Source organism: Bacillus sp. GS3m_15504 (assembly GCF_055825275.1).
In genome coordinates, this window is the sequence record NZ_JBVVNL010000003.1 from 57,672 (window position 1) to 288,357 (window position 230,686).

235 protein-coding genes, 1 tRNA gene, 1 other RNA gene, 4 pseudogenes, 3 riboswitches and 3 other annotated features (2 of these 247 only partly in view) are annotated in these 230,686 nt (G+C 36.6%); of the genes and pseudogenes, 71 read left to right on the top strand and 170 right to left on the bottom strand.

Annotation, left to right across the window (positions count from 1 at the left end):
- Positions 1 to 2,549, bottom strand: the 5' portion of a protein-coding gene (locus AC0L0O_RS22285) for an FtsX-like permease family protein (protein WP_131371567.1). The gene continues 25 nt to the left of window position 1, outside the view; the window shows 2,549 of its 2,574 coding nt (coding positions 1-2,549); the start codon lies at positions 2,547 to 2,549; its stop codon lies beyond the left edge, outside the window.
- The gene (locus AC0L0O_RS22290) at positions 2,533 to 3,321 is read right to left on the bottom strand and encodes an ABC transporter ATP-binding protein (protein WP_001021173.1); all 789 of its coding nucleotides are present in this window, start codon (positions 3,319 to 3,321) and stop codon (positions 2,533 to 2,535) included. Before AC0L0O_RS22290 ends, AC0L0O_RS22285 begins: the two co-directional genes overlap by 17 nt.
- Before the next feature lie 201 nt (positions 3,322 to 3,522).
- Between AC0L0O_RS22290 and AC0L0O_RS22295 the strand changes: the two genes are divergently transcribed.
- Positions 3,523 to 4,104, top strand: a complete 582-nt coding sequence (locus tag AC0L0O_RS22295; protein ID WP_000683417.1) for an NAD(P)H-dependent oxidoreductase — start codon at positions 3,523 to 3,525, stop codon at positions 4,102 to 4,104.
- Positions 4,105 to 4,330: 226 nt separating this feature from the next.
- Here AC0L0O_RS22295 and AC0L0O_RS22300 read toward each other — a convergent pair whose 3' ends face one another.
- The 3 genes from AC0L0O_RS22300 to AC0L0O_RS22310 form a co-directional block, all read right to left on the bottom strand.
- The gene (locus tag AC0L0O_RS22300) at positions 4,331 to 5,095 is read right to left on the bottom strand and encodes a TIGR01457 family HAD-type hydrolase (protein WP_000276467.1); all 765 of its coding nucleotides are present in this window, start codon (positions 5,093 to 5,095) and stop codon (positions 4,331 to 4,333) included.
- Positions 5,096 to 5,204: 109 nt separating this feature from the next.
- The gene (locus AC0L0O_RS22305; RefSeq protein WP_000503330.1) at positions 5,205 to 5,837 is read right to left on the bottom strand and encodes a helix-turn-helix transcriptional regulator; all 633 of its coding nucleotides are present in this window, start codon (positions 5,835 to 5,837) and stop codon (positions 5,205 to 5,207) included.
- 71 nt (positions 5,838 to 5,908) lie between these two features.
- Positions 5,909 to 6,349, bottom strand: a complete 441-nt coding sequence (locus AC0L0O_RS22310) for a DUF86 domain-containing protein (protein WP_000274007.1) — start codon at positions 6,347 to 6,349, stop codon at positions 5,909 to 5,911.
- A 147-nt stretch (positions 6,350 to 6,496) separates the two neighbouring features.
- Here AC0L0O_RS22310 and glpX point away from each other — a divergent pair, with 147 nt between their 5' ends.
- From glpX to AC0L0O_RS22325, 3 genes are all read left to right on the top strand, one after another.
- Entirely contained in the window at positions 6,497 to 7,468 is a 972-nt protein-coding gene (gene glpX / locus AC0L0O_RS22315; protein WP_000439090.1) for a class II fructose-bisphosphatase, read from the top strand.
- A gap of 17 nt (positions 7,469 to 7,485) precedes the next feature.
- Positions 7,486 to 7,752 carry a DUF3055 domain-containing protein gene (locus AC0L0O_RS22320; protein ID WP_000392606.1) on the top strand — a complete coding sequence of 89 codons (267 nt, stop codon included), beginning with the start codon at positions 7,486 to 7,488 and terminating at the stop codon, positions 7,750 to 7,752.
- A gap of 372 nt (positions 7,753 to 8,124) precedes the next feature.
- Positions 8,125 to 8,622, top strand: a complete 498-nt coding sequence (locus AC0L0O_RS22325) for a hypothetical protein (RefSeq protein WP_001174599.1) — start codon at positions 8,125 to 8,127, stop codon at positions 8,620 to 8,622.
- 45 nt (positions 8,623 to 8,667) lie between these two features.
- On the opposite strand, the gene AC0L0O_RS22330 is transcribed toward AC0L0O_RS22325, so the two are convergent.
- On the bottom strand, positions 8,668 to 8,970 hold the full coding sequence (locus AC0L0O_RS22330) for a YutD family protein (protein WP_000435941.1): 303 nt from the start codon (positions 8,968 to 8,970) through the stop codon (positions 8,668 to 8,670).
- 118 nt (positions 8,971 to 9,088) lie between these two features.
- On the opposite strand from AC0L0O_RS22330, the gene AC0L0O_RS22335 reads away from it, so the two are divergent.
- The gene (locus AC0L0O_RS22335) at positions 9,089 to 9,664 is read left to right on the top strand and encodes a YhcN/YlaJ family sporulation lipoprotein (protein ID WP_000744049.1); all 576 of its coding nucleotides are present in this window, start codon (positions 9,089 to 9,091) and stop codon (positions 9,662 to 9,664) included.
- A 37-nt stretch (positions 9,665 to 9,701) separates the two neighbouring features.
- Here the strand turns inward: AC0L0O_RS22335 and AC0L0O_RS22340 are convergent, their stop codons facing one another.
- On the bottom strand, positions 9,702 to 10,433 hold the full coding sequence (locus AC0L0O_RS22340; protein WP_473786135.1) for a MerR family transcriptional regulator: 732 nt from the start codon (positions 10,431 to 10,433) through the stop codon (positions 9,702 to 9,704).
- Positions 10,434 to 10,518: 85 nt separating this feature from the next.
- On the opposite strand from AC0L0O_RS22340, the gene AC0L0O_RS22345 reads away from it, so the two are divergent.
- On the top strand, positions 10,519 to 11,334 hold the full coding sequence (locus tag AC0L0O_RS22345) for a YhfC family intramembrane metalloprotease (protein WP_002003767.1): 816 nt from the start codon (positions 10,519 to 10,521) through the stop codon (positions 11,332 to 11,334).
- Positions 11,335 to 11,356: 22 nt separating this feature from the next.
- Here the strand turns inward: AC0L0O_RS22345 and AC0L0O_RS22350 are convergent, their stop codons facing one another.
- Positions 11,357 to 11,830 carry a hypothetical protein gene (locus tag AC0L0O_RS22350; RefSeq protein WP_000264796.1) on the bottom strand — a complete coding sequence of 158 codons (474 nt, stop codon included), beginning with the start codon at positions 11,828 to 11,830 and terminating at the stop codon, positions 11,357 to 11,359.
- 103 nt (positions 11,831 to 11,933) lie between these two features.
- On the opposite strand from AC0L0O_RS22350, the gene AC0L0O_RS22355 reads away from it, so the two are divergent.
- Together AC0L0O_RS22355 and AC0L0O_RS22360 are read left to right on the top strand one after the other, a co-directional pair.
- Positions 11,934 to 12,488 (top strand): histidine phosphatase family protein, encoded by a 555-nt coding sequence (locus tag AC0L0O_RS22355; protein WP_000721026.1) that lies wholly within the window; start codon positions 11,934 to 11,936, stop codon positions 12,486 to 12,488.
- A 74-nt stretch (positions 12,489 to 12,562) separates the two neighbouring features.
- Complete coding sequence (locus AC0L0O_RS22360; protein WP_000272733.1) at positions 12,563 to 13,042, top strand: YbaK/EbsC family protein; 480 nt, start codon at positions 12,563 to 12,565, stop codon at positions 13,040 to 13,042.
- 20 nt (positions 13,043 to 13,062) lie between these two features.
- On the opposite strand, the gene lipA is transcribed toward AC0L0O_RS22360, so the two are convergent.
- A complete protein-coding gene (gene lipA, locus AC0L0O_RS22365) occupies positions 13,063 to 13,959 on the bottom strand; it encodes a lipoyl synthase (RefSeq protein ID WP_000166375.1) in 897 nt (298 codons plus the stop codon).
- 189 nt (positions 13,960 to 14,148) lie between these two features.
- On the opposite strand from lipA, the gene AC0L0O_RS22370 reads away from it, so the two are divergent.
- On the top strand, positions 14,149 to 15,132 hold the full coding sequence (locus AC0L0O_RS22370; RefSeq protein ID WP_428889855.1) for a M23 family metallopeptidase: 984 nt from the start codon (positions 14,149 to 14,151) through the stop codon (positions 15,130 to 15,132).
- Between the two features lie 36 nt (positions 15,133 to 15,168).
- Here the strand turns inward: AC0L0O_RS22370 and yunB are convergent, their stop codons facing one another.
- The 3 genes from yunB to AC0L0O_RS22385 form a co-directional block, all read right to left on the bottom strand.
- A complete protein-coding gene (gene yunB, locus AC0L0O_RS22375) occupies positions 15,169 to 15,900 on the bottom strand; it encodes a sporulation protein YunB (protein ID WP_000021812.1) in 732 nt (243 codons plus the stop codon).
- A 54-nt stretch (positions 15,901 to 15,954) separates the two neighbouring features.
- Positions 15,955 to 16,257, bottom strand: a complete 303-nt coding sequence (locus AC0L0O_RS22380) for a YunC family protein (protein ID WP_000248463.1) — start codon at positions 16,255 to 16,257, stop codon at positions 15,955 to 15,957.
- 65 nt (positions 16,258 to 16,322) lie between these two features.
- Complete coding sequence (locus AC0L0O_RS22385; protein WP_473786156.1) at positions 16,323 to 17,738, bottom strand: bifunctional metallophosphatase/5'-nucleotidase; 1,416 nt, start codon at positions 17,736 to 17,738, stop codon at positions 16,323 to 16,325.
- Positions 17,739 to 17,943: 205 nt separating this feature from the next.
- Between AC0L0O_RS22385 and AC0L0O_RS22390 the strand changes: the two genes are divergently transcribed.
- The 3 genes from AC0L0O_RS22390 (at position 17,944) to AC0L0O_RS22400 (ending at position 19,495) form a co-directional block, all read left to right on the top strand.
- Positions 17,944 to 18,174, top strand: coding sequence for a hypothetical protein (locus AC0L0O_RS22390; protein ID WP_000492052.1), 231 nt, complete (start codon positions 17,944 to 17,946; stop codon positions 18,172 to 18,174).
- Between the two features lie 263 nt (positions 18,175 to 18,437).
- Positions 18,438 to 18,767 carry a PadR family transcriptional regulator gene (locus AC0L0O_RS22395; protein WP_000356632.1) on the top strand — a complete coding sequence of 110 codons (330 nt, stop codon included), beginning with the start codon at positions 18,438 to 18,440 and terminating at the stop codon, positions 18,765 to 18,767.
- On the top strand, positions 18,767 to 19,495 hold the full coding sequence (locus AC0L0O_RS22400; RefSeq protein ID WP_000151284.1) for a VanZ family protein: 729 nt from the start codon (positions 18,767 to 18,769) through the stop codon (positions 19,493 to 19,495). The genes AC0L0O_RS22395 and AC0L0O_RS22400 overlap by 1 nt, the downstream gene beginning before the upstream one ends.
- A gap of 280 nt (positions 19,496 to 19,775) precedes the next feature.
- Here the strand turns inward: AC0L0O_RS22400 and sufB are convergent, their stop codons facing one another.
- The 22 genes and pseudogenes from sufB to AC0L0O_RS22510 all read right to left on the bottom strand — a co-directional run bounded on the left by sufB (position 19,776) and on the right by AC0L0O_RS22510 (position 34,571).
- Complete coding sequence (gene sufB, locus AC0L0O_RS22405; RefSeq protein WP_001118827.1) at positions 19,776 to 21,173, bottom strand: Fe-S cluster assembly protein SufB; 1,398 nt, start codon at positions 21,171 to 21,173, stop codon at positions 19,776 to 19,778.
- A 48-nt stretch (positions 21,174 to 21,221) separates the two neighbouring features.
- Positions 21,222 to 21,653, bottom strand: coding sequence for a Fe-S cluster assembly sulfur transfer protein SufU (sufU, locus tag AC0L0O_RS22410; RefSeq protein ID WP_000009523.1), 432 nt, complete (start codon positions 21,651 to 21,653; stop codon positions 21,222 to 21,224).
- Positions 21,643 to 22,863, bottom strand: coding sequence for a cysteine desulfurase SufS (gene sufS, locus AC0L0O_RS22415; RefSeq protein WP_001020769.1), 1,221 nt, complete (start codon positions 22,861 to 22,863; stop codon positions 21,643 to 21,645). Before sufS ends, sufU begins: the two co-directional genes overlap by 11 nt.
- Complete coding sequence (gene sufD, locus AC0L0O_RS22420) at positions 22,863 to 24,155, bottom strand: Fe-S cluster assembly protein SufD (RefSeq protein WP_000152181.1); 1,293 nt, start codon at positions 24,153 to 24,155, stop codon at positions 22,863 to 22,865. The genes sufS and sufD overlap by 1 nt, the downstream gene beginning before the upstream one ends.
- 15 nt (positions 24,156 to 24,170) lie before the next feature.
- Positions 24,171 to 24,956, bottom strand: coding sequence for a Fe-S cluster assembly ATPase SufC (gene sufC, locus AC0L0O_RS22425; RefSeq protein WP_000929160.1), 786 nt, complete (start codon positions 24,954 to 24,956; stop codon positions 24,171 to 24,173).
- A gap of 239 nt (positions 24,957 to 25,195) precedes the next feature.
- Positions 25,196 to 26,002, bottom strand: a complete 807-nt coding sequence (gene metQ, locus AC0L0O_RS22430; protein ID WP_098639136.1) for a methionine ABC transporter substrate-binding lipoprotein MetQ — start codon at positions 26,000 to 26,002, stop codon at positions 25,196 to 25,198.
- A 73-nt stretch (positions 26,003 to 26,075) separates the two neighbouring features.
- Positions 26,076 to 26,888 (bottom strand): methionine ABC transporter substrate-binding lipoprotein MetQ, encoded by an 813-nt coding sequence (gene metQ / locus AC0L0O_RS22435; protein WP_000735107.1) that lies wholly within the window; start codon positions 26,886 to 26,888, stop codon positions 26,076 to 26,078.
- A 23-nt stretch (positions 26,889 to 26,911) separates the two neighbouring features.
- Positions 26,912 to 27,577 carry a methionine ABC transporter permease gene (locus AC0L0O_RS22440; protein WP_000359553.1) on the bottom strand — a complete coding sequence of 222 codons (666 nt, stop codon included), beginning with the start codon at positions 27,575 to 27,577 and terminating at the stop codon, positions 26,912 to 26,914.
- Positions 27,570 to 28,595, bottom strand: a complete 1,026-nt coding sequence (locus AC0L0O_RS22445) for a methionine ABC transporter ATP-binding protein (RefSeq protein WP_000601752.1) — start codon at positions 28,593 to 28,595, stop codon at positions 27,570 to 27,572. Before AC0L0O_RS22445 ends, AC0L0O_RS22440 begins: the two co-directional genes overlap by 8 nt.
- A 298-nt stretch (positions 28,596 to 28,893) precedes the next feature.
- Positions 28,894 to 29,001, bottom strand: a riboswitch (SAM riboswitch).
- Positions 29,002 to 29,126: 125 nt separating this feature from the next.
- Positions 29,127 to 29,471: a hypothetical protein gene (locus AC0L0O_RS22450; protein WP_000781219.1), complete on the bottom strand. Its 345-nt coding sequence runs from the start codon at positions 29,469 to 29,471 to the stop codon at positions 29,127 to 29,129.
- Positions 29,472 to 29,625: 154 nt separating this feature from the next.
- Positions 29,626 to 29,934: a thioredoxin family protein gene (locus AC0L0O_RS22455; protein WP_001982629.1), complete on the bottom strand. Its 309-nt coding sequence runs from the start codon at positions 29,932 to 29,934 to the stop codon at positions 29,626 to 29,628.
- 3 nt (positions 29,935 to 29,937) lie between these two features.
- Entirely contained in the window at positions 29,938 to 30,282 is a 345-nt protein-coding gene (locus tag AC0L0O_RS22460; RefSeq protein WP_000640869.1) for a toprim domain-containing protein, read from the bottom strand.
- 493 nt (positions 30,283 to 30,775) lie between these two features.
- Entirely contained in the window at positions 30,776 to 31,159 is a 384-nt protein-coding gene (gcvH, locus tag AC0L0O_RS22465) for a glycine cleavage system protein GcvH (protein WP_000026899.1), read from the bottom strand.
- A gap of 41 nt (positions 31,160 to 31,200) precedes the next feature.
- Complete coding sequence (locus AC0L0O_RS22470; protein ID WP_000218967.1) at positions 31,201 to 31,566, bottom strand: arsenate reductase family protein; 366 nt, start codon at positions 31,564 to 31,566, stop codon at positions 31,201 to 31,203.
- A 530-nt stretch (positions 31,567 to 32,096) separates the two neighbouring features.
- Positions 32,097 to 32,336 (bottom strand): DUF3937 family protein, encoded by a 240-nt coding sequence (locus tag AC0L0O_RS22475; RefSeq protein ID WP_000494859.1) that lies wholly within the window; start codon positions 32,334 to 32,336, stop codon positions 32,097 to 32,099.
- Positions 32,337 to 32,465: 129 nt separating this feature from the next.
- Positions 32,466 to 32,644, bottom strand: a pseudogene (locus AC0L0O_RS22480) (quinol oxidase); the annotation flags it as partial.
- Positions 32,629 to 32,809 (bottom strand): annotated as a pseudogene (locus AC0L0O_RS22485) (hypothetical protein). The pseudogenes AC0L0O_RS22480 and AC0L0O_RS22485, both read right to left, overlap by 16 nt.
- Before the next feature lie 28 nt (positions 32,810 to 32,837).
- Positions 32,838 to 33,227, bottom strand: a complete 390-nt coding sequence (locus tag AC0L0O_RS22490) for a hypothetical protein (protein ID WP_000920740.1) — start codon at positions 33,225 to 33,227, stop codon at positions 32,838 to 32,840.
- Between the two features lie 80 nt (positions 33,228 to 33,307).
- Positions 33,308 to 33,536, bottom strand: a pseudogene (locus tag AC0L0O_RS22495) (DUF4176 domain-containing protein).
- A gap of 14 nt (positions 33,537 to 33,550) precedes the next feature.
- Positions 33,551 to 33,742, bottom strand: coding sequence for a hypothetical protein (locus tag AC0L0O_RS22500; RefSeq protein ID WP_000171578.1), 192 nt, complete (start codon positions 33,740 to 33,742; stop codon positions 33,551 to 33,553).
- A 15-nt stretch (positions 33,743 to 33,757) separates the two neighbouring features.
- Positions 33,758 to 33,988: a hypothetical protein gene (locus tag AC0L0O_RS22505; protein ID WP_098639137.1), complete on the bottom strand. Its 231-nt coding sequence runs from the start codon at positions 33,986 to 33,988 to the stop codon at positions 33,758 to 33,760.
- Between the two features lie 55 nt (positions 33,989 to 34,043).
- Complete coding sequence (locus tag AC0L0O_RS22510; RefSeq protein WP_000826893.1) at positions 34,044 to 34,571, bottom strand: hypothetical protein; 528 nt, start codon at positions 34,569 to 34,571, stop codon at positions 34,044 to 34,046.
- Positions 34,572 to 34,714: 143 nt separating this feature from the next.
- Here AC0L0O_RS22510 and AC0L0O_RS22515 point away from each other — a divergent pair, with 143 nt between their 5' ends.
- Positions 34,715 to 35,362 (top strand): phosphatase PAP2 family protein, encoded by a 648-nt coding sequence (locus tag AC0L0O_RS22515; RefSeq protein ID WP_098639138.1) that lies wholly within the window; start codon positions 34,715 to 34,717, stop codon positions 35,360 to 35,362.
- A 55-nt stretch (positions 35,363 to 35,417) separates the two neighbouring features.
- Here AC0L0O_RS22515 and AC0L0O_RS22520 read toward each other — a convergent pair whose 3' ends face one another.
- The 5 genes from AC0L0O_RS22520 to AC0L0O_RS22540 all read right to left on the bottom strand — a co-directional run bounded on the left by AC0L0O_RS22520 (position 35,418) and on the right by AC0L0O_RS22540 (position 38,957).
- Positions 35,418 to 36,431: a PTS sugar transporter subunit IIC gene (locus AC0L0O_RS22520; RefSeq protein ID WP_000666170.1), complete on the bottom strand. Its 1,014-nt coding sequence runs from the start codon at positions 36,429 to 36,431 to the stop codon at positions 35,418 to 35,420.
- A 22-nt stretch (positions 36,432 to 36,453) separates the two neighbouring features.
- Positions 36,454 to 37,404 (bottom strand): L-lactate dehydrogenase, encoded by a 951-nt coding sequence (locus AC0L0O_RS22525; RefSeq protein WP_473786136.1) that lies wholly within the window; start codon positions 37,402 to 37,404, stop codon positions 36,454 to 36,456.
- Between the two features lie 245 nt (positions 37,405 to 37,649).
- Positions 37,650 to 37,898 carry a spore coat protein gene (locus AC0L0O_RS22530; protein ID WP_001002987.1) on the bottom strand — a complete coding sequence of 83 codons (249 nt, stop codon included), beginning with the start codon at positions 37,896 to 37,898 and terminating at the stop codon, positions 37,650 to 37,652.
- A 13-nt stretch (positions 37,899 to 37,911) separates the two neighbouring features.
- Complete coding sequence (locus AC0L0O_RS22535) at positions 37,912 to 38,097, bottom strand: hypothetical protein (protein ID WP_001180555.1); 186 nt, start codon at positions 38,095 to 38,097, stop codon at positions 37,912 to 37,914.
- Between the two features lie 146 nt (positions 38,098 to 38,243).
- Positions 38,244 to 38,957 carry a CPBP family intramembrane glutamic endopeptidase gene (locus tag AC0L0O_RS22540; protein ID WP_428889850.1) on the bottom strand — a complete coding sequence of 238 codons (714 nt, stop codon included), beginning with the start codon at positions 38,955 to 38,957 and terminating at the stop codon, positions 38,244 to 38,246.
- A gap of 241 nt (positions 38,958 to 39,198) precedes the next feature.
- Here AC0L0O_RS22540 and AC0L0O_RS22545 point away from each other — a divergent pair, with 241 nt between their 5' ends.
- The gene (locus AC0L0O_RS22545) at positions 39,199 to 39,327 is read left to right on the top strand and encodes a hypothetical protein (protein ID WP_000848037.1); all 129 of its coding nucleotides are present in this window, start codon (positions 39,199 to 39,201) and stop codon (positions 39,325 to 39,327) included.
- A 49-nt stretch (positions 39,328 to 39,376) separates the two neighbouring features.
- Here the strand turns inward: AC0L0O_RS22545 and AC0L0O_RS22550 are convergent, their stop codons facing one another.
- The 7 genes from AC0L0O_RS22550 to AC0L0O_RS22580 all read right to left on the bottom strand — a co-directional run bounded on the left by AC0L0O_RS22550 (position 39,377) and on the right by AC0L0O_RS22580 (position 47,160).
- A complete protein-coding gene (locus AC0L0O_RS22550; RefSeq protein ID WP_000029285.1) occupies positions 39,377 to 39,664 on the bottom strand; it encodes a DUF2178 domain-containing protein in 288 nt (95 codons plus the stop codon).
- Positions 39,661 to 39,888 (bottom strand): helix-turn-helix transcriptional regulator, encoded by a 228-nt coding sequence (locus AC0L0O_RS22555; RefSeq protein ID WP_000813828.1) that lies wholly within the window; start codon positions 39,886 to 39,888, stop codon positions 39,661 to 39,663. The genes AC0L0O_RS22550 and AC0L0O_RS22555 overlap by 4 nt, the downstream gene beginning before the upstream one ends.
- 181 nt (positions 39,889 to 40,069) lie before the next feature.
- On the bottom strand, positions 40,070 to 40,618 hold the full coding sequence (locus AC0L0O_RS22560) for a TetR/AcrR family transcriptional regulator (RefSeq protein ID WP_428889847.1): 549 nt from the start codon (positions 40,616 to 40,618) through the stop codon (positions 40,070 to 40,072).
- A gap of 3 nt (positions 40,619 to 40,621) precedes the next feature.
- On the bottom strand, positions 40,622 to 41,344 hold the full coding sequence (locus AC0L0O_RS22565) for an MBL fold metallo-hydrolase (protein WP_131371312.1): 723 nt from the start codon (positions 41,342 to 41,344) through the stop codon (positions 40,622 to 40,624).
- Positions 41,345 to 41,482: 138 nt separating this feature from the next.
- Positions 41,483 to 43,267, bottom strand: coding sequence for an acyl-CoA dehydrogenase family protein (locus AC0L0O_RS22570; protein ID WP_000416278.1), 1,785 nt, complete (start codon positions 43,265 to 43,267; stop codon positions 41,483 to 41,485).
- 317 nt (positions 43,268 to 43,584) lie between these two features.
- The gene (locus tag AC0L0O_RS22575; protein WP_001206335.1) at positions 43,585 to 44,757 is read right to left on the bottom strand and encodes an acetyl-CoA C-acetyltransferase; all 1,173 of its coding nucleotides are present in this window, start codon (positions 44,755 to 44,757) and stop codon (positions 43,585 to 43,587) included.
- Between the two features lie 21 nt (positions 44,758 to 44,778).
- A complete protein-coding gene (locus tag AC0L0O_RS22580; RefSeq protein ID WP_000486388.1) occupies positions 44,779 to 47,160 on the bottom strand; it encodes a 3-hydroxyacyl-CoA dehydrogenase/enoyl-CoA hydratase family protein in 2,382 nt (793 codons plus the stop codon).
- Between the two features lie 235 nt (positions 47,161 to 47,395).
- Between AC0L0O_RS22580 and AC0L0O_RS22585 the strand changes: the two genes are divergently transcribed.
- Both AC0L0O_RS22585 and AC0L0O_RS22590 read left to right on the top strand, forming a co-directional pair.
- Positions 47,396 to 47,542, top strand: a complete 147-nt coding sequence (locus tag AC0L0O_RS22585; RefSeq protein WP_001096347.1) for a YuzL family protein — start codon at positions 47,396 to 47,398, stop codon at positions 47,540 to 47,542.
- Positions 47,543 to 47,629: 87 nt separating this feature from the next.
- Complete coding sequence (locus tag AC0L0O_RS22590; RefSeq protein ID WP_000831474.1) at positions 47,630 to 48,469, top strand: D-alanyl-D-alanine carboxypeptidase family protein; 840 nt, start codon at positions 47,630 to 47,632, stop codon at positions 48,467 to 48,469.
- Between the two features lie 22 nt (positions 48,470 to 48,491).
- Here the strand turns inward: AC0L0O_RS22590 and AC0L0O_RS22595 are convergent, their stop codons facing one another.
- The 4 genes from AC0L0O_RS22595 to AC0L0O_RS22610 all read right to left on the bottom strand — a co-directional run bounded on the left by AC0L0O_RS22595 (position 48,492) and on the right by AC0L0O_RS22610 (position 52,394).
- Positions 48,492 to 49,409: a proline dehydrogenase family protein gene (locus tag AC0L0O_RS22595; RefSeq protein ID WP_000436772.1), complete on the bottom strand. Its 918-nt coding sequence runs from the start codon at positions 49,407 to 49,409 to the stop codon at positions 48,492 to 48,494.
- 310 nt (positions 49,410 to 49,719) lie between these two features.
- The gene (locus AC0L0O_RS22600; RefSeq protein ID WP_098639139.1) at positions 49,720 to 49,965 is read right to left on the bottom strand and encodes a YusU family protein; all 246 of its coding nucleotides are present in this window, start codon (positions 49,963 to 49,965) and stop codon (positions 49,720 to 49,722) included.
- A gap of 48 nt (positions 49,966 to 50,013) precedes the next feature.
- Complete coding sequence (locus tag AC0L0O_RS22605; RefSeq protein WP_001018862.1) at positions 50,014 to 50,316, bottom strand: MTH1187 family thiamine-binding protein; 303 nt, start codon at positions 50,314 to 50,316, stop codon at positions 50,014 to 50,016.
- A gap of 77 nt (positions 50,317 to 50,393) precedes the next feature.
- A complete protein-coding gene (locus tag AC0L0O_RS22610) occupies positions 50,394 to 52,394 on the bottom strand; it encodes a methyl-accepting chemotaxis protein (protein WP_098639140.1) in 2,001 nt (666 codons plus the stop codon).
- A 188-nt stretch (positions 52,395 to 52,582) separates the two neighbouring features.
- Between AC0L0O_RS22610 and AC0L0O_RS22615 the strand changes: the two genes are divergently transcribed.
- Positions 52,583 to 53,341 (top strand): TrmB family transcriptional regulator, encoded by a 759-nt coding sequence (locus AC0L0O_RS22615; protein WP_000939488.1) that lies wholly within the window; start codon positions 52,583 to 52,585, stop codon positions 53,339 to 53,341.
- Between the two features lie 30 nt (positions 53,342 to 53,371).
- Here AC0L0O_RS22615 and AC0L0O_RS22620 read toward each other — a convergent pair whose 3' ends face one another.
- The 7 genes from AC0L0O_RS22620 to AC0L0O_RS22650 form a co-directional block, all read right to left on the bottom strand.
- On the bottom strand, positions 53,372 to 55,528 hold the full coding sequence (locus AC0L0O_RS22620) for a SpaA isopeptide-forming pilin-related protein (RefSeq protein ID WP_428889842.1): 2,157 nt from the start codon (positions 55,526 to 55,528) through the stop codon (positions 53,372 to 53,374).
- 269 nt (positions 55,529 to 55,797) lie between these two features.
- On the bottom strand, positions 55,798 to 55,968 hold the full coding sequence (locus tag AC0L0O_RS22625) for a hypothetical protein (protein WP_000971478.1): 171 nt from the start codon (positions 55,966 to 55,968) through the stop codon (positions 55,798 to 55,800).
- Positions 55,969 to 56,047: 79 nt separating this feature from the next.
- Positions 56,048 to 57,232: an MFS transporter gene (locus tag AC0L0O_RS22630; RefSeq protein ID WP_131371370.1), complete on the bottom strand. Its 1,185-nt coding sequence runs from the start codon at positions 57,230 to 57,232 to the stop codon at positions 56,048 to 56,050.
- A 107-nt stretch (positions 57,233 to 57,339) separates the two neighbouring features.
- Positions 57,340 to 58,656: an APC family permease gene (locus AC0L0O_RS22635; RefSeq protein ID WP_131371374.1), complete on the bottom strand. Its 1,317-nt coding sequence runs from the start codon at positions 58,654 to 58,656 to the stop codon at positions 57,340 to 57,342.
- A gap of 65 nt (positions 58,657 to 58,721) precedes the next feature.
- Positions 58,722 to 58,959 (bottom strand) — a binding site (T-box leader).
- Between the two features lie 292 nt (positions 58,960 to 59,251).
- Entirely contained in the window at positions 59,252 to 60,067 is an 816-nt protein-coding gene (locus AC0L0O_RS22640; protein WP_473786137.1) for a hypothetical protein, read from the bottom strand.
- Between the two features lie 129 nt (positions 60,068 to 60,196).
- Positions 60,197 to 60,979, bottom strand: coding sequence for a membrane protein insertase YidC (gene yidC / locus AC0L0O_RS22645; protein ID WP_000920544.1), 783 nt, complete (start codon positions 60,977 to 60,979; stop codon positions 60,197 to 60,199).
- Positions 60,980 to 61,007: 28 nt separating this feature from the next.
- On the bottom strand, positions 61,008 to 61,292 hold the full coding sequence (locus AC0L0O_RS22650) for a hypothetical protein (RefSeq protein WP_000394930.1): 285 nt from the start codon (positions 61,290 to 61,292) through the stop codon (positions 61,008 to 61,010).
- A gap of 277 nt (positions 61,293 to 61,569) precedes the next feature.
- Between AC0L0O_RS22650 and AC0L0O_RS22655 the strand changes: the two genes are divergently transcribed.
- Positions 61,570 to 62,463, top strand: coding sequence for a YitT family protein (locus tag AC0L0O_RS22655; RefSeq protein ID WP_000530036.1), 894 nt, complete (start codon positions 61,570 to 61,572; stop codon positions 62,461 to 62,463).
- Between the two features lie 332 nt (positions 62,464 to 62,795).
- A complete protein-coding gene (locus tag AC0L0O_RS22660) occupies positions 62,796 to 63,182 on the top strand; it encodes a DUF3938 domain-containing protein (RefSeq protein ID WP_001077766.1) in 387 nt (128 codons plus the stop codon).
- 656 nt (positions 63,183 to 63,838) lie between these two features.
- Here the strand turns inward: AC0L0O_RS22660 and AC0L0O_RS22665 are convergent.
- The 4 genes from AC0L0O_RS22665 to AC0L0O_RS22680 form a co-directional block, all read right to left on the bottom strand.
- Positions 63,839 to 63,979 (bottom strand): DUF3985 family protein, encoded by a 141-nt coding sequence (locus AC0L0O_RS22665; protein ID WP_000404786.1) that lies wholly within the window; start codon positions 63,977 to 63,979, stop codon positions 63,839 to 63,841.
- Positions 63,980 to 64,075: 96 nt separating this feature from the next.
- Entirely contained in the window at positions 64,076 to 65,128 is a 1,053-nt protein-coding gene (locus AC0L0O_RS22670) for a zinc metalloprotease (RefSeq protein WP_011053269.1), read from the bottom strand.
- 42 nt (positions 65,129 to 65,170) lie between these two features.
- Positions 65,171 to 65,881 (bottom strand): DUF3169 family protein, encoded by a 711-nt coding sequence (locus AC0L0O_RS22675; RefSeq protein WP_000240931.1) that lies wholly within the window; start codon positions 65,879 to 65,881, stop codon positions 65,171 to 65,173.
- Positions 65,868 to 66,089 carry a helix-turn-helix transcriptional regulator gene (locus tag AC0L0O_RS22680; RefSeq protein WP_000776156.1) on the bottom strand — a complete coding sequence of 74 codons (222 nt, stop codon included), beginning with the start codon at positions 66,087 to 66,089 and terminating at the stop codon, positions 65,868 to 65,870. Before AC0L0O_RS22680 ends, AC0L0O_RS22675 begins: the two co-directional genes overlap by 14 nt.
- Positions 66,090 to 66,253: 164 nt before the next feature.
- Here AC0L0O_RS22680 and AC0L0O_RS22685 point away from each other — a divergent pair, with 164 nt between their 5' ends.
- Positions 66,254 to 67,045, top strand: a complete 792-nt coding sequence (locus AC0L0O_RS22685) for a hypothetical protein (protein WP_473786138.1) — start codon at positions 66,254 to 66,256, stop codon at positions 67,043 to 67,045.
- A 56-nt stretch (positions 67,046 to 67,101) separates the two neighbouring features.
- Here the strand turns inward: AC0L0O_RS22685 and AC0L0O_RS22690 are convergent, their stop codons facing one another.
- Positions 67,102 to 67,716 carry a DedA family protein gene (locus AC0L0O_RS22690; protein ID WP_473786139.1) on the bottom strand — a complete coding sequence of 205 codons (615 nt, stop codon included), beginning with the start codon at positions 67,714 to 67,716 and terminating at the stop codon, positions 67,102 to 67,104.
- 404 nt (positions 67,717 to 68,120) lie between these two features.
- On the opposite strand from AC0L0O_RS22690, the gene AC0L0O_RS22695 reads away from it, so the two are divergent.
- The 5 genes from AC0L0O_RS22695 (at position 68,121) to AC0L0O_RS22715 (ending at position 72,548) form a co-directional block, all read left to right on the top strand.
- Positions 68,121 to 68,564 (top strand): DUF3978 domain-containing protein, encoded by a 444-nt coding sequence (locus AC0L0O_RS22695; RefSeq protein ID WP_000388751.1) that lies wholly within the window; start codon positions 68,121 to 68,123, stop codon positions 68,562 to 68,564.
- Between the two features lie 30 nt (positions 68,565 to 68,594).
- Positions 68,595 to 69,056, top strand: coding sequence for a L,D-transpeptidase (locus AC0L0O_RS22700; protein ID WP_000734936.1), 462 nt, complete (start codon positions 68,595 to 68,597; stop codon positions 69,054 to 69,056).
- A gap of 364 nt (positions 69,057 to 69,420) precedes the next feature.
- Complete coding sequence (locus AC0L0O_RS22705; protein WP_000148833.1) at positions 69,421 to 70,086, top strand: response regulator transcription factor; 666 nt, start codon at positions 69,421 to 69,423, stop codon at positions 70,084 to 70,086.
- Positions 70,064 to 71,506, top strand: a complete 1,443-nt coding sequence (locus tag AC0L0O_RS22710; RefSeq protein WP_000201935.1) for a sensor histidine kinase — start codon at positions 70,064 to 70,066, stop codon at positions 71,504 to 71,506. Before AC0L0O_RS22705 ends, AC0L0O_RS22710 begins: the two co-directional genes overlap by 23 nt.
- Before the next feature lie 139 nt (positions 71,507 to 71,645).
- Positions 71,646 to 72,548 (top strand): EamA family transporter, encoded by a 903-nt coding sequence (locus AC0L0O_RS22715; RefSeq protein WP_000410512.1) that lies wholly within the window; start codon positions 71,646 to 71,648, stop codon positions 72,546 to 72,548.
- A 41-nt stretch (positions 72,549 to 72,589) separates the two neighbouring features.
- Here the strand turns inward: AC0L0O_RS22715 and metG are convergent, their stop codons facing one another.
- Positions 72,590 to 74,224 carry a methionine--tRNA ligase gene (gene metG / locus AC0L0O_RS22720; RefSeq protein ID WP_000021577.1) on the bottom strand — a complete coding sequence of 545 codons (1,635 nt, stop codon included), beginning with the start codon at positions 74,222 to 74,224 and terminating at the stop codon, positions 72,590 to 72,592.
- Positions 74,225 to 74,274: 50 nt separating this feature from the next.
- Positions 74,275 to 74,545, bottom strand: a binding site (T-box leader).
- 114 nt (positions 74,546 to 74,659) lie between these two features.
- Between metG and AC0L0O_RS22725 the strand changes: the two genes are divergently transcribed.
- From AC0L0O_RS22725 to AC0L0O_RS22740, 4 genes are all read left to right on the top strand, one after another.
- Positions 74,660 to 75,478: a class I SAM-dependent methyltransferase gene (locus tag AC0L0O_RS22725; protein WP_001072243.1), complete on the top strand. Its 819-nt coding sequence runs from the start codon at positions 74,660 to 74,662 to the stop codon at positions 75,476 to 75,478.
- 413 nt (positions 75,479 to 75,891) lie between these two features.
- Complete coding sequence (locus AC0L0O_RS22730) at positions 75,892 to 77,586, top strand: methyl-accepting chemotaxis protein (protein ID WP_473786140.1); 1,695 nt, start codon at positions 75,892 to 75,894, stop codon at positions 77,584 to 77,586.
- Positions 77,587 to 77,811: 225 nt separating this feature from the next.
- The gene (locus AC0L0O_RS22735) at positions 77,812 to 79,503 is read left to right on the top strand and encodes a methyl-accepting chemotaxis protein (protein ID WP_001009435.1); all 1,692 of its coding nucleotides are present in this window, start codon (positions 77,812 to 77,814) and stop codon (positions 79,501 to 79,503) included.
- A 117-nt stretch (positions 79,504 to 79,620) separates the two neighbouring features.
- A complete protein-coding gene (locus AC0L0O_RS22740) occupies positions 79,621 to 79,938 on the top strand; it encodes a metal-sulfur cluster assembly factor (RefSeq protein ID WP_000076427.1) in 318 nt (105 codons plus the stop codon).
- A 42-nt stretch (positions 79,939 to 79,980) separates the two neighbouring features.
- On the opposite strand, the gene nprB is transcribed toward AC0L0O_RS22740, so the two are convergent.
- The 6 genes from nprB to AC0L0O_RS22770 all read right to left on the bottom strand — a co-directional run bounded on the left by nprB (position 79,981) and on the right by AC0L0O_RS22770 (position 85,357).
- Positions 79,981 to 81,630: a neutral protease NprB gene (nprB, locus tag AC0L0O_RS22745; RefSeq protein WP_473786141.1), complete on the bottom strand. Its 1,650-nt coding sequence runs from the start codon at positions 81,628 to 81,630 to the stop codon at positions 79,981 to 79,983.
- 157 nt (positions 81,631 to 81,787) lie between these two features.
- Positions 81,788 to 82,486: a pirin family protein gene (locus tag AC0L0O_RS22750; RefSeq protein ID WP_000488958.1), complete on the bottom strand. Its 699-nt coding sequence runs from the start codon at positions 82,484 to 82,486 to the stop codon at positions 81,788 to 81,790.
- Positions 82,487 to 82,537: 51 nt separating this feature from the next.
- Complete coding sequence (locus AC0L0O_RS22755) at positions 82,538 to 82,948, bottom strand: MarR family winged helix-turn-helix transcriptional regulator (RefSeq protein ID WP_473786142.1); 411 nt, start codon at positions 82,946 to 82,948, stop codon at positions 82,538 to 82,540.
- Positions 82,949 to 83,060: 112 nt separating this feature from the next.
- Positions 83,061 to 83,495: a DUF3920 family protein gene (locus AC0L0O_RS22760; protein WP_000422819.1), complete on the bottom strand. Its 435-nt coding sequence runs from the start codon at positions 83,493 to 83,495 to the stop codon at positions 83,061 to 83,063.
- 164 nt (positions 83,496 to 83,659) lie between these two features.
- Positions 83,660 to 84,859, bottom strand: coding sequence for a cation:proton antiporter (locus tag AC0L0O_RS22765; protein ID WP_000380209.1), 1,200 nt, complete (start codon positions 84,857 to 84,859; stop codon positions 83,660 to 83,662).
- Positions 84,860 to 85,357, bottom strand: a complete 498-nt coding sequence (locus AC0L0O_RS22770) for a cation:proton antiporter regulatory subunit (RefSeq protein ID WP_473786143.1) — start codon at positions 85,355 to 85,357, stop codon at positions 84,860 to 84,862.
- A gap of 409 nt (positions 85,358 to 85,766) precedes the next feature.
- Here AC0L0O_RS22770 and AC0L0O_RS22775 point away from each other — a divergent pair, with 409 nt between their 5' ends.
- From AC0L0O_RS22775 to AC0L0O_RS22785, 3 genes are all read left to right on the top strand, one after another.
- Positions 85,767 to 87,200: an alanine/glycine:cation symporter family protein gene (locus AC0L0O_RS22775; RefSeq protein ID WP_000227572.1), complete on the top strand. Its 1,434-nt coding sequence runs from the start codon at positions 85,767 to 85,769 to the stop codon at positions 87,198 to 87,200.
- Between the two features lie 212 nt (positions 87,201 to 87,412).
- A complete protein-coding gene (locus AC0L0O_RS22780) occupies positions 87,413 to 87,853 on the top strand; it encodes a Dps family protein (protein ID WP_001041890.1) in 441 nt (146 codons plus the stop codon).
- 453 nt (positions 87,854 to 88,306) lie between these two features.
- A complete protein-coding gene (locus AC0L0O_RS22785; RefSeq protein ID WP_000656318.1) occupies positions 88,307 to 88,504 on the top strand; it encodes a hypothetical protein in 198 nt (65 codons plus the stop codon).
- A gap of 15 nt (positions 88,505 to 88,519) precedes the next feature.
- On the opposite strand, the gene AC0L0O_RS22790 is transcribed toward AC0L0O_RS22785, so the two are convergent.
- Together AC0L0O_RS22790 and AC0L0O_RS22795 are read right to left on the bottom strand one after the other, a co-directional pair.
- The gene (locus tag AC0L0O_RS22790) at positions 88,520 to 88,804 is read right to left on the bottom strand and encodes a hypothetical protein (RefSeq protein ID WP_000390891.1); all 285 of its coding nucleotides are present in this window, start codon (positions 88,802 to 88,804) and stop codon (positions 88,520 to 88,522) included.
- A 118-nt stretch (positions 88,805 to 88,922) separates the two neighbouring features.
- On the bottom strand, positions 88,923 to 89,501 hold the full coding sequence (locus tag AC0L0O_RS22795; RefSeq protein WP_001225721.1) for an LOG family protein: 579 nt from the start codon (positions 89,499 to 89,501) through the stop codon (positions 88,923 to 88,925).
- Positions 89,502 to 89,574: 73 nt separating this feature from the next.
- Between AC0L0O_RS22795 and AC0L0O_RS22800 the strand changes: the two genes are divergently transcribed.
- Together AC0L0O_RS22800 and AC0L0O_RS22805 are read left to right on the top strand one after the other, a co-directional pair.
- The gene (locus AC0L0O_RS22800; RefSeq protein ID WP_000355748.1) at positions 89,575 to 89,898 is read left to right on the top strand and encodes a MazG nucleotide pyrophosphohydrolase domain-containing protein; all 324 of its coding nucleotides are present in this window, start codon (positions 89,575 to 89,577) and stop codon (positions 89,896 to 89,898) included.
- A gap of 53 nt (positions 89,899 to 89,951) precedes the next feature.
- Positions 89,952 to 90,458 (top strand): ferritin, encoded by a 507-nt coding sequence (locus AC0L0O_RS22805; protein WP_000949392.1) that lies wholly within the window; start codon positions 89,952 to 89,954, stop codon positions 90,456 to 90,458.
- Positions 90,459 to 90,483: 25 nt separating this feature from the next.
- Here AC0L0O_RS22805 and AC0L0O_RS22810 read toward each other — a convergent pair.
- The 4 genes and pseudogenes from AC0L0O_RS22810 to AC0L0O_RS22825 all read right to left on the bottom strand — a co-directional run bounded on the left by AC0L0O_RS22810 (position 90,484) and on the right by AC0L0O_RS22825 (position 95,262).
- Positions 90,484 to 90,718 (bottom strand): annotated as a pseudogene (locus AC0L0O_RS22810) (hypothetical protein).
- A gap of 92 nt (positions 90,719 to 90,810) precedes the next feature.
- Entirely contained in the window at positions 90,811 to 91,992 is a 1,182-nt protein-coding gene (locus AC0L0O_RS22815) for a NupC/NupG family nucleoside CNT transporter (protein ID WP_000706846.1), read from the bottom strand.
- Positions 91,993 to 92,344: 352 nt separating this feature from the next.
- A complete protein-coding gene (locus AC0L0O_RS22820; RefSeq protein WP_000673854.1) occupies positions 92,345 to 93,526 on the bottom strand; it encodes a NupC/NupG family nucleoside CNT transporter in 1,182 nt (393 codons plus the stop codon).
- A gap of 296 nt (positions 93,527 to 93,822) precedes the next feature.
- Positions 93,823 to 95,262, bottom strand: a complete 1,440-nt coding sequence (locus tag AC0L0O_RS22825; RefSeq protein WP_000346384.1) for an alanine/glycine:cation symporter family protein — start codon at positions 95,260 to 95,262, stop codon at positions 93,823 to 93,825.
- 294 nt (positions 95,263 to 95,556) lie between these two features.
- On the opposite strand from AC0L0O_RS22825, the gene AC0L0O_RS22830 reads away from it, so the two are divergent.
- Positions 95,557 to 96,195: an NAD(P)-dependent oxidoreductase gene (locus AC0L0O_RS22830; protein WP_000689887.1), complete on the top strand. Its 639-nt coding sequence runs from the start codon at positions 95,557 to 95,559 to the stop codon at positions 96,193 to 96,195.
- Between the two features lie 41 nt (positions 96,196 to 96,236).
- Here the strand turns inward: AC0L0O_RS22830 and AC0L0O_RS22835 are convergent, their stop codons facing one another.
- From AC0L0O_RS22835 to AC0L0O_RS22855, 5 genes are all read right to left on the bottom strand, one after another.
- The gene (locus tag AC0L0O_RS22835) at positions 96,237 to 100,070 is read right to left on the bottom strand and encodes a putative mucin/carbohydrate-binding domain-containing protein (RefSeq protein ID WP_001982868.1); all 3,834 of its coding nucleotides are present in this window, start codon (positions 100,068 to 100,070) and stop codon (positions 96,237 to 96,239) included.
- Between the two features lie 501 nt (positions 100,071 to 100,571).
- Positions 100,572 to 103,817 (bottom strand): M60 family metallopeptidase, encoded by a 3,246-nt coding sequence (locus AC0L0O_RS22840; RefSeq protein WP_473786144.1) that lies wholly within the window; start codon positions 103,815 to 103,817, stop codon positions 100,572 to 100,574.
- A 571-nt stretch (positions 103,818 to 104,388) separates the two neighbouring features.
- Positions 104,389 to 105,309 carry a thioester domain-containing protein gene (locus tag AC0L0O_RS22845; RefSeq protein ID WP_001022520.1) on the bottom strand — a complete coding sequence of 307 codons (921 nt, stop codon included), beginning with the start codon at positions 105,307 to 105,309 and terminating at the stop codon, positions 104,389 to 104,391.
- A 108-nt stretch (positions 105,310 to 105,417) separates the two neighbouring features.
- Complete coding sequence (locus AC0L0O_RS22850; protein ID WP_000793531.1) at positions 105,418 to 106,257, bottom strand: aldo/keto reductase; 840 nt, start codon at positions 106,255 to 106,257, stop codon at positions 105,418 to 105,420.
- 16 nt (positions 106,258 to 106,273) lie between these two features.
- The gene (locus AC0L0O_RS22855; protein WP_002037401.1) at positions 106,274 to 107,437 is read right to left on the bottom strand and encodes an MFS transporter; all 1,164 of its coding nucleotides are present in this window, start codon (positions 107,435 to 107,437) and stop codon (positions 106,274 to 106,276) included.
- Between the two features lie 373 nt (positions 107,438 to 107,810).
- Here AC0L0O_RS22855 and AC0L0O_RS22860 point away from each other — a divergent pair, with 373 nt between their 5' ends.
- From AC0L0O_RS22860 to AC0L0O_RS22870, 3 genes are all read left to right on the top strand, one after another.
- Entirely contained in the window at positions 107,811 to 108,155 is a 345-nt protein-coding gene (locus AC0L0O_RS22860) for a winged helix-turn-helix transcriptional regulator (protein WP_000760480.1), read from the top strand.
- 435 nt (positions 108,156 to 108,590) lie between these two features.
- A complete protein-coding gene (locus tag AC0L0O_RS22865; RefSeq protein WP_001115309.1) occupies positions 108,591 to 109,031 on the top strand; it encodes a DUF1641 domain-containing protein in 441 nt (146 codons plus the stop codon).
- Positions 109,032 to 109,075: 44 nt separating this feature from the next.
- A complete protein-coding gene (locus tag AC0L0O_RS22870; RefSeq protein ID WP_000043204.1) occupies positions 109,076 to 110,254 on the top strand; it encodes an NAD(P)/FAD-dependent oxidoreductase in 1,179 nt (392 codons plus the stop codon).
- A gap of 308 nt (positions 110,255 to 110,562) precedes the next feature.
- Here AC0L0O_RS22870 and tyrS read toward each other — a convergent pair whose 3' ends face one another.
- A complete protein-coding gene (tyrS, locus tag AC0L0O_RS22875) occupies positions 110,563 to 111,822 on the bottom strand; it encodes a tyrosine--tRNA ligase (RefSeq protein WP_001021109.1) in 1,260 nt (419 codons plus the stop codon).
- 52 nt (positions 111,823 to 111,874) lie between these two features.
- Positions 111,875 to 112,090, bottom strand: a binding site (T-box leader).
- 96 nt (positions 112,091 to 112,186) lie between these two features.
- A complete protein-coding gene (gene murB, locus AC0L0O_RS22880) occupies positions 112,187 to 113,104 on the bottom strand; it encodes a UDP-N-acetylmuramate dehydrogenase (protein ID WP_001057089.1) in 918 nt (305 codons plus the stop codon).
- A 347-nt stretch (positions 113,105 to 113,451) separates the two neighbouring features.
- Here murB and AC0L0O_RS22885 point away from each other — a divergent pair, with 347 nt between their 5' ends.
- Positions 113,452 to 113,529, top strand: coding sequence for a DUF3967 domain-containing protein (locus AC0L0O_RS22885; protein ID WP_113712207.1), 78 nt, complete (start codon positions 113,452 to 113,454; stop codon positions 113,527 to 113,529).
- A gap of 134 nt (positions 113,530 to 113,663) precedes the next feature.
- On the opposite strand, the gene AC0L0O_RS22890 is transcribed toward AC0L0O_RS22885, so the two are convergent.
- The 5 genes from AC0L0O_RS22890 to AC0L0O_RS22910 all read right to left on the bottom strand — a co-directional run bounded on the left by AC0L0O_RS22890 (position 113,664) and on the right by AC0L0O_RS22910 (position 118,274).
- Complete coding sequence (locus AC0L0O_RS22890) at positions 113,664 to 113,945, bottom strand: DUF3986 family protein (protein WP_000336245.1); 282 nt, start codon at positions 113,943 to 113,945, stop codon at positions 113,664 to 113,666.
- Between the two features lie 20 nt (positions 113,946 to 113,965).
- Complete coding sequence (locus tag AC0L0O_RS22895) at positions 113,966 to 114,562, bottom strand: hypothetical protein (protein WP_001219915.1); 597 nt, start codon at positions 114,560 to 114,562, stop codon at positions 113,966 to 113,968.
- Positions 114,563 to 115,123: 561 nt separating this feature from the next.
- The gene (locus AC0L0O_RS22900; RefSeq protein WP_000573649.1) at positions 115,124 to 115,519 is read right to left on the bottom strand and encodes an SET domain-containing protein; all 396 of its coding nucleotides are present in this window, start codon (positions 115,517 to 115,519) and stop codon (positions 115,124 to 115,126) included.
- A gap of 166 nt (positions 115,520 to 115,685) precedes the next feature.
- Complete coding sequence (locus tag AC0L0O_RS22905) at positions 115,686 to 117,188, bottom strand: DUF4077 domain-containing protein (protein WP_000455047.1); 1,503 nt, start codon at positions 117,186 to 117,188, stop codon at positions 115,686 to 115,688.
- A 27-nt stretch (positions 117,189 to 117,215) separates the two neighbouring features.
- Positions 117,216 to 118,274 (bottom strand): endonuclease/exonuclease/phosphatase family protein, encoded by a 1,059-nt coding sequence (locus AC0L0O_RS22910; protein ID WP_000734859.1) that lies wholly within the window; start codon positions 118,272 to 118,274, stop codon positions 117,216 to 117,218.
- A gap of 206 nt (positions 118,275 to 118,480) precedes the next feature.
- Positions 118,481 to 118,540, top strand: a riboswitch (Fluoride riboswitch).
- Between the two features lie 54 nt (positions 118,541 to 118,594).
- Here AC0L0O_RS22910 and crcB (AC0L0O_RS22915) point away from each other — a divergent pair.
- Positions 118,595 to 118,999, top strand: a complete 405-nt coding sequence (gene crcB / locus AC0L0O_RS22915; RefSeq protein WP_000639325.1) for a fluoride efflux transporter CrcB — start codon at positions 118,595 to 118,597, stop codon at positions 118,997 to 118,999.
- A complete protein-coding gene (gene crcB / locus AC0L0O_RS22920) occupies positions 118,996 to 119,352 on the top strand; it encodes a fluoride efflux transporter CrcB (protein WP_000969612.1) in 357 nt (118 codons plus the stop codon). The genes crcB (AC0L0O_RS22915) and crcB (AC0L0O_RS22920) overlap by 4 nt, the downstream gene beginning before the upstream one ends.
- A gap of 27 nt (positions 119,353 to 119,379) precedes the next feature.
- Here crcB (AC0L0O_RS22920) and AC0L0O_RS22925 read toward each other — a convergent pair whose 3' ends face one another.
- The 5 genes from AC0L0O_RS22925 to AC0L0O_RS22945 all read right to left on the bottom strand — a co-directional run bounded on the left by AC0L0O_RS22925 (position 119,380) and on the right by AC0L0O_RS22945 (position 122,144).
- Entirely contained in the window at positions 119,380 to 119,619 is a 240-nt protein-coding gene (locus tag AC0L0O_RS22925; protein WP_000980968.1) for a DUF3947 family protein, read from the bottom strand.
- A 78-nt stretch (positions 119,620 to 119,697) separates the two neighbouring features.
- A complete protein-coding gene (locus AC0L0O_RS22930) occupies positions 119,698 to 119,949 on the bottom strand; it encodes a DUF3955 domain-containing protein (protein ID WP_131371133.1) in 252 nt (83 codons plus the stop codon).
- 119 nt (positions 119,950 to 120,068) lie between these two features.
- Complete coding sequence (speG, locus tag AC0L0O_RS22935) at positions 120,069 to 120,584, bottom strand: spermidine N1-acetyltransferase (protein WP_000076824.1); 516 nt, start codon at positions 120,582 to 120,584, stop codon at positions 120,069 to 120,071.
- A 143-nt stretch (positions 120,585 to 120,727) separates the two neighbouring features.
- Positions 120,728 to 121,132 (bottom strand): phosphate-starvation-inducible protein PsiE, encoded by a 405-nt coding sequence (gene psiE / locus AC0L0O_RS22940; RefSeq protein WP_000834704.1) that lies wholly within the window; start codon positions 121,130 to 121,132, stop codon positions 120,728 to 120,730.
- 49 nt (positions 121,133 to 121,181) lie between these two features.
- Entirely contained in the window at positions 121,182 to 122,144 is a 963-nt protein-coding gene (locus AC0L0O_RS22945) for a nuclease-related domain-containing protein (RefSeq protein WP_131371136.1), read from the bottom strand.
- A 436-nt stretch (positions 122,145 to 122,580) separates the two neighbouring features.
- On the opposite strand from AC0L0O_RS22945, the gene AC0L0O_RS22950 reads away from it, so the two are divergent.
- On the top strand, positions 122,581 to 123,546 hold the full coding sequence (locus tag AC0L0O_RS22950; RefSeq protein WP_001036607.1) for a DUF4822 domain-containing protein: 966 nt from the start codon (positions 122,581 to 122,583) through the stop codon (positions 123,544 to 123,546).
- 223 nt (positions 123,547 to 123,769) lie between these two features.
- Here the strand turns inward: AC0L0O_RS22950 and AC0L0O_RS22955 are convergent, their stop codons facing one another.
- The 5 genes from AC0L0O_RS22955 to AC0L0O_RS22975 all read right to left on the bottom strand — a co-directional run bounded on the left by AC0L0O_RS22955 (position 123,770) and on the right by AC0L0O_RS22975 (position 128,721).
- Complete coding sequence (locus AC0L0O_RS22955; RefSeq protein ID WP_000590068.1) at positions 123,770 to 124,522, bottom strand: siderophore ABC transporter ATP-binding protein; 753 nt, start codon at positions 124,520 to 124,522, stop codon at positions 123,770 to 123,772.
- Complete coding sequence (locus tag AC0L0O_RS22960) at positions 124,519 to 125,583, bottom strand: iron chelate uptake ABC transporter family permease subunit (protein ID WP_000631249.1); 1,065 nt, start codon at positions 125,581 to 125,583, stop codon at positions 124,519 to 124,521. Before AC0L0O_RS22960 ends, AC0L0O_RS22955 begins: the two co-directional genes overlap by 4 nt.
- Positions 125,580 to 126,596, bottom strand: a complete 1,017-nt coding sequence (locus AC0L0O_RS22965; RefSeq protein ID WP_000041820.1) for an ABC transporter permease — start codon at positions 126,594 to 126,596, stop codon at positions 125,580 to 125,582. The genes AC0L0O_RS22960 and AC0L0O_RS22965 overlap by 4 nt, the downstream gene beginning before the upstream one ends.
- Before the next feature lie 19 nt (positions 126,597 to 126,615).
- Positions 126,616 to 127,629, bottom strand: coding sequence for a siderophore ABC transporter substrate-binding protein (locus AC0L0O_RS22970; RefSeq protein WP_000753444.1), 1,014 nt, complete (start codon positions 127,627 to 127,629; stop codon positions 126,616 to 126,618).
- Between the two features lie 414 nt (positions 127,630 to 128,043).
- Entirely contained in the window at positions 128,044 to 128,721 is a 678-nt protein-coding gene (locus AC0L0O_RS22975) for a response regulator transcription factor (RefSeq protein WP_001982759.1), read from the bottom strand.
- 415 nt (positions 128,722 to 129,136) lie between these two features.
- Between AC0L0O_RS22975 and AC0L0O_RS22980 the strand changes: the two genes are divergently transcribed.
- Positions 129,137 to 129,904: a GNAT family N-acetyltransferase gene (locus AC0L0O_RS22980; RefSeq protein WP_131371143.1), complete on the top strand. Its 768-nt coding sequence runs from the start codon at positions 129,137 to 129,139 to the stop codon at positions 129,902 to 129,904.
- A 318-nt stretch (positions 129,905 to 130,222) separates the two neighbouring features.
- On the opposite strand, the gene ssrA is transcribed toward AC0L0O_RS22980, so the two are convergent.
- From ssrA to AC0L0O_RS23015, 7 genes are all read right to left on the bottom strand, one after another.
- Positions 130,223 to 130,577, bottom strand: a transfer-messenger RNA (tmRNA) gene (gene ssrA, locus AC0L0O_RS22985).
- A 126-nt stretch (positions 130,578 to 130,703) separates the two neighbouring features.
- Entirely contained in the window at positions 130,704 to 131,171 is a 468-nt protein-coding gene (gene smpB, locus AC0L0O_RS22990) for an SsrA-binding protein (RefSeq protein ID WP_001123905.1), read from the bottom strand.
- A gap of 247 nt (positions 131,172 to 131,418) precedes the next feature.
- Entirely contained in the window at positions 131,419 to 133,839 is a 2,421-nt protein-coding gene (gene rnr / locus AC0L0O_RS22995) for a ribonuclease R (protein ID WP_000391100.1), read from the bottom strand.
- Between the two features lie 142 nt (positions 133,840 to 133,981).
- Positions 133,982 to 134,722, bottom strand: a complete 741-nt coding sequence (estA, locus tag AC0L0O_RS23000; protein ID WP_000761976.1) for a carboxylesterase — start codon at positions 134,720 to 134,722, stop codon at positions 133,982 to 133,984.
- Positions 134,723 to 134,883: 161 nt separating this feature from the next.
- Positions 134,884 to 135,117 carry a preprotein translocase subunit SecG gene (gene secG / locus AC0L0O_RS23005; RefSeq protein ID WP_000557262.1) on the bottom strand — a complete coding sequence of 78 codons (234 nt, stop codon included), beginning with the start codon at positions 135,115 to 135,117 and terminating at the stop codon, positions 134,884 to 134,886.
- A gap of 94 nt (positions 135,118 to 135,211) precedes the next feature.
- Positions 135,212 to 135,904 (bottom strand): LrgB family protein, encoded by a 693-nt coding sequence (locus AC0L0O_RS23010; RefSeq protein ID WP_000078306.1) that lies wholly within the window; start codon positions 135,902 to 135,904, stop codon positions 135,212 to 135,214.
- The gene (locus AC0L0O_RS23015) at positions 135,901 to 136,269 is read right to left on the bottom strand and encodes a CidA/LrgA family holin-like protein (protein ID WP_000673222.1); all 369 of its coding nucleotides are present in this window, start codon (positions 136,267 to 136,269) and stop codon (positions 135,901 to 135,903) included. The genes AC0L0O_RS23010 and AC0L0O_RS23015 overlap by 4 nt, the downstream gene beginning before the upstream one ends.
- A gap of 275 nt (positions 136,270 to 136,544) precedes the next feature.
- Between AC0L0O_RS23015 and AC0L0O_RS23020 the strand changes: the two genes are divergently transcribed.
- Positions 136,545 to 137,495 (top strand): nucleoside hydrolase, encoded by a 951-nt coding sequence (locus AC0L0O_RS23020; RefSeq protein ID WP_131371150.1) that lies wholly within the window; start codon positions 136,545 to 136,547, stop codon positions 137,493 to 137,495.
- A gap of 50 nt (positions 137,496 to 137,545) precedes the next feature.
- On the opposite strand, the gene eno is transcribed toward AC0L0O_RS23020, so the two are convergent.
- The 9 genes from eno to AC0L0O_RS23065 form a co-directional block, all read right to left on the bottom strand.
- Complete coding sequence (gene eno / locus AC0L0O_RS23025) at positions 137,546 to 138,841, bottom strand: phosphopyruvate hydratase (protein ID WP_000103950.1); 1,296 nt, start codon at positions 138,839 to 138,841, stop codon at positions 137,546 to 137,548.
- Positions 138,842 to 138,871: 30 nt separating this feature from the next.
- The gene (gene gpmI, locus AC0L0O_RS23030; RefSeq protein WP_001231152.1) at positions 138,872 to 140,401 is read right to left on the bottom strand and encodes a 2,3-bisphosphoglycerate-independent phosphoglycerate mutase; all 1,530 of its coding nucleotides are present in this window, start codon (positions 140,399 to 140,401) and stop codon (positions 138,872 to 138,874) included.
- The gene (gene tpiA, locus AC0L0O_RS23035) at positions 140,398 to 141,153 is read right to left on the bottom strand and encodes a triose-phosphate isomerase (protein WP_001231038.1); all 756 of its coding nucleotides are present in this window, start codon (positions 141,151 to 141,153) and stop codon (positions 140,398 to 140,400) included. Before tpiA ends, gpmI begins: the two co-directional genes overlap by 4 nt.
- Before the next feature lie 32 nt (positions 141,154 to 141,185).
- Positions 141,186 to 142,370, bottom strand: a complete 1,185-nt coding sequence (locus AC0L0O_RS23040) for a phosphoglycerate kinase (RefSeq protein ID WP_001036338.1) — start codon at positions 142,368 to 142,370, stop codon at positions 141,186 to 141,188.
- 139 nt (positions 142,371 to 142,509) lie between these two features.
- Complete coding sequence (gene gap / locus AC0L0O_RS23045; protein ID WP_000161236.1) at positions 142,510 to 143,514, bottom strand: type I glyceraldehyde-3-phosphate dehydrogenase; 1,005 nt, start codon at positions 143,512 to 143,514, stop codon at positions 142,510 to 142,512.
- Positions 143,515 to 143,540: 26 nt separating this feature from the next.
- Positions 143,541 to 144,569, bottom strand: a complete 1,029-nt coding sequence (cggR, locus tag AC0L0O_RS23050; RefSeq protein WP_001258187.1) for a gapA transcriptional regulator CggR — start codon at positions 144,567 to 144,569, stop codon at positions 143,541 to 143,543.
- Positions 144,570 to 144,705: 136 nt separating this feature from the next.
- Entirely contained in the window at positions 144,706 to 144,951 is a 246-nt protein-coding gene (locus AC0L0O_RS23055; RefSeq protein WP_000869728.1) for a glutaredoxin family protein, read from the bottom strand.
- A 9-nt stretch (positions 144,952 to 144,960) separates the two neighbouring features.
- The gene (gene rpoN / locus AC0L0O_RS23060; RefSeq protein ID WP_000647969.1) at positions 144,961 to 146,268 is read right to left on the bottom strand and encodes an RNA polymerase factor sigma-54; all 1,308 of its coding nucleotides are present in this window, start codon (positions 146,266 to 146,268) and stop codon (positions 144,961 to 144,963) included.
- A 258-nt stretch (positions 146,269 to 146,526) separates the two neighbouring features.
- Positions 146,527 to 146,602 (bottom strand) — tRNA-Arg (locus AC0L0O_RS23065).
- 205 nt (positions 146,603 to 146,807) lie between these two features.
- Here AC0L0O_RS23065 and AC0L0O_RS23070 point away from each other — a divergent pair.
- The 8 genes from AC0L0O_RS23070 to clpP all read left to right on the top strand — a co-directional run bounded on the left by AC0L0O_RS23070 (position 146,808) and on the right by clpP (position 151,395).
- Positions 146,808 to 147,014, top strand: a complete 207-nt coding sequence (locus AC0L0O_RS23070; protein ID WP_000216166.1) for a DUF1657 domain-containing protein — start codon at positions 146,808 to 146,810, stop codon at positions 147,012 to 147,014.
- Positions 147,015 to 147,107: 93 nt separating this feature from the next.
- The gene (locus AC0L0O_RS23075; RefSeq protein ID WP_001228539.1) at positions 147,108 to 147,593 is read left to right on the top strand and encodes a YhcN/YlaJ family sporulation lipoprotein; all 486 of its coding nucleotides are present in this window, start codon (positions 147,108 to 147,110) and stop codon (positions 147,591 to 147,593) included.
- Positions 147,594 to 147,623: 30 nt separating this feature from the next.
- Entirely contained in the window at positions 147,624 to 148,100 is a 477-nt protein-coding gene (gene spoVAC / locus AC0L0O_RS23080; protein WP_000095399.1) for a stage V sporulation protein AC, read from the top strand.
- Entirely contained in the window at positions 148,101 to 149,117 is a 1,017-nt protein-coding gene (spoVAD, locus tag AC0L0O_RS23085; RefSeq protein WP_000938967.1) for a stage V sporulation protein AD, read from the top strand. It abuts the gene before it with no gap.
- Entirely contained in the window at positions 149,114 to 149,464 is a 351-nt protein-coding gene (spoVAE, locus tag AC0L0O_RS23090; protein ID WP_000575919.1) for a stage V sporulation protein AE, read from the top strand. Before spoVAD ends, spoVAE begins: the two co-directional genes overlap by 4 nt.
- Positions 149,465 to 149,475: 11 nt before the next feature.
- Positions 149,476 to 149,682: a DUF1657 domain-containing protein gene (locus AC0L0O_RS23095; protein ID WP_000215915.1), complete on the top strand. Its 207-nt coding sequence runs from the start codon at positions 149,476 to 149,478 to the stop codon at positions 149,680 to 149,682.
- A gap of 20 nt (positions 149,683 to 149,702) precedes the next feature.
- Positions 149,703 to 150,572 (top strand): DUF421 domain-containing protein, encoded by an 870-nt coding sequence (locus AC0L0O_RS23100; RefSeq protein WP_000018934.1) that lies wholly within the window; start codon positions 149,703 to 149,705, stop codon positions 150,570 to 150,572.
- Positions 150,573 to 150,813: 241 nt separating this feature from the next.
- Entirely contained in the window at positions 150,814 to 151,395 is a 582-nt protein-coding gene (gene clpP / locus AC0L0O_RS23105; RefSeq protein WP_001049162.1) for an ATP-dependent Clp endopeptidase proteolytic subunit ClpP, read from the top strand.
- A 324-nt stretch (positions 151,396 to 151,719) separates the two neighbouring features.
- On the opposite strand, the gene AC0L0O_RS23110 is transcribed toward clpP, so the two are convergent.
- The 25 genes from AC0L0O_RS23110 to AC0L0O_RS23230 all read right to left on the bottom strand — a co-directional run bounded on the left by AC0L0O_RS23110 (position 151,720) and on the right by AC0L0O_RS23230 (position 173,211).
- Positions 151,720 to 151,968 (bottom strand): HPr family phosphocarrier protein, encoded by a 249-nt coding sequence (locus AC0L0O_RS23110; RefSeq protein ID WP_000250307.1) that lies wholly within the window; start codon positions 151,966 to 151,968, stop codon positions 151,720 to 151,722.
- A 23-nt stretch (positions 151,969 to 151,991) separates the two neighbouring features.
- Positions 151,992 to 152,942, bottom strand: coding sequence for a DNA-binding protein WhiA (gene whiA / locus AC0L0O_RS23115; protein WP_000006561.1), 951 nt, complete (start codon positions 152,940 to 152,942; stop codon positions 151,992 to 151,994).
- A gap of 89 nt (positions 152,943 to 153,031) precedes the next feature.
- Complete coding sequence (locus AC0L0O_RS23120; RefSeq protein WP_000712177.1) at positions 153,032 to 153,985, bottom strand: gluconeogenesis factor YvcK family protein; 954 nt, start codon at positions 153,983 to 153,985, stop codon at positions 153,032 to 153,034.
- 3 nt (positions 153,986 to 153,988) lie between these two features.
- Complete coding sequence (gene rapZ, locus AC0L0O_RS23125; RefSeq protein ID WP_000138464.1) at positions 153,989 to 154,870, bottom strand: RNase adapter RapZ; 882 nt, start codon at positions 154,868 to 154,870, stop codon at positions 153,989 to 153,991.
- A 20-nt stretch (positions 154,871 to 154,890) separates the two neighbouring features.
- Positions 154,891 to 155,349, bottom strand: a complete 459-nt coding sequence (locus tag AC0L0O_RS23130) for an NUDIX hydrolase (protein WP_001190080.1) — start codon at positions 155,347 to 155,349, stop codon at positions 154,891 to 154,893.
- A gap of 228 nt (positions 155,350 to 155,577) precedes the next feature.
- Entirely contained in the window at positions 155,578 to 156,384 is an 807-nt protein-coding gene (locus AC0L0O_RS23135; protein ID WP_000455202.1) for a DUF368 domain-containing protein, read from the bottom strand.
- A gap of 162 nt (positions 156,385 to 156,546) precedes the next feature.
- Positions 156,547 to 157,503 carry a thioredoxin-disulfide reductase gene (gene trxB / locus AC0L0O_RS23140; RefSeq protein WP_001288072.1) on the bottom strand — a complete coding sequence of 319 codons (957 nt, stop codon included), beginning with the start codon at positions 157,501 to 157,503 and terminating at the stop codon, positions 156,547 to 156,549.
- Positions 157,504 to 157,587: 84 nt separating this feature from the next.
- Positions 157,588 to 159,099: a tetratricopeptide repeat protein gene (locus tag AC0L0O_RS23145; protein WP_000517726.1), complete on the bottom strand. Its 1,512-nt coding sequence runs from the start codon at positions 159,097 to 159,099 to the stop codon at positions 157,588 to 157,590.
- A gap of 139 nt (positions 159,100 to 159,238) precedes the next feature.
- Positions 159,239 to 159,751, bottom strand: a complete 513-nt coding sequence (locus tag AC0L0O_RS23150; protein ID WP_001255064.1) for an acyltransferase — start codon at positions 159,749 to 159,751, stop codon at positions 159,239 to 159,241.
- 23 nt (positions 159,752 to 159,774) lie between these two features.
- Complete coding sequence (gene ppaX / locus AC0L0O_RS23155; protein WP_000700956.1) at positions 159,775 to 160,425, bottom strand: pyrophosphatase PpaX; 651 nt, start codon at positions 160,423 to 160,425, stop codon at positions 159,775 to 159,777.
- Between the two features lie 67 nt (positions 160,426 to 160,492).
- Complete coding sequence (gene lgt / locus AC0L0O_RS23160) at positions 160,493 to 161,305, bottom strand: prolipoprotein diacylglyceryl transferase (protein WP_000924244.1); 813 nt, start codon at positions 161,303 to 161,305, stop codon at positions 160,493 to 160,495.
- A gap of 24 nt (positions 161,306 to 161,329) precedes the next feature.
- Positions 161,330 to 162,259 carry an HPr(Ser) kinase/phosphatase gene (gene hprK, locus AC0L0O_RS23165; protein WP_001127244.1) on the bottom strand — a complete coding sequence of 310 codons (930 nt, stop codon included), beginning with the start codon at positions 162,257 to 162,259 and terminating at the stop codon, positions 161,330 to 161,332.
- 156 nt (positions 162,260 to 162,415) lie between these two features.
- Positions 162,416 to 162,796, bottom strand: a complete 381-nt coding sequence (locus AC0L0O_RS23170; protein WP_001267308.1) for a phage holin family protein — start codon at positions 162,794 to 162,796, stop codon at positions 162,416 to 162,418.
- A 114-nt stretch (positions 162,797 to 162,910) separates the two neighbouring features.
- On the bottom strand, positions 162,911 to 163,360 hold the full coding sequence (locus tag AC0L0O_RS23175; protein WP_134188517.1) for a DUF4275 family protein: 450 nt from the start codon (positions 163,358 to 163,360) through the stop codon (positions 162,911 to 162,913).
- A 59-nt stretch (positions 163,361 to 163,419) separates the two neighbouring features.
- Complete coding sequence (gene uvrA, locus AC0L0O_RS23180) at positions 163,420 to 166,296, bottom strand: excinuclease ABC subunit UvrA (protein ID WP_000045565.1); 2,877 nt, start codon at positions 166,294 to 166,296, stop codon at positions 163,420 to 163,422.
- Positions 166,297 to 166,301: 5 nt separating this feature from the next.
- Positions 166,302 to 168,278 carry an excinuclease ABC subunit B gene (gene uvrB, locus AC0L0O_RS23185; protein WP_134188518.1) on the bottom strand — a complete coding sequence of 659 codons (1,977 nt, stop codon included), beginning with the start codon at positions 168,276 to 168,278 and terminating at the stop codon, positions 166,302 to 166,304.
- 150 nt (positions 168,279 to 168,428) lie between these two features.
- A complete protein-coding gene (locus AC0L0O_RS23190) occupies positions 168,429 to 168,860 on the bottom strand; it encodes a DUF4362 domain-containing protein (RefSeq protein ID WP_134188519.1) in 432 nt (143 codons plus the stop codon).
- A gap of 45 nt (positions 168,861 to 168,905) precedes the next feature.
- Entirely contained in the window at positions 168,906 to 169,526 is a 621-nt protein-coding gene (locus tag AC0L0O_RS23195) for a hypothetical protein (protein WP_001982729.1), read from the bottom strand.
- Positions 169,523 to 170,284: a MerR family transcriptional regulator gene (locus AC0L0O_RS23200; protein ID WP_134188520.1), complete on the bottom strand. Its 762-nt coding sequence runs from the start codon at positions 170,282 to 170,284 to the stop codon at positions 169,523 to 169,525. The genes AC0L0O_RS23195 and AC0L0O_RS23200 overlap by 4 nt, the downstream gene beginning before the upstream one ends.
- A 99-nt stretch (positions 170,285 to 170,383) precedes the next feature.
- Entirely contained in the window at positions 170,384 to 170,611 is a 228-nt protein-coding gene (locus tag AC0L0O_RS23205) for a hypothetical protein (protein WP_000524149.1), read from the bottom strand.
- Positions 170,612 to 170,627: 16 nt separating this feature from the next.
- Positions 170,628 to 171,020, bottom strand: coding sequence for an ATPase (locus AC0L0O_RS23210; protein ID WP_473786145.1), 393 nt, complete (start codon positions 171,018 to 171,020; stop codon positions 170,628 to 170,630).
- Positions 171,017 to 171,238, bottom strand: coding sequence for a hypothetical protein (locus AC0L0O_RS23215; protein ID WP_001150196.1), 222 nt, complete (start codon positions 171,236 to 171,238; stop codon positions 171,017 to 171,019). Before AC0L0O_RS23215 ends, AC0L0O_RS23210 begins: the two co-directional genes overlap by 4 nt.
- A gap of 18 nt (positions 171,239 to 171,256) precedes the next feature.
- A complete protein-coding gene (locus AC0L0O_RS23220) occupies positions 171,257 to 171,646 on the bottom strand; it encodes a hypothetical protein (protein ID WP_001000174.1) in 390 nt (129 codons plus the stop codon).
- An 11-nt stretch (positions 171,647 to 171,657) separates the two neighbouring features.
- Positions 171,658 to 171,855 (bottom strand): helix-turn-helix transcriptional regulator, encoded by a 198-nt coding sequence (locus tag AC0L0O_RS23225; RefSeq protein WP_000538359.1) that lies wholly within the window; start codon positions 171,853 to 171,855, stop codon positions 171,658 to 171,660.
- Positions 171,856 to 172,188: 333 nt separating this feature from the next.
- On the bottom strand, positions 172,189 to 173,211 hold the full coding sequence (locus tag AC0L0O_RS23230) for a YeiH family protein (RefSeq protein ID WP_000438460.1): 1,023 nt from the start codon (positions 173,209 to 173,211) through the stop codon (positions 172,189 to 172,191).
- A gap of 150 nt (positions 173,212 to 173,361) precedes the next feature.
- Between AC0L0O_RS23230 and AC0L0O_RS23235 the strand changes: the two genes are divergently transcribed.
- The 4 genes from AC0L0O_RS23235 (at position 173,362) to abc-f (ending at position 177,125) form a co-directional block, all read left to right on the top strand.
- On the top strand, positions 173,362 to 174,255 hold the full coding sequence (locus AC0L0O_RS23235) for a LysR family transcriptional regulator (RefSeq protein WP_001099975.1): 894 nt from the start codon (positions 173,362 to 173,364) through the stop codon (positions 174,253 to 174,255).
- A gap of 51 nt (positions 174,256 to 174,306) precedes the next feature.
- Positions 174,307 to 174,675, top strand: coding sequence for a MerR family transcriptional regulator (locus tag AC0L0O_RS23240; RefSeq protein WP_001219191.1), 369 nt, complete (start codon positions 174,307 to 174,309; stop codon positions 174,673 to 174,675).
- A gap of 4 nt (positions 174,676 to 174,679) precedes the next feature.
- The gene (locus AC0L0O_RS23245) at positions 174,680 to 175,225 is read left to right on the top strand and encodes a flavodoxin family protein (RefSeq protein ID WP_000497621.1); all 546 of its coding nucleotides are present in this window, start codon (positions 174,680 to 174,682) and stop codon (positions 175,223 to 175,225) included.
- Between the two features lie 265 nt (positions 175,226 to 175,490).
- Complete coding sequence (gene abc-f, locus AC0L0O_RS23250; RefSeq protein ID WP_473786146.1) at positions 175,491 to 177,125, top strand: ribosomal protection-like ABC-F family protein; 1,635 nt, start codon at positions 175,491 to 175,493, stop codon at positions 177,123 to 177,125.
- A 105-nt stretch (positions 177,126 to 177,230) separates the two neighbouring features.
- Here the strand turns inward: abc-f and AC0L0O_RS23255 are convergent, their stop codons facing one another.
- The 16 genes from AC0L0O_RS23255 to AC0L0O_RS23330 all read right to left on the bottom strand — a co-directional run bounded on the left by AC0L0O_RS23255 (position 177,231) and on the right by AC0L0O_RS23330 (position 195,403).
- Positions 177,231 to 177,542 carry a YbjQ family protein gene (locus AC0L0O_RS23255; protein ID WP_000637521.1) on the bottom strand — a complete coding sequence of 104 codons (312 nt, stop codon included), beginning with the start codon at positions 177,540 to 177,542 and terminating at the stop codon, positions 177,231 to 177,233.
- A gap of 65 nt (positions 177,543 to 177,607) precedes the next feature.
- Positions 177,608 to 179,323, bottom strand: a complete 1,716-nt coding sequence (locus AC0L0O_RS23260) for an ABC transporter ATP-binding protein (RefSeq protein WP_000944618.1) — start codon at positions 179,321 to 179,323, stop codon at positions 177,608 to 177,610.
- A 313-nt stretch (positions 179,324 to 179,636) separates the two neighbouring features.
- Positions 179,637 to 180,839, bottom strand: coding sequence for a PDZ domain-containing protein (locus AC0L0O_RS23265; protein WP_000261266.1), 1,203 nt, complete (start codon positions 180,837 to 180,839; stop codon positions 179,637 to 179,639).
- Between the two features lie 91 nt (positions 180,840 to 180,930).
- Positions 180,931 to 182,367: a S41 family peptidase gene (locus AC0L0O_RS23270; RefSeq protein ID WP_441293669.1), complete on the bottom strand. Its 1,437-nt coding sequence runs from the start codon at positions 182,365 to 182,367 to the stop codon at positions 180,931 to 180,933.
- 118 nt (positions 182,368 to 182,485) lie between these two features.
- Positions 182,486 to 183,379, bottom strand: coding sequence for a permease-like cell division protein FtsX (gene ftsX / locus AC0L0O_RS23275; protein WP_000645021.1), 894 nt, complete (start codon positions 183,377 to 183,379; stop codon positions 182,486 to 182,488).
- Positions 183,369 to 184,055 carry a cell division ATP-binding protein FtsE gene (ftsE, locus tag AC0L0O_RS23280; protein ID WP_000594327.1) on the bottom strand — a complete coding sequence of 229 codons (687 nt, stop codon included), beginning with the start codon at positions 184,053 to 184,055 and terminating at the stop codon, positions 183,369 to 183,371. Before ftsE ends, ftsX begins: the two co-directional genes overlap by 11 nt.
- 286 nt (positions 184,056 to 184,341) lie before the next feature.
- Complete coding sequence (gene cccB, locus AC0L0O_RS23285) at positions 184,342 to 184,665, bottom strand: cytochrome c551 (protein WP_000727964.1); 324 nt, start codon at positions 184,663 to 184,665, stop codon at positions 184,342 to 184,344.
- 436 nt (positions 184,666 to 185,101) lie between these two features.
- Positions 185,102 to 186,200 (bottom strand): peptide chain release factor 2 gene (prfB, locus tag AC0L0O_RS23290; protein WP_096001716.1). Its coding sequence is split into 2 segments (ribosomal slippage): positions 185,102 to 186,127 and positions 186,129 to 186,200, totalling 1,098 coding nucleotides; the frame shifts between segments, so codons are not numbered across the junction.
- Between the two features lie 144 nt (positions 186,201 to 186,344).
- Positions 186,345 to 188,852: a preprotein translocase subunit SecA gene (gene secA / locus AC0L0O_RS23295; RefSeq protein ID WP_131371160.1), complete on the bottom strand. Its 2,508-nt coding sequence runs from the start codon at positions 188,850 to 188,852 to the stop codon at positions 186,345 to 186,347.
- A 276-nt stretch (positions 188,853 to 189,128) separates the two neighbouring features.
- Positions 189,129 to 189,671: a ribosome hibernation-promoting factor, HPF/YfiA family gene (gene hpf / locus AC0L0O_RS23300; RefSeq protein WP_000671189.1), complete on the bottom strand. Its 543-nt coding sequence runs from the start codon at positions 189,669 to 189,671 to the stop codon at positions 189,129 to 189,131.
- A 324-nt stretch (positions 189,672 to 189,995) separates the two neighbouring features.
- On the bottom strand, positions 189,996 to 190,193 hold the full coding sequence (gene cspC / locus AC0L0O_RS23305; protein ID WP_001990088.1) for a cold shock protein CspC: 198 nt from the start codon (positions 190,191 to 190,193) through the stop codon (positions 189,996 to 189,998).
- Positions 190,194 to 190,319: 126 nt separating this feature from the next.
- On the bottom strand, positions 190,320 to 191,024 hold the full coding sequence (comFC, locus tag AC0L0O_RS23310) for a comF operon protein ComFC (protein WP_473786147.1): 705 nt from the start codon (positions 191,022 to 191,024) through the stop codon (positions 190,320 to 190,322).
- Positions 191,024 to 192,373: an ATP-dependent helicase ComFA gene (gene comFA, locus AC0L0O_RS23315; protein WP_000879417.1), complete on the bottom strand. Its 1,350-nt coding sequence runs from the start codon at positions 192,371 to 192,373 to the stop codon at positions 191,024 to 191,026. The genes comFC and comFA overlap by 1 nt, the downstream gene beginning before the upstream one ends.
- A gap of 127 nt (positions 192,374 to 192,500) precedes the next feature.
- Positions 192,501 to 193,820 (bottom strand): C40 family peptidase, encoded by a 1,320-nt coding sequence (locus tag AC0L0O_RS23320; RefSeq protein ID WP_131371163.1) that lies wholly within the window; start codon positions 193,818 to 193,820, stop codon positions 192,501 to 192,503.
- Positions 193,821 to 194,072: 252 nt separating this feature from the next.
- Positions 194,073 to 194,387 (bottom strand): winged helix-turn-helix transcriptional regulator, encoded by a 315-nt coding sequence (locus tag AC0L0O_RS23325; RefSeq protein WP_000400857.1) that lies wholly within the window; start codon positions 194,385 to 194,387, stop codon positions 194,073 to 194,075.
- 173 nt (positions 194,388 to 194,560) lie between these two features.
- Positions 194,561 to 195,403 carry a DegV family protein gene (locus AC0L0O_RS23330; RefSeq protein ID WP_000844766.1) on the bottom strand — a complete coding sequence of 281 codons (843 nt, stop codon included), beginning with the start codon at positions 195,401 to 195,403 and terminating at the stop codon, positions 194,561 to 194,563.
- A 239-nt stretch (positions 195,404 to 195,642) separates the two neighbouring features.
- On the opposite strand from AC0L0O_RS23330, the gene AC0L0O_RS23335 reads away from it, so the two are divergent.
- Positions 195,643 to 196,278 carry a YigZ family protein gene (locus AC0L0O_RS23335; RefSeq protein WP_000926685.1) on the top strand — a complete coding sequence of 212 codons (636 nt, stop codon included), beginning with the start codon at positions 195,643 to 195,645 and terminating at the stop codon, positions 196,276 to 196,278.
- Between the two features lie 74 nt (positions 196,279 to 196,352).
- Positions 196,353 to 197,480, top strand: a complete 1,128-nt coding sequence (locus AC0L0O_RS23340) for an LCP family protein (protein ID WP_000392763.1) — start codon at positions 196,353 to 196,355, stop codon at positions 197,478 to 197,480.
- Between the two features lie 34 nt (positions 197,481 to 197,514).
- Here the strand turns inward: AC0L0O_RS23340 and wecB are convergent, their stop codons facing one another.
- Positions 197,515 to 198,630, bottom strand: coding sequence for a non-hydrolyzing UDP-N-acetylglucosamine 2-epimerase (gene wecB, locus AC0L0O_RS23345; RefSeq protein ID WP_000140128.1), 1,116 nt, complete (start codon positions 198,628 to 198,630; stop codon positions 197,515 to 197,517).
- A 74-nt stretch (positions 198,631 to 198,704) separates the two neighbouring features.
- Entirely contained in the window at positions 198,705 to 200,075 is a 1,371-nt protein-coding gene (locus AC0L0O_RS23350; protein WP_428889185.1) for a UDP-glucose dehydrogenase family protein, read from the bottom strand.
- Between the two features lie 489 nt (positions 200,076 to 200,564).
- On the opposite strand from AC0L0O_RS23350, the gene AC0L0O_RS23355 reads away from it, so the two are divergent.
- The 3 genes from AC0L0O_RS23355 (at position 200,565) to AC0L0O_RS23365 (ending at position 205,356) form a co-directional block, all read left to right on the top strand.
- Entirely contained in the window at positions 200,565 to 201,638 is a 1,074-nt protein-coding gene (locus tag AC0L0O_RS23355) for a glycosyltransferase family 4 protein (RefSeq protein WP_000378311.1), read from the top strand.
- A 200-nt stretch (positions 201,639 to 201,838) separates the two neighbouring features.
- Positions 201,839 to 202,576 carry a polysaccharide deacetylase family protein gene (locus AC0L0O_RS23360; RefSeq protein WP_000597161.1) on the top strand — a complete coding sequence of 246 codons (738 nt, stop codon included), beginning with the start codon at positions 201,839 to 201,841 and terminating at the stop codon, positions 202,574 to 202,576.
- 104 nt (positions 202,577 to 202,680) lie between these two features.
- A complete protein-coding gene (locus AC0L0O_RS23365; RefSeq protein ID WP_000820931.1) occupies positions 202,681 to 205,356 on the top strand; it encodes a sigma-54-dependent transcriptional regulator in 2,676 nt (891 codons plus the stop codon).
- 217 nt (positions 205,357 to 205,573) lie between these two features.
- On the opposite strand, the gene exsM is transcribed toward AC0L0O_RS23365, so the two are convergent.
- Entirely contained in the window at positions 205,574 to 205,987 is a 414-nt protein-coding gene (gene exsM / locus AC0L0O_RS23370) for an exosporium regulatory protein ExsM (protein ID WP_000207031.1), read from the bottom strand.
- Positions 205,988 to 206,176: 189 nt separating this feature from the next.
- On the opposite strand from exsM, the gene AC0L0O_RS23375 reads away from it, so the two are divergent.
- A complete protein-coding gene (locus tag AC0L0O_RS23375) occupies positions 206,177 to 207,358 on the top strand; it encodes a chromate transporter (RefSeq protein ID WP_098639124.1) in 1,182 nt (393 codons plus the stop codon).
- A gap of 38 nt (positions 207,359 to 207,396) precedes the next feature.
- Here AC0L0O_RS23375 and chbG read toward each other — a convergent pair whose 3' ends face one another.
- The 5 genes from chbG to AC0L0O_RS23400 form a co-directional block, all read right to left on the bottom strand.
- A complete protein-coding gene (chbG, locus tag AC0L0O_RS23380) occupies positions 207,397 to 208,101 on the bottom strand; it encodes a chitin disaccharide deacetylase (RefSeq protein ID WP_098639389.1) in 705 nt (234 codons plus the stop codon).
- Positions 208,102 to 208,150: 49 nt separating this feature from the next.
- Positions 208,151 to 209,476, bottom strand: coding sequence for a 6-phospho-beta-glucosidase (gene celF, locus AC0L0O_RS23385; protein WP_000145771.1), 1,326 nt, complete (start codon positions 209,474 to 209,476; stop codon positions 208,151 to 208,153).
- A 3-nt stretch (positions 209,477 to 209,479) separates the two neighbouring features.
- Positions 209,480 to 209,803 carry a PTS lactose/cellobiose transporter subunit IIA gene (locus AC0L0O_RS23390; RefSeq protein ID WP_000989049.1) on the bottom strand — a complete coding sequence of 108 codons (324 nt, stop codon included), beginning with the start codon at positions 209,801 to 209,803 and terminating at the stop codon, positions 209,480 to 209,482.
- Positions 209,804 to 209,984: 181 nt separating this feature from the next.
- Positions 209,985 to 211,289: a PTS cellobiose transporter subunit IIC gene (celB, locus tag AC0L0O_RS23395; RefSeq protein WP_001168856.1), complete on the bottom strand. Its 1,305-nt coding sequence runs from the start codon at positions 211,287 to 211,289 to the stop codon at positions 209,985 to 209,987.
- 16 nt (positions 211,290 to 211,305) lie between these two features.
- Positions 211,306 to 211,608 carry a PTS sugar transporter subunit IIB gene (locus AC0L0O_RS23400; RefSeq protein ID WP_001023567.1) on the bottom strand — a complete coding sequence of 101 codons (303 nt, stop codon included), beginning with the start codon at positions 211,606 to 211,608 and terminating at the stop codon, positions 211,306 to 211,308.
- Between the two features lie 389 nt (positions 211,609 to 211,997).
- On the opposite strand from AC0L0O_RS23400, the gene AC0L0O_RS23405 reads away from it, so the two are divergent.
- Positions 211,998 to 213,080 carry a polyamine aminopropyltransferase gene (locus AC0L0O_RS23405; RefSeq protein WP_087932562.1) on the top strand — a complete coding sequence of 361 codons (1,083 nt, stop codon included), beginning with the start codon at positions 211,998 to 212,000 and terminating at the stop codon, positions 213,078 to 213,080.
- A 27-nt stretch (positions 213,081 to 213,107) separates the two neighbouring features.
- The gene (gene speD / locus AC0L0O_RS23410) at positions 213,108 to 213,479 is read left to right on the top strand and encodes an adenosylmethionine decarboxylase (protein WP_078437679.1); all 372 of its coding nucleotides are present in this window, start codon (positions 213,108 to 213,110) and stop codon (positions 213,477 to 213,479) included.
- A 110-nt stretch (positions 213,480 to 213,589) separates the two neighbouring features.
- Here the strand turns inward: speD and AC0L0O_RS23415 are convergent, their stop codons facing one another.
- The 3 genes from AC0L0O_RS23415 to AC0L0O_RS23425 are packed head-to-tail and all read right to left on the bottom strand — an operon-like array spanning position 213,590 to position 215,535.
- The gene (locus AC0L0O_RS23415) at positions 213,590 to 213,907 is read right to left on the bottom strand and encodes a PTS sugar transporter subunit IIA (RefSeq protein ID WP_000379638.1); all 318 of its coding nucleotides are present in this window, start codon (positions 213,905 to 213,907) and stop codon (positions 213,590 to 213,592) included.
- A gap of 9 nt (positions 213,908 to 213,916) precedes the next feature.
- Complete coding sequence (gene celB, locus AC0L0O_RS23420; RefSeq protein WP_000614054.1) at positions 213,917 to 215,218, bottom strand: PTS cellobiose transporter subunit IIC; 1,302 nt, start codon at positions 215,216 to 215,218, stop codon at positions 213,917 to 213,919.
- A 14-nt stretch (positions 215,219 to 215,232) separates the two neighbouring features.
- Positions 215,233 to 215,535 (bottom strand): PTS sugar transporter subunit IIB, encoded by a 303-nt coding sequence (locus AC0L0O_RS23425; RefSeq protein ID WP_001023541.1) that lies wholly within the window; start codon positions 215,533 to 215,535, stop codon positions 215,233 to 215,235.
- 223 nt (positions 215,536 to 215,758) lie between these two features.
- Between AC0L0O_RS23425 and AC0L0O_RS23430 the strand changes: the two genes are divergently transcribed.
- From AC0L0O_RS23430 to AC0L0O_RS23440, 3 genes are all read left to right on the top strand, one after another.
- Positions 215,759 to 216,976: a dicarboxylate/amino acid:cation symporter gene (locus AC0L0O_RS23430; RefSeq protein WP_000649370.1), complete on the top strand. Its 1,218-nt coding sequence runs from the start codon at positions 215,759 to 215,761 to the stop codon at positions 216,974 to 216,976.
- 148 nt (positions 216,977 to 217,124) lie between these two features.
- Positions 217,125 to 218,282, top strand: coding sequence for an acyltransferase (locus AC0L0O_RS23435; protein WP_473786148.1), 1,158 nt, complete (start codon positions 217,125 to 217,127; stop codon positions 218,280 to 218,282).
- Between the two features lie 42 nt (positions 218,283 to 218,324).
- Positions 218,325 to 218,705 carry a VOC family protein gene (locus AC0L0O_RS23440; RefSeq protein ID WP_000609857.1) on the top strand — a complete coding sequence of 127 codons (381 nt, stop codon included), beginning with the start codon at positions 218,325 to 218,327 and terminating at the stop codon, positions 218,703 to 218,705.
- Between the two features lie 40 nt (positions 218,706 to 218,745).
- Here AC0L0O_RS23440 and AC0L0O_RS23445 read toward each other — a convergent pair whose 3' ends face one another.
- Entirely contained in the window at positions 218,746 to 220,746 is a 2,001-nt protein-coding gene (locus AC0L0O_RS23445) for a YhgE/Pip family protein (RefSeq protein WP_473786149.1), read from the bottom strand.
- A 135-nt stretch (positions 220,747 to 220,881) separates the two neighbouring features.
- Between AC0L0O_RS23445 and AC0L0O_RS23450 the strand changes: the two genes are divergently transcribed.
- Positions 220,882 to 221,766, top strand: coding sequence for a LysR family transcriptional regulator (locus AC0L0O_RS23450; RefSeq protein WP_473786150.1), 885 nt, complete (start codon positions 220,882 to 220,884; stop codon positions 221,764 to 221,766).
- A 47-nt stretch (positions 221,767 to 221,813) separates the two neighbouring features.
- Here AC0L0O_RS23450 and AC0L0O_RS23455 read toward each other — a convergent pair whose 3' ends face one another.
- Together AC0L0O_RS23455 and AC0L0O_RS23460 are read right to left on the bottom strand one after the other, a co-directional pair.
- The gene (locus AC0L0O_RS23455) at positions 221,814 to 222,899 is read right to left on the bottom strand and encodes a hypothetical protein (RefSeq protein WP_001231569.1); all 1,086 of its coding nucleotides are present in this window, start codon (positions 222,897 to 222,899) and stop codon (positions 221,814 to 221,816) included.
- 91 nt (positions 222,900 to 222,990) lie between these two features.
- Positions 222,991 to 223,140 carry a hypothetical protein gene (locus tag AC0L0O_RS23460; protein ID WP_000283184.1) on the bottom strand — a complete coding sequence of 50 codons (150 nt, stop codon included), beginning with the start codon at positions 223,138 to 223,140 and terminating at the stop codon, positions 222,991 to 222,993.
- Positions 223,141 to 223,393: 253 nt separating this feature from the next.
- Between AC0L0O_RS23460 and cydA the strand changes: the two genes are divergently transcribed.
- The 3 genes from cydA to AC0L0O_RS23475 all read left to right on the top strand — a co-directional run bounded on the left by cydA (position 223,394) and on the right by AC0L0O_RS23475 (position 227,515).
- Positions 223,394 to 224,749, top strand: coding sequence for a cytochrome ubiquinol oxidase subunit I (cydA, locus tag AC0L0O_RS23465; RefSeq protein ID WP_000381955.1), 1,356 nt, complete (start codon positions 223,394 to 223,396; stop codon positions 224,747 to 224,749).
- A complete protein-coding gene (locus tag AC0L0O_RS23470; protein WP_000544174.1) occupies positions 224,742 to 225,767 on the top strand; it encodes a cytochrome d ubiquinol oxidase subunit II in 1,026 nt (341 codons plus the stop codon). Before cydA ends, AC0L0O_RS23470 begins: the two co-directional genes overlap by 8 nt.
- 389 nt (positions 225,768 to 226,156) lie before the next feature.
- Positions 226,157 to 227,515, top strand: coding sequence for an arsenic transporter (locus AC0L0O_RS23475; protein WP_000110058.1), 1,359 nt, complete (start codon positions 226,157 to 226,159; stop codon positions 227,513 to 227,515).
- A 101-nt stretch (positions 227,516 to 227,616) separates the two neighbouring features.
- Here the strand turns inward: AC0L0O_RS23475 and thiC are convergent, their stop codons facing one another.
- Positions 227,617 to 229,377, bottom strand: coding sequence for a phosphomethylpyrimidine synthase ThiC (gene thiC / locus AC0L0O_RS23480; RefSeq protein ID WP_000814466.1), 1,761 nt, complete (start codon positions 229,375 to 229,377; stop codon positions 227,617 to 227,619).
- Between the two features lie 112 nt (positions 229,378 to 229,489).
- Positions 229,490 to 229,605: riboswitch (TPP riboswitch) on the bottom strand.
- Between the two features lie 71 nt (positions 229,606 to 229,676).
- On the bottom strand, positions 229,677 to 230,686 hold the 3' portion of the coding sequence (gene lldP, locus AC0L0O_RS23485; RefSeq protein ID WP_001099323.1) for an L-lactate permease. It continues 649 nt past the right edge of the window; 1,010 of the gene's 1,659 nt are visible here — the last part of the coding sequence; its start codon lies beyond the right edge, outside the window; its stop codon occupies positions 229,677 to 229,679.

A 230,686-nucleotide genomic window follows, 5' to 3' on the forward strand; every position in this document is an offset into this window, starting at 1 on the left:
TCACTTAATTTGAACTTTCTTAATTGTAATGACGCAATCAACGCTGCCCCCGCTCCAAGTATCACGCTAGCTAAAGCCAGTATGACCACTTGATTATACGGAATAATAATAACCGTTAACTCTAAGCTTGATAACACGATATAACTAAACAAAATCCCACCAAAAATGCCAATGCAACCAGCTATCGCTCCAAGTAAAGTTCCCTCTAATAAAACAATCCTTCTCATTTGCTTTGGGATAGCTCCTACCGCACGAATCATACTAATTTCAGCACGTCTTTCATGTAAACTTGCGACTATCGCATTCATTAATCCTATACCAGAAATAATGAAAACAATTACAACTAACAAGCGAATTAACATCATCATTTGTGATAATAACTGCTCTTGTTCTTTCAATAAATCATAACTGTTTATAACTTCTATATTCTCTTTATTCTTTGTAATTTCTTTTACTTGCTTCTTAATTGCTTCAAATGACTGATTAGAATTTGTCATAATTTGAATCGCTTCATATCCTTGTACATGAAACTTATCGCGAGCCCATTGTTCATTTACAAAAACATCTAACCCTCTTAACCTTAATCCTTGCTCAATAATCGAAACAACTTTAATCGTTTGTTTTTCTTTTCCCTTTCCTTTTACTTCAAACGTATCTTGCAACTGAAGCCCTAAATTTTTAGCCACTTCCTTCGTAATGACTCCCTCACCATCTTCTAATGGCTTATTTAAAGTTTGTCCTGCAATCACTTTCGCCTTTGTTACTTTCTGATACGCTACAATATCATTACCTACAACTTCCATTGAATCAGAGTTCAAATTGTTTTTTTTCATAAATTCATACCATTCTTGATTCGCTTTTTTAAAGTCATAATTCACAAGCTTTGCTGTAAAGTCAGTAGCATTCCCAACACTCGCCTCTACACCATCAATTTTTTTAATCTTCTCCATCCAACTAAACGGTAATGTTTCTATTCCTTGCGACTCTACTGGAATTCTTACTACTAAGTCCGCTGGTAAATGTTTTTGTAATCCTTTTTTCATACCTTCATACATAGAGTTTACATACATCGTTCCAACAAGTGCTAACATAAAACCAAATGCTAGTATAGCAACCGACACAGCTGCCTTATTTCGATAACGAATGACATTCCGACTACTAATCGTCGTTTCAATTCGTAATATCATTTGAATCGGTTTTGCAATCACTGGTGCTATCACGCGAATAAATAACGGAATCGCAAATAACAAACCGACCGCAAATAAAAGCGCTCCTATCGCACTTGGATTAAAACCGATATACTCCTCTAATACGCTACCTGCTAGTCCAATAACAGTACCAATGAGTAAAATGCTAAGGCTAAAAGCACTCCATCTTTTTTCTTTCTTCTCATTACTAGGAAGACCTGGGCGGAGTGCTTGAACTGGTGGAATCTTTCTAACCATGAAAGCTGGTATAATAGCCCCTAGGATAGACATAACAATCCCTAGTAAAAAAGTAATGAGTAAAATCTCACTTGAAATCGAGAATGATGCTTCCCCTGCCCCCTCAATATTCACCCATTTGTTAATGAATGATGCTGCAATTGTTTGCGTACCTGCTCCAAGAATAACTCCTGCTAGTGATCCGATTGCCCCAATACATAAAGCCTCTAATAAAACGACTAATATAATTTGATTTGGATTACTACCAAGTGCACGTAATAATGCCCATTGCTTAAATCGACTTCTGACAGATAAGAAGAAACTTCCCATTATTAAAAGGGCTACTACAAATAAGGCAATACCACCTAAACTAAAAATTAAAGGCTTCATTACATTTAGTCGTTCAAATGCCTTATCGACATAAGTACGTTGATCCACCTTTATATTTTCTATCTTCTTATTTACATCAAGAGCAATCGTCCTTTTCACATTTACATCGGCTGTTTTCACTTGAACGAGATTGAACTGATTTGGTAGATTTAATTCTTTTTGAAGCCACTGGATTGGAAAATAAGCCCCATGCCCCATTGCCGCCATTAACGGCGGATTTAAAATGCCGACGACTTTCACAGTCTTTTCTCCATGTTGTGGGAATGGCAGTTTAATCGTATCTCCCAAACGTATATTTTCACGTTCTGTATACCCTTTTGTCAGCGCTACTTCAGCCCCGTCTTTCGGATATCGACCTTCTAATATTTTATAAGAATGCATTTCTGGAGAATCTTGCTCAACACCCCAATAGGACGGCTTTCCTGATAGCTCTTTATAATTTGGAAAAGGATACGGTATAAGTACTTTTGATATTTTTTCAGCATTTTCTAAGCCATCTATTCCTTTTAAACTTTCATTATTTAAATACATATCGTTTTTTATATAGCCAAATTGTAAATTATAATCTCCATATCGGCTTACTACTTGTTCCTTCACACTCTTCTCTACTGATTGATTTCCTAGCAATAACATCGTCGCTAACATAACACCTAACGCTGCACCGAGAGCGATCAACATATTTCGTAGCCAATTTTGTTTCATCGATTTTACCGCATATTTAATTACCCATCGCATCACCTTTACCTCCTACTTTAAAGTGGCGATTCATAATCTCTTGAATATGAGTAACCTGTTGCGGGATATTTCGAAATTTCCATCCTTTACTTTCAGCGTGTTCATGAATCACTTCACCATCTAATAAGAAAACAACTTTATCAGCATGAGCCGCTACGAACGGGTCGTGCGTTACAATTACAGCTGTTTGCCCTAACTCATCACACGCATTGCGAAGTGCCGCAATGATATTTTTGCTATTTTCCGAATCTAATGCCCCTGTTGGCTCATCCGCTAATATAATTGCCGGTTCATTTGCAAAAGCTCTTGCTATCGCAACCCTTTGCTGTTGCCCACCTGATAACTGTGCTGGTAAATGCTTTTCTTTTCCCTTCAATCCGACGAGTTCTAATAAACGAGTTGCTGTCACCGTTGCCTTCTTTTGCGATACATTATCTAACAGTAACGGCAACCCCACATTCTCCTCTGCACTAAACACCGGAATCAAATTAAACTGTTGAAAAATAAAACCGATTTTATGCCGTCTAAATAAAGCGAGCTCTTTTTCTTTTAATGTTGAAATCTCTGTACCGTCAACTCGAATACTACCTACCGATGGAATATCTAATCCACCTAACAACTGAAGTAAGGTCGTTTTACCCGAGCCACTTGCTCCCATAATACAAACGAAATCTCCTTTTTGAATTTGAAGATTAATGCCTTTTAATATTTTGACTTTACTATCACCAATATCAAATGATTTTTCTAACCTTTCAATTTCAATAATATTCATCCCCATATCCCCTTCTCTCTCTATTTACCAATCTATATATTCTATTCAAAAATGCAAAATCCCTACTATTTTGTATTTTTTTGTCACATACTAACATTTGTTTATCACAGCAAAAAAATTGACTCTTACAAGAAAAGTAACCACAATAGTTACATGAATACATAAAAACTATTCACATATCCACAAATAGGAGGAATAACAATGAAACATGTAATCGTTTATGCACACCCGAATACAGAAAGCTTCAACCATGCGATTTTAGAAACGGTAAAAAGTGAATTAGCAGAAAAAGGTCATGAAGTTCGCGTTCGTGATCTATACGAATTAAACTTCAATCCAGTATTAGGCGCTTCCGATTTCATCTCATTTTCTCAAGGAAACACACCAGCAGATATTAAAGAAGAGCAAGAGCATATCTCTTGGGCTGATACCATTACATTCATTTACCCAGTTTGGTGGGCGGGACTTCCTGCTATTTTAAAAGGATACGTTGACCGTGTATTTAGCCACGGCTTCGCTTATGCTTACGGTGAAAATGGCATCGAGAAGTTATTAAGCGGTAAAAAAGGATTATTATTATCTACAATGGGAAATACGAAAGAGGCATACACAGCAGGCGGTATGTTTGACGCAATGAAGAAAACAGCGGATGTTGGTATTTTTGAATTTACAGGTATTGAAACAATTGAGCATACATTCTATACGAGTGTTCCTTCTGTGGATGACAGTGTGCGTAAACAATATCTTGAAGAGGTTAAAGATGTTGTGAATCGTGCATTTTAAATAAAATTATATCAGCGATTTTTTTAATATATCAGCGCAACTCAGATTATATCGGCGATTTTCTAAATATATCAGCGCAACTTAAATTATATCGGCGATCTTCTAAATATATCGACTTACCGACAAAAATCGACACTAGTCAAAACTAATTATTAGCCCACACCAATCGGGCTGCCCGCAAATATCAGAAAAAAAGCTGCTCCAAGGTTTGGAACAGCTTTCTTCATTACATCTTCTCAATCCACTCCGTCAAGTTATGTACAACTTGCGTCGGTTGAACTTCGTATTCTGTTAACTTCTCCACAGTTGTGACTCCAGTGTGGACAAGAAGCGTATGCATACCGGCATTTATTCCTGCTAAAATGTCTGTATCGTAGTTATCCCCAACCATTAAGGCTTCATTCTTTTCTATGCCAAGCACTTTTAAAGCTTGTTCCATAATGATTGATTCTGGTTTTCCGATAAAGATTGGATCCACGCCTGTTGATACTGCTACAACTGATGTTAATGAACCGTTACCTGGTAATAATCCGCGCTCAGTCGGAATGGCAATGTCTCCATTTGTAGAAATAAACGTTGCGCCGTTACGCACAGCAAGACAAGCTTTTGCTAATTTTTCATATGTGATGTCACGATCTAAACCGACAACAACGAAATCAGGATTTTCATCCACAAGTTCAAATCCTTTTTCCACAAGTGCATCATGTAAGCCTTCTTCACCAATCATATATACAGTTGCGTCTTGTTTACGTTCATAAATAAAGTTTGCTGTTGCCATACTCGTTGTGAATACTTGCTCTGCTTTCGCTGGAATATCGAAACGAACAAGTTTTTCTGCTACCTGTTCTGGTTTACGAGTTGAGTTATTCGTAACGAATAAATATGGAATGCCGCGCTCTCCTAATGCTTTTACGAAGTCGCTTGCTTCTTCAATTTGTTCTTCTCCGCGATACATTGTACCGTCTAAGTCAATTAAGTAACCTTTATACATCGATTATGTCTCTCCTTCTATGCTAACGTTCTCACCTTATCATACCACTCTTATATTACCCGCTTTTTACAAAGAAAAAAACGCTTTACCTTAAAGCGCCCCATAACGTTCATTTTTTCTCTTTTACTTGATAAGAACAACTACAATCGCCCTCGCACATGTTTGCTAGCGTCTTTACATCTGCTCCTGCAAATAAACGATTATACATCTCTTTTTCATCTTCACACACTTGCGGGAATCTCTCTGCAATTTCCTTTAACGGACAGTTTTGTTTTTCAATTACGAAAGAGTTCTCTCCGTCTCTCTTAATTTGAACCATATAACCATTTTTCTCTTGCATAGCTGCTATCTCTTGCACTTTATATGCTAAATTCTTTTGATTACTCACTCGCTTTTGCAACTGTTCTTCCATTCGCTTCGTTCTCTCTTTTAAAACGTAACGAAGTATTTGTTCATCGCCCATTCGAGCTAAATCTTCTAGCATATCAATCGCAAATTGCTTATACTCTTTCGGGAATGTATCTTCTCCCTTTTCGCTTAATCCATACAAATAAGTTGGTCTTCCGACATGTTGCCTTACCATCTTAGAATAGATGAAACCATCTTTCTCAAGATTACTTAAATGTCTTCGAATCGCCATTTCTGTAATCTCTAAAATTTCAGCTAGTTCCGCTACCGTGTGCTCTCCCTTTACTTTCAACAATTGGATAATTTCATCTTTCGTCGTCCGTGCTTCCCCCATGCTTCACCCTTCTCCCTCACATACAATATAAGACCCCCAAAAGGCTTTCTCTGGGGATCTTATAAGCATAATTATTCTGGTACAAATGCAGATACAGGTCCTAATTCCTTTTCTAAATAACTGCGAATATTTGCTGGGTATTTCTCTACCACTGCAATATGTTTTTGAATCGTCTTATATAATTCATCATGATTCATTTGAATATAATCTTGCGTAAGCATTTTTCGAAGAAGGATAATTTCTTTCATCCCTTGTCCATCTTCTGCACTTATCACTCGCTCGTCCATTAAAATATCAATAATATCTTCATAGCTTCCTGGATCGCGCATAATAAATCCATCAATCATCGCATTCCCTACATCTAATACAGAATCAATAATTAGATGCGCTATGCGTTCTAATGCGTAAAATTCAAACTCGGTTTCATATATCTTTTTCTCTTGAAATGTACTTGTTGCTCGTTCTAAACATACTAGCATTTGTTCTATTTTCTTTCTGTCTACAAAATACATGAATGTCACCTACCTGGAAATTAAAGCATTTACATTTTAATTGTAACGCTTTCTTCTGAAAAAATCGACAATTTTTCGAATTCACCTTTTCCCCGTAATTTGTTATAGTTATATTTGTATGATTTTTGAAATTGGAGGAATGGAATCTTGGAACGTGAACTCGCACTAGAAATTGTCCGTGTAACAGAAGCAGCAGCATTAGCATCCGCACAGTGGATGGGCCGCGGAAAGAAAAATGAAGCAGATGATGCAGCAACTACAGCAATGCGTGATATGTTCGATTCAGTAAACATGGCAGGTACAGTTGTAATTGGTGAAGGAGAACTTGATGAAGCACCGATGTTATATATTGGTGAAGAACTAGGAACAGGTAACGGTCCCGAAGTAGACATCGCCGTTGACCCATTAGAAGGTACAAACATCGTTGCAAAAGGTCTTGCAAACGCAATGGCAGTTATCGCAATCGCAGATAAAGGAAACCTTCTTCATGCTCCTGATATGTACATGGAAAAAATCGCGGTTGGTCCAAAAGCAGCTGGTAAAATTAGCTTAGATGATCCAATTGAAAAAACAATTGAAATTGTAGCAGAAGCTAACAATAAAAAGATTCGCGATCTAACAGTTATCGTTCAAGAACGTGAACGTCATCAAGATATTATTGATCGTGTTCGTGCTAAAGGTGCACGTGTAAAATTATTTGGTGACGGTGATGTTGGTGCGTCAATCGCAACAGCACTACCTGGAACTGGTATCGACTTATTCGTAGGTATTGGCGGAGCTCCAGAAGGCGTTATTTCTGCAGCAGCATTAAAGTGTCTTGAAGGTGAAATGCAAGCTCGTTTAGTTCCAATGAACGAAGAAGAAGAAGCTCGTTGTCGTGAAATGGGATTAGAAGACCCTCGTCAACTTCTTATGTTAGATGACTTAGTATCTGGGGATGATGCAATCTTCTCAGCAACTGGTGTATCTGCTGGTGAGTTATTAGACGGCGTAAAATTCCTAGGCGGAGATTTAGCTGAAACATACTCTATCGTAATGCGTTACAAAACAAGAACAGTACGATTCATTAAAACGCATCACCATTTAGATCATAAACCACACTTAAACTTAGATATTTAATAAAAGGAGCCATGTGTATGGAAGAACGTTTCTTTCTGTACGACGACACTGTCGCTACAAAAACTCGTTTCGTTAGCTTTATGGGAGAAAATGAGCGTCATGATTTAGCGCTATTATACTCCGATCGTCATTACGGTAAAACGATCGTCCTTGATATGCAGCGCAATAAATTTGCAATCATTGGTGCTGACGATTTAAACGAACCAGGCTACTTAGAGCACGCATTTTCTATGACTGAAGAAATTGCTGAAGAACTACGCTCATTTTTATTTGAACTTATATAATTTATCTTAGGCACCAGCTTTTTAGCTGGTGTTTTTTCACTTTAAGTATTTTGAATTTTCAATTATCCGTGTTATAATGAAGAATAAATCTATTTGGATAGAAAGGACGTTATCTACGTATGCCAACATTTACTTTGTAATGGACCAGCAATTGGATAGCATTACTCTCAAAAAAGCACCACGCTTTTTCAAGGGAGTAGTCTGCCCATTCCCATTACAAAGGAACGTATTGCATCTGTAGTATGATGTTTACGGAGGTTCCTCTTTGGGGAACCTCCTTTTATTTTTGTCTTTTTCTCATGTCTTCATACTACAAGACATCCAAATAGCTGTATTACGTTCCTTTACCACTACTATAAGAGGTGAAGGAAAATGCAGAAAGTACAACTTTCTTGGAGTTTATATGAAAATCAGCAAAATACAATTGAAAAGTATTGTAAAAATTGCAGACGCACTACCCTATTTACCGACACAAATATTCGTAGGCATAACGCCAACGGAAAAAACATATATCGCTTTGCTATTTATAAATGTCCGAAAGATCATACGTGGAATCAAAAACTTCGTATTTATAAATCATTTACTGATCACGTTGAAACAGTCGATATGACGCAACAGGATCAAACGGAAACAACTACTACCATTTCCATTACACAGCATAAAGAAAGTGGCATAGATGAAATTACGATTGTATTAGATCTCGTTTTCGGTTCCCACCGGATGGATAAAGCTTTATCCACATATATTTCCGATTGGAGCCGTACACTCATTGTGGATAAAATAAAAAACGGGGATATTCAATTGAACGGACAACAAATGAAACCAAATACAATACTTTCTGAAGGCGATTATATATCAATTTGTTTATAAGCGAGAATATGCAAAAAATCCTCTTACAATCGTAAGAGGATTTTTTTACTTCTTCACTTTTCGTAATACGAAGTGTGCACAACCGAAGTTACAATACTCGTATAAATACTCCGATAACGTACTAATTTTTGTATCATATGTCGCACGTTGGTTACTATCATCAAAGAAACCGCGCAATCTAAGTTGCTCATATCCCCAGTCTCCAACGATGTAATCATATTTATTTAAAATTTCTGCATAGCGCTCTTTAAATGCTTCTTCACTAAAACCGTCACGAAAGTTTTTAATTACTTCGTACTGCACATTATTAATGCTCACCGTAGCATGAATCTCTTGCTTTTGCTCCATCATTAACTTCCTCTCTAAGCATTCTTCTTTTTATCGTATCACAAAGCATACCAACCAACAATTTCAAATACAAAAATTTGCAAATTAGTGCATGCTATGGAGAAGGAGGTGATACATCGTGAAAAAACAAATTATACTTTCTCTCCTCACGCTTTCCTTATTTGCGGGCTGCCAAACAAATAAAGCCGAAATGGAACGTGAAGAAGGAAGTCGTGTTCTTGTTTCCAATAAAAACGAAATGTATCATACGGAAAATACAAATACACGGCTTACAAGGGTCGGCTATTCATCTAAGCAAAAGCATGAAGTATCTAACAAACAAGTAGGAGCCATTAACCGTGAGAAAGTTGCTGAAATGATTACAAGCATGACAGTTAAACTCCCTGACGTTACAAATGCTGCTACGCTTGTTACAGATGATGAAGTATTTGTTGTATACCGTGCAAACACAACGGATTCGAAACTTGTAGCAGATCAAGTATATAGAACTGCTTTATCCATTGTCCCTCGCTATTATAAAGCATATGTATCAACAGACCAAAAGTTGATTTCTCAAATTCAAGGCCTTCAATCTGGCGCATTAAATGATACAGAATATACGCAAAGCCTCGATATGTTAAAGCGTGAAATGAGTAAAAATCCTCATTTGAACAATACAGGGGATCAGACTTTAAATGATATGATAAAAAAATAAAGAAGGCGGAGACAACCTCCACCTTCTTTATTTTTTACTATTTATTACGATCCGCATAAACTTCCATCGCATCGCACATAAACTGCGCTAAACCTTCGCCAAACTTATCGATATTTTTCGTAAAGCGCTCATCAGCGACGTACATTTGACCGAGCCCCTTAAAAGCATCTAATGAATAGTGACTGAAGTTTTGCAAGTAATCGTACCATACTTTGATAGCTTCTTGCGCCTCTTTGGAATCTGGAGCACCGTGTCTAAGCGCCGCTAAATTTCTGTAAATAGCATTAAACTCTTCTTGCTTCTCTTTTGACATACCTTTCGCATATTCATTCGCTTTATCTACAGCTGCGTCTCCCCATCTTTCACGTGCTTCTTCTTCATATGGGTTATGGCTGAAATCGAATCCTTCAAATTTCTCTTTGTTCGTCATTTCAATCTCTCCTTTTGTATACTGAATTGTTTTATCAATCGTCGCAATCACTTTATCTAACCTAGCACGCTTTTCAAGAAGCATTTTCTTATGAAGCTGTAATGCCTCTTTCCGGTCAAATGATGGACTCATGATAATTTCTTTAATTTTCTTCAAAGGGAAGCCTAGTTCTTTAAAAAATAAAATTTGCTGCAACATTTCTAAATTTTCATTGGAATACAGACGATATCCAGACTCTGTCGTCTCGTCTGGGGTTAACAACCCGATTTCATCATAATGATGCAGTGTGCGCACACTAATTCCAACTAAATTAGCTACTTCTTTTACCTTCATTGCCATGTGTATCTCCCCCTTAATACATACGATAAAGTATGACGCAACGTTAGAGTCAATAAGTAAATTCATTTTCTTTATAAAATATTTCATGCATAATAGATATGTACATATATTAGAAAGCGGTGAAAATATGGTTTCAAATACTGTAATTGCCAGCATCATCTTTCAACTCATTGTCTCGATTCTGGTCCCAATTATTGTACTCGTTTATTTCCGTAAAAAATATAATATAAATTGGAAAGTAGTCGGCGTTGGTGTTCTTATCTTTATCGGATTTACTCAAATTCTCGAAACACCATTCCACCTATTTATGCGCGGTAATCCAGCAATCGCTCCAATTTTAGAAAATCCATTTGTCTTCGCACTGTATGGCGGACTCACTGCTGGTATTTTTGAAGAATTAGGACGCTTCGTTGCCTTCTTCTTCTTACTAAAAAAATATCAAGAATATAAAGATGGCTTCGCTTACGGAATTGGTCACGGCGGCATTGAATCCATTTTAGTTGGCGGATTCTCTGCATTCCAAGCACTTATATTTGCGAATTCAATTAACAACGGTAGCTTCGCTCAGATGGTAGAAAAAATGCCAGAGCTAAGCCGTCTACAGGACATGTTAATTCAGCAACCTGCCTACTTATACTTCCTTGGTAGCTTAGAAAGAATTATGGCACTCGTGCTGCAAATTGCCTTTACAATGCTTGTCTTATACGCAGTGAAGCAGAAGAAATATATCTTCCTTGTGTACGCTATACTATTCCATGCATTCGTAGATTTCTTCGCAGCACTTTACCAAACGAAAACAATCAACATCTTTGTTGCAGAAGGAATTACCCTTCTCTTTACCATTGGTGCTGTTGTTCTTATTCGTAAAATGAAAGAGAAATTAATGAGTGTGCCAGAATAAAAATAACCCGCCAATTGGTGGGTTATTTTTTATACGAATTATCATAGTGATGATAGCTTTTCCCGCTTTGCAGCTCCCTCTTTGTTTCTGCATCTATAACAATGTACTTATGTAACTCTTCTATTTCATTTTGAGTAAAGGAAGCAAAAAAGTATACTTGGCGATCAGGGTGAACGAAAAAATCTTGAAGCACCACTTCACTCCGGCAACCCGCGGCTGTTTTTTCTAGGAAAGAAAATTCTTCATCGGGCACTTCTTTAAATGAGATTTTTTTTCGAACGCTATATGCTGCATTGTTGTATTCTTTATAAATTTTCTTATCTAATTGTTCGTAAAACACATCCTCACTCACAAATGACTTATTTCGATTGCTTGGATAATCTACCTTTTGATTGGATTGTGCATATGTTGTGGACATTTGCGAGAGAAAACAAATCATGAATACAATACATATCATTTTTTTCATCATTGCACCTCGATTTTCTATTATCCACATTACTTTTCCACATGATCGGATTATTATGTTCTTTCCAATAAAAAGGAATATTTTCCACATTTGTCGAAGTATATAGCGTCAACTTGAAAGATGGGGATGAATTATGAAAAAAATTATTGTCATACGACATTGTTCAGCAACTGGCCAAGAACGTGATGCCGAATTAACGACCGATGGAAAAAAACAAGCAAACACCCTTGCTACATTCCTCTTAGAGCACCATCCACAAATAGACCATATTATTTCAAGCCCATTTGTGCGAGCTATCGATTCTATTCGGCCCTATGCACGCCAAGCCAATTTGTCTATCCAAGAAGATGAACGATTAGCTGAACGCATATTAAGCGACGTTCCAATGGACGATTGGATGCAAAAACTAGAATCTACTTTTACAAATATAGATATTGCCTTTTCAGGCGGGGAGTCAACGAAACAAGCAACGGATCGTGCTATATCGCTTATCCAACACGTTTTAAAATTAAACTATACTACAACACTACTTGTTACACATGGCAATTTACTTACACTCATTTTAAAGTACTTTGATCATACGATTGGCTTTCATGAATGGAAAGCTTTAACGAATCCTGATGTTTACGAAATTGTAATTGATGAACAATGTACTATAAAACGATTATGGGAAGCATCATCCAAGTAATATCTCTTTCCAACACATTCAGTTGACGCCACGAGAAGAAACTGTACTAATAATAGAAAGGGGTATCACTCCATATGTACGAAGATGTACTTGCATTACTACATAAAACAAATGCTTCTTATGAAAAATTTGAGCACGAACCAGTACTCGATTATGAAACAGATCGGATCGTGCGGGAGAGGCTTGGCTTACAAGGCACTCCAAGTAAAAGCTTATTTTTAAAATCAAAGTCTGGAGATTATTACGTATTTTTCACGTTAGAGGGCACAAGGCTCAATAGAGGGGAGATGAAAGAACTAACAGGAGAACGCTTATCTCTCTGTTCTCCTGATGAACTGCGAGACAAAACTGGTTGCACGCCGGGATGTGTCGCTCCTTTCGGGTATTCACACGATGTAACAATTATTGTGGATAGCGCTATTTATACGTACGATAAAATTTTAATTACACCTGGTGTACCTGAATTTACAATTGAATTATCCACAGAGGAATTAAAAAAGATTTTATTAACATGTTCAAATGCTGTTTTGGAGTATAAACAAAAAGAGAGCTAATCGTTAGCTCCCTTTTTTCATTATTTTGCTTCTGCTGTTTTTTCTTTTGCAGAACGAACTTGCTCGTCCGCATGGTAAGAAGAACGCACAAGTGGGCCAGCTTCACAGTGGCTAAAGCCTTTGCTAAGTGCAATTTCTTTAAGCTCTGCAAATTCTGCTGGTGGATAATATTTAAGAACTGGTAAATGCTTCTTAGATGGTTGTAGGTATTGTCCAAGAGTTAAAATATCCACATTGTTTGCACGTAAGTCATCCATTGCTTCAATTAAATCTTCTCTCGTTTCACCTAAGCCCACCATAATGCTCGATTTAGTTGGAATATCAGGCTGCATTTCTTTCGCTCGACGTAAAAACTCTAATGAACGGTCATATTTTGCTCTAGCGCGAACTCGGTTAGATAATCGACGTACTGTTTCAATGTTATGGTTTAAAATATCTGGTTTTGCATCCATTAACATTTTTAAGTTTTCTTCTACTCCACCCATATCAGATGGTAATACTTCGATTGACGTAAATGGATTTTTACGACGTACAGCGCGTACTGTTTCAGCAAAAACAGCTGCTCCGCCGTCCTTTAAATCATCACGTGCAACTGCTGTTATAACAACGTGCTTTAAGCCCATTTGTACTACAGAATCTGCTACGCGTTCTGGCTCTTGTAAATCAAGCTCTGTTGGTAAGCCTGTTTTAACCGCACAGAAACGACAAGCACGTGTACATACTGCTCCTAAAATCATAAATGTTGCTGTTTTTCTTACAGCCCAGCATTCATGAATATTCGGACATTTCGCTTCTTCACAAACTGTATGAAGATTCTTAGAACGCATCATTTTCTTTAAGCCTGTATAGTTTTCATTCGTGTTTAACTTAATTTTCAACCATTCGGGCTTGCGCTTATATTCTGTTTGTTTTGTCATGGTTATCAACTCCGCACAATATGAAATAGTTTACCGTGTTCGCTTCTTTCAATGTAACATATCTATTCTAACGTATGAAAGCGATTTGCTCAAATGAAGATTCTAAGATTTTTTCCAATCGTTCCCTATAATGAAATACTCCGTATATCCCACACTAAAAAGAGTGATGTTGTGAAAGGAGTCTATTTCATGCTTCGAAAAATTTCTCTTTTGCTTTCGATTTGCTTTCTTCTCCACCAAAACATCGCTTACGGTGAAGATAATCAGCAAAGCATATACGAAAAGCGCATGGCACTATATAAAGAAACCGAGCAATCTTCAGGCATTCCGTGGTATTACTTAGCTGCAATGGATCAATATGAAAGAAATACACGGAGCGTAAGAAAAGATATTCCGAAAAAACCAGATGCCATCATTTCCCTTTATTTCAAACCAGAAATATGGGCTGGACCTGTTAATGGTAACGACACTCTCCCCCATACAATTGCTCTATTTGGCGGATTAGGTTTAGATGGTGACAAAGATGGATTTGCAAATGCAAATAACGACCGTGACCTTCTGCATACAGCAGCAACAATTTTAAAGAAACAAGGAACGTCAGAAGAACGTATCAAAATCATGCTCTGGGAATATTATAGACGTGCAAAAACAGTTGATTTAATTACCGAATACGCCCAAATTTATAAACATTATGGCCGTATTAATTTAGAAGGAAATGCTTTTCCCCTTCCTATTCGCAGTGACCATAGCTACCGTAGTACTTTCGGCGCTGGAAGAAGTTTTGGCGGAAGAAGGGTTCATGAAGGAACCGATATATTCGCAGGCTATGGCGTACCAGTAAGATCCACTTGCTATGGCATTATTGAAACAAAGGGCTGGAATCGCCTTGGCGGATGGCGCATCGGTATTCGCGACCTTCATAATAATTATCATTATTACGCTCACTTAGGCGGGTTCTCAAAAGAAATACAGCTTGGACAAATTGTCGAGCCCGGAAAAGTAATCGGATTTGTTGGTAGCACCGGTTACGGTCCTCCCGGCACAGCTGGAAAATTCCCGCCTCACTTACATTTCGGCATGTATAAAGACAACGGTTATACAGAATGGGCTTTCGATCCATACATGCATTTAAGTCTTTGGGAGCGAAAAGAACGCGCAAATACAAAACGATAACCGTAGCACATTGCTACGGTTATTTTTCATTTACAACTAACTATCCGTTTTCTTTTTATTAGGTACAACAACACTTCCGCTTCCATAATAAGTAGGCACTTCTCCTTGAACAATGCGCGTCGCAATTGGAACATTTTGTTTCACTTTTATTTCTTTCGTATGAAATGGAATAACCACTTGCAACGTGACTTCCATCTCCATAATAATTTGAATCGCTGTCGTATTGATCCCGTGTGGTTCAATTTTTTGTTTAATATCCGTATTTACATGACCAATCGTCGTGAAATCAATTGGAATATCGGGTCCTATATTTCCAAGAAGCGCATTATTTGTTACACGGCCAAAAGGAACTGCCATCGTTGCCCCGTTTTTTTCAGAAATACCTAGCCCATTTAAATTCCCTTGTTCTACTTGCTGTAAATATTTTTCTATGTACGTGGTCGTTGACGTTACAATTTCATTTACTTGCTTCGTATTTAAATTAATTGTGGATACTTTTCCGTTTTTATCATTTTGTACTTTCATTAATGAATCGACATCGAATCCTTCATCAATTCTATCTTTTACCGCCTTCGTCATGACCGCTGTCGCCATTTTATGTGTCTCTACTTCTCCATATTTCATTAATGTCGGCTGAATGCTGCTATTCACAATCCATAATCCTTGCACGAGCAATATGACAAAAAGAATAAACGACATAAGCAGTATGTGCCGAAAGGAAATAGGTCCCCTTCGAAACCGCGAATTTTTCGAACGAAATATACTCATAAAAAACCCTCCTTCTTATATCATTTCTATGCAAGAAGGAGGGACGATATATGCTTATCTCATTTTTAATAATGCTTCTTTTCCGATTGTGCCAGCCGTAATACCTAAAGCTTCGGCTTCAATCGTTACTGATTCTAGCGGCGCTTCAAGAAGTTGTTCAATCGTTCTTACACCAACCGCGCGGCCAGCAATAATACCACGATCTCCTAACTTCTCATTTAAAAGACCTACATCTAATGCACCGCACATAATATATCCTTTATCGCTCATTACAGCTAGCAAATTTGTCTTTGGAAGTTTGACGCTAACCGCAATAAACGTATAGTTATCGATTATAATCGGCTCTACATTAACCATAGTTCACACTCCTCTCTTTCTTATCTGTATGACAAGAGAAAAATGAGTGTTACAAGTTAACTAGCCTATAGTTTGACGGAAGATGTATGAGTTATTAACACGTCCGTTAACACATCTCTAAGTAGTTCTGGCATATAATATTGTTTGTTAGAAAGTGTGGATAGCTCTGGGTATAAGTAGCCAAATGTAAACATATCAATCGTTCCTACTGTATATATACGATCTAATTCCAGCGATTCTCCGTTAATTAATACATCTTCGAGTAAAATTTTATTCCCGGGAATCGTATCTGGAATGACTTCTACACCAGCGTAAATCATTTTCCCCATCACTTTCCCGCGAAATCCGAATCCTTTTACCTCAAGGTTCTCCATATTCGGGCGACGTGCCTTTAAAATAACTTCTCTTAGCGTTTTCCCCGGCACTTTTAATAGACATGGATTAATTGGATGTGGACAAATTCTGTGAATATCTCCGCGCGTCACAACACCCTCTTCTAATCCTTCAAGAAGTACACCAGCGTTCACCATTCCAATTTCTGCACCGCACCACGTTTTCAGCGCATTTGCTAACATATGCGAAAATGCTGTCTCATGAAACCAATCAACCGGTAATGATTCCTTTAAATGAACGACAGGTTCTTCCATAATATGTGTACTTTCTTCCTGCAGCGCTTCAATTGTGGATAACGGTTTACTATAAGCACCTAAACGTTCTGTCTTAATCGCTCTACCGTCCTTTTTCAAAAGCTTCTTCGTCTCTTTATCCACAGTAAGCTGGACATGCCCAACGTAACGTCCCCACTTTTCACAACAACAAAGTAACGTATTATTCATAATAACACCGCGCTCAAATAAATGATGCGTATGTGCCCCTAAAATCACATCTATATCATAATGCTCCGCCATATGCTCATCCATACTTTTTCCAAGATGAGAAAGGACAACCGTTATATGAGCCTCATCTCTCACTTCTTCTAAAATAGACTCTAAATGCTCGATTGGATCTTCAATATGCCAATCTAACATTTGATAAAACTCTGGATACGCAACTGTTAATCCGATAAAAGCAATCGTAATCCCATCTGTCGTTGTATGTAATTTATAAGGCTTCGCCCACTCTGGACGTACCCCTTCTTTTTCAAATAAATTCGCGACGAGCACCTCAAATCCAGCATCATCATATAGACGATTCAAATGCTCCTTCGCTAACGTAATTCCTTCATTATTTCCGATCGTTACATAATCATATAACGCCTCATTTAAAAGCTTCGTATTGCCAAGTCCATTCGTCGCTTCCGAAATACTATGAAAACGATCCACATGATCGCCAATATCTACAGTTAAAACGGTCTCTCCTGCTTCCTGTCTTCGCTTTTTCTCTCCTTGTACAAACCGAGAAATTTGCGGCCAATTTTCAAAATGACTATGTATATCGTTTGTATGATAAAGGTGGATGATTGTTTCTTTATTTATATTCAGAGAAAAAACCTCCTCTCAGTTCCTTACTGCCATTTACGCTATGCGTATGCAATAATCCTGTAAATACTTTTCGTCTTTTCTTGCTATTTTACATTGTACTCGCATTGTGAGAAAAAGCAAAAGATTGCCCTTTTCATATGAATTTTTCTGCATTATCATCTATATAGGAGGTGTTCTTATTAAACTTTATAGCTTACTCTCACTCGTGTTTTCATTAATAGGAAGTATTTTATTTATCGCTTCCGTACTTTACTTACCTAATCTATATCTATTTATTAGCTTCCCTCTCGTTATTCTCGGCCTCATGTTTAGCATCGTTGCAATATCTAAAAACGAAGCTAGCAAATTGAGATTTGCCGGTATCTTTATCTTACTTCTATTAATTCTCTTTGTATTAATAGGTATTCCTTTTATATTTGTAGGATTCGGATTTTAGAGCTAGTTATTGCTAGCTCTATTTTTATGTTGCGGGGGTATATGAAGAATTTCTTTTGTCTTACTTTGTCGATAAGTCGATATCCCTTGTCGAATCGTCGATATATTGAAATAATCGCCGATATATTCCGAGTTGTGATTGATATATTTGAAAAATCGCTGATATATTCCAATGTATACTGGATGGGGTATCACCATACATTTATACCTTGTAACACGACATATGTCGTGTTACAATTTCATCATAAGGTGGTGAACCATAAAATGGATAAAGAGATATTAAAAGGAAGTATTGATATTTTACTTCTCTCCATCATTAAACAGCATGATACGTACGGATATGAAATTATTCAAAAGCTAAAAGAAAACAGCAATGATCTATACACGATGAGCCAAGGTACACTCTATCCAGCACTCAAACGGCTGGAACAAAAGGATTTAATCCATTCCTACTGGGGTGAATCTGAAACTGGTATGAAACGAAAGTTTTATCGCATTACTACGAGCGGAAAGAAAATGTTAGAAGAAAAACTAACAGCGTGGGATTCAGTTACAGCTCTTATTAAAACTTGTCAGAAAGGAGCTTTAAATTAATGACAATTGAAAAATACATAAAGAGTATCATTCAAAAAACAAACCTATCCCAATCTGATAAAGACGAACTATACTTCGAAATTTACGATCATCTCACAAGCTTAAAACAAGAATTTCTCGATCAAGGAAAATCCGAAGAAGAAGCTACTACATTAGCCATTCAAAACTTTGGAGAAGCCTCTACTTTAGGAACTGAAATTGAAAAAGCGATGCAATCTTCTACGCAAAAATATGTGCAGTGGATTGGCTGGGGATTGTTTTTACCGTATTCGTTTGTTTTGTTATTTAAACTATTGCTCGGGAGATCAGCCTTTTACTTTGGTAATCTGACGTACTTCTTTGAAACAGGTGACTGGCATTCTATACACGGTGGGTTAATAAACTTAGTTCCTTTCAGAAGTACAATCCGCTATTTAACTGAATTTGATTCTTATAATATAGATATCGTACTTATGAATACATTAGGAAACGTCATCATATTCATCCCATTCGGCTTCCTGCTACCTTTATTATTTAAACAAATAAACAATGTAAAAATGGCATCAAAAATTTTCATTAAGTTTATTTTATTAATTGAATCGTTACAACTCCTTACTTTTACTGGTGTTTTCGACATTGATGACATCATGCTGAATATGTTAGGTGCTTTAATTGGGTATGGTTCTTTCGTTGGGATAAAGTATATTTTGGAGCGTGTTAGGTCTGTGGATAAGGTGGATACGATTTAGGTTCGGGGTATATTCGCCCTTCTGCTATGTCGTAATTTGTTGATAAGTCGATATCTCTTGTCGAATCGTCGATATATTGAAATAATCGCTGATATATTTCGAGTTGTGTTCGATATATTTGAAAAATCGCTGATATATTTAGTTGGAAACCCACCCCGGTATCCAGGTCCCACTCAATTTCAGATAAACAAAACAAAAAAGCGCCCTGCACAGCAGGGCGCTTCCTTTATATATTATCCAGTTCCAGCGGCTAGAATGTTCGGTGGCTTCACTTTAAATATTAACCAATAGAACCTTCCATCTCAAACTTGATTAGGCGGTTCATTTCAACTGCGTATTCCATTGGAAGTTCGCGAGTGAATGGCTCGATGAAGCCCATTACGATCATTTCTGTAGCTTCTTGCTCAGAAATACCACGGCTCATTAGGTAGAATAATTGTTCTTCTGATACTTTCGATACTTTCGCTTCGTGCTCAAGTGAAACGTAATCGTTTTTGATTTCGTTGTAAGGAATTGTATCAGATGTAGATTGGTTATCCATGATTAACGTGTCACACTCGATGTTAGAGCGAGAGTTTTTCGCTTTTGGTCCGAAGTGTACGATACCACGGTAAGTTACTTTACCACCATGCTTCGCAATCGATTTAGAAACGATTGTTGAAGACGTGTTTGGTGCTAAGTGAATCATTTTCGCACCAGCATCTTGGTGTTGGCCTTTACCAGCAATCGCGATAGATAATGTTAAACCACGAGCGCCTTCGCCTTTTAAGATAACTGCTGGGTATTTCATCGTTAATTTAGATCCGATGTTACCGTCAATCCATTCCATCGTTGCGTTTTCTTCACAAACCGCACGTTTTGTAACTAGGTTGTATACGTTGTTCGCCCAGTTTTGGATTGTTGTATAACGGCAATATGCATCTTTCTTAATGATGATTTCTACTACCGCACTATGAAGTGAGTTAGTCGTGTAAACAGGTGCTGTACAACCTTCTACGTAGTGTACGTGTGCGCCTTCGTCTACGATGATAAGCGTACGCTCGAATTGTCCCATATTTTCAGAGTTAATACGGAAATACGCTTGAAGTGGTGTATCAACTTTAACACCTTTTGGAACGTAGATGAATGATCCACCAGACCAAACTGCAGAGTTTAATGCAGAGAATTTGTTGTCTGTTGGTGGGATTACTTTTCCAAAATGCTCACGGAAAATATCTTCGTTCTCTTTTAATGCGCTATCTGTATCTTTGAAGACGATTCCTAGAGCTTCTAGGTCTTCTTTCATGTTGTGGTATACAACTTCAGATTCGTATTGTGCAGATACACCAGCTAAATATTTTTGCTCAGCTTCTGGAATACCTAATTTATCAAATGTTGCTTTAATTTCATCAGGTACTTCATCCCAAGACTTCTCAGATTTCTCAGATGGTTTTACGTAGTACGTAATTTCATCGAAATCTAAGTCGTTTAAGTCGCCGCCCCATTGTGGCATTGGCATTTCGTAGAACTTATCCAGTGATTTTAAACGGAAGTCTAACATCCACTGTGGTTCTTCTTTCATACGTGAAATTTCTTCAACGATCTCTTTTGTTAAACCGCGTCCAGCACGGAAAATCGAAACGTCTTTGTCTTTGAAACCATATTTATAATCGCCGATATCTGGCAGTTGCTTCGCCATGTTGGTGTGTCCCTCCTTAGATAACCTCGTTTTTAGGAACCTTTAACATTACTTATCTTCGTTTAAGCCCTTTTCTAACGCTTTCCACGCTAATGTTGCACATTTAATACGTGCAGGGAACTTGCATACGCCTTGTAATGCTTCAATATCTCCTAAATCGATGCTGTCATCGTACTCTTTTCCTAGCATCATGTCAGAGAAAATTTTAGAAAGCTGAAGCGCCTCTTCAATTTTCTTACCTTTTACTGCTTGTGTCATCATTGAAGCTGAAGACATTGAGATAGAACATCCTTCTCCTTCAAACTTCGCTTCTTGCACAATACCTTCTTCTACTTTCATCGTAAGTTGAATACGATCGCCGCAAGTTGGATTGTTCAAGTTAACGGTAACACTATCTTCTAACACGCCATGGTTACGAGGATTTTTGTAATGATCCATAATAACTTGACGATATAACGTATCTAAATTATTAAATGACATTTGTGAAATACTCCTTTGTCTTGATTAGCGATTCAACAAATGTATCAATTTCTTCTTTTGTATTATATAAATAGAAGCTCGCACGTGCTGTTGAAGAAGCTTTCAGCCACTTCATAAGCGGTTGTGCACAGTGATGTCCTGCGCGAACCGCAATACCTTCTACATCTAATACTGTCGCTACATCGTGAGGATGTACATCTTCAATATTAAATGTAACAAGACCAGCGCGATGCTTTGGACCATAAATTGTAACGCCATCTACTTCTGATAGTCTTTCTAAAGCGTACTGCGCTAATTCATGCTCATGCTTTTCAATATTATGAAGACCGATTTCTTCTAAGAAATCAATTGCCGCACCAAGTCCGATTGCATTACCGATAATCGGCGTACCCGCTTCAAACTTCCACGGAAGCTCTTTCCAAGTAGATTCTTGTAAATCTACGAAATCAATCATTTCACCGCCAAATTCAATTGGCTCCATATTGTTCAGCAATTCTTTCTTACCATATAATACGCCGATGCCTGTAGGTCCGCACATCTTATGAGCAGATAATGCGTAGAAATCACAGTTCAAATCTTGTACATCCACTTTCATGTGAGGTGTACTTTGTGCACCGTCAACGACCATAATTGCGCCATTTTCATGTGCGATTGCTCCGATTTCTTTTACAGGGTTAATCGTTCCAAGCACGTTTGAAACTTGCATAATAGAAACGATTTTTGTATTCGGTGTAACTGTTTGACGAACATCTTCTAAAGAAATTGTACCGTCTGGTTGAAGCGGAAGGTATTTTAAAGTTGCACCAGTTTTCTTCGCAACTTGTTGCCACGGAATGATGTTACTATGGTGCTCCATGTAAGAAATAACGATTTCATCGCCTTCTTTTACATTTTCAAGACCATAGCTAGCCGCTACTGTATTTAATGCAGTTGTCGTTCCGCGCGTGAAAATAATCTCTTCCATTGATTTCGCGTTAATAAACTTACGAACTTTCTCGCGTGCACCTTCATACGCGTCGGTAGCTTTCGTACCGAGCGTATGAACACCGCGATGCACGTTAGAATTATATTCTTTATAATAACGTTCTAACGTTTCAATGACTTGAATTGGTTTTTGAGAAGTTGCTGCACTATCGAAATAAACAAGTTGTTTGCCGTTCACTTTTTGATCAAGAATTGGAAACTGTTTGCGTATTTCATGAATATTCATTAGCGAACTTTCCTTTCAATTACCTCAACAAGCTGTGCCTTTACTCCTTCAATTGGAAGCTCATTAACTACAGGTGCTAAGAATCCATGGATGACTAAACGTTCTGCTTCGCGTTTTGGAATACCACGGCTCATCAAGTAGTATAGTTGGATTGGATCTACGCGACCTACTGAAGCTGCGTGACCTGCCATTACATCATCTTCGTCGATTAAAAGAATTGGGTTTGCATCACCGCGTGCTTTTTCATCTAACATAAGAACGCGAGAAGATTGTTGTGCATTTGATTTAGATGCACCGTGTTCAATCTTACCAATTCCGTTAAAGATAGATGTTGCACTATCTTTTTGTACACCGTGTTTTAAAATCCAACCTTCAGAGTGTTTACCGAAGTGAACAACTTTAGTTGTAAAGTTTTGTGTTTGGTTACCACGGCCAATTGTTACTGTTTTCGTATCAGCATATGAACCGTCGCCCATTAAGTTTGTAACGTTCTCTGAAATTGTGTTTCCGTCATTCATAAGGCCTAGAGCCCAATCAATGCGGCCGTCGCGTCCTACTGTGCCGCGGCGGTTAACGTAAGTTGTTACGTCTTTTGCTAATAGATCAACCGCACCAAATTTCACTTGTGCGCCTTGTTCCACGATTACTTCTGCTACGATATTTGCAATACCTTTAGCATTTTCATTTGCAACGTAGTTTTCTACATAAGTTGCAGTACTGTTCGCATCAGCTACGAATAATACGTGGTTATATACGTTAGCTTCTTCGCCGTCTACTAAGAATACAGCTTGAAGTGGAGTTTCAAGAACAACGTTTTTCGGAACATATACGAATGCACCGCCGTTGATTAATGCAGCATGAAGTGCAGTTAAACGATGCTCGTCTACCTTCACGCCGTCTTTCATTAAGTACTTTTGTACTAGTTCAGCATGCTCAGTTGCAGCTGTTACGATGTCTGTGAAAATAACACCTTTTTCTTTTGCTTCGTCTGCTAAAGAAACGAATGCAGTTGTACCAGTACGTTGCACTAATACGCTGTTATTTTCATCGATTAAGTTTTTCACTGCTTCTGGAAGCTCTGTTAAAGAACTTACAGGCTCTTGCTTAGCAGCGTCGCCTTTTCCGATAAAGTCCCATTTTTCAATTTTCGTTTTATCAGGCGTTGGCATTGGAAGTTCAGTTGCTTGTGCAAGAGCTTGTAAGCGGAACTCAGTCAACCAAGCTGCTTCGTTTACTTCGCTTGCGCGTTGACGGATTGTTTCTTGATCGAAAGGTAATGTACCGATTGTCATGTTTATGCTCCTCTCTTACGCTTCTTGCTCTGTTGTTTCGTCTTCAATACCTAATTCTTTTTTAATCCAGTCGTAACCTTCAGCTTCTAGACGTTGTGCAAGCTCAGGGCCACCAGATTTAACGATACGACCGTTCATCATAACGTGAACGAAGTCTGGAGTGATGTAGTTTAATAAACGTTGGTAATGCGTAATCATTAGGCAACCGAACTCTTCGCCGCGCATTTCGTTAATACCTTTAGATACAACTTTTAACGCATCAATATCAAGACCTGAGTCGATTTCGTCTAAGATTGCGATTTTTGGCTCAATCATCATTAATTGAAGGATTTCGTTACGTTTTTTCTCTCCACCAGAGAAACCTTCGTTTAAGTAACGTTGTGCCATTTCTGGATCCATTTCTAGGAATTCCATGTTTTTATCTAATGTACGGATAAATTTCATAAGAGAAATTTCATCGCCTTCTTCACGACGTGCGTTAATTGCAGAACGTAAGAAGTCAGCGTTTGTTACTCCGCTAATTTCACTTGGATATTGCATTGCTAAGAATAGACCTGCTTGTGCGCGCTCGTCTACTTCCATCTCTAATACATCTTCACCGTCGATGATGATGCTACCTTCTGTTACTTCATACTTTGGGTGACCCATAATTGCAGAAGATAAAGTTGATTTACCTGTTCCGTTAGGTCCCATAATTGCGTGGATTTCTCCACCTTTTACTTCAAGGTTTACACCTTTTAAAATTTCTTTGCCATCAATTGATACGTGTAAGTCTTTAACCGTTAATGTAGAACCAGCCATCTCAATACCTCCATTAATCCTATATATACATTTTAAAAATTCCTAAAACGTTCATATTCTCATTTTATTCTCATTCTAATTTTATATCAAATAAAATGATATCGCAAACGACGAAAAAAAGTAACAATTTTTTCACAAATGTATATAAGTATTTCCTTTTCACCTTTCTATGATACACCTTTCTTCTTATTTATATAAAGAAAAAAGGACTGGTAAATTACCAGTCCTTTCCTTCATATTTATTCACTTACTGGCAGTACAGCACCTTTATATTCTTTATTAATAAAATCTTGAATTTCTTTTGAATGCAGTACTTCTACTAGCTCTTTAATTTCTTTTTTCTTCTCGTCACCTTTACGAACTGCAATAATATTTGCATACGGAGAGTCTGATCCTTCAATGGAAATTGCATCCTTTGTTGGATTTAATTTTGCATCAATTGCATAGTTTGAATTAATAAATAAAGCATCTCCTTCATTATTTTCATATAATTTCGGTGAAAGTCCAGGCTCAACATCTGTTTTAAACTTTAAGTTTTTTGGATTTTCTACAACATCTTTTACTGTTGCTTTCACAACATCTACTCCATCTTTTAATTTAATAACGCCGCCTTTTTGTAACAATGCTAGCATACGGCCACGCTCCGCTACGTTATTACTCATGATCACTGTCCCGCCATCTGGTAAGTCTTTTAAGCTTTTATATTTCTTAGAATAAATACCCATTGGCTCTAAATGGATTTTTCCCGCGCTTACAATTTTATATCCTTTTTCTTGAATTTCTTTATCTAAGTAAGGAATGTGTTGGAAGTAGTTCGCATCAATTTCCTTATCCGCTAACGCTTTATTCGGCAACACATAATCTTGAAATTTTTTAATTTCTAATTTAATACCCTTTTTCTCTAGTATCGGCTGTGCCTTTTCTAAAATAACAGCGTGCGGCACGTTAGAAGCTCCAACAACAAGCTTATTCTCATCTTTCCCCCCGCAAGCAGCTAATGTAAATACAGACAGCGCTGTAACAACTGACAGTAGAACCTTTTTCATATGATGTCCCCTTTTCCCCGTATAATTATGTAGGTATAAAAAAGGGCTGGCATATACCAGCCCTTTTCAGCAATTATTCTTTTACAGGAACAACTGCTCCTTTATATTCTTTATTAATAAAGTCTTCAATTTCTTTAGAATGTAATACTTCTACAAGAGCTTTAATTTCTTTCTTATCTTTATCACCTTTACGAACAGCTACTACGTTTGCGTACGGTGAATCATTGCTTTCAATTGCAATTGCATCTTTTTCTGGATTTAACTTCGCATCAATTGCATAGTTTGAGTTAATTAGAACAGCGTCGCCTTCTTTATTGTTATACACTTGTGGCAATAAACCAGGCTCAATATCCGTTTTGAATTTTAAGTTTTTCGGATTATCCGCAATATCTTTCGGAGTTGCTTTAACTGGATCTACTCCATCTTTAATTTTTAAAATACCTTCTTTTTGTAAAATTGCTAAACCACGTCCATGGTCAGCAACTGAATTACTCATAATAATTGTCGCTCCGTCTGGAAGCTCTTTTAAGCTTTTATATTTTTGAGAATATACACCAATTGGCTCTAAATGAATTTTTCCTGCTACTTCAAAATCATACTTTTTATCTTTAATTTCTTTTTCTAAATACGGAATGTGCTGGAAGTAGTTAGCGTCTAAATCTTTATCCGCCAGCGATTTATTTGGCAACACGTAATCTTGGAATTTTTTCACTTCTAATTCAATTCCTTTTTTCTCAAGTAACGGTTTTGCCTTTTCTAAAATTTCAGCGTGCGGTACGTTAGAAGCACCAACAACTAGTTTCTTTTCATCGTTATCTTTCCCCCCACAAGCAGCTAACCCAAAAATTGAAGTTGAAATAAGTGCTGTAAGTAATAATTTTTTCATTTGAAACATCCTCCCGTTTTTTATTATCGTTTATCTATTCGAGTCGTTACACGATCGCCAATCCACTGAATGAAAAATACAACTAGTAATACACAAATTGTCGCAACGATTGTTACATCGTTATTTCCTCGTTGGAATCCTTCTAAATAAGCAAGTGTTCCAAGGCCACCAGCACCAACAACTCCCGCCATTGCTGTATAGCCCACTAAAGCAATTGTCGTAACCGTAATACCAGATACTAATGCTGGTAACGATTCTGGAATCAATACTTTTAAAATAATTGTGCTTGTTTTTGCTCCCATTGCTTTTGAAGCTTCAATTACACCTTTATCAATTTCACGAAGTGCAATTTCAACCATTCTCGCGTAAAATGGTGCTGCTCCAATAATTAAAGCTGGAAGTGCTGCACTTGCTCCAAGAATTGTTCCAAGCAGAATCTTTGTGAATGGGATTAATAAAATGATTAAAATGATGAACGGTATCGAGCGGAAAATGTTTACGAACGCTCCAATTGCCGTGTTAACCGCTTTGTTTTCCCATAAATTATCTTTCGCTGTCATAAAGAGCAACAATCCTAAAATAAGTCCTAAAATAAATGTGGCAAGAGCTGCGATTGCCGTCATATATAACGTTTCACCAGTTGCTTCTAACATTTGATTCCAATCAACATTTGTGAGTAACTTATCCATGTGCAATCACCTCCAGCTCTACTTGATCTTGATGTATTCCCTCTATTGCTTGCTGAATCGCTGTTTCCTCACCATTTAAATGAACAACTAAACTACCGTAAGAGCCGTTATTCGTTTGTGCAATATTTCCTTGCAAAATGCTAACTTCTATATCACTGCGTTGCATTAACCTTTGAAGCACTGGTCTTTCTACAGCTTCACCGATAAACTGCAAACGAACTACTTTACCATCTGGATATTTTTCAATTAAACTTTCAATCGTTTCATTTGTATCTTCAGAATCCGTTAACTGCTGTACAAATCGTTTCGTAATATCTTGCTGCGGATTACGGAACACATCAAGTACTGGACCTGTTTCTACAATCTTTCCTTTCTCCATTACCGCAACGCGATTACAAATCTTTCGAATTACGTGCATCTCGTGTGTAATAAGTACAATTGTTAAACCAAGACGTTTATTAATATCTAATAATAAATCTAAAATTTGATCTGTCGTTTCTGGATCAAGAGCTGACGTTGCTTCATCACATAAAAGCACTTGTGGATTGTTAGCTAATGCTCTTGCAATTCCAACGCGTTGCTTTTGGCCTCCGCTCAGCTGAGATGGATACGCGTCTCCTCTTCCTTCTAATCCAACAAGATGAATTAATTCGTCAACACGTTTTCTTCTCGCTGCCTTATCAACACCTGCAATTTCAAGTGGAAACTCGATATTTTCACGTACAGTTCGTGACCAAAGTAAGTTAAAGTGCTGAAAGATCATTCCGATTTCTTGCCTTGCCTTACGAAGCTCGCTTCCTGTAATGGCTGAAATGACACGATTTGCAATTGTAATTTGGCCAGAAGTTGGTTTCTCCAACTGATTGAACAATCTAATTAAAGAACTTTTTCCAGCGCCACTATATCCGATAACACCAAATATTTCACCTTTATCTATTTTTAAATTGGCGTTATCTACAGCAGTGACATCACCGCTTTTTGCTTTATATATTTTCTTTACATTTTCTAATAGAATCATGGTGTATCACCCCTTTTTTTAATAAAAAGCGTAAGCGGCTCGCTTAGAACAAGAGGGCGTTGGAATCCCAGACGTAGAGGCGCTTTTTGCCTCATAGGAAGGGATGAAACGACCGACTGTTCTAGCCGCTGGAGCTAGATTTTTGATCGACTCCGCAATTTTTTATTTTTGATGCGGTAGCCCACCGTTCTCATTACTTTTATTATTTGAATGTCCTCCACATTCAAACAACAAAAAAACCTTTCCGCTTTAGAGAAGCAGAAAGGTTTATATGCGTATATAACAACATTATCCCTCTCTCTCATCTCTCAAAGCATTTGCTTTGCAGGAATTGGCACCATTTCAACATAAGTTGACGGTTGCCGGGCTTCACAGGGCACAGTCCCTCCACCTCTCTTGATAAGAGAAATCAGATTACATTTTCGTCTGATTTGTAATTTATGAAATTGTCTATATTTTATGAATTGAATTGTATCAATATCCACACACCATGTCAACAGAAATTTTCGTAAAAAATGAAACTTCAGAATTTTAAGCGCCTACTGACATCGGTTTACATATATGAAACATCGATTCAACTAATAGCATCGTTCGATACGTTCCTGAATATTGTACACGTCCATCATTCATTAACATTTGCAATCGTACATTGCCGTTCACCAATTGTTTGACATCTTCTTCACCAACACAAACAATTTGCTCCGTTCCTCTTTCCTCATGTAGCAGCTCTATATAATCTCTTGAAATTTGTAACGAACAACTTTCATCTCCAAAACGGAAATTAACAGTTTTTTCTCCTTGTCTTAAAAGCGGTTCTAAATGATATTGACCATTAGCGTAATTTACAAATGATTGCAGCAAAGAATATAATTTCATCCTAAATCACATCCTTCATATCACTTTCTATTACACATACCATTCCCTCTCACTAAAGAGCAATCCTGTTACTTTCGCTCGACAAATACTGTAACCACCCTGCATCTCGACATATTTCCCAAGAAATATGTCGAGGCGGCAAAAACTTTGCCGCCTACTTTAATTCCGTATATAAATATTCAACCGAATGAAATGCATATATCTTCTTTATTAGTGTCCCATTTTCAAAAACAAGTAAACAAGGTACACTTTCAATCCCATACTCTTTCGCGAAATGCGGGGCATAATTTAAATCTAACATCCCAATTTTCAAATCTTCAATTGTCATCTCAACGACTGTTAACATCTTTTTTGCTAATTGGCATGTTCCACACATTGGAGTATATACATATAACACTGTTTTTTCTTCGTTCTCTATTAGGGCTGTAGCTTCGGCTCCTGTCCAATCAATCACTTCTATCATTCCTTACCGTAAATATTCTGTATAAACGTCAATGTCAGCTCCCCATAATACATTTGCTAAGTGTGAAGATGGCGCAGTTGCCACCTCTCGGTACGAGCGATCAATATAAATATGCTCTGCTTGCGGAAATTCTTTTCGAAATTGTTTCCTTAACTTTTCTCCAGCATCATCAGCATCCACTAGCACATACACTTCCTTATCAAAAAACTGATCAACGAGCTCATCCATTTTCGACAAACCAATTGTACCATTTGTACAAACAATTTCCACTGGTTCCCGAATAATAGATTCAATCTTTCTTCTATCTGATGTACCTTCTACAATAATGACTTTTTCTACATAAATCATATGTCATCACCCGATCACCATATACTATACAACCTTTAACTTAGTATATAGTATATTCGTTATTTTCATGTTGTTTCCTGTTTATTTTTGCAAAAGAAAAGCGCAAGCGGCTCGTTCAGATTGTGAGGGGGATGGAGCTTCTGACGTAAAGGCGTTTTTTGCCTTGTAGGAAGAAGCGAAGCCACCGAACAATCTAGCCGCTGGAGCTGGATCATAGTGAAAAGCGAAACCGACTGTTTAGCCTTGTTGGCTAAGGTTCTTTCGCACAGAAGACGCTTTTTGTCTTCTCGTACGGAAGGTTCTTAGACAGGAAGGGCTAGGAGGTGGAGCTGGACAATGAAAAGCGCAAGCGGCTAGAACCGCATAAAGCTGAAACAAAAAAGTTTTTTCAAAAAACGTTCTCCCACACGATAATTAGTATATGATTCTACGCTTATTATTTTACATAAAATAAAAAAGGACAGCACAAAGGCTGTCCTTCAGTCGACTATAATTAGTCTTGGTTTGTCATTTCTGCATATTTTTCAGCAGTTAATAACTTTTCAACTTGGCTTGCATCAGAAAGTTCAACTTTAACCATCCATGCACCCTCGTATGGAGATTCGTTAACAAGTTCTGGTTGGTCACTTAATTCTTCGTTTACTGCTACAACTTTACCGCTTACAGGTGCGTATAATTCAGAAACTGTTTTAACAGATTCTACGCTTCCGAATGGCTCGTCAGCTTCGATTGTTGCACCTACTTCAGGAAGTTCAACGAATACGATATCGCCTAGTTCATTTTGTGCAAAGTGAGTAATACCGATAACAACTTCATTACCTTCAGTTTTTACCCATTCGTGTTCTTCAGAGTAACGTAAATTATTTGGAATGCTCATGACTGTACCTCCAGTGAATGTATTAATTATGTAAAAATACCTTATTGGTACTTTTTCCACACACTTTCAAACTGCTCTTCGTTAAAACCAAGTGTTACCTTCGTTCCATCTGTTACAATTGGACGTTTAATCAACATGCCATCAGATGCTAAAAGCTCGTACATTTCGTCTTCACTTGCATCTTTTAACTTATCTTTCAGACCAAGTTCACGGTAACGCATTCCACTTGTATTAAAGAATTTTTTTAATGGTAATTCACTTTTTTCATGTAAATTACGTAAATCTTCTTTTGATGGTGGATTTTCAACAATATGAATCATCTCATATGCTACATCGTTTGCCTCAAACCATTTCTTTGCTTTTTGACATGTGCCACACTTTGGATATGAATAAAATGTTACTGTCATAAATTCACCTACTTTTTTACTAACCTTTACCTTTATCATATAGAAAACGTTTTATTATTTCAAACGATTATTCGCTAAACTTTTACTTATTTCGTGATAAATTTTAATAATCCTGCGAATTTTTCTTATTTTCCCGCCATTTGTTAAGAAAAAAATAAATATATATTTTTTTAGATTTTTCTCTCATTCTGTATCGAACATATATGTTAAACAAACGTTTGATTAACTCCCTATTTTTCTTTGTTCACTCTTTTAGCTACATCGTTTTCTTTCTACCGAACATACATCTTAAACAAACGTTTGATTAAATTCCTATTTTCCCTTGTTCACCCTTTAGCTACATCAGTCTCTTCCTACCGAACATACATCTTAAACAAACGTTTATTTAACCATTTCAGCCTATAGTCACAAAACCCGGAAACACTTTACATGACAAAGGCGTACAGATAAAAGGAACTAACGATTTTGGCCGTAATAATGAGAGTATTCCATGATGTTAAAGAAATTACTGCAAAGAAAAAAAGACGCATTTAAATAGATGCGTCTTTTGGCGATGTTTCTTTTGTGAAATCATATAAAGCAATTGCGCCTAAAATAACCAATATACTTTCAGGGGCATCTAACAAAATAGTTCTCCAAGTTTCTGATACTACCCATTTAATACCTGCTGATTCAAGATATGTTTGAAAATAACTGATTGTAAAATCAATTACCCATAAACATACAAGTAATGTTAGACCGAATCGAATTAATTTCTTGTTTGTAAACATGTAACACCTCTCAAAATTCATTGGATATTTCTGATTTTAGTTCTTTATATGTAAAAATCCCTATATTTAATTTTAACATACAGAATATCCAAATAAATACAATATGCACATTTGCATATTTCTTGTATATTAAGGAATTACTGTTAATAAAAAAGCCCTACTAGTGTACAAAATAGCTTTAGCAATCCCAACAAATAATCGCATAAATAACGGAATTAGTTGAACCATTATGTAATAAGGGGAAATTCCAGTTCCTGGTTACCAACCATAATGAATAACCCGCCGCATAATGCTACAACGGATGCGATAGCACCGACAGGTAAGAAATTGTTGCCAAGAAAAAGCCATGTATACACATGACTTTCATAGCATGATTAATAATCAAAATCCCTTTTCCTTCACCAGCAAATTTTGCTTGCTGAAACTTTTCTTTTTCCCCATCTCTTTGGAAGATATCCGAATCCTAAGAACATAATAATAGCCCGATACTCATTAACTTAACTACCTTTCTTTTTTCCATGATATTTCAAATTCTCCACCATGTTCTTCTGTTATAATTTTAACTTTATATGTATCATCTTTAGACACTTTAATATTATTTTTACTGTTTTCACTATTAACTTCCAGTATTGTATTATCATTTGAATCTAAAACATAAGCCTTTATGGTTCCTTGTTTAGTTTTATCATCAAAGGAAAATATCCAGCTTTCACCTTTTTTTACATCCATATCTTGAGTTGCAAAACCTGTGAAACTTTTATACTTTCCATCTATACTGTTTGAACCTCCATGAACCTTACCACCAACAATCGTTCCCTCTCTTGTAAAACAACCACTAAGAACCACCAAACATAGAAAAAATAATAATGTATTTTTAATAGTTTTCAACATCATCCACCCTTATCCTCACAATAAATACCCCCTATTTACATTCAAAAAAACTATAGCATCTATAATATTATTTTAACTCTTCACGCAACTTCATTTACATATCCAGTAAAAATCACCTCTGATATATGTTCATGATTAAAAAACATATTATATTCAGTTGAAATATTTGCGATAGGATAATAACAAGCTACATAATCCTAAGTTTCCTTAGTTTTTGAATCTTCTTATTTTCATTAATGGCTGTTCCCATGTTTTAAACCTCACAACTGAATAAATCGGAAGTAATGTATCTTTCACTACCTTTTCCATTTTAATTCACTACTTTATTTAATGAAAAATTTACCTATTTTATATAAAATAAAAAAACTAATAGGAACTGTAATTAAATATATTAATGAAAAGATTATTTTTTCTTTTAAATTATATGTAGCATCAAACATTGTAAAAATAATAGTACCCAAAAAACAAATCACAAAAAGAACTTTTAAAATTTTTTTCAAACTTTCTAAAGTCATACAAGATACTCCTTTTTACTTTATCTCTACTTCAACACCTGTATCCACAGGACTAGCGCCAGGTCCCCAAGGGAACTTAACTTTAAATCCACTTGAACTTATCTTTAGTAAACCACCAAGATGTAAATCATGATTTGTAAATGATATAGGTATATCTATACCCGCTTCATATTTTGCTAAAGAGGCCTCCTCCCCAATTTCAAAACCATTTTTATCTATTTTATCAGCAACTTCTGCATTCCCCATACTTAAACTAGCTTCTACATAAAAAAATAAGAAGCCTCGTTTACAGGCTCCTTCATCATCTATTCAAATAATCTGCAATTGTTTGGAATACGACGATATACATATTATGAATACTTTCTTCTACATTTCCACCATTTGATAATCCAATTCCCCATTGTTGTCCTTCACCACTTCCGATATTTGCAAACCCTTGCGTATACATGGCATTTACATCTTTTCGGGCACTGTTATACTCTATCCCTTTTGTAATAAAAATCGAATATGATTTATCTTGTAAACCGATAAAAAACACTGGTTTCTTTAGCGATGAAAATACATTTTTATACTGATCTGTTGAGGCTTCTTGAAAGTGAGCTTTCATTATTAGAAAACCATCCACTTCCTTAGATTTCTTTTCCAGTTCCTCTAACCTCATTTCCTCAAACTTTACATTCCTAAACGTATCTTTCGGTTTTTCTCCAACAACTCCAATTACGAGTGCTCTTCCGTTATATTCTAATTTCTCTCCTTCTTTATCCTTTGCACACCCAGCACTGACTAGGCATATGAATATAAAAACTAAGAAATACGATAAACGCTTCATTTTGCACCCTCCCCTTCTTTTCAGTCAAGTGACAAAAACGTAAGGTTCATTCAAGAAAATGTAAGCAAAATCGATAGCCCAAATTACGTTTCTATATTATAATCAATTGAATTTACTTACATTACTAAACATAGGAGATTATCATGAAGAAATTTAAACTTTCATCTTTTCTTCCGTTAAGTTATATACTTCTACTCGTACTCGTAAGTCCCCTTTACGATGTATTAAATAAATCGACTGTACACGCAGTAGATGTCACAACTGTAGTAGATGATTGGATTCCATTTGTGAAAGCATTTATTATTCCTTATTTAATTTGGTTTCCTTACTTATACGGCGCACTTATTTATTACTGCTTTGCAGATCGAAAACAATATTATGTCACTTTAAGTAGTATCATTCTTGGAAAACTTGCTTGTTTTTCCATTTATTATTTTTGGCAGACAACTGTACCGCGTCCAACCGTCGTTGGAACAGACGTATTTTCCGAACTAGTCCGCTATATTTATAGTATCGATCAACCGGTAAATTGTTTCCCTAGCATTCATGTTCTTACTACATTTGTCATTATGCTAACTGCCTTTAAACGTAGAGAACAACATGCTTTTGAATATTACATTCTTACCTTCTTCGGTACGCTTATTATTTTATCAACGCTATTTACGAAGCAACATGCATTTGTAGACGCCATTTCTGGAATGACGCTTGCAAGCATACTTTACTTCGGCGTTCAGCTGTTATTAGCAAAAGAAACAGTACGTGTTCCAGTAAAACAAAATCAAAAAATGTAAAAAGCAGACTGTGGCTTCCAGTCTGCTTTTCTCTATATAAAAGGAGATTTTCAATTTAAGATTGCGGTACAGTCATATCACCAGAGTGAATACGACCTGCTTTTTTAAGAGCAATGTAAAGTATATAAGAAACAGCTACTGGAATGACGATATAAGTGATTACCATCGCTGGGACAACTTCCCATCCTTCACTGGAAATTAAATTAATTGGTGCGATAAGAGAACTTAATCCAAGACCTGCAATTTCTTTTCCTGCTTCCAGTTGGAAAATTAATGCGGATACTGGACCAACTATCGCACTGGCGACAACAGTTGGGACGAGGATCATTGGATTTTTAGTGATATTTGGCAACTGTACTTTCGGAGTACAAAGAGCTTGAGCTAATATACCCCCTAAATTATTTTCTTTCGCAGAGATGACAGAGAATCCGATAAACTGAGCAACGCAGCCTGCAAGAGCAGCACCACCTGCAACACCGTCTAAGCTAAGTGCGATCGCTAGCGCAGCTGATGAAGCTGGAGAGATAAGTAATAGTCCCCAAACGACTGCAATGACGATAGAAGCGATAAACGGGCTACCAGCTGAACTGTCTTTAATGAAAGCTCCAACTGCATTTAAAACAGGAGTAATATTATGAGATAACCAAATACCTACTAAACCAGAACCTAATATTGCCGCAAATGGAACGAGCATCATATCTAACGCAGTTTTTCCACTTAAACGTTTACCAATATATACAGCTAAAGTCGCTGTTAATAATGCACCGATTGGTTCACCTGTTTTAATAATTAGACCTGCTTCAGTAATGGAAATGGATCCGGCACCAATCGCTCCAGCTACCATAGCCGAGAAAATTACAAGACCGTTTGCACCGAGCATAAAAGCAATTCCGGCACCAATGGCTGGTGCCATAAGTGATTTTGCAACAACTCCGATTGTAATAAGCAACGGGATATCAACAATTCTTCCTATATTTTCGATTAGTAAACCAATTCCAAGGGATACGAAAATACCTTGTGCGATTCCAGCTGATGCTTTAAATACACGAGACATTATATATTCCTTCATTTGTTTCACCTTCTCCTATAAGTTAGTAACCAATTGTTTTCATATAATCACGTAAACTATCGTTTGATTTTGCGAATCGAGATTCTTCATCCTCTGTTAAATTTAGTTCTACAATTTCTCTTATACCATCTCTAGTAATAATAGCTGGTACTCCTGTACAAATATCATATTCACCATACTCACCATCTAAAATGGCTGATACAGCAATTACACGGTGATCATCGTTAAAGATTGAGCTCGCAATATATGCTAGAGAATTTCCGATTCCGTAATAAGTAGTACCTTTTCGTTTATAAATTTCCCATCCGGCTTTTGCAGTCTTCTCAACGATTTCATCTAAATCTATTTCACCAAATCGTTCTTTTTGTTCTTCTAATATTTGCAGAATTGGTTTTCCACCAACAGTTACGTGTGACCAAGCAACCATTTGAGAATCACCATGTTCTCCTAATGAATACCCATGAATACTACGAGGGTCTACATGTAACATTTCAGATAAAATTGTTCGTAAGCGAGAAGAATCTAGTGATGTACCAGTACCAATCACACGATTTCTAGGTAATCCAGATAATTTCCACACTTGATACGTAATAATATCAACTGGGTTCGATGCAAGTAAGAAAATACCATCAAATCCACTTTCCATTACGCCGCCAACAACACTTTCCATAATCTTCGCGCTCGCTCCTAAAGTATCTAAGCGACTTTGTCCTGGTTTTGGTGCTGGTCCTGCTGTAATAATAACGATGTCCATATCTTTGCAGTCTTCATAGCTTCCTGCATATACTTTTGTTCTTGTATTTGTAAAGTTAATGCAGTGCGATAAATCCATCGCTTCCCCAACTGCACGTTCATGATTTATATCAATTAATAATAGCTCTTCGCAAATGCCTTGATTGACAATGGAATATGCACAACTTGATCCAACTAATCCAGTACCGATAATTGCAATTTTTCTTGTATGTCTTTTCATAGCAATCTCTCCTAATTGATCATATAATCTATTTCTTTTGTTCCTTACACTCCTAATTATAGAGGTTCCCACGATAGAAACCATGGATACTTTGTGAAATATTGAGCAAAGTTTTTGTCCTTTTTGTGAATTGTTATATTCCATTTTCGTCATATTTGTTACAACTGGAAAAATATTTATTATGTATTTATTGACATATACAAAAAGAAAACGAGCGAATAGATTCGCTCGTTTTCTTTTTCCTGTTATTCCGCACTTAATTGGCTTTTTAATTGTTGTACAATCATTGGATTCGCAGGTGCCGCTGGCTTGTAATAACTCTTTTGCTTTGCATACTCATACATATTACGTTGACGCATTTCATCTTGATTACGAATTTGGATTAACGTTTGGTGTAACTGTTCATTATCAGACTGAGCAATATAATTTGCATAACTTGTTAAACTTGCATTTAATCCTGCTAAATAATCATTTACCATATCTTTTTCATTCATGTTCCGCTTCCTCCTATCCTAGGAAAGTCATTAATTGTTGCTTCGTATTTCGTGCATCTTGCGCATCTTTTTGTAGCATTTGTTTCAGTTGTGGATCTGTACATGTCTGTGCATACTGCTCCAACTTGTTAATAATTGTTGCGTGTCCACCAATTAAATGACGTAAGTTTTCTACTTCAAGCTCTGTTAAGTTTTGCATAGGATACTCCTACCTTTCTTTATTCTTTCACTGTTAGTATTTAGCTATTTTTTGATTGTATACATGAATTAACTTTTTCACGTGCATACAAAATAAAAGATGAATAGCTAAGCCATTCATCTTTTATACTAGTTATGTATTTATTTTTATAGAGATACAATCATACTTATACTCACAAGTAAGTTCCATACAATGTGTAAAATAATACTAGGTATAATAGATTGCGTCTTTTTGTATAACATTGCAAATACCATTCCCATAATCGTTGCCGTAATTAGAAGACCTCCATGAAGAATTCCAAAAACGAAGGAAGAAATCATGATACTAACTAAAAAATTATATCTCTTTTCTAAAAATCGATATAAAATACCTCGAAATAGAATTTCTTCTTTAACCGGTGTAATGATAGCAACACTTAACACATATATAATACTTTGTATGCTATTTTGAAGCACTAAACTCCCTAACTGTTCCTTTTGTTCTGCTGCACTTTCAAAACTAAATACATGTAACATTAAATATTGTGATACTGCAATGATAATAAAACCAACTAATAGATATAAATATGTCTTCCCACTCTTCAAAACGGATAAATCCCAAATAGATTTAATAAAATGAAGAACCGGTTTATAAACTAATAAAACGATAGCAACAACAGATGCATCGAATAAGAGCAAATAATATCCTTCTAATTTAGTACTTAATGCTTCTTCTCCATAAATCCCAAAGGCTAATCCAAGGAATAATCCTCCTAGGAGTGAAATCCCTATAATCATTGCTATCATTACAAATAGATTTTTATATGTTATATTCTCTATTTTTCTTTCTGCACTATACGCTTCTAACACTGTTTTACTCACAGTACCCCTCCAGTTATTCTCATTTATCCCATTAAAATCCCTTAATTTAAATATAAAGATAATATAACAAATTTTACAAAAAGAATAATATGCAATTTTACATATTATGAAAACTTTATATTTTATAGTTTTAGGAATAGAATTGCTATGCAATAATTATTATATGAAATTTCAAAAAATATTTCCTATCCACTATAACCCTCGCATCATATAAAACTTATTAGTTAAAGGAGCAATAAACATGAAAACACACGACTTCCTTACAGAAATCCAAAAGGGCTCTGAGCCTAGTCCCTATCAAGATCCTATCGTATTCAGTTTCGTTTGCTTTTTCTTAGCGATATTTACATTTTTCAAACCAGCTAAATAATATCATTTAACAAAAAAGAGCCTCTAAACCACTAGAGGCTCTTTCTCATCTAATATCTTCTTTTCAAAACTACAATAGTTAAAGCATACGAACAAAGCACTCCAGCTAATAAACATGCATTTGCTAACTTATACTGTTCGCCTGTCAGTGAATATAGATTCCCAATTAAAAAGATAACTAAATATAGAAATAAAAATACAAATAATGAAATTTTAGCGGCATTTCCTGTAATATGCTCGCCTCTTTCATCTTCCCCCTCATTCTTCTGAAAACGTGTTGCATATAAAACACCTATTAGTCCCGCTACTGAGATTATGATCCCTATTACAATGCTCATTCCGTTTCCCCCTCTATTTTATATTGAAAAACTTCATGAAACTCCTTACCTAAAATATGTGCAATTTCAAAAGCTAAAATTAAAGATGGATTGTAACGATTCGCTTCAATTGAGGCGATCGTTTGTCTACTTACCCCTGCTTTGTTCGCTAAATCAGTTTGTGACCAGCGTTTTTCTGCTCTGAGTACAACGAGATTATTTTGTAAAATTCCACTCTGTTTCATAACCTCTCCTTTTTACATTATTTTCTATATTTTAATTGTAATTTATTTTTAACATGATGTAAACTATTTTTAACATCAATAAAATGAAACTTTAATCCATCCACCCCCACCTACCATTCTTTTCGAATCATATGCACTAAAAAACCTTAGAATCTTCTAAGGTTTTTGTTTGCCTCGCTTCTTATTCACGTAACCCTTTAATAAACGTTTCCAATAATACATGTAAACTTGTATCTAAATCTAATGGCAAACCAAATCCGCCCTGCTGTTCAATCGACGCAAACCCGTGACAAATACTTCTGAATCCACGTGTCGCATGAAGTGCATTTTCGCCTTCTAAGCCGTACTGTTGTAAAACCTGTAGACAAAGCTTTACAATCCCGTCACCTGCTTTTCTTACTTCTTCATCTCGTAAAAAGGTTGCTTCATACAGTCCAGGATGTGTGCGTACGAATGCTACATACGCTTCTCCTAAAGCATGAATTGCTTCATCCATCCGTTTACCCTCAGCAGCTTCTTCCAGTCTGTTATGCAGCTGTTGTATTCCGTAAATACCAAGATGTTTCCATACATCTTGTAACCCTTTTACATGATTATATAGTGAGGGAGAACGTATCCCTAACCTTTGCGCTAATGAAGCTAACGTTACTTCTTGTATTCCATTTGCATCTGCAATTTCTACTGCTGTTTCTACAATTTTCGGTAATGTAAGTCCGATTCTCGGCGACATCAATTAACCCTCTTTTCTACTTTCTATATTCCGCTTTGCTTCCTGAATAGCAAGCTCTATAATAGCACCTGGATCATTTACCATTTTTCCGTGCCCTGCCGCAAGCAAGGAAGGCTCATATTCTCTTAGCTTCTCTGCACTTTGTAATGCCATTTCTTTACTCCACGTTGCCATCGCAGGAAACGGAAACCAAAATTTCATTTGTCCCGAAACAGCCGTACCTCCTCTCGTTTGAAATGCATCCCCAACAATAAGAGCATTATTTCTTATATCAAGAAACGACATGGATCCCGGTGTATGTCCCGGTGTCATAATCGCAAGCAACGATCCAACTCGGTCACCATCTTCTAATAAAATATCAGGTGCCGTTTTCACCTTTTTAGGTACACCGCCTTTTATTGGCGTATTTGGTTCATTCTTTTGTAACGTCGTATCGCCTTCTAATAGCTTTGCGTCTCGCTTAGAAATATAGACTGGAACATGAGGAAGTACTTCCTTTAATGCATCTAATGCACCGATGTGATCATCATGCGCATGTGTTAATACAATATTCGTAATTGGTTTTCCTATTTTCTCAGCCGCCTGTAAAATTCCTTTTGCGCTATATGGTAAAGCAGCATCAATTAAAGTTAAACCATCTTCTTCCTCCACAAAGTAACAATTCACAGGAAACACTCTTGGCAAAAATGACAATTGATATACCGTTTTTTCATGCATCATTCTCATATTCCCATCTCCCTTTTCACAAAAACTAATACCATTAGTTTTATTATACTAATGGTATTAGTTTTATGCCACTAAAAATTTCATTTTTTCAGAAAAAAGAACAGTAGCCGTATAAACGACTACTGTTCTTTAAAGGTATTAAACTGTGTAACGCTCATCTTCTAAAATTTTCGCAGCGATTTCACGTTTCTTCGGAATTACGTTAAGTGGTGTGTGGCGAGTTAATTTACGTAATGATGATAACATCATGCGTAGCATGTCGCCGTTTTCAACTGCGATAAGTGTTTCTTTCGCATCTGCTTCGATTTCGTTAAATGCTTCTTGGCAGAATACTTCAGTGTATAACACTTTTTGTTTATTCTTTTCAAGACCAGTTGTTTTGATTGCTTTTTCTGTACGAAGAACAGCTGATTCCATTGCGTATAGATTGCTTACGATGTCAGCGATATTGACAAGAATTTCTTGCTCTTTATCTAATGCTTTACCGTATTTTTGAGCAGCTAATCCAGCTACCATTAAGCCAATTTTCTTCGCGTTATTTACTAAATATTTTTGAAGTGCTAATGGCTCATCGCCTACTTCTTCTGGCATCATCATCATTAACTCTTCTTGTAATTTTTGTGCTTTTTGAAGAAGTGGTAATTCACCTTTCATCGCTTTACGTAAGAACGTACCTGGTACGATTAGACGGTTAATTTCGTTCGTTCCCTCGAAAATACGGTTAATACGAGAATCGCGGTACATTCTTTCAATCTCGTATTCTGCCATAAATCCGTAACCACCGTGAATTTGAACACCTTCATCTACTGTATAGTCTAGTACTTCAGAACCGAATACTTTGTTTAAAGAGCACTCGATTGCATATTCAGCGATAGAAGCTGCTACTGCTTTACCGTCTTTTACTTCTTCTTCAGATAATGTGCTCATGCGGCTTTCGAATAAACCTACTGTACGATATACAGAGCTTTCAGCTGCATATGTTTTCGCTGCCATATTCGCAAGTTTCTCTTGAATTAATGGGAAGCGAGCGATTGGTTGCTTGAACTGTTGACGTTGGTTTGCATATTGTGCTGAAATTTCTACTGCACGTTTCGCAGATCCAACTGTACCAACACCTAATTTATAACGACCGATATTTAAAATGTTGAATGCGATAATATGACCTTTACCGATTTCACCAAGTAAGTTTTCTTTCGGTACTAACGCATCTTCCAAAATTAACGTACGAGTTGAAGAACATTTAATACCCATTTTCTTTTCTTCTGGGCTTGTAGATACACCAGCGTAGTCTTTCTCTACGATAAATGCTGAGAAGTGCTCTCCATCGATTTTTGCATATACAATAAATACGTCAGCGAATGCAGAGTTTGTAATCCACTGTTTTTCACCGTTTAATACGTAATGTGTACCTTCTGCATTTAAACGTGCAGTTGTTTTTGCACCTAATGCGTCAGATCCTGAACCTGGCTCTGTTAATGCGTATGCAGCTAATTTTTCACCAGTTGCAAGTAATGGTAAATACTTTTTCTTTTGCTCTTCGTTACCGAATAATACGATTGGTAACGACCCGATACCTACGTGAGCACCGTGAGTAATTGCAAAGCCACCAGCGCGAGAGAATTTCTCTGCGATTAACGCTGAGCTTACTTTATCAAGACCAATTCCGCCGTACTCTTCTGGTACGTCAGCGCCTAATAAACCAAGTTCCCCAGCTTCTTTTAAAAGACGAACAGAACGATCAAACTCATGTTGCTCTAAATATTCAAGCTCTGGAAGAACTTCATTTACGATAAAGTCCTCTGTCGTTTTTGCAATCATTTTATGCTCAGATGAAAAATCTTCTGGCGTAAACACTTGATCAATCGTAATCTCATCTACTAAAAAGCTACCGCCTTTAACCGCATTTCCTACTGTTTTTTCCATAAAAATTTCCTCCTTCATATTTTCATAAGCCGCTTCTCTCATTTCGAAAGAAGCTGGCTCTCCCGTTTATTTTTTATAAACCTTTGTTGCTTCCATTCTTTGCATTGTCGGCGTCTCGTTGTGAGCGAGGCAAAGAGCGCCTCTACGTCTGAAGCTCCATCCCCCTCACATTCTGAGCGAGTCGCCTCCACTTTTTTATAATCCAGTTCCAGTGGCTAGAACAATCGGTCGTTTCATCCCTTCCTGTGAGGCAAAAAACGCCTCTTCGTCAGGGCTTCCAACGCCCTCTTGTTCTGAGCAAGCTACTTCCACTTTTTTTATAGTAATTCAAACACTCCCGCTGCTCCCATTCCGCCGCCGATACACATTGTTACGATACCGAATTGTTCGTTGCGGCGTTTCATTTCGTGAATAAGAGATAGTGTTAGTTTTGCTCCTGTACAGCCAAGTGGATGTCCAAGTGCGATTGCACCACCGTTTACGTTTACTTTTTCTTCATCTAAACCAAGTTCACGAATAACTTGGATCGATTGAGAAGCGAATGCTTCATTTAGTTCAAATAAACCAATATCAGATAGCTCTAAACCAGCTAATTTTAACGCTTTTGGAATTGCAGCGATTGGGCCGATTCCCATTACTTCTGGTGGTACGCCAGCTACTGCAAATGAACGGAATTTCGCAAGTGGTTTCATGCCATCGCTCACTGCTTTTTCACGATCCATTAATAGTACAGATGCTGCGCCGTCACTCATTTGCGAAGAGTTACCAGCTGTTACAGAACCGCGAACGTTAAATGCTGGACGTAATTTACCTAAAATATCTAGCGTCGTCTCTGCTCTTACACCTTCGTCTTGCGCAAAAGTAATTGTTTCTTCTTGCAGTTTGTTATTTGCTCCAACAGTACGTAACGTTACATCTACAGATACTGTTTCATCAGCAAAGTTTCCTGCAGCTAATGCTTTCGCAGCACGTTGATGACTTCTTACTGCAAATGCATCTTGCTCTTCACGAGAAATTCCATATTTCACAGCAACTTGCTCCGCTGTATGTCCCATACCCATATAATATTCTGGAGCTGCTTCTACAAGGCGACTATTTGGACGAACAACGTGTCCCATCATTGGAACTAAACTCATTGATTCCGCTCCGCCTGATAATACAGCTTCCGAGTGACCAAGCATAATACGCTCTGCTCCGTAAGCGATACTTTGTAACCCTGAAGAACAGTAACGGTTAATCGTAATAGCTGGAACATCGTAAGAAAGTCCTGCTAATCCGCCGATATTACGAGCCATATTTAAACCTTGCTCTGCTTCTGGCATTGCACAACCGAAAATTAAATCATCGATTGGTCCTTCATAATTCGCACGCTTTAACGTTTCTTTTACTACTAACGCCCCTAAATCGTCAGGACGAACTGTTTTTAATGAACCCCTCTTTGCTTTTCCAATTGGTGTTCTTGCTCCCGCAACAATGACAGCTTCTCTCATGAACGATATCTCCCCTCGTTATTAGTTACGTAATGGCTTTCCTTTTACAAGCATGTGCTGCATTCTTGCTTGTGATTTCATCTCACTTACTAAGCTAATAAATGCTTCACGTTCTACATCTAATAAATACTGCTCATCAACTTCTGTTCCGTACGGCACTTTTCCGCCTGCGATGACATATGCAAGTTTCTTCGCAATGTGAAGGTCGTACTCTGAAATGTAACCAGATAAATGCATTGCTTCTGCACCAAGTGCAAGAGTTGCATATCCTGTTTCACCAACAACCGGTATCTTTTTACGAATCGGTGCTTTGTAACCAGCTTCATATAAAGCAAGTGCTTTCTGTTTTGCATCGTATAGTAAGTGATCACCATTCACACTAATACCGTCTTTATCACCTAAGAAGTTATGAGAAACCGCTTCTTGTCCTGAAGTTGAAACTTTCGCCATTGCGACTGTTTCGAACACTTTATTTGCAACTTTTTGTAGATCAAATTCTACGCCGTTTGCCATTTTATTTAAGTGTTTAATGTATAACTCTTTATTACCGCCTCCGCCAGGGATTAAGCCAACACCAACTTCTACTAAGCCCATATACGTTTCACTAGAAGCTTGAATGCTCGCTGCTGGTAAGCAAACTTCTGTACCTCCGCCAAGCGTCATACCGTATGGTGCTGCTACAACTGGCTTAGAAGAGTATTTAATTTTCGTCATTGCATCTTGGAAGTTTTTCACAACCCACTCAATTTCAAAGTAGTTGTCGTCTTGTGCTTCCATTAAGATCATTGCTAAGTTCGCACCAACGCAGAAGTTCTTCGATTGGTTACCGATAACAAGACCTTTATAATTCTTTTCTACTTCATCAACAGCGTAGTTAATCATTTGCGTAATATCCATACCGATTGCATTGCTCTTCGAATGGAATTCTAAGCAAAGGATACCGTCGCCTAAATCGATTAAGCTCGCTCCGCTATTTTTCTTTAATACGCCATTTTTCGCTTTTAATTGTTTAAGAGAAATTGCCTTTTTATTACGCTCAATTAGCTTATATTCGCCATTATCGTAATAATAGCTATCTCCGTTATCATGTTTGTAGAAAGTAGTGAAACCTTTCTCTAACATTTCTTTCACCCAAGCCGGAATAACTGCGCCGCTTTCTTCCATCTTTTGAACGGACTTTTCAACGCCAATTGCATCCCAAACTTCAAATGGTCCTTGCTCCCAGCCGAAGCCCCACTTCATCGCTTGGTCAATTGCAACGATATCGTCAGCAATCTCTTTATGAAGTTTTGCAGAATATAAAAGAGTCGGTGTGATGATGTTCCATAACAACTCTCCTGCGCGGTCTTTCGCGTATACAAGCGCTTTCAATTTATTCGATAAACCTTTTTCTTGTTTACTTAACTCGACCGATGCAGCTTTTAATTTTTTACGAGCTTCGTACTCCATCGTTTCTGGATTTAATTCTAAAATTTCTTTTCCTTGTTTTAAGAAGAAGCCTTGCCCTGTTTTGCTTCCAAGCCATTTTTTATCAAGCATGTCATGCATGAAAGCTGGTACTTTAAATACATCGCGCTCTTTTTCTTGTACGTTTTCATATACGTTATTTGCAACGTGTACGAATGTATCTAAACCGACAACATCTAAAGTACGGAACGTTGCGCTCTTCGGACGACCAATAAGTGGGCCTGTTACTGAATCAACTTCTCCAATGCTATAGCCGCGTTTTACCATCTCTTGAAGAGTTACTAATAAACCGTACGTACCGATGCGGTTTCCAATAAAGTTTGGTGTGTCTTTTGCGATAACAACGCCTTTTCCAAGAACGTCTTCGCCAAATAGTTTCATGAAGCTTAATACTTGTGGATCAGTTTTTTTCGTCGGTATTACCTCTAGAAGTTTTAAATATCGTGGTGGGTTAAAAAAGTGTGTGCCTAAGAAGTGTTTCTGGAAGTCGTCTGAACGACCTTCTGCCATTTTTTCAACTGAAATGCCTGACGTATTCGAGCTTACGATAGAACCCGGTTTACGAACAGCATCTACTTTTTCAAATAGTTTCTTTTTAATATCTAAGTTTTCAACTACTACTTCAATAATCCAATCTACATCAGCTAGACGCTCAAGATCATCTTCTAAGTTACCTGCTTCAATCAGTGCTAAATTTCCTTTCACTGTCAGAGGAGCTGGTTTTTGCTTTAATAGTTTTTGCACAGCCGTATTACTAAAACGATTTCTCACACTTTTATGTTCTAATGTAAGTCCCTTCGCCTCTTCTTCTTTCGTAAGCGCAGGTGGTACAATATCAAGCAATAATGTCGGAATACCAATATTAGCTAAGTGTGCCGCAATTCCTGAACCCATTACGCCTGACCCTAGAACAGCAGCCTTTTTAATTTGGAACATCCAATTCTCCCCCTATTCTTGAATGAATGCTCATTCAATTTTTCGACATAAGTCGCAATCAATGAGTGAGCCTCTACTAATAAATATATGATACTGTTTAAATTTTCGCAATATATTTATTGATAAAATTTTCTGAAATAAATATTTTTCTTTTATTTGCCCATGCTATATATGTATTTTCTTCACTAAAATACACTTTCCCTTTTTATAATCTGACGAAACTGGAGGAATATATATGGCAAAACTTAAGAAGAACCCTTCAAAGGCTGGAATTAGCGCAGCGAGTGTAACAGGAAACGCTGGACCAACTGATCGAGGCGTAGAAAAAGGACGTCAAGGTAATAACCAACAATATAAGAAGCATAATATGGGCGAAAAATAACGCTATATTTTTGGGCAGAGAACGTGGCATAATGGGTAATGGCTGCTTTTTCTGCCCAATTTATTTGTAACAAATGAGGGAATTATAATGAAACGAACAATAGTTATGATTGTAATGATTGCCACACTATTTACAGGGATGATTTTCTTCTCTTATGCACAAAGACAACAAGCTGTAAGAGCCGATCAGCCCAGCATCACTGGACAATACGGAATTACAATCGATGCAGACACAGGTGAAATTTTGTATGGAAAACGAGAAGACGAACGCTCTTATCCGGCTAGTATAGCCAAAATGATGACAACCCTTCTTTTACTAGAAAATGTAAAAGAGGATGAAGAAATTACAGTTACAGAAAACGCAATTAAAACAGAAAGTCAAAGTAAGAAAATTAAACTTCGTGCTGGGGAAAAGTTAAAACGTGATGAAGCATTAAAACTGATGCTTATCATTAGTGCAGATCCAATAGCTGAATCCATCGCAGAACATATTGCAGGGTCAAAAAATGAATTTGTAAAAATGATGAATGCTAGAGCGAAGGAACTTGGTACAAAACATGCGACTTTCAAAAATGCAAGTGGTGCTGATGCATTAGGAAACAAAGTATCACCATATGACATTGCTATGATTACGAAAGAAGCATTAAAATACCCAGTTGTTTTAGAATATATGAATTCAACGCGTACAACTCTACATACTTCAGAACGCTCTCCAAACATCGCAAACTATGGACGAGAAGAACTATATGACGATCCATATGCAATTGGAAGTAAAAGCGGTCTATCAGCACTCGGAAAGTATACAGTCGTAACAGTGGATGAGAAAGACGGTAAACGCGTCATTAATGTTGTATTATCTTCTACCCGCAAGCAACTGTATCCTGATACGAAGAAAATGGCACATTACGCATTTCAGCAATTAAAATAACCAAGGAGTATTTACTCCTTGGTTATTTTTTAACCATACCTTTTAATACGAACGCAACGTTTGCTGGACGCTCTGCTAGACGACGCATGAAGTAGCCATACCAGTCGTTTCCATAAGGTACGTAAACACGCATTTTGTAACCTTCTTTTACTAGCTCAAGTTGACGCTCATTACGAATACCATATAGCATCTGGAATTCAAATTGATCCCTTGGAATGTTGTGTTCTTCGGCAAGTTTTTTCGTATATTCAATAATCGCTTCGTCATGTGAAGCAATTGCAGTATAATTTCCATTTAATAAGTGCATTTTAATAATCTTTTTATAATTGTCATCTACATCTTTTTTGTCCGGGAACGCCACTTCTTCAGGTTCTTTATAAGCCCCTTTTACAAGACGTAAATTAGGATTATAAGCATTTAAGTCTTCAATATCTTTTTCTGTACGATATAGGTAAGCTTGAATAACCGTACCAATATTATCGTACTCAGATTTTAACTGTTTAAAGATATCAATTGTCTTTCCGCAGCGTGTATAATCTTCCATATCAATTGTAACGAACACACCATTTTCTTTTGCAGCTTCTAAAATACGGCGCATATTGTTCATTACGATTTCATCAGAGATATCTAATCCCATAGAAGTCATCTTTAAAGAAAGTTGCGAATCAAGACCTTCTCTTCCAATTGCACGGATTGCTTCAATCGATTGGTTGGCCATTTCATTTGCTTCCGCTTCATTATCAACGAATTCCCCTAAATAATCGATTGTTACACAAAGTCCTTGCTTGTTCAATTGTTTAATAGCTGCTGTCGCTAATTCAATTGTCTCCCCTGCGACAAAGCGACCTGCACCAAAGCGTAAACCGTACTTTTTAGCCAGTTTTGTTAGCGCTTTATTTTTAGATAAGAAAAGAAACGAATTTCGCATTAATTGTTCCATGTAATTCACCCCTATGACTTGATTTATCTGTTTTTTACCCCTCTTCAAAATTATATCATTGTTTAAAATTATTGGATACAAATAATTATTTAGATAATTTATAAAATACTATAAAAACATTTAAAACCCTATATTCTCGCTTGTAAATATGCCTGAAATATTTTTCGACATTTAGAAAAATGGAGTTTACTAGGCACAAAATAGGCATGTCGAAAATATTCGACATGCCTATAAAACCCTTTATATTCCATGTAAATTATATGAGGATATTAATACAGAAAACTTGAGATTATATTTATCCCAAGTTTTTTTATTGTTCATTTCTCTTTTCTTCATTCAGCCTTTTAATATCTGTAATTAACTGCACCATCTCTTCTTTCGCACCGGGATAAGTCTCATTCCAGTGCTTCACTAAAGCCGGCATCGTCTTCGCTATGTAAGAATACAGTGCCCACTTCTGTACCTGTTCTTTTCTCTCTTCATTGCTCTCTCCAAGTAATAGTTCCGTGTATTTCTCTAACAACCCGTCAAACTGTTCGTTAAACTTTTCACTCATCTTATCTACCTCCTATATGAAAAAAGCAGCGAAGATCGCTGCTTTTCTTTATAATTTTGATCGAACAGAGTTTAATTTTTTCTCCATTGTGCTTACTTTATCACGACGATCATCGATACGAATTGTTGTTGCAACGCGCTGTGCACCTTTCGTATATGGAACTTCATGCATTTGTTGAATTACTTCTAGAATGACAGGAAGATCTCCTTCAATAACTGTATTCATTGGTGTTAATTGATACTTCACGCGATCTGCATTTTTCTCTAGCACCTTTTGTACTTCTGCTACATATTCACTAACACTTGGATTACCTGTTCCTACTGGAATAATCGATACGTCAACAATTGCCATCGTAGTCTTCCTCCTATAATTGCTTCTTATATATCCATTATCTATTTTACCGAAATACGCATCATTTTACTAATTTGTTATTCCTCTATTTTAAATTGCTCAACCAATCTTTCCAAGTCTCTCATATGCTCCGTCAAACTTTCCATCGTATGAGCTACCTTTTCTAAATGATTCACTTGTGATTCAGTTGCAGCATTTACTTCTTCCGAAACAGCTGCGCTTTCTTGACTCGTACCAGCAATTGTATGCATGACCGCTGTAATTTCTCCTTGCTCGTGACCGATGTTATGTACCTCTTCTACAATTTGTTCCACTGAAGTACTAATGATATTAACAACTGACATAATTGTACGGAACTCCGCCTCTGCTTCTGTCGTAACATTATTTTGTATATCCGCAATATCTTTTAATTTACTTACAACTTCTACAACTCGTCTTACCTCTACTTGTACATCACCAATCATCGTCGCAATTTCTACTGTTGCTTCTTTTGATTGTTCCGCTAATTTTCGAACCTCTTCAGCAACAACAGCAAAGCCTTTACCTTGTTCACCCGCACGTGCCGCCTCAATTGAAGCATTTAAAGCAAGTAAATTCGTTTGATCCGAAATACCTTTTATAAGCTCTACAACATTTTGAATCGATCCAACCCTTTGCTCCAACTTTCCAGATGCTTCCTCTGTATGAACAACAATTGAAGAGGATTGTTCTCTTGTACGAACTAAATTACGCATCGTATTTAAACCTTGCTTAGATGCCTCTTCAGCTTTGCCAGCTACTCCTTTTATTTCACCAACGGAGCTATTCATTTGTTCCACTGACTGTATCATATTCTCAAGCTGCTCTGAAACTTCATCTACACTATTTGCAAGAGTGGATGCTCCTCCGCTTACATCATCCATTGCACCTGACACTTCTTTACTAGCTGCTACAGTTTCATTCGTTAAATAATGTAGATTATTCGTTGATTGTTGCACGGTTGATACACTATTTTTAATTTTACTTACCATTTCATTCATTTGCTCAACCATATGATTAAAATGGTTCGTCAGTTCTCCAACTTCATCCTTACTTGTCACTTTCATTTGCAACGTTAAATCACCTTCTGCTACTTTTTGAACGTGATTCGTTAATAGTTGCAGTGGTCTTGCTAATCTTCTTGAGAACAAGTATGAAGCTACAATTCCAACGAATAAGCTAATACATGCCATTATAATGACTGTATTTCTCGTACTATTTAATAGCCCATCAATCGTTTCTTTCGGATAAACAATCCCAATTTTCCATTTCATCTTATCAAACAGTTGACTATAGGCTACTACATCTTTTCCGCCTAATGTTGTCACCGCAAATTTTGTTTCATCTTTATTCAAACTTTTTAAAAGTGGTTCCTTTGAAACATCTTTTCCTACTTTCTCTGGGTATACAATGGCAATATTTTTATCATTTACGATAAACATTTCTCCGCCGTTATTATATTGAATATTGTGGAGTAGCTTTTGAATTGTTCCTAATGATACATCCATTGCTACTACCCCTAATACAGATCCATCTTGTCCGACAATTGCTTTTGACACTCCAATGCTTAACTTACCTGTCGCGATTTCATATTGTGGTTGTCCCCAAATAATCGATTTCGTATCGGATTCTGATGCTTTATACCACTGACGACTCGTTGGATCATACCCTTCTGGTACTTTTCCTCCGTCAGCGAGATTTGCGCTCAACGTTTTTTTATCTTTTGTCCCAATGTATACATCTAAAATATCAGGATGGTTCTTTTTAAATCTTGAAAACTCTTTTAAAATAAAGCTCTCTTCTTCTAGAGTAACTCCATCTTGTAGCATGTTTTGAATATCATCATGACTTCCATAATGCCCCATATCTTCTTCAATTCGCTGCATAAATGCAGTTAACTGTTCTGTCACAAGATCCATCGTATTTTGAGAATACTGGTCTAAGGAGCGCACTTCCTTCTCTTTCTGTAATTGATACATAGCTGTACCTAATATTACGAACATCATAGAAATAAGTACCGAAAATACTACCGCAATTTTTAAACGTAAACTTCTTAACATATCCCCCAAAGCATCCCCTTCGCATTGAATTCAAATCTTATTAATCATTATATTAAGTATAATAGATAAAATTAAAAAATTGAAACTAATTCTCACTTCAATCTGAGTAGAAAACCTACTACTACTTGTGCAAAAACAAATAGTTCATTATCCTTAAACTATATAATCTCATTCGTTCGGAGGGAACTATGTTACAAAAATTCGGTTTCTCACAATATGAAAGCCAAGCTTACGAAGTTGTCGTATCAAGCAACGAGCCATTAGATGCTACAACGATTGTGAAGCATTCTGGCGTGCCAAAAGCAAAAATATATGAAGTGCTTGCACGCTTAATCGATAAAGGAATGGTAATGGATTCTGTTTCAGAGAAGAAAAAGATGTATACAGCATTACCACTCAAGCTAGCAATTGAAAAATTAACGACAGAATTTCAATCCAATATTAAAGAACTAGAGACAACTATATCGAAAAAATCATTTACAGATGACCGTGTATGGAGCTTAAAAATGCAATCTTCTATTCGCGTTCAAAGTAAAGAACTCATCGAAAATGCAAAAGAATCAATTCGCATTTCAGCTTGGAACGATACTCTTTTAGAATATCTTCCGTTATTAGAAGAAAAAGCAAAACAAGGCGTCAAAACCGAATCCCTTATAGTTGGAAAAGTAGAAACAGACTTAGAAAACATGCATTTTCTAATCCCAGCCGAAGAGCCTAACGCGCTAGAGCGATACTTACTGCTCATCGTTGACGACCGTGAAATTTTATTTGCTGGCGTAGAGCAAGAGTCATGGCAAGCAATGAAAACAATGTCACAACCTTTCGTGAAGTTCTTTACAGAATTCTTTTATCACGACGTTGCACTTGCAAAGATTACCCAGAAACACCATGATCTCTTTATGGAAGATGAGGAAATTAAGAGTTTATTAATGAAGTTGAGATACTAAAAAAACGCCTCTATTACAAGGCGTTTTTTTCTACATTTCTTTTCTATTTTTCATCCTTAACACATAAGCACCCGCAATAATAAAACTAATTCCTAAAACGAATAAAGACGTAAATTCATTGCTGACACCGCCAGTAGCTGGTAAACGTACTTCATTATGAGTATTAGGTTGTTGCATCGGCTTCACATCAGCGGAAGGTTTCGCTTCTCCATTTGGTGTTGGCTTATTTGGCTTAGAAGGAAGCGATGCCTTTTCTTCTTTCTTATTTTTTACAATATGTTTAATAATTTCTCCATCCTCTTTTATTTCAAATGCGAATGTCTCTTCATTTATTACATATCCATTTGGTGCTATTGTTTCTTTATACGTGTACTTTCCGTATGGTAATTTGAATTTCGCTACACCTTTTTCATCCGTTTTCCCTTTTACTACTTCTTTCCCTTGTTCGTTGTAGATTGTAAATTCTGCATTCGGTAATTTCGTATTCCCATCTGCTACATCTACTTTCGTTATTTCTAACTCACCTTCTACTTTCTTATCTTGAACAATATGTTTAATAATTTCTCCATTCTCTTTTATTTCAAATGCGAATGTCTCTTCATTTATTACATATCCATTTGGTGCTATTGTTTCTTTATACTTGTACTTTCCATATGGTAGTTTGAATTTCGCTATACCTTGCTCATTTGTTTTTCCTTTTACTACTTCTTTCCCTTGTTCGTTGTAGATTGTAAACTCTGCATTTGGTAATTTCGTATTCCCATCTGCTACATCTACTTTCGTTATTTCTAACTCACCTTCTACCTTCTTATCTTGAACGATATGTTTAATAATTTCTCCATTCTCTTTTATTTCAAATGCGAATGTCTCTTCATTTATTACATATCCATTTGGTGCTATTGTTTCTTTATACGTGTATTTTCCGTATGGTAGTTTGAATTTCGCTACACCTTTTTCATCCGTTTTCCCTTTTACTACTTCTTTCCCTTGTTCATTGTAGATTGTAAATTCTGCATTCGGTAATTTTGTATTCCCATCCGCTACATCTACTTTCGTTATTTCTAATTCGCCTTTTACATTTTCATTTTTCAGCTCTAATACAGCAGTTTCACCATTTTTCACTTCAACTTTTTTAACACTTCCGTCTAACACATATCCAGCCGGTGCTTGAATTTCTTTGACGCTATATATACCGATTGGGAGATTACCTAACTCCGCAATCCCCTTATCATTAGTCGTAACATTTTGTTTAAAGTTTTCATTAGAAACTTCAAACACCGCTCCTTTTAATACTTCCTTTTTTTCTCCTAATTTCATAATCTTTAAAGATCCTACTGATTCCCAATTTACAACTAAATCTGTACTGATTTTCTCACTATTTCTTTGTAACAATACCGTTGTATTTTGAACTTTTTCTGATCCTTTAAAAGCTATTGCTTGTAAATTTGTTAAAGTAGACTTCACTTTCATTTTAAAGTTACCACTACTCGTATTTTTCGGTATTAAGATTTTGAATTTTTCGTTAATTGATAATGTACTTTTCTCTTCACCATTTTCATTTACAATTCGAAGCCCTTTAGGAGCATTTTCAGGAAGAATTGTATAAGAGCCAGAAACCGCATTTGTTTGCACTGCATAAAATCCTGTTTCTAAATAATCACCTTTTTGTGTAGCAGTTTGTAGATCTACAGGATTAACTTTAAAGAATACATCTTGTGATCCAGTTTCTTTTTTTGAAGCTTCTACTAAACGCTTCATAAGATTATGTACATGTTCATTTTTTGCAACTAAATCTTCTTCCGTTAATTCATTTGCTGCAATCCATACTGCTAATTGTGTAGCATAATGCGCCTCTTCCGTTGTCGCTACACCTAATTCAGATGGGCTTTTTTGAGGATATCCATTTAATAAAACACGATATACGGCATCAGATGTTTTCCCCATTTCAGGCAAATCTTCTCCATTGGGAGAACGTAAATCAGGCGTTAAACAATATGCAATACTACCCGAAGCAGTTTTAATTATTTCTGTCTTTATTTCACGCTGTTTCGAATTACTATAGCTCCAATCCATCTTATATGTTTCCCTGTTCATTACTTCTGCCTTTGCTTGTGGCATTGCAATTCCTAATAAAATAATAAGAGCACTTAAAAAACTAAACCATTTTCCTGCCATCTTTCGTTTCATTCTCCCCACCACCATATATAAATTTCTACATGAAGCAATCTTACTGTTTCATTGTACTTATAGTGAAAAAAAGAGAATAGGTGGTTTTTTTGTAGTATCTTGTCGAATTGTTGAGAAAGTTCCAAAGTAATAAGCCACTTTAAAACTGTTTGTTGTCATGGTGCTATTGACAAATAAATATTACATGTTTTACATTTTCAAAAATAATAAGAAGGCACTTTATAAGTGCCTTCTTAACTTACGAGAAACAAATTTCAAACGAATACATATTACTTATCTTTTTCCTTTATCTCCGTCAACAGCTCAATAATTTTTTCATTTTGCTCCACTTGTTTCTCTGAATTTTGATAGATGCAACGAATCCATCCTAATACAAAAACAACTACGACTATCGGTAATAGTGCAAATATTACACCGAATATCGAGAAGTTAAACATCATTTCCCCATCACCTCGCTACATACAGATTCTCCACCTTTCTACTAAAACCTGCAATTTTTTACAAATAAAAAAGAACCTATCAAACGATAGATTCTTCCTTCGCAAACTGAGTAGAACGTCCTCTCGTAATTGAGAAGATTGCACAAAGCAGCGCTAATATAATAAAAACGCCTCCTACCCAAGCGTTATATATAACAGATGATTTTTCAATAACAACTCCGCCTACTGTTGAACCGAGCGCAATCCCTAAGTGAAGGGCAGAGTTATTTAAACTTTGCTGAATACCAGCTGATTCTGGTGCAATTTCAATCAAATAATTTTGTTGTGCTGGCGAAATAGCCCAGCTCAGCATACTCCAAATTCCCATCATAATAATGAACAGCGGGAACGAGAATGTCATTAATGGCAATAGGAAGATCGCACACGCAAATACGATAATAATTGAAATAATACTTTTCTTCGATCCCCATTTATCAGCAAGCCAGCCTCCGAAGCCGCCCCCAATTACTGCTGCGATTCCGAAGATGAAGTAAAATACACTAATCCAATTCGCTTCCACATGCATCACATCTTTTAAGAAAGGTGTTAAATATGCATATAGTGTTAAATGGCCCGTTAAAAATAAAAATGACGTTAACTGTGCACTAACGATTTTTTTATCTTTTAACGTAGCAATTTGTTCTCTTATTGATAATACCGATGTCGGTGGTACTTTCGTTAAGAATAATGAAATACAAGCGATTGCCATAACTGTTAAGATTGAAATGAGTACAAATGGTGCACGCCATCCATATGCATTTCCGAGTACAAGGCCAAGCGGTACTCCAAGTACAAGTGATCCACTAATCCCCATGAAAATGATTCCAATTGCACGCGCACGAAAATGCGGTTCTACAACGCTAGAAGCAAGTGTTACTGACAGTGCAATAATAAGCGAACCACTCGCCGCACAAATCACCCTTGAGAACATTAACATCCCGTAATTCACACTACATGCTGAAATAATATTTCCGATTAAAAAAATTGATAATGCCCCAACATACAATGTTTTTCTTTCACATTTCCCTGTTAATGCTAATAAAACCGGACCTGATAAAGCAAATACTACTGAAAATATTGTGATAAGCTGACCAGCTGCACTAATAGATACTCCTAAATCATTGGCAACTAAATCAAGCGTTCCTCCTATAATTAGCTCAACTGTTCCGACTACGAAAGCCGCGATAGCTAAAATATACACACGAAAATTCAAGTCTTTCCCCACGCTTTCTATTTTGGTTACTACGACTATAGTAACCAAAATAGAAGTTGAACACAAGTACAATTTTTTTACAGCAAAAAAGGTAGGCGTATGATACGCCTACCTTTCAATTATGACACTTCAGTTTTGTTCTTCTTGTTTAAATACCAATACACCGGCAGTCCCGTAAAGACAATTCCAATGGATAAGAAACAACTTAGTGGATCGTTGATAATCGCACTACCGATTACAAAGAGTGAGCCCAAAATCGCAACGATTGGGACGATTGGGAATAACGGTACACTGTATGCACGCTCTTTATTCTTATTACGTTTTCTTAAAATAAAGACACCGATAAACGTCATTACGTAGAAAATATAAATAATGAATACGGAAATCTCAGATAGCTTATTCGGATCACTAATAATCATTAAAATAATTCCTAAAATGATTTCAACAGTAATCGCATTTGCTGGTGTTTTAAATCTTGGACTTTCCTTTGCAATAAACTTAGCAAATGGAAGCTGTCCACGTTCTGCCATCGACATCGGGATACGTGGGAACGTTAAAATCTTTCCATTTAAACAACCGAAAATAGAAACGATAATACCGATACTAATAATTTTCCCGCCATATTCTCCAAGTAGCATGCCCGCAGCTGTCGCTGTTGCATTTTCTCCAAGGTCTACAATTTGTGTTGCTGGTAATACATTCAGTAACGCCAAATTAATTAATACGTAAGCAGCTGTTACAATTAAAATCCCAACTGTCATAGCTTTCGGTAATAACTTTGTTGGATTCTTCATTTCTCCACCAATCGAAGCAAGTAAAATCCAACCGTCATAAGCAAATAACGTTGCTAAGATCGCCATCCCGATACTTTGATTTTCTGATATCGGCACAACTACGTTAAAGATATCGCTATTCCCTTTCCAAAAACCTAACACAACAATTAATACGATTGGAATCATTTTCCCGATTGTCGTGATCGTTTGAACGATACCTCCGTATTTTGTTCCCATACTATTTACAACGCCAAGGAACACAACTGTTCCAATTGCGATTGGTAAATTCCATACTTTATCTAAATAGAAAAAATTAATCATTAAAGAACTAAAGTATAGCCCTAATGTTCCAATAATAGCTGGCCCATAAACAATCGTTTGCATCCAGCCTGATAAATATCCCCAAAAACTTCCGTAAATCTCCTCTAAATACGTATACAACCCACCATTTTTCGGGATTTGCGCTCCTATTTCAGCTACTGTTAAACCGCTTGCTAACGTTAACAGACCACCAATTACCCAAGCAAGAATCGCCATATTAGAACTCCCCGAGTAATCTAATACGCTCCCTGGTTTCATAAACACACCAGACCCAATAATCGTTCCTACTACGATAGAAAGTGCTACCGTTAAACCAATTTTGTTCTTCTCATCATGATGCATGCTGCGTATCCTCCTTCCAATCCTAGTGTGATGCAAAAATGAAATAAAAAAACACTCCTCCCTAAAAAAGGGACGAGTGTTATATTCGTGGTTCCACCCTTGTTTCAATTCGCAAAGTAACACACTTCACCAATTTCTCAAGTCTAAAATAACGGTTTTTGCCGGCAAGCAATTACTAGATGTTCGTTCACTGCTGCAGTTCAGAGGTGGTAATCCATTTTTTCGTATTAGGAAGCTCACAGCCAAAGGCTTCCCTCTCTGAGAATCGTAAAAAATTGATCGTGTCCTCATCATCACTTCTCGATGTCGAATTTTGTAGTTATTGTTCATTATATTGAATTGTTAGAAAAAATCAATATATTTTTTTATATAACATACGAAATATTTCTCTTCTTATATTATAACAGAAGTTACGACACTTCTCTAATTTCCTAGTATCTTCGGAACAGTGTAGCGATAAAAAATTATATCAGCGATTTTTCAGATATATCGATTTACCAACAAAAAACGACAATAAGTAAGGGGAGACTTTCTAAAAGAAAGTCTCCCCACATACATACCTTCCGGTTGCCCACACGAAAGCTACGTAATTCGATTATTTATCTTCTTTGTTCATAAAAAACTTGTGATGCGGAAGCTCCACATTTAATGCCTCTAATTGTTTCTTTTCATTGTCTAAAATTGCTTTTGCTTTTGTTTTTGTTGCCTCATCTAATCCTGCAAATATATCTTCATGCTTCTTTTTCTCTGGGAGTTTTATACCTAGTTTTGTTAATTCTTCTTTTGATTGCTCATGCGTTAATTTGCCGGATTTTTCTTGTTCAAAAATTGACTTCACTTTTTCTTTCGCCTGTTCATCTAAATTAGCAAGCATATCTTTACGCTTACCCTTCTCCGGCATGTTCACGCCTAACTTCGTTAATTCCTCTTTTGCTTGTTCACGTGTTAATTTCCCGGACTTTTCTTGCTCTAAAATCGACTTCGCTTTTTCTTTCGCCTGTTCATCTAATCCCGCAAACACTTCTCCATGTTTACCCTTCTCCGGCATTTTTACACCTAGTTTTGTTAATTCCTCTTGCGCTTGTTCACGTGTTAATTTCCCGGACTTTTCTTGCTCTAAAATCGACTTCGCTTTTTCTTTCGCCTGTTCATCTAATCCCGCAAACATTTCTTTACGTTTTTCTTTCTCGGGAAGCTTTACACCTAGCTCCTCTAACTGCTTCTTTGTATCATCCATAATCGTTTTTACTTTTTGTTTTGTAGCGTCATCTAAATCCTTTTTCGCCGTTTTTGTCGCTTGCTCAGCTGCTGGAGTATTCGTTGCTGCGAATGCTGGAATACCGACTCCTCCAATGATTCCGAACGATAAAGCACCTGCAATCGCTAAATACCCAACTGTTTTCTTCTTCATAGGAAATTTCCTCCTTCATATTTCTAATGCATGTACACTTTCGTATACAATACCTATCGTAATGAGGGTTTCTTAACATTTCCTTAACGACTTAACAAAAAAACACCGCTCATCACGAGCGGTGTTTCTCTAAGCTTTTTGTAATTGTAACTCTTCACGTTCCATTATTTTTCTTAATACGATTGTTTGCATCATTGTAAATAAGTTACCTGTTATCCAGTACAACACAAGTCCGGATGGCGCCGCAAATCCCATAAATAGAATCATTGCGGGCATCATAATTTGCTGCATCTTTAGCATTTGTACTTGTTCTCCAGACGTACTATTCGATTGGAAAACTTTCATCTGAATAAATGTCGTTAACGCTGCAATAATCGGTAATATATGATAAGGATCTGCATGTCCTAAGTTCACCCATAAAAATGTAGATGTGCGAATCTCTTCTGTTCGGCTAATCGCATAATACAAAGCAGAGAAAATCGGCATTTGTATTAATAGTGGCCAGCAACCAGCAAGTGGATTCCAACCGCCTGATTTCATTAGTTCTGACATTTCTTTTTGATACTGTTTTTGTTTTTCTAGATCTTTGCTTACCTCACCGTATTTCTGCTTTAGCTTCTGCAATTCAGGTTGCATTTTTTTCATTTTCGCTTGGCTACGATATTGCGAAACAGCTAATGGAATCATTGCTGAACGAATAACGAGCGTCATAATAATGATAGCAATCCCAAAGCTAGCTCCCGGTATATGATGAGCAACAAATTGAATCATAAACGAGATTGGATATACAAAGTAATGATCCCAAATTCCCGTACTATGTGCATCAATTGGGGTTGCATTACTGCAACCAGATAAAACAAAAACAAGTAATAATGATAAACTAACGAGCACAGCTCGGTATGATTTTAACATGTTCATTCCTCCAATGTTTCGTAATTATTTAGCGAAACATTGGTGTATACGGACCGACCTCGTCATTCTCTTCACTTGATTCTTGTCTACGTACAGAACGAATCATTCCATATTTATAAAAAATAGAAAATAGCGGTACATTCCCTGCACTATCTTCACATGTATCAACTAACGCAAAAGCTCTTTGTCTACCGCTCGATGCTTGCTGACGCACAAAGCGAGAAACGTTAGCAAGGAAGAAAACTTCTAATAAACAAAGTGCTGTCGTTACAAACGATATATATAGAATTGCATCCTGCAATAAAAATTCCATCGCTTCACATCCTTAATAAGGTCATTTTAGCACATTCGGCAAACATTCTCTATTTCCTTTTATCGTCAAAAAAAGTATTTTGCATATTTTCTCAAGAAAATAATAATTGAGAAACATTGTATTCGCTTTCTTTAGTATATTCACACACATCAATGAATAGGCTTGATTTATTAGAAATTTATAAAATTTTTGCATTATAATAAAACTATTGCCAGTTTTTGAAAAAACCTTTATTCTCTTCTTGTAATCAAAAATGAATATGGAGATGAAACATACTATGGGTCAACTAGGAGACGCCGATTACGTTCCCGACACCGCCTTTTTATCCTTCCCAGCAGCTAAAACATTTCACTTAGAATTTATCATACAGTTGGTTGTTATTTTCGTAGCTTCTATTTTGTATGCAATTTCTATGAATATGTTCTTTATCCCGCATAATATGATTAGCGGTGGATTCGCTGGCGTAGGGATGATTATCGGTTATTTAATGCACTACAATATCGGTGCACTTATCTTTTTACTAAACATTCCTCTTCTTATTTTAAGTCACTTTTACTTAGGCAAGAAGACAACCTTTTTAACAGCGTACTTTGTAGCTGTATCATCGTTAGCGATGAACATTATCCCTGTACACCAAGTTTCAGACGATATTTTACTTTCTTCTGTATTCGGTGGTGTAATCTGCGGAGCAGCTTCCGGAATCATATTCCGATTTGCTTCTTCAACAGGTGGCTTTGATGTTGTTGGATTGATTGTAGCGAAATATCGAGATGTTTCCATTGGAGCAATTATTTTCGGATTCAACTTAATCTTACTTGTTGTAGCAGGATTTATTTTCGGATGGGATATTACACTTTATACGTTAATTAGTCGATTTGTAGTCAGCAAAGTGATCGATGCTGTGCATACGAAACATATTAAATTAACGATAATGACAATTACTGAAAAAGGCGAGGAAATAAAAAGCGCCCTACTACATCACGGCATACGTGGCGTGACAATGGTAGATGCTGTCGGCGGCTATACAAACCATAAGAAAAAAATGATTTACACTGTCGTGACTCGCTATGAGTTAGGCGAAATGAAACGTATTATTCGTCAAGTGGATAACAAAGCATTTATGAACATTACTGAAACAGTTGAAATTGTCGGCCGTTTCAAACGCATATAAAAAAGCGCAAGGAACTAATATTCCTTGCGCTTTTTATTTTTTACACTTATTACAAAATCAGATAATTCTATTATTATGTCTCTAAATGTGTTATAATAAAAACAGACTCACAAAAAAAGAGTATATAGACTTGGAAGTTTCTCATATTTTACAAACAAAAAGAAACGAGAAGTCAGGTATATTTCAATCACCATACACGTAACGGTTTAAAAAAACCGATCACTCTTCAATGATCTTTTTATAAAAAGATACGTACAACTAAAATTCACTTCAATATACTATACCTACCTTTTTGACTTCCAAATCATCTTATTACATAGGGAGATGAACATATGAATCAATATATACGATATACAATAGCTGTCCTGTTTGCTATTATCGGCGGAACAATCTGCTTCTGGACAAACAATCAGCTTGGAGAGAATATCATTTTTAATGGAATCGAAACACTTGTAAGCGCTTCAATTTTAGGTGGATACATTTTCTTCCTCTTTAACCCAGAAGAAAATGCACAAAAAACAATGTTATTAACAATGATCGGAATCGTTGGCGGATGTATTTCCTACTCAATGACTAACTATACATTACCACTTCAATTAAGCTCAGCTTTCTTCCACGGTCTATGGACTTGGTTCATTGCATTCTGTCTAGCAGATGTATTCAACCTATTACAAGACAATGAAGAAGAAAACGGTCGCCAAATTGAAAGTAACTCGTAAGCTGGAAGATATTCTTCCAGCTTTTTTATGTTGTTTTGCATACCACGGCATCACAATAAAAAGAAGTTACCCTCACAGCAACTTCTTTTCCACATACCCCACCCAGTACCAACCGGATTATATCAACGATTTTTCAAATATATCGATCGTTTCTCCACTTTTATCGGCGATTTTTTCATTATATCGACGATTCGACATAGGATATCGACTTACCGACAATTTTCGACAATCTATTTATACTCTATACCCCACCACTACAATAAAAAGAAGTTACCCTCACAGCAACTTCTTTTCCATATACCCCACCCAGTACCAACCGAATTATATCAACGATGTTTCAAATATATCGACGATTTCTACACTTTTATCGGCGATTTTTTCATTATATCGACGATTCGACATAGGATATCGACTTACCGACAATTTTCGGCAATCTATTTATGCTCTATACCCCGCCACTACAATAAAAAGAAGTTACCCTCACGGCAACTTCTTTTCCATATACCCCACCCAGTACCAACCGGATTATATCAACGATTTTTCAAATATATCGATCGTTTCTCCACTTATATCAACGATTTTTTCATTATATCGGCGATTCGACACAAGATATCGATTTAACGACAACCTTCGACACTCGAAACGCACAACATACCCTATCCCCCAAGCAATTTACTGCCGAGCTCTACGATTAAAAAGATAACTAATAAAATCGCAAGTATCTTTAATGCTACATATGCCACTTTAAAAACAACATAAATGAGCAAGACGATTAAAATAATCGTTAAAATTTCCATCTAGAATTCCTCCAAGCTTTGCTCCTCACACCTTATTTTACTCGCACCAGACTTTTTATGGAACGGCATAAGACGACATAGAAAAAAGAGGATACCTCACCCATCGTAAGATACCCTCTTCTTTAGCTGCTCAAACCATTCTCTCTCTAATTGTAAATATCCCATCTCACTCTTCTCAGCGCTCTTCAATTCTTTATCAGCTTTCCTCATATAAGTGCGAGATGCTTCCATATCGCACTCTAAATATTTAATAATTCCTTGTGTACGGTAATATCCGTTTAAATCCATTTTGGTGATAGCTTTTGCATGTTCCTTTGCTTCTTGCAAAGAAAGACTATCCATCTCATAAAGGGCTTTATATAAAAGGTACCAACTATGAAAACTACTAACGAAAAACTTATTTTCTTTCGTTACAGGTTGTCGAACAATTGGTTCTATATACGGTATAGCTCTTTCCATTCCCTCTTGATCCGCACGAGCCAAAAAGACGAGCATAAGTCTGCTCATTATATCTCTTATCCCTTTATTCTCTTTTATTTTTTCCTCACTCAGTTCTACTAATCTTTCATCCCAATCTCTCGGTCTTTTATAACTAAATAACTCACTCGATATTTGAATCTCATATAAATGATTTCTAGCTCTTTCATCATCTTTAATTAGAATAAGAAATTGCATACCATCACTCATAAGAGTTCCTTTTATCGGCACAATTGTAACCGCAAAGATTGCAAAATGGAAAAAGGAAAAATATAAAAGATATTGATAATAACTCACCATATATATGTAACCGAAAGTAATACCAAATAGTAAACTCGTAATCGGCCCACCTAAAGTGAGCCACGCCCATTTTTTCGAAAGATTCGGTGTCTCTATAGAAGGTGGTACTAGTGTTGCAACGCCTCCAAAGTACGCCCATAGTTTATTTTCTCGAGTGCGTAATTTTCCCTTTTCTGTTTGAATAGTAATGGGTCCTACTGTCATAAATTTAAATGTCAAACCACCTATTACACCAAATACTACATGTCCTAGCTCATGAATGGCTAACACTAACAATGAAATTCCAACTATTGCCCATAGGTTCAAAATTACTTCTAATTTCCCAGTTCGGATTACTCCGTATAAAATGGACAAAACTAACGCCGCCGTCATAGTACCAGCTGGCCTTCTTAAAATATCCACCTTTTTCTCCCCTTAATAAATCATTTTTCTATGCATTTCGTACATAAATTTTCCGATATGTAATATCCAAATAAACGAGATTAAACCAAGCAACACGAAATTGATATCACTAACTGCTGTATATATAACGGCAGCCCACCACACATATGCCAATACTTTATTCGTAAATTCGTACGCTTTATATCCAGCTTCATGCACAATGTGCTTTAATCCTTCATCAGCATTTTTCTTCCACATCTCCATCGATTCCATATACGTTACACCTTGTTCAGGGTAAAGCTTGTTATAACGATTCCTCGCCATAATCCCAATGATTACTATAATAATCGTAAAAGCAGTAGCAGCTATCATATTCCAAATTGCGAAGGAAACATTTGCATCATGCATGAATGCACGTCTACATGCAATAACTGCATATACAAACCATGCCTGCGTAACTATATCACCTATACGTAAATACATAATTACAATCCCCAATTTTCTACCTTGTACACTCTCTTCTTCATCACGTGCCTCCGCTAACATACGTGTATTCTTCCAAGTGTAATACATCATTATCATTCCAAAAAGAGTACATACACCTATTAATATATTGGGTGATAATTTTCTCGGTTCATCCGAGAGTAAATCTAAAGCTATATAAGATGCAAAAAAGCCACCTACCATACTTAATATGAGTTTGCAAAAACTAATAAATTGTTCTCCCAGTTTACTCTTCACCATCATCTTCCCCCTCCACTAACGTGAATATTTCCTCCACCGGTACATTGAATATGTGTGCGATTTTTAACGACAATACAATAGATGGTGCATAATCCCCGCGCTCAATTAAACTAATCGTTTGCCTTGATGATCCAATCGCTTTCCCTAAATCCCCTTGTGATAAACGATGCTTTGCTCGCAATTCCCTCACTCGATTTTGAAGCTTCATATCTTCCCTCTTTTTCATTTATTTAATTAAAATTGTAAATAATATCCTTATTTTTGTCAATTATAATTGTCATTTTGACGTTAATAATTGACAAAAATAAAGATATATTATGATGGAAATAACCTATATAATGAATGTGAAATATTAAACAAAGGAAGTGACCTATGAATAAAACATCTACTTTTTCCTATATTCTTACTAAACTTACAGCGACTTTCTTTTTATTATTACTTATTAGCACGCTTCTCTTAACAACTAGTCAACCAACATTATATAGTTTCTTAGCTGGATTACGAGAACTACTATATTTTCCCTTCGTTCCTTTCCTTGCGGTATATGCAATTTTTTGTTCTATTTGCATAGATAAATTGAAATTAAAAACATATACAAGACTGAAGACATTATTACTTTACATTTTTTGCGGCTATTTATTTTTTCTTCCATTCTTAATATTTAAAGAAGCTGATCTAATACAGTTCTTGTTCCTCGGATCAATCGGAGCAGTATGTTCTCTTTCTTTCTATTTATGCACAGTCATAGCAACAAAATTTAAGTGGATACAGTATTTCGTACCAAGCATTATGTTTATTATATTTATCACAATTCACTTAGTAGATATAGCAAGGATTGGAACATCAAAAGAACAATGGGTCGAAACAAAAACCGATAACTCTTTCGAAGCATCTTTTCAACATTTTAGTGGTGAACATAAAGTCCCAATTGAACTAAAACGAGGTGACATATTAGAATTCACTATTGAATCACAAGGTGAAAATTCGAATGGCTACATAGGGGACATAAAAATGGCTAGTGAGTTTCAAGAGGAAGAAAATTTTTTAGCTCCAGCTGGCCCTAATACGTACCATTTCGCAGCAATTAAGACAGGCACTTATTACATTATAGTTAGCGGAAATCAATCAAAAGGAAAGTTAAAAATCGATTGGAACATAAAATAAAAAAGGCAGTGCTTTTGCACTGCCTTCCTAAATTCTGACATAGAATGGATTCCATCTTAACTTGCGTTTTGTAATAATGCTCGTTTTAACTGTTTACGGAAACGAACTCCTAACGTAATTGCTACAATCACAATCACTCCAAAAATGATTTTACCGATATGACCTTCTAGCGCTCCAAAAATATCATGTAAATTGCCACCTAACCAGTAACCACCGATTAAGAAGAATGATACCCAAAATAGAGCACCTGAATAAATTGTAATTGCAAAGCGGCGGAATGGTAAGTTAATAATTCCTGCAAAGTATCCTGTAAAGTGACGTACACCAGGAATAAAGAAACCGATAAAGATTAGGAAATATCCATACTTATCAAACCACATTCTTGTTAAGTCGATTTTTCTTTGTGTTAAAAATACGTATTTCCCATACTTTTGAATAAAGGGCATACCTAATTTATTTCCTAAAAAGTATTGAATCGTCATTCCTACACTTGTCCCAATAAAGGATAGAATGATTAAAATCGGTAAATTTAAATCACCTTTATGTGCTAAAAATCCCGCATATGCTAACGTTGGCTCTCCCGGAAACGGAAGTGCGATATATTCTAACAGCAAACCGACAAGTACAACATAGTACCCGTATTGCTGAAATAATTCATGAATCCATTCCATGTCATCTCTCCTTTCAATCACGTGCAACATCTTACTAATATTGTATAAAAAAATTGTCGAAATAACTATCACAATAGCTTACATTTTTATTACATTTTTGTAAGGCTCTCACTAAACTTTTACGTTCTTTATTTACTTTCATTTTCAGACAACTTAACAAGTATATAACGTGAGAAACCAGGGCCTTAATATGCATTTTTTATCCATTTTTTAACACTTGAAAATCGTTATATTTTGTTCTTAATAAAAAACCACTACAAACTCATACTAACTTCATATTAGCTTCATATACGTATTGTAAGATTATATCGGAATTTGTTGAAAAATTTAACCAATATATGACTAAACATTAATTTGAATAAATATTAATCGCTTTTCGAAATTGAAAAAAGGGTGAATAAGAAATGGAAGCTTATAAAATGCACGATTTTATTAATACAAATGTTGAATCTCACCAAAATGAAACCGTTTTTAATTTGCACATATGTGAAACAAATGAATTTGACGTAAGTTTAACAAAGTCTACAACACTGTCTTTTATCGTTTCAAAAAAGAACATTAAGATTGTTACGAAAAAATGGATTAATTCAAATCAAGAAAGCATGATTGGCAAAAGCTACATCATTCCAACGAAAGCTTTTCACTACTTCTTACCAATTATTTCTGAAACTGAAGATGAATTAAATATTCAAGTTCAAAGTTTTGGACTACATGGTGAACTTTTACTAAATGAAAGATTACTTATTGATAAAAACAACAAACACGATGCCAAAATTACTAATTTCTTTGAAACATTAGATGAAAATGTAAATAAAGTATTACGAGGATTGCAAATTCATTGTATGTAAGACTACTACACTAGTAAAAAGGAGAACATAATGAAAAAACTATTATTAGGCGCACTATTATCATTAGGATTTTTAACTATTCCATTCACAAATGCTGAGGCAGCTACAACGAAAGATCAACTGATTGTAAACACGCAGTTAAATAAAATGGATTATTATCAAAACGGAAAATTCATAAAGAGTTTTACTGTCGCTACTGGAAAAGCAGCTACTCCTACACCTAAAGGTACTTTCAAAATCGTAAATAAAATTAAAAATCGTCCTTATTACACAGGCAAAATTAAAGGCGGCGATCCACGTAATCCACTTGGTGACCGTTGGCTCGGACTAAACATGGCAGGAACTTACGGAACAACTTATGCGATTCATGGTACGAACAATAACCAGGCAATTGGTAAGTGGACAACACTAGGTTGTATTCGTATGTATAACAATGATATACACTGGTTATTTGAGCGTATTCCCCAGCAAGCTACTGTCACTGTAAAATAACCTCAAAGCGCGATTTACGTGTAGCCAAGAATTTTATGTCTTGGCTTATTTTATTTCTTCATTTACAGTAGCAAAACAACTGTATTTACATATATAATAGGAATAGATTGTGTTAAGTAATATCCAAACATTGATAAACATGGATATTAAAATTATACAGTTATAATATTTTATAAATTTTATAATACATACTATAATAGAATTACTGTAATTCTTAAATATTCAGTTTCACTAAACAACTCCCCTTGCTACTTTCATGATTATTTTATGGCGGGGGCTTATTATATGTATAAACAATCTGAGTCATCCGAAAAATGATGAATTCGAATATTGCAGTTAAAAGCGTTATTTAGGAGGTGTTACTATGACGCATATACTGGTGATTGAAGACAACCCAGATATACAAGAACTGATTCGTGAATTTCTAATGGCACAAAACTTTACTGTTGATGTCGTTGGTGCTGGGACAGAAGGTATACTTCTTTTCCAAAAAAATTCATACGATCTTGTCCTCCTTGATGTGATGTTACCAGATATAGATGGCTATAGTATTTGTAAAATTATGCGAGGACAATCTGATGTACCAATCATTATGTTAACAGGCTTACATAATGAAGAAAGTGAAATTAAAGGATTTGAATTAGGTATTGATGACTATATTACGAAACCGTTCCATTACACCGTATTTATTAAACGTGTAGAAGCTGTATTAAGAAGGGCAGCAACGAAGGAAGCCGAGGCTGCAACTATACTACAATTCCATGAATTGATGTTAAATTCTACAGCATATGCCGCTTATGTTCATGGTAATCAAATTGAATTGACAACAAAAGAATTTGAAATTATTTATACTTTACTGCAAAATCGAGGAAAAGTATTATCAAGAAGTGATTTGTTGAATAAGGTATGGGGCTATGAACATTATGGTGATGTAAGAGTTATAGATACACATATTAAAAACTTACGAAAAAAATTAGGAATTCCTTATATTAAAACGGTGAAAGGCATTGGCTACAAAATCGAATCGTAGCAAAGACAACATCACCAAAAATATTTTCATCAAAACCTTATTATTTTGTATTCTTTTATCACTTTGTCTTTATCAAATTATTTACTTCTTAGCTTCAGACTACGATAAAGAACGTTTTGCGAAAGAAAATGGACCGCCTACTACAGAACAAGCGGATTCAGATAAACAAAACGCCCAAAGTAAAACGAATCAAAATAAAGCTGTATCACAGGGAGACATGTTTAATTTCCAATCTTCTATTATAGATTATAACGCTCTCTCTACAGCTATCAATCATCTTTTGCAGCCTAGCCAAACTGCAAAAGCAAAAGAACATACTCAAAATATTTCGGGGAAAAATAGCGCTTCTGCTCCATTTACAGAAACGGAAAAGCAAGTCGCTACTAATGATGCCTTACATAAACAAAATGCAGCAAGTAAAACAAATGATGCACAAGATGATCCAAAATTAACAGATGCACTGCAGCAGTTAGCTCCACATATTGGCGCTACAATGCTTGCATTATCTTTGCTCGGATCTTTAATTTATGCAAAAATAATTGCTAAACCTTTTCAATATATGAGTGATGCTTTAAAAGATATTATGAATCTTGATTTCTCAGATAAAAAGCTACTTAACAAAAATACTGATCAAACAGATTTTAATTTACAAGTAGCTGCTTCACAAGTACCAAATATAGTGAAAAATTTACATGCAAGCAATCAAGATTTAAGAAATGAACTCAAAAAGGAGCAACAATTAGAACAATCTCGTAAAGAATTTATGTCTATGGTTTCCCATGAATTAAAAACACCAATCGCAGCCGTTATGGGACAACTAGATGGTATGATTCACGGAATTGGAGCTTATAAAGATCGAGATAAATATTTAAAACGTTCCTATGAAATGATGCAAGACATTAACATATTAACGGAAAAAATGTCGGAATTATCCAAAATACAAAACCCTCAATTTAAACCTGATTTAAAAGTTATCTCATTGACTAATATTATTGAGGATGTTATGAAGAAAGTAGATTATTTCGTATCAGTCAAGCAGTTAAATGTTCAATCTAACATTAAACAAGATGTACAAGTTTTAGCTGATCCTAAATTTATTCAAACTGCCATTTTTAACATTATTTCAAATGCAATTCATTATACAATTGACCATCAGCATGTATATATAAAGCTTTATGAAAAGCCAAACGGTTACGCACTAGAAGTTTTAAATACAGGTTCACAAATAGATGAAGATAAACTTGCCCATTTATTTGAGCCATTCTATCGCGCAAACCCTGACAAACACGGCTTAGTACAAGGCAGTGGTCTTGGGTTATACATTGTAAAACAAATACTAGATAAACATCAATTTCCTTATGGGATACAAAACACGCCTCAAGGTGTAAAATGTTCTATCGTATTCCCAAAAGCAATGTAAAAACCTACTACAATCTCATACCCCAAATTCATACTTCGTATGAGTGGCGGAATTTTGTAGAGTATATTACTCTGTTTCGTTCGCCCGTTATCCTTATTTGGATAGCGGGCGTTTTTTATTATTTAAAAGGAGGATTTCCATGGAAAAATTTAAGTATTCATTACTCGTTTTATTCGGAGCTTGTAGCTACGGCGTACTTTCAACTATTTTCAAACTAGGATTCATTAATGGATTTTCAGCACATCAACTATTAGGAGGACAATATGTCTTCGGATGGATTGGTCTTCTCCTTCTCGTTCTTTTCGCTTCACGTCATAAAGTAACAAAAAAGCAATTCTTTTCCTTACTAACAGTTGGTACAACGATGAGTATGACCGGTATCTTCTACGCTATTTCTGTAGAAGAACTACCAGCATCGATCGCTGTCGTCCTACTTTTCCAATTCACATGGATTGGTGTAGTCATTGAAGCAATTGCAAATCGAACATTTCCAAGCCGTGAAAAAGTTATATCTATCATTATTTTATTCACTGGTACATTGTTTGCAGGCGGTGTCTTTGAAGGTCTCGGACAAAGCTTTTCCACAAAAGGGATTATCTTTGGTCTATTAGCCGCTGTCTCTTTTTCATTCTATGTTTTTGCAAGCGGGCGTGTCGCTACAGAAGTTCCGCCTTATACGAAAAGTTTTCTTATGACAACAAGCGCTACTCTAATCGTATGCCTATTCTTCCCGCCAACCTTTTTAACAGACGGTGCTTTGCAAGCTGGCCTATGGAAATATGCTTTCTTCCTCGGATTATTCGGCGTTGTCGTACCTGTCATTTGTTTTTCGATTGGCGTACCGAAAGTAGGAACAGGACTTGGTACAATACTAGGAGCAGCTGAATTACCAACAGCCATTATCGCTTCTATTACACTTGTACATGAAGTCGTAACAGTCATGCAGTGGATTGGGATTATCTTTATACTACTTGGAATTTTTATCCCTCAGCTACTTACCGCTAGGAAAGAAAAGAAACATAGTAGCGTGCATACTGCATAACAAAAGACCTTTCATTTACTTGAAAGGTCTTTTTCTCTATCTCACTTTACCGCTCCATATAGCTTTTCTAACTCACACTCAATTTGTTTTACATCGATTCGTTCAAATAGTGGCTGTACACTATCAATTCTACTTGGCAACGTATGTTGAGGCTCCCAATTTCGGTTCACAATCGATAATGTGTTTCTAATTCTTTCACTTGAAAATGGTAAAAATGGTTCCAGGAGATTTGCAAAATTAGCGATGAGATACACACAATTATAAATCGTTTCTTCGCATGAAACTGGATCATCTTCCCTTTCTTTCCATGGCTGCCTCTCATCAAAGTATTTATTTGCAAAACGTACTGCATCAAATATTGATTCTAATGCCACCTTAAATTTAGTTTGCTCAATCGCCTCTCCTACATGTTTATATAATCTTTCTATCTTATCTTTTAGCTCTACATCAATACTTCCCTTCGGCATGATACCACCATAATATTTTTCAATAAACTTTAATGTTCGGTTCACAAAGTTCCCGTATGCACCTAACAATTCACTATTATGACTGTAAATAAATTCACGCCATGAAAAGTCAGTGTCACGATTTTCTGGTGCATTTACTATTAAAAAGTAACGAATAGAATCTGGATCATAACGTTCTAATATATCAGGCACCCATACTGCCCAGTTTTTACTCGTAGATAATTTTCTTTTTTCAACTGTTAGATATTCATTCGAAACGATATGACGAGGAATTGCTCCTTCTCCTATTCCAAGTAAGACCGCTGGCCAAATGACGGAATGAAACGGAATATTATCCTTTCCGTGCACATAATATGTTTTCGCTTCGCCATCCCAAAACTCTCGATCATCTTTCCCTGTTTCTTCAACCCAATGTTTACTTGCTGAATAATACCCTGTCACTGCTTCAATCCATACGTAAATTTTCTTATCTTCATACCCTTCTACTGGAATTGGTACCCCAATTGGTAAATCACGTGATACGGCCCTATCTAGTAATCCTTCCTTTACATATCTTTCTGTTAGCTGAATCGCATTGTCGCGCCATGTTCCTGTTTGTTTGGCGATTTCTACAGCCGTTTTGATTTGCTCCTGAAATGTATGCAATGCGAAATAGAAATGCTCTGTTTCCTGTATGGATGGTGTACTACCACATAACTTACATTTCTTTTCTAACAAATCGAGTGGATCTAAAATAGCTGAACACGCATCGCATTGATCTCCTCTTGCCTCTTCATGGCAATGTGGACAAACCCCTTCTACATAACGATCAGGTAAAAACTGTGTACACGTTTCGCAATATGCTTGTTCTACTGTTTTTTTATAAATATGTCCTTCTTCTAATAAACGTAAAAAAACATTTTGAACCGTTTCATGATGGTGCTCACTATCTGTACGTGTATAGCAATCATACGTAAAACCAAGGTTACGAAAACATCGCTCAAACTCTTCATGATACTTATTAGCAATTTCCTTCGCCGTCACACCTTCTTGTTTTGCCCGAATTGCAATTGGTGTTCCATTGCAATCACTCCCCGAAACATACAACACATTCTCACCTTTTGCCCGATAATAACGTGCTAAAATATCTCCAGGTAACAAACTCGCAATATGTCCAAGATGTAACGAACCATTTGCATACGGCCAAGCGCCCCCAATAAAAATACTCATCTTACATTCCTCCTTTAAAATATAAAAAGCCCCGCCCCTATCTTAAAAAAGATAAGGGCGGGGCTGTATAAACAGTCGCGGTACCACCTTATTTCGCCAATTACTCACATAATTAGCCTTAACAAGTACGGAGCTATATGCTCTTATACTGTGGTTTTGATAACGAGTACCAACTCTCGTCGCCGCCTACTATTATCATTTGATAAGTTCAGGACGAAGCTCAAAGGCCATTGTTCAAATGAATATTCTTGCTTCTTCTCAGCTACCGAAGCTCTCTGGAAAGAATGTGTTCATCCTACTTTTCCTTTTCAACGCTTTTACGTATAACATGTATTGTACGACTTAATTACAGAAAAATCAAACTTTTATCCAAAAAGAAAAGGAAATCCCATCCCCCTGCCGAATACCTATACGTTCACAAAAGGAGTGATAACATTGAACCAAAAACAACTAAGCACTATAAATGAAAAAAGCTGGAATACAGCTGCTTATGAAGCTTGGACGAATCGCCACGGTGCACCAGCTGATTATGCGAAAAAAATTATGGAAGACCCTATACGCGAGGTAGATCACTATTTACCTTACATACAATCTCCGAAAGGAAAACGTATTATTAATTTACTCGGATCAAAAGGGAATAAAGCTGTCTCTCTCGCTCTTTTAGGAGCTGACGTAACAGTTGTTGATATTTCAGCAAGTAATGCAAAATATGCAAATGAACTTGCGGAAGCAGCAGATGTCTCTATCGAGTATGTCGTTTCTGATGTATTACATGTGCAACTCTCCGAATCATTTGATATCGTATTGCTGGAACTCGGTGTACTCCATTATTTTTTAGATTTAAAACCGCTCTTTCAAAAAATTGCTACTTTACTTAAAGAAGATGGAATGCTTATCCTTCGTGACTATCACCCTGTTTATACTAAATTATTAGGAGTCGACCACCCATCATTTCGAGCAAATGGAAATTATTTTGATGAAGGATTAATTGAAGATGATGTTGCTTATAGCATCCTTCTTACAGAAGCGCAGAAAGAATCGTTACCTAAAACAACCATCCGTCGCTGGACGCTAGGAGAAATTATTACAACTCTTGCGGGGGAACATTTTAAAATTGAAAAACTAGTTGAAGAACATGGGCCCCACCAAAGATGGGTCTTCCCTTCTACTGCACCGGAAGGAATGGAAGAGCGTGTGCCGGGTCTCTATACATTAATTGCGACAGCATGCAAAAAAGGATCCCTTCACGGATAGGATCCTTTTTGCATGCTTACGCATATAAGTTGAGGTTGGAGATTACCATAATTCTGTAGAATAGGACACAAGATATTTCAACATTTCGTCTCTGACTTACGTCGTCAAAAAGGGGTATGACCAACATAACGAAGAGTAATGTTTTTAGTTGATACTGATAATCGTTATCAACTAATTAGAAGTATACATGATGTTATTTCAAATTACAATAGCATTTCTCATTTTTATTTATGAATTTTTTGATATACAAATGTATACATTTTAAGAACATTTACTCATATGAATCTGCCATATTCCATTATCTGCTATAATTTTTATTGAACAGATTAATAACTTCATAATGATGTTTTTATTAATTCTGCTCTAAATATTTATAAATTATAATAAACAGTTTTTAAAAGGCAGGGGTAACGATGAAATATGTTAGTATTCGAAAAAAACTACTGTTCACACTCTTAAGCATTTCTTCTTTATTTAGCATTGCTCTTATTGTTATTCTTTCATTCGCTATGAGCCAAGCGAGAGAAATTGAAACGTTAAAAAATGATGTATCAAAAAGAGCAACCATTTTAAAAGAACGTGGCGATTGGTTTCAAGCACAAGTTGCTGGCTTACAAGAATATTTACTATCACATGATCAAAAAGGATTAGATAAATTCAACCGAGAAGGAAAAAAACTAGCTGATACGAGAGAGAAAGTAACAAGTGATAAAAAACTCCCCGAAGGAATGAAAGAAGCGATTTTAATGGGCGGAAAATGGCGAAGCGTCATAGATAATGAAGTCCTCCCTCTCGCTCGCGAAGGGAAATGGGACGAAGCATCTAAAATCGCTTTAGCTCAAACTGATTACGTAAACGACCTTTTAAGTCGTTTTACGAAATATGCAAATGAAGAAAATGATAAACGTGACGCATTAATTGCTGACGTGGAGTCTTCTTCATCCCTTATTCAATATATTATCTTCTTCTCACTCATTACATGTACAGTAACGTCTATTTTATTAGCATGGTGGTTCTCTGGTAAGCTCGTTAAACCGATACGACAAATTGATGAGAAATTAAAAGAATTAGCTTCGCAAGATGGTGATTTAACTGCTAGATTGCATGTAACGAGTAAAGATGAAATTGGTGATATCGCCAATTCCTTTAATCAAATGCTCGCTAATTTACAACGTATCATAAAACAAGTGCAACAAACATCAACAAGTGTAAAAGAAGCATCTGAAAATGTGTTTATCGAAACAACTGCTTCTATGGAAAATACCGCAAAAACTGAAGAGACTATGAATGCTCTTGAGCATAATATTCGTTCACAAGTTTCCAGCATCGAAGAAAGCTCAACTGCAATGGACGATATGGCAACGAGTGTTCAGCGTATTGCAGAATCCGCCTCTTCTGTTGCTAGCCTAGCTGTTACAACTTCTGAAAAAGCTGATAGTGGGAATAAAGTCATTGAAAAATCTATTACACAAATGCATACCATTAATGAAGCTGTTAACGCTACATCACAAGTAGTAGAACGACTCATTACACATACAAATCATATTGATACTGCACTTCAATCCATTTCTAATATCGCGGAACAAACAAACTTACTCGCTTTAAATGCTTCCATTGAAGCGGCTCGTGCTGGTGAACATGGAAAAGGCTTCGCTGTTGTTGCCGATGAAGTACGAAAACTTGCTGAACAATCTCAGCTAGCAGCTACTGATATTAACCATTTACTTCATCGAATTCAAGAAGATACAAAAATAGCAAATGAAATGATGACGCAAGGTCAGTCAGAGGCATCTGAAGGCATTACAGTCATTCGTACCGCTGGGTCTTCATTCTCAGAAATTGTTAACCACATTAACAAAGTCTCTACACAAATGCAAGAAGTGTCTGCAACTGCTGAAGAAATGGCCGCAAGTTCTGAAGAAATGAATGCAGCTTTAAATAACATCGCTTCTATTTCAAATGAAGTTGCCGCCGAAACATCACAAACAGCAACTTCAGCTGGTGACCAAGTAAACAAAATGAGTGTCGTTGCTAAAAAAGCGTCTGAAATGAAAACGACTGTGCAAGAACTTGAAGTTCTCGTTTCTCATTTCAAAACAAACATTTAAAGCGAAACTTTCATTTATATTTTTAGGAGTTCTAAACTAGTAAAAAGAGGGATTTACAATCTCTCTTTTTTCACCTTAAAATATTTCTTTCTATCTCCCATTCCGTCTGCTATAATTCCTAAAGGAAAGAAGAAAGCTTTGTTCCATCTGGAGTAAAGCTTTCTTTCAATTTTTTAAATTTATTAATTCTAATACTAAGATTTCACAAAGGAGGCTTTTTATCATATGAATTTTATTAGCATTCGAAAAAAACTAATGTTTATGATGGGAACGATTTGCGCTTTATTTGGCATCGCCTTAGCTTTTATTTTATTTTTTACCATGGATCAATCTCGTCAAACTGAAGCATTACAAAAAGAAATCTCTCCTCTTGCAACACAATTAAAAGAGCGCGGAGATGCTTATCAAGTACAGCTCTCTGCTTTAAGAGGTTATTTATTACAACATGATCAGGTCGAATTAGACAAATTTAACTCGATGAGTAAACTTCTTGAAGATAAGAAAGATGAGCTTCTTTCAAATCCTAACCTTTCTGAATCTGTAAAAAATACAATGGAATCAGGATCCACTTGGAGAAAATTCATTGAAGAGAAAGTTTTCACTCTTGCAAAAGAACAAAAGTGGGAAGAGGCACTACAAGTAGCTTATGCAGAAAATAATACTGTATATAAAGTAATTGGTGACTTCACAAATTACAGTAATGAACAGGCTAAATTACGTGATCAATCTATTAAAAAAATTGATCAATCTTCACTACAAATTGAATATGTTGTCTTCTTATCACTTGTTATTTGCATTATCGTAGCTATCATTCTTGCATGGTGGTTCTCTGGTAAACTTGTAAAACCAATTCAACAAATTGATAGTAAACTAAAAGAATTATCATCTCAAGAAGGTGACTTAACAGCCCGCCTACAAGTAAATAGTAATGATGAAATTGGTACGATCGCAACATCATTTAATAAAATGTTAGAAAATCTACAACATATCATTAATCGTGTTCAAAAAACATCTGTAGAAGTACAAAACGCTTCTGAAAACATGCTAGAAAAGACGAATATATCACGCGAGGCAACGATAAGAGTTCAAAGCACGATGTCCAACTTAAATGAGAGTATTCAATCGCAAGCCGCTAGCATGGAAGAAAGCTCAACTGCAATGGACGATATGGCAGTAAGTGTTCAGCGCATTGCTGAATCTGCCACATCTGTAACTGAACTTGCTGTGGCTACATCTGAACAAGCTAACGACGGAAGTTCGGTTATTCAAAAATCTGTGTCACAAATGACAACGATACACGACGCTGTAAATGCTACGTCAGAAGTGGTCGAACGTCTAATCACTCACACGAAATATATTGATACAGCTGTACAATCTATTTCTAATATCGCGGAACAAACAAACTTACTTGCTTTAAATGCATCTATCGAAGCAGCTCGTGCTGGCGAACAAGGAAAAGGTTTCGCTGTCGTAGCTGACGAAGTTAGAAAACTTGCTGAACAATCTAAAACAGCGGCAACAGATATTAACCAATTACTACATCAAATCCAACAAGATACTGAAACTGCTAGCTCTATGATGTCACAAGGGCGTTCTGAAGCATTTGAAGGCATTCATGTCATTCGTGAAGCTGGCAATTCTTTCACAACGATTGTGGAGCAAGTAAATAAAGTTTCTACTCAAATGCAAGACATCTCAGCAACTGCTGAAGAAATGGCTGCAAGTGCTGAAGAAATGAACGCTTCACTGAATAACATCGCTTCTATTTCGACTGAAGTATCTAGTGAAACAGCGGCAACAGCACAATCTGCTGAGAAAAAAGTTGTTACGATGAATGAGATGACACAAACAGCTAAACAAATGAAACAAACAGTTGAAGAATTAGATCAACTCGTATCACACTTCAAAACTGAATAGCCTTTAAAAAATATCCCTCTTCCAAAAGGGATATTTTTTTGAGCTCATTCCCTGCATATTATACACATTTCCGTTATAATGAGAATCGATATCATTAAAATGCAGGGGGTGCTACTTATGTCACAAGAAGCATTTGAAAATAAATTATATGCCAATTTAGAAGCTGTTATTGACCCTGAACTAGGTGTTGATATTGTTAATCTTGGATTAGTTTATGACGTTACAGCAGATGAAAATAATAATGCTGTCATTACGATGACGATGACTTCTATCGGTTGTCCAATGGCTGGGCAAATTGTATCAGATGTAAAAAAAGTATTATCAACGAACGTACCTGAAGTCAATGAAATAGAAGTAAATGTCGTTTGGAATCCACCATGGTCTAAAGAACGCATGTCACGTATGGCGAAAATTGCATTAGGTATTCGCGACTAAATACAGAAAGACCTGACATCCTAGTCAGGTCTTTTTCTCTTATTATTTTACGCCTACTGCATCATAAGCTTTCGTTACAGCTTGTACAGCTTTAGAATCTTTACCATATAAATCTTCAGCTGACTGAAGTGCCGCTTGACGCATCATCTTAAAGTCAGAGTTTGCAGTTAAATACTTCGTAAGAGCACGGTAATAAATTTTCTCTGTCGCTTCACGTCCTACTCCAGTTACTTTCACACCGTAATGCTCTCCGCCATCAGATACTAAATAGGCAGCTTTATTGTTAATACTACTGTTAATATGAACGCCACCGTTATCAGCTGTTCCAGTGTAGCGTTTATTGTAATGATCTGGGTAGCCTTCACCTGGTTTTAATGGATTTGGAATAGACGCTGGATCTTTCAGAGAACGAAGTGCATCACCAGGTTTTCCAGGTGTATAAATGTCAGCACCTAAATCCCAGCTCTTCTTCTCAACCATGACACCCATAATATCAGATAACGATTCATTTAACGCACCTGACTCATTTTTATAAACAAGATTTGCTGTATGTTCCGTTACAGCATGCGTTAATTCGTGACCGATAACATCTAACCCAGCAGATAATGGAATAAATGTCGTACCATCACCATCACCATACATCATTTGCACACCATTCCAAGCTGCGTTATTCCAGTTTTCACCTACGTGAACAGAGGAAATAAGTTTCGCACCTTTATCATCGAACGAGTTACGATTAAATGTCTTTTTGTAGTAATCATATACTTTTCCTGCATTTACATGCGCATCAACCGCTGCTTTGTCATCAAAGAATTTATTTTTACTTTCTACTTCTAGACCTGTATATCCAAACCATTGCGAGAATATGTTAAATAAATTTTCATCCATATTATCTGCATCAAATGTATGAACACCTTGTCCTCGTTTCCCGTCAAATAAGTTGAATGCTCCTGTTTTCTCATCTTGAGCAATTTCAAATGATTGTCTAGCTCCTAGTACTCCGTAACCAAATCCTGTAATGTGATCTACAGCATTATATTTCTCAATCACATTTCCATTCGTTGCATCAACAAAATAATGCCAATATCCTGGAGCTGGCTTTGAAATCGATGCTTTCACTAAATATGCAAGATAGTAATTTCCATCTTTTTCATAAACAAATAAATCTTTTTTCACACCATCATAATTCTTTACTTTACCCACTGCTTTTTCAATATCTGCTTTTGCAATCGTTTCTGCTTGTTCCGCACTAATGCTTGCAAACTCAGGAATATTTTTATCCTCTAAATTCGGAATAACTTGTCCGAAGAATGCTTTTACATTATTTTCTTTATCTATTGTAACAGTTTGGTCTGAACCATATACAGGAATGTTATTATGTTTCTCAACTAGCTTCACGTGTGTTGTGCCAGATTCAGCATCTTTTTCTTCCCCAACGACATTGAAATGTTTATCAATATTTCCTGCTAATTTAAACATGTCTTTCTTACTCTCTAAATATTGAAAGACTGTCTCTTTTTTATCTAGTCCTTCCGGTGCTTTCCATTCTTCACCTATGTATGCAGGCGTTTTAAATTCTTGATGATATTGAATTTTTTGTTCTTCCGCTTTCGTTGTCGTTGCTCCAAATGTTCCAAATCCCCCGGCGATAACAGTTAACGCTAATGCTGATGAAATGACTTGCTTTTTCACTATAACATTCCCCATTCCCTAAAGATTTTTGACACTTTTATACAATTCTTATTTTTTTAGCTAATACCTTTTTCCATAATTTGAGAAAGTTTTTTCTGACAATTCCACTCAAAAAAAGAGGACATCCTATTGGATGTCCTCTTTTTTTATAAACATTTTATTGCTTTTTCAATTCAATTGCTAAATAGTGTGATTGCTCTTTCGCTTCAATATGAATATCTTCTTCAATCGCTTCTGCTGCATCACGCATAACAAGTGTCTCACCATTGATTACACTACTTCCTTCAATTTGAACAAGATACAACTGACGACCTTCTTTCACAGGAAAATGAATTTCTTTTCCTGCTTCTAACGATAAAGAATATAAATTCGCATCTTGATGAATTTGAATTGGTGCCTCTCCTTCTAATGGAGATACCATATGGAACCATTCGTTTTCACGCTTACTCCAATCAAATTTAAACTCACCATAGTTTGGCTTATGATCCTCACGGTCTGGTAAAATCCAAATTTGTAATAAACGTAGTGTTTCATTTCCTAAATTATGCTCACTATGAAACACACCTGTGCCAGCACTCATATATTGAACATGTCCTCGCTCAATTGTTCCGCGGTTCCCCATGCTATCTTCATGTGTTAAAGCACCGTCTACAACGTACGAAATGATTTCCATATCGCGGTGTGGATGCATATCAAAACCAGTTTGCGGTGCTACTAGGTCATCATTAATAACACGTAATGCTCCAAAGCTCATGTTATTTGGATTATAATAATTCGCAAAGGAAAAATGAAAATGCGTATTTAACCAACCGTGATTTGCTCTTCCCATATTTTTATGATCAACTTTTCTAAACATATCCTTCACCTCATATTATCTCGAATTCAAGATTTATCCCAAAAATTTTTCTCACTGTAATTTTTTTAGTAATTGTAATAATTGATGTTGTTCTTCTACATTTAAATTTTGAAACTGTTCCGCTTGGAATCTTTCTTGAGGCGGAATGATTTCTTCATATAAAGCTCTTCCCTTTTCTGTTAACGAAATATATTTCGTAGTACCTTCTTGTTCACGACGAATCCAATCAAGCTGTTCCATTTTATTTAAAAGCTGCGTAATATTTCCTTTCGTAACAAATAGCTCATTTCCAAGCTCTTGCTGCGTTAAACGATCATGCCCTCCAACTTGAGCTAGTACATCAAACTGCGCGGCAGATACATTCCATTTCTTCAAATGCTGATTCGTCTCACGAATACTTTTATTATAAAAACGTGATAAACGAAACCATAATAGTAAACCTAGTCTATCTTCGGTTTTCATTCCATCACCTCGCTCGTTTTATATCATTAGTTTAGAACTAAACTTCATAAAAGTCAATTACTTATTTTTAGTAAGAAACAAAGAAAGCACAGCGCCATTTCTCCACTATGCTTTACATTAACTTTCTATTTTTATATTCATCTAATTTCCTCTCCGCGAACTTCCTCGCATCTTTCTCAATCCATCTTTCTTCGTAAGTTTCACTTCCGACATACAATATTTCACTCTTATGCTGCATCGCATGACGAAATTCATGTAGCAATGTTTTGAGCACTTGCTCATACTCTTCCCACATACAAACAAAAATTAATTGCTTTTCTTTATGATAAAAACCACCTATCGGGAATAGAAACTCTTCCTCCTCTTCCCCTAATGATCGAAGTACATGATTCGCATCACACGTATCACAAAAAATAACTGGCGTTTTACATATTTCAATAAGTGAAAACAAATCATCCCTAAGCCTTTTGACATCCCAAGGAAGCTCCGAATCCAACACATACCAATTCTCCACCTGTTGATATACATTTTGAAACTGGAGTTCCATTTCTCTTTATTCCCCTTTCCAAGCACCTTTTTCTATATGTATGCCACAATATGGTAAATATTAAACGTATTCTTTCATCCTTAAAAAAATGCCAATAAAAAAAGGGATCTATGTCGACATAGATCCCTTTTTCATACATATTTTGTACTTTGATTTTTAAAAATTTAGCTCTTCTTCATATCCCACTTAAAGATTTTATTTAACAATTTATATACATTCTTTGACTCTTTCGTCAAAAGTGGACCTAAGATCGATAGTATAAGCACGTATAATGCTGAGAATGGTTTCAGTACTGACATTAAACCACCCGCGATACCAATATTGGCCATAATGATGGAGAATTCTCCTCTTGAAACGATTGTTAATCCAATATTTGTTGATGCTTTATGAGATAATCCTGCTTGTCTCCCAGCAATCATCCCTGCTACAAAGTTTCCGATGATTGTAAGAAGGACAGCACCTAACGTTAACCATATTGCCCCTCCTAATGAAAACGGATCAATACTTAATCCGAAACTGAAGAAGAAAATAGCTCCGAAAAAGTCTCTAAATGGAACGACGAGATGTTCAATTCTGTCACTATGCTCTGTCTCAGAGAAAACTAACCCTAAAAGAAGTGCTCCAATTGCTTCGGCAACGTGAATTGTTTCTGAGAAGCCTGCAATAAAGAATAACGAAGCAAATACTACAATAATGAAAATTTCATCTGAACTAATATTAAGCAATTTATTTAATAACGGCGTCGCCTTTCTAGCTACAATAAAGAATAGAAGCATATATCCTAAAGCAATTCCAATTGAAGTAAGGGCACCTAAAAAGGAAGCATGATCCCCTAGAACTAAACCAGAAACAACTGATAAATATACAGCAAGGAATATATCTTCGAACATGATAATTCCTAAAATTAATTCGGTCTCATTATTACCAGTTCTTCTTAAGTCCACTAACACCTTTGCAACGATAGCGCTAGAAGAAATCGTAATAATACCCGCAATAATTAAAATTTCTAGTAAAGGGAATCCCATGATAAATCCGTATAATAACCCAAGTGAAAAGTTAATTAAAATATAGATTGTTCCACCAATCGCAATAGAACGTCCAGATTTAATTAGTTTTTTCATTGAAAACTCTAGTCCTAGATAGAACAGAAGAAACAGAACGCCAATCCGTCCAAGAAACGAAATTACATTTGCACTTTCAATAAATTTGAAATCGATCACACCTATTGTCGGCGCATGTGGCCCCACTAGCATCCCAAGAACAATTAGAAATGGAATGACTGAGAATTTAAACTTTCCAGCAATTACTGCTGCAATTGCAACTAAAACTAAAGCTGTACCAACTTCAAAAATTAACGTATCCATCTAGTCAGTCCCCCTATTCGAAAGTAACTCATTAATGATTTTTTTAATTTCTTCTCTCTCACCAGAAACTACAAGCATATCGCCTTCTTCAATTACCGCATCTGGTCCTGGATTAAATAGCTTTTTCATATTCTTCTTCATAACTGCAATGATCGTTACGCTATAGTTTTTTCTTATTTCAAGATCACCAATTGTTTTTCCGATTGCTGGCGCTGCATTCTCTACTTTAAACCACTCAATCGCTAAACCTTCAAAGACTATTTCAACATTTTCTAATGCTCTAGGTTTATACACCATTCCACCTAATATTGCTGCAATTTGTCTTGCCTCTGAGTCGCGTAATGAAATACTTGAGATACTTTCTTCATGGTCTGAATCAAAATGATACATTTCTCTACGCCCGTCATCATGAATGACAATTACCATCTTTTCGTTACCTTTCGTAACGATTTGAAATTTGTAACCAATACCCGGAAGTTCACTTTCTCTAATCTTCATATTTAGCTCCTCCACAACATTTTTTATTCGAATTTTCTGTTTCTCTGTCTTTTATTCATCCAATCATTTTAGAAATTCTAACCATTCAGGATACCTGTGATTTGGAAATCTTTTATTGTAATAATAAGTGGCTCCTAAAAAGATACTAAAAGATGTAATGATAAAACATATATTACTTCTCATTTTCAAACTCTCAAGGCTTACTTTCCATAAAGATTCTTCTTTCAAATCATCCCCTCTTTCTCGCTTTACATTTAGTTTTTTAAAATGTAAATAATTCTAAAAATATTATTATGTAACATAATCATAACATAAAATAGATTTAAGTAACATGATTTTTTAGAAAAATTGATTCTCGTATATTTTTTGCATATAATTTTCTTATTACGGAAAAAAGGAAGTGTATTATATGGTTGATATCTTTAGCAGATTCCTTGAGGTAACGAATAATATTTTATGGTCATATATTCTTATTGCAATGCTAATCGGCTTCGGTCTTTATTTCTCTTTTAAATTGAAGTTTGTCCAAATTACTCATTTCGGTGAGATGGTCGGTTTAATTAGCAAAGGATTTAATCGAAAAGAAAAAAAGAAAGATAGCATCTCCCCGTTCCAAGCATTTTGCTTAAGTGCAGCTGCACGTATCGGTATCGGAAACTTAGCTGGTGTAGCTTTAGCTATTTCAATGGGCGGACCTGGCGCAGTATTTTGGATGTGGTTTATCGCTATCCTTGGAGCAGCTACTAGTTTCGTAGAATGTACGCTCGCGCAAATTTATAAAGTAAAAGATGGAAGCAGATTCCGTGGTGGCCCAGCATATTATATGGAAAAAGGATTAAACAAACGCTGGATGGGTGTTTGGTTCTCACTTCTTATTACAGTTGCGTACGGATTAATTTTCAACTCTGTACAAGCAAACACAGTAACAATAGCATTTGAAAATGCTTTTGGACTAGAGCGAACGATCGTAGGAGCTCTATTAGCTTTATTAGTTGCAGTTATTATTTTTGGTGGTATTAAGAGCATTTCACGTATTACGGAAATGATTGTTCCTCCAATGGCAATCATTTATATTGGTGTGGCTATTTTTGTTGTTATTAACAACTTTACTATGTTACCAAGCATTTTTATGGAAATATTTAATGGTGCATTCGGTTTAGACCAAGCCATCGCTGGTGGTATTGGAGCAGCAATCAAGTTCGGAATTCAGCGCGGTTTATTCGCGACAGAAGCAGGTATGGGTAGCTCTCCTAACGCAGCCGCAACATCAGATGTATCTCACCCTGTCAAACAAGGACTTGTTCAAGCATTAGGTGTTTTCGTAGACACGTTCTTAGTATGTACATCAACAGCATTTATCGTATTATGCTCTGGACTTTACAAAGGAACAAATTTACAAGGTATTGAATTAACACAAAGTGCATTAAGTTCACAAATCGGACCATGGGCAAGCACTTTCTTAGCGATTATTATTTTCCTATTCGCGTTCAGTTCCTTACTAGGAAACTACTATTATGGTGAAACAAACATCGCATTCATTAAAGAAAGCAAAACTTGGTTAATGATTTATCGCGTTGCCGTTGTCGGAATGGTATTCTTCGGATCAATCGCTGCTCTTCAAACTGTTTGGAGCTTAGCTGATTTATTCATGGGACTAATGGTATTCACAAACTTAATTGCCATCTCATTCCTAAGTAAGTTCGCCTACGCAGCATTAGTAGACTATATGAAGCAAAAGAAACAAGGAAAAGATCCTGTTTTCGTTGCAAGCTCTATCCCTGGCCTACAAAATACAGAGTGCTGGGATGGACAGGATGTAGAAGAAAATAAAAAAGCTGTATAACAACTAAACGCTGAAGCGGCTCGTTCAGAACAAGAACTATATATCAAACAAAATCCCTATTACTCTACAGTAATAGGGATTTTTATTTACACAGTTCATAATTTGTTCAAATTAATTCCAGCAAAAGGGTTGATTTATATGAATTACTAGATTATAATAATTATAAATTAGTAATTGATATCACATAACAACTCAAAAGGAGATTGATCATAATGAACAAACAAGTAATCGAAGTATTAAACAAACAAGTAGCAGACTGGAGCGTTTTATTCACAAAACTACACAACTTCCATTGGTACGTAAAAGGACCTCAATTCTTCACATTACATGAGAAATTCGAAGAACTTTACACAGAATCAGCTACTCACATCGATGAAATTGCAGAACGTATTTTAGCAATTGGTGGTAAACCAGTAGCAACAATGAAAGAATACCTAGAAATATCTTCTATTCAAGAAGCAGCATACGGAGAAACTGCAGAAGGGATGGTCGAAGCAATCATGAAAGACTACGAAATGATGCTAGTCGAACTGAAAAAAGGCATGGAAATCGCTCAAAACTCTGACGACGAAATGACATCTGACCTACTACTAGGCATCTACACAGAACTAGAAAAACACGCTTGGATGCTACGCGCGTTCTTGAATCAATAATAATTAAAAGCGAAAGCGGCTTGCTCAGAATCGCAGGACATTGGAGCTCTCGACCTTGAAGCGCTTTTTGCTTCGAGCGAGAGAGCGAAATGACCGGAGATTCTAGCCGCTGGAGCTGGATATTATTTTAAAGCGGAAGCGGCTCATTCAGAGTCGCTTTTTTCTATGAAATGATCGCGCGTTCTGGTACATGAAATTTATATCAACGATTTTTCAAATATATCGACGATAACTCACAATATATCAACGATTTTTTCATTATATCGACGATTCGACACAGGATATCGACTTACCGACAAATCACGACAATATTAGCATCTCCCATCCCCCACTTTCATCAATATATTACAATCTCTTTTATGTTAAAATATAGGTAACACCCTTTAGTAAAATAGATCCAAAAAAGCTTTTCCATATTCATCATTTACTACTTAAATGGCGGGAGTGGTTCAGTTGAAAGACTACTTAATTAGAGCATTTTTTGCGTTAATAACAGTTGGGATTGTCTTACTTATAGCTAATATTTTCAATATACGTATCGAGGTTAAAGACTATGCTTTCCTCATTGTCTTAGCAATTGGTGGCGGCTGGGGTGGCTGGTACTTGTATAAAAAACAAAGTAATCAAAATGATAAAGGCATTCCAAAATAATACGGAATGCCTTCCTTATTGTTTCCGTCTATAGTAAATAATTAAATTCAAACCACTAATACAACCAATCGCAATAAACATACAAAACGATTGTGCATCTCCACCTAAATTATACTCATCAACAATAAACCCAGACATAAACAACGTGATCGCGGAAACACCGATACATAGTATCGAAATAAACCAAAGCGAAAACGCATTAATAAGCTCTTTCTTCTGTGTTGAAACAATTAGCATAACAAGAATAGATGCTGCTAAAATACATTTAAAAACCGGCCTTAAAAATACGAATTCTTCCATCTATTTCTCCTTTTCCAAAAACATTACACCTTAACATTAACATATTTAACCAAATTAAAAACACATGCCTTTTCAAGATAAAATGACATGTGTTTCCAAAAATCTCTATAAAATTGTATTATGATAGTTGCTTCCACTTCGTTCCTAAAACAGGACGCTCGTAATTTTGTATCTTATGAATGAGTGCATCTGCCGTTTCAGCGGCAACGATTAACTCTTTATTCGATGGATTCATGAATCCTTCTTCTGCTGCACGTTCAACCATTTGCAGAATTGGTCCGTAGAAATCTTTTATGTTCAATAAACCAACTGGCTTATTATGTATACCAATTTGTGACCAACATACTGCTTCAAATAGCTCTTCAAACGTTCCATATCCGCCTGGCAGTGCAATAAAAGCATCCGCAAGCTCTGCCATTTTCGCTTTACGTTCATGCATCGTTTCTACTTCAATTAATTCTGTTAATCCTGTATGAACGATTTCTCCTCGGAATAGACCGCGCGGCATAACACCTGTTACACGGCCACCTAAGCGAAGAACTTCGTTTGCTACTTCTCCCATTAATCCGACGCAAGAACCACCGTATACAAGCTCATAATCATTCTCAACAAACATTTTTCCTAACGCTATTGCCTGCTCTTTGAACTCTGGTCTCTCCCCTAAATTGGAACCTGCAAACACACAAATCTTTCTCATCCTTACACCCCAAAACTATATATTGTTATGATACAATGAACATTGTACAACATATTGAGGGGATGAGAAAGAAATGGATATCGTCGCATTTCAAAGATGGGTAGAGGAATTTTACGAAAAACGAAGCTGGTCACAGTATAATGCTTTTATTCGGTTAAATTTCTTAACAGAGGAAGTTGGGGAAGTTTCACGCGTTGTTCGCGCAATCGAAATCGGTCGGGATCGTCCTGATGAAGACGCGAAAACAGAAGAAGAGCTAAAACAAGAACTAAAGGAAGAACTTGGTGATGTACTATCTAACCTTATTATTCTTTCACAAAAATATGATTTAGACCTGCAAGACATTATGGACGCACACGTCACAAAGCTTTCGAAAAGGTTCGAGACATCCAAATGAGAATATTATCAATTATGGTATAATATTCTTGTCACAATACTAAGGGGGATTTTATGTTATCTAAAAAATTGCACGACGCACTAAACGATCAAATGAACTTTGAGTTTTACTCTGCCCACGCTTATATGGCAATGGCTGCTTACTGTACAGCGGAGAGCTATGATGGATTCGCTAACTTTTTCCTTGTACAAGCTGAAGAAGAGCGTTTCCACGCAATGAAGCTTTACAACTATATTAATGACCGCGGTGAGCGTGCTATTATTACTGGATTTGATAATCCGAATAATGAATATGAATCTGTACTGAACGCTTTTGAAGTAGCACTTGAGCACGAGCGTGAAGTAACAAAACGTATTTACAACCTATCTGATATCGCTTGGGATGAGCGTGAACACGCAACAATTACATTCTTAAAATGGTTTGTTGATGAGCAAGTAGAAGAAGAAGCTTCATTCGATAGCATCATCCAAAAATTAAAGCGTATTACAAGCGATTCAAACGCATTATTTATGCTAGATGCTGAATTAGAGAAACGTACATTTACGCCTCCAGCTGAGTAGTATTTCAATCACCTTAATGAATGTATTAAGGTGATTTTTTTATTTCTTCTCTCAGCTCAATAACCTTAGCCAAATCCTTCTTATAAAACTTTGAAACCTTTTCAACAAAGTCACTGCTAGTAAAAGTTCCATCCCCCTTCTTCTACTATGCTTAAATATCCATGTATGAATTTCAAAAAGGTTCTAGCATCTTCTCCGGTTAATTGATCAATGTTCTCTATAATCTCATCAAACTTCCTTAAACTATCCGCTTCTTTCAACTTCATTCTCCCTCCCTGTATTATTTATCATACCAAAATAAAAAAGCCGTTCATCTCCTAAATAAGAGACAAACGACTTCTTTACCATTTTATTAAAGCATAACCCCAACGATAACCGCTGATAATATACTTACTAACGTTGCACCGTATACAAGTTTTAAACCGAATGATGATACAACGTTTGCTTGTTTGCCATCGATACTCTTCGTTGCACCTGCGATAATCCCGATAGATGAGAAGTTCGCAAATGATACAAGGAAGATAGATAAAATACCTACTGTACGAGCTGATAAATCACCAGCTACTTTACCAAGGTCAAGCATTGCAACGAATTCGTTCGTTACTAATTTCGTTGCCATAATTTGTCCTGCTGTTAGCATCTCTGATGTTGGGATACCCATTACGAATGCTAATGGTGAGAAAATGTACCCTAAAATGCTTTGGAATGTGATTCCGAAAATTGAATCGAATACACCGTTAATTGCTGTAATTAATGCTACGAAACCGATTAACATCGCCGCTACTGTTACAGCGATAGAGAAACCAAGCATAATATATTCGCCTAACATTTCAAAGAATGTTTGTTTTTTATCTTCTTGTAATTCTAAAATGTCGTCTTCTTCTTTTACGTCATATGGATTAATAATATGAACGATAATAAATCCACTGAATAAGTTTAGTACAAGTGCTGTTACTACATATTTTGGATCAATCATTTTCATATAAGAACCGACGATTGACATCGATACTGTTGACATTGAAGATGCACAAAGTGTGTATAAACGATTTTTCGGTAATTTGCTTAGTTGATCTTTTACTGTAATGAATACTTCCCCTTGACCAACAATCGCAGCTGCTACCGCATTATATGATTCTAGTTTTCCTAAACCGTTAACTTTGCTTAATAGGAAACCGACTGCACGAATGATAATCGGTAAAATTTTAATATGTTGTAAGATCCCAATTAGTACTGCTAAGAAAATAATTGGTAATAATACTGTTAAGAAGAATGGTGCTTGTCCATCATTTGCTAGACCACCAAATACGAAATTAACCCCTGCTTCCGCAAATTTTAAAATAGCGCCAAAGCCATCTGCAATCCCTTTTACTAATACAAATCCGACCTTTGTATTTAGTAAGAAATACGCAAGTACCAATTGAATGACAAGCATAAGTGCAATTGGTTTATATTTAATTTTCTTGCGATCTGAACTGATAAGGAACCCTAGTACAAATACTACAAGTAAACCGACTAGAAACATTACGATTTTCATATGTGAATCCTCCACTTCTCCCACGAATTATTGGTCGTATAACGTATAACGAATGACGTCTGACCATTGATGTTAAAAAAATTTAAAACCCCTAAATACTATTCAACTGTCATCTAAAATCAGTAAGCGTTTACATAAATTGCAATTTATAAAAGGTAGTCTCTTCTCTCCTACCATACTTGAAAGTCTGAAATTGATACCACCTACAAATCAAATTGTAAGCGTTATCTAATAGAAATGCAATATAAATTTAAAAAGATTTTTATATGTTAATATATTCCTAATTAATTGGTTTTTTCATGAAAATTTACCATAAAAAATAGCCCTAGCTATGAGCTAGGGCCATCTTTTTCTATAACATAACACCAACGATGATTGCTGATAGAATGCTTACTAATGTCGCACCGTACACAAGGCGTAGACCGAATGATGATACAACATTTGATTGATTTTCATCGATACCTTTCGTTGCACCTGCGATAATTCCGATAGATGAGAAGTTCGCAAATGATACAAGGAATACAGAAAGAATACCAACTGTACGAGCTGATAAATCACCAGCTACTTTTCCAAGATCAAGCATCGCAACAAATTCGTTTGATACTAATTTCGTTGCCATAATTTGTCCCGCTGTTACCATCTCTGCTTGCGGGATACCCATCACGAATGCTAATGGTGAGAAAATGTATCCTAAAATAGCTTGGAATGTAATACCGAACATGGAATCAAACAAGCTATTGATTGCTGTAATCAATGCTACGAAACCAAGTAACATCGCTGCTACTGTTATCGCGATTGTGAAACCAAGCATAATATATTCACTTAACATTTCAAAGAATGACTGTTTTTTCTTATTTTCTAATTTCAGTGTATCTTCTTCTTCTGTAATATCGTACGGGTTAATAATATGAATAATAATGAAACCACTAAATAAATTTAATACAAGTGCTGTTACTACATATTTTGGTTCGATCATTTTCATGTAAGAACCGACGATTGACATCGATACTGTCGACATGGAAGATGCACATAATGTATATAAACGGTGTTTTGGGATTTTACTTAATTGATCTTTTACTGTAATAAATACTTCCGCTTGCCCAACAATAGCAGCTGCTACTGCGTTATATGATTCTAGTTTTCCTAGACCATTTACTTTACTTAACAACGTACCAATAGCACGAATAAATATCGGTAAAATTTTAAAGTGTTGCAGAATTCCAATTAAAACGGCAAAGAATACGATTGGTAATAACGCTGTTAAGAAGAATGAAACCTCTCCTTTATTAACAAGACCACCAAATACGAAAACGATTCCAGCTTCCGCATATCCAAGAAGTGCGCCAAATCCATCTGAAATTCCTTTTACTAAAATATAACCAACTTGTGTATTTAATAAGAAATACGTTAACGCCAGCTGAATAACAAGCATAATTGCGATTGGTTTATACTTAATCTTCTTTCGATCGGCACTTATAAGAAAACCGAGTACAAATACAACGAGTAATCCTACAAGAAACATAACAAACTTCATTAATAAAATCCTCCATTTAACTCTTCATTAACGTTGAACGTCTGACCACTCAAAACGAGAAATAATCCGAACTTTCCATTTCTCCTTCAAAACTTTCAATCGGATAGGAAAAATCATAAAACCTCTTGTTTCAAAGGCATTTTCCATTCTAACATAAATCACATCTCATATCCGCACTTTTCTTAAAAAAATTACATTTTATTATGAAACATCCATTAATGTTCGTCTTTTGCTTCTAACAAATAACTGGATAAAACAAAAAAATGAGCATCAAGTTTCACTTGATGCTCACCTCATTATATCGCTTTTTCTTTCTCTGCTACTTGCTCTTCCCAGCACTCTGTATTTTTCAGACCTGGAATAGAATTTGCATAGAAGACTGGATCTTTTCCTTGTTTCTTTTGCTTTACATAATCTGATAATGCCGCAAAAGCGTACTTAGAAAGGAATACGATTGCCACTAAGTTAATAACAGCCATAATTCCCATGAATAAATCTGCTAAATCCCAAACGATTTGAATTGTTGCTACAGAACCTAACATAACCATACCAAGTACAGCAATGCGGTATGCATTTAATAGTACTTTACTTCCATTTAAGAACTCGATATTTGTTTCACCATAGTAGTAGTTACCTACTAATGAACTGAATGCAAACAAGAAGATTGCCACTGCTACAAATATAGAAGCCCATGGACCGATATGTTGACTTAACGCCTGCTGCGTTAATTGAATGCCATTTAAATCAGCTGCATTATGCACATCTGATAAAAGAATGATAAATGCTGTACAACTACAAATTAATAATGTATCTGTAAATACCCCTAAAGTTTGAATGAAACCTTGTTTAACTGGGTGCGTTACGTTTGCAGTCGCAGCCGCGTTCGGCGCACTACCCATACCAGCTTCATTTGAGAATAATCCACGTTTTACCCCTAGTAAAATCGCAGCTCCTAATCCTCCGCCTACTACCTCTTTAATTCCGAAAGCATGTAAGAAAATTTCTTTAAATACATATGGAATTGCCGTAATGTTTGTTACAACAACGAATAATGCCACTGCTACATAAATAATTGCCATTACTGGAACGATCATTTCAACCGCGCGAGCAATTCGTTTTACTCCGCCGAAAATAATAACTGCAAGTAGACCAGCCATTACAAGACCTACTAATCTACTATCTGTTTTGAATGCCCCATCAAAAGCAGCTGCTACAGTATTAGATTGTACAGCGTTAAAAATTAATCCGAAACTTACTGTTATTAATACAGAGAAAATAGCTCCAAGCCAACGTTTATTTAAACCCTTTTCCATATAATACGCTGGGCCACCACGGAACGTATTCCCATCTTTTACTTTATAAATTTGCGCTAATGTGCTCTCTACAAATGCAGAAGCACCCCCAATTACCGCGATTAACCACATCCAAAATACTGCGCCTGGTCCACCTGCTGAGATTGCGATAGCTACACCAGCTAAGTTACCAGTACCTACACGAGAAGCTGTACTCATACAAAATGCTTGGAATGACGATACACCGCTCTTCTCTTTTTGCGCCTTCCTCGTTTTCGAGCTTGCCCCATCCCCAAGCAATCGAATCATTTCACCGAAGTAACGAACTTGGACAAATTTCACACGAAACGAAAAGTAAAGTCCTAACCCAATTAACATCGCAATAATGATATATGACCAAAGGACATTATTTATATCCCCAATTACCTTAGCTAAAAAATCCATAATTGCATTGCCCCCTCTTCCTAACAATAAGAAAATTATATTCTAAAAACTTTAAACAATCAACAATTTTCGACAAAAAAATGTTAGGTTTTCTAACATGTAATTGTTACCAAACATAACATCATTATTTTAGAAAAATGAACAAACTAAATTCAACCTTATTTCATTAAACCATTTGACAAACACACCTATCTGTAACTATAATGATTACATCTAGTTGTAACAAACATAATTACAACACATTCATTCACTTTCAGATATACACGTTAACAAAACACTTTGGAGGGATTTATTATGAAAATCGGAATTATTGGAGCAACTGGTAAAGCAGGAAGTCGTATTTTAAAAGAAGCATTAGATCGCGGACATGAAGTAACTGCAATCGTAAGAAATGCTGCAAAAATTACAGAAGAAAACGTAAAGGTTTTAGAGAAAGACGTATTCGCTCTTACATCTAACGACTTACAAGCATTCGACGTAGTTGTAAATGCATTTGGTGCTCCAGCAGGACAAGAACACCTTCACGTAGATGCAGGAAACGTACTTATTGAAGCGATGAAAGGTGCACCTAACACAAAATTACTTGTAGTCGGCGGCGCTGGAAGCTTATTTGTAGACGAAGAGAAAACAACACGTGTATTTGAGACACCAGGTTTCCCAGGCGAATACCTTGCAACAGCTCAAAACCAAGGTAAAAACTTAGAAATCTTGCAACAAACAAACGATATTACTTGGACATTCATCAGCCCTTCTGCACTATTTGCATTAGGAAAACGTACTGGTTCTTATACAGCTGGCAAAGACAACCTGCTTGTTAACTCAAAAGGTGATAGCTACGTAAGTTACGAAGACTTCGCAGTTGCGGCACTTGATGAAATCGAAAATCCAAAACACGTAAACGAACGCTTCACAGTTGTTTCTGAAGCTGAATAATAAAAAACGCGCATAGATATTGTATCTATGCGCATTTTTTATTATAAAGTTCCCTTTACTTGTTCTAATCCACTTTGAGTAACTTTAAACGAAACTTCCGTTAAAGCTAATTGCTCTTCTAAGTTACTCTTTTTATACCATTTTAGACGACTCGGTTCTGCATGATACACTTTAATAACATCTCCATACTCAAATGGAGTGCCATTTACTTGTTCAGCAAAATTCTTTGAAGTCTCTTGCCCTTCTGCTGTTACATGTTTTTTCTCTTTTCCATCTCTATCATAAATCGTAAGACCTATATATTGTTCATTTACAAAACGATAATGAATCGTATCATTTGTAAATGTTGCATGTAATTTCTTTTCGTCATGATTTAATGTAACAATCGAACGTGTTACATTGGACACACCTTGATAGACTATACTATCGCCATAGATTACTTCCAATGGTACTTCCGTTACTTTCTTATTTCCGAAACGATCTTTCGTTTCTACCTTTACTTTTTGTTCACCGAGTTTTGTTGTATCTGGATTTTCTACAAAACCTACTACTTCTCCATCTTTTACTTCAACAAATTGCTTAGCGTCTAACTTTTCAGCATTCGTTCCGATTACTACTTGTTGCGGTACTGCCGTTACTTCTTGTTGAGCTTCCATTCTCTCAAAACCTTTTTCGGTTACTTTAAATAATAATTCTTGTTCTGCTTCTCCCTTACCTTGATCGATAAATTTATTACTTTGATACCAATTCAAGCGATTTGATTCTGCGTGATATACTTTTACAATATCACCGTATTCAAAGTCTAATCCATTAATCGCTTTCGCAAACTCTTCCGTGTTTTCGACACCTTTTACAGTCGCTTTCTTTTTCTCTTTTCCATTTGGATCTAATAATGTAAATCCAAAGTATGTTTCTTCTTTGAAATTGCCATGCACTTTATTATGTTGATCTGTAGCACTGAACTTCTTCGCATCATGTTGCAATGTTACAACCGATTTAATATTACCGGCACCTGTGTACTCAAGTCCTTTAAATACAAGACTGTCTCCATACGCTACTTCTACTGGAACTTCCGTCACTTTCTTATTTCCAAAACGATCTTTCGTTTCTACTTTTACTGTTTGTTTACCGATTTTTGTTGTATCTGGATTTTCTACAAAACCTACTACTTCTCCATTTTTCACTTGAACAAAGTCTTTTGCTTCTAGTTTTTCAGCATCTGTTCCGATTACTACTTTTTGTGGTACTGCTTCTACTTCTTGTTGAGCTTCCATTCTCTCAAAGCCCTTTTCGGTCACCTTAAAGATTAATTCTTTTTCTACTTCCGCCTTACCCTGACCGATAAAATCATTATTTTGGTACCAATTAAAACGATTCGATTCTGCGTGATATACTTTAACAACGTCACCATACGCAAACTCTAAGCCATTAATCTTTTTTGCAAATTCTTCTGCATTTTCAACACCTTTTACAGTTACTTTCTTTTTCTCTTTTCCATTTGAATCTAGTAATGCGAACTCAAAATACATTTCTTCTTTAAAATAATGGTGCACTTGATTTGAGTCAGCCGTTGCACTAAACCTTTTCTGATTATGTTGCAGCGTTACAATGGATTTAATATCTGTATTATATTTGAGCCCTTTAAATACTAAGCTATCTCCATATGTCACTTCTACTGGAACTTCCGTCACTCTCTTATTTCCAAAGCGATCTTTCGTTTCCACTTTTACTTTTTGTTCACCGATTTTCGTTGTATCCGGTTTTTCTACAAAACCAATCACTTCTCCACCTTTTACTTGAACAAAGTTTTTCGCTTCTAAGTTTTCAGCGTCTGTTCCGATCACTACTTTTTGTGGTACTGCTTCTACTTCTTGTATACCATCTATTCGTTCATATCCTTGTGGAGTAATCTTAAACAATTTTTCCTCTTTACGCTTAGCATCACCTTGGTCTACAAGTTTATTACTTTGATACCAATCAAAACGACTTGGTTCTGCATGATACACTTTCATAATATCGCCATATTGAAGTTCAACACCTTCAAATTGTAAAGCGATTTTTTTAGAATTTTCTTGCCCTTCTATAGAAATATTTTTCTTTTCATTTCCATCCTTATCATATAAGGTAATTCCTACATACTTTTCATTTTTAAAGCGATCGTGGAACTCATTTCCAATAAAAGAAACATTAATTTTCTTTTCATCATGAAGGAGCGTTATAACAGAATTCACCTCATTACCGTAACCTTTAAATACCATAGTATCTCCATACAGACTGTTAACTGGAACAGAAATAAAGTTTTTCTGTCCTTTCTCATCCTCAATTTCTACTAATACCGCTCTTTTTCCAGCTTCTAGATTCGGCCAAATAATTCTACCCGTTACTTTTACATTCTCACCTAAATTTTGAACAAGGCTACTTGCTAAATTTTCATCAAAATTCGCACCAACGATGAGATTTTGCACCACATTAGACGCTTCACCATAAGGAAGCCCGCCGTATGGTTCCACTTGCTTTTCATGAATACTATTACTATCTGTTGCTTTCCATATTTCCTTTTCTAATTTAGGTAAATTTAAATTTCCAATTTTTTCTCTAACCTCATCATTTGGACTTAATCCCCATTTCTCAAAAAACGGCACTAAGTTTTGTTTAGCCACTTTTGATGCCATATAAATAAACATTTGCTTTTTATCTTCATCTGAAGCAGGCATTTCAGATTCTGGCAACAAACGATACATTTGATGTAAATTAGGGTAAAAATGCTCTCCATAAACTAAATCAAGTTGCCAAAACATAACTAGTTTCTCAAATTCATCCATCAATTTTTGAGCATCAGGATTCCCTAAATAAGAAAAGGCTTTTTCATATTTCCCCTCTTCTACTAGCCTTGACTTATTCCCTAGCATTCTTTGAACAGACAACGAGTATATGTTTACAGTAACTTCACCTATTCCTGACCAAAACCAAGGAGCTTGTTGATGTAAGTGCCCCACTTCGTGCCACGGCCCCCAGCCATCTTCTTTTAATCTCTCTATATTTAAAACTCTATCCATTGTCTCTGGAATATAACCAGTATGATAATTAGTAGCAAACATCCAATCACCTTTATCCGGTTTTCTCTTTTCAACAAATTGAATATAGTGGTTTGGAGCTTTGGCCACCCCTAAACCATCTTCAAATAATCCTGCTACAGAATTTTCAAAACGAATAATCTTATCATGCAGCTTCATTAACTCTACTGGATCCGTCTCTCTCATATAGTTTTTCACTGCTTCAGGGCTTGCAGTAATTAAACTTCTCTCACCCTTCAATTCAACTGCATAAGGATTTTTATACTTCTTTAACATTGCATCCCAATCTTTTTGCGTGTGTTTCCCTAAGACAAATAAGGGGAAATGGCTTCCTCCATGAATAACCGAAGCCGTTACTTCACCATCATTATTCATATTATAAAAGTACAATATTCCACCTCTTGAAGATAAAATATTATTTTCTCCAGGCTTTAACTCAAATTCTTCAAACCCTTTTTCATCATATGACTTCGTTCCTATGAATGCCTTAATGGACTGTGTTCCTTTTATTTCAATTTTGATTTCTTCATTTGGAGCTGCATAAATTCCAGTTGGTTCATTCGCTGAAAGTACATAACGTACTTTTAATCGTTTTTGCTCTTCTTCAATACTACCTTTCCCAGGCAAATGAAATGTTCGCTGCTCTTCTAAACGATTCTCTTTACTTTCTTCCAACTTCCCGCCCTTATTCTCTTCCAAAGGTGCGGCATATCCTTTCGATGCTTCGAAAGCTACTGGTGATAATAATGTAGATATACATATACCAGCTACTAATACCCTACTCGTCTTTTTCTTCGACATAATCTGTGTCCCCTGTTCCTTTATTTAGAGAAACTATCCTATATATTCATTTAATAAGTAATCCTATTATTTTTATAAAAACATGTGATGAATAGACTAACACTTCGCGCACCTGTATCTATTACTATCTCATTCCTCTCTATTGGTGATGAGTTCTCTTCCTACAAAAAGAGAATAGTAAAAGATATTTTTAGTCTTGTCATCTATACATCTAAAAATATGAATAACAATAGGATCTTACATTTTATTCATATATGACCATCTATAGGCAGTTTTTCCAACTGAATTTTACACGCTTTCTACTTTGTTTGATAGCCTTCACAATACGAATAATATTACAATTTTGTGAATATAATCCATTAATTATAACGTTCGAATTTTATTATATTAATGATATTGCAAAATAATTAATTACCTCTTACTTAAAATCCCGCATAACAAAAAGCTCATAAAACAAAATGTTTTATGAACTTTTCTATTACATAAGGTTTAAACACTTCTTTAAACTGTCTTTCCCTGTATTCCTTCTGTTCTTTCAAAACCTTTTTCCGTAATTTTAAAGAATACATCATTCACACCATATGTTGTATCGATTAATGTATTGTTTTTATATACTTTAAAGCGATCAAACTCTGCTTGATACACTTTTACTACATCACCATACTCAAATGACATGCCATTAAATTGTTCCGCAAATGCCTTTGTATTTTCCATGCCTTCTAAGATCATTTGCTTCTTCTCTTTTCCATCTTTACCGAATACAGCAAGACCCATATATTGTTCATTCTTAAATTGAGTATGAACTGGACCTTCTGAACCTATTGTACTTAACTTTTTATCTTCATGATTTAACGTGATAATCGACTTAACATTCGTTCCACCATACCATGTACCGAAGAACATAATGCTATCTCCGTAAATCACTTCTACAGGTACTTCTGTCACTTTTTTATTTCCAAAACGGTCTTTCGTTTCTACTTTTACTTTTTGTTCACCGATTTTCGTTGTATTCAGCTTTTCTACAAATCCTACTACTTCTCCGTCTTTCACTTGAACAAAGTCTTTTGCATTTAATTTTTCAGCGTCTGTTCCGATGACTACTTTTTGCGGTACTGCCGTTACTTCTTGTTGAGCTTCCACTCTCTCGAAACCTTGCTCTGTCACTTTAAAGACCACCTCATGAACACCATACTGCGTATCCACTAGTTCGTTCTTTTTGTACACTTTAAATCTATCAAATTCTCTTTGATATACTTTCACTACATCTCCGTATTCAAATGTCATTCCATTGAATTGTTCTGCAAATACTTTCGTATTCTCAGATGCTTTTACAGACAAAGCTTTTTTCTCTTTTCCATCTTTATCATATACAGTCATTCCCATATATTTCTCATCTGCAAATGCAGTATGCATTTTACCTGCTGAATCTGTTACGCTAAATTTCTTTTCTTCATGATTTAACGTTACAATCGATTTAATGTTTGTTCCACCATACCATGTACCGAAGAACATAATACTATCTCCATAAATCACTTCTACAGGAACTTCTGTCACCGCTTTATTTCCTAAACGATCTTTCGTTTCTACTTTTACTTTTTGTTCGCCGATTTTTGTTGTAGTTGGTTTTTCTACAAATCCAATTACTTCTCCGTCTTTCACTTGAACAAAGTCTTTCGCTTCTAATTTTTCAACATCTGTTCCAATTACTACTTTTTGCGGTACTGCCGTTACTTCTTGTAAACCATCAATTAATTCATATCCTTGCGGGGTAATTTTAAATAGTTTTTCCTTTTTCTTTTTAGCTTCCCCTTGGTCTACACGTTTATTGTCATCATACCATTCTAAATAACCTGGCTGGATATGATATACCTTAACGATATCTCCATACTCGAACGACGTTCCATCTAACTCTTTCACGAAATTCTTTAGTCCCTCATGTCCTTCGGCTGAAACATTCTTCTTTTCATTTCCGTTTGCATCATAGATCGTAACACCTACATATTTTTTATCTCGATAACTATGATTCAATATATTTCTTACTAATGTCATATTGAATTTCTTATCTTCATGACGTAACGTTAACACACCGTTAGTATTCCAATATGTTTTAAATGCCATACTATCCCCATACACAACGTTAACTGGTACAGGAATTGCATTTACATTTCCTTCTGCATCCACAATTTCTACATTCACAGTTTGTTTTCCATTTTCTTGTTTAGGCCATACTATTTTCCCTGTCGTTTTTACATTTGCCCCTAGATTCTTTACAAGTTCACTTGCCTTTTTCTCATCAAATTCTGTACCTATTAAAATATCTGGTACTGTATTAACTGCTTCCCCATAAGGAACTTTGTATGCTTCCACTTGTTTTTCACGAATCGGATTACTATCTCTCGATAACCATATTTCATTTTTCGGTTCAGGTAATTGTAGTTTATTTACTTTTTCTATCGTATCCGGTTCTGCATGTAATCCCCATTTCGCAAAGTAAGAAATTAAATTTTGTCCCGATGCTTTTGAAGCCATGTATATGAACATCTGCTTTTTCTCTCTACTCGAAATAACCTCTTCAGTATCTAACATAGAATATTCTGTATCAGATAGCACTCGATACATTTGATGTAGCTTCGGATAGAACTGATCCCCATAGATTAAATGTAACTGCCAAAACATAATAAGTGGATCTGCTTTATCAAAATTCTTTTGGTCATCTGGTTGGTTCAAATAAGCAAATGCCTCTTCATAACGCCCATCTACTTCCATTCGCGATTTATTTCCAAAGGCCAACTGAACAGCTAAGCTATAAATGTTAACAGTCGTCTCACCCATTCCCTCGGATAACCAAGGTACCTGCTGATGTATGTGTCCTACTTCATGCCATGGTCCCCAACCATCTTTTGTGAATTTTTCAATATCTAGCACAAATTCTATTGAATCTTCTGCGTATCCTGTAAGGTAATTATTCGCATACATAAAAGGGCTAGTTGGATATTTTGCTTCAATAAATTGAATATAATGTTTCCCTGAATTCGCAACTCCAATGCCATCTTCCGATAATCCAGATAATGCATTTTCAATCCGAATTGCTTCATCATGTTTTTTCATTAACTCTGTTGGATCCGTTTTTTTCATATTTTTTTCTACTTTTTCATAACTTGTAGTTATTAAACTTCTATCACCCTTTAATTCTATTGCGTAAGGGTTTTTATATTTTTCTAGCATTGCATCCCAATCTTTTTTCGTATGTTTCCCTAGTATAAATAGAGGAAAATGAGTACCTCCACTTGTAACAGTCGCTGTAACTTCCCCGGTATTATTCATATTATAAAAGTATAAAATACCGCCGCTGGGCGAAGAAATAATATTTTTACCAGGATTCAAGTCGAACTCTTTTGGCCCTTCCTTGTCATAAGCTCGCGTCCCTATAAACGCTTTAATAGATTGGCTTCCCTTTATTTCAACTACAATTTCTTCATCTGGTTTCGCATAAATCCCAGTTGGTTCATTAGGTGAAAAGGCAAATTGCATCTTTAAACGATCTCTGTTTTCTTCTACACTACCTTTCCCCGGCAACTGAAATACTCTCTGCTCAAATTTATTCTCTTTAACCTCTTCTAAATTTCCGCCCTTATTCTCTTCCAAAGGTGCGGCATATCCTTTCGATGCTTCAAAAGCTACTGGTGATAATAATGTAGATATACATATACCAGCTGCTAATACCCTACTCGTCTTTTTCTTCGACATAATCTGTGTCCCCTGTTCCTTTATTTAGAGAAACTATCCTATATATTCATTTAATAAGTAATCCTATTATCTTTATAAAAACATTTAATGAGTAGACTAACACTTCGCGCACTCGTATCAATTACTACCGCATTTCCCCCTATGTATTCGCTTTCTTACATTGTAAAATTTTTATGTAATATGCCCTCCTCACTTCTCTCTATTTGTGATGAGTTCTCTTCGTACATAAAAAGAGAATAGTAAAAGATATCATTTAGTATTGTCATCTATACATCTGAAAATAAAAATAGTAATAGAAACTTACATTTTCTTCATATATGACCATCTATAGGTAGTTTTTCCAACTGAATTGTACACGCTTTACACTTCGTTTGATAGACTTTTCAATTAGAATAATGTTACAATTTCGTGAATTTAATCTATTAATCGTAACGTTAAGATTTATTATATTTTGTTATTTTCAAATAGTTTTTCTACTATTAGAACAGTATTTTATATAGCGAATAATTATTTCAACATAACTTTAAAGTTCATATATAAAAAGCATTGGTTAACACCAATGCTTTCATCCTTACCTTTTATATTGATTCGGTTTATGCGGTTCGTTTGGAGTATGTGGTTTATTATTATCATGACCATTTCCTTTTTTCCAACTCACTGATAACTCCGGACTTGTTTCTTCTTCACTACGCTCAAGTAATACAACTGCATTTTGAATTGTTGGTGTACCTTTATGTGCAATCCCTTGTAGCTTCGTTAATTTCCCTATTACTTTAAAGCTAAAACCACCAGCTGGTGTTTGTTTCGGAATTAAAATGCGGAACTTTTCTCCTACATTAAATTCTGTTTTTGTTTCGCCTTTTTCATTTACAAATTTCGCTCCTGCTGGTGCACCTGTTGCTTGCACTTTATACGTTCCACTTTTCGCATTTGTTTCTACTGTATATAAGCCTGTTTCAAAGAAATCATTTTTCAATACCGCTTCTTGTTCTTCTGTAGGAGTTACACTCATCGTAATTTCTTGTAATTCTTCACTAGCGCTTGCTTTTGCAACGATATCTTTCGTTACCTTTTCTACATTTTTATTACGGAAATCTAAATCATTAATATCGATTTGTTTTAACGCATTCCATACTGCAAGCTGCGTTGCATAATGAGCTTCTCTCCAATCAGAAACACCTAATTCTTGCGGGCTCTTTTGTGGATATCCATTCAATAATACACGGTATACGTTAATATCCACTTTCCCCATTTCCGGTAAATCTTGACCACTTGGAGATTTTAAATCTACATTTAAACAAAAAGCAATTTTGCCATCTGCCGTTTTAATAAGCTCTGTTCGGATTGGTTTCTTCTTAGACTTACTATAACTCCAATCCATTTGATACTTTGTATGGTCCATAACTTCTGCAAATGCTTTTTGAAGTGGGAATAACACAAATAAAATACTTAAAAACATAGCTAAAAGTTTGAACGATTGCTTTATATTCATGTTCACAGCCCCTTATAACAAACTTAATACTAAGTAGTATTTAATTAGAAACTATTTTTATGCACAAAAAAAGAGTGCTTTTACGCACTCTTCTTTCTTACTTTAATTTTAGAAATCAAAGTTATCAGGATCTGGACCAACGCGGTGATTTTGGTTTAACGCATCGATTTTTTCCATATCTTCTTTCGTTAATTCAAAGTTAAATACATCAGCATTTGCAATGATGCGGTGTTCTTTCGTTGATTTTGGAATTGTAATTACTCCATTTTGAAGATCCCAACGTAAAATAACTTGCGCTGTTGTTTTACCATGTTTCTCAGCAATCTCTTGTAATGTTTCGTTATCTAATAATTGACCTTGCATTAATGGTGACCATGCTTCCATTTGAATACCTTGTTCTTTACAGAAAGCTTGTAATTCTTTTTGTGTCAAACGAGGGTGGTATTCTACTTGGTTAATCATTGGTTTAATTTCTGCATCTTTCATTACATCTTGTAAGTGATGGATTTGGAAGTTACTTACACCAATTGCACGTACGCGCTTTTCTTTATAAAGTGTTTCTAACGCTCTCCACGTATCTTTATATTTTCCTTCTGAAGGCCAGTGAACAAGATATAGATCTAAATAATCTAGTCCTAATTTTTTTAGACTCTCTTCGTATGCAGCGATTGTTGTTTCATATCCTTGATCTGCGTTCCATACTTTTGAAGTGATGAATAAATCTTCTCTTGCAATGCCAGTTGCTTCGATACCTGCACGGATTCCTTCACCTACAGCTTTTTCATTTCCGTAAATTGCAGCTGTATCAATGCTGCGGTATCCTGCTTTAATTGCTGATTTTACAGCTTCTACAAGTTCTGGTCCTTCTTCTACTTTAAATACACCTAAACCGAACCAAGGCATTTCTACACCGTTATTTAATACTGCTTTACTTTGTAAGTTTTTCATTTTATTTTCTCTCCTTTTATTTTACTTGATCTCTTTTTTCTAATGTCATGCTCCACGCTGTTAAAATAACAGCGGCTACTACCATAAGGCCGCCTACCCAAGCAGTATGGATTAATCCTAACGAATTCGTTACAAGGCCACCTATATAAGAACCTAAAGCGATTCCTCCGTTAAATGCGGCAATATTAATTGCTGAAGCAACATCCACCGCACTCGGAACAAAGCGCTCTGCCAATATAACTACATATACTTGTAGCCCCGGAACATTCATAAATGCGAATAGTCCCATGAAAATAATTGTGATTAATCCAGCTACCTTAAATGGCGCTGTAAATGTTAAAACAAATAATATAATCGCTTGAATTAAGAACATGTAAAATAGCGCTCGAATCGGATTATGATTCGATAATTTTCCGCCAACCATATTCCCTATCGCAATGGCAATTCCATACACTAATAAAATGATCGTAACCGTACTTGCTTCAAATCCTGTTACTTCTTGTAATAGTGGTGATAAATACGTAAATGTTACGAATGTACCGCCATATCCAAGTGCAGTAATAATGAAGACAAGTAATAGTCTTCCATTTTTAATTAATTTAAATTGATCACGAAACGATACAGGTACACCATTTTTTAAATTAGATGGGACTAGTATGCTGTTTGCGATAAAAGCAATAATTCCAATTACGACAATCGCCATAAATGACGCTCTCCAGCCAAATTGTTGACCGATAAACGTTCCAATTGGCACACCTGTAATAGTCGCAACTGTTAATCCAGTAAACATAATCGCAATGGCGCTAGCACGTTTATTCTCTGGGACGATTGCGGCCGCAATTGTAGATCCTATCGACATAAACACACCATGTGCAAACGCAGATACAATCCTTGCGATAATTAATATAGTGAAACTTGTTGCTACTGCCGCGATCCCATTACCAATAATGAAAATAACCATAATCCACATTAATAATGTCTTTCTCGACATACTAGCCGTTAACGCTGTTAAAACAGGAGCTCCTACTGCCGCACCTAATGCATATAAGGAAACAGTTAAACCAGCTGTTGTAACCGAAACATTTAAATCTTTTGAAATAGATGGTAATAAACCGACACTAATAAACTCGGTCGTCCCAATTCCAAATGCACTAATTGCTAGTGCTAATAAAGCAAACATACTTCGTCGATTCGTCTGAACTTCCGAAGATGGTACTGTATATGAACTCAATTGAATTCCTCCTTATTACAAGAAATCCAATCATAATAGTGCGATAAAAAGGCCTCTTTATCTTCTAAAAAATATATTTAATCTCTACAAATGCTATTATGAATGGTTTCATTCTTTTTTTGAAGAACGCACTTTAAAGTACGATAGGCACCAAAAAGTAACATAGTCACTTTTCAGTACCGTACTACTCATTTGCCTCTTACATGTGCTATTATGAAACATATTTAACATGATAAAAAGTACGTACTTTAAAGTGCTATAGGTACTAAAAAGTAACATTTGTATGACTTAGCTTACTTTACTCAAAAAAGGAGGGCTTTATATGAAGAAATACAATATTCCTGTAGAGGCGACTTTAGAAGTTATCGGCGGAAAATGGAAGGTTGTTATCCTTTGTCACTTAACGAAAGGTACAAAGAGAACGAGTGAATTAAAACGCTCAATGCCTGGTATTACACAAAAAATGTTAACACAGCAATTACGTGAATTAGAAGACGACGGCGTTATTCAAAGAAAAGTATACAACCAAGTCCCGCCAAAAGTAGAATATTCTCTTACTGATTACGGTTGGTCTTTAGAATCCATTCTTGATTCTCTTTGTTCTTGGGGCGAATGCCACCTTGAAAAAGAAGGTAAGACATCGATGCTAATTGCGGAAGGTGAATAATAGGAAAAAGGAAAAAACGAACATGAATTTGTTCATTTTTTCCTTTTTTTCTTATTATATATGTACATTTCTAACTGAAACAAAATATTTTATACGCTTTCATACCTTGTCAGTACTACGTTATACGCTCGATATCAAATAATTAGGAATCATTTTTATGTTAACATACGTGTATATAGTATATAATATAGGATATATATTATATACACTTTCCGGTAACGGAGCTTTTCCATTATGCGGACAAGCCATATATCGGACAGTTCATAAATAATAAGTAAGACGTTATGGTTTTAGATTTATGTTTGCAACTTAGTTGCTGTCATAAATTTAAAGGCATTTTATTGTGTTTTGTGAAACTTTGTATAAAGTTTCGTAACCGTTTACTATCTTACTTATCAAAAATAAGAGTATTGCTATCGTAAAGGAGAATTGGAGATGCCAGAAACTATGACTCAAACAAAGCCAGAACAAGAAACTGTACAAATTTCTGCTAGCCAAGGACAACTTGATGTACTTGATCAGTTGTTAAAACCTGAGGTACAAGAATCATTAACAACACTAGTAGAACAGCTTCCAAAATTAACTGAGCTTGTTAACATTTTAACTAAGTCTTATGACTTCGCTCAAACTGTTGCTACTGATGAAGTATTAAAAAGCGACACTGTTGGTGCAATCACAGAGCTTGTAGAACCTGTAAAAGATACAGTGAAAAGCATGGCTGCTACTGCGATCGAAGCGAAAGATCGTGCTGACGAAAGCAACGAAGTTATCGGCCTATTCGGTCTGTTAAAATTACTAAAAGATCCACAAGCACAAAAAATGTTCCGCTTTGTGAACGCATATCTTCAAATTAGTGCAGAACGTAACAATAAATAAGTTAACTTATAACAACAATTAGTAAAGACGGGGGATATCATACTATGTCAAAACAAATTGTCATCTTAGGCGCTGGTTATGGCGGTCTTCTTGCCGCTTTAAACGTACGTAAATATTACAGCAAATCAGAAGCACAAGTTACAGTGATTAACCAATACCCAACACACCAAATTATCACTGAACTACACCGCCTTGCAGCTGGTAACGTGTCTGAGCAAGCAGTTGCAATGCCACTTACAAAGCTTTTCAAAGGTAAAGATATCGATCTTAAAATCGCAACAGTTGAGTCATTCTCAGTTGATAGCAAAGAAATCAAATTAGCTGGCGGCACTACTTTATCTTACGATGCACTTGTAGTTGCTTTAGGAAGTAAAACTGCTTACTTCGGTATTCCAGGACTAGAAGAAAACAGCATGGTATTAAAATCTGCTGCTGATGCAAACAAAATCTACAAACACGTTGAAGACCGTATTCGTGAATATGCGAAAACGAAAAACGAAGCTGATGCTACAATCGTAATCGGTGGTGGCGGATTAACTGGCGTTGAGCTAGTTGGTGAGCTTGCTGACATTATGCCTAAACTTGCAAAAAGCCACGGCGTAAATCCAAAAGAAGTGAAACTTCTTCTTGTTGAAGCAGGTCCAAAAATCCTTCCAGTATTACCAGACCACTTAATCGAACGTGCAACTACTAGCCTAGAAGCACGCGGCGTTACATTCTTAACTGGTCTTCCTGTAACAAACGTTGCTGGCAATGAAATCGACTTAAAAGACGGTCAAAAACTTGTTGCTAACACATTCGTTTGGACGGGCGGCGTTCAAGGTAACCCACTAATCGGTGAATCAGGTCTTGAAGTAAACCGTGGTCGTGCAACAGTTGATGCATACCTACAATCTACTTCTCATAAAAACGTATTCGTTGCTGGAGACAGCGCTGTTGTCTTCGCTCCAGACGGACGTCCATACCCACCAACTGCACAAATCGCTTGGCAAATGGGTGAGTTAATTGGATACAACTTATATGCTGCACTAGAAGGCAAAGCATTCGAAGAGTTCGCACCTGTAAACTCTGGAACACTTGCTAGTCTAGGCCGTAAAGATGCTGTTGCTACAATCGGAGCAAGCAATACTCCACTTAAAGGTTTACCAGCATCATTAATGAAAGAAGCAAGTAACGTTCGTTACTTATCACACATTAAAGGTCTATTCAGCTTAGCTTACTAATCTGAATATAAGCCCGAATCATGCCCTGCATGGTTCGGGCTATTTTTATCCGAAATTTTCTCTAACTTATTTATTCGGCAAAAAAATTATATACCCTTTAAATTTATCTGAATATACTGACTCTTTATAATGAAAGCTGTCCCGTTCGGAACAGCTTTATTGACGCTTTTTGTCGGTAAATCGATATATCGGGAAAATCGCTGATATAATTCAAATTACGATCGATATATTTTAAAAATCGCCGATATAATTCGAGTTACGGTCTATATATTCAAAAAATCGCCGATATAATTTTTCCACCTTCTTCATTATCCTAACTTCACAAGGCTGTAGTTCTTCTTCCCTTTACGAATAATAATAAATCGTCCATCAAAGGAATTTTCTACTGTAACATCCGTACCTACATCCGTTACTTTTTCGCCATTCATAGAAATAGCTCCGTTATTAATATCTTCACGCGCTTGTCGTCTAGATGGTTCAATTCCTAAATCAACTAGCCATTCTACGATGTTTTTCGTCTCTTTTGAAGACTGGAATGTTGGCATTTCTTTAAAGCCTTGCTCAATTTCATCAGCTGTTAACGATTTAATATCTCCGCTAAATAACGCTGCTGTAATTTTCACAGCTTGCAGCAATGCTTCTTCTCCGTGAACGAATTTCGTCATTTCTTCCGCTAATACTTTTTGCGCTTCACGTTTATGAGGCTCTGTTTCTACCTTCACTGCCAATTCATCAATACGCTCTTTCGTTAAGAACGTAAAGTATTTCAAGTATTTAACGACATCACGGTCATCTGTATTTACCCAGAACTGGTAAAATTCAAATGGTGTTGTTTTTTCAGGATCAAGCCAAACCGCACCACCTGCTGATTTACCAAACTTTGTACCATCTGATTTCAATAGTAACGGAATCGTCAATCCAAATACTTTTGCTTCGTGCCCTTCTAACTTACGAATTAAATCTAAACCACTCGTAATATTTCCCCATTGGTCACTACCACCAATTTGTAGTTGAACATCTTCTTTCGTGTATAAATGATGGAAGTCCATCGCTTGCAAGATTTGGTACGTAAATTCTGTGAAAGAAATTCCTGTATCTAAACGACTTGCTACGATGTCTTTTGCTAACATGCTATTAATGCTAAAGTTTTTCCCGTAATCACGTAAAAACTCAATAATATTTATTTCATGTGTCCAGTCGTAGTTATTTACCATCTTCACTTCGCTATTTCCGCCAAAATCAAATAGCTTTTTCATTTGCGCTGTTAATGCATCCACATTATGCTGCACTACTTCTAACGTTTGCAGTTGACGTTCTGATTGACGTCCACTCGGATCACCAATTGTTCCTGTTGCACCGCCGATTAAAATAACTGGATGATGACCAGCTAACTGGAATCTTTTCATCATCATAAACGGAATCAAATGTCCGATATGCATACTATCACCAGTCGGATCAACTCCGCAGTATAGCGAAATCTTTTTCTCCTCTACTAGCTTACGTAAACCTTCTTCGTCAGTCTGTTGATTAACAGCACCGCGCCATTCTAATTCATCAATGATATTCATCTTTTGTCATCCCCTTTATTTTTTTAAAAACAAAAAATCCCTATGTCTATGACATAGGGACGATTATTCACCGTGTTACCACCCAGTTTGTATAAATAGCATAGCTACTCATACCACTCTTAGCAATAATATCGATTGCCAATCCGCTTAGCATTACCTAAGATACTCCAGAGTGTAATTCGCAAGTTTGTTTGTGCTAGGTTCCAGCATCCCCTAGCTCTCTCGTTAACAGTGACAAACTGCTACTGGGCTCTTTCAACGTATGTTATTTGTTAAATTATTAGCCATTATATTGAATTGAAAACAAATTGTCAACAATACCCAAATATTATTTTAAAATAATTCGCAACTTCATACGTATATGTTATTCTTTATCTTCTCCAATAATCCTTACTTCACGCTCTAACTTCACGCCAAATTTCTCTTCAACTGTTTTTTGTACGAAGTGAATTAAATCGATGTAATCTTGTGCTGTTCCGTTATCAACATTTACCATAAATCCAGCGTGTTTTAAAGAAACTTCCACTCCACCAATTCGCTTACCTTGTAACCCTGATTCTTGAATCAATTTACCAGCAAAGTTATTTGGTGGGCGTTTAAATACGCTACCACATGAAGGATATTCTAGAGGTTGTTTTGACTCACGTTTAAACGTTAAATCATCCATTTTTGCTTTAATTTCTTCATATACACCTTCTTCAAGTTCAAATCTCGCTTCAAGAATAATGTAATGATTGTTCGCAAATACACTCTTACGATATCCAAATTCAAATGCTTCTTTCGTCAAAGTACGTAGCTCTCCATCACCTGTCATTACGACAGCTTCTGTTAATACAAACGAAATTTCACCGCCGTATGCACCTGCATTCATATATAATGCTCCGCCAACTGAACCTGGAATACCACAAGCGAACTCAAGACCCGTTAAGTTATGGTCTAACGCAATACGTGATACGTCAATAATTGCTGCACCGCACTGTGCTACAATTGTCGTTCCTGTTACAGTAACACCTGTAATATGAATTAAACTTACTGTAATCCCGCGAATTCCACCGTCTTTAATAATGACATTCGATCCGTTTCCTAAAAACGTAACTGGAATATTATATTTGTTAGCATATTTAATAACTTCTTGAATTTCATCATAATTTGTCGGCGCAACGAACACATCTGCTTTTCCACCAACTTTAATATGCGTATGATTCTTTAACATTTCATCTTGTTTCACATGACCTTCAGGCAATACCGTACTTAAATATTCATAAACCTCTTGCATATTCATTTTACGATTCCTCTATTTCTATATTCTTTTTATCCCGTTATACGGGCCCATAATATCCCCACATACATGAACGAACCTAAAGTGGTGGATACAGTGTACCCAAAATCAATTCGAGACACCTATTAACCTCTTAATTTATAAGAGGTGCCACTCATATTAAAATATATATTGCATAATAAAGCAACCCAAATGGGCTACTAAACTTGACATGTCATCAGAAAGACAACAATTTGTAAAATATATTACTTTTTCAAAACACTATCCTTCAGTATCTTACTATACCATACGAAAATAAAGTGGTATTTTTTTGTAATTTTTACTTTGTTTATGACATATAAGAAAATCGATTGAAAGCGGGAGATAAGACTCTCATGAAGATACTAAGTGAGATACAGGAATCAAAGGATTTAACAAAGGAATTTTAAGATGAAGTGGCAGTTGCGAAAGAGAAGAAAAAGCCGTGGTAGAAGTTTTGGTAAGGTTTGTATATAAACTACAAAAAGGTAGAAAAGTATACTTTTCTACCTTTTTGATTAGTGGAATAAAGATAAACCAATTTTTAAACAATGTTATTAGTTTTTAACCACTTTTCAAAAATTAATCTAGATTGTTCTTCAGTAGCATCTTTGTCATCTATTGTAAATATTTTTAAACCGCATCCAGTAAAATATTCACCTAATTTATGTTTGCTAGCAAATTCATATAAAAAACCCGCTTCATACTCTTCAATAAATACATCCCAAATAGGTTTGTTTATTTTTTTATATGCAGTGACTTCTAAATCATAACCATCTTCATAATAGCCTATATGCATATGCTGGTGTGTTTCATAGTTACACATAATGTGAAATAACCTCCTCTTTACCAAATAATATGATGATCATTTAAATTTGGTGGAACATGATAATGTAAATATGGTCCTTTATGATATACCGGGCCATAATCTAACCTAAATATAACTTGTTTCGTAGCTTTAGATCTTACTTGAATAATTTTTGTTCCAGATGGTCCTTCAAGGATATATTTACTTGGTGCGTTTAATGCTTTTTGTACATATGGTCTTGCTATCTTCCAACCTTTATCGGCAGCTGTTCTGCCTACTTTTGAAGTTAAAACCCTTAATGCTCCGATAACAAGAGCTGGTAATATTTCTTGTTTAACTATTAATTCACCTGTAAGAGGGTTTTTTTCAATAACATATTCAACTCTTGGTTTACTTAGTTCTCCTTCTAATTGTAAAAATACAGGATCAGTTACTAAAAAATCATATTCATTCTCAAATTTTTCAAAATCGAAGTTAGAAACATCGACATTAGATAAATCAATGCCACCATCTTCTTCAGGAACATATTCTTCGACAATCGTATCATCATTTAATTCAACAGTTGCATCAACAAATGATGGCAATGCAAAACTAAACATTAACACGAAAGAAAGTATCCCAGCTATAATTCTCATCTACCGTTCTCCTCTCAAATCTTATAATAATGAGAAATAGCTAAAATTTACATTTCCTATTATTTTTCACTATTAAAGAATAAAACAAACAAAATTTTCTAACAAGACTGAAAATAAAAGTCCGAATTTGTTATTATTAATTTGTATAAAATAATAACTTAATAAGATTAAAAATAAATTAACTAAAAATCTCTTCCTCTATACTATAAAGCTAATAAAGCATCTCCCTAAAGATACAATGCTGTATCTTTAGGGAGATGTTAGTGCAAACCATTCTAAGACATACCAATCAATTTTACCAATCTACCTTTACCCCATTGGAGATGGGATATAGTAATTTTTAAATCGTTGTAAGGTTAGATTTAAGCCTTTCACCATATCATTTAGTTGTAAATATAGTGTATTTCTTGGCTCTGTATACTCCTAAATACTCTCCGATTTCTATAAACAGAAAAATTACTTTATCACAGGGCTCAATCGTAGGATTTCTCCACCAGCTGACTGGACACGCCATAAAAAAGAGCACATCCCACAGAATGTGCTCTTTCCAAACTCTTTATATTACTTTTCGTTCTCTTCTTTTTCCTTATCAAACCATAACAGCTCATCGTTATCCACTTCACCATTATAATTGATTAAGATTTCTTCTCCCGCTTTTATATCTTTATAAGCATAGAAGTTAAACGTATGGTTCTCAAAGACAATATCATACGTTGCATTCGGTGTATATGAATGATTGAATAACATACCGTATCCTAAAAGGATTGCCGTATGATTAATCCCATACTCAAATGCGTAGTCAGCAAGTAATGTTTTCTCAATGTGTTCATGCTGTTCATTCGGATAAGAGATAACTGGCGCTGCGTGTATCAACTCACCTTTTTTAATATCACGAGTTGCAAATACACCTCTATTAAATTCTCCATCACTAAGTTCAGAAGTCTTAACTTCGATCATATGCGTCACCTATTTAATTCTTTCTTTGAAGTATTTTAATTCCGCTATTAGCTGAATTTTATCTCCTTAAGCTTGGCAGAAAACGAGCAGAAAAGCAATTAAAATCCGAGCAAGTCTTCTTTTAAATGAAAAAAGAGCACAGACGTTGTACTCTTTTTAAGTGATATTACTTTTCTAAAATATCTTCTAACAATTTCACTTGCTCGCTAACAGTATGTAATGTCTTCACCGATGTATCATTTCGATGCTTTTCTTCTTCCACACTTGCTAACACTTCTTCTGTCGCCGCAGAAGTTTGCTGGATTACATTGGAAGCATGTGTAACATCCTTTACGATATTCGTCGTTTTAACTTGAAAATTTTCTTGATGACCAACAATCTCTCTCATTACATCATTAATTGCATCAATAAACTTTCCTAAATCCGTTACATTTGTTAAAACACTTGCTAACATTTCGTTACACTCTTCTTGTACTCTTTCTGATTTCTCTACCTGCACTTCTACCTTACTTGCTTGATTACTAAATTCCTTCAAAATCCCTTGAATTCTTCCCGCAGAACGATTCGATTCTTCTGCAAGCTTTAATACTTCATTCGCTACAATAGCAAATCCTTTTCCATGTTCACCTGCTCTTGCAGCTTCAATATTTGCATTTAAAGCTAGTAAACTCGTCTGACTTGAAATATTCGTTATTACATCTACAATTTCATTAATTTGCTTCGATTGCATCATTAAATCTCTAAATATAACTCCTGATTGTGAAACAACATCATTTAAACTTTTCATATTCGCTTCAAAATTTCGTAGAGTATGTACACTACCCTTTGAAATTTCTAAGCTTTCATCAACACGAATCGATGCATTTCTTACTTGAGAAATGATTTGTTCAATATTTCCTTCCATATCGTTCAATACTTCTACTGAACGTGACATCATCTCTGATTGTGATTGTGTACCAACTGCCACCTCTTCAAAAGCAAAATTAATGTCACTCATCGACTCCATCGATGTATTCATATTTTCTCTTAAACAATTAAAATTACTATCTAGTTTCACAACTGTTTCTTCAATAAGCCTTTGCGTCTCTTCTAGCTCCTGAGCTTTTCTCATTACTTCTTGCTTCTCATCACTTAAACGAGCCAGTAGGTTAGAACCAATTTTCGTGACGCCCCACATAGCGATTGTTACGATCGCTAACAAGCTTGCGAAGTTTGCAGCTTCAGATGCAGCTGTATAAGCAAAAAATTGCTCCGGCCAATAACTACAAAGGATAAATGTAAGAACAACTGCCACTCCGCCGAGAATTACAACGAGACGCTCACTTAAATAGATAAGTGAAACCGCTAGTGTAAAATAAACCATTTGAAATACAGCCGGGCTTTCATTAAATGCTTGTACCATAATGAAAGACATCATAAGCAACATAAATGTCATGATATATTTATACATCGCTTCCATACTTTCTATAAAAGTAAGAAGCGTTCCAAATACAACGACAGAAATACCACAAACCCAAAACGCGATTGCTCTCTCTGTAAAAATATATCCGTAATACCCAATCGCGATGATTCCAAGGAAGAAACTACAAATCGTAATAAACAGCAATAAATGATTTTTCTGTGATTCTTTCTCCAGGTTAGAAAAACAAGTTTTCTTTAACCATTCCATATATACAGTCCCACCTTCTGCCTTTAATTACTTCAACTTAAATACCGCACTCACTGGGTTATGATCACTATTCTCAAACTTTAAATCTTTTCCTTGCACATTTACAATCTCAACATTCGGTGAAACGATAAAGCCATCAATAATCGTGACGAAGTTTTCACCTTCTACATATTTCTTCACATCGTCTCTCACCGTCATCACAGACGGATCTACAGCCCATTTAAAGCCACCATCAGTAAAGTCCTTTGGTAACTCTACTAACCAGTCAGGACGCTCCTTCACAAACTTCGGATCACTTAATTGAACGTCAGAAACTAATTGATTCCAATCTCCGCCCATTATTACGTAATCACCTTTTTCATAATGCTTGTTCATATATGCTTTTAAATATTCTACTTGCTGTTTTCTAATTTTCCCGCCTTCATCGTACGCAGACAAATGTAAGTTTACAAGTCTAACATGCTTTCCATTATTAACAGGGATTGTATGTTCAACAATCGCTCGATCTAAATCGAATAAACGCTTCGGCCAAGGCTCCATTCCAGGGAGCTGGAATCTCTTCGCTGTTTGAACTGTATATTTAGAAAATGTACTTAATCCAGCCTCCGCATATCCCATTGGACTTGTAATTGGCACTGGAACCCATTTCGTATCGTAGTTCTTGCCAAATGACGAAACATAATTAGGTAATCCTTTTTTCAAAAATTCATGCCCATTTACATCAAAAGATCGCATTGATTTTATATCAACTTCTTGTAATAGCGCAAAATCACTATTCTCATTTTGTAAAAACGAAAGCATATTCTTTAGGTTAACTTCCGTTTGCTCTTTACTACTTGAACCAGATCCCTTTCCCCCATCCATAAAGAAATCTTGATCCTTATCTAATCCAGCATATCCAATATTAAATGTTGTAACTTTAAATTCATTTCCTGTCGCTAATACGCGCTCTTTATTATTTTCCACCTGCAAACTTATAACATCAGCAGGCTGTTCTTTAGTAAGTGTCATATACGCTAAAAAACCACCTACCACTCCCACCCCTACTAAAATACATATAAGTACTATTTTTAATAATTTCTTCAAATAAACGCCCCTTTTCTAAAACACACAACTTAATTATCTTTATTTTCAGTTAACTAAAACTGAATGACAACATACGAAATATTTTATCACAACAAAAATCTTATATCATTATATTTAGTTTATAAATAATTTCTCTTGCCTTTAAATGATCAAAACTCCGACTCCTTCACTGGAAATCAAGCGTAATGTTTAGTACACTATATGTAATAATCATAGGCGATGGAGTTCGCCATAAACGCTGCTTAGCTAATGACTCCTACCAGTATAACTACTGGTAGGAGTCTATTTTTTTGAGCAAGCTATTTAAAGAGGTGAGAAAATTGATTTATATTATCGTCGGCATTGCCGGTATATTAGGAGCCCTTTCTCGTTATTATTTAGGTCTTACTATTCATGAATTTTGGCATCATACATTTCCACTAGCTACATTACTTATTAACTTAGCCGGATGCTTCTTACTAGCTTGGCTGACTACGTATATCGCTAAGCTCAACATCTTACCTTCAGATGTAATCACAAGTATCGGGACTGGATTCATCGGTTCTTTTACGACGTTTTCAACATTTAGTGTAGAAACTGTGCAGTTGATCAATTACTCTGAGTGGAGCATAGCCTTCTTATATGTATCATGTAGTATACTCGGTGGACTCTTTATGTCTGCTCTTGGCTATACACTAGGTGATTTCTTACTTAAGAAACATCTTACGGAAGGTGATCACTTATGATGGAAGCTTTATTAGTCGCAACAGGAGGATTTTTCGGTGCAATTACACGATTTGCAATTAGCAATTGGTTTAAAAAAAGAAATAAGACTTCCTTTCCAATCGCTACATTTCTCATTAATATAACAGGAGCATTTTTACTCGGATATATAATTGGCAGCGGAGTCACTACAGGTTGGCAATTATTATTAGGTACTGGATTTATGGGGGCATTCACAACATTTTCAACCTTTAAACTAGAATCTGTTCAGCTTCTCAATCGTAAAAACTTTAGCGCATTCCTTTTATACTTAAGCGCAACTTACATAGTGGGTATCCTCTTCGCGTTTCTTGGAATGCAGCTAGGCGGAATATAAAAAAGCGACTCTTATCAGTCGCTTTTTTTATAAGAAGTAAGTCCCCCCATATGGTATGGAAAAGAAAGTAGCTGGATACACATTATAATGTACAATTTGCATTGGAAATTGTGAATACGGCATGTACTGCCCCTGCATCATTTTTGCAAATTGTGCTTGTTGCTGCATTTGAATCACTTGATTCACAGCATGGATAGTTCCCTGTGCCCCAGCAAGTGTAATAGCTGCTCCCACTTGTCTACCACTATAAAAATAATGATTCATCATTATTCAACTCACTTATGATTTTTCTTCCATATCGTATGTTTCTATTTCATGGTGAGTGTTTTGTCCCGATTAACAGCCCTATCTATTGCTCTTTTTCAGCTTTGAAGTAATAAATCCAAATAGTAATACACCAATACCACTAAGGAACAATACATAACTTATCGGTACTAAGAAAAAGAAAGGTTCTTCAAGGAATCCATTCGCTCCTACTTTACTGTTTGAAGCATGTATAGTTAAAGAAATAATCGCTAAAATCATGAAAGAAATAGCTACTACGTATTTATTTTTCATCATATACTCTCCTTTAATTCTCACTGATCTTATTACCATCATAATAAGCCTGACAATATCACAAGTCAATAATATTTTATCGCTTAACAATAAAAACACTGTTATTCGCATGACAAAAAAGCTATAGATAAAATATTATCTATAGCTCTTCCAATTAGTTATTTTGTGCCAAAGTATGCCTTTTGGAACATACACATTCTTATCGCATTATGATAGTTACCATCAACGAAAAATTCGTCTAACAGTTCACCTTCTACCATAAATCCAACCTTTTTATAAACATGTACCGCTTTTTCATTTTCCTTATCCACCACTAAATAAATCTTATGCATATTTAGTACAGAAAAAGCGTAATCCATCGCTAAACGCGTCGCTTCCGCTGCATAACCATATCCTTGATAATTCGGATCAATAATAATTTGGAATTCCGTTCTACGGTGAATATAATCGATTTCCACTAACTCAACTAATCCAACCATTTCATTATCTTTTTCAACGATAAATCGGCGTTCACTTTGATCATGTATATGTTTATCGTATAAGTCTTGCAGCTCCACAAATGCCTCATACGGCTCTTCAAACCAATACGACATAATATGTGCGTTATTATTAAGTTCGTGTACAAACTTTAAATCCTCTCGCTCTAATGGACGCAATTTCAATTCCTGACTCATTTCTATAACCTCCAAGTAAAAGAAACCTCTTCACTTAATTTCTCAATTTTTTTCAATTTCAAACGCCCTAATTTCATTGTAAACTTTCAAGTAACTTTAAGGTCAAGATATAAAAAAAGTAGTGCAAACTTATGTCTGCACTACTACTCTTTTCTCAAATCTCTCATATTCGATATGTATAATGCAATGACTAAAACAAGAATTGCTCCTGCGTATAATAACGTCTCCATCGGTTCCTCATGAGATACGATAATTAAACGGATTAACGCCGTGATTCCGATATAGATGAAATAACGTAACGGGAAATGATAGTTCGATTTAAAATACTTAATAATTAATGCAATGAACTCGAAGTATAAGAAATAGACGATAATACTTTCAACTAATTTATATGACGTATACTTCTTCGCTGAAAATATGTATTGGATAAAAGTAATCGTCTCATTAATTAAAAAGATAGATAAGACAATGGATAATATAATTAGCGCTATATTTAATATCCACTGTAAAACACTCGCGATAAAATGATCAATATTGAATGATTTCATTTTCTCATTAAACTCCCCTTCGTATAAGTACGTATTTATTATAGCAAAATTATAATTGGAAAGAAGTTAAATCATATTTTCTCCCTTTATTAGTGCCGGTGTGTGGGATGTTCATTGTTTTGAGGAGTCTTTTAACCGCAGAACTAGACTGCACATTAAGAAAGTCCCTCAATTTACTATTAGTAGTTATCGTTCCAAACAGAAGTGTGTAGTCTTGTAAAGCACGTAAATGAGCACTTTTAGACGTACTATTACAGTTTGAGCAACGCCATCCCTGTTTTTCTTTTAACATTGCCATTGTAAAACATTCCTCACACTGCACGCCCTTTAGCAATTCCTCTTTTTTCACTTTATATTGTGCAAGAATATTTTGTCGCTGCGGAATGTGCTCATTCATAATTTGATTTATAAGTCCATCTACATTATCAATTACGCCTTCTTTATATTGACTTTCCATTTGTTTGATTCTATTAGGTAAATTTGCACCGTGGATAATTTTATTAGGAAGCATTTCATCTGAAGTTTTAATAATTGTACGAGGAGAACTAATTACAACGAGAGATTCAATCGGAATATTATATAAACCATGCAAACTCAGCCATTTTCTCAGCTGCATCTCTTGCCGTTTCACTTGTAAAAGCGGATCTGGAAAACCCTCTTCTGAAGTACCATCTGCGATTCGAATGAGTTGATTAAACTTTGCATCAAAAATTAACGTACCAATGATATTTTTTATTTCAAGAAAAAGAAGAAAACATGAGGAAACTATGAGGGCATCAATTTGGAAATAATGTTTCTGATCAAACAATCTGATGTCATGTAAAATGCTATATTTTGTTTCGGATAGAAAACTAAGCGGATATTCAATTGCCTGCTCTCCTTTATAGCCAGCCATAAATTTCGCTAGACTTTCAACCACCACATTCTTTTTTGGATGATGAGCAGGCAATCTTCTAAGTAAAGCTTCTAATTGAAGCAAATGTACGGACATTTTCCGTTCTTTTACAATCATCTTTATTCCCCTCCAAAATATATCAGCGATTTTTCAAATATATCAGCGCAACTCCAATTATATCGGCGATTTTCGAAATATATCAGCGCAACCCAATTTATATCAGCGATTTTCATAATATATCGACTTACCGACAAAAAACGACACAACATACACACATAAAATCCTATACACAGTATAGCATCACACCTAAAATCGCACTGTAAACATAATATGAATCCACCCATTTAATTACGCCGTTTTCAAAATGAGAGATTTACATTCACCTCATGTAAAAGACCTTTTTATAAGTATGAAAAAATTTTAGGAATTAGTTTATCCTTTTTTAATGTTTTATTTAGAGGCAGTTTATACTCTGCCATTAACATAATAAACGTAGTAATTACATTCAGAAAGACGAACTATTTAAAATCATAAAATAAGGAGACGATAAAACATGAACAAAAAAACGAAAGCACTATCATCTATATTACTCGGATTCACACTAGCACTAACAGGGTGTGCTGGTACTAAAGCTGAAGAAAATCATAGTAAACCAAAACAAGAACAAGCTGCTAAGGAAACAAAAAAGGAAAATAAGTTAACGAAAGGCCAAAAAATGGCTAACATTCTTAGCGATACAAATTGGCAAGGCACACGAGTGTATGACAAAGATAAAAATGATGTAACAAAAGAAAATGCAAACTTCATTGGCCTTGCAAAATATGATGCAAAGTCAGGAAGATATGAATTCTTTGATGCTAAAACAGGTGCAAGTCGTGGCGATAAAGGAACTTTCTTTATCACAAATGATGGAAAGAAGAGAATATTAATTTCAGAATCAATGAAATATCAAGCTGTTGTTGACATGACAAAGCTAAATAAAAATATATTTACTTACAAAAGAATGGGGAAAGACGCTAACGGTAACGATGTAGAAGTCTTCGTTGAACATGTTCCATATAAAGAAAAAGAACTTTCTTTCACTGATCCGGATAAGGAACTGAACACGACTACAGGCGATATCGTTAAAAACATTGATGGAGATAAAATTTTAGGTGGAACACTTTGGCACGGAACAAAAGTATTAGATGAAGCTGGTAATGATGTAACACAGTTTAACTCGAATTTTATAAGCCTAGCAAAATTTGATGACAAGTCTAATAAATACGAGTTTTTCAATAGCGAAACAGGTCAAAGCCGCGGTGACTATGGTTACTTCGATGTTTTACACGAAAATAAAATAAGAGCTCACGTTTCAATTGGAAATAATAAATACGGTGCGGCTCTTGAACTTACTGAACTGAATAAGAATAAATTTACGTATAAGAGAACTGGTAAAGACCAAGCTGGTAATGACATCACTATATTCGTTGAACATGAACCTTATACAGGTGATATGAAACCACAATTTAGTTTTTAATTTGTTTGATTAAAAATCTACATTTGATATTTAGAACATGAAGAAGCATAAGCTGACCGTTTTTGTCAGCTTATGCTTCTTTTTACATGTAATAACTACTACAGCTCTCCAATTACTTTCGTTAGCTTTTGAAGCGCTGATAAAAGGTTTGTTAATTCTTCAAGAAAAAAAACTGCTGTCTATAAAATATAGACAGCAGCTTTTTTACATGCTCATTTTGTAATTAATAAACAGCGATTGGCCCATAAGGACCCTTGATAATTTCTATTCTTGTTTCAAAAATATCTGTCAAAAGTGTTGAGTCCATAACCTCTTCTACTGTTCCAAAAGCAGCAATTTGTCCATCTTTCATTGCACAAATTTTGTCAGAGTATTTAGCTGCAAAATTTATGTCATGCATAACAGTCAAAATTGTTCTTCCAAATTCATTAGCCGCACGTCTCAAGTGCTCCATCATTTGAACAGATCGAGCAACATCCAGGTTATTTAGCGGCTCGTCCAAAAGTACATATTCAGTCTCTTGGCACAATACCATCGCTACATATGCCCTTTGTCTTTGACCACCAGAAAGCTCATCTAAATATCTATTCTCTAAATTAGTTAAATCTAGGAAGTCGATATATTTAGAAATGATAACTTCATCCTCTTTCGTTAATCTTCCCTTTGAATAAGGAAAGCGCCCAAATCCAACTAATTGTCTAACAGTGAGCCTCGTTACAAAATGATTTTCTTGTCGCAATATAGTCAAAACTTTTGCTAAGTCTTTTGATTTAGATTCAGAAACATCCATATTTGCTACCTGGATTTGACCTTCGTCCATATCTAAAAGTCTACCAATCATCAAAAGTGTCGTTGACTTTCCAGCACCATTTGGTCCGATTAAAGAAGTAAAGCCTGCTTTTGGTATTTCAATATCCAAAGGTCCTATTTTTACCTTATCCGTATAGAACTTTTTAACATTATCAATTTTTATCATAAAGCCCTCTTCCTTAAAACTATAGTTAAGAATATGATTCCACCGAATAATTCAATAATAACTGAAACTACACCTTGAGCATGGAATACATGATACATTAAAAAGTATGCGCTCGTCATTATTAAAAATCCTATAGCAAAAGCCATCGGAAAAATATATCTATGATCATAAGTTGACGCTGCCTGATAACTCAAAGTTGCCACTAAAAAGCCGTAGAAAGTAAGTGGCCCAATTAGAGCTGTTGAAATGGACATTAAAATAGCTACTAATACAAGCGTATAAATTACACTAGGTTGGTATTTAACTCCAAAAGAAGTAGCAACATCTTTTCCTAGTGACAAAACATTCAAATTCTTAGAATGAGCAAAAATTAATACCGCTACAATTATGATCATAGGAATTACAATAGGAAAATATGCAGGATCTGCATGATTAACAGAACCAAATAATCTTGCTTGTAAGATATCAAATTCTGAAGGCGCAAGTAGTTTTCTCATGAAAGTTGACACAGAATTTAGCCCGGTACCAATAATAATTCCAACTAAAAGCATAAGTTGTAAATTCCCGTATTTACCGGAAAGTAACCATCCATAAAGTATCAAACTCATGAAGACCATAACAACAACTTGGAATAAAAATGATCCAATTCCATTAAAATTTATTAACGCACTAGCACCAAAGAAGAATACTGTACTCGTTTGAATTGCTGAATAAAGTGATTCGAAACCTAAAAGTGAAGGAGTAATAATTTTATTATTCGTAATAGATTGGAAAGCAACTGTCGACAAGCTATGGCAAACCGCAGCAATAATCATTGCAACAATAGCTACTATCCTTCTCTTAACGACTGGGATAAAAGAAGGTGAATCTATCGGAACTGGATTGTTATAAACTAAAAGTCCATATGAAGAAAGAAGACCTAAAGTAATCAATGTTATCAGTAAAATCCAATAACGTCTTGCTTCCTTCTTAGACCGAAAAGCGCTAGCTGATCTACTTTCATTATGAAGGCTAGAATCGATTTCGACATTTTCTTTTTTTCTATATTCTAATGTGATCATCGTAGCCTCCTTGGTTTTCTTTGTCTCAATAAAATAGTAATAAACACGACTGCTCCCACTGTTGCAAGTATTAAAGAAACAGGTAATTCAAAAGGCTGAATAATTGTTCGAGAAATGATGTCACAGGCAGTTATTGATCCCATTCCGATGACACAAACCCAAGGTAAATTACTCCTAAGATCATCACCTCTAAACATTGAAACGATATTTGGCACAATTAATCCTAAGAAAGGTAAGTGTCCAATAACAGCTGCAACAATTCCAACTGCAACAGAGATAAGAGCAGTCCCAAAAAGAACAATTCGATTGTAATTAACTCCAAGACTTGTTGCGACATCTTCTCCTAGTCCAGCTAAAGTCAATCTATTAGCATACATAAAAATAAGAAAAGTAATGATAACAATCAGCCATAAATATTCATATCTTCCCACCTGAATGTTAGCAAATGAACCTACAAACCAAGTTTCAATACTTTGCGTCTTTTGAAAAAGGAGTCCTAAAAAAGTAGACACTGCAGAAATTACTGCTCCAAGCATCAATCCAATAATCGGAACAATTAAAGACGAACGAAGCTTAACTCTTCTTAAAAATAGAAAGAAAATCATAGTTCCTATAAAAGAAAAAATGATTGCACCAGTCATTCTTTGAACTAAAGTCGGGGCAGGAAATAATAAATACACAAAAAGCAGGCCTAAGCCTGACCATTCAATAGTCCCCGTTGTAGTCGGTTCAACAAAGCGATTCTGTGTAATGAGTTGCATTACGAGTCCTGCCATCGCCATCGCAGCTCCAGTAAGCATTAATGCAGCTGTTCTCGGAACACGAGTGATGAAAAACATCTCTGTCCCGTCCTCTTGTCCACGTATATCATAAACTCCAGTAAACAGTGATATAATCCCTAAAATTATAACAACTATAATCGCTATTATAAAAGGTTTTGTCCATAATTTATTGTGATTATAAAACTGGGGTTGAGAAATATTCTCAACCCTAGAAATTATATTTTTTGACACTGTTTCGTACCCCTTTACACTACTTAGCTAAAGTTTTTGCCATATTTCCAAATAACTCTATATAAGTTTGAATTGATTCATTTGTGTAAGTATCTTCTGGTGCATAAATAACTTGTTTCTTAGAAATAGCAGTTGTATTTTGAAGAGCAGGTGATTTAGAAATAACATCCTTAGCAGGTGTTGACTTAGCTGCATCAGATGTTGCTGCATCACGATCTAATACGAAAATCCAATCAGGATTTGTTTGTGCAATAGCTTCAACAGAAACGTCATCACCTTTATGACCTGCAGTAGAATTAGAAACTTCTAACGCTGGAGTCCAACCGAAAATTTCATACATTGGTCCCCAAACGCGACCAGAATGTGGAGCAGCAAAACCAATATTACCACCAGTAACAATAACACTCATAACTTTATCTTTTCCGTTATAAGCAGATTTTGCTTTTTCAATAGATTTATCAAAATCAGCTACTAATTGTTTAGCTTCTTTATCTTTATTAAAGATTTTTCCTAAAGTAATTGTAGAATCTTTAAGTCCTTTTACTAAGTTTTCGCCAGGTTTAGTAGCTTTCTCAGAAACATCAAAATTAAGATCAATAACTGCTGCATTTGGTACTAATTTTTTGATTTCTTCGTAGTGGTCAGCAAATCTTTGACCAACGATTACAAGTTCAGGATTTGCAGCTGCAATGATTTCAAGATTTGGTTCACGGTGATTCCCAATATTTTGAACTTTTTCATCCTTTTTATATGCTGAATCAGCAGGCATAATATCCTTTGGAGCAGCCGCTAATTTAATTCCCCAATCAGCTAAAGTTTCAAACGTTCTATTATCTAAAGCAACTACATTCTTTGGATTTACAGGAACAGTAACCTTTCCATGTGCATCAGTGATTTCAACCGTTTTTGGCTTATCACTACTATTATCTTTAGTAGCTTTCGAAGTTTCTTTACCTGAATCTGAGCAAGCTACTAACATTAAAGTGAAAATTGCTAGAATACTTACTAATTTTAAAAGCATAGTTTTTTTCATACGTATACTCCTTATTATGTAATTTATTTCGAAAATGATAACGTCCATAGGTTGAATTAGATAGTAACTGCTATCCGCCTAAACCAATATTGATAATCATTTTCAATTGAACATCCTGTTAATTAGTATAATCATTAATTCTGTGAAAATCTTGTGAATGGTTTGAATTAATAAAACCAAGCATAAATTAAATATCAAAAGTAACATTTGAAATCCAGCACGTTGACTAACTATGGTTTTTCCTACAAAACCGGCTCATTAATAGCTAGTATTTTCATAATCCCTCGCCTGATAGAAATATACTTTTTACATCTTTTCATACTTCTCAAAAACTATTTGGTTATTGATTTAAAGAAAAAAACGAATAAAACTAAATGAAACGTTTTACTCGTTTTTTCTATTATCTTATTTCTATCATTCAATCATTGAATAACCTCTACCATGTATCGTTTGAATATATCTGTCTTTCTTCTCACACTTTAACTTTTTTCTTACATATCCAATATATAAGTCTACTACATTTGGATTTACTACTACGTTATATCCCCATACTTGATTCAAAAGCATTTCACGGCTCAATATTGTATTTTTATTCTTAATTAAAAATACAAGTAAATCGTACTCGCGCTTAGTAAGTGAGAGATTTTTACCAGCTTTTTTCACAATATTGCTAGATGCATCAACAAAGAGATCTTTAAACTGAAAAAAGGTTGTTTCATTTTGCTGGTTACAGTCACTTCTCCTTAAAATAGCTTGCACCCTTGCTACTAGTTCTTCTTTCGCAAATGGTTTTCTTATATAATCATCAGCTCCTGCTTGTAACCCTGCCACGCAATCCTTACTAGAAATATTGTCAGTCACAATAATGATCGGTGTCATTTTAACAAGTCGTATTTGTCTGCAAATTTCCGGCCCGGATATGCTTAATGAATCCCAATCTAATATGATAATATCCCAATCTTGTTCATATATTATATTTAAACCTTCGTTTTCATTGTGAAGTTTTAAAATGAAATGGCCTTCTTCGGTTAAACCGCTTACGATTTTCTTTGCTAAAGACCGTTCATTTTTAATTACTAACACCTGCCTCACCGATGGTTCACCTCTACTTCAATATAACTTAGTTACATAAAAAATCATCTCAAAAAAATAATTTAAGTTTTATAAATGTTAAATTCCTAAAAAAGCCATTATAACAGCTTATTAGGAGAACTCTATATAATCTTACAATAGGTATGGATAAAAACACAAAACATATGAAGATTTAAATACATGTTGTTTAATCATTAAGGGGCACCTCTCCTTCTCGATCAACATAATCATTTTATAAAACTACAAAACAAAATACGGTATTTTTTCTATTACTTTAAATCTAGAAATCAAATCACTCTGGAGTTTTCTGAATATTATGGGAGGATGTAAATACTGTGAACACAGTATATTTAGTGTTTAATTAACCTTATAATAAAAAAACAGCGTGCTAAATTAATTTGAAAGGTGCAAAAACATGATTACAAATCAACAATTAGTCATAAACAATTTGGAAGAAAAATTAAAAGTATTTACCCATGCTGTTAGTGCAGAACTTACAAAAGAAGAAGATTTCATCATAGCAAATACAGACATTCCTACCGATACATTCAATGTAGTATTGCCGAAATCTCCAAATATCAAAAATGCAGGTAAGATTAGACATGGAATCGATAATTTTTCATATAAAAAATATCCCTTTAGTATTTGGATTGATGCTCAGTATTTAACCGAGGATTGGACTAAACTTATGCAAGAATATGACCTAGAAGAAGCGGAACGTAATGTGATGATGAAGCTTGAAAATACTCTTAATGTTGGTCAAAGAATTTCCGATCAACTTATGATTACTAATGTAAAGAATAATGAAGAACTTTTAAAATATATAGACGTATTCATGAGCTTATTTGAGGGTACACCAGAAAAAGACGCATTAGAACGTTATTTTAATAAGTTTTCTCAAGTAAAATTAGGTTCAGAAGTTCAAATGTTTATTGGATGCATAGATAAAATGCCTGTAACTACTGGTTTATTAATAGAAAGCAAAGATAGTTATGGTATTTATGATGTGATGACAAAAGAAACATTTAGAGGTAAAGGAATTGGCAGTGAAATGTTTCAATTTCTTCTAAATCAAACAACGAATAAACAAAAACCAGTTGTATTACAGGCTTCAGATGATGGGAAAAATATCTATAAGCGATTTGGATTTATGGATGTTGGAGAAATGGTTGTATTTGAATAAGGAGTTTTCTTATTCAGCTAGAGGGCAGGATTGTTGAGCAACATAGATGGGAAATGATCCAACTTTTTATAAAAAAATAAGCTAATGGAAAATATTAAAGACGTGTTTTGAACAATCTTTTTTCAAAACACGCCTTTTTCTTTTTTGTTTATCAAGGTTATTTGCTTAATTTGAACAAACCTTATTCTAAAACAACATTAATTAAAATTCCTTCCAAGAAGCATATCTTTGCATAACAAAAAAGGAAGCATAAACCTGCATTTTATGCAAAGTTACGCTTCCTGTTATATACAAAATAAAAAACCACCAAATATGTATTGGTGGAGACGGTGGGAGTCGAACCCACGTCCAAAAATATCGGCACTTAAGCTTCTACGAGTGTAGTCGATATATTAGCGTTTCGCGAACTCTTCGGCCTATCGACAGGCTTCCAAGTTGCTAGTCTGGTTGTTCTCTTCCTTTGTCCTCAGACGGCGAACTCCGGCGTAGTCCACTTAGTTTGAGTCCCTTACCCTACCACATGGACGATGGAGGGAGGAACCTTTAGTGCAATTAAGCAGCTAAAGAAAGATTGTTTTGTTTGCCAATTATAGGCTTTGACGTTTTAACGAGGCCGATCCCCTCGACTCGCAACCTAAGCTCGAACTATCCCTGTCGAATCCGTAACGTCCCCATGATAAAAATGGAGCATACGAAGAAAATTTCGTGATAGCTACTAAGAGCTGTTTTTCAATGTGCAACAATCTTACATAAGTTATTATAACATACGCGCGCCGTTTTACAAATGTAAATATCTGTATTACATCTTTTGGCGATCACGGAACGCGCGTGCAATTTCACGTTTAGCTTCTTTCTCTTTTAAATCGTGACGTTTATCGTATTGTTTCTTACCTTTTGCTAAACCAAGTGCCATTTTCGCAAATCCATTTTTCAAATAGATTCTAACTGGAACTAGTGCATATCCTGTTTCTTTTGAAGCACCCGCTAACTTCTCAATTTCTTTTTTATGAAGAAGTAACTTTCTCGTGCGAAGCGGATCGTGGTTGAAACGATTCCCTTGTTCGTACGTACTAATATGCATATTATGAACCCATACTTCACCATTATGTACACGAGCAAATGCATCTTTCAAGTTCACGCGTCCAGCGCGAATCGACTTAATTTCCGTTCCTTGAAGGACAAGCCCTGCTTCGTATGTTTCTTCGATGAAATAATCATGAAATGCTTTTTTATTTTGTGCAATAACCTTACCTGAACCTTTTGGCATATAACGTCCCTCCTCTATTTTTACTATTGTAACAAATGTTAATAAAAAGCGAAAGTGGCTCGTTCAGAATGTGGGGTGGATGGAGCTTCTGACCTTGAGGCGTTCTTTGCCTCTCGGGAAGGAGCGAAGCCGCCGAACATTCTAGCCACTGTAGCTGGATTCTATAAAAAGCGAAAGTGGCTCGCTCTCAAGCCACCAAGAAAAAAGAAAAAGCCTCGCTTTTCATCAAAGCGAAGCCATCCTTTTCTTACTTACGCTTTTTCTTTTTCTTCTTGAATCCTGGTACGTTTTCGAAGAATGCTTTTTTCTTCTTACCGTTACCATCTTTTTTCCCTGGCTGGCTAGCGGATGCGGATGCAGATCCTCTTCCTTTCCCTTTGCCACCACGGTCAAATTTTCTTCCTGTGCCACGTTCTCCGCCGCGCTCATTACTACGCTCGCTACGTCCACCGCGTTTCTTTCTGCCTGTTCTTGGCTGTTCGATAACGACTGGGCGGTCTTTGAACTTACGACGAGGCGTACCTTTCATACCAACGATTTCAAAGTCAATTGCACGCTCGTCTTTGTTTACGTTAATAACGCGAATTGTAATTTCGTCACCGATGCGGAATACGTTACCTGTACGTTCTCCAATCATTGCGAAATGCTGCTCATCATAACGGTAGTAATCATCCGTTAAGTAGCTAACGTGTACAAGACCTTCAATTGTATTTGGAAGCTCTACGAATAAACCGAAGTTTGTTACAGAGCTAATCATACCGTCATACTCTTCGCCGATCTTATCAACCATGTACTCTGCCTTTTTCATTTCGTCTGTTTCACGTTCTGCTTCAACAGCACGACGTTCCATATTAGAAGAGTGTTCTGCAATCTCAGGTAATTTTTCACGCCATTTTGCTTGCGTTTCATTGTCGACTTTACCGTTAATGATGTATTCACGAATTAATCTATGAACAATCGTATCTGGATAACGACGAATTGGTGATGTGAAATGCGTGTAGAACTCCGTTGATAAACCGAAATGTCCTAAGCTATCTGCATCGTAACGTGCTTGCTTCATTGAACGAAGCATAACTGTTGAAATGACTACTTCTTCAGGCTGTCCTTGAACCATTTCAAGAATTTGTTGCAGCGCACGAGGATGCACTTCATTCGCACGTCCTTTTACCGCATATCCGAAGTTCGTTACAAACTCGAAGAAACGCTCTAACTTATCTTCTTTCGGATCTTCATGGACACGATACATGAATGGTACGTTCATCCAGTGGAAGTGCTCTGCTACTGTTTCGTTCGCAACAAGCATAAATTCTTCAATTAACTTCTCTGATACAGAACGATCACGCATGACAACATCTGTCGGTTTTCCTTCTTCATCCACTAATACTTTCGCTTCTTTAAAGTCAAAGTCGATTGCACCGCGGCGCATACGTTTTTCACGTAAAATTTGTGCTAATTGCCCCATCTCTTTAAACATCGGCACTAACGGTTCATAACGCTTAATTAGCTCTTCGTCCTCATCTTCTAAAATGCTTCTTACGTCAGCATACGTCATACGCTCTGTCGTTTTAATTACACTTTGGAAAATCTCGTGTTTGACAACGTCACCTAAGTTGTTGATTTCCATTTCACAAGATAACGTCAGACGGTCTACTTTCGGATTTAATGAACAAATACCGTTAGATAGACGATGTGGAATCATCGGAATTACACGGTCAACAAGATACACACTCGTCGCTCTTTCCGCTGCTTCTACATCAATTGGAGAACCTTCTTGAACGTAATGGCTTACATCCGCAATGTGAACGCCAAGCTTATAGTTACCGTTCTCGAGCTTCGTTACTGTAACAGCATCATCTAAATCTTTCGCGTCTGCACCGTCAATTGTTACGATCATTTGGTCACGTAGGTCACGGCGATCTTTTAAATCTTCTTCTGAAATCGTTTCTGGTACACTGTTTGCATGTTCCATCACTTCTTCAGGGAACGCTAAAGGCAAGTGATGTTTATGAATGACAGATAAAATATCTACTCCTGGATCATTTTTATGACCTAGAATTTGAATAACTTCACCTTCTGCACTTAAACGATTCTCTGGATAACTCGTAATTTTCACAACTACTTTATGACCTTCTACAGCGCCCATTGATGCGCTTTTCAATACGAAAATGTCACTTGTCCAACGTTTATTGTCAGGTATAACAAATCCAAAGTTTTTCGATTCTGTATATGTACCAACTAATTCTTTCGTGCCACGCTCTAAAATGCGTACAATGGAACCTTCTTGACGCGAACCGCTCGATTGGGAACTAAGGCGTGCTAATACTGTATCGCCATGAAGTGCACCGTTTAACTCTGTAGGCGGGATGAAAAGATCATCATCTCCTGTTTTCTTCTCGTCTGGTACAACGAATGCAAAGCCACGTGCATGTCCAATTAACTTACCACGTACTAAATTCATCTTTTCAGGAAGACCGTAACGGTTGCTACGAGTACGAATAACAAGCCCCTTTTCTTCCATCGTTACAAGTGCCTTTACGAAATCTTTGAAGCCCTCAGAACCTTCAATCCCAAATGCCTCTTCTAACTCTTGTATCGTTAGCGGTTTATACGCTTCTTCTCTCATAAATAATAACAACTTATCAATATGTTCTTGTATGATTTCTTCCAAGCAAAAATACCTCCTTTAAAACCTTATATTATTTAGTGTATCCGAAAGATAGGGGATGTATAAAGTGAAACTTCAATACTCCCCTTATGATTTTTACAGTTTTCACAAAAAATTCCTTATGAAAAAAAGAGGCAACTAGATCTTACCAATCTAGTTGCTCCAAGAAGTTATATACATCCTCATGTAGCTCGTCACGCTGCTTATCAAGTGTAATGACATGCGTAGAGTCTTCATACCATTTAATGTCTTTTAACGTTGATTCTACACCGTTATAAATAATGTTCGCACTATCTGTATTAATCATTTCATCATGACGCGCTTGTACAACAAATGTTGGTGCATAAATCATGTCCACATTGTTACGTACGTCAGCAATTAATTGTTGTAATGCTTTTAATGTATTCATCGGTGTCTTTTGGAATTCCAACATTTCTTGTTCGATTTGCTCTGGTGATTTTTGCTCACGTTTTTTATATTCGCGGGCATATGCCAATATACCTTGGTACATCGTTTCTTCACTCTTAATATACATTGGTGCACACATTGGTACTACACCTAAAACCGGTACTGTATAACCTAATTTTAGTGAAAAAACTCCGCCAAGTGACAATCCAACGACAGCAATTTTCTCAAACCCTTTATCTTTTAAAAGCTGATATGCTTCCGTTACATCTTGCCACCAATCTTCAGGACCTGTATGAACAAGCTCTTCTGGTGGGACACCGTGCCCTTTATAAATTGGCGCATGACAAGTGTAGCCTTTCTTTTCTAAGAAACGCCCTAACATACGTACATCAGCTGAGTTTCCTGTGAATCCATGTAGTAATAAAACAGCGCGGTCTCCACCCTCAAATGTAAATGGTTTCGGAGATGCTAATTTCATCATGTACTTCTCCTCTTTCTCTTCTGTAATCTAGTCGTATTCTTTCTATATCTAGTGTACCATATTTGTATTTCTATAATCTAATTAGAAACATCTTTCAAATGGCAAAACAAAAAAAGAAGAACCATTAGTACATCTTACTAACGCTTCTTCTTTCCATTCTATAAGTTTAAGTACGTAACACCAATTGTTAATGCGAAGAACAATACAGCTAAAACAATTGTAATACGGTTTAATACCGCTTCAATTCCACGTGCTTTTTGCTTACCAAATAATTGCTCTGCACCGCCTGAAATTGCACCTGAAAGGCCTGAGCTATTACTAGACTGCATAAGTACCATAACAATCATTAAAATCGATACAATAATAAGTAAAACGGATAATAACGTATGCACTTGGCGTACCTCCTACAAAAATTCAGTTATTGTAACTGTAGCATAAATTCTATAGAAAAGCGAGAGCTATAAGGTTGCTCTCGCTTTTCTTCTCTTACATGAACATCATTGCAAATAACGGCCCGAGCAAACATGTCAAAATGGCTGTTAATGTCATTGTTACCGATCCAATAACACCTTCATGTTCATTATTTTTCATCGCTCTCATCACGCCCATAATATGAGAAGCACATCCAAATCCGATTCCTTTACCAACTGAGTTTGTAACACGGCTCCATTTTAATAAAAGCGGTCCAGTAATTGTTCCTGTAATACCTGCAATAACAACGAAAGCTGCTGTTAATGACGGTACACCACCAACTTGCTCCGAAACACTCATCGCAACTGGCATTGTCACCGATTTTGGTAAAGAAGATAAAATTAAGCTTTTATCTGTTCCCATAAGTGAGGCAATAGCAAAGTCACTTGCAATAGCAACTGTTGTACCTACTAATACACCACCCGCAATCGGTACAACATACTTTTGCAGAACGTGACGTTGTTTATAAAGAGGAATTGCAAATGCTACAACACCGGGTCCGAGCAGCTTTGCAATCCAGCCGCCGCCACTTTCCATATAATGTTGATACGGTATATCAAGCACGATTAATAAGAAAGCCATTAATCCTGTTGCTACAAGCATTGGAATGGTGAATGGTGTTGGAAATAATTTATAGATTTTTTTAGATAATTGATATAATAGCACCGTAAAAAGAACCCAACCAATTCCGATTAATATTTGACTCATCGCGACTCTCTTTCCTTTCTATTCGCAAGATATTGTCCTGTATGTCCTGCGACAATAATAATTAAAAATGTACTCGCTACAACTGTAATGAAAAGAGAAATTCCTTTACTCATAAAAAAAGCACCGTAATTCATTAGGCCAAGCGTTGGCGGAATTAATAAAAACGGCATAATAGCAACGAGTGTTTCTGCTCCTAAATCGAACCATTTCACTGGAAGAACTTTTAGGCTAAGTAAAACAAGTAAGAGGAACATTCCAATCAAACTTCCTGGGATTGGAATATTTAGCATTTCTTGTACCCACGTTCCAACCATATAAAAAACGTAAAGAGCAGCAATTTGGACAAGAATTTTTGTAAATTTCATGTTCATCATCCCTCTTGTTTATACGATCTTCTGTTAATATCTTTATCATAGTATAAATTGTAAAAAGCTGCAATTTATCAACTTGACAGCAAAAAACGCCTATGTTATACGCTTACAACCTTGATATGACTACATTTCTAAATAAAAATTAAGTCAAAAACCTTGACCTAATATAAGAAGTTTTTATTTTCTGAATTTTAAAGGTTGTTATTTCAATAAAATAATCTTTTTATTCTTAAGCTTACATATATATAAAGAAGATAGGTGGTGAACATATGCCCAAAAAAGTTCTTATTTTTTGTGATCCTGGGATTGATGATACGATGGCTCTCCTCTTAGCATTCTTTATCGATGAAATAGAAATCATCGGCATCGTTGCTGATTACGGTAATGTTCCAAAAGAAATGGCCGTACAAAATGCTCATTTTCTTACGAACGAAACAAGGAATAGAAATATTAAAATATTTGGTGGATCAGAGCGTCCGCTTACTGGTGCCCCGCCCGCTTTTTTTACAGATGTACACGGGAAACAAGGGCTTGGGCCAATTATTCCAAATGGGAATGTGACTAACGGAGAAATGGAGAATTTCTTTGAAGTCATTCCTCTTATTGAACAGTATAAAGATGAATTAATCATTGTAAGTTTAGGAAGACTTACCTCTCTAGCAATTTTATTTATCATGTGCAAACAGTTAATGAAACAAATTAAATCTTACTACGTAATGGGCGGTGCCTTTTTACATCCTGGTAATGTCACCCCTATTTCCGAAGCAAACTTTTATGGCGATCCTACTGCTGCTAACATTGTTCTTCAATCCGCAGCTAACATGTACATATACCCGTTAAACGTTACCCAATACTCCATCATTACACCAGAAATGGCCGAGTACATTGAAGCAAAAGGTAAAGCCCCACTCGTCAAACCGTTATTCGATCATTATTACTATGGATATTATAAAAATGCCCTGCCAGATTTAAAAGGTAGCCCCTTCCATGACACAATGCCAATACTCGCTTTACTTGATAATTCTATGTTTACGTATCACAAATCACCTATCGTTGTCATGGCAGAATCTTATGCACAAGGAGCAAGCATTGGAGAATTTCGTTCCTTAGAAAACCCTAAACCATTTATGGATTGGCCGAGTCATCAAATCGCAATCGATTTTGATTATAACCGTTTCTTTAAACATTTCATGTCACTTATGACTGATGAAGAATTTTAGCATAAAAAAACAGACCGTGATTTCTCACGGTCTGTCGTTATTTTCTACAATTATCGTTTGATGTTGTAGAAAGATTTGATACCATCGTAAACAGCGATTTCGCCTAGTTCGTCTTCGATGCGTAATAATTGGTTGTACTTAGCAATACGGTCAGTACGGCTCATAGAACCAGTTTTGATTTGGCCAGCGTTAGTTGCAACTGCGATGTCAGCGATTGTAGCATCTTCAGTTTCACCAGAACGGTGAGATACAACTGCTGTGTAACCAGCACGTTTAGCCATTTCGATAGCTTCGAAAGTCTCAGTTAAAGTACCGATTTGGTTAACTTTAATTAAGATTGAATTAGAGATACCTTTTTCGATACCTTCAGCAAGTTTTTGAGTGTTAGTTACGAATAAATCGTCACCAACTAATTGTACTTTATCACCAAGACGCTCAGTTAATAATTTGTGACCATCCCAATCGTTTTCGTCTAAACCATCTTCGATAGAGATGATTGGGAAGTCTTTGCAAAGCTCTTCGTAGAAATCAACCATTTCTGCAGAAGTTAAGCCAGTACGGCCTTCGCCTGCAAGGTCATATTTACCAGTTTCTTTGTTGTAGAACTCAGAAGAAGCAACGTCCATTCCTAAGAATACGTTCTCGCCAGCTTTGTAACCAGCTTTTTCGATAGCTTCGATGATTACTTCTAATGCTTCACGGTTAGAACCAAGGTTTGGAGCGAATCCACCTTCGTCACCTACTGCAGTGTTAAGACCTTTGTCATGTAATACAGCTTTAAGTGCATGGAATACTTCAGCACCCATACGGATTGATTCTTTGAATGTTGGAGCACCAACTGGTAAGATCATGAACTCTTGGAAGTCAACGTTGTTATCAGCGTGAGAACCACCGTTGATGATGTTCATCATTGGAGTTGGTAATTGTTTTGCATTGAATCCACCAAGGTAACGGTATAATGGAAGACCTACGAAGTCAGCTGCTGCGTGAGCTACTGCCATAGATACACCAAGGATAGCGTTAGCGCCTAGTTTACCTTTGTTTGGAGTGCCATCTAATTCGATCATAGCACGGTCGATACCAGCTTGGTCAGTTACGTCGAAACCAACGATTTCTGGAGCGATTGCTTCATTAACGTTGTTTACTGCGTTCATAACACCTTTACCAAGGTAACGAGATTTGTCACCGTCACGTAATTCTACTGCTTCGTGCTCACCAGTAGATGCACCACTTGGTACGATAGCGCGTCCGAAAGCGCCGCTTTCTGTGTAAACTTCTACTTCTACAGTTGGGTTACCACGAGAGTCAAGGACTTCGCGAGCATAAACATCAATAATTGTTGACATAATAAATTCTCTCCTTTTTATATAAGCAAATTATTTAATAATTGTTTTACCTGTCATTTCTTTCGGTTGCTCAACACCAAGAAGTGTAAGCATTGTTGGAGCGATATCACCTAAGATACCATCTTCACGTAATTCTACGTCGTTCTTAGTAACGATGAAAGGAACCGGGTTAGTTGTATGAGCTGTCATTGGCTCTCCTTCAGAAGTTAATTCTTCATCAGCATTACCATGGTCAGCAGTAATAAGTGCTACACCATCTTTTGCAAGAATCGCTTCTACAACTTTTCCTAAACATTCGTCAGTTGCTTCTACTGCTTTAATTGTTGGTTCCATCATCCCAGAATGGCCAACCATATCACAGTTTGCAAAGTTAAGAATGATAACATCATGTTTATCATTTTCGATTTCATTTACTAAAGCGTCCGTTACTTCGTAAATGCTCATTTCAGGTTTCAAGTCATACGTTGCAACCTTCGGTGAGTTAATTAAGATACGCTCTTCTCCTGGGAATTCAGCCTCACGACCACCGCTAAAGAAGAATGTAACGTGCGGATATTTTTCAGTTTCCGCGATGCGAAGTTGCTTTAATCCCGCTTGCGCAACAACTTCACCTAAAGTGTTATCAAGGTTCATTGGCTTGAATGCCACGTAACCATCCACTGTTTCACTAAAGTGTGTCATACATACGAATTCTGGAATGTGAGGTACTTTTTCACCACGATCGAACTCACGGAAGTCTTCGTTTGTAAATACACGAGCAATTTGAATTGCACGGTCTGGACGGAAGTTATAGAAGATAACTGCATCATCATCATTGATTGTTGCAACTGGCGTGTTATCTTCGTTAACAATTACAGACGGCAATACGAATTCATCGTAGATACCATTTGCATAAGAGTCTTCTACACACTCTTCTGCTGATTTATAAGTAGGGCCTTCACCATTCACCATAGCACGGTAACATTTTTCTACGCGATCCCAACGCTTGTCACGGTCCATGGAGTAATAACGACCAGAGATAGTCGCGAATTGTCCTACTCCTGTTTCTTTAATTACTTCATTTGTTGCATCGATATAGCTCTGTGCTGTTTTTGGTCCAACATCGCGGCCATCTAAGAATGCATGAATGTATACTTTCTCAACGCCTTCTTTAGCTGCTAAGCGAAGAAGAGCAAACATGTGGTTCATGTGACTGTGCACACCACCGTCAGAAAGTAAACCGAATAAATGAAGTGCAGTACCTTTTTCTTTTACGCTTTTAATTGCACTTTGGAATGTTTCGTTCTTATCGAACTCACCTTCACGAATTGCAACGTTTACGCGTGTTAAGCTTTGATATACAATGCGGCCAGCACCGATATTTAAGTGACCAACCTCAGAGTTACCCATTTGACCTTCTGGAAGACCTACTGCCTCGCCACAAGCTGTAAGCGTTGTGTGAGGGAATTTGTTCCAGTAACCATCAAAATTAGGTTTCTTAGCTTGTGCTACAGCATTCCCGTAAGTTTCTTCACGAAGTCCGAAACCGTCAAGAATGATTAAAGCTGTTGGCTTTCTCATTTTACCGCCCCCAGAAGACCTAAGAACGAAGCAGGCTCTAAGCTAGCACCGCCAACTAAAGCGCCGTCGATGTCAGATTGTGCCATGTACTCTTTAATGTTTTCTGGTTTTACGCTACCGCCGTATTGGATACGAACAGCTTCTGCAGCTTCTGGAGAAACAGCTTCTGCAACAACTTTACGGATGTGCGCACATACTTCGTTTGCATCTGCAGAAGAAGAAGATTTACCTGTACCGATAGCCCAGATTGGCTCATAAGCGATAACAGTTGCTTTAACTTGCTCTTCTGTTAAACCTGCAAGTGCTTTTGTCACTTGACCTGCTACTAGATCAAATGTTTTTCCGCTTTCGCGCTCTTCTAAAGTCTCACCACAACATACGATTGGTGTTAAACCATGTTCAAATGCTGCAATAGTCTTTTTGTTTACTGACTCATCTGTTTCAGCAAACATTTCACGACGCTCAGAGTGGCCAAGTACTACGTAGCCTACTTTTAAGTCGCTAAGTGCTACTGGACTAATTTCGCCAGTGAATGCACCATTTTTTTCGAAGTGCATGTTTTGTGCACCTACTTGTAAATCAGTTCCTTCAGTCGCTGCTACAAGGCGCTCTAAGAATAGAGCTGGAGAGCAAACTACTGCATCAACAGCTGAAGCTGCTGGGATTTGACCTTTAACTTCCTCTACGAAGCTAACTGCTTCAGATAGAGTTTTATTCATTTTCCAGTTACCTGCGATAATTGGTTTACGCATGCTTTGCACCGTCCTTTTTCTTTGGCTGCTACTTATTTGTCGTTAAGACAAACTACACCTGGAAGCTCTTTACCTTCCATGAATTCTAATGACGCACCGCCGCCAGTAGAAATGTGGCTCATTTTATCAGCCATACCGAATTTTTCAACAGCTGCTGCAGAGTCACCACCGCCGATAACAGAGTATGTACCTTCTGCATCTGCTAATGCTTGTCCTACTGCTTTTGTACCTTCTGCGAATGGAGTCATTTCGAATACACCCATTGGTCCATTCCATACAACAAGCTTAGAGTTTTTAATTACATCTGCATAAATTTCACGTGTTTTAGGACCGATGTCCACGCCTTCCCAGTTAGAAGGGATAGAGTCGATACCAACGATTTTAGTTGTTGCAGTTTCAGAGAATTCCTCAGTGATTACAACATCAACTGGCATGTAGAAGTTTACGCCTTTTTCTTTTGCAAGTTGCATAAATTCTTTAGCTAGTTCAATCTTGTCGTCTTCACATAGAGATAGACCAATTTCATGACCTAAAGCTTTAACGAATGTGTAAGCAAGTCCGCCACCGATGATTAAGTTATCTACTTTGTCTAATAGATGACGAATTACACCGATTTTATCTTTTACTTTCGCACCACCGATGATAGCTGTGAATGGACGTTCTGGGTTAGAAAGTGCTTTACCTAATACTTCTAACTCTTTTTCCATTAATAGACCAGATACTGCTGGTAGGTAGTCTGCGATTCCTGCTGTAGAAGCATGAGCACGGTGAGCTGCACCGAATGCATCGTTTACGAAGATGTCAGCAAGAGCTGCAAATTCTTTCGCAAGTTCTGCATCGTTCTTTTCTTCGCCCGCATAGAAACGTACGTTTTCAAGAACTAATACGTCGCCTTCGTTCATTGCTGCAACCATTTCTTGTGCAACTGGTCCGAATGCTTCGTCTGCTTTTTTAACATCTTTACCAAGAAGCTCGCCTAAACGTGCTGCTACTGGAGTAAGACGTAATTCTTCTACTGCTTGACCTTTTGGACGGCCTAAGTGGCTTGCTAAAATAACCTTCGCACCTTGCTCTACTAAATATTGAATTGTAGGAAGAGCTGCACGGATACGAGTTTCATCTGTAATTTTGCCTTCTTTCATAGGTACGTTGAAGTCAACGCGGCAAAATACACGCTTACCTTTTAAATCTACGTCACGAATTGATTTTTTGTTCATTGGATTTCCCTCCGACTACTAGTTAGGATTGACAAAACCCACTCAAAAGCTTAACACATTTGCTTTTAAAACGAAAGAAGAGAGAGAGGGAACAAACCCTCTCCCTCGTTTTGTCATTGATAACTTATATAATTAAGAATTAAAGACCTTTTGAAGTCATGTAAGCTGCTAAGTCTACTACGCGGTTAGAGTAACCTGTTTCGTTATCGTACCAAGAAAGTACTTTAACCATGTTACCTTCCATTACCATTGTAGATAATGCATCGATTGTAGAAGAAGCTGTACATCCGTTATAGTCGATAGATACTAATGGCTCTTCGCTGTATCCAAGGATACCTTTTAATTCGCCTTCAGCTGCTGCTTTGAATGCTGCATTTACTTCTTCAACTGTTACTTCTTTGTCAAGTTCAACAACTAGGTCAACTAGAGAAACGTTAGCAGTTGGAACACGTACAGCGCCACCGTTTAATTTACCTTTAAGTTCTGGTAATACTAATGCTACAGCTTTAGCTGCACCAGTAGATGTTGGGATCATGTTTTCAGCTGCTGCACGAGCACGACGTAAATCTTTGTGTGGTAAGTCTAAGATTTGTTGGTCGTTAGTGTAAGAGTGAATTGTTGTCATCATTCCGCGTTTTACGCCGAATTTTTCGTTTAATACTTTAGCGAATGGAGCTAGACAGTTTGTAGTACAAGAAGCGTTAGATACTACGTTGTGGTTAGCTGCATCGTATTGTTCGTGGTTAACACCCATAACTACAGTGATATCTTCGTCAGAAGCTGGTGCTGAGATGATAACTTTCTTAACTGATCCACCTAAGTGTTTTTCAGCGTCTGATTTTTTAGTGAAACGGCCAGTAGATTCTACTACTACTTCTACTCCGTAGTCGCTCCATGGTAATTGAGCTGGGTCACGCTCAGCGATAACTTTAATTTCTTTACCGTTAACAACGATGCTGTTTTCGTTAGCAGATACTTCTGCATTTAAAGTTCCGTGAACTGTGTCATATTTTAAAAGGTGAGCTAATGTTTTAGCATCTGTTAAGTCGTTGATTGCTACTACTTCTACCTCAGAGTTGTTAAGAGCTGCGCGGAATACGTTACGTCCGATACGTCCAAATCCATTAATACCAATTTTAGTCATTTGAATTTCCTCCTTGGGGGATTATATTAAAGGGTAATACCCTTTGTTAACTGTTTTGCTGCACCTTCATCTGTAATTAGAATTGAAGTGTGCCCTTGTTTAATTACAGCCTGTATTGCCTTTGCCTTTGAAGAACCTCCAGCGACTGCAACAACGTGAGATACATTTTGTAAATCCTCTAGTTGCATACCAACTGTTCTTACTTTATGAACAACATTTCCTTGTTCATTAAAGTAGTAACCGAAAGCTTCGCCAACTGCTTCGCTTGCCTGAATCTTTAACCAATCTGCTTCTGAAGTATTTCTGCGACGTGCCATTGTTAACGCATCACCTATTCCATGAATGACGATATTGGAAGATCGAATCAACTCAAGAACTTCTTTCACGGAAGGCTCTGTCACAATAGACGCATATGCTTCGCTGCTAACATGGTCTGGGACATACAATAAGCGATAATTACTCATCGTATTTTGCGCCATTTTGGCACAAATGGTATTGGCTTCTAATTCAACGCCTTCTCCAATTCCACCACGTGCTGGGACAAATAGCATATGTAAATCTTTGCAATCAAGCTGCATCATGTCCGCAACAGCAGCTAGCGTAGTTCCTCCAGCCACAGCAACGATATTATTCGCTGTCAGACGGTCTTTTATACAAGTCACACAAGCACGGCCCATCTCCAGTTTGACCCAAGGCGATTCATCACTATCACCAGGGACAACGAAAACTTCATCCAAGTCTAATGTTTCCTTAAGTTGCTTTTCTAAAACCTTTAACCCGGAAATTTCTTTCATAAAGTCTTCCAAAGCAAGAACTAAAGCTGTTCCTTCTTCTGTCAATGTCATTCCAGAAGAAGCGACGTGAACTAAGTTTTGTTCTTTCAAAACTTGAACTTCACTTCGCAATACTCGTTCTGTCATACCGAGACTTGCTGATAAGTTTCTTCTTCCAATCGGCTGCATGAGCCTAATGTATTGAAGAATTTGCATTCTCGTTTGCATAACAGGTAGCAGATCAGGTAATAATTTTTTTGTGTTCTGAATCCATGAGCGCATATCTTTTCTCCTCACTACATTGGTTCATTTTTCCTCCATGGTCACTTTACGTCCCGTAGTGACATTTTGTGTCCCACATAGGTTAAAAAAATAATCCCTGCTACGTGTATTATTGTAACAGGAGATAGAAACTTATTCAACTCTTAACTGCATTCTTTATATAGTTTATTATGACACCTTTGTGAATGTTACCATATTCTACTTGTTTTTCGTCTATTTCTACAACTGGAATCATTAGATGATATTTTTCTAAAAGGTCATTATCTTCATATATATCTATTTCCTCGATTTGAAAAGAATATTCACATTGCACTTCCTGTAAAACTTGTTTCGCCTTCACGCAAAGGCCACAATCTTTTTTTGTATACAGTACAACTTTCATCTTCTTCACCTATCCGATCGTTTTTCGTAATGACGACGCCGGGATGTGCATTTGCTCTCTATACTTCGCCACTGTTCTTCGAGAAATAACAATTTCATGTTCTTCTTCTAACAATTTTGAAATCTTTTGGTCTGAAAGTGGCTTTTTCTTATTCTCCGCCTCAACAAGCGTTTGAATAAATTGTTTTACACGCTTTGTAGAAACCGCTTCATCTTCAGTCGTCGAAACGGCATTACTAAAGAACGATTTCATCTCAAATAAACCGTGTGGTGTTTGCACATATTTATTTCGCGTTGCACGACTAATTGTAGATTCATGCACACTTAGCTCTTCTGCTACTTCTTTTAAAGCAAGTGGCTTTAAATACTCCGGACCTTTCCAGAAGAAATCACGTTGTTTTTCCATAATAATGGTCATCACTTGCAGAAGGGTTTGTTTTCTCTGCTTCAAACTACGCATAATCCACTGCACATGCTGATACTTTTCTGATACGTAAGATGCTACTTCACTTTCACTATTATTAAGAAGCGCACTATATTCAGAATGAATCTCAATTCTCGGCATATTTCTCTCATTCATTTGTAAAACGAGACGATCGCCATCTTTTTTCACTGCCATATCAGGCACAATATAAAGTGGTTTATCAGAAGAAAACGCAAGACCTGGTTTTGGTTGTAATGACGTTATACAATTTACTGCATCCTGTAATTCTTCATTACTACACTTCAACACTTGAACAAGCTTTCTCCAATCTTTCTTCACGAAATAAGCGAAATGATCTTCTACAACCTCTTCTGCCAATCCATTCCGCCTTTGTAAGCGCTTCAATTGCAAGGTTAGACATTCCTGAATATTACGCGCCCCTACCCCTGCTGGCTCGAGTGATTGGACAAGCTCTACAGAGCGGTCGACTACATGCAGTGGTGCGGAAAGAAGATTTGCTAACTCTTCATTCGTTTCTTGTAAATACCCATTTCCATCCATGTTCATAATAATGAAAGAAGCTACTTTTCGCTCTTCTTCCTCTATTTTATAATACTGTATTTGATTTAATAAATGTTGCTGAATCGTTGTTGAATCCACACTGTAGATTTCCATCTGATTCTCGACTTGTTTGCTGGTACTTTTACTGTTGTTAGAGCTCTTTTTCTTCTCCCTCTCAAAACCACCTAACTCAATAAGGGGATTCTCTAACGATTGCTCATACAAAAACTCCGATAATTCTTGTACATTATACTGGAGCATTGTAATCGCTTGCCTTAACTCTTGTGTCATTGCCAAACGTAAGCTTTGTTCTTGTAAAAGACTTGCCTTCAAACTAATCTCCCCCTTGTTTCTATTGTACAATAAGTTTGGTAAAAGGAGAATCCTATCACAGACACCCATTCCAAAATATTATTAATTTATATGTATTAATGAGATTTACAACTTACAACCGAAATTTGAATAATATTGAAAGAAAATAATAAGTCGATAAATTATTATCAAGTACTAATAGTAAATCTTATTACTAGATATAACAAGAGGGAAATAAAAAAAGTCCTAACCTACAAAACGTAAGTTAGGACTTTTTGACGCGCCCAGAGGGATTCGAACCCCCGGCAGACGTGGTACCGGAAACCACCGCTCTATCCGACTGAGCTATGGGCGCATAATTATAAAATATACTTCATTTTCTTCTCATAATAATAGCAATAAAATCCATCTAAATCAATAAAAATATCCCCATAATCCTTTATGCACCTTAGTTATGATTACATCAACAAAGCACCATCCCCTAAATTTTCCAATCATAAATTCCCCCCAACTCACAAATTATAACCTTTGAATTGATATTCCAAAGGGGGCTTCATTCAATGACTGTAATTACGAAATTAAAGCAAACTGTTTCTGGATTAAAAAGTGCACAAGCTAGCTTAGAGGGATTCGCTCTTGATACGGATAACCAACAAGCGAAGCAACTTTTCCAAACAGCTGCGCAGCAAACACAAACGATTATCGATTCTTTAAACCCTCGCGTTGAAGAAGTCCAACAAGAAGAACCACAATACTCACAGCAATAACGGATTCGTCATGCTGTGAAATAGAAAAAGGATGATATGCAGTCATCCTTTTTCTATCACATTACATATTGCAATAGAAATGGAATGATAATTATGCGAAAACTCGGGCTCATAACCGCATTATTTGCCCTTCTATTTAGCTCTTTTACCGGATGTGATAATAGTCCCTTAGATAAAAAAGTGAAAGAAGAAGCAAAACGAACGGAGAAAGAGAAAGGTCCTAAATTAACAAAGATGAGTACGGAATCCTTTAATCAATCTATATCACAAGGAGCCAAGAAAAGGGCCCTCGCTATGGATGGGATTATAAAAAGTGCGGCAGTAAATTCAAATTTAGATCTCTATATAGCAGTTATACCGGAGCATCACGAAAGGTTTGGATTAAAACCTCTTCGTAAGAAGCTTCAAAAACAGCTAAGTGATGAGCATCCTACTTTCGATGTTCGTGTCAGTACAGATAAAAAAATCTTTATGTTACTCGAAAAACTCGAAAGAAAAATTAAGGAAAAAGAAGTATCTAAAGATGAAATTAATAAACAATTAAAATTCATTGGGAAAAAAATGGAGTCTAACACTTAACGCTTTTTTTTAAGAAAAGGAAGGATCGCAATGTCTAGTAAAGATAAAAACTTAACCCCTGTGCAACAGGAGTATAAAAAATTCGAACAAGAACGAGAACCGAAGCGCCCTGTCTTGAAAAATTGTATAAAAGCCTTTTTCGTCGGCGGTTTTATTTGCTTCATCGGACAACTCATTTCTACATTTTATATCACATATTTTGATTTCACTGAACGCTCAGCAGGAAATCCAACAGTCGCAACTCTTATTTTCATCTCCATGTTATTAACTGGATTTGGTATATACGATCGGTTTGGTCAGTTTGCCGGAGCAGGAACAGCTGTACCTGTCACTGGATTTGGCAACTCTGTTATCGCCGCATGTATCGAACACCGAACAGAAGGTTTTGTCCTTGGTGTTGGCGGTAACATGTTTAAATTAGCTGGTTCTGTTATTTTATTTGGTGTATTTTCCGCTTTCGTCATCGCACTTATTAAAACGATTCTCGTTCAATGGGGAGGGCTATAAATGTTACAAGGACACCGAACATGGGTATTTGAAAACAAACCAGTTATTATTTCGACGGGAGTCGTTGGTGGGCCGTTTGAAGCTAAAGGAAAAATTCCAGAAGACTTCGATACCCTCCATGAAGATTTATGGCTCGGACAAGATTCCTATGAAAAAGCACATAAAATTTTGTTCGAAGAAGCTTGTAGCCGCGCTACTGAAAAAGCAAACCTTCGTAAAGACGATATTCAATTTGTACTCGCAGGCGATTTAATTAATCAAATTACTCCTACAAGCTTTGCTTGCCGTACACTGGGCACTCCTTATCTCGGACTATTCGGCGCTTGTTCTACTTCTATGGAAGGTTTAGCACTTGGAGCAAGTATCGTAAATGCAAAAGGCGCAAAATATTTATTAACCGGGGCATCAAGCCATAACACCGCTGTAGAAAAACAGTTCCGCTATCCTACCGAATATGGTGGGCAAAAACCACCTACCGCGCAGTGGACAGTAACCGGGGCTGGTGCTGCTATTTTAAGCGATACTGGACACGGTCCTAGGGTAACATCCGCCACAATCGGACGAGTGGTTGATATGGGGTTAACAGATCCGTTTAATATGGGAGGGGCAATGGCTCCAGCTGCCGTTGATACAATTGAAGCTCACTTACGCGAACGACAAATTGATGCTTCTTACTACGATTTAATCGTAACGGGTGACCTCGGACATGTCGGCCGTGAAATTGCTTATGACTTACTACATAAACATGGAACGAAAGTAACGAGCGAACAGTTTCAAGATTGCGGGCTACTCATTTATAGAGAAGGGCAGCCTGTCATCGCTGGTGCTAGCGGACCAGGATGCTCTGCAACTGTCGTATACGGTCACTTATTAAACCGAATGAAAAGAGGAGAGTTTAATAAAATACTTGTCGTTGCGACAGGCGCTTTACTATCTCCACTTACATTCCAACAAGAAGAAACGATTCCGTGTATCGCTCACGCCGTTTCGATTGAATTTGGAGGTGCAACGCAATGATTTTTTTCTGGGCTTTCGTCATTGGCGGACTTATATGTGTAATCGGCCAACTTATGTTTGATGTTGGAAAGCTAACACCAGCTCATACAATGGCAACACTCGTTGTTGCTGGAGCTATATTAGATGGATTCAATTTGTATGAACCATTAATTGATTTCGCCGGAGCTGGGGCAACCGTACCTATTACAAGCTTCGGTAACGCACTCGTTCACGGTGCAATGGAAGAAGCTGCAAAACATGGCATCGTTGGTGTTATTACTGGCATGTTTAAAGTAACGAGCGCCGGTGTATCCGCAGCTATTATTTTCGGCTTCATCGGAGCATTACTATTCAAACCGAAAGGATAAGAGGTGTTCGTATGACTGTTATCGCTAGCGTAAAAACCTGCCTTGCTAGTGTCAGGGGCGCTCAAGCAAGCTTAAGCTCCCTTTCGCTAAATTCTACAGACGATGAAGCAAAACGCGTATTTCATGAATGTATGTTAGAAATGGATAGCATCATCGTTGATTTACAAAATAGAGTTTCCGTATTAGAACGTGAAGAACCTCAATATAAAGGGTTTTAAGTAGACTGGAGGAAATGACTATGTCTCACCTGCCGGAATGGACACTGGTCATTCTTCGCTCTGTATTCATATTAATCATTTTATTCACTATTACAAAATGCTTAGGAAAAAGGCAAATCTCCCAACTTTCCTTTTTTGAATACATAGCAGGAATGACAATCGGTGATATCGCCGCTCAAATAGCTACAGGGCTTGATCAAAAGTTTTTCCATGGTGTCTTTGCCATACTTATTTTCGCCTCAGTACCCTTCTTTGTCGGAATTCTCTCCCTAAAAAACAAAACTGCTAGAGATTTTTTTGAAGGGAAGTCTACAGTGTTAATAAAAGATGGCAAAGTACTTGAGGATAATTTAAAACAAGAAAAATATACAAGTGATGAGTTACTTGAACTTCTTAGAGGAAATGGTGCATTCAGTATAGCTGAAGTCGAATTTGCTGTCTTAGAACCGAGCGGAGAATTAAATGTATTATTAAAGAAAGATTTTCAGCCACTTACTGCAAAAGATCTCGGTTTAAAAGTGCCGAATGAAAAAGAACCACAAACTGTTATTATGGATGGGAATGTACTAGATGAACCACTTTCCGCAAGCGGTCATAACCGAGCTTGGCTACATTCTGAACTAGAAAAACTCGGTGTTGTCATTGAAAACGTCTTTCTCGGTCAAGTGGATTCATATGGACAACTTACTATCGACATTTATAATGACAAACTACAAATGCCTTCTCCTCAAAACAAACCTTTATTATTGGCATCTTTAAAAAAATGTCATGCTGATCTTGAACTATTTTCCTTAGAAACAAAGTCGAAATCAGCAAGCGAAATGTATAGTAAAAACGCGAAACAAATCGAAAAGATTTTAAATAAAGTGACCTATCTTTTAAAAGAATAGATATCGAAAGAACGCTTCAGTAAAAAGGCGTTCTTTTCTTTTTTCCTATCGCTTTTCTAACGTTTAAATTTATGTAATTCGGTTATGATGTTGAAGATACATAAGCAGGGAATTTCAAAAACATAGCGAATATTTCATGGTACAACTACATATTTTTTTGATTTAAAGTGGTTTCGTTTGACCTTTATTGACCATAATTGTATTATAAGACTAAGAAAGCTTTTGAAGGAGGAAATAACAGATGAATTTAATTCCTACAGTAATTGAACAAACAAATCGTGGAGAACGCGCTTACGATATTTACTCTCGACTATTAAAAGACCGCATCATTATGCTTGGTAGTGCAATTGATGACAACGTAGCTAACTCAATCGTTTCCCAGCTTTTATTCTTGGAATCTCAAGATCCTGAAAAAGATATTCATATCTACATCAACAGCCCTGGTGGTTCTATCACAGCAGGTATGGCAATTTACGATACAATGCAGTTTATTAAACCGCAAGTATCAACAATCTGTATCGGTATGGCTGCATCTATGGGTGCATTCTTACTTGCAGCAGGTGAAAAAGGAAAACGTTATGCACTTCCAAACAGTGAAGTAATGATTCACCAACCACTTGGTGGGGCACAAGGTCAAGCGACTGAAATCGAAATCGCTGCAAAACGTATTCTATTCTTACGTGAAAAACTAAACCAAATTCTTGCTGACCGCACAGGTCAACCACTTGAAGTACTACAACGCGACACAGACCGCGACAACTTCATGACAGCAGAAAAAGCTTTAGAATACGGTTTAATCGATAAGATCTTTACAAATCGTTAATAAATATTTAAAGCGGAAGCGGCTCGTTTAGAATCGCTGGAGCTGGATACATAAAAAAGCGCCCTCTCACAGGGCGCTTTTTTTATACTTAGATCTCTGCACGCGTATACTCCACCCGGTATCGACCTAAATATATCAGCGATTTTTCAAATATATCGACCGTAACTCCAATTATATCGGCGATTATTTTCATATATCGACGTTTCGACACAACTTATCGACTTACCGACAATCCTCGACAAGCATGCACACTCCACATACCCTCCCCACCAATCCGCGCAAATAACAAAACAAAAAAGCTATCGCACATACGCGATAGCTTTCTTACTGTACATATGCAGCTAATGCCTCTAAAGCCTCTTCTGCATCTGAACCTTCTGTTGTAATTGTTATCATGCTACCAGTTCCAATTGCTAAGCTCATAATCCCCATTATGCTCTTTGCATTTACTGTCTTTCCATCTTTCTCGATGAAGATATCTGCATGAAAGCGATTGGCCTCTTGTACAAACAACGCAGCCGGACGTGCTTGTAAACCGTTTTTTAATGAAACCTGAACTCTTTTTTGAACCACAGCTCCATTTCCCCTTTAACCTCTTATTTTTTTGCTACCGTTTCCCCCGCGCGTAATTTCTCTGCAATATCATCGATTTTACGCAAACGATGATTAATACCCGATTTACTAATTTTCCCCCCGGATACCATCTCACCTAACTCTTTCAATGTTACATCTTGATAATCTCTTCGTAGTTGCGCAATTTCTCTTAGTTTATCCGGCAATATATCAAGACCAACCGTCTCATCAATATAGCGGATATTTTCAATCTGCCTTAGCGCTGCACCAATTGTTTTATTTAAATTAGCTGTTTCGCAGTTCACTAAACGATTTACAGAATTACGCATATCACGTACGATTCGAATGTCTTCAAATCTCAAAAGTGCATTATGTGCACCTATAATATTTAAAAACTCTGTAATCTTTTCTGCTTCTTTCAAATACGTAATGTACCCTTTTCTTCTTTCCAACGTCTTACTATTTAAATCAAATCCGTTCATCAGTTCACATATAGCATCATTATGTTCCTTATATAACGAAAAGATCTCTAAATGATAAGATGATGTTTCTGGGTTATTTACTGAACCACCTGCTAAAAATGCACCGCGTAAATACGATCGTTTACAACATTTCTTCTCAATTAATTCTTGTGATATATTTCGAATAAATGAAAAGTCATCTCGTACGATATGAAGATCAGCTAATATTTCGCGAGACTTCTCAACAAGCCTTACGATATATACATTATTTTTCTTCAATCGCATTTTTTTACGAACAAGTAATTCTACCGTCACGTCATATCCTTTTTTCAAAAGCGTATAAATCCTTCTTGCAATTGCCGCATTTTCCGTTTGAATATCGATTGATAGACGACGGTTTGAAAAAGAAAGTGATCCGTTCATGCGAAGCAACGCTGATAATTCTGCTTTCTCACAGCATTCCTTCATCTCTAGATTCGTCAACTCTTTCTTTGTTTCTGATGCAAATGACACAGCCAACACCTCCTTATACGATTATTGTGGAACAAAAATCTTGTCCTATATGAAATGAGGAGCGTTACCTCAAACGAGATAACGCACATCTACAACAGTGAATATAAAATAGAAGCTAATTTTAATGTATCGTGCCTTACAACACGGTCATCATACTTCGCTAATTGATCTTGAATCACATCAATATTATTTTCAATAAAACGCTCTTCATCTACTACAACTGGTGCCGACATTTCTTCCTCGTATAACTGACGTAATTCACAAGGAATATCACGGTTATTTACAATTGCAGTATCGATAAATGGTTTACCTAAATGATCATGTAACGCCTGCACATGGTCAAACGCAGTATATCCCATCGTTTCACCAGCTTGCGTCATAACATTACACACATATACCTTCTTCGCTTTTGCAGCAAGAACAGCGTCCCCAATTTTGTTAACAACTAAATTCGGTAATATACTCGTATACAAACTTCCTGGACCGAAAACAAGTAAATCAGCTCGTTTAATCTCAGTCAACGTTTCATGTAACGGCTCTACATCTTCTGGGGTTAAAAAGACACGGTTAATCTTCTTTCCGAAATAAGGAATCTTTGATTCACCTGTTACAATTTCTCCATCTTCTAGTTCCGCATGCAGTACTGCACTTTGATTCGCTGCCGGTAATACACGTCCTCTAACATTTAAAACTTTACTTGTTTCTGTAATGGCATGGAAGAAGTCTCCTGTAATCGAGGTCATACCTGCCAATAATAAATTTCCTAACGCATGACCTTTCAGCCCATCTCCGGTTGTGAAACGATGCTGAAATAAAGCTTCCACCAGTGGCTCTACATCTGATAACGCAACAAGTACGTTACGAATGTCACCTGGGGGTGGAATTTCTAGCTCATCACGTAATCTACCTGAACTGCCACCATCATCAGCGATTGTAACAACTGCTGTAATATCGACCGGATATTGTTTTAACCCTCGTAATAAAACAGAAAGTCCCGTTCCGCCTCCCATGATAACAATTTTAGGTTTTCTCTCTTTTTTCATCCCTTAATGGCCCTTTCTCTTCTCCACATCACGATGAGATACATGAACGCTATACTCTGGTTTCAAATGTTTCCCAAGGTATTCTGTAAGCGTAACAGAACGATGCTGTCCACCTGTACATCCAATTGCAATTACAAGTTGACTCTTGCCTTCTCTTTTATAATGAGGCAGCATGAAAGTAATCAGATCCGTCAATTTCTCTAAAAACTTATGCGTCTCATTAAATTTCAGCACATACGATGAAACTTCTTCATCTAGTCCTGTTAATGGCTTCATATGTGGAATGTAATATGGATTTGGTAAAAAACGAACATCAAATACTAAATCTGCATCAATTGGAATGCCGTACTTAAATCCAAATGACATAACATTTACACGAAACGCTTGCTCCGTTTCAGTTGAAAATAGGTGAACAATTTTTTCACGTAATTCTTTCGGTTTTAAATCCGATGTATCAAGCACAATGTTAGCGCGTGCCTTCATATCAGTTAATAAGCTGCGCTCTATCTCGATTCCCTTTAACGGCAAACCAGTTGGTGCAAGTGGATGCGAACGTCTCGTTTCTTTATAGCGAGTTACAAGCGTGCTATCTTTCGCATCTAAGAATAAAATATGAGGAATAATCCATGTGCGTTCTGATAAATCATCAAGCGCTCCCCATAAATGTTCGAAAAACTCTCGGCCACGTAAATCAACGCCAAGTGCTACTTTATTCATTTTCCCTTTTGAATCCGCCATAAGCTCAATAAACTTCGGCAATAACATCGGTGGCAAATTATCTACACAGAAATATCCTAAATCTTCAAAACTTTGTAAAGCTACTGTCTTTCCAGCTCCAGACATTCCTGTAATAATTACCATTTTTATATCATTATTCTCTGTCATCGTATCCTCTCCTTGACGGTTTAACTCGGATCTAATCGATATGAAAGCAACTCAAAATCTGGGGTATATACAAATGTACCGTAGATTATTCCATTTCCTTTAATTAAATAATCAATAATGTGATAATCTCCTGGTGCCATTGCTAAATCATCAATTTTATCAAATGTATGCCAGCCAATGATGCCTTCTTCGCTCTCTAGTTTGTTTTCTCCTGCAAAATCTGTCGCTAAAAAGGAGAACATCATCCATTCAGAAACAACTTTATCACCTTCTTGGATAACAAAGGTGAAGACCCCCTTTAACGCTGGGTTCTTTAAATAAATACCTGTTTCCTCACGGTACTCGCGGACAACGGAATCTCTTACCGTCTCACCACGCTCCATTTTCCCGCCTGGTGCAACCCACCAATTTCGACGAGGTTTTTGGAGTAAGAGTACTTCATTATCTCTAATTAACACACAGTTTGTCACTCTTTGCATGTTTCTTCACCTCAGCTACTTGCAGCAAATTTCTCACTGCATACTCATTTCATTATACTATCAAAAACAGTTTGCTACAACGAAGGAGCCAGTCCTCTTCCCCTAAGCATATGCTACTCAACAATTTTAAAAAAGCTTTCTATAACAAGCAATGTAAATGCCTGGACTTTCAATGTATAGCATGAAAAATCCCCTTAACGATTTTTATCGCCAAGGGGATTAAAGCCGTTATTTCTTACCGAAATAAGTAACAATCGCAAATCCTAAAATAAAGGTAATAATTGAACTTATAATTGAAAACCCTTCAGTTGGAATACCAGGGAACACAATTACAATCGAACCGATAACTAGTCCAATAATTGCCGCAAATGTCATACTTTTATAACGATCTAATAAGAAACTAATTCCTTTACTACTTACAACAAACCCTACCATAACACCAGCACCAATAACTGCAATTAAAGGCAAGTTGAGTGTAGTTAAAGCATTAATTGCTGTTGGATACACACCAATAATTAATAAAATAAATGATCCGCTAATTCCAGGAAGTAACATAGCCATACTAGCCATCCATCCTGCGAAAAATAAACCAATTGCATTTAAAATTGTTAACGTCGTAATTGGATCTGCTGTCTTATCTGGTTTAAAGAAAGCTGTGATCGCAACAAGAATTGCTGCAACTATTAATAAAACAATGTGCTTACCTTTAAACGATGACTTTGCATCAGCTTCCCTCATTAACATCGGTAATATACTAATAATTAAACCGAGGAAGAAAAATTGAGTCGGTTCATAATGATTTGCAAGTAAATATTTAATAACGTGACTTAACGTTAAAAACGCTGCTGCCACACCAGCTGCAAGTGGAATTAAAAATCCTAAATGTTTTTTCCATTCACGACTAAAGAATCCACTAATTGCCGCAAGCAATTGTTCATAAATCCCTAACACAACAGCGATTGTACCGCCGCTCACACCAGGAATTAAATCACTAACGCCCATACAAAATCCACGATATATATTACGCCATTCCATACTGAATAAATTCCTCATTTCTTATAGTGATTTTTTCCGTAAAGTTCAGTATATCAATAAGAAAGCTTATAATCCCAATATTTTTTGACAAAACTTTGACATTTTCATAAAAAAGAAGAAAGCTCCTATCGGTAGCTTTCTTCTCAAAAGGTATGTTATCCCTTATTTTTCTGATACGGTTTTTAGTTCTTCTAATAATTCTTCTACGTAATGCTGTGCACTTTGTGCTGCAATACTACCATCACCTGTTGCAGTTACAATTTGACGTAGCATTTTTTCACGAACATCACCTGCTGCGAAAATACCAGGAACTTTCGTTTCCATACGCTCGTTTGTTTCAAGGTAACCATTTTCATTTGTAATACCTAGTTCAACAAATGGTTTTGAAAGTGGTAACATACCGATGTATACGAATACGCCGTCAGTTTTGACTTCTTTCTCTTCTCCACTGTTTACGTCTACAAGTGTTACACTTCCTACTTTACCATTTGCTTCGTTAATTTCTTTTATCGTGTGGTTCCAAATGAAGTCTACTTTTTCGTTTTGGAAAGCACGGTCTTGTAAAATTTTCTGTGCACGAAGCGTGTCACGACGGTGAACGATCGTTACTTTTGATGCGAAGCGTGTTAAGAACACACCCTCTTCAACAGCAGAATCTCCGCCGCCAATAACTACAAGTTCTTTTCCTTTAAAGAATGCGCCATCACATACCGCACAATATGATACACCGCGGCCGCCAAGTTCTGTTTCACCTGGTACACCAATTTTTTTATACTCTGCACCACTTGCAACGATAATTGCACGTGCTTTATATTCTTTTTTACCAGCAATAATTGTTTTGTATTCTTTACCATCGATGACTTCTTTCACATCACCGTATGCATATTCAGCACCAAATTTCTTCGCATGCTCGAACATTTTATTTGATAAGTCTGGTCCTAAAATAGACTCATAACCTGGGTAGTTTTCTACATCTTCTGTATTTGCCATTTGTCCGCCTGGAATACCACGCTCAAGCATTAATGTGCTTAAATTCGCACGAGATGTATATACTGCAGCTGTCATACCAGCTGGTCCTGCACCAATAATAATGACATCATAAATTTTTTCTTCTGACACACTATTCACTCCTATTCATTCCTACACAATTAAGTTACCCTCATTATACTGTTCGCATCATTTTTTTCCCAATGATTTGCTTACTTATGTGTGCGTACGCTTAACAGCTTGCACATACTTTCGAACAGTCGCTACAGATACATTATATACATCTCCGAGCTCTGACTGTGTCATCTTATTTCCTTGTTCGCTGCGTACGATATATTCCACCGCAGCTGACCAGCCGTATACATTTGTAAAAACTGCCCCAGATGTATATAAACGTATAAACGTACAAAACCAAAACTGTAGACACTCTTCGATTAATTCATCATCTTTTTGCGTATAATTGTATAAAGCATCCGCGATCCGTGCGCACTGTTCAAATTGCTGTAAATCAGCTGGGATGCTCTTATGGCTATTCAGTAAAAAGAAATACTTTGCAAGTTGCGATACAATTGGAACACCATTCTTTGCCTGCGTTACATCAAAGAAGAACCCCACCTTCTCCGGCGTTGATAATTCATTCATTAAATATAAAGCTAGCATTTGTTCCTCTAGCGTTGCACTTTGCTGAAATGATTTTCGTAATTCTTCAAATAACACGTTTTGTCCTTCATCGGCTAAATTCAGTGCATTCCACGGTTCTTTTCCCTTTTTATCAGGGTGCAATTCTACAACATGTTGCCACATTTTTTCAGCTACTTGCTGATCTTTCACCATATAAGCAGAATAGGCAAACCAATAATAAAAACTAACGTCTCCTTCGTATCCTTGACGTTTTAATACTTTAAACCATTTATACGCATGCTCAAAATGACCAATTGTTGCAAGTGTCGTTCCAAGTTTCAAACGATGTTCAAATGAAATTGGATATACTGCAACTAACTGAGTAGCTAATGCTTCTACTTGTTTATGCTCTCCAATTGAATATAGAAAAATAAGCGTATTACAAAGCGCATGTATATTCCCTGGATTTTTATCTAAAATCATTTCCGTTAATTTCAGTGCCTTATCTACATTGCCAGATTGAAAATGCGCAATGGCTAAATTATTATGCCCCGACCAAAATTCCGGATAATCTTTCGTAACAATTTCTAATGTAGCAATTGCTTCTTCCAATTGTCCGTTACGAATATAACGATTCGCTTCTTCCTGCATAACAATTAAATCATCTTCATCTTCGATCTCTTCCGCACCCATCGCTTCTTCTTCCATAATTTCAAGTAATTCTAATGTATCTTCAACAAATTCCTTCTCTTCTGCAACTTCTAAATAGCGATCCGCATATTTCTTCGCCTGCTGGAATAGTCCCATATATGCATAATTATTTGCAATAAAATAATAACACTGTTCAAGTTCTGGATTAGATCTAACAAGCTTAAAGAAGGTTTGATTCGACTCTTGGTATTCACCAGCCTCAGATAATACTGTTGCTAATTGACATAAAATAAACGGCTCCTTCTCACTTTGTGCCGCTCTTCGAAAATATTTAATTGCATCTTGCAATTTTTGCCCTTTGTAAGCCCTCATCCCTTTTTTATAAAAGAAGTCCGCTAATTGATTAAAAGAGATAACTTGTCCGTTCTCCTTATATATTCTTTGATTTTTCCCCATATATCCTCCAGTTTTTTGTTTTCTTCGTTCACACATTCTTCTATCTATAAGTATAAACGATTCCGTAAAAAACAAAACAGTATATTATACTCAATTATTTCCTTTTTATTCATTAAAAAAGAAGAGAAATGTTACATTTCTAGTATGAACCTTCTCTAGCCTCCATTTGCTCTTTCGTATAAATAACACGCATTGGATTCCCACCCACGAAAGCACCGCTCGGTACATCTTTATGAACAAGTGTGCCAGCTGAAACAATCGCGCCATCCCCAATTCTCACACCTGGTAATATAGTCGTATTTGCTCCGATCATCACTTCGTTTCCAATAACGATCTCTCCAAGTCGATATTCGCGAATTAAATATTCGTGCGCTAAAAGCGTCGTATTATAACCAATAATCGAATTGTCTCCCACAGTTATCTTTTCTGGGAACATAATATCCGGCATTACCATAAGCGCAAACGATGTTTTCTTTCCTACTTTCATCCGCAAAAATGTGCGGTACAACCAATTTTTGACGGATAAAAATGGTGTGTAACGCGCAATTTGGATAATAATAAAATTCTTCATTACCTTCCAAAAAGACACTGTTTTATACACATTCCATAGTGAATTTTCTCCTGAAACAGGATAGCGCGTTGTCCGTCGCACTTAAATCGCTCCTCTACTTATCTTTACGAACGATTCATGTCGGACAAAATCGGCAATAAATCACTCATTTTATCTAGCATAAAGTCTGGCTTGTAAGCTTCTAAATACGCTCTACCTTTCAATGTCCATGAAACCGCCGCTGTTTTCGTACCCGCATTTTGTCCGCCAACAATATCATGATGATTATCCCCAACCATCAATGCTTCTTCTGGTTTCGCATCTAATAACTGAAGCGCTTTTTGAAGCGGCTCTGGATGTGGTTTCACATGCTCTACATCATCAATTGTCACGACAACATCAAAAAACTCATCAAGCTTTGATAACTTCAATCCCATCTCAACAGTTTGTCGTGCTTTCGTTGTAACAATACCAACCTTATAGCCTTGCTTCTTTAACTCTTGAACTGTTTCATATACAGTTTCATATTCTTCTACTAATTCATCATGATGATCATGGTTAAATTGACGATAACTCGTAATTAACTCTTCAACCTTACTTTCATCAATCTTACTGAAAGTATCATGTAAAGATGGACCGATAAAAGGCAATACATCTTCACGCTTATATTGATTTGGATAATATGTATGTAAAGTATGTAAAAAAGAAGAAATAATAAGTTCGTTTGTATTAATTAACGTTCCATCTAAATCAAATAACACTGTATTTATTTTCATTGCCTTAGTCCTTTCTCTTTCCTGAATATGAAAGAAGCAGCATCTTATAATAAGATGCTACTTGTCTCTAATTTTCCGAATATCTTTTATCAGCTTGCCCCATTTTTCGTCTCACAATAATGAAAATAATAGAAATAACAACAAGTCCAATTGACATTACTTGTGCAATACGAAGCGGTCCTAGCATTAAACTATCTGTACGTAACCCTTCTACGAAAAAGCGTCCTATTGAATACCAAATTAAATATGTGAAGAATAATTCCCCACGGCGCAAGTTCACTTTTCGTAATGCGAGTAGTAAAATGACACCTGCAAAATTCCATAGTGATTCATATAAAAACGTCGGATGGTAGTATACACCATCAATATACATTTGATTAATAATAAAATCCGGTAAATGAAGACCTTCTAAAAACTGTCTCGTTACCTCATCACCATGTGCCTCTTGGTTCATAAAGTTTCCCCATCGGCCAATTGCTTGTCCTAGTAAAATACTTGGTGCAGCAATATCTGCCAACTTCCAGAACGAAACCCCGCGGCGTTTTGCAAAAAGAATTCCCGTAACAACAGCCCCGATTAAACCACCATGAATCGCCAAGCCACCTTGACGAATATTAATAATTTGACTCGGGTTTTGTGCGTAATATTCCCATTCAAAAATAACATAGTACATTCTCGCAAATAGAATAGCGATCGGTACTGCAATTAATACAAGGTCAACAAATGTATCTTTTGGAATACCTAGCCTTTCTCCCTCACGAGTTGCTAGCCAAAGACCTAATAGCACACCTGTACCGATAATAATCCCGTACCAATAAACAGGAAACGGTCCAAGTTGGACAGCTACACGGTCAAGCTGCGGTACAGAACCTAACAGCATATGTATGACCTCCCTCTCCAATGTTTACTCCTGATTCCCTAACTCAATCGCACTCATTAATCGTTCTGAGAACTGCTGTGCTGCATTCACTCCCATACGTTTTAAACGGAAGTTCATTGCTGCCACTTCAATAATAACAGCTAAGTTTCGACCAGGGCGAACTGGAAGTGTAATCTTCGTAAGTTCTGTATCAATAATCTTCATCTTCTCTTCATCAAGACCTAAGCGATCATAATTTTTCTTTTGATCCCAAATTTCAAGATTAATAACAAGTGTAATACGCTTATAATTTCGCACTGCTCCTGCACCGAATAACGTCATAACGTTAATAATGCCTAGACCACGAATTTCTAATAAATGCTCAATTAAATCTGGAGAGCTTCCGACCAACATGTCTTCATCTTCTTGGCGAATTTCTACACTATCATCCGCAACAAGGCGATGACCACGTTTTACAAGTTCTAGAGCTGTCTCACTCTTACCGACACCACTTTGCCCTGTAATTAAAACACCAACGCCGTAAATATCTACTAACACACCATGAACGGCAGTTGTTGGCGCTAACTTACCTTCTAAATAATTTGTTAAACGACTTGATAGTCTTGTTGTCGTTTGAGAAGAACGTAATAAAGGCATGCCTGATTCACGTGATGCTTGCAGTAACTCATCTGGTACATCTTGATTACGAGTTACAATAATACATGGCGTCTCCTCAGTACAAAGCGCTTTCATTCTCTCTTGTTTTTGATCTGACGTTAACGTGTCAAAGAATGTAAGCTCCGTCTTTCCAAGAAGCTGCACGCGATCAGCTGGATAATATGTAAAAAATCCTGCCATTTCAATTCCAGGTCGTGATAAATCACTTGTATCAATTGGACGATGAATTCCTTCTTCACCACTTATTAACTCCAATTGAAATTGTTCAATCAAATCTTTTGTCCTTACTTTTGGCATATGTATAAACCTCCACTCCGCTGCGGGTTCAGTCTCATTTGATGTAAAATTCCATTCTACCGGATATTGTACCATTTTTTTCTGGAAACAAGAAATACGGTTTCTAATAAATAGAAAAAAACATTTCATACACATCATGAAATGTTTTTCTTTTTGTCATTTTCTCTTTTTTTCATATAAAGGTTCCACAATTGCCTTTTCAATAATCATATTAAAAATTGAAATACAAATGGCCGCAACAATTGCTACACCGAAACCTGATATATTAAATGCATCTCCTAATAATGAATCTGCTATTTTTAACGTAATCGCATTAATAACAATTAAGAAGAACCCGAAAGTTACAACTGTAATTGGTAGCGTAATTAAAATTAAAAACGGTTTTACGAACACATTTAAAACAGCTAATATAATACTCGCAATAATTGCAGTTTGTATATTTGCTACGTAAAACGCGTCAGGTGCAATCCCTTTTAAAAGTCCCGATACAGCGATTAACACAACGCTATTTACAAGAAGTGATACAATCCATCTCATTTCTTTACACATCCTTTTAACATATATATTTCATCATACGCTAATAGATAATAAACGCAAGTATCATGCAAACACTTATATCAACTTATTCTACTCTTCATGCTTGTATACCTACTAACACTTCTTAGCGAAATACGGCCCACACCATCTATGCTCATGCGTTTTTACAAAAGTCCAAGTGAAATCTTTATCTACAATATAAACATCGCCTTTATACATATCATCTGTTTCACGCAATATATCATCCACACTTAATAAACTCGCATCTTTTATTAGTAGTACATCATCACAGTGTTGATAGAAGATGTAGCAATCCTTTTTCACTTCATTATGAAACGCGTTCTCCGCTTCTTCTCCCTCTACACACTTCTTTCTCTCATAACTAAATATGTGCCATAGATACCCACGTGCATACTTATCTCCATAAAGGAAAATATCTTCTTTTTCCTCATCACTTACATGATTTGCAAAATGGTCCTCCCAGCGCTTACGGAAATAAACACCCCACTTTTGAAACTCTCTTACCTTCATATTTTTCTTTCTTAAAACATCTATAAACTCCATGTTCTCCCCCTATGAACGAAAAACCGAGTGTTATTTCCACTCGGTTTTTCGTAATCCCCTTATTGTGATAACTCTACTTCTTTTATTTTCTCTTTCATTCTTGCTTTATCACGATTTAAAATCTCTTTTAAATACTTACCCGTATACGAACGCTCTTCTTTCACTACTTGCTCTGGCGTCCCGGAAGCAACTATTTGTCCACCTTTGTCTCCGCCTTCTGGTCCAAGGTCAACAATATAATCCGCTGTTTTAATTACATCTAAATTATGTTCAATGACAAGTACCGTCTCACCGCTCTCAACAAGACGTTGCAGCACTTCTAGAAGACGGGCGATATCATGCGCATGTAAACCAGTCGTTGGCTCGTCTAAAATGTATAGTGTACGTCCTGTAGAACGACGGTGTAATTCAGAAGCTAATTTCACACGCTGTGCTTCACCACCAGATAAAGTCGTGGCTGGTTGCCCTAATTTCATATAACCAAGCCCAACGTCTACAAGCGTTTGAAGTTTACGTTTAATTTTTGGGATATTAGCGAAGAACTCTACTCCGTCTTCAATCGTCATCCCTAACACTTCAGAAATGTTTTTATCTTTATATTTCACTTCTAACGTTTCACGGTTGTAACGTTTACCGTGACAAACTTCACACGGAACGTATACGTCTGGTAAGAAGTGCATCTCAATTTTAATAATTCCATCACCACGGCACGCTTCACAACGTCCACCTTTTACGTTAAAGCTGAAACGCCCTTTTTGATATCCGCGCACTTTCGCTTCATTCGTTTGCGCAAACACATCACGAATATCATCGAACACACCTGTATAGGTTGCTGGATTAGAACGTGGTGTACGACCGATTGGCGATTGATCAATATCGATAACTTTATCTAAATGCTCAAGACCTTTAATTTCTTTATGAGTACCTGGCTTCGCTTTCGCTTTATATAACTTTTGCGCTAACGATTTATATAGTACTTCATTAATCATCGTACTTTTACCTGATCCAGATACACCCGTTACCGCTACAAACGTACCAAGCGGGAATGACATCTTCGCGTTCTTTAAGTTATTCTCTTTTGCACCGACAATCTCCACTTTACGTCCATCACCTTTACGTCTTTCAAGTGGAACTGGAATAAACTCTTTACCACTTAAATACTTACCTGTTAGTGAATTCTCATCTTGCATCACTTCAGCTGGTGTACCCGCTGATACAACTTGTCCACCGTGAATACCTGCGCCAGGCCCGATATCCAGTAAATAATCAGCTGCCATCATCGTATCTTCATCATGCTCAACAACAATTAACGTATTACCTAAATCACGCATTTCTTGCAATGTACGAATAAGACGATCGTTATCGCGCTGATGCAAACCGATAGAAGGCTCATCAAGAATGTAAAGCACCCCAGTAAGACGCGAACCAATTTGCGTTGCTAAACGAATACGTTGCGCCTCACCACCAGATAAAGTTCCTGCGGCACGACTTAACGTTAAATAATCTAAACCAACGTTTACTAAGAACCCAACGCGCTCTTGAATTTCTCTTAAAATTAAATGGGCAATTTTTTGTTGTTTCTCTGTTAGCTCCACATTTGAGAAGAATTCCTGTACTTCTTGAACAGAATACTTCGTTACATCAGCAATCGTTTTTCCGCCAACGAAAACAGCTAAACTTTCAGGCTTTAAGCGTCCGCCTTTACACTTCGGACAAGCTTGTTCTGCCATATACTTTTCCATTTGCTCACGAATGTAATCCGAACTCGTCTCACGATAACGACGTTCAATATTTGGAATAACACCTTCAAATAAAATCTCATTTTCCTTTACTTGACCAAATTCATTTACATAGCGGAAATAAACTTTCTCTTCACCGCTTCCGTACAACACTTTATCAAATAAATCTTTCGGTATATCTTTTACAGGCACATCCATATCCACGCCATAATGATTACATACAGATTGTAAAAGCTGTGGGTAATATTGTGAACTTGTCGGTTCCCAAGGCGCAATCGCATGCTCATTTAATGATAAATCCCAGTTCGGAATAACAAGTTCTAAATCTACCTCTAACTTTGAGCCAAGCCCATCACAAGAAGGACATGCACCGAACGGACTATTGAATGAGAACATACGCGGCTCTAATTCTCCAATTGAAAAACCACAATGCGGACAAGCATGATGTTCACTAAATAGAAGCTCCTCTTCTCCCATAACATCGATTAACACTCGTCCCCCGCCAAGCTTTAATGCACTTTCAAGAGAATCAGCAAGACGGCTTGCGATTCCTTCTTTTACAACAATACGGTCAATTACAACTTCAATAGAATGCTTCTTATTTTTATCTAACGCAATATCTTCAGACACATCGAGCATTTCACCATCAACACGTACACGAACATAACCTTGCTTCTTAATATCTTCAAGTACTTTTACATGTGCACCTTTACGCCCAGAAACGATAGGAGCTAACACTTGTAATTTCGTACGTTCAGGGTACTCAAGTACACGGTCTACCATTTGCTCTACTGTTTGCGATGTAATTTCAATGCCATGATTCGGACAAATTGGCGTACCAATTCGCGCAAATAATAAACGTAAGTAATCATAAATCTCCGTTACCGTTCCAACAGTTGAACGCGGATTACGACTCGTCGTTTTTTGATCGATTGAAATTGCTGGAGATAAACCTTCAATCGTATCTACATCCGGCTTATCCATTTGTCCTAAAAATTGACGTGCATACGCAGATAACGATTCTACGTATCTGCGTTGCCCTTCTGCATAAATCGTATCAAATGCTAATGATGATTTCCCCGAACCAGACAATCCTGTTACAACGACAAGTTGGTTTCTCGGAATGGTTACATCAATATTTTTTAAGTTATGCGCTCTAGCACCTTTTACAACGATAAAATCCTTGCTCTTACTCACTCTTTTCACCCTTCCGCTTTTAATTCTAATAGTAAATCTCTTAATTCAGCTGCACGCTCGAAGTCTAACGCTTTTGCTGCTTCTTTCATTTCTGCTTCCATCTTTGCAATCGTCTTTTCACGCTCTTTTTTCGTCATCTTCTTAGCTGGCGTTGCTTCATACGTTTCCGTTTCTTCAGCAGCTGTCGTTGCACGAATTACATCACGCACACCTTTTTGAATCGTTTTCGGCGTAATACCATGCTCTTCATTGTAAGCTTCTTGTATACTACGACGACGCTTCGTTTCTTCAATCGCAATTCCCATCGATCTCGTTATACGATCTGCGTACATAATAACGCGGCCGTTTTCATTACGTGCTGCACGGCCAATTGTTTGAATTAACGAACGCTCTGAACGCAAGAATCCTTCCTTATCAGCATCTAAAATAGCTACAAGGGATACTTCTGGAATATCTAATCCTTCTCGCAATAAGTTAATACCAACGAGAACATCAAACTTACCAAGGCGAAGATCTCGTATAATTTCAATACGTTCTAACGTTTTCACTTCAGAATGCAGATAATTCACCTTAATTCCTACATCTTTTAAGTAGTCTGTTAAATCCTCTGACATCTTCTTCGTTAAAGTTGTAATTAATACACGTTCATTTTTTGCAATGCGATCTTGAATCTCTCCTAATAGATCGTCAATCTGCCCTTCAATTGGTCGTATATCAATTGGCGGATCTAAAAGCCCTGTTGGACGAATAATTTGTTCTATTACTTCTGGCGACTGCTCTAATTCATACGGTCCTGGCGTTGCTGAAACGTAAATAACTTGATTCGTTTTCTCTTCAAACTCATCAAATGTGAGCGGTCTATTATCTAAAGCTGATGGCAGACGGAATCCATGATCCACAAGCACTTGTTTACGCGCTTGGTCCCCGTTATACATCGCTCTTACTTGCGGCACTGATACGTGGGACTCATCCATAACGATTAAGAAATCTTCCGGGAAATAGTCTAATAACGTATACGGCGTTGCACCCGCTGGACGAAGTGTTAAATGACGGGAATAGTTTTCAATCCCTGAACAAAAGCCCATCTCGCGCATCATTTCTAAATCATAACGTGTACGCTGTTCTATACGCTGCGCTTCTAACAACTTACCGTTATCATTTAATTCCTTTAAACGCTCTTCTAATTCTTTTTCAATATTTTCAATAGCGACCTTCATCTTTTCTTCACGTGTAACGAAGTGAGATGCTGGGAAGATTGCTACATGATCACGTTCTGCTAATACTTCTCCCGTTAAAGCATTTACTTCGCGAATACGATCAATTTCATCGCCAAAAAACTCAATTCGAATGCAATGCTCGTCAAGTGATGCCGGGAAGATTTCAACTACATCTCCGCGCACGCGGAATGTACCACGCTTGAAATCAATATCATTACGTCCATACTGCACATCAACAAGTTCACGAAGCAATTGATTGCGGTCCTTTTCCATACCAACTCGAAGTGAAACAACTAACTCGCGGTATTCTTCTGGAGAACCTAAACCATATATACACGAAACACTCGCAACAATAATTACATCATCCCGTTCAAATAATGCGGACGTTGCTGAGTGACGCAATTTATCGATTTCATCATTAATCTGCGCGTCTTTTTCAATAAACGTATCTGTTTGTGGCACATACGCTTCTGGCTGATAATAATCGTAATAACTAACAAAATATTCAACTGCATTATTCGGGAAAAAGTCTTTCAACTCACTATATAACTGTCCTGCTAACGTTTTATTGTGAGCCATGACAAGCGTTGGCTTTTGCACTTCTTTAATGACATTTGAAATCGTAAATGTCTTACCCGTTCCTGTCGCCCCAAGCAACACTTGCTTTTTCTTTCCACTATTAATTCCCTCTACAAGCTTCTCTATAGCTACCGGCTGATCACCTTGCGGGGAATACGCTGAGATAATTTCAAATTGACGTTCCAAGAAAATCCGACCTCCTCATAAAAATCTGTATTATTATTTTACCACGAATGCCCATAAAAAACCTAAAAAAACGAACAGATATTCGGTAAAGTTTTCGACAATATATACATAGAAAAAGGAAGGAGTATATACTTCCTTCCTCTACTAACTCTATTTTTTAGGTACATATAATACGTCATATCCATTGCGCCCATCTTCATTCGTACAATCTATTAGCCTATAAGTGGTTCCTGATTCGCGCTCGTCTTTCACAATACTTTTACAACTATCTTTATATAACCCTTTATTATCACCGTCAAATTGGTCTTTTCTATTATCTGACGCATAAAGTATATCGTTCTTACTACGCTCTAACGTTTGAAAAATCGGGTCACCTTCATGCGTGTAATGTACAATTCTTATTTTATCAACTTTCACTTGCTCCACATTCAAAACGAATTGCTCGAATTTATCTAGATTGGAAATTCCTGTTCCCTTTACAACGACATCATTCTTCTTATCAATTGTAGTGTTAGATTGTGAGCATGCTACGAAACTAAAGAGAAATATCCATATAAAACTGGTTCTTTTTCCTATTGTCATCCTCTCCTATAAAAATTATTTGTATACCGCAAAAGCTACTTTCCCCTAAGAAAGTAGCTTCTCTTTCCCTTTCTCCTTCTTCGGAAAAAGAACATATGAAAATGAAATAGCTGTATCCACTAAAAGTATAATCGCCCAAACTTGGCTAACGCGACTCGCTGCTTTATTTAAAACGATTCCTGATTCTAACCAATTCCCCCATTGTTCAAATGGTACAAAACCGTACAGAAAGAAAAAGAAAATATGCACAACAACAAACAAACTAAGGTGCAATACCCAATTTTTTATTTCCTGCTTCGCATAGGCCATACCTGTTAATTCTATCTGTTCTTCCATAATTGGTGCTGGTTCATTCCTCCGTTTCGCAACTAGCTTTTGTGCAAACATATCAAGCTTCTTCAAATCCTTTTTCCCGTAGAAGACTGCATACAATAAAATAATTACCGTAATGATTTGAAAGCTAGAGAACTTTCCTGTTTGATAATAGTCCACTACCCCTAAGGTTAAAATGAATACTTCGTTTACGAGTAGCACAATCCCCATAATAAAACTCGCCTTTTTCAAACGAAATCCGTAACGGAGTAAAAAGAAACCGATAGCCGATAACCAAAATACAATTTCTGCCCCAATTAAAAAATACCAACGATATTCTGCGAGCATACTCATTTATCCCGCTCCTTTTCACCATAAATACGAAAAGCTTCATCCATATATAGTAAAAGTTCTTCTTCAATCGGATACAGGCTCATTTTCTGTGAATCTTCCTTCGATTTTCTAACTTCCCATAACTTATCTAAAAACGCTTCATCACCATTAGCCATTTCTAAACATTTCTGCATTAATTTCTTCGTTGCCCCTTGTACCTCATCACTAGCTACTTCTTTACCATCTTTCATAAAAGTACGAAATTGCTTTAATAAATCTACCCATTCTAAAACATTCGGGTCTTCCTTACTCATGTTTGGTAAATTATGAAGCAATTTTTGTTCTTCCTTTGAAAACACTTCATTTTGAAATATTTCACGTATACGAGAAGACTGCTTCGAAAGCTGAATCAGTTCAAACATAACTTTCCAATCGAGTTCTCCTTCCACATCTACCGAATAAACAACTGCTTGTAAAACACTCTCCATTCGATTAAATTTCTTTTGTTCTTCCTGTACAAACCGAAGTTGTTTTTCAAGCGAATTTTTTAAATCGAGCTCACCTTTTACTAACATATTCGCAGTTTCTTTTAATGAAAATCCCATTTCCTTTAAAAACAAAATTTGTTGCAAACGAATAACGTCAGCTTCACTATATAACCGATGTCCACCCTCTGTTTTACCACTCGGCTTCAATAAATCTATTTGATCATAATAACGTAATGTACGTACCGTAACCCCTGTTTCTCTCGTCAATTGTTGTATTGAAATCACTACCATCACCTCTTCCCCTTCATTATAAAAGATGACGTTACGTAACTTTCAAGCCTTTTGTAAAAAAATACAAAAAGCTGTTTATACTCTTTGTATAAACAGCTTTTATGGAAATAATCCCTTGTGTACAGCACGCCCACAAAATAAAATAAGTGCTCCAACAACAACGCTCGTTGCTGTTTTATGATAATGAGCTAATAGTAATAAATAATACGATAAACCTACAGTACCAATCACAATACAAATGCTTGGCACTGGATTACGAGAAAAATTTTGCATTCCCCAAAGAAGCGCAAATATGACTGTAGCGACACATAACACCGGTAATCCCATCCCAGTTCCCCTTTTTCTATCTATTCCTTGTTGCGAAAATACTCGTTGATGCCATACTTATTAATAAACCAAAAATAACAATATATAATAACTCATTTACATGTACTACTGGCCTATCTAAATACTTATTTACGCAAAGATACATAATGAACAAAAAAACGAAGCTTGTCATACAAATCGTAAAATATGACTTCATCTTATTCACAACACGCTCATCAATCGACGGCACTCCCTCTTCTTTCAAACGCTGCTGCTCTTTATATTCTGAAACTCCATATAAAATAACTAGCGCTACATTCGATATGAAAATAGTTCCCCACGAAATACTTAACATTATTAAACTCGCATTTAAAATAAGCCCCGCTATAAATAAACTTCCTATAAACCTTATAACATCTTGCTTACTCATACATGATCAGCCTCTTTTTGATTTCTATATTTCCATTTCGGCCAATAGTTCACAAAGAAATAAACAAACTGCCCTAGTACAAATAACACAAACGGCATACCAGCACTTCCGTAAATGATTAAATTGTACAAACTCCACACAGCTAAACTAATCGCGAAAAATAACCCTACATATTTAAACGCTTTATCTGACTGAAATCTCTCAAACTCATCCTGCATTTTTCATTCCTCCTATCGCTATGCTCGTTTTCCTATCATCACTCCTATGATGAGACTACCTGCAAATAAGGAACTACATATTATAAATATCTCTTGCACAGGTATAACAGCCCTGCCTATCGCTTTACTCGCAACAATATAAATAATAAGTAACAGAAATGCGAATACAAATAAGACGTTCACATGCTTTTTTATATTTTCATTTACTCGCTCATCTATATCGGGAAGTTCCTCTTCTTTGTACTTACGCTTTTTGTAATTTGTATAAAACACTAGAAATACAATCGCTAAAATGTTACTAACTACGAGCGGTAAAATTGGTATAGCCGGATTCATAATATGAACTATAATGTCTCCCAAAAACAATCCAAAAGTCGCACCGATCAATAACTTTTTCGTATCGTTCATTTTTCCTCCCCTTACTCCAGCGTAAATATTTCTTCCACCTTCACTCCAAAATATTTGGCGATTTTTAAGGATAACTCTAGACTCGGATTGTAATGATGGTTTTCAATCGCCACAATTGTCTGCCGCGTCACCTGCATCGCCTTTGCCATTTCAACTTGCGTTATATGATGTTGCTTTCTTAATTCTTTAATTTTATTTTTTACACCCATAGGCTCCACCTTCAAAAGTAAAGATATCTTTACTTGAATTATAAATATTTTCCAGTTGCAAGTAAAGATATCTTTACAAATTTCAGAAAAATATTTCACTGAACATCTTTTCTAACAAAGTACAGGGGGAATTAAATTTATATCAGCGATTTCCTAAATATATCAGCGCAACTGAAATTATATCGGCGATTCCCCAAATATATCAGCGCAACTCCATTTATATCGGCGATTTTTTAATATATCGACTTACCGACAAATACCGACATCCGTAGCACTATAAACATAAGAAAGAAGCTGTCCCAAAATATCTTTTGGAACAGCTTCTTCTTCCTACTACATAAATCCTAACGCATATACAAGAACGTATCCAAGAACCGATAGACAAACCGAGCCGATCAGCCCCGCCACGAATGCTTTGCTTCCTAACTTACGGAACGTTTTAAACTCTACATTTAAACCAAGTCCCGCCATCGCCATTGCGATAAGCATGTAAGCAAGAACAACGATGTAGCCAGCAACAACTTCTGGAATAATCCCGAGCGAATGCACTGCACTCATTGCTAAAAATCCGAAGATGAACCATGGAATTGGAAGGTCACGCCACGATCTTTTTTCCTTGCTACCTTCACTCTTCCCAAACCATACTCCAATTAAAATCGCTACCGGTACAAGCATTGCTACGCGCGTTAATTTCACGATAACTGCGATGTCTACAGCCGTGCTTCCTCCTGGCGCCGCAGCTGCGATGACATGAGCGATTTCATGCAGCGTCGCACCCGAGAATACACCGTAGCCGTACGGAGAAAAGCCAAGCACTGGATATAATAACGTATAAATAAGTGTAAATATCGTACCTAAAATCGCAATAATTGCAGCTCCAACTGCCGTTTCATCGTCCTTCGCTTTCACTTGCGGTGCAATTGCCACGACCGCTGCCGCACCGCAAATTGCTGTTCCACATGCTGTTAAAATTCCAAGTTTTTTTTCTACCTTAAATACTTTCGTTAGTCCATATACAACGAAAATCGTGAATGTAATAACAACCGCTGCGATGACCAATACTTTCGGCCCTGCCTTCGCAATATCAACAAGATTTAACCGCATTCCAAGTAAGATAATCCCAAAGCGAAGCAACTTCTTACTCGCAAAATTCGTCCCCGCAATTGCTTCATGAGGGACTCCAATTGCCGCACGCCAAACCATCCCAATTAGAATAGCAATTACTAATTGTCCCATAATATTTAAAAATGGAAGCTCCGCTAAATATTTCGCCACGATTGCGATTAATAGTGTAATCCCAATTCCTTGCGAAAATCCAAAACGCTTCTTCTTTTGTATAACAAGTGTTTGTTCCACTTTGAACCACTCCAATAATCGTATTGGAACATGCATGTTCTTTCTACTTACATTATAAGAGAGTTTCTATAATAAGTTTAATACCAATACCAAATCTCTATCATCAGAAATACTTATGATAAGATGATAGAAAAGAAAGGAGCCGATTATATGAACGTAGATATTTTAAAAATCTTTGTTACTGTCGTTGAGCAGAAACATTTCTCCCGTGCAGCAGAATTATTAAACCTTTCACAGCCTGGCGTAAGTATGCATATACGCAACTTAGAAAATGAATTTGGAACTACACTCATTCAGCGCTCACCGAAGCACGTTCAAGTGACCGAGGCCGGAAACATCTTATATATACATGCAAAGCAAATGCTCTCTCTTTACGAAGATGCTAAGCAAGAAATTAACGAGCTACATAACGTTGTAACAGGAACTCTTCGCATCGGTGCTAGTTTTACAATTGGCGAATACTTACTTCCGAAAATACTAGCTGACTACGCGAATGAAAATCCACACGTCGAAGTTCACACCTTCATTTCAAATACAGAAGACGTTTTGCAAAGCCTTCGCTCTAATCAAATTGATATCGGCTTAGTAGAAGGGCAAGTCGTATACGCTGACGTTGACGTTGAAACATTTATGCAAGATGAAATGAAGCTCGTCGTTCCACCAAACCATCCACTGCTCCGCACAAATAAAATAAATGAAAGGACACTCCAAGATCAAGTATGGGTATTAAGAGAAAGTGGTTCTGGTACACGCGCTTATAGTGACCGCTTTATTCATCAACACCATTTAAAAATGAAGCGATTTTTTACATTCAGCAGTATACAAAGCGTGAAGGAAGCGGTTAGTGCTGGGCTTGGCATCGCTATCCTTTCTGATTGGACTGTACGGAAAGAGCTACTTGCAAAAGAACTATTCCACGTCGAAGTTCCAAATGAACAACTCATCCGACCATTTTCCATCGTCCGCGGCAAATATTTCATCCCATCTAAAGCTATTCAAGTGTTTTTAAATCATGTGAATTCTTTTGCGAAAAAACAGCATTGACCTTCACATTAGTGTGAAGGTTTACAATGCATGTAAAAGGGGTGAAACACATTGCGAATTGGAGAGTTATCAAAAGAAACTGGCGTTAGTGAGAGATCACTAAGACATTACGAAGAAAAGGGATTACTCCCTTCTAAGCGCCTCGCAAACGGCTACCGTGATTTTGATGAAAGTGCCATCGAAAAAGTGGAGCTTATTCAAATGTACTTGCAAATTGGCTTAAATTTAGAAGAGACGGCAAAGATGCTGCGCTGCCTTGAAATAGAGCCGCACCTATATGACAATCCGTGCAGCAGCATCCTTACACTTTACGAAGATAAACTCAATGAAGTAACAAAGCAAATCTCATTGCTTTCCAACATTCAAATGAATTTGCAAAAACACGTTTCACTCCTAAAACAAGCAAAAGAAAAGGAATGATAACATGTTTGTTATACATGGCAGTTCAAGACAAAACGGAAATACAGAAGCTTTAACACATATGATGATAGAGGGCATTGAAACAGAACAAATTTACTTGCGAGACCATACAATCCATCCTATTACAGACCAACGTCATAATGCAGAAGGATTCCAACCTGTAGATGATGACTACGAGCAGTTAATGAAACGCATGTTAGAGCACGACACAATTATCTTTGCTACACCGCTATACTGGTACGGAATGAGCGGACATATGAAAAACTTCTTTGATCGCTGGTCACAAAGCTTACGCGATACATCACTTCATTTCAAAGAGAAAATGAAAGGTAAAAAAATGTATGTTGTCATCGTTGGCGGAGATAACCCAAAGCTAAAAGCATTACCGCTTATTGCTCAGTTCCAATATATCTTTGATTTTATTGGGTCATCGTTTGAGGGTTATATTATTGGAGATGCGAATGGGTTAGATGAAATTCAAAATGATGCTGAGGCGCTGGCGAAGGCACAAATTTATAATAAAGAATTCAAAAATCACAAGCAGAAATAAGTTTGACAAACTCGTTTGTATGCGCATACAATAAAGGTAATATTATGAAAGGAAGGTACTTTGACCAATGAATTTCTAATTCTCTTATTTATTTCATCCATCACAAATAGTGAACAAAAATGATGAAAACTAGCAGGGGATTAGTCTGTCCATTTGTCGATACTTTCTTTCGAAACGATCATGTAAAAAAATCGTTTATTTATGTACGATTTTTACATGCAAGGGCGACGTTTATCCTCTCTAGTGAAACTAGGGAGGTTTTTTTATGACTATTTTATTCGCACGTAATATTGAGAAGGGCTTTGGTGATCGCACACTATTTACGTTACCGTCACTGGAAATTCAAGCACAGGATCGCATAGGAATTGTCGGCGTCAACGGGGCTGGTAAATCTACGTTACTACAAATATTAAGTAAAGAAATAGAAGCTGACAAAGGCATAGTAACTCACCATAGCTCTATCAGCATCATTCCTCAAATTAGCGAGGAATTACCCAAAGTCGCTTCTTCTACAGCAAAAGGAAAATGGAATATTTCAAACATCTCAAATTCAATGAGCGGCGGGGAACGAATGCGTCTAAAGATTGCCCATACTCTCGAACAAGATGCAGGCATTCTATTCGCTGATGAACCAACAAGCCACTTAGATATGTTCGGTACAGAGCAATTAGAAAAGGCACTTTTATCTTATAAAGGTGCACTTGTTTTAATATCACATGATCGTGAATTTCTAGATAATATATGTACAAAAATCATTGAAATTGAAGACGGGATAATTCAAGAATATAAAGGAAACTATTCCAACTATCGAAAGCAAAAAGAACGTGAACGAACACAAAAACAAGCAGAATACGAGCAGTATATAAACGAAAAAGAGCGTTTAGAGAAGTCCATTTTACAAAAAAAGCAACGTGCTTCTCGCATGACAAAAATCCCAACACGGTTCAGTTCATCTGAATCTAAACTTTATAAATTAAGTGGGGCTCATGGCCAAGAACAGGTTAGTAAAGCAGCAAAAGCATTAGAGACACGTCTTGAAAAACTAGAAAAGAAAGAAAAGCCAAAGGAGCTTTCTCAAGCACAGTTTGACGTACAATACCATACACCCATTCATAGTAAAGTGGCAGTACAGTTCAATAAAGCAACAAAGAAAATAGGTGACCGCACACTATTTAAAAATATGAATGGAACGATTGCTCCTGGTGCAAAGCTTGCTATTTTAGGGGCAAACGGAAGTGGAAAAACGACCCTGTTTAACATGCTTCTCGCAAATGAGCGTGGCATTCAGCTTTCAAAAAGTTGTAAGATTGGGTACTTTGAACAAACACTATCCATTTTAAAAACAGATAAAACCATTTTAGAAAATGTTCTAGAAGAAACAAACTATACAGAGTCGTTCGTTCGCACAATACTTGCAAGGCTTCTATTCCGCCGTGAAGATGTTCATAAACCTGTGCACGTTCTAAGCGGAGGTGAGCGAATGAAGGTTGCACTCGCAAAAGTATTTTTAGGAAACTATAATATGCTTCTGCTCGATGAACCGACAAACTATTTAGACTTAGCGACGCAAGAAGAATTAGAAAGCATGCTACAAGAATATCCTGGCACTATACTTTTCATTAGCCATGACCGTGCCTTCATTCGTTCTGTTGCAGACCATATTCTACAAGTAGATGAAAGTGAACCAAGAGTATTCCACGGTAATTACGAGCAATACACAAACAGAACAGCCGATGCTTCTGTAAACGTTACTGCACAAGAATTATTACGATTACAAACAAAATTAACAGAAATCATCGGCCGAATTTCCATACCAAATCATCACGATGACATCACATCTCTCGAACAAGAATACGAAACATTATTAGTTAAAATCCGGAAATGTAAAGAAGCACTCTAATGTCTTCCCTATATATCGACGGGACCTTCCGCATTTCCCAAGAAATATTGAATCTTCGACATAGCATACAAAAAGCCGTGCAGTTCATCAGCACGGCCTTTTACTTTATATACGGACAGCAGTCCCGCTCACAGCAACCATTAGCATCCCTTCGCGAACTACCTCGTAATCCACATCGATACCAACGATGGCATTCGCATTTTTTTGTCTTGCGAGAGTTTTCATCTCTTCCATTGCGATGTCACGTGCTTCTTTCAATTTGCTTTCGTAAGCGCCTGAGCGACCACCGACAACGTCACGGACAGAAGCAAAAAGGTCACGAACGATATTCGCCCCCATAATCGCTTCTCCATTCACGATATCAACATAATCAATAATTTCTTTCCCTTGAATTGTAGAAGTTGTTGTTACAATCATACTGTATAGCCTCCCATATAAGATTTCCACTTACTTATGGTGCGCTAATTCGGCAAAAATTATATTTACGAACTAAACTGCGCTTCGTATAACCTGCTGTATCCTCCGCCTTGCTCAATTAATTCATCATGTGAACCTTGTTCTGCAATTCCATCTTTATTTACAACGACGATGCGATCTGCATTTTTAATCGTTGCAAGTCTATGAGCGATAACTAATGTTGTACGACCGACAGATAGTTCAGCAAGTGATTTTTGAATCGCAAGTTCCGTCTCTGTATCTAGCGCAGAAGTTGCTTCATCTAATATTAAAATTGGCGGATTTTTCAAGAACATACGAGCAATCGCTAGACGTTGCTTCTGTCCGCCTGAAAGTTTTACGCCGCGCTCACCGATAACTGTATCTAAACCGTCTGGCTGCGAGTAAATTAAATCCTCTAACTGAGCTCTCTTTACGGCCTGCCAAATATCAGCTTCTGATGCCTTTAAATTTCCGTAAGCAATGTTTTCACGAATCGTTCCTGAGAATAAAAACACATCTTGCTGCACAATTCCGATTTGCTTACGAAGTGAAGATAACGTCATGTCTTTCGTATCAATACCATCAATTTGAATTGATCCAGATGATTGTTCATAAAAGCGTGGTAATAAGCTACATAACGTCGTTTTTCCAGCTCCAGACGGCCCAACGAACGCAACTGTTTCACCTGCATGTATTTTCAAACTAATATCATTTAAAATCGGTTCTTTGTTTTCATATCCGAATGTGATGTTGTTATATTGAATATCACCATGTACATGCTTCACTTCCATCGCATCTTTAGAGTCTACAATATCTGGCTCTGTTTCAAGAAGCTCTACATACCTTTTAAAACCAGCAATTCCTTTTGGATAGCTTTCTATTACCGCATTAATTTTTTCAATTGGGCGGAAGAAAATATTCGTTAATAGAACAAATCCAATAAATCCACCGTACGTTAATTCACCTTGCAGAACAAACCATGTACCGCATATTAAGACGAAGAGCGTTACGAGACGCATAAGCATATAACTAATTGACGAATTTAGCGCCATAATTTTATACGCCATTAATTTCGTTGTACGGAAACGAGCGTTGTTCACAGCAAATTGCTCTTTCTCAAACTTTTCATTTCCGAATGCTTGTACAACGCGGATACCACCAACGTTGTTCTCAATACATGCATTGAAATCAGCAACGTCTGAGAATAAACGTCTAAACGTACCTGTCATTTTTTTATTGAAGTAAAGCGCTAACCATAATAAGAATGGAATGACAAAGAACGTTAATAGCGCTAACTTCCAGTTGATCATCATCATAAATGAGAACGCCCCAACTAAAGTCATAACAGCGATAAATAAATCCTCTGGCCCGTGGTGAGCAATTTCTCCAATTTCCATTAAATCGTTTGTAAGACGCGAAATTAGATGACCGGTTTTATTATTGTCAAAAAATCTGAATGATAGCTTTTGAATATGATCAAATAATTTCTGCCTCATATCTGTTTCAATGTTAACACCAAGCATATGTCCCCAATATGTAACAACGTATTGCAAACCTGCATTTAACATATAAACTGCAAGTAACCCAAAACAAGCCCATAAAATAAGCGTCCAGTTTTGCCCTGGCAATAACTTATCAATAAATTGATTTACGATAAGTGGGAAGCCAAGCTCTAGTAATCCTGCGACAACTGCGCAAGAAAAGTCGAGTATAAATAAACCTTTGTACGGTTTATAGTAAGAAAAAAATTTACGTAGCATATCTTCCCTCCATTTTCCAAAATTAAAAAGACTCCCTAAATGATAACCATTATCAAATAATTATTCAAGTTATCCGTCTATAAAACTGAAAATAAGGTTTGCGATAGTTGTCGTTTTTTGCCGGAAAGTCGATATATTCCAATAATCGCCGATATAATTTCAGTTGCGCTGATATATTTTCAAAATCGCCGATATATTTCAAGTTGCGCTGATATATTCGGAAAATCGCCGATATAAATTTCATTTACTAACTACCTTCCTCCGCCCCCCAACAAAAAAAGGGCGTCACCTCAAGGTGACACCCTCACTTCTATTACATCGCTTCCGAATCCCACTCATGCTCCTGCTGAACAAATACAATACCTAATTCGTGATGTCCTCCGGCGTATAATGCCGTTTGAGCAAGGCGAAGCTCACCATTTGTATCTAATACTTCTAATTTACAAAATGCTCCTGTCGTCTTCGTTTGAAGCGCATCATAAAATTCCTCAGCGCTTCTTGGAATGACTCCATTTACTTTCGTAATCATTTCTCCGGGTAGTAAATTCAGCTCTGCCCCAATTGTATTCGGGATTGTATCTAATACAACGAGTCCATCATTACGTGCAGCGAAATACGCTGGTCTTGTCTCATCAGAAATCTTCTCTTGCATGGAAATCGTGAATCGTCCAAGCATCGCAACACCCATTGCGATAATTGCAAGCACGTGCCACCAATAACTTGCGATTCCTAAAACGAGTACAAGTCCTGCTAATCCGTACACACGTCTTCCTGTAAATAATAAAGCTTCCGTCGGCTCATAACTTCTAATCCTTCTCATAAATCCAATTAAAAATGGAACGAGGAATAGGGAATATGTATCAGAACCGATTGAAACGACAGGCCACCATGAAATAAACTGCGTTACTGCGTCACCTGGTACGAGAATAAAAATAGGAATGATCCATAAACGCTTTGATTCGTGTAAACCAATCTTTAGTCCACGCTTACCCTTCCTAATCTTCGGCGTCGAATATCCTACTGCATTTTTAGAAATCAACAAGCCCTCTACAACGAGCATAATGCCTAGCAAAATAGCAAGGGACACAATTGTATTCTCTTCACCTTCCCCAAGCTGTAAGAAGGAAACTGGTAGCTTAGAAGATAATAGAACACATACAATCGCGATACTAAACGTATAAGCTGCTGATAAATATCGGTACATAGCAGTTAATCCAAATAGTAATGTCCAAAGTAAAATGGCCCATAAGCTCGCTTTAGAAACGACAAGTCCGAGCCCAATCGTAATAATAGATACTACTAATCCATACCCAATCCCCGCAAATAAAGCTGTTCGCAGTTCAAACCAAATATCATAAACTTTAAAAGAAAAATCTTTTCGTTCTCGTAACATACGTAAGTATCCAACGAAGATACTACTTATTAAAAATACATAGACAGCAGGGTGTAAGAAAAAACGTCCAACTGCCCGCATTATTTCAAAAATCCATGCCTCCACGAACCCATTCACCACCATTTATATCATTCTTTCTTTTTATATTATCATAACTGGACAAGCGTTTGTTTAACACAAAAAAATACAGGCAGCAAACTGCCTGTATTTCTTTTTATTTCGCCATTAATTTTAATGCTGACTGTAATTGGAGATCATTTTCTCCAGAACGGATTTTTTCAATAATTTTCGTTTGAATCGCCTCAGCTGTCTTTTTATCTAGCTGCCCTGTCGCTTCCATCTTATTCGCATTTTGGAATGCTTTCAGTGCTGATTCTGTCTCTTTACTAAAGTATCCATCTTCACGTCCTGGTACATATCCTAAACTCTTAAGCATTTCTTGTGCGTGTTTTACTTGTACATCATTTGCATTGTATGAAAGTGTCTTTTCAATTTGAATTGGTGTCGCATGATAATAATCTGGTTGTTTCACTTCTACAGTTGGCTTGATTCCTTTTTTATGAATCCAGTTTCCATCCGGTGTTAACCATTTGAACATCGTTAATTTGATATTGCTGCCATCTTTAAATGGAACAGCTTGCTGAACAGTACCTTTACCAAACGTTTTTTCACCAATTAAATCGTATCCTTCTCCCTCTTTTAGCGCACCCGCTAAAATCTCTGAAGCAGAAGCACTTCCGTTATCAATTAATACTGAAATTGGATATGGCTTTCTCTCTTTCAGTTCCGTAGAGAATTTCTTCTTCTCACCATTTCTTTGCTCTACTTGTAGCATCGGCTTTTTATCCGTCATAATTTCCCCTAGTATCTCTTCTACACTATTTAAGTAGCCACCAGGATTACCGCGCACGTCAATAACTAGCCCTTTTATGTTTTTCTTCTCTAACTCTTTTAACTGATCCTTAAATTCTTTCGCTGTATTTTCAGCAAAAGAAGTGATTTGCATATAACCGATATCTTTTCCATTCTCTTGTTTCACAGAGCTAAACACTGTGAAGATTGGAATTTTTTCACGCTTAATTTTAAATACAATCGGATCAGCTACTCCTGCACGCTTAATTTCAATCGCAACAGTCGTTCCTTTTTTACCACGAATCTTTAATACTGCTTCTTCACGTGATAAATCTTTCACACTATTTCCATCTACAGATAAAATTTGGTCATTCGGTTTAATTCCAATCTTTTCTGCCGGTGAGCCTTTAATTGGAGATACGATAATAAGCTTACCGTCCGTTTTGTTCACCTCAGCCCCGATCCCTTCTAACTCAGGATCAAGCGATTCACTAAACTGTTTAGCCGTTTCTTTATCCATATACGTGGAATAAGGGTCCTTCAGCGTAGACAACATGCCTTGTATTGCACCTTCGACTAATTTTTCATCTTTCACGTCTTCCACATAACGTGAATCAATTAGTGCATACGCCTCATTAATTTTTGCCAAATTCCCTTGCGCAGTGCTAGCGTTTCCACTCGAAATTGTTTGCGTTACTTCTGCTGGATTAACCCCAAATAAAGACATACCTGCAAACATTCCGCCAGCACCAATTAAAAATGCAACAACCATTCCAATAATTGCAACTCTACGTTTCAATGCGGAATTCCCCTTTCCAAAACACACAGGTGGTGTAGCAAAAGGCATCACACAGCGTGTGATGCCTTTACCTATTTCTACTATATGATAAGCTTGTACGAATTATGTTTGCAACTTTTTATACTTTTAAGAAACGACGAATTGACATTACGCTTCCCCACATACCGATTAAAGCCCCAATTAATACTAGTAAACCAGCTAATTGGAATACGAACGGACTATATGGTAGAAGTTCGAAAATTGTTCCGCCAAGTTTTTCGTTAAACATACCTTGTAGTGAATTATACGTAACAAGAATTAAGCCAATTGGAATAATTGATCCTAATACTCCTAGGAATAATCCCTCTAACAAGAACGGCCAACGAATAAACCAGTTTGTTGCACCTACAAGTTTCATAATTTCGATTTCTGTACTACGAGCATAAATTGTAATTTTAATTGTGTTAGAGATTAAGAACATCGCTGTGAATAAAAGACCAGCAATTAACACAATACCAATGTTACGACCAGTTTTTACAGTATCAAATAATCGTTCAACTTGCCCTTTTCCGTACTGAACATTACTTACAAACTGCATTTTTTCAATCTTTTTCGCAATTGTTGCTGTATCTGTTGGTTCTTTCGCTTTTACAACGAACACGTTTTTCAGTGGGTTATCTTGTTCAAATAACTCAAACGTCTTTCCGCTATCGCCTAAGCTTTTAATTAAACGTTTTAACTCTTCTTCTTTAGAAGAATATTTAATAGATTCTACTTTTGCAATCTTACTCATATCATCTTCTAATTTCTTTTGATCAGCTTCTTTTGCTGCTGGATCAATGTGTACACGAATCTCAACATCTTGCTCTACTTTCGTCGCAAAATGGTTCATATTCATAATCGCTGTTAAAAAGACACCTACAAGTAATAGTGTAACTGTTACTGCACTAACAGAAGCAAACGTCATCCATCCGTTACGGGATAGATTTTTCACACCTTCTCGCAAATGTCGACTAAGGGTCTTAGCCTTCATATCCGTATCCTCCCTCAATCTCATCTCGAACAATTTTTCCGCCTTCAATCGCGATTACACGATGACGGATTGTATTTACGATATCTGCGTTATGTGTCGCCATAACGATTGTTGTGCCACGCTCATTAATACGCGTGAAAATCTTCATAATATCAAGAGCTGTTTCAATATCTAAGTTACCTGTTGGCTCATCGGCAATTACGACTTTCGGCTTGTTTACAATTGCTCTCGCAATCGCAACACGTTGCTGCTCCCCGCCCGAAAGTTCACTTGGAAGTGCGTCTGCACGATCTTCAAGACCTACAAGACCTAAAACTTCTGTTACACGCTCACGAATTGCATCAGGCTCTTCTTCAATTACTTCTAAGGCAAACGCAACATTCTCATATACTGTTAACTTAGGTAACAATTTAAAATCTTGGAAAATTACGCCTAATTGACGACGGAAATATGGAACATCTCTTTCTGCTAATGTTTCAATAACAAGTCCATTTACATTAATTGATCCTGTAGATGGCTTCTCTTCACGATACATCATTTTAATAAATGTAGATTTCCCGGCTCCACTCGGTCCAACTACGTATACAAACTCACCTTGTTTAATGTTAACTGTAAGACCAGCAATGGCTTTCATACCATTCGGGTACTCCTTATAAACATTCGTCATTTTTATCATTATTTATCACCCAATACTTAATGATTTTTTTCGAAATACTTTTCTGTACATTTGAAAATAAAAGATGAACTTTTATTCTCGTTTAAACCACTCTTGTTGAAGGTAGCCTACTTATGCTCTTTTTATAAGCAATACTACTATGTAATATATTTCAGCAAAATTCTACAAACCTCATTGTAACATCAAACGGTTTCCAATTCGGATACATTTTTGTTACAGTTATGTTACATTCCAAAAAAAGGGAAACGAGTTGACTATATGAATCAACTCGTCCATTTTATGCCTTTTATTTATGTTCAGCTAACCACTCAGCTACTTTTTTCGCATCCTCACCTTGGATGATTCCTGGTGACATAGAACCGCGACCTTTTTCAATAATCTTTTCAATGTCTGCCGCATCATATTTCTGTCCTACTTTTCGTAAATCCGGTCCAGTTGCTCCGGATAAATCTTTCGCATGACACCCTATACAACTTTTTTGATAAATTTGCTCTGCGCTATCTGTGCTTGCAGATTGTTTTGAAGGCTTACTCTCTTCTTTATTTCCACATGCTCCTAAAGCAAAAACGACTGATGTTCCTAGCGCAATAGCCAACAATTTCTTTTTCACTTCTATCGCTCCCCATTGTTGATATTCTTTTCATTCCTAACACACTCATTTTCATTATAAGCATTATCTTTATATAGAAAAACTAAGGTATATTTCATATTCTTCAAAAATACAGTGAGAACCCTAATAATATAAAGCTTTTATAAGTTGTTTCAATTCTGTGAACAACGTAAAAACTTCTATAAAGAATCCTTTTTGAACGGGAAATTAGAAAATTTCTGTATAAAGTGTCACTCTATTGCCACTCTGTTTTACTATTTTCTACTTTTTACAAAACAATATACAACATTGTATGCTACATATAATCCCATCAAAAAGAGAAGTTGTCGTTTCCAACTTCTCTTCCTCTTTACTTCATCTATAGAAATAAAATCAAACTCTGTATATCCTCTATTGTCCTCAACATGCGCCAACAATTTTGTTGGCCTTTTTCTCATTAGATGCGAGAACGTAAGTAAGCATCAATGAATGGGTCAATTTCTCCATCCATAACTGCTTGCACGTTACCGACCTCTGTATTTGTACGGTGGTCTTTCACAAGAGAATACGGGTGGAATACGTAAGAACGGATTTGACTACCCCATCCAATTTCCTTTTGTTCTCCGCGAATTTCATCTAACTCCGCTTGTTGCTCTTCTAATTTCTTTTGATATAATTTCGCTTTTAACATCTTCATCGCATGCTCACGGTTTTTAATTTGAGAACGCTCTGACTGACACGTTACAACCGTATTTGTCGGCGTATGCGTAATACGAACTGCTGAATCTGTCGTATTAACGTGCTGTCCACCAGCTCCACTTGCACGATACGTATCAATTTTCAAGTCTTCTGTACGCACTTCAATTTCAACTTCATCATTGAACTCAGGTACAACTTCACAAGATACGAACGATGTATGGCGACGGCCTGAAGAATCGAATGGAGAAATACGTACAAGACGATGTACACCTTTCTCTGCCTTTAAGTAACCGTAAGCGTTATGACCTTTAATTAATAACGTAACACTCTTAATACCAGCTTCATCACCTGGTAAGTAGTCAACTGTTTCTACTTTAAATCCACGTTTTTCAGCCCAACGTGTGTACATACGTAGTAACATAGAGCCCCAGTCTTGTGACTCTGTTCCACCAGCACCTGGGTGTAATTCTAAAATCGCGTTATTTTTATCATAAGGATCGCTAAGTAGTAACTGAAGTTCATACTCATTCATTTCTTGAATTAAACCTTTTACTTCTGATTCAAGCTCCTCATGTAAATCTTCATCATACTCTTCTTTTAAAAGCTCATGCGTAATTTCTAGATTCTCGAACGTCTCATCTAGCTGACGGAACTTTCCAACCATATCTTTCAGTGCATTCGCTTCATTAATTACAGCTTGTGCGCCTTGTTGGTCATCCCAAAATCCTGCGCCCATCATTTTCTCTTCTAATTCTGCAATTTGTTTCTCCTTAGTAGGGAGGTCAAAGAGACCCCCTAAAAGCCGCTAATCTCTTAGCCATTTTCTCTAATTCCTGTCTAATTTCTACTAATTCCATTTCCTTCACCTCTATGTAATTGCTGTTACTTTCGTATGAAAACAAGGGAAACTCTCTCCACTTATGACGGAGAGAGTTTAATCCTTCTTAATTATACATTTTTGATGTAAAAGTTTGCAAAGTAGCCAAAGCTAGCGCCCTGTATTACTTCCCGATACCACAGCAGTTTTTATATTTTTTACCGCTACCACATTTACATAAATCGTTGCGGCCGACTTGGTCACCTTTTACAACTGGTTTTTTCTTCGCTTCTTCGCCATCACTAGATGGGTGAACAGCTTCACCTTGAACAACTTCTTGACGCTCTAAGTTTTGTTCAATTTCAGCTTTCATAATGTAACGAGAAATTTCCTCTTCAATAGAAGCAATCATTGACTCGAACATTGCGAATCCTTCCATTTGATACTCACGAAGTGGATCAATTTGACCGTAAGCACGTAAATGAATACCTTCACGAAGGTGATCCATCGCATCGATATGCTCTGTCCATTTCGTATCTACAACACGGAATACAACAACTTTTTCGAACTCACGCATTTGCTCTTCTGGCATAAGCTTTTCTTTCTCATTGTAACGCTCTATTAATTTCGCGATAATTGGTTCGCTCATTTCCTCTGGAGCAAGGCGACGTAATTCTTCTTCTTTCACATCTCCTTCTTGCAGAAGGTTTGTATTTAAGTAGTCAACAAGACCTTTAATGTTCCAATCTTCTTCAATTTCCTCTTGTGTATGAAGCGCAACCGCACGCGCTACTGTAGATTTCATCATACCTTCAATAATACCGCGTAAGTTCTCAGACTCCATTACCTCTTGACGCTGTTTGTAAATAACTTCACGTTGCTGACGAAGTACATCATCATATTGTAGTAACTGCTTACGTGCATCATAGTTATTTCCTTCTACACGTTTTTGCGCAGATTCTACTGCACGAGAAACCATTTTACTTTCGATTGGCTGAGAATCATCCATACCAAGGCGATCCATCATTGCTTTCATATTATCAGAACCGAAGCGGCGCATTAGTTCATCTTCCATTGATAAGTAGAACTGCGTAACACCTGGGTCCCCTTGACGACCAGCACGACCACGTAACTGATTATCAATACGACGACTTTCGTGACGCTCTGTACCGATAACTGCTAAACCAATATTTTTAATATCGTCTCCAAGCTTAATATCAGTACCACGCCCTGCCATGTTCGTCGCGATCGTTACAGCACCTTTCATACCAGCTTCTGCAATGATATCCGCTTCACGCGCATGGTTTTTCGCATTTAAGATGTTATGACGTACACCTTTACGCGTTAACATTTTTGAAATAAGCTCTGACGTTTCAATCGCCACTGTACCGACAAGAACAGGTTGCCCTTGTTTATGACGATTTACAATATCCTCAACAACAGCATTAAATTTACCTTCCATTGATTTGAAGATTAAATCCGCACGGTCATCACGAATAATCGGTTTGTTCGTTGGAATTACAATAACGTTCATATTGTAAATGTTACGGAATTCCTCTTCCTCTGTTTTCGCTGTACCAGTCATACCAGATAACTTTTCGTACATACGGAAGTAGTTCTGGAACGTAATTGTCGCAAGCGTCATACTTTCATTTTGAATTTCTACGCCTTCTTTTGCCTCGATAGCTTGGTGTAAACCTTCACTATAACGACGACCTTTCATAAGACGACCAGTAAATTGGTCTACAATTACGATTTCGCCTTCTTGTACAACATAATCTGTATCACGGTGCATTACAACGTGCGCACGAAGTGCTTGATTAATATGGTGAAGAAGCGCTACATGTTTTAAATCAAATAAGTTTTCAATATGGAAAGCTTTCTCCGCTTTCGTAATACCATCTTCTGTTAACATTACATTTTTCGTCTTCACATCAAATGAATAATCTTTTTCATTTTCTAACGTACGAACGAATGCATTTGCAAACATGTACAGCTCTGTTGATTTTTGAGCTTGTCCAGAAATAATAAGTGGCGTACGCGCTTCATCGACTAAGATAGAATCGACTTCATCGATAATAGCAAAGTGAAGCGGGCGTTGAACGCACTGCTCTTTATATAAAACCATGTTGTCACGTAAGTAATCGAATCCAAGCTCATTATTTGTGCTATACGTAATATCAGCAGCATAAGCCTCTTGTTTCTCTTCGCGAGACATACTGTTTAAATTAATTCCTACTGTTAAGCCTAGGAACTCATGAAGTTGTCCCATTTCGCTCGCATCACGTTGTGCTAAGTATTCATTGACTGTAACGACGTGAACACCTTTTCCTGTTAAAGCATTTAAATATACAGGTAATGTAGATGTTAACGTTTTACCTTCACCCGTTTTCATCTCAGAGATATTCCCTTCATGTAAGGCAATACCACCCATTAACTGTACGCCATACGGACGCATTCCAAGAACACGAGTCGCAGCTTCACGAACAACCGCAAAAGCTTCAGGTAGTAGATCATCTACTGTTTCACCTTTTGTTAGACGTTCTTTAAATTCAAGCGTCTTCCCTTTTAATTGTTCATCAGTTAGCGGCTTAATAGATGACTCTAATGCATCAATTTGCTCAACTGTTTTCTGCATACGTTTAATTTGGCGTTGATTTACATCAAACACCTTTTTTAAAATACCGATCATAGGAAATACGCTCCTCTTTTTATTAAAATAAAACTTCCGATTGTTTTTTCTTTTTCTCTATTACAATCAGTCGTTATAAAAATCAAATGTATGTTATGCCAATTTTTCTCCTAATTAAAAAAACTAAAATGTATATACCTAATGATAATTGTAACACTTGTCTTATAACTATGACAACAATCGGCCGAATGTCTCGTTCTAAATTAAGAAAACTTTTTTAAAAAAATCTATTTTCAGCAAAAAAAGCGCAGCCATTTCGGCTGCGCTTTTGAATTATTATTTAGTTTCGATTAAACCATATTTCCCATCTTTACGGCCATATACAACATTAGTTTCATTTGTATCAGCATTTGTGAAGACGAAGAAATTATGTCCTAGCATATCCATTTGTAGGATTGCTTCTTCAACGTCCATCGGTTTTAAATCGAATCGTTTTGTACGTACAAGCTCTAATTCATCCTCTTCTACCGCATCCAGAACAGCTACTGCTTCTGGAAGGATAAAGTTCGTTTTCATAGAACCTTTCTCACGTAACTTACGATTTACTTTTGTTTTATGTTTACGAATTTGTCGCTCTAGTTTATCAACTACTAAATCGATAGCAGCGTACATATCGCTATTAGTTTCTTCTGCACGAAGTAATAAATCAGTAAATGGAATTGTTACCTCGACACGTTGCTTGTCAGAGTATACTTTTAAATTAACTTTAATCTCTGGGAATGTATCAAAATAACGCTCTAACTTACTTAGTTTTTTCTCTACATATTCCTTTAATGCTGGAGTTACTTCAATATTTTCACCACGAATGTTGAATTTCATAGATGAATTCCTCCTTTCAAGCCTATGTACTATAATTTCGACACTGGCTTAAAAACTCCTTCTAACTTTTTTAAAAAAATTAGTGGAATTGCGATTTTTTTATCGTTTTTTGTTGAAATGAAAAGATGCATCGTTTCTATCTTTATTTTATCCTATTAACATCGTGAATAACGAATATAACTGTGGACAATTCGTTACAGAAAAGAAACAACTTTTTGACAACTCATTTTATAACAAAAACCCCTTGCAAAAAAAACAAGAGGTTCTACTACATATATATAACGTTGCCACAAACGCAGCTTTCTCTTCCCAAAAACAATATACCTACAGTTTTACAACATTAGCTGCTTGTGGTCCACGTGCTCCATCTACAATATCAAACTCAACTTGTTGCCCTTCTTCTAATGACTTATATCCATCTTGTTGAATAGCAGAAAAATGAACAAACACATCATCACCATCTTCACGCTCAATAAACCCAAATCCCTTTTCTGCATTAAACCATTTCACTCTTCCTTGCATGTTCATTCCATTCCCTTCACTCTAAAAATCAGGGCATTCGCCCCATAATTTGACTATAACGAATGACAACATACGAAGTCAAAGAAGACTTATCGCCTTTTTATTATCACTTTCGACAGTTACAGATCAACTTCTACAGAGCGTCAAACTAGAAACTTCCCTTGCTCCTCTATCATACAAAAGACTTCCAATTTGTCTCACTGTAATTCCTGTCGTATATACATCGTCAACAAGTAAAATGCGTTGACCATGAAACATCTCTTCTCTTTGAAAATAAAAAGGATTACTTCCCGAAAGTCTTTCTTTACGTGACTTCTTACTTTGCTTTTCTGTTTCCCTTCTTCTTAATGATAGATAAGAAATTTCGACAGGCAAACAAGCTGCTAATAACTCTGCTTGATTAAAACCACGTTCATATTCCCGTTCCCTACTAAGCGGAACAGGAATAACAGTTGAAACGTTCGTAAAATACTTTTGAAATAACTCCCGAAAAGATCGATAAAAAATACGAACTAATTCCGCATCACCTCGAAACTTAAACTGTGCTAATACTGCTTTCATCTCATCATCGTATACATATAAAGAACGATTTTTTAAAGGTCGATACTTCTCTTCCTTCATCCACCGTATACAATCCATACAAATATCATTCTTTTTAAATACAGTAGAGAGAAGTTCTAAAGGTCGCCCGCACTCCATGCAAATCTCTCCTATAATATAGGAAAGTTTCCGCTCACATCTATCACATACATATTTTTTATGAGACTTTACAAAGAAAGTGTACCAACTAACTGTTTCCAAAATATATTCATCACAAAGTAAACAATGCATTAATCAATTAATCCTTGTTCTTTCGCACTTTTGTTCATACTTTGAATATGTCTTTTCGCACGTACCATCGACTCTGTCTTACCGTAATGAAAATAAACAACCTCACCATACGGTTCTTCAAAACTACGACCTGCTCGGCCTGCAATTTGTACGAGCGCACTTTCTGAAAATATTTCTTCTTCAGCCCCTAACACAGCCACTTGTAAGTTCTTCACAGTTACCCCTCTTTCTAAAATTGTCGTTGTAACTAATAACGGAATGTCTCCCTTTCGAAATGCTTCCACTTTTTCTTTTCTCATCGGATCTTCTGCATGTACGCCATCGATTCTATGATCCAACCCTTTCAATAACAGGCCTATTTCTTCTATATATCGCACATGAGGAACAAATAAAAAAATAGGGTATTTTTTGTTTACGTACATTTTTAACCATTGTAGTAACACACGAGGAATTTTTTTATGATGGAGGCTTTTCTTCCAATTTCCGCACCAGCTAAATAGAGGAACTGGTAACGGATGACGATGGTATCGTCCAGAGACAATGATACCTTTTTGTTTCCCCGTTCTGAAATTGCGCTTCCACTTTTCATCAGGGGTTGCCGTTAAATAAATACGCGCTGCTTTCTCTTTCATCGCTTGCTGCACTGCATACTGTAACATTTGATCCGCATGATACGGGAAGGCATCAATCTCATCTACAATCATTACATGAAACGCTCTATAATAACGTAACAATTGATGCGTCGTTGCAACGACTAACGCTGCATCTTTTTCACGATCTACACTCCCTCCGTATAAAGCAGCTACATTTATACTTGGAAACACTTCTTGTAATCTCGGTACTAATTCCAGTACAACGTCCGTCCTTGGCGTTGCGATACACACTCTTTCTCCTTTTTGAAGTGCCTCTTCTATACCGTAAAATAACATTTCTGTTTTTCCAGCCCCGCACACAGCCCAAATAAAAAAAGATTCTTTTTGCTTAATAGCTTCTATAACACCTTGCGCCGCCAGCTCCTGACCAAGAGACAAACTCCCTTTCCACTGTAACGAATGTAATTCCCTTTCTCCTTTTCTTTCATGAATCCCGCGAACAAGTACAGCACATTCACTAACTCTCCCCATCGTTATACACTTCCGGCAATACGTACATACTTTACTGCACCTTTTACATAAAAATGATGCAAATAGCCGCTGCTCTATATTTCCGCAGCGCTGACATATATATTTAGAAGCCTTCTTTATTACGCCTTGTACACATATGACCTCTCCCTCCTTTTTCAAATCACTTAATTCTCTCCGTAAATCTGAAGGGAGTTCTTCTAATAGTAACTGCTTTCCAGCGAGCATCAGCAACCACCCCCAGCATTACTATAAACCTTTCTTATAATCTCGTAAAAACTCAAAAAAGCCGATAACCTACTTATAAAATAGTAAGCTATCGACTTTATACACATGTTTTATTCGATTATAAATCCTAGAATCTACCGTATCCTAAGAAATGTTTTTGGTTGTAGCTACTGCTTAAGCTAGAGTAAGCAATACCTTTATCACCAGCATGAATCATTTGGCCATTACCAACATAAATACCGATGTGAGATGGACCATTTTTATAAGTATTTTGGAAGAATACTAAGTCCCCTGGCTGTGGGCTACTTACTTTTGAAACTGAATGCCAGTAACCATTAACGTCTTGACGACCTACACCGAATACGTAAGAAATAAATCCACTACAGTCAAAACCACCGTTTGATGGAGATGCACTTCCCCAAACATATGGTAAACCTAAGTATTGTTGTGCTTTACCAATTACGCCAGGAGCCGGAGCTGGACCTGGTGTCGGTTCTGGTTTTTTATCTTCTTTTTTAGGTGCTTCTTTTTTAGGCTCTTCCTTTTTAGGCTCTTCTTTTTGAGCTTGTCCACCGTTGTTTGCTGGCGCTGCTGGCTGAGCAGGTGCCGCTTGTGCTGGTTGAGCTTGCGCATCTTTAGCAGCTTGCTCTGCTTGCTCTGCTTGTTTTTGTGCTGCAGCTTCTTGTGCAGCTTTTTCTTGCGCTTCTTGTTCAGCAATACGTTGTAATTGTAATGCTTGTTTTTCAAGATCTTTCAATTGACTTTCCGTACTTGTCATTGAAGTTACAACTGTATCCATTTTACCACTTAAATCGTTTACTGCTGTTGCTTTTTTCGCTTTTTCAGCGTCAAGTTCTTTCTTAGCAGTTTCAATTTGAGCTTGTGCTTCTTTTAATTCTTTTTGCTTCGTTTTTACTGTTTCAACATCTTTTTTCACATTCGCTTGATCTTCTTGTTGTGTTTTCATGATATCTTCGTCAGACTCAAGAATTTTAGAAACAGAAGTTAAACGATCAACTAAATCTGCAACGTTTTTAGAGTTTACAAGAACTTCTGTTACAACGTTCGTGTTTGGTTGCTCTTGAAGTGCAACTAAACGTTTTCTTAATAACTCTTCACGTTTTGCAATTTTCGTTTGTAATTCTGCAATATCTTTATTTTTCTTTTCGATTAATTGCTCAGTATCTGCAACTTTTTTCGTTGTTTCATCAAGTTTTGCAGCATTCTCTTGTACAGACTTATCTAAACCTTGAATTGTTTTGTTTAAGTCATTCATTTGTTTTTGTAATTCATCACGTTCTTGTTGTTGTTTATGTAAAGTGTCATTTTGTGTATTAATTTGTGATTTCACGTCAGAAATTTTATCTTCTGCAAATGCATTTGGTGTTAGCCCTGAAAACATTAACCCTGCAACTAATGCGCAAGATGCCATTTTTAGCTTTTTCATTTTATTTTTTACACCGCTTTCTTTTTTCTTTTTTCCGTATATAACCTATAAAATTTATACCATAATTCGGGATTTTTTTTGCTAATGTTACGCTTTTGTAAAACAAATGTAATATTATATGTAACTCTATCGCAAAATATGCATATTTTTGTATGTATGTGTAGAGTTTTAAAAGGTTTTTATAAGCAAAGAAAAAACGCAAGGTTTCCCTTACGTTTTATTAAATATACTAATACGGATGAAATCAAAACGTTATTTCATCCATTTCTCAGCCCAATTTTGGACTTCATCCATAACACTTTCTAACGCTTTTCCCTTGTCCGTTAAGCCGTACTCGATTCGAACTGGTACTTCTGGATAAACATTACGAACTACAATGCCTTCGCTTTCCAATTCCTTTAAACGCTCTGATAACATACGATCGCTCATATTCGGTATAATATCTGCGATTTCCCTAAAACGTTTTGACTCTTCCAGCAAAGATTTAATAATTAAGCCAGTCCACTTCTTACTAAGCAAAGTAAAAGCTGACTCAAACTTTGGACATAAACAAGAATTATGCTCCATATGTTTCACCTCTCTTCTATTATAATATAGTTTCTTGTAAAAAGTAAGTTATAAAACTTTCCTCATTATTTTATTTTACGTACATTTTACCATTTCCAAATATTAACTTGTCAACTGAACGTAAAATATCCGTAAAAAAACCCTCTTCCGAAAGAGAGCTTTTTATATCTTTATTACTTCGTATACCATCCAAGACCTAGTGCACCTTCACCTAAATGCGTTCCAATTACAGCACCGAAATAACCGGTACGAATTGTAACATGTGGATATTTTGCTTCTAATTCTTTCTTCCATTCATTCGCTTCCTCTTCACGTTGTGCATGAATGATAACTGCTTCCATAGGTACACCTTTACTCGCTTGCTCATCAAAAATTTCAATGATACGTTTTAACGCTTTTTTACGCGTACGAATCTTTTCAAACGGAATAATGATTTTGTCTCTAAAATATAAAACCGGCTTTACTTGTAACAGACTACCGATGAAAGCTTGCGCGCTATTTAATCGTCCTCCACGTTGTAAATGGTGTAAATCATCTACTACAAAATAAGCGTCCATCGTTTTCTTCATTTCATCAAAACGGGCGATAATCTCTTTTGGATCCTTTCCTTCGCTTGCTAGCCTTGCACCTTCACGCACATAGAATCCTTGCACTTCACAACTAATTTCAGAGTCGTACGTATATACATCGATACCCTCTACCATTTGACCAGCTGTCGTTGACGTTTGATATGTACCACTAATCCCACTTGAAAGATGAATGCTAATAACTGCATCATAATCCTTAGATAATTCTTCATATAGCTCAACAAACTTTCCGATTGCTGGTTGAGAAGTTTTCGGAAGTTCTTCTTGCTCACGTACTTTTACATAAAAATCATCTGCTGAAATTTCAGCTTCTTCTTGATAAGATTCCGTTCCAAACACAACGTTTAATGGAATCATATATATATTGAGTTCATCACGAATATGCTTCGGTATATATGCTGTACTATCAGTAACAATAGCTGTTTTCATTTTCGTACCTGCCTTATAAAAAAGTTTTTATTTCCTAATTTTACACGAAAACTAAAAATGGTGCATCCATACATGAAAATGCGGGTTTGAAATTATACTCATCATCTCGACAAATTACAACAAAAAGGTAAAATACTCACCAAAAATTTCAGCTTATTTATAAAAAATGTTTGAATATAAAAACGCCCGCTTTTAAAATGTAAAGTACTAGTCACTTTGATGGATAGGGGCGTATACAAGTGTTATTACAATATTTAACAATAAAAGACTACGGTGAACACGAAATTGTTATTCAAAAATCAAGATTCATTTGTTATGTTAGTCGTGCTACAACCGAAGAAGAAGCTCAAGAATTCATACAAAAAATCAAAAAACAAAACTGGAATGCAACACATAATTGTTCTGCGTATTTAATTGGCGAACAAGATCAAATCCAAAAAGCAAATGATGATGGGGAACCTAGTGGTACAGCTGGTGTACCTATGTTAGAGGTACTAAAAAAACGCGGTTTAAAAGATACCGTCGTTGTCGTTACCCGCTATTTTGGTGGCATCAAACTGGGCGCTGGTGGATTAATTCGTGCATATGGAAAATGTACAAGCGAAGGCATTAATCATGTCGGTGTTGTCGAGCGAAAGCTAATGCGTGTTATGCAGACCGAAATTGATTACACATTACTTGGCAAAATTGAAAATGAATTACGTAATTCAAAATATGCCATTAAAGATATACATTACCTCGAAAATGTCACATTTGATACGTATGTAGAAGAAGATGGAAAACAAACATTCACGGATTGGATGATTGAATTAACAAATGGGAAATGTACAATTACAGAAGGAGATATGTTGTACTTAGAACAAGATGTTATCTAAGAATAACTACTTTATCGCCTTTAAAGATTAATGTAGTGAATTACTTTCCTACAAATGAACTAAGGAGATTATATATGGAAGAACGTTATTATCATCTCCAAAATAGCAGAATAAAAAAGAAACGAAGAAGAAAGTTTTTCTACTTCCTTATTTTCTTATTTTTATTTGGTAGTGTAGGACTTTATATATTAAATTCCTACTCTTCTCTCATGGGGATGTATAGTGGTTTTACTCGTGAAAAGTCGGATTTGAGAACCGAAGATGTAGAAATTACAAAGGAGCCTTTTACACTCCTTATTATGGGGATAGAAGATTATGCAACAGACGGTCAAAACGGTCGTACAGATTCAATAATGTTTGCGACAGTCAATCCGAAAACGCAAAAAATTTCGCTTATGAGTATCCCTCGTGATAGTCGCGTTCCAATTGTCGGAAAGAATAAAGAGGACAAAATTAACGCTGCGCATGCTTACGGCGGAGAAGAAATGGCAATCAAAACTGTCGAAGGTTTTCTAAAAGTGCCTGTAGACCATTATCTTAAAATTGATTTCCAAGGCTTTAAAGGTATTGTTGATGCTGTTGGCGGTGTTACTGTTGATGTCCCCTTCGATTTTTGGGAGCGTTCAGACGTGGATTACTACAAAAAAATCGAATTTAAGCAAGGGCAACAAGAATTAAATGGTGAAGAAGCACTCGCTTACGTTCGTATGCGAAAGCAAGATCCGAATGGCGACTATGGTCGGGCCGCTAGACAAAGACAATTACTAGCTGCTGTTGCTCAAAAACTAAATTCTACCTCTACCGTATTTAAAATTAAAGATTTGACAGCAGTCGTTGGAAAATATATAAAAACTGACATTCCTATTTCAGATGGCCTTGCTCTTTACAATAAACTCTCTGGATTTGATCCTTCTACAATACAAACGTTCAAACTGGAAGGAGAAGATAAAAAAATAGGTGGTATTTATTACTTCCTTCCAGATCCAAACGGTGTTGAGGCAGTACGTAACGAAATTAAAAAAGAATTAGGAGAAAAGGTAAACACGCAAGAAAATACAACAACAAAAACCGAATCAAATCCTTCTTCAAATTCTAACTCTAACGAAAAAGCGAAGAAAGAAACGAATCAGGACAAAACACCAACTGATCCCCCTCCTTCTACGAATGCTCATGCAGAGTGGATTATGAGAAATCAGCAATAAAAAAAGGCCAAATCGCATGCGATTTGGCTTTTTTTTACTTATTAAAGTGTTTTAAAATTGCTTCTACAATACGCTCTGATGCACGGCCATCACCGTACGGGTTAGATGCTTTTGACATTTTATCATGAGCTTCTTTATCTGATAACAACTCATCAGCAAGACTAAAGATTGTCTCTTCGTCCGTTCCCGCTAATTTCAACGTACCTGCTTCAATACCTTCAGGGCGCTCTGTTGTATCACGAAGAACAAGAACCGGTACACCAAGTGACGGAGCTTCCTCTTGTACCCCACCAGAATCAGTTAACATTAAGTATGAACGAGCTGCAACATTGTGGAAATCAATTACATCTAACGGCTCAATTAAATGAATGCGGCCATGATCGCCTAAAATATCATTTGCAGTTTCACGAACAACAGGATTCATATGAACAGGATATACAACTTGTACGTCTTCATGCTTATCAACAAGACGCTTAATTGCACGGAACATATTACGCATTGGCTCTCCTAAGTTTTCACGACGGTGAGCTGTCATAAGTACAAGACGATCATTTCCAAGTTTCTCTAGTACAGGATGACTATATGTTTCTTTTACAGTCGTTTTTAGTGCGTCAATCGCTGTATTTCCTGTTATGAAAATGCGTGACTCATCTTTATTTTCTTTCTGTAAGTTCGTTGCCGATTTTGCTGTAGGTGAGAAATGAAGATCCGCCATTACGCCTGTTAATTGACGATTCATCTCTTCTGGGTATGGAGAATATTTATCCCATGTACGAAGTCCTGCCTCAACATGGCCTACTGGAATTTGATTATAGAAAGCAGCTAAGCTTGCGATAAACGTTGTCGTTGTATCACCATGTACAAGTACGATATCCGGCTTTGCTTCTTTCATTACTTTATCCAAACCTTCTAAACCACGCGTTGTAATATCAATTAAAGTTTGACGATCCTTCATAATATTCAAATCGAAATCTGGCGTAATTCCAAAGATACTTAATACTTGGTCTAACATTTGACGATGTTGCGCTGTTACAGTCACAATTGACTCAATTTTCTCTGGATGCTTTTGCAACTCTAATACAAGAGGTGCCATTTTAATTGCTTCTGGACGTGTCCCGAAAATTGTCATTACTTTTAAACGTTCAGTCATTTCATTGCCTCTTTTCTTTCACTAGTTACAAATCCTATTATGACATATAAGAATATACATGAATACATACCTTTTTAACGAATAACGGAAAAATCCCTCTTATAAATACTTTCTCTTCCAACAGAATAATAATCTATTCCTTGCTTCTTGACATCTTCATTAGTATAACAATTTCTTCCATCGAATAAAATAGGTTCTCTCATAAGTTGTACGTACTTTTCTAACGGATAAGTCCGGATAGCTTCCCATTCTGTCATGATAAAAGCCGCACTCGCTCCTCTAATCGATTCATCTATACATTCACTATATTGTATAGTCTCCCCAAAGATATTTTTCATATTTTGAATCGCCTTCGGGTCATATAGAACTATGTCCGCACCTAGATTTATTAACTCTTGTATCATAATAAGGGACGGTGCATCTCTTATATCATCTGTATTCGGTTTAAATGCCGCTCCCAGCACCGCAATCCGCTTCTTGTTCATATTTATTACTTTCTTCGCTTTCTCAATCAATAATAACTGTTGTTTATTATTCACTTCAATGACGGCTTTTAACAAGCGAAAATCATGTGCCACATTCCCTGCAATTTGCACAAGCGCTTTCGTATCTTTCGGAAAACACGATCCCCCGTAACCAATGCCCGCATTTAAAAAAGACGCTCCAATTCTTTTATCCATTCCCATCCCTTTTGCGACGTCTAATACATTTGCTCCTACCTTCTCACATATATTTGAAATTTCATTGATAAAACTAATTTTTGTCGCTAAAAAAGCATTCGATGCATATTTAATCATCTCTGCACTTTTTATATCTGTAACATATGTTTTTAAGTGTAATTCACTATATAAATTCTCCACTTTTCGTGCCGCTTCCTCATTATCGGCCCCAATTACAATACGATCTCCCTGAAAAAAATCGTAAATCCCTGAACCCTCCCGTAAAAATTCAGGATTCGATACAATATGTAATTCATGTCTGTTTTGTAATGTCTCCTCAATCCATCCCCTCATATCACCATTCGTCCCTACAGGAACAGTACTTTTTGTAACAACAATAATGTCTTTAGTCGCATATGTCCCAATATCAACACATGCGTTTTGAATATATGTTAAATCCGCTGTCCCATCTAATAACGATGGCGTTCCAACTGCAATAAATATAAATTCTGCATCTTTAAATGCTTCCTCTTTACTTGTTGTAAAAGTTAAACGATTATTCTCACACGCATCATGTATTAATTCATATAAGCCAGCTTCATAAATAGGCAGATCCCCTTGTTTTATCCGTTCAATTTTCTCATCATTTATATCAAAACATGTAACCGAATGTCCCAATACTGCCAATCCTACCCCAGTAATCAATCCAACATATCCGGTACCTATTATCGTAATTTTCATTTCCTTTTCGCACAGGAATATACAATAGAAAATATACGAATACATAGAATTCTCCCTGTGCATCCTCCTCTCACCTTAAAAATGAGAAAACTCTTTTACTTCTTTATTATATGAATTACTTTCTTCATTCTTTTTTAAGTTTTTGTAAAATTAGATATTCTTCATTAAACCAATAGGAATCTTACCGAAATTAAAGCTGCCTGTTCAGGCTGGATAAATTCCCACATTTTAACACGGAACTTACTCATTTCTACGTGTAACACTTATAATATTGAAATAAAAGTATTCGCTATTAAAGAAAAAGAGAAAATGTCATATTCCAAAGCCCAATACGGTTAACCTTCTTAAATGATTCAACATTCTGTATACAATTGTCATATATTCTATCTGCTTCCATTTACCGTAAAACGAAAAAAAGATTGAATTCTAATCTTTTTGTGATACCATATGTTATGAGCCTGCAAATAAACATCATAATTTTCAGATAAATATATTAAAAAAAATTACGTTAGACTATAAAAGGGTGGGGTATTAATGGACTCACAAGTGATTTATGCCATTTTGGCATCTTTCATCACTGTACTCGTCGTTACTCCTTTAGTTATTAAGTTAGCTTTTAAAATAGGAGCAACAGATAAGCCAAACGCACGTAAAGTGCACCAAAAGATTATGCCTCGTCTTGGCGGGTTAGCGATATTTATTGGTGTGGCTGTTGGATTTGTTGTCGGTGGCTTATACGAACAAAGAATGTTATCGATAACGCTAGGTGCGATTATCATTGTAATCATCGGTATTTTAGATGATATGTACGAGTTATCTGCGAAGGTAAAATTCGGTGGACAACTATTAGTTGCCATTATGATTGTAAAAAGTGGATTATTAGTGCAAGTATTATATATTCCAATCCTCGGGGATACTGAACTTGGATGGCTTGCTTACCCAATTACAGTATTTTGGATTGTAGGTATTACAAATGCAATCAACTTAATTGATGGCTTAGATGGATTATCTGCTGGTATTTCATCTATCGTACTTGCAACGCTAGCGTATATGGCCTTCACTAGCCCATGGGGCACTGGAACAGCTATCATTTTACCTCTAGCACTAATTGCACTTGCAAGTACACTTGGATTTTTATTCTACAACTTCCATCCGGCAAAAATTTTCATGGGAGATACAGGAGCGCTATTTTTAGGATACTGTATTTCTGTTATATCGTTACTTGGATTATACAAAAGTGTAACGTTATTCAGCTTTATCGTTCCAGTTATCATTTTAGGCGTACCTGTATTTGATACGACATTTGCAATTATCCGTCGTATCGTAAATAAAAAACCTATTTCAGCACCAGATAAATCGCATTTACATCACCGTTTACTTGCAATGGGCTTCTCTCATCGTAAAACGGTACTAATTATATACGCATTCGGTATTTTCTTTAGTGTAAATGCAATCATTTTCTCTAGTGCGACATTATGGTTATCCATTATTCTTCTTTTCATTTTAATCTTCTTTACAGAGATTATTGCTGAAGTAATCGGTCTTGTACATGAACGTTACAAACCACTTATTTCCTTTTATAAAAAAGTGAAAAAACGCGAAGACTAATTGTAGTATAGCCTTTACTATTATGAAATATTCAAATAGCATCCTCTTTCTTATAAGAGGATGCTATTTTTTATTCATTATTTTACATTTCCAAAATATAGCTTGTTTGAGAGTTCCACTATTGGAGAAAGATATACATAATAAGAAAAGGATTATATTTTCTTTTTTACATCTTGATTGTCAAACTGAGGGTGAATGTTATGATCAAGCGAGTATTTCAATACATTATTTTATTTTTAACGATTACTATGTACGCGTCACCTCATGCAGGAGCAACTACTATTCCCCCTGCTGAACATCATCCAAATACTGAGACTACTTCTTCTACAAAAAAAATCGCGTACTTAACATTTGATGACGGACCAAACAAATATACTACGCAAATTTTAAACATCTTAAAAGAAAAGAACGGAAAAGCAACTTTCTTTGTTATTGGTGGAAAAGTACCACATTATAAAAAGACAATGCAACGATTAATTAAAGATGGACACTATATTGGACTTCACAGTATGTCACATGATGTAAAACGTCTTTACACTGGTGATCCATCTGCTTTAATTACAGAAATGGAACAAACACAAAACATTGTCCAACAAGTTACAAAATTAAATACACATCTCGTTCGTGTCCCGTACGGTAGCATGCCTTACTTAAAGAAGAATTATCGTGATGCACTTGTATCAGCCCAGTATAAAATGTGGGATTGGACAATCGATACATACGACTGGAAAAGCTATGACAATCCTTCTGCCATACTAGAAAGAGTACGTAATCAGAGCGATGAACAAGTCGAAGTAATTTTAATGCATGATTCGAGTGTAACCGTACAAATATTGCCACAAGTAATTGATTACTTACAGTCACAAGGATACAAACTTCTTCCCTATAATCCATCTTCTCATCTCAAAGTAAACTTTTGGAAAGACACAAGATTGTAACAGCTTTAGTACCTATATACTAAAGCTGTTTTATTTTTCTCTTCCCACCCTTCCCATTTTTGTGTAAAATTTTAAATAGTGATGAAGTTTCGAGGTGAATAGAAATGAAACGAATAGATCTCATTTTTAACGCAATACAAGAAGGCAAGTATACAGAAGGTGTAACTGCATCAGAACTCGCTACCCTGTTGCAACTAGATCGCGCCAATGTAAGTAGCGACTTAAACAAACTTGTAAAAGATAAACGTTTATTAAAAACAAATACGCGTCCTGTTCGTTTTTATATAGAAACGAACGCTTTGTTGGAAACGCATTCAAAAGAAGTAACTTCATTAGATACATTTGCAATTGAAAATACGAGCCTTAAAATCGCAATTGAAAAAGCGAAAGCTTCTATTCTCTACCCTCCAAACGGTATGCATACTTTACTGCTCGGAGAAACGGGCGTCGGAAAATCTATGTTTGCTTCTTTAATGCACGAATATGCAATTGAAGTTGAACAGCTTCCTAAAAACGCACCATTTATCGTCTTTAACTGTGCTGATTATGCAAATAATCCACAGCTACTACTCGGGCAGTTATTTGGGATTAAAAAAGGAGCTTATACAGGGGCAAGTGATCAAAAAGGGTTAATTGAAAAAGCACATGAAGGAATTCTTTTCTTAGATGAAGTACATCGCCTTCCTCCAGAGGGACAAGAAATGCTTTTCACCTTTATTGACCGCGGAGTATATCGCCGCCTTGGAGAAACAGAAAACGAACGTAAAGCACAAGTATTAATCATTACTGCAACAACAGAAGAACCAAATTCATTTTTATTAAAAACATTTACAAGACGTATACCAATGACTGTCACATTGCCACCACTTCGTGAGCGTACACATAAAGAACGTTTTGCTTTACTACAACTATTTTTCACAAATGAAGCAATTCGCTTGCGAAAAGAAATTCACGTGAGTCCGAATGCAATGCGTGCTTTCGTCTTTTACAATTGTCCTAATAATATCGGTCAATTAAAAACGGATGTACAAATTGCCTGTGCGAAAGCCTATTCTGACTTCGTGACAAAGAAACGTGATTCTGTCTATGTTTCAAGTACAGACTTACCTTGGTATATGAAAGAAGGACTATTCATTGAAAGAAAGAGCCGTCACCTATACCAAATACCAAATGAAACATTTATATTTACAAGTGATGAAGGTTGGAGTAATCATAAAATAGAAAATGAAAAACAATCTTCTATTTACGATTATATTGATTATAAATATGAAGAACTTCAAGCGCGTGGTATTGAAGAGGAAGAATTAGAGTTACTAATAGAAAATGATATTCAAAGCTTTTTCGTACAATATTTTAACCAAATGTCAAAAAAGACAAGTCATGAAAATGTTTTTAAAATTGTGGATCGTAATATCGTTTCCGTTTGTGAAAGAATTGCAGAACTGGCTGAAAAACATTTATCCAAGACGTTTGATGAAAAAGTATTTCTCGCTTTAAGTTTACATGTACAGACAACTCTACAACGTTTACAAGCTGGAAAACAAATTCATCATCCACAATTAAATCAAATTCGTACGAAATATAAAGAAGCTTTTTCCGTAGCAATGCAATGCATTCAACTACTGGAGGACGAATTACAAATAACAATGCCTATTGATGAAGCAGGCTTTTTAACAATGTTCTTCGTTGTTGATCCAATTCCTGCCTCACAAACAGAAGTAAAAGTATTAATATTAGCGCACGGCAACGGCATAGCAACAGAAATGGCAAACGTCGCAAACGAACTGCTCGGCATTGATGAAGTAACCGGGATCGATATGCCGTTACATGAATCGCCGAAAGATTTCTTAGAGCGTGTGAAAGTGTATATGAAAACACTCCAAAATGTAAACGGGCTTCTCTTACTCGTTGATATGGGATCACTCGCTTACATTGGTGATATATTAGAAACTGAATTCAAAATCCCGGTACGTGTTCTTTCCATGACGAGCACTCCACATGCACTAGAAGCTGCTCGAAAGGCTCAGCTTGGCTACTCGTTAGATGCATTATATGAAACAGTGAAGAACTTAACACCGTTTTACTTAAACGTACAAGAAGAAAAGAAAAAGCCGCTATCACCAATGAAATCTGTTATTTTGACAGCTTGTTTAACTGGGGAAGGCAGTGCTTTAGCTATTCAAAAAATGTTGGAGAACTATTTGCGATTTGACAAAGACTTAATTGAAATTATTCCGATTAGTATCGTCCATGAAAAAGATTTAACAAAAATGATTGAGAACATAAAAAAAGAGCGGAATATCATTTGTATTGTTACGAATTTTGATGTGCAAGTGCCATGCTTAACTTATCACTTCCAAGACATTGTAAACTACACAGCAATTCAGCCAATTCAAGAATTAATTACGTATGAAGAAACATATGCAAAAATGGCTGATATTCTTGAACAACAAATGCAGCGTAACGACGGAGCACTACTTATCAAAACAATTCGTTACGCATTAAATACAATTCAAGAATTAATTTCCTTACAGCTAACTCCTGATAGTTTAATGGGTGTTATTCTGCATATGAGCTGTATGGTTGACCGTCTTCAAAAAGGAGAAAGCCTCCTCCCTCATCCGGATAAAGAGAAACGAAGACAAGATGAATACTGGATGTATATGAAAGTAAAAAAAGCATTGCAGCCAATTGAAAATACATTTGAAATACAAATACCTGATGACGAAGTGTTTTATGTAATGGACTTCTTCATTAAGAATCAGCCTATAAAAAATTAGTCGCGGCAGTTTTTTAGTATATTGATCTTAACTCAGATTTTATCAGCGATTTTCAGGATATATCAGCGCAACTCGGGTTTTATCAGCGATTTTCAAAATATATCAGCGCAACTCGAGTTTTATCAGCGATTTTTCTAATATATCGATTTACCGTCAATAATCGCTAAAATTCGCACCTTATAGCAGAAAAGGCTGTTCAATATGAACAGCCTTTTTTCTACTTCTTTACTTTCCTGATTCTCCCCCTGATTTCACCCTTCTTATTGGACTTCGTATAAACATTTACATATACATTCGCCTGAATGATTTCTTGAAGTAAGCTATCAAACGCTCGCCCCTGTAAAGGCCCTTCAAACTCCTCCACATTGACTACACCAGTCACGACTCCTTCATTTACACTAATACCTTGCTTTAGCGGACCCAATAAACTTAAAACAATTGGACCAATTTGATCTGATTTCCCTAGATGAATTTGGCATGATGTAACTTTTTCGATGTTTTTCAATATGACCCGATATTGCAACTTCTTTAAATCCTCACTAAATATAAACTCTGCTACGCCATAAGCTTCTGTATTTACAGGAGGTATTTCCCTCTTACCTGTTAACCTCGCAAAGAAATGTGTTGTCATACGGGCATTCTCCTTATATAAATTTCCCAGCACTACTTCTACTACTTTATGGTTTATACATAATCATTTATGACTTTTTCCACTTCTAATTTCAATGTAAAGTTTCACAAAATCTTTACATTAGAATCGTTCCTTTTACTTTACTATCTCTTGTATAATGCACTTAGAAAAACATTCTAGGAGGGCATTTTGAAAAACAACAAATACACTATTCACACATTATTAGAGATTTTTCTCGTTTCATTTAAATTAGGACTTACTTCATTTGGTGGTCCTGTCGCCCATCTTGGGTATTTCCACCACGAATATGTGAAAAAAAGAAAATGGATGGATGAACGGAGCTATGGAGATTTAGTAGCACTAAGTCAATTCCTTCCTGGTCCTGCTAGCAGCCAAGTCGGTATGGGGGTTGGATTATTAAGGGGCGGCCTATTAGGAGCTATTATTTCATGGATTGGATTCACACTACCGTCTGTGCTCGTTTTAGTTTTCTTCGCCTCATTCCTTAATCAGCTCGATCTTGGAAGTGCGGGCTGGATTCATGGACTAAAACTTGTAGCAGTCGCTATTGTCGCTCATGCAATATGGGGAATGGCGCAAAAATTAACGCCAGACCGAAATCGTGCGACGATTGCTATTGTAACTGCCGCAATCGCCTTATTATGGCCAAGTAGCTGGATACAAGTCACTCTCATTATCATATCTGGCTGTATCGGCTGGTTTTTATATCGCAACCAACCAATTAGCCAATCTCAAAGTATAAAAGTGCCTATTTCAAAAAAAATAGCAGTTTCGTGTCTCGTCTTATTCTTCGGACTATTACTACTGCTACCAATTTTAAGACCGTTCTCTTATTACATCGCCTTATTCGATAGTTTCTATCGCTCTGGCGCACTTGTATTTGGAGGCGGACACGTCGTGCTACCTCTTCTTGAAGGTGAATTCGTACAAAACGGAATGATGACAAAAGAACAGTTTCTAGCTGGATACGGATTAACACAAGCAATGCCAGGACCACTGTTTACATTCGCTTCTTATATAGGAGCAGTGTTAAACGGAACGCTTGGAGCAATACTCGCAACAATTGCGATTTTTCTTCCTGCTTTCTTACTCATTATTGGTGTTTTACCATTTTGGGACAGTGTAAGAAGAATATCTTTCATACAAGGCGCACTACTTGGAGTCAATGCGGCCGTTGTCGGTATTTTATTAGCAGCTTTTTATGATCCGATTTGGACAAGCACGATTATGAACGCTGTAGATTTTGTTTTTGCATCTCTTCTATTTTGCTTGCTCGCTTTTTGGAAAACACCACCTTGGGTTATCGTTATACTTGGAGCCTTTGGCGGATATATTCTATCCATTTTGTAAATAAAAAAAGACGGCATAATGTAGCCGTCTTTTTTCTATTAAAACTTTACAAGCTCTATTCCTTCAGGCAACTCACTCTCTGTTAAAATACGCAATTCTTTTACACGATCCATTACGTAAGAAGAACGTTTCACAAGTTCTGGATCAATATACGCTGGATGAACCATAATTTCTACCGTTTGTTCACCTTGTACTCTTTCTTTTAACTTCACAAAATAATCTTCCGTCACACCATCCGCATAAAAGTCACTATAAAACACATCAGAAAATGGACGCACTGCTCGCTCTTCTTCACAACGACGAATTGGAACATTATATGTAGCAGCTAATCTTTCCAGAACATCGTGCAAGATCGGTAATCCATGCACGTGATGATGACTATCTAAATGAGTTGGTTTTAATCCGTAAGATAAGAATTTCTCAATTTGAGCAGTCCACTCTCTCTCAACTTCCTCTGGATTTACCTTCCCTTCCCATACGACGCTTTGTTTATGAAACAATCCATCGCTACTTACAAGTGATGGTACATCTCCAAGAAGCGGTTTCCCTGCCGTTAATACGAGATGTACTCCTACCCCTAACGTTTTATACTCTTTTGCTAAGTGTACCGCATGCTCTGTCCCTGGCATATTCATCATCATCGTCGTTGAATTTACAAGTCCATTTATATGTCCATCAATAATGCCATAATTTGTACCTTCTGTAAGACCGAAATCATCTGCATTTACAATTAATTTAATCATCGTAATACCTCCTAATAGAATAAAAAAAGCGGGCTAAATAGCGCCGCTTTTATTTCTCTACCTTTTTGAAGAACTGCGGAAGATATTCTTTATGCGCTTCCAACATTTCATCTAAAATTTGTTTTGCAACTTTATCTGATGGTACAAGTGGATTAATTGTCATAGCAAGCAGCGCTTTATGATAATCCCCTGTAACAGCAGCTTCAATTGTTGTGCGCTCAAATGATTTAATTTGTTGTACTAAACCGCGAACTGGTACCGGAAGATCTCCAACTGCAATTGGTTTTGGACCTTCTTTCGTAATAATACAGTTCACTTCAACAGCAGAATCATGTGGTAAGCTTGCAATTGTTCCGTTGTTTCGTGTATTAACAGGCTGGATATCACCTTTATTATTGTAAATAGACGTAATTAAGCTACATGCTGCGTCACTATAATAAGCGCCTCCACGTTTTTCTAATTGTGGTGGTTTAATATCTAAGTTCGGGTCTTTATATAACTCGAATAAATCATCTTCTAATTGTTTTACTACTTCTGCACGTGTACCTTTTTCAACCGAAGCTTCTTTCTCTTCTTCTAACATTTCACGTGTTTTGTAGTAGTAACGATGGTATGGACATGGAATTGCACGAAGGCCACGAATAAAGTCTGGTTCCCAGTTAAGCGCTGCGATATTTTCCATCGTAATTTGCTTTTCTGGATCTGTTACAAGCTCTAACACACGATCCATTACACTTACGCCATCTAAATATACGTCTAGTCCGTATACCATATGGTTTAAACCTGCGAAGTCAACGTGTACACGACTCGCATCTACTTCAAGTAATTTTGCAAGACCCATACGAATTCCGATTGGAACGTTACATAGACCAACTACTCTTTGAATATTTGTATAACGAAGAACAGCTTCTGTTACCATACCAGCTGGGTTTGCAAAGTTAATTAACCATGCATTTGGACAAAGCTCCTCCATATCCTTACAAATATCTAAAATGACAGGAATCGTTCTCAACGCTTTGAATAAACCACCAGGACCATTCGTTTCCTGACCGATTACATCATATTTTAATGGGATTGCTTCATCTTTTGCACGTGCTTCTAATAAACCAACGCGAAGTTGTGTTGTTACGAAGTCAGCATCCTTTAATGCCTCGCGGCGATCAAGCGTTAAATGTACCTCGATTGGTAAACCAGATTTTTTCACCATACGTTTCGCTAAGTTACCAACGACTTCTAACTTCTCTTTTCCTGCCTCAATATCTACTAACCAAATTTCACGAACAGGAAGCTCATCATAACGTTTAATAAATCCTTCAATTAACTCTGGTGTATAGCTAGATCCACCGCCGATTGTAGCAATTTTAATTCCAGTCATGCTTTATTCCCCTTTCGCTTCTAATTTTTTATAAAGATCGATAAACTCTGCCGCTAATTCTTTTACTGTAATCGCATTCATTAAATGATCTTGTGCGTGAATTAAAAGAACACTAATCTCTGTTTTTTCTCCTCTTGCTTCTGATTGTATGAGCTCTGTTTGGAAATGATGCGCTTCATTGATCGCTTCTTTCGCCTTTATCATCGCTTCATCAGCCTCTGCCATTTTCCCCTGTTTGGCAAATTGAAGTGCCTCCATTGCAAAGCTTCGTGCATTACCACTATTTAAAATCAATTGGAATGGAATTTGTTCTGCTGTAGTCATCATAATTACCGCCCTCTCTATAAGGTTCAACCGATTAAAATACCCCTTCAGTTTGAACATGTCTATTAAATTATTATTTTATGAATGATAGTTTGGTGTTCTTGTAGATGAGTCTCATCTTTTGAACATGATATAAAGGTAATTGTTCTCACAGATCATGTTGTCTGTGAGAACAATTATTATGTTACATAGGTACAGAGTTGTTATTTCCTTGTGCTGCTTTCTCAGTACGGATAACTGAACGATCGCATGCGACAACGAATGGGAAGTAAATCGCCATTGCAACAACAAAGTTGAATAATTGTAAAATCGCACCAGAAGGATGTAAACCTGTTACAAGATACCCACTAATAATTGGTGGAACGTTCCATGGAACCATCGCTACTGTTTTTGGTACCCATCCTAAGTAAATTGCTGTATAAGATGTAATAACTAACACAACAGGTGTTAATACGAACGGGATGAATAAAATTGGATTTAATACGATTGGTGTACCAAAGATTACTGGTTCGTTAATGTTAAATGCACCAGGTCCAATTGATAGACGAGATACACCGCGTAATTGTGCACTTTTCGCTACAATTAATACAACCACTAAGAACGCTAATGTTGCGCCAGAACCACCAAGATATACGAAAGTATCGAAGAATGGTTTTGTAATAATGTTTGGAACATCAAATGCAGATGTACCATCTTGGAATAACTTAATATTTTTCTCTAACGCCGGTAAATAAAGTGGCTCAATAATACCACCAACAATATTTGGACCATGTAAACCGAAGAACCAAAGTACATGTACTAATAACGCAATAAAGATTGCACTTGGTAACGTACCCGCTAAACCTTGTAATGGAACTTGTAATGTATTAAAGATATACTCATGAACACTTGTACCTGCTAGTTTTACTGCTAATTGAATACTTGCAATACCTGTTAAAATCACAAATGCTGGAACTAAAGCAGCGAAAGATTTCATTACTGCTGGTGGTACACCGTCAGGCATTTTAATTGTAATGTTTCTTTGAACAAAGAAGCGGAATATCTCCGTTACGAGTATGGAGACAATAAGTGAAACGAACAAACCCTGTGCGCCTGTCCAAAGCATATTTATTCCAGCTTCTTTTGGTGTTGTTGGTGTAAGAATAATTAATGCACCAAACGAAATAATACCTGCTGACAATCCATCAACACCGTAAGATTTTGCTAAGTTATAACTTATGGTAACCGCCACCATCAGAGCTAATACCCCGAAGGACCCTGTCCACATACCAGCACCAATTTGTGTCCAAGTTTCACCGAATAAATCTTTCATAAAACCTTGGAATGCTGGAATTGGTAAACCATTAACTAGTACTGCCATCGAACCAACTAAAATAAGTGGCATAACTGCAATAAATCCATCTCGGATCGCAGCTAAGTGACGTTGCGATCCGATTTTACCAGCAATCGGAACCATGTACTTCTCCATAAATGCAATAAACTTTTGCATTTTACTTCCCCCCTAATTATTTTTTAAGTGTTAATGCGTGATCTAAAACTGCTTCTCCATTCATCATGCCGTAGTGCATTGGATTGATAACGTCGATTCCAACGTTCTTCTCATCAGCAAGCGTTTTCATTGAAGAAAGCATGTAACGAACTTGTGGTCCTAATAATAATACGTCTGCTTGATCGATATTTGTTTTTACTGCATCCCCAGATACAGCCCAAATCTTTCCTTCTAGACCGCGAGCTTTTGCAGCCGCCTCCATTTTTGTAACTAGTAAACTTGTAGACATCCCTGCTGAGCAACATAATAAAATATTCATTTGAAAATCCCCCTTGTGTAGTATAAAAATTTTATGTTTTATTTATTTTTCTTTACGCTATTTATTAATGCAATTAGCGTGCCAACTTTTTAAAATCACTAAAATCAGCACTTTTTCGACTATTTTCTTTGTGTGTTAACGCTTTCAATTAGTGTGTCACTCAAAAAACACACAGTGTGTTATAAAACAACACGCTTTTAACACATAACTGTATGAAAATAGATTAGTGTTTAGTTGTCTAGTTGTGTTTAAAATAAAAAAACACTAAAAAAATTTTTTTAGCGTGAAAATCTATTAAAAAAAACTCCTCTATCTATTGTCCAAGCAAAATCTACTAGATTACATAGAATAGAATAGAATAAAATAACACAATTCGAAAGGGGATTCCTATGCCAAAACATAGAAAACAAAGCAAAATAAAGATTTATAGAATAACAAGCTATAAAAAAGACAAGCGTTCTGAATTAGACTCTAACAAATTTGAACTAGAACAGCAGGCGGTAGAAAATAAGCAGGACAAGCAGGGCAAACAAGATAATCAAGTACAATCGGAAAATGTAGTCATAGTACCCACAGATTCACACAACTTAGATATATGGGATGAAATTTCTCTAAAGGAAATACAAGCTGGTGAACATACAAATTTATTTGCGGAACAAAGTAATTATCAAAATATTAATTTGTTGCAAGTTAGCGATATCCGTTTATATTTGGACAAGCAACTACAATTCAGTTCCGTCGATGAGCAAATTTATCATGAAGCACTTGTGCATCCAATTATGTCAAAAGTAATTGATCCAAAACGTGTTCTCATATTAGGCGGTGGCGATGGCCTTGCCCTGCGAGAAGTTTTAAAATATGAAACTGTACTACATGTAGACCTTGTTGACTTAGATGGATCGATGATTGATATGGCTCGTAATGTTCCTGAATTAGTTTCTTTAAACAAAAGTGCATTTTTTGATAATCGTGTAAATACACACGTATGTGATGCAAAAGAATTTTTAAGCTCTCCTTCCTCTTTATACGATGTAATCATTATTGATTTTCCAGATCCAGCGACAGAGTTGTTAAGTACTTTATATACAAGCGAACTTTTTGCTCGTATAGCTACATTTTTAACAGAAGACGGCGCGTTCGTCTGCCAATCTAATTCACCTGCTGATGCACCTCTAGTATATTGGAGTATCGGTAAAACAATTGAACATGCGGGATTAACTGTGAAAAGTTATCATACAATCGTTCCTTCTTTCGGAACTGACTGGGGATTTCATATCGCTGCTAATTCTGTCTATGTACTCGATCAAATTGAGCAATTATACGTAGTACCAACTCCTCGAACATTACCTTCCCTTCTTTTTCCTTTATTTCAATTTAGAGAAGAACATTTAGAACAACGTAATCTCGCTCTTCTAAACTCAGAATCGAACCTTATCCTGCATCAATGTTATAAACAGGAAATGGAGTTTTGACGATATCACAGGAAGGAGTGCTACCTTATGGAATATTCTACTTTCGGTAAGCATATAATAGTAGATTTGTGGGGAGTGGATTTTTCCCTATTAGATGATATGTACTTTTTAGAACATCATTTAATTCACGCTGCCGATCTCTCGGGTGCCCATGTTTTAAACGTAAGTACAAAAGAATTTGATCCGCATGGCGTTACTGTTTTAGTTTTACTATCAGAAAGCCACCTCTCTATTCACACTTATCCAGAAAAAAACTTTGCTGCCATTGATTGTTATACGTGCGGTACAACCGTTGAACCGCAAATAGCGATTGATTATATCGTAAGTATATTGAAACCAAATGAGATGCATATAAGAAGATTAATTCGTGGTATAGGAGAGATTATTACTACCGATTAAATATCATTCTTACTCATTTGTAAAAAGGAGGATTGTAAATACCATCAGTGGAACGAACACTCCACTGATGGTACAGACACATACATAAAAAAACCTTGCATACGCAAGGTTCATTCAGTCACTGACATCTTCCTATATAATTCTACAAATTCACTCGCTAATTCCTTCACCGTAATCGCATTCATTAAATGATCTTGCGCATGCACCATCAGAAGAGTTACTTCAGTTTTTTCACCACCAGCTTCTTTCTGTATGAGATCCGTTTGTACACGGTGCGCCTCTTTTAATTCCTCTAACGCTTCTTGTAATTTCGCTTCTGCTTCTGTAAACTCCCCACGCTTCGCGCAATCAATTGCTTCCATTGAACAACTTCTCGCATTTCCCCCATGCAAAATCAAATGAAAAGCTTTCGTCTCTATCGTATCCATTTTCCTTCTTTACTCCCCCTTTTCTTCCGCTACTTTTTGTTTATCCCATATTTTTAAGAACGGTAAATAAATGAAGAATGCAAGCGCAAAGTTAACAAGTTGTAAAACAACGCCTGAAATTTTCCCGCCCGATCCTAAATATCCACTAAAAAGAATAGGTGTCGTCCAAGGTACAGCAGCTCCACTCGGGCGAGCAACTAATCCCCATTCCATTGCAAAGTAAGAAACGATTGTTAACACAACCGGAACTAATATAAATGGAATTAATAAAATTGGGTTCATTACAATCGGCATACCAAAAGTTACCATCTCATTAATGTTAAATATACCAGGTGCAATTGACAATCTCCCTAAACTTTTTAATTGCTGACTTCGTGCAAACAATAACATTCCGACAACTAAAGCAAGTGTTGCACCAGAGCCGCCCATATAAATCCATAAATCAAAAAACTGTGCGGTAATTGTATTCGGTACATCTTGCCCTGCTTGGAAAGCAACTCGGTTTTGATCCATTAATGATAACCAAACAGGACTCATTACACCACCAACAATAGTAGCACCATGAATTCCACACGACCAAAGAACGTGAACGAGAATAACTGCTATTATTGCGCCCCAAAGACTAGCACCAAGTATACTAAGTGGTTCCTGTAAAATTTGCCCTACAATATTATGGATACTGCCAAAAGAAGTATTTTCTATAATTAAACGTACAATCCAAATAACCGTTACAACAATAAATCCTGGAACAAGTGCTGCAAATGAACGTGTCACGGCTGGTGGAACTGTTTCTGGCATCTTTATAATTATCTTTTTTTGTACAATAAACCGATAAAGTTCAGTAGATATAAGTGCAATAATCATTGCTACAAACAACCCTTGGCTTCCCATTAATGCAGCTGGGATAGCACCTTCTACAAGTACACTCTCTTTTGTACTTGGTATAATATATGCAACTTGAAATGGCGTCGCAAGTAAAAACGTCACAAGGGACAATGCTCCGGATGCTAAAGCATCCACTTTATAATATTCCCCAAGCCTGTAAGCGATTCCAAAAACAGCTATTAAAGCCATTATATTAAAAGTCGCACTAACTGGATACCCTAAAGCCCTCTGCCAATTCTCCCCAAACAAACCTGCCATAAAATCATTATAACCTGGTATTGGTAATGCACTAATAATAAGGAAAAATGATCCAATGATTAAAAAAGGCATCGTTAAAATAATTCCATCTCGAATTGCTTGCAAATGCCTCTGCTCTGCAACCTTCCCTGCTACTGGCATTACATATTTCTCTAAAAACTGTATCATCTATCCCACTCTCCTCATGGTTTCATTGACAACGCTGCTTGCAAGATAGCTTCCCCATTACAAAGTCCGTAATGGACGGATTGAATGACATCAACAGGTACTCCTTTCCCCTTACATAATTCTTTCATTTTCGGTAATAAATAACGTACTTGTGGCCCAAGTAGCAGTACATCCGCTTCATCAATGTGGCTATTTACTTCAGAACCTGATACAGCCCAAATCTTTACCTCTATTCCTCTTGCCTCTGCTGCTTTCTCCATTTTTGTAACAATCAAGCTGGAAGACATTCCCGCTGCACAGCAAAGCAAAATATTCATCCCGCTTCCCTCCCCTTTTTCTAAACCTAAGTTATGGTGCATCCCTTACCACCACTAGGTTACAAATATATATGTCTAGATTTCCTGCTGTATGCCGAGCTTAAAAACAAAAATTTCTCGGTTTTCACGCTATTCCATCTATCAGTATTCTCCTAGTAAAGAGGGCTCTAACTCGCTATAATAATTCAGTATGATTTTTTATGATTGATAGGAGGGTATATTTATGAAGGCATATCGCTTTCCACTTATTTTATTATCTTCTATCCTAATTGGTGGTTTCATTGGTTATTTCATGGGTGCCGATGCCGTTGCTTTAAAGCCGCTTGGTGACATTTTCTTAAACTTAATGTTTACGATTGTTGTACCGTTAGTGTTCTTTAGCATCGCGTCATCTATTGCTAATATGGATGGATTAAAACGTTTCGGTAAAATTATGTCTAGTATGGCTGGGACTTTCTTATTTACAAGTATTTTAGCTGCTATTTTTATGATTATTGTCGTGAAAGTATTCCCGCCAGCACAAGGTGTTGTATTAGAATTAACACAACCTGACAAAGCTGAAAAAGCGGTTAGCGTTGCAGATCAAATTGTTGGTATTCTAACAGTATCTGACTTCTCGAAGTTACTATCTCGTGAAAATATGTTAGCTCTTATTTTCTTCTCTATTTTAATGGGGATTGCAACTTCAGCAGTTGGTGAAAAAGGAAAACCATTCGCTACATTCTTACAAGCTGGTGCAGAAATTTCAATGAAAGTTGTATCTTTCATTATGTACTACGCTCCAATTGGACTTGCTGCTTACTTCGCAGCATTAGTTGGTGAATTCGGACCACAACTTCTTGGAACTTACTTCCGAGCAGCAATGGTATACTATCCAGCGTCTCTCATTTACTTCTTTGTATTCTTTACGTTCTATGCATACCTTGCAGGTCGCAAGCAAGGTGTACAAGTATTTTGGAAGAACATGGTCTCTCCTACAGTTACATCACTAGCAACTTGTAGTAGTGCTGCTAGTATTCCAGCGAACTTAGAAGCAACGAAGAAAATGGGTATCTCTTCTGATGTTCGTGAAACAGTTGTCCTTCTTGGATCTACACTTCATAAAGACGGATCTGTTTTAGGCGGCGTATTAAAAATTGCTTTCTTATTCGGTATTTTCAACATGGAATTCGAAGGACCGAAAACATTAGCAATCGCACTTGTTGTTTCTCTATTAGTAGGAACAGTAATGGGCGCTATTCCAGGCGGCGGTATGATTGGTGAAATGTTAATCGTTTCTCTATACGGATTCCCGCCAGAAGCATTACCAATTATTGCAGCAATTAGTACAATCATTGATCCTCCTGCAACAATGTTAAACGTAACAGCAGATAACGCTTGTGCCGTAATGACAGCTCGCCTTGTAGAAGGTAAGAACTGGATCAAAAACAAATTTGCTTAATAGATAGAAAGAGGATGCTCCTAACGAGCATCCTCTTTTTTTGATGTTAAGCCACTCCGCCACAAATTTGTTAAAATTTTCACAAATATTCCACATCCATTATCCATTCTCCGTACTATAATCATGTATGGAAAAGGAGATGGAAATAATGACTCAAAGCGCACCAGAATTTAAAGTTTTGCAAAGCATTGCATTCCTTGCTGTCGTTTTGCAAAGTTCGTTATTATATACAATGAATCAAGGAAATGTCTTACTTGAGCAATCTCTCATTATGGGCATGCTATTTAACCTTGCAAAATTTTCGGCACCTGCATTCATATTTATCGTTGGATTTCATTTAATTCGTCACTATACAAAGCAATTAGTATACAAAGAATATATTTCTGAAAAAGCCGCACATTTACTCATTCCTTATTTCTTCTGGTCTATTCTTTACTTATTAACAACAAACGATATAATCACATTACAAGGCGGAATAAAAAGTGTATTACTCGGAACGGCTGCACCTCACCTTTGGTACGTAATTATGATGTTCCAAATTCACTTATTGTTCCCTTTGCTGTGCACACTATTTTATTGGTTTCAAAAACGAACAGAAAATAAAAAAGACATATATAAATATATGACCGTCTTTGCTTCTCTATATTTCCTCTTAATGTGGTATTCTTCGCACTACATTTTTAATGGAGAGAAATTGACTAGCTCAACCATTTTACATTATACAGATCGTTCCTTCTTCTTCTACTCGTTCTATTTCGTCATGGGAGGAATCGCTGCTGTAGCACTAAAAACATGGCGGCTATTCGTCATGAAACATATCCCGCTTATCACAATCTTATTTTTCATCTTATTTTTATTCATCAATTATGAGTTATTTAGTTTTTACGGCGCAAACTCTATTCATTTAACCGTTTCGACTTATTTAAAACCGTCTATGTTTTTATATATCGTATGCGAAATCATTATACTTTACGTGCTTTCTATTACAATCGTACAGCGACGCGGTTTCTTATATAAAGCTTTACGGTTTATCGGAAATTACACATATGGTGCTTATTTAGCTCACTTTTTCTTCTTGCAACTATGTACAAAGTTTCTTTCTTTATTCACAATGCAAGAAAACACAATATTATATAGCTTATTATTATTTACAATAACGGCCACAATCTCGATTTCAGCAATGGTCATTTGCAGTACACTACCATTTCATACGTGGATTACAGGACCGTCTCCTAGGGCAAATGTGAGATGGGCGAAGATCGTACTTCGGAAAAATCACGAAAAAGTATGCAAACCATATCTTTGATATAATAGAATTCCATACAAGAAAAGAAAGTAGGATACACCTATGATTAATCAAATTGGACAAATTATGTTATATGTAAATAATCAAGATAAAGCCGTACAATTTTGGACTGAGACAGTAGGGTTCCAAATTATTGCAGAAGAAAATAATGGACAAGGATTTCGCTGGATTGAAATTGCGCCAGCAAAAGAAGCAGGAACAAGCATCGTCCTTCACGATAAAGCGTTAATTGCAAAGATGCAACCTGAATTAAACTTAGGTACTCCTTCACTTATGTTCTTCTCTAACAACTTAGATCAACTATATAAAGATCTTTCTGAGAAAAACGTTACTGTTGGACAAGTTGTAGATTTACCTACTGGCAGAGCTTTTAACTTTGCTGATAATGAAAACAATTACTTTGCGGTAATGGAACGCAAATAAAAAAGAAGCTATCCGAAAAAACCGGATAGCTTCTTTCATTTTAAGAAACTTTTTCTACATTCGTTTCCCTATGTTGTATATGGCTCGTGATCCAAGCAATTCCACCAGCAACAACGAGATAGCATAACAATATTAAAATTTGCATTTGTAATTGCGACCAATCTCCTAAAGAAATCACATCTTGTAGTCCTCTAAGAGAATGAGACATTGGGAGAAATTGTCCAATTTTGCTAAGAACAGCTATATTTAATTCTCCTGGGAAAGTACCCCCGCTCGTCGCTAACTGCAGGACAAGAAGCGTTACCGCTAAGAACTTTCCAACAAGACCAAATACTGTTACTAACATAAGAATAAACGTCATAAACGTAAAGGAAATAACGATACTTGATAAAACAAAGAGTGGCACACTTGCAACTTCTAATTTCATAACTCCTAGCACAACTATATCTACAAGCAATGCTTGAATAAGTCCAATTACATATACCAATCCTAATTTATTAATAAAATGTACTGTTCCACTTACTTTCATATTTTGTCTACGGCCAAGCGGTAAAATATTCGACGCCATAATTCCGCCAACATAAAATGCAAGCGATAAGAAATATGGTGCAATACCTGAACCGTAATTAGGTACGTCAGAAACTGTTGACTTCACTAATTGAACCGGCTCTGAGAACATCGTATTGCGTGCATCATCATTGCGAACATCTGCTATCTTCGCTGCGCCCTCTCCTAATTTCGTAGAAAGTTCTTTCGCACCATCGTCAAGTTTAACAAGTCCGTTCGTTAACTGATCAACACCATGATTCAGCTCTGTTCCGCCACTCGCAAGTTGATTGACACCTTCTTGTAATGATGTAAATCCAGTCCCCCATTTCGTAAATCCACTAGCGAAATTCGAAGCACCATCTGCTATCTTTTTCGTTCCAGCAGTAGCCTCATTTAACTTAACTCCGAATGTATTTATACCTTCTTCAATCTTATGTTGACCATCCGCAAGCTTCTTTGCACCTTGCGTCAATTGTTGCTGGCTATTATTTAAGGTGTTTGTTGCTTGAGCTAATCCATTAGACGTAGCAATAATCTTTTGAAAAGCAGGATCTTGCTGCACTTCTGGATGACTTTTCACGTACTCTTCTAATTGTTGTTTTACACTATTTGCTGCATTGTCCGCTTTCACTTGCCCATCAGCAAGTTTCTCACTTCCGTTCACCCATTCATTTGTACCAGCACTTAATTCACTAACCCCTGATTGTAAAGTTTTTTCACCTTGCGTCAATAACTCCATCCCGCTATGAAGTGAGGTTGCTCCTTGACTTAGCTCATTTGCTCCGTCAGTTAAGGCGGATTGGCTAGAAGCAAGTTTTTCACTTCCCTCTTTCACTTTTGATGTCCCGTCACTTAAACGATGAATACCATCTGCAAGCTGATTTGCTCCGTTTCTTGCATCTGTCGTTCCTTCATGTAACTTCCCAGCACCATAACTTGCATCATTCAACCCTTGTGCTAAGTCTTGAAACTTTGAAAAGACACCTTCTGTATAAGATTTCGTAATACTATTTGAAATTTTTGTTTTCATATTTTCAACAGCTGTCGTTCCAATTTGCGCTGCTACAAAGTTTTTACCCGGATTTACTTTGTACTGAAGCTGCGCTGGCTCTGGTTTCTCATCCATAAGTGTACTTACCTTTTTAGAGAAATTCTCTGGAATCGTAACAACCATATAGTACTTATCTTCTTTTAATCCTTCATCAGCAATTTTTTCTGATACGAAATGAAAAGCCAGTTCCTTATTCTCTTTTAAATTTTTTACAAAATCGTCTCCTGCATGAATTGTTTTCTCATCCATCGCGGCACCTTTATCTAAATTTACAATCGCAACAGGTAATTTATCTAATCGTCCGTACGGATCCCAATATCCAGCTAAAAAGAATCCTGAATAAATTAAAGGAACGATTAATAAAAAAATTAAAGCGATACGTCCATGTTTATGGTGCCACATCGCTTTCCAATCTTTAAATATAAGTTGAATTCCTTTCATGAAACATACTCCTTCTCCAAATTTAACACCATTAGAATGGTTTAACAGATTTACTATACACGTCCATTTCCATACTGTATAATACATCTTTAATTATCAATTCATTCCTTTTGGTCTATAGAAAGGAGAGTCAAAATGGAACTTCTTCAACTAAAATACTTTCAAACAGTCGCAAGATTAGAGCATATGACAAAAGCCGCTGAAGAATTGCATATCGCACAACCTTCGCTCAGCAAAACAATTGCTAGATTAGAAAAGGACTTAGGCGTTCCGTTATTTGACCGCCAAGGGCGACAGATTACATTAAACGCTTTCGGGAAAGTATTTTTAAAACGAGTAGAGCGTATTTTTCATGAATTAAGTGAAGGCGAACGAGAAATTAAAGATTTAGCTGACTTACAACAAAGCTCTATTACGCTTGCTGTTTCTATTCCAAGAATATTACCAGAACTAATCGGTTCTTTTTTACTAGAACATCCTAACGTTCGATTCCAGCAATTTCTCGCATCTACTCCTTCTATGAAACGACAACTAGATAATATAGAAATTGACTTTTGTATTTCTTCTGTGCCAATTGAAGGCGAGAAAATTATTTGGGAGCCACTTATTACAGAAGAAATTTTCTTAGTCGTCCCTTCAGGCCATCGTTTATCAGGACGTGAAAGTATCTATCTGCATGAAGTAAAAGATGAACCGTTCATTAGTATGAACACTGGTTACGGATTTCGGCACTTAACAGATGAATTTTGTAAAGAAGCTGGCTTCACACCACATATCGCTTTTGAAGTAGATGAACCAACCGTAATTAGCGATCTTATTAAGCAAGGTCTCGGCATCGCCTTTGTCCCAAGTTTAACTTTATTAAAAAACTCTACTTTAGCATTAAATAAGTTACGTATTATGGAACCCGTTTGTAAGCGAACGATTGGCTTAAGCTGGTCCAAAAAACGTTACTTATCGAAAACCGCCCAGCAATTCCGTGAATTCGTGATCGATTACTTCTCCAATATTAGGGCGTAAAATGATATCAATAAATAAAAGATGCCATCCCGATAGGATGGCACCTTCTATTGTTCACTTTTCTCTAATTCTATTTCAGCTAAAAGCGGTAGTACGTTATCGAAAATATGCGTATTATTATTTTCACCTGTTACGTATCCACCGTAATATCTACTAAATACGTTGTCATTTCGGAATGTGGACATATGGTCATACAATTCCTTTGCAAACTTTGTATCGCCTGTTTGTAGTACGTACAAAATTGTTAATCCGTAAGCGGCTGGCGATTCATACTTCACAGTTTGTTTTCCCGTTTCTAAATTGTAACGACCGTATAACTTTCCATCCTCCTGGAACTTCTTCTTTATAAATTCCAAATAAGCATCTGATGAAAGGCCACCTAAACTACGATGATATGCAACGTATGATTGGTCAATAAGATTCACTTCTTTATCGTACGTAAATGTACCATCCTCTTTATACTCTTTCGGGAATGCCCATCCATGCCTTGGGTAATCCGCTAAAAATTGAACGACTTCCTGATATTGCTGAGCAGAAACTTTACCATACTTTTTCATATAAGAGAACGCGCGCGGATTTATATATGACGTTGTTGCAAAATCATTTTGTTTCCTTGCATCTGCATCATAATAATCAACATAATAATTATCCTTCTTATTATAACGAATTACAGCATCACTCAATTGATCTGCCAAGTTTTTATAACGCTCTTCCTTGTACATTTCATAAGCGCGATATAACTGTTCTATAATACGAAGATCGTCAATAAGTGCATTTGTAGCTGATTGCATTTCTCCCTTTTCAGAGATTTTCCATAAAACAATTTGGTCCTTATGTACAAAGTTATTTTGAATAACCTTAACTTGTTCATCGAATAACGCTTGATCATCTTTATCCAATGTATATTGTAGCCAAAGTCCTGCTGATTCCGATAAAGCTTCACGGCCTTTCGCTTCACCGGTACCTGCTTTTGTATCTTCTAAACGATATGTAGCAAGCGTCCCATTTTCATTCATCATATGTCTTAAAATAAAATGCTCCGTACGGTTTCCTTGCAAAGCTGACCAAAATACAATTCCACCTAAAGCGATTAAAAGAATAACTCCAATCACTATATATATACGTTTCCGCAAACTTTTCACCTCCCTAGTAAGGCTATCCTTAATTTTACCAGAACATACGTAAATGTAAAAAAGACAATCTATTAGATTGTCTCCCGTTCCTCTATCCCTCACAAGCCTCTTTAGAAGGTCTATATAGCGATTCTACGAGTCGATCATACTCACTACGCGTAATCTCTTTATTATATAGCTTCAGTAATAAATCTCTATGCTCTTTTGAAAATGCCATCTTTTTAATGACTTCAGGATACATAAAACATCCTCTCCATTTCACATAAACTTCTTCACCCTAAAACAGAACTTATGTTCGCATAAAAGATTATAAAATATTCCTTCCTAAAAAACAAACAAAATATTATTAAACATTAACTTCTTTCTATTCATAATATTCAATCATCATATTAACATATCCATTTTTTAAATACATATATATTTTTGGTAGTTTTTTTGAATAAATCTTCCAATTCAATCAGAAAATAATGGCAAAAAAGAAGAGGAGTTTACATATGGATACGGTAACATTAGCAAGAGCATTTTTCGGTTCTTCACTAGCATTCCACATTATCTTCGCAACACTTGGTGTCGGACTTTCATTGATGATTTTTATAAGTGAAATACTCTATCACTGGAAGAAAGATTCCGACTACGCCATTATGGCGAAAAGGTGGACAAAGGCTTTTGCCATCCTTCTCGGTGTAGCAATTCCAACTGGAACAATCGTTGGTGTGCAAATCTCACTTCTTTGGCCTGGTTTTGCCAAAATTGTTGGGCAAGTTATTTCTGTTCCCTTTCAAATTGAGATTTTCGCCTTCTTTTTAGAGGCTTTGTTCATGTCCATTTATGTATATGCAGCTGACAAACTACCTCCATTCATGAGATTAATCTCGTTATTCTTCGTCATGATTGGTGCCACGGCATCCGCCGTGCTTATTACATCAGCAAATACATGGATGAATACACCCGCGGGCTTCTCAATGGGGCCAGATGGATCAGTTTTTAACGTTGATCCGTGGAAGGCTTTCTTTAATCCGAGTTTTGGCACAAGCGCATTCCACGTTGTGATTACAGCCTACGCAACTGGAGCTGCCGTCATTGCCTCTATCGCTGGATTTAAATTATTAAAGAAGAATTTAAGTGAACGTGAAGTAGCGTATCATAAAAAAGGGCTACTATTAGGACTCGTCGTAACATTTATTACAGGTGCTACGATGTGGCTTTCGGGACATGAATCGGCAATTGCCTTACATAAGCATTCTCCTGAAAAACTGGCATCTGCTGAAGCTTTATTTGAAACGACATCACATGCACCGTTATCCATCGGCGGAGTTGTAAATCCTAACACACTTGAACTAAACTATGCACTAGAAATTCCGAACATGCTTAGCCTACTAGTGGGACTAGACCCTAACACCGTCGTAAAAGGTCTAAATGAATTTCCACAAGAAACATGGCCACCATTTTACACACATACACTGTTCAATTTAATGGTTGGCACTGCTGCCTTTACCTTTGCAGTTGCAGCAATTGCCCTCTTATATTGGTACTTTGTTTACCGAAAAAAAGGGGCCGAACTACCGAAGTGGCTTCTTTGGGGAGCTGCCGCATGTGGACCAGTTATGATGCTCGGCATTGAATTCGGATGGATTTTCAGCTGTAGCGGTCGTCAACCGTGGACCATTTACGGTATGCAACGTACAGTCGATGCTTCTACACGCGCTGATTTTGTCGGTCCTTTATTTATTCTATTCATCATTTTATATATTGGACTCGGTATTTTAACAGTCTTTGTGCTACGGACATTCTTTAAGAAACATCCGCTTACAAATGATTTACATCACGAAGGAGGCGATTCTCGTGCATGAGGAAAGTATTGCAATCATCATCTTATGGGCCCTTATTTTCGTATACAGTATATTAGGATCCATCGATTTTGGGGCAGGTTTTTGGGGCATGGTATACGCAAAACATCCAACGCTCGCTGCCAAGCTTGCCAACCGATACTTATCACCGACTTGGGAAGTAACAAATACGTTTCTCGTCTTTGTCGTTGTCGCATTTCTTGGCTTCTTTCCGAAAGCAGCCTTTACTCTTGCGACAGTAATGTTCGTACCAGTTATGTTAATTTTAGTACTCGTGGCAATTCGCAGTACATTTATGGTATTTGCTTATTCCCTACCGAAGTACCAACACCTTCTTCGTATCATTTCAGGTATTACAGGGCTCTTAATTCCAGCTCTATTAATTACCGTTTTACCCGTTACAGAAGGCGCCTATATTACAATGTCTGAAGGAAAAGAAGTACTCCTGTATGGAAAACTTCTTTCTAGTCCTGTTATTTATTGTTATATGCTCTTCGGACTAACTTCGGAACTCTTTCTATCTTCTCTCTTTCTTGCTGATTTTGCGAGAGAACAAGGTTCAGAAGATGCATATAAAATTTATAGAAGAAACGCGATCATCCTTGGTCCTGCAACGCTCGTTACGGCGATTATCGCCCTCGTTGTAATGGATCCAGAAACACACTGGCTTATGCAAGGACTAATAAAACAATTCCCGTGGTTTACAGTTTCTATCGTTTTATTCGTTATCGGGTACTCTTCCCTTTGGTGGACAAACAAGAAGTATAGCACACTAGGATTCCCTCGCATTGCTGTTTTAGCTGTCGTCGCTCAATATGCATTTGCAAGTTACGCTTACGGCGTTGCGCATTTACCGTATATTATTTACCCTGATGTAACTGTATTTACAAGCTTTACAACGGTCGAAACATTCTATGCATTGCTTATTTTATATGCAATTGGGATCGCAATTTTATTACCAGGATTTATTTTCTTCTGGAACTTATTCTTGAAGGATCGAACTTTTTTGAAGGAAAAATAATATTGCGGGGGCCTGTTCCAAAAGGTATTTCGGGATGGGCTCCCTTTGTCACGTTTTGGCGGTAAATCGATATATTTTAAAAATCGCTGATATATTTTAAGTTGCGCCGATATATTTCAATAATCGCTGATATATTTTAAGTTGCGCCGATATATCTCCATAATCGCCCATATAAATTTCATTTCCTATCTTACTGCCCCATTAAGTTATAGACTCCTCTCATAATAGTTATTTCACTAGTAGTGACGCTTGTCCTCTAGCACGAAAAACACATATTGGCTTCATCCCATTATACGTCTAGTTCCTATTACTTTTTGCTGAATATACTACCATTATAAACTTGAGACAAGCTACATCTGTTCAAGGGAAAATAGAAAGGTAGGCAAAATATGAGCGTTGAAATATGGATTACTATTATTGTATTCTTCTTAACGATGATTGTTATCTTTTGGCGACCCCGTGGTTTAAATGAGGCGTGGCCGGCAGCAATTGGTGCTGGCATTATCCTGATTACTGGACTTGTATCAAAACCAGACGTCATGGACATTATTAGTAAAATTGGCGGTGCCTCCATAACAATATTAGCGACCATTGTTATGGCAGTTATATTAGAAAGCTTCGGCTTCTTCCACTGGTCTGCGGCGAAACTTGCAAACTTAGCAAAAGGTTCCGGTCGCCGTTTATACTGGTATATTCAATTATTATGTTTTCTTATGACTCTTTTATTTAATAACGACGGTAGTATTTTAATTACAACTCCAATTTTAATTCTTCTTCTAAAAAATCTTCAATTAAAACCACATCAACAAATCCCTTATTTATTAAGCGGTGCTTTAATTGCTACTGCATCTAGTGCACCAATTGGTGTAAGTAATATCGTAAACTTAATCGCATTAAATATCGTGAATATGACTCTTTATATGCATACTGCTATGATGTTTGTACCTGCAACATTAGGGCTATTGTTTATGTCATGGCTTATGTACACAGTTTTAAAAAGAAAACTACCAGAAAGATTACCTGTTTCTTCATATGATATCGAAGAAATATTCTTCACGAAAAACTTCCATCCGTTAAAAGGACAAAATTCTGTTGATACGAAACAAAAACGGACAAAATTCATGCTAAAAGTATTAGGCTTCGTCTTCCTTATGCGCTGTCTTCTATTCGTCGCATCCTTCTTATCTATCCCAATTGAAATTGTTGCCGTACTCGGCTCACTCGTTCTTCTCATCTGGAGATGGTACTACTTACGAACAAATCCTGTCGACATTTTGAAAAAAACACCGTGGCACATTTTAATTTTTGCTTTCTCTATGTACGTCATTATTTACGGACTTCACAACGCAGGATTAACAACAGCACTTGTAAATTGGCTCGAACCAGTTGTAAGTCAGCATCTACTTTATGCTAGCTTTGCAATGGGCGGACTCGTTTCCCTCCTCTCCAACATCTTCAATAATCACCCTGCACTTATGATTGGTACCATTACATTAACTGAAATGGGACTAGACCCGATTACATTAAAAACGATCTATCTCGCAAACATTATTGGTAGTGACATCGGTTCACTATTATTACCAATCGGTACGCTAGCTTCCCTCATTTGGATGTATATCCTGAGACAAAACAAAATTAAAGTAAAATGGAAAGACTATTTAAGTGTATCCCTTATCGTCATTCCGCTCACAACAGTCGTTACATTATTCCTCTTATACTACTGGGTACACTTATTCTTCGCCTTATAAACGACAGAAGCCCACTTTGCTACCGTCTTAGCAAAGCGGGCTTCTTCTATATTTAAGTTAGGTACTACAGTGTGATCAATCAAGTAAAGAGGTGTAACGTATTATTGATATAAATGACTACCAGTTTCTTTAAATTCTTTCGCTTTCTCTTTCATTCCTTTTTCAATTGCTTCTGTCGTTTCTAAATCATTTTCTTTTGCGTATTCACGAATATCATGTGAAATTCTCATACTACAAAACTTCGGTCCACACATGGAACAGAAATGAGCTGTTTTCGCGCCTTCTGCTGGCAATGTTTCATCGTGATACTCCATCGCGCGTTCAGGATCTAAAGATAAATTAAATTGATCGCGCCAACGGAATTCAAAGCGGGCTTTTGAAAGGGCATCATCACGCTGATGAGCCGTTTTGTGACCTTTAGCTAGATCAGCCGCATGTGCAGCGATTTTGTACGTAATAACACCTTCTCGAACATCATCTTTATTTGGTAAACCTAAATGTTCTTTCGGCGTTACATAACAAAGCATCGCCGTTCCAAACCAACCAATCATCGCAGCTCCAATCGCAGATGTAATATGGTCATAACCTGGTGCAATATCTGTCGTTAACGGCCCAAGTGTATAGAACGGCGCGCCCTGACAAATATCAAGTTCTTTCTCCATATTCTCTTTAATTAAATGCATCGGTACATGCCCAGGCCCTTCAATCATCACTTGCACATCATGTTTCCAAGCAATCTTCGTTAATTCACCAAGTGTTTCAAGCTCAGAAAACTGTGCTTCGTCATTTGCATCTGCAATCGAACCTGGACGTAATCCATCTCCAAGAGAGAACGAAACATCGTACTGCTTCATAATTTCACAAATCTCTTCAAAATGAGTGTATAGGAAGTTTTCTTTATGATGGAATAAACACCACTGTGCCATAATTGAACCACCGCGTGAAACGATACCTGTCGTACGTTTCGCCGTAATTGGAATGTAACGAAGTAATACGCCAGCGTGAATCGTAAAGTAATCTACGCCTTGCTCCGCTTGCTCAATTAACGTATCACGATACACTTCCCACGTTAAATCTTCTGCAATTCCGTTTACTTTTTCCAGTGCTTGATAGATTGGTACAGTTCCAACTGGTACAGGTGCGTTACGAATAATCCACTCGCGCGTCGTATGAATGTTTTTACCTGTAGATAAATCCATAATCGTATCTGCACCCCAGCGAGTTGCCCACGTCATCTTCTCTACTTCTTCTGCAATAGAAGAAGATACAGCAGAGTTTCCGATATTCGCATTAACCTTCACATGGAAATTACGCCCAATAATCATCGGTTCTGCTTCAGGATGGTTAATATTCGCTGGTAAAATAGCGCGACCTTCCGCGATTTCCTTACGAACAAATTCCGGGTCTACTCCTTCACGAATCGCAACATATTCCATCTCAGACGTAATGATGCCATTACGTGCATAATGCATTTGCGTAACATTTGCACCTTGCTTCGCTCTAAGCGGTTTGCGATCCATTTGCGGGAAAACAGGTGTATGTTTCGAAGCCACCTTCACACCGTCATCCTCTGGTTTCACTTCGCGACCTTCGTATGCCTCTACATCTCCGCGCTCTAGAATCCAAGAGTGGCGCGGCGTTGGAATCCCCTTCTCTAACTCGACTTTATACGCAGGATCTGTGTAAGGACCGCTTGTATCATACACACGAATTGGCGGATTTGGAACGCCATTTGTATCACTTTGTTCAATCTCACGCATCGGCACTTTCATACCTTCTCGTGGTCCATCCACATACACTTTCTTGCTTCCTGGTAAACTCGATTTCAATTCAATTTGCTCAGCTGAAACAGACTGTTTCATAACCTTTGTTGCCCCCCTGTACGTGACAAAGACGAGATATGGCCAGCGTATGCCAAAATAAAAAGAGCCAGGTCCATAAAAAAATAAGGACCTGGCTCATAAAGACATCATTATGTAAAGCCGTTAACTTCCCTACGCTGGTACGAGCCAGATCAGGTCCAAAGGGTTAAGAAGTTCACGCGCTTCTCTCTCAGCCTACGCATACGTTAGGCACCCCTAGTTTATCACTGATTTAATTTTCAATACTTTCTCATCATACACGATAATCTGAAAAATGCAAAGTTTATTTCTTTTGCTCTTTATGGAATCATCCAAGTTAAATAATAAGCCTGTACATACGTCATAATACCAACAATAATTACGAAGAATAGACTATGCTTCACTGTAAAGCGGAACAAATCTGATTCTTTTCCAGCAAGTCCAACTGCTGCACAAGCAATGGCAATCGATTGCGGAGAAATCATTTTACCTGTTACACCGCCCGTTGTATTCGCTGCAACGAGAAGTACTTCAGACACACCGACTTGTTGTGCTGTAATCGCTTGTAAATTTGAGAATAATGCATTTGCTGACGTATCAGACCCTGTTAAGAATACACCAATCCAGCCTAAGAATGGTGAGAAGAACGGGAATAGCCCGCCAGTTCCTGCTAACGCTAATGCTAGTGTAGAAGATAGTCCAGAATAGTTTGCGATAAATGCAAATCCTAATACAAATCCAATAGATAGAATTGGCATTTTCAATTCGCTTAAAGTTTCTTTAAATGTTACTGCTGCATCTTTTACACTCATTTTCAAAATCAGCATGGAAATGAGACAAGCAATTAAAATTGCTGTTCCAGTTGCTGATAATACATCGAACTTCAAAATTGCCTCGTAAGGCGTCGGTTTATTTACAATCGGCTCTGCTTTCATTACTAAATTGTGCAAGCCCGGAATTTCAAACTTAAATACAAGACTTTCTAACGCGCCTCCTGGAGCAAATAATGCTTTAAAGAAACTTTGACTCCAAATGACTACCATAACCGTTAACACGATAAATGGAGACCATGCCTTTACAACTTTTCCTATCGTTAATTTCGGCATCGATGCCGCTGTTGTCGCAGCTGCTTCACTATTTGCTTGCCCTGATTGATAGATTTCTTTCGGTTGCCATACTTTTAAGAACAGCGCTAAACTAACTAAACTTACAAGTGCTGACGTAATATCCGGAAGTTCTGGCCCTAAGAATGTCGCTGTAATGAACTGCGTAATGGCAAACGAACTACCCGCTACAAGTAAAGCAGGCCATGTTTGTCTTACCCCTTTTA

What these genes read in the sequence shown, in the direction of transcription:
- gcvH (WP_000026899.1), bottom strand. Translation starts at nt 31,159, where the DNA reads ATGAGCATTCCAAATAATTTACGTTACTCTGAAGAACACGAATGGGTA.
- AC0L0O_RS22855 (WP_002037401.1), bottom strand. Translation starts at nt 107,437, where the DNA reads ATGTTTGCTTTATTAGCACTAGCAATTAGTGCATTTGGAATTGGGACG.
- AC0L0O_RS22515 (WP_098639138.1), top strand. Translation starts at nt 34,715, where the DNA reads ATGAAGAAATTTAAACTTTCATCTTTTCTTCCGTTAAGTTATATACTT.
- AC0L0O_RS22490 (WP_000920740.1), bottom strand. Translation starts at nt 33,227, where the DNA reads ATGTTGAAAACTATTAAAAATACATTATTATTTTTTCTATGTTTGGTG.
- AC0L0O_RS22340 (WP_473786135.1), bottom strand. Translation starts at nt 10,433, where the DNA reads ATGGCAATGAAGGTAAAAGAAGTAGCTAATTTAGTTGGAATTAGTGTG.
- AC0L0O_RS22350 (WP_000264796.1), bottom strand. Translation starts at nt 11,830, where the DNA reads ATGTGGATAATAGAAAATCGAGGTGCAATGATGAAAAAAATGATATGT.
- comFC (WP_473786147.1), bottom strand. Translation starts at nt 191,024, where the DNA reads ATGCATTGTTTACTTTGTGATGAATATATTTTGGAAACAGTTAGTTGG.
- AC0L0O_RS23350 (WP_428889185.1), bottom strand. Translation starts at nt 200,075, where the DNA reads ATGTATTCGTATATTTTCTATTGTATATTCCTGTGCGAAAAGGAAATG.
- AC0L0O_RS22835 (WP_001982868.1), bottom strand. Translation starts at nt 100,070, where the DNA reads ATGTCGAAGAAAAAGACGAGTAGGGTATTAGTAGCTGGTATATGTATA.
- AC0L0O_RS22805 (WP_000949392.1), top strand. Translation starts at nt 89,952, where the DNA reads ATGTTATCTAAAAAATTGCACGACGCACTAAACGATCAAATGAACTTT.
- AC0L0O_RS23215 (WP_001150196.1), bottom strand. Translation starts at nt 171,238, where the DNA reads ATGCAGGATGAGTTTGAGAGATTTCAGTCAGATAAAGCGTTTAAATAT.
- AC0L0O_RS23145 (WP_000517726.1), bottom strand. Translation starts at nt 159,099, where the DNA reads ATGGGGAAAAATCAAAGAATATATAAGGAGAACGGACAAGTTATCTCT.
- AC0L0O_RS22795 (WP_001225721.1), bottom strand. Translation starts at nt 89,501, where the DNA reads ATGAGAAAGATTTGTGTGTTTGCAGGTTCCAATTTAGGGGAGAGACCA.
- AC0L0O_RS23225 (WP_000538359.1), bottom strand. Translation starts at nt 171,855, where the DNA reads ATGGGTGTAAAAAATAAAATTAAAGAATTAAGAAAGCAACATCATATA.
- AC0L0O_RS22455 (WP_001982629.1), bottom strand. Translation starts at nt 29,934, where the DNA reads ATGATAGAAGTGATTGATTGGACAGGAGCCGAAGCTACAGCCCTAATA.
- exsM (WP_000207031.1), bottom strand. Translation starts at nt 205,987, where the DNA reads ATGACAACACATTTCTTTGCGAGGTTAACAGGTAAGAGGGAAATACCT.
- AC0L0O_RS22820 (WP_000673854.1), bottom strand. Translation starts at nt 93,526, where the DNA reads ATGAAGTTTGTTATGTTTCTTGTAGGATTACTCGTTGTATTTGTACTC.
- AC0L0O_RS22900 (WP_000573649.1), bottom strand. Translation starts at nt 115,519, where the DNA reads ATGATCGAAGTTAAGACTTCTGAACTTAGTGATGGAGAATTTAATAGA.
- AC0L0O_RS22440 (WP_000359553.1), bottom strand. Translation starts at nt 27,577, where the DNA reads ATGGATAAGTTACTCACAAATGTTGATTGGAATCAAATGTTAGAAGCA.
- AC0L0O_RS22615 (WP_000939488.1), top strand. Translation starts at nt 52,583, where the DNA reads ATGTTACAAAAATTCGGTTTCTCACAATATGAAAGCCAAGCTTACGAA.
- AC0L0O_RS22550 (WP_000029285.1), bottom strand. Translation starts at nt 39,664, where the DNA reads ATGAGCATTGTAATAGGGATCATAATCTCAGTAGCGGGACTAATAGGT.
- AC0L0O_RS23325 (WP_000400857.1), bottom strand. Translation starts at nt 194,387, where the DNA reads ATGGAGCATAATTCTTGTTTATGTCCAAAGTTTGAGTCAGCTTTTACT.
- wecB (WP_000140128.1), bottom strand. Translation starts at nt 198,630, where the DNA reads ATGACTGAACGTTTAAAAGTAATGACAATTTTCGGGACACGTCCAGAA.
- AC0L0O_RS22730 (WP_473786140.1), top strand. Translation starts at nt 75,892, where the DNA reads ATGAAATATGTTAGTATTCGAAAAAAACTACTGTTCACACTCTTAAGC.
- cggR (WP_001258187.1), bottom strand. Translation starts at nt 144,569, where the DNA reads ATGCGCTCATGGATTCAGAACACAAAAAAATTATTACCTGATCTGCTA.
- AC0L0O_RS22545 (WP_000848037.1), top strand. Translation starts at nt 39,199, where the DNA reads ATGAAAACACACGACTTCCTTACAGAAATCCAAAAGGGCTCTGAGCCT.
- AC0L0O_RS23100 (WP_000018934.1), top strand. Translation starts at nt 149,703, where the DNA reads ATGTCTCACCTGCCGGAATGGACACTGGTCATTCTTCGCTCTGTATTC.
- AC0L0O_RS22525 (WP_473786136.1), bottom strand. Translation starts at nt 37,404, where the DNA reads ATGAAAAGACATACAAGAAAAATTGCAATTATCGGTACTGGATTAGTT.
- cydA (WP_000381955.1), top strand. Translation starts at nt 223,394, where the DNA reads ATGGATACGGTAACATTAGCAAGAGCATTTTTCGGTTCTTCACTAGCA.
- crcB (WP_000969612.1), top strand. Translation starts at nt 118,996, where the DNA reads ATGATGGAAGCTTTATTAGTCGCAACAGGAGGATTTTTCGGTGCAATT.
- AC0L0O_RS23075 (WP_001228539.1), top strand. Translation starts at nt 147,108, where the DNA reads ATGCGAAAACTCGGGCTCATAACCGCATTATTTGCCCTTCTATTTAGC.
- AC0L0O_RS22700 (WP_000734936.1), top strand. Translation starts at nt 68,595, where the DNA reads ATGAAAAAACTATTATTAGGCGCACTATTATCATTAGGATTTTTAACT.
- AC0L0O_RS22830 (WP_000689887.1), top strand. Translation starts at nt 95,557, where the DNA reads ATGAAAATCGGAATTATTGGAGCAACTGGTAAAGCAGGAAGTCGTATT.
- AC0L0O_RS22735 (WP_001009435.1), top strand. Translation starts at nt 77,812, where the DNA reads ATGAATTTTATTAGCATTCGAAAAAAACTAATGTTTATGATGGGAACG.
- speD (WP_078437679.1), top strand. Translation starts at nt 213,108, where the DNA reads ATGGAATATTCTACTTTCGGTAAGCATATAATAGTAGATTTGTGGGGA.
- AC0L0O_RS22530 (WP_001002987.1), bottom strand. Translation starts at nt 37,898, where the DNA reads ATGAATGAAAAAGATATGGTAAATGATTATTTAGCAGGATTAAATGCA.
- AC0L0O_RS22620 (WP_428889842.1), bottom strand. Translation starts at nt 55,528, where the DNA reads ATGAAACGAAAGATGGCAGGAAAATGGTTTAGTTTTTTAAGTGCTCTT.
- ftsX (WP_000645021.1), bottom strand. Translation starts at nt 183,379, where the DNA reads ATGAAGGCTAAGACCCTTAGTCGACATTTGCGAGAAGGTGTGAAAAAT.
- AC0L0O_RS23210 (WP_473786145.1), bottom strand. Translation starts at nt 171,020, where the DNA reads ATGAGTAAGCAAGATGTTATAAGGTTTATAGGAAGTTTATTTATAGCG.
- AC0L0O_RS22680 (WP_000776156.1), bottom strand. Translation starts at nt 66,089, where the DNA reads ATGAAGCTTCAAAATCGAGTGAGGGAATTGCGAGCAAAGCATCGTTTA.
- speG (WP_000076824.1), bottom strand. Translation starts at nt 120,584, where the DNA reads ATGAGTCAGGAATTGAAATTGCGTCCATTAGAGCGAGAGGATTTAAAG.
- comFA (WP_000879417.1), bottom strand. Translation starts at nt 192,373, where the DNA reads ATGCTCGCTGGAAAGCAGTTACTATTAGAAGAACTCCCTTCAGATTTA.
- AC0L0O_RS23360 (WP_000597161.1), top strand. Translation starts at nt 201,839, where the DNA reads ATGATCAAGCGAGTATTTCAATACATTATTTTATTTTTAACGATTACT.
- AC0L0O_RS23390 (WP_000989049.1), bottom strand. Translation starts at nt 209,803, where the DNA reads ATGATGACTACAGCAGAACAAATTCCATTCCAATTGATTTTAAATAGT.
- yunB (WP_000021812.1), bottom strand. Translation starts at nt 15,900, where the DNA reads ATGAGTATATTTCGTTCGAAAAATTCGCGGTTTCGAAGGGGACCTATT.
- AC0L0O_RS22660 (WP_001077766.1), top strand. Translation starts at nt 62,796, where the DNA reads ATGAATCAATATATACGATATACAATAGCTGTCCTGTTTGCTATTATC.
- AC0L0O_RS22395 (WP_000356632.1), top strand. Translation starts at nt 18,438, where the DNA reads ATGGATAAAGAGATATTAAAAGGAAGTATTGATATTTTACTTCTCTCC.
- AC0L0O_RS22925 (WP_000980968.1), bottom strand. Translation starts at nt 119,619, where the DNA reads ATGATGAATCATTATTTTTATAGTGGTAGACAAGTGGGAGCAGCTATT.
- AC0L0O_RS22510 (WP_000826893.1), bottom strand. Translation starts at nt 34,571, where the DNA reads ATGAAGCGTTTATCGTATTTCTTAGTTTTTATATTCATATGCCTAGTC.
- AC0L0O_RS22575 (WP_001206335.1), bottom strand. Translation starts at nt 44,757, where the DNA reads ATGAGAGAAGCTGTCATTGTTGCGGGAGCAAGAACACCAATTGGAAAA.
- AC0L0O_RS22760 (WP_000422819.1), bottom strand. Translation starts at nt 83,495, where the DNA reads ATGGAACTCCAGTTTCAAAATGTATATCAACAGGTGGAGAATTGGTAT.
- gap (WP_000161236.1), bottom strand. Translation starts at nt 143,514, where the DNA reads ATGACTAAAATTGGTATTAATGGATTTGGACGTATCGGACGTAACGTA.
- AC0L0O_RS23200 (WP_134188520.1), bottom strand. Translation starts at nt 170,284, where the DNA reads ATGGTAGTGATTTCAATACAACAATTGACGAGAGAAACAGGGGTTACG.
- sufS (WP_001020769.1), bottom strand. Translation starts at nt 22,863, where the DNA reads ATGAATATTCATGAAATACGCAAACAGTTTCCAATTCTTGATCAAAAA.
- AC0L0O_RS23170 (WP_001267308.1), bottom strand. Translation starts at nt 162,796, where the DNA reads ATGAGATGGATTGTATCACTTCTTGTAAATAGCGTTGTGTTAATCGCT.
- AC0L0O_RS23055 (WP_000869728.1), bottom strand. Translation starts at nt 144,951, where the DNA reads ATGAAAGTTGTACTGTATACAAAAAAAGATTGTGGCCTTTGCGTGAAG.
- AC0L0O_RS22845 (WP_001022520.1), bottom strand. Translation starts at nt 105,309, where the DNA reads ATGAATATAAAGCAATCGTTCAAACTTTTAGCTATGTTTTTAAGTATT.
- lipA (WP_000166375.1), bottom strand. Translation starts at nt 13,959, where the DNA reads ATGACAAAACAAACAGAATATAAGCGCAAGCCCGAATGGTTGAAAATT.
- AC0L0O_RS22780 (WP_001041890.1), top strand. Translation starts at nt 87,413, where the DNA reads ATGAACAAACAAGTAATCGAAGTATTAAACAAACAAGTAGCAGACTGG.
- AC0L0O_RS22740 (WP_000076427.1), top strand. Translation starts at nt 79,621, where the DNA reads ATGTCACAAGAAGCATTTGAAAATAAATTATATGCCAATTTAGAAGCT.
- AC0L0O_RS23340 (WP_000392763.1), top strand. Translation starts at nt 196,353, where the DNA reads ATGGAAGAACGTTATTATCATCTCCAAAATAGCAGAATAAAAAAGAAA.
- AC0L0O_RS23040 (WP_001036338.1), bottom strand. Translation starts at nt 142,370, where the DNA reads ATGAACAAAAAATCAATTCGTGACGTAGATTTAAAAGGTAAGCGTGTA.
- AC0L0O_RS22930 (WP_131371133.1), bottom strand. Translation starts at nt 119,949, where the DNA reads ATGGTAATAAGATCAGTGAGAATTAAAGGAGAGTATATGATGAAAAAT.
- AC0L0O_RS22295 (WP_000683417.1), top strand. Translation starts at nt 3,523, where the DNA reads ATGAAACATGTAATCGTTTATGCACACCCGAATACAGAAAGCTTCAAC.
- AC0L0O_RS22600 (WP_098639139.1), bottom strand. Translation starts at nt 49,965, where the DNA reads ATGAGTGAAAAGTTTAACGAACAGTTTGACGGGTTGTTAGAGAAATAC.
- AC0L0O_RS22505 (WP_098639137.1), bottom strand. Translation starts at nt 33,988, where the DNA reads ATGGGGAATGCAGAAGTTGCTGATAAAATAGATAAAAATGGTTTTGAA.
- AC0L0O_RS23245 (WP_000497621.1), top strand. Translation starts at nt 174,680, where the DNA reads ATGTTTGTTATACATGGCAGTTCAAGACAAAACGGAAATACAGAAGCT.
- eno (WP_000103950.1), bottom strand. Translation starts at nt 138,841, where the DNA reads ATGTCAACAATTATTGATGTTTATGCTCGCGAAGTCCTTGACTCTCGT.
- AC0L0O_RS22945 (WP_131371136.1), bottom strand. Translation starts at nt 122,144, where the DNA reads ATGATTGTAAAAGAACGGAAAATGTCCGTACATTTGCTTCAATTAGAA.
- AC0L0O_RS22790 (WP_000390891.1), bottom strand. Translation starts at nt 88,804, where the DNA reads ATGGAAGAATTCGTATTTTTAAGGCCGGTTTTTAAATGTATTTTAGCA.
- AC0L0O_RS23355 (WP_000378311.1), top strand. Translation starts at nt 200,565, where the DNA reads ATGGACTCACAAGTGATTTATGCCATTTTGGCATCTTTCATCACTGTA.
- AC0L0O_RS22675 (WP_000240931.1), bottom strand. Translation starts at nt 65,881, where the DNA reads ATGGTGAAGAGTAAACTGGGAGAACAATTTATTAGTTTTTGCAAACTC.
- AC0L0O_RS22865 (WP_001115309.1), top strand. Translation starts at nt 108,591, where the DNA reads ATGCCAGAAACTATGACTCAAACAAAGCCAGAACAAGAAACTGTACAA.
- AC0L0O_RS23265 (WP_000261266.1), bottom strand. Translation starts at nt 180,839, where the DNA reads ATGGTGGTGAATGGGTTCGTGGAGGCATGGATTTTTGAAATAATGCGG.
- thiC (WP_000814466.1), bottom strand. Translation starts at nt 229,377, where the DNA reads ATGAAACAGTCTGTTTCAGCTGAGCAAATTGAATTGAAATCGAGTTTA.
- AC0L0O_RS23130 (WP_001190080.1), bottom strand. Translation starts at nt 155,349, where the DNA reads ATGCAAAGAGTGACAAACTGTGTGTTAATTAGAGATAATGAAGTACTC.
- AC0L0O_RS22980 (WP_131371143.1), top strand. Translation starts at nt 129,137, where the DNA reads ATGATTACAAATCAACAATTAGTCATAAACAATTTGGAAGAAAAATTA.
- AC0L0O_RS22655 (WP_000530036.1), top strand. Translation starts at nt 61,570, where the DNA reads ATGGGTCAACTAGGAGACGCCGATTACGTTCCCGACACCGCCTTTTTA.
- metQ (WP_000735107.1), bottom strand. Translation starts at nt 26,888, where the DNA reads ATGAAAAAATTATTACTTACAGCACTTATTTCAACTTCAATTTTTGGG.
- tpiA (WP_001231038.1), bottom strand. Translation starts at nt 141,153, where the DNA reads ATGCGTAAACCAATTATCGCAGGTAACTGGAAAATGAATAAAACTCTA.
- AC0L0O_RS22580 (WP_000486388.1), bottom strand. Translation starts at nt 47,160, where the DNA reads ATGTTCCAAATTAAAAAGGCTGCTGTTCTAGGGTCAGGCGTAATGGGT.
- AC0L0O_RS22380 (WP_000248463.1), bottom strand. Translation starts at nt 16,257, where the DNA reads ATGGTTAATGTAGAGCCGATTATAATCGATAACTATACGTTTATTGCG.
- yidC (WP_000920544.1), bottom strand. Translation starts at nt 60,979, where the DNA reads ATGTTAAAATCATACCGAGCTGTGCTCGTTAGTTTATCATTATTACTT.
- ftsE (WP_000594327.1), bottom strand. Translation starts at nt 184,055, where the DNA reads ATGATAAAAATGACGAATGTTTATAAGGAGTACCCGAATGGTATGAAA.
- AC0L0O_RS22850 (WP_000793531.1), bottom strand. Translation starts at nt 106,257, where the DNA reads ATGAAAAACTTACAAAGTAAAGCAGTATTAAATAACGGTGTAGAAATG.
- AC0L0O_RS23450 (WP_473786150.1), top strand. Translation starts at nt 220,882, where the DNA reads ATGGAACTTCTTCAACTAAAATACTTTCAAACAGTCGCAAGATTAGAG.
- chbG (WP_098639389.1), bottom strand. Translation starts at nt 208,101, where the DNA reads ATGATTAAATTAATTGTAAATGCAGATGATTTCGGTCTTACAGAAGGT.
- AC0L0O_RS23445 (WP_473786149.1), bottom strand. Translation starts at nt 220,746, where the DNA reads ATGAAAGGAATTCAACTTATATTTAAAGATTGGAAAGCGATGTGGCAC.
- AC0L0O_RS23235 (WP_001099975.1), top strand. Translation starts at nt 173,362, where the DNA reads ATGAACGTAGATATTTTAAAAATCTTTGTTACTGTCGTTGAGCAGAAA.
- AC0L0O_RS22705 (WP_000148833.1), top strand. Translation starts at nt 69,421, where the DNA reads ATGACGCATATACTGGTGATTGAAGACAACCCAGATATACAAGAACTG.
- AC0L0O_RS22905 (WP_000455047.1), bottom strand. Translation starts at nt 117,188, where the DNA reads ATGGAATGGTTAAAGAAAACTTGTTTTTCTAACCTGGAGAAAGAATCA.
- metG (WP_000021577.1), bottom strand. Translation starts at nt 74,224, where the DNA reads ATGAGTATTTTTATTGGGGGCGCTTGGCCGTATGCAAATGGTTCGTTA.
- secA (WP_131371160.1), bottom strand. Translation starts at nt 188,852, where the DNA reads ATGATCGGTATTTTAAAAAAGGTGTTTGATGTAAATCAACGCCAAATT.
- AC0L0O_RS22605 (WP_001018862.1), bottom strand. Translation starts at nt 50,316, where the DNA reads ATGGCAATTGTTGACGTATCGATTATTCCAGTAGGAACAGGTAATCCA.
- sufU (WP_000009523.1), bottom strand. Translation starts at nt 21,653, where the DNA reads ATGTCATTTAATAATTTAGATACGTTATATCGTCAAGTTATTATGGAT.
- AC0L0O_RS22800 (WP_000355748.1), top strand. Translation starts at nt 89,575, where the DNA reads ATGGATATCGTCGCATTTCAAAGATGGGTAGAGGAATTTTACGAAAAA.
- AC0L0O_RS22895 (WP_001219915.1), bottom strand. Translation starts at nt 114,562, where the DNA reads ATGAGAATTATAGCTGGGATACTTTCTTTCGTGTTAATGTTTAGTTTT.
- AC0L0O_RS22625 (WP_000971478.1), bottom strand. Translation starts at nt 55,968, where the DNA reads ATGATGTTTAACTTCTCGATATTCGGTGTAATATTTGCACTATTACCG.
- abc-f (WP_473786146.1), top strand. Translation starts at nt 175,491, where the DNA reads ATGACTATTTTATTCGCACGTAATATTGAGAAGGGCTTTGGTGATCGC.
- AC0L0O_RS22460 (WP_000640869.1), bottom strand. Translation starts at nt 30,282, where the DNA reads ATGATTTATGTAGAAAAAGTCATTATTGTAGAAGGTACATCAGATAGA.
- AC0L0O_RS23415 (WP_000379638.1), bottom strand. Translation starts at nt 213,907, where the DNA reads ATGGATACGATAGAGACGAAAGCTTTTCATTTGATTTTGCATGGGGGA.
- AC0L0O_RS23460 (WP_000283184.1), bottom strand. Translation starts at nt 223,140, where the DNA reads ATGTATCCTGAAGTCATTAAAAAGATGGCATTTTCAAAAGAGCATAGA.
- AC0L0O_RS22585 (WP_001096347.1), top strand. Translation starts at nt 47,396, where the DNA reads ATGGCAAAACTTAAGAAGAACCCTTCAAAGGCTGGAATTAGCGCAGCG.
- celB (WP_001168856.1), bottom strand. Translation starts at nt 211,289, where the DNA reads ATGCAAAAGTTTATTGCATTTATGGAGAAGTACATGGTTCCGATTGCT.
- AC0L0O_RS22310 (WP_000274007.1), bottom strand. Translation starts at nt 6,349, where the DNA reads ATGTATTTTGTAGACAGAAAGAAAATAGAACAAATGCTAGTATGTTTA.
- AC0L0O_RS22665 (WP_000404786.1), bottom strand. Translation starts at nt 63,979, where the DNA reads ATGGAAATTTTAACGATTATTTTAATCGTCTTGCTCATTTATGTTGTT.
- celF (WP_000145771.1), bottom strand. Translation starts at nt 209,476, where the DNA reads ATGACTGGAATTAAAATTGCTACAATCGGCGGTGGATCTAGCTATACA.
- psiE (WP_000834704.1), bottom strand. Translation starts at nt 121,132, where the DNA reads ATGAAATCATTCAATATTGATCATTTTATCGCGAGTGTTTTACAGTGG.
- AC0L0O_RS22560 (WP_428889847.1), bottom strand. Translation starts at nt 40,618, where the DNA reads ATGTCGCCGAGAATCGGACTTACATTACCGAAAATTGTAGAAACAGCA.
- estA (WP_000761976.1), bottom strand. Translation starts at nt 134,722, where the DNA reads ATGAAATTAGCATCTCCGAAACCATTTACATTTGAGGGTGGAGACCGC.
- hpf (WP_000671189.1), bottom strand. Translation starts at nt 189,671, where the DNA reads ATGAAATTCAACATTCGTGGTGAAAATATTGAAGTAACTCCAGCATTA.
- AC0L0O_RS23425 (WP_001023541.1), bottom strand. Translation starts at nt 215,535, where the DNA reads ATGAATATTTTGCTTTGCTGTGCAGCGGGAATGTCTTCCAGCTTGATT.
- AC0L0O_RS22400 (WP_000151284.1), top strand. Translation starts at nt 18,767, where the DNA reads ATGACAATTGAAAAATACATAAAGAGTATCATTCAAAAAACAAACCTA.
- AC0L0O_RS23475 (WP_000110058.1), top strand. Translation starts at nt 226,157, where the DNA reads ATGAGCGTTGAAATATGGATTACTATTATTGTATTCTTCTTAACGATG.
- AC0L0O_RS22325 (WP_001174599.1), top strand. Translation starts at nt 8,125, where the DNA reads ATGCAGAAAGTACAACTTTCTTGGAGTTTATATGAAAATCAGCAAAAT.
- clpP (WP_001049162.1), top strand. Translation starts at nt 150,814, where the DNA reads ATGAATTTAATTCCTACAGTAATTGAACAAACAAATCGTGGAGAACGC.
- hprK (WP_001127244.1), bottom strand. Translation starts at nt 162,259, where the DNA reads ATGCCAAAAGTAAGGACAAAAGATTTGATTGAACAATTTCAATTGGAG.
- AC0L0O_RS22765 (WP_000380209.1), bottom strand. Translation starts at nt 84,859, where the DNA reads ATGGATACGTTAATTTTTGAAGTTGGTACAGCTTTAGTTTTAGTTGCA.
- AC0L0O_RS22300 (WP_000276467.1), bottom strand. Translation starts at nt 5,095, where the DNA reads ATGTATAAAGGTTACTTAATTGACTTAGACGGTACAATGTATCGCGGA.
- celB (WP_000614054.1), bottom strand. Translation starts at nt 215,218, where the DNA reads ATGATACAGTTTTTAGAGAAATATGTAATGCCAGTAGCAGGGAAGGTT.
- AC0L0O_RS23435 (WP_473786148.1), top strand. Translation starts at nt 217,125, where the DNA reads ATGACTCAAAGCGCACCAGAATTTAAAGTTTTGCAAAGCATTGCATTC.
- AC0L0O_RS22535 (WP_001180555.1), bottom strand. Translation starts at nt 38,097, where the DNA reads ATGCAAAACTTAACAGAGCTTGAAGTAGAAAACTTACGTCATTTAATT.
- AC0L0O_RS23205 (WP_000524149.1), bottom strand. Translation starts at nt 170,611, where the DNA reads ATGGGATTACCGGTGTTATGTGTCGCTACAGTCATATTTGCGCTTCTT.
- AC0L0O_RS23365 (WP_000820931.1), top strand. Translation starts at nt 202,681, where the DNA reads ATGAAACGAATAGATCTCATTTTTAACGCAATACAAGAAGGCAAGTAT.
- AC0L0O_RS22565 (WP_131371312.1), bottom strand. Translation starts at nt 41,344, where the DNA reads ATGAGAATGATGCATGAAAAAACGGTATATCAATTGTCATTTTTGCCA.
- AC0L0O_RS22890 (WP_000336245.1), bottom strand. Translation starts at nt 113,945, where the DNA reads ATGTGTAACTATGAAACACACCAGCATATGCATATAGGCTATTATGAA.
- AC0L0O_RS22290 (WP_001021173.1), bottom strand. Translation starts at nt 3,321, where the DNA reads ATGAATATTATTGAAATTGAAAGGTTAGAAAAATCATTTGATATTGGT.
- spoVAD (WP_000938967.1), top strand. Translation starts at nt 148,101, where the DNA reads ATGTTACAAGGACACCGAACATGGGTATTTGAAAACAAACCAGTTATT.
- smpB (WP_001123905.1), bottom strand. Translation starts at nt 131,171, where the DNA reads ATGCCAAAAGGTTCAGGTAAGGTTATTGCACAAAATAAAAAAGCATTT.
- AC0L0O_RS22370 (WP_428889855.1), top strand. Translation starts at nt 14,149, where the DNA reads ATGCTTCGAAAAATTTCTCTTTTGCTTTCGATTTGCTTTCTTCTCCAC.
- AC0L0O_RS23430 (WP_000649370.1), top strand. Translation starts at nt 215,759, where the DNA reads ATGAAGGCATATCGCTTTCCACTTATTTTATTATCTTCTATCCTAATT.
- AC0L0O_RS23405 (WP_087932562.1), top strand. Translation starts at nt 211,998, where the DNA reads ATGCCAAAACATAGAAAACAAAGCAAAATAAAGATTTATAGAATAACA.
- AC0L0O_RS22475 (WP_000494859.1), bottom strand. Translation starts at nt 32,336, where the DNA reads ATGTTTACAAACAAGAAATTAATTCGATTCGGTCTAACATTACTTGTA.
- AC0L0O_RS22355 (WP_000721026.1), top strand. Translation starts at nt 11,934, where the DNA reads ATGAAAAAAATTATTGTCATACGACATTGTTCAGCAACTGGCCAAGAA.
- AC0L0O_RS22960 (WP_000631249.1), bottom strand. Translation starts at nt 125,583, where the DNA reads ATGATCACATTAGAATATAGAAAAAAAGAAAATGTCGAAATCGATTCT.
- AC0L0O_RS22330 (WP_000435941.1), bottom strand. Translation starts at nt 8,970, where the DNA reads ATGGAGCAAAAGCAAGAGATTCATGCTACGGTGAGCATTAATAATGTG.
- lgt (WP_000924244.1), bottom strand. Translation starts at nt 161,305, where the DNA reads ATGCTGTTAGGTTCTGTACCGCAGCTTGACCGTGTAGCTGTCCAACTT.
- AC0L0O_RS23015 (WP_000673222.1), bottom strand. Translation starts at nt 136,269, where the DNA reads ATGAAATTTACAAAAATTCTTGTCCAAATTGCTGCTCTTTACGTTTTT.
- AC0L0O_RS22595 (WP_000436772.1), bottom strand. Translation starts at nt 49,409, where the DNA reads ATGGAACAATTAATGCGAAATTCGTTTCTTTTCTTATCTAAAAATAAA.
- ppaX (WP_000700956.1), bottom strand. Translation starts at nt 160,425, where the DNA reads ATGAAAATAAATACAGTGTTATTTGATTTAGATGGAACGTTAATTAAT.
- AC0L0O_RS22815 (WP_000706846.1), bottom strand. Translation starts at nt 91,992, where the DNA reads ATGAAAATCGTAATGTTTCTAGTCGGTTTACTTGTAGTATTTGTACTA.
- AC0L0O_RS22635 (WP_131371374.1), bottom strand. Translation starts at nt 58,656, where the DNA reads ATGCATCATGATGAGAAGAACAAAATTGGTTTAACGGTAGCACTTTCT.
- AC0L0O_RS22470 (WP_000218967.1), bottom strand. Translation starts at nt 31,566, where the DNA reads ATGACAGTAACATTTTATTCATATCCAAAGTGTGGCACATGTCAAAAA.
- AC0L0O_RS22950 (WP_001036607.1), top strand. Translation starts at nt 122,581, where the DNA reads ATGAACAAAAAAACGAAAGCACTATCATCTATATTACTCGGATTCACA.
- AC0L0O_RS22520 (WP_000666170.1), bottom strand. Translation starts at nt 36,431, where the DNA reads ATGAAGGAATATATAATGTCTCGTGTATTTAAAGCATCAGCTGGAATC.
- AC0L0O_RS23010 (WP_000078306.1), bottom strand. Translation starts at nt 135,904, where the DNA reads ATGAGTCAAATATTAATCGGAATTGGTTGGGTTCTTTTTACGGTGCTA.
- AC0L0O_RS23330 (WP_000844766.1), bottom strand. Translation starts at nt 195,403, where the DNA reads ATGAAAACAGCTATTGTTACTGATAGTACAGCATATATACCGAAGCAT.
- AC0L0O_RS22955 (WP_000590068.1), bottom strand. Translation starts at nt 124,522, where the DNA reads ATGATAAAAATTGATAATGTTAAAAAGTTCTATACGGATAAGGTAAAA.
- spoVAE (WP_000575919.1), top strand. Translation starts at nt 149,114, where the DNA reads ATGATTTTTTTCTGGGCTTTCGTCATTGGCGGACTTATATGTGTAATC.
- AC0L0O_RS22685 (WP_473786138.1), top strand. Translation starts at nt 66,254, where the DNA reads ATGAATAAAACATCTACTTTTTCCTATATTCTTACTAAACTTACAGCG.
- AC0L0O_RS22840 (WP_473786144.1), bottom strand. Translation starts at nt 103,817, where the DNA reads ATGTCGAAGAAAAAGACGAGTAGGGTATTAGCAGCTGGTATATGTATA.
- AC0L0O_RS22870 (WP_000043204.1), top strand. Translation starts at nt 109,076, where the DNA reads ATGTCAAAACAAATTGTCATCTTAGGCGCTGGTTATGGCGGTCTTCTT.
- AC0L0O_RS22750 (WP_000488958.1), bottom strand. Translation starts at nt 82,486, where the DNA reads ATGTTTAGAAAAGTTGATCATAAAAATATGGGAAGAGCAAATCACGGT.
- AC0L0O_RS22640 (WP_473786137.1), bottom strand. Translation starts at nt 60,067, where the DNA reads ATGAAGAAGAAAACAGTTGGGTATTTAGCGATTGCAGGTGCTTTATCG.
- AC0L0O_RS22650 (WP_000394930.1), bottom strand. Translation starts at nt 61,292, where the DNA reads ATGGAATTTTTATTGCAGGATGCAATTCTATATATATCGTTTGTAACG.
- AC0L0O_RS23260 (WP_000944618.1), bottom strand. Translation starts at nt 179,323, where the DNA reads ATGCTACGTAAATTTTTTTCTTACTATAAACCGTACAAAGGTTTATTT.
- sufC (WP_000929160.1), bottom strand. Translation starts at nt 24,956, where the DNA reads ATGGCTGGTTCTACATTAACGGTTAAAGACTTACACGTATCAATTGAT.
- rapZ (WP_000138464.1), bottom strand. Translation starts at nt 154,870, where the DNA reads ATGACAGAGAATAATGATATAAAAATGGTAATTATTACAGGAATGTCT.
- AC0L0O_RS22715 (WP_000410512.1), top strand. Translation starts at nt 71,646, where the DNA reads ATGGAAAAATTTAAGTATTCATTACTCGTTTTATTCGGAGCTTGTAGC.
- AC0L0O_RS22450 (WP_000781219.1), bottom strand. Translation starts at nt 29,471, where the DNA reads ATGAAATTATATTCTTTGCTGCAATCATTTGTAAATTACGCTAATGGT.
- AC0L0O_RS22860 (WP_000760480.1), top strand. Translation starts at nt 107,811, where the DNA reads ATGAAGAAATACAATATTCCTGTAGAGGCGACTTTAGAAGTTATCGGC.
- AC0L0O_RS23135 (WP_000455202.1), bottom strand. Translation starts at nt 156,384, where the DNA reads ATGGAATGGCGTAATATATATCGTGGATTTTGTATGGGCGTTAGTGAT.
- cspC (WP_001990088.1), bottom strand. Translation starts at nt 190,193, where the DNA reads ATGCAAGGAAGAGTGAAATGGTTTAATGCAGAAAAGGGATTTGGGTTT.
- AC0L0O_RS22590 (WP_000831474.1), top strand. Translation starts at nt 47,630, where the DNA reads ATGAAACGAACAATAGTTATGATTGTAATGATTGCCACACTATTTACA.
- AC0L0O_RS22320 (WP_000392606.1), top strand. Translation starts at nt 7,486, where the DNA reads ATGGAAGAACGTTTCTTTCTGTACGACGACACTGTCGCTACAAAAACT.
- AC0L0O_RS22755 (WP_473786142.1), bottom strand. Translation starts at nt 82,948, where the DNA reads ATGAAAACCGAAGATAGACTAGGTTTACTATTATGGTTTCGTTTATCA.
- metQ (WP_098639136.1), bottom strand. Translation starts at nt 26,002, where the DNA reads ATGAAAAAGGTTCTACTGTCAGTTGTTACAGCGCTGTCTGTATTTACA.
- murB (WP_001057089.1), bottom strand. Translation starts at nt 113,104, where the DNA reads ATGAATATGCAAGAGGTTTATGAATATTTAAGTACGGTATTGCCTGAA.
- spoVAC (WP_000095399.1), top strand. Translation starts at nt 147,624, where the DNA reads ATGTCTAGTAAAGATAAAAACTTAACCCCTGTGCAACAGGAGTATAAA.
- AC0L0O_RS23440 (WP_000609857.1), top strand. Translation starts at nt 218,325, where the DNA reads ATGATTAATCAAATTGGACAAATTATGTTATATGTAAATAATCAAGAT.
- AC0L0O_RS23195 (WP_001982729.1), bottom strand. Translation starts at nt 169,526, where the DNA reads ATGAGTATGCTCGCAGAATATCGTTGGTATTTTTTAATTGGGGCAGAA.
- sufD (WP_000152181.1), bottom strand. Translation starts at nt 24,155, where the DNA reads ATGACAATCGGTACATTACCTTTCGATCAAGAAACAATCCGTCAACGC.
- AC0L0O_RS23190 (WP_134188519.1), bottom strand. Translation starts at nt 168,860, where the DNA reads ATGACAATAGGAAAAAGAACCAGTTTTATATGGATATTTCTCTTTAGT.
- AC0L0O_RS22360 (WP_000272733.1), top strand. Translation starts at nt 12,563, where the DNA reads ATGTACGAAGATGTACTTGCATTACTACATAAAACAAATGCTTCTTAT.
- AC0L0O_RS23120 (WP_000712177.1), bottom strand. Translation starts at nt 153,985, where the DNA reads ATGAAAAAAGAGAGAAAACCTAAAATTGTTATCATGGGAGGCGGAACG.
- AC0L0O_RS23070 (WP_000216166.1), top strand. Translation starts at nt 146,808, where the DNA reads ATGACTGTAATTACGAAATTAAAGCAAACTGTTTCTGGATTAAAAAGT.
- AC0L0O_RS22610 (WP_098639140.1), bottom strand. Translation starts at nt 52,394, where the DNA reads ATGTTAAGAAGTTTACGTTTAAAAATTGCGGTAGTATTTTCGGTACTT.
- AC0L0O_RS23255 (WP_000637521.1), bottom strand. Translation starts at nt 177,542, where the DNA reads ATGATTGTAACAACAACTTCTACAATTCAAGGGAAAGAAATTATTGAT.
- AC0L0O_RS23220 (WP_001000174.1), bottom strand. Translation starts at nt 171,646, where the DNA reads ATGAACGATACGAAAAAGTTATTGATCGGTGCGACTTTTGGATTGTTT.
- AC0L0O_RS22770 (WP_473786143.1), bottom strand. Translation starts at nt 85,357, where the DNA reads ATGAAGATTAGAGAAAGTGAACTTCCGGGTATTGGTTACAAATTTCAA.
- tyrS (WP_001021109.1), bottom strand. Translation starts at nt 111,822, where the DNA reads ATGAATATCATTGATGAATTAGAATGGCGCGGTGCTGTTAATCAACAG.
- AC0L0O_RS23320 (WP_131371163.1), bottom strand. Translation starts at nt 193,820, where the DNA reads ATGAAAAAGCTAAAAATGGCATCTTGCGCATTAGTTGCAGGGTTAATG.
- AC0L0O_RS22500 (WP_000171578.1), bottom strand. Translation starts at nt 33,742, where the DNA reads ATGACTTTAGAAAGTTTGAAAAAAATTTTAAAAGTTCTTTTTGTGATT.
- AC0L0O_RS22345 (WP_002003767.1), top strand. Translation starts at nt 10,519, where the DNA reads ATGCATAATAGATATGTACATATATTAGAAAGCGGTGAAAATATGGTT.
- AC0L0O_RS22690 (WP_473786139.1), bottom strand. Translation starts at nt 67,716, where the DNA reads ATGGAATGGATTCATGAATTATTTCAGCAATACGGGTACTATGTTGTA.
- AC0L0O_RS22695 (WP_000388751.1), top strand. Translation starts at nt 68,121, where the DNA reads ATGGAAGCTTATAAAATGCACGATTTTATTAATACAAATGTTGAATCT.
- AC0L0O_RS22825 (WP_000346384.1), bottom strand. Translation starts at nt 95,262, where the DNA reads ATGGATTTTTTAGCTAAGGTAATTGGGGATATAAATAATGTCCTTTGG.
- AC0L0O_RS22775 (WP_000227572.1), top strand. Translation starts at nt 85,767, where the DNA reads ATGGTTGATATCTTTAGCAGATTCCTTGAGGTAACGAATAATATTTTA.
- AC0L0O_RS22305 (WP_000503330.1), bottom strand. Translation starts at nt 5,837, where the DNA reads ATGGGGGAAGCACGGACGACGAAAGATGAAATTATCCAATTGTTGAAA.
- AC0L0O_RS22970 (WP_000753444.1), bottom strand. Translation starts at nt 127,629, where the DNA reads ATGAAAAAAACTATGCTTTTAAAATTAGTAAGTATTCTAGCAATTTTC.
- AC0L0O_RS23020 (WP_131371150.1), top strand. Translation starts at nt 136,545, where the DNA reads ATGCCCAAAAAAGTTCTTATTTTTTGTGATCCTGGGATTGATGATACG.
- AC0L0O_RS23095 (WP_000215915.1), top strand. Translation starts at nt 149,476, where the DNA reads ATGACTGTTATCGCTAGCGTAAAAACCTGCCTTGCTAGTGTCAGGGGC.
- sufB (WP_001118827.1), bottom strand. Translation starts at nt 21,173, where the DNA reads ATGGCGAAGCAACTGCCAGATATCGGCGATTATAAATATGGTTTCAAA.
- AC0L0O_RS22445 (WP_000601752.1), bottom strand. Translation starts at nt 28,595, where the DNA reads ATGATTCTATTAGAAAATGTAAAGAAAATATATAAAGCAAAAAGCGGT.
- AC0L0O_RS22670 (WP_011053269.1), bottom strand. Translation starts at nt 65,128, where the DNA reads ATGACGGCGGCGTTAGTTTTGTCCATTTTATACGGAGTAATCCGAACT.
- AC0L0O_RS22570 (WP_000416278.1), bottom strand. Translation starts at nt 43,267, where the DNA reads ATGGAAAAAACAGTAGGAAATGCGGTTAAAGGCGGTAGCTTTTTAGTA.
- gpmI (WP_001231152.1), bottom strand. Translation starts at nt 140,401, where the DNA reads ATGAGAAAGCCAACAGCTTTAATCATTCTTGACGGTTTCGGACTTCGT.
- AC0L0O_RS23175 (WP_134188517.1), bottom strand. Translation starts at nt 163,360, where the DNA reads ATGGAGTTTATAGATGTTTTAAGAAAGAAAAATATGAAGGTAAGAGAG.
- AC0L0O_RS22555 (WP_000813828.1), bottom strand. Translation starts at nt 39,888, where the DNA reads ATGAAACAGAGTGGAATTTTACAAAATAATCTCGTTGTACTCAGAGCA.
- AC0L0O_RS23400 (WP_001023567.1), bottom strand. Translation starts at nt 211,608, where the DNA reads ATGAATATTTTATTATGTTGCTCAGCAGGGATGTCTACAAGTTTACTA.